Genomic DNA, 229363 nt, shown 5'->3' on the forward strand with positions numbered 1-229363 from the left:
TGGGCACCAGGTGGGAATCACCTTCATGGTCGCGCTTGTCATAGCGCTGGCCTTATTTTTTGACTTCACCAACGGGTTCCACGACACTGCCAACGCCATGGCGACTCCGATCGCCACGGGTGCCATCAAGCCCAAGACGGCTGTTGCTTTGGCCGCGGTGCTCAACCTCGTAGGTGCGTTCCTGTCGACCGAAGTGGCAAAGACCATTTCGGGAGGCCTTATCCGCGAGGGCACGGACGGTATCCACATCACGCCGGAGATTATCTTCGCCGGGCTGATGGGGGCCGTCCTGTGGAACATGTTCACGTGGCTCAAGGGGCTGCCCTCCAGTTCTTCGCACGCGCTTTTCGGGGGCCTCATCGGTGCGGCCATCGTCGGCATCGGCTTCCACTCCGTCAACTTCGACACCGTGCTCCAGAAGGTCATTCTTCCGGCTATCTTCTCGCCCCTGCTTGCCGGTGCCGTGGCCTATCTATGCACCAAGCTGGCCTACGCCCTGACGTCCCGGCATGACCCCGAAACCGGCGACAAGCTGACCCAGAAGCGCGGCGGATTCCGTACCGGCCAGATCTTCACCTCGAGCCTTGTCGCGTTGGCACACGGTACTAACGACGCGCAAAAGACAATGGGCATCATCACCCTCGTCCTGATCGCCGCCGGGACCCAGCCTGCCGGCAGCGGCCCGCAGCTCTGGGTCATCGGGGCCTGCGCACTCGCCATCGCCATCGGAACCTACGCCGGCGGCTGGCGCATCATCCGGACCATGGGCTCCGGACTGACCGACGTCAAGCCGGCGCAGGGCTTCTCGGCGGAAGCCAGCACCGCTTCGGCCATCCTCGCTTCCTCCCACCTCGGCTTCGCGCTGTCCACCACTCAGGTGGCCTCAGGCTCGGTCATCGGATCGGGACTCGGACGCAAGGGCACCACGGTGCGCTGGGGAACGGTGGGGCGCATCGCCACCGGCTGGCTCTTCACCCTCCCTGCCGCTGCCATCGTGGGCGCCTTGACCGCGTTCCTCATCGGCACCGGCACCGTCGGCGTGGTTATCGCCGCAGTTGTGGGCACCGCCGTCGTCGTCTACATGTTCATCTACTCGAGGAAGTCGCACGTGGGCCACCACAACGCCGTCGAAGTCGAGGAAGCCGGCACCGCGGTCCACTTCCGCAAAAAGAACGCCAAGAAACAGAGTCTGCGTAACAGCACGAGTAAGGACACCCTGGCATGAAGTGGTTGGATCTGGTGCAGGTAGCCGGCGCGACCCTTGTGGCGGCGTTGATCCTGGTAGTGCTGTATTCGCTCGGTGTCCGTCTCACTGCCATCGCGGGCGACGCACGGCAGAAGTCACCGGTCATGGTCCGGTCCCTTGCGTACGTGTGTTTCGCGGCCTGCGGAATCGCCGTGCTTTTCGGGATCTATCTGATCGTTCCGTACTTCACGAAGTAGCTGGGAACGCCGCCGCGTCATGGGTAGGGTGGGGCCATGGCGGATTTCCAGTACTACGTGGCATCCTCGCTTGACGGGTTCATCGCTACCAAAGATGACGATCTCGGCTGGCTGCTCCAGTTCGAAGAGGCCGAGGGTGTCACCGAAAGCTACGAAGACTTCATGGCGGGCATCGGCTGCATCGTCATGGGCGGCCAGACCTATCGCTGGCTCATGGAACATGAACCGGGCAAATGGCCCTATCCGGGTGTTCCATGCTGGATCTTCACCCACCGCGAATACGCGGCGCCGCCCGGTGCGGACGTCACGTTCGTGCGTGGCGAGGTTGAGGAATTCGCGCCGGACCTGATTGCGGACGCCGGTGACAAGAACGTGTGGCTGGTGGGCGGTGGAAACCTGGTGGCCCAGTTCGCCAAGGCCGGACTGCTCGACGAGATAATTGTCACCTTGATCCCCGTCGCCTTGGGTTCCGGTAAGCGCTTGCTGCCTGTCGAGAGCCCGACGGCGCCGCTCGAGTTGAGCTCGACCCGCACCCTTGGTGGCGCGGCAGTCGAGCTGCGCTACAGATTCCCCGCGCGTGCCGGGTCAGCGGGCCCTGTTCTCCCGGATCATGTTGGTAATCCGGGCAGTTGACAACCGTCGGCCGTGTTCATCGGTCATGACGATTTCGTGGGTGGCGAGCGTGCCGCCCAAGTGGATGGCTGTGCATGTGCCGGTGACGAGGCCGCTTGCTATGGAGCGATGGTGGGTCGCGCCCACCTCGATTCCCACCACGTGGCGTCCGGCTCCCGCATGCAGGGCCGCCGCGAAGGAGCCCAAGGTTTCGGCGAGGACAACATGGGCTCCGCCGTGGAGGATGCCGGCAACCTGGGTATTGCCCTCCACCGGCATGGTGGCGACGGTCCGTTCGGGGCCCAGTTCAAGGAACTTGATGCCCATTTTGGCCACGAGCGAGCCCACGCCATAGCGGGAAAGCCAACCGTGCAACTCCTGCGGAACGCCGGCCGCATTGAGTTCGTCAGTGAACGGGCCCGGCGTGAAATTGTCCATCATGGCAACTAGGCTGGCACCTGTGAGCGAAACAACCAAACCGGACTCAGTTCCAACGGCAACGTCAACGTCAACGCCAGTGTCAACTGGAACAGCAACATCAACTGCCACTGCAACGGCACCAGACCCTTCAACTACCATTGCGGGCACGGCGGCAGGTGGCCGACCGCGGCTCTTGGTCCTTGATGGCCACTCCATGGCGTTCCGGGCATTCTATGCTTTGCCGGCAGAGAACTTCGCCACATCCTCGGGCCAGCACACCAACGCCGTGCATGGCTTCACCTCGATGTTGATCAACCTCATCAAGGACCAAAAGCCCACCCACGTTGCAGTGGCCTTCGATGTCTCGGACGACACGACGTTCCGCAAGGTGGAGTACAGCGAATACAAGGGTGGCCGCAACGAAACTCCACCGGAATTCCGCGGGCAGATCGATCTCATCGATCAAGTCATGGAAGCGTGGGGCATCAAGACCATCAAGATGCCAGGGTACGAGGCTGACGACATCCTCGCCACCCTCGCGGCGCAGGGCGATGCCGCGGGCTTCGAAGTCCTCTTGGTATCGGGGGACCGTGACGCTTTCCAGCTCATCACGGACAACGTGTTCGTTCTCTACCCGAAACAGGGCGTTTCAAACATTCCGCGCATGGATGCGGCGGCCATCGAAGAGAAGTACTTCGTTCCGCCGTCCCGCTACTCCGATCTCGCCGCTCTGGTGGGTGAGTCCGCCGACAACCTCGCCGGCGTTCCCGGCGTCGGCCCCAAGACCGCAGCCAAGTGGATCAACCTTTACGGCGGCCTGGAAGGGATCCTGGAGAACCTGGATTCCATCGGCGGCAAGGTAGGCGGAGCCCTCCGGGAAAACATCGACGCCGTGAAGCGGAACCGCCGCCTCAACCGACTCCTGCACGACCTCCAACTCCCCGTGACACTCGCCGACCTCGAGGAACCGCGCCCGAACCGCCAGGAGGTCGAGACTCTGTTCGACACCCTCGAATTCAGGACGCTCCGCACCCGGCTGTTCGCACTCTACGGCGACGACACCGCCGGCGCGGCTCCCGAAACCATCGACGCGCCCGACTACAAGATCCTGGACAACGCCGCCGCCCTGGAGGAGTTCTTCGCCGCCGGTGCGGGGAGCCGTGCCGCCGTCGCCGTGCAGTTGGTCCCAGGTCGGATCGGCGACGACGCCGATGCCCTCGCGATCGTGCGCGCCAACGGGGCCGCCTACATCGAGCTGTCGTCCTTGGACGCCGCGGCCGATGCCATCTTGGCCAAGTGGCTTCAAGACCCCGAAGAGGCCAAGGTCATGCACGAGTTCAAGGATGCCTTGAAGGCCTTGAACCACCGTGGGCTTGGCCTGGAAGGCGTAGTGGACGACACTGCCATTTCGGGCTACCTGATCCAGCCGGACCGCCGCAGCTACGAGCTCGCCGAGCTTGCCCAGCACCACTTGCGGATCACCGTCGCGGCTGCGGTGGCGCCAACAGGCCAGCTGGAACTCGAACTCGGCGATGGGCCGGACGGTGCCGCGGCCAGCGCGCTCGTCCAGCAGGCCGCCGTAGTGCACGCACTGAGTAAGCACTTCGAAAGCGAGCTCGCCGAGCGCAAGGCCGAGGCGCTCCTGACCACCTTGGAGCTGCCGGTCGCACGGGTCCTGGCCCAGATGGAACTTTCGGGCATTGCGATCTCCATGGAGCGCCTGAACGAACAGCTCGCGGACCTCGCCAAGGTGATCGACAACGCCCAGGAGCAGGCATTTGCCGCCATTGGCCACGAGGTCAATCTCGGATCACCCAAGCAGCTGCAAACGGTCCTCTTCGAAGAGCTTGGCCTGCCCAAAACCAAGAAGATCAAGTCCGGTTACACAACGGACGCCGCCTCGCTGAAGGCCCTCCTGGAGAAGACCGGCCACGAGTTCCTGGTGCAGCTCATGGCCCACCGGGAATCCTCCAAGCTGGCCCAAATGCTGGAGACGCTCAAGAAATCAGTGGCTGAGGACGGACGTATCCACACTACGTACGCGCAGAACGTCGCGGCCACGGGGCGCATTTCCTCGAACAACCCCAATCTGCAGAACATCCCGGTGCGCAGTGAGGAAGGCCGGCGCGTCCGCGGGATCTTCGTCGTCAGTGAGGGCTACGAATGCCTGCTATCGGCCGACTACTCGCAGATCGAAATGCGTATCATGGCGCATCTGTCCGGCGATGCGGGACTCATCCAGGCGTACAAGGAGGGTGAGGACCTGCACCGCTATGTCGGCTCGCACATCTTCAACGTGGCGCCGGAAGAGGTCACCAGTGCCATGCGCTCAAAGGTCAAGGCCATGTCTTATGGATTGGCCTACGGACTGACCTCGTTCGGCCTGTCCAAGCAACTGGAGATCTCGGTCGACGAAGCCAGGACCCTCATGAAGGACTACTTCGACCGCTTCGGCGCAGTGCGCGACTATCTCCGTGGCGTGGTGGAGCAGGCTCGGATCGACGGCTACACCTCCACGATCGAGGGCCGCCGCCGCTATCTTCCGGACTTGACCAGCACGGACCGCCAGCACCGGGAGATCGCCGAACGCATTGCGCTGAACTCGCCCATCCAGGGTTCGGCGGCGGACCTCATGAAGCGGGCCATGCTCGGCGTTTCGGCCGAGTTGACCAGCCAGGGGCTGAAGTCCCGGATGCTGCTGCAGGTCCATGACGAACTCGTGCTCGAGGTAGCCCACGGCGAACGCGAAGCGGTCGAAAAGCTCGTCACCGAACAAATGGGGACGGCGGCCCAACTCACGGTGCCGCTGGACGTGCAGCTCGGAGTCGGCTCCAGCTGGTATGACGCCGGGCACTAGGAAACGCGCTGTGTAGACGCAGGCAAGGGGCACGCCGCCTATATGGTGGCGTGCCCCATGCTGTCTGGCTAGGCTCGGGACGTGGCTGATCCCAAGGAAACAAACGAAAAATACAACGTCAAGCGCTTTCGTTCCGTCGACAAGGAGAACCCGGACTACGGACAAGCACGTGATTGGCTCCGGGCCGTTGGCTTCGGATTCCATGACGAGCAACGAAGCGATGAGCTAATCGACCAGATTCTGGCGATGTACCAAGCGGACAACCGGGAGCTGACGGGCGTTTACGTCAACGACGAACCACCGTTGCACGCGCTCAACCCGGGATTTCCGGTGGCTACCTTTGGAACGCTGGAAAACAAGCTGAATGTTGGCTTCGGCCAGGAACTGCGGACGCGCCAGATTACGGCTGTCACTGTCCGCGGAACGCACCGGCGCCATGGCATCCTGCGGGGGATGATGACCGCCGATCTCGCCGATGCCAAGGACGATGGCTTCGCCATGGCCGCCCTAACCGCGTCCGAGGCATCCATCTACGGCCGCTTTGGATTTGGCGTCGCAACCTTCGAGCGGAGCATCAAGGTGGACACCGGTCCGAAGTTTCGGATCCGTCACGAGCCCGTTGGCCGGGTGGAGATCGCAGATCCAAGAGTCCTTCTCGAACTCGCGCCGGAGGTATTCGAACGGCTTCACCACCGTACGCCGGGGTCCATCGTGAGGCAGGACTCCTACCGCCATCACGTGTCCGGGGCCATGAAGCGTGACGGCACTGAAGACAAAGCCATCAAATGCGCGCTCCACTACGGACCGGACACAGCCATTGACGGCTACGTGTCCTACAAGTTCGCCGGCTGGGACACGAAGCCATACACGGTGGAAATCGTGGACCTCGTCGCCGCGACGGACTCCGCGTACCTGGAACTGTGGCAATTCCTGGGCAGCATCGATCTCGTCGATCAGGTCTCCTGGCCTGAGGCTCCCGTTGAAGACCCCCTCGCGTGGGCACTCGTGGACGGGCGCTGCGTCACGTCTTCGGACTATCGCGACATGTTGTGGTTGCGTGTCCTGGACGTCCCTGCAGCCTTGTCAGCCCGCCGCTACGGCGGAGACGGACGGTTGGTGCTCGAAGTCCGGGACGCGCTCGGTTTTGCCGACGGTACGTGGGAATTGACGTCCGACGGCGGTGTCGTCAGCGTCAATGAGGCGCGTGGCGGGAGCCAGGAATCGGTCCCGGACCTGAGCATGGATGTCACGGACCTAGGGTCTGTCTATTTGGGTGCCGTCAGTCCTGTAATCTTGGCTTCGGCAGGCCGGATCCGCGAGCACACGCCGGGAGCAGCATTGGCTGCCCAGCACATGTTCGCCGTCGAACGCCCCGCCCATTGCCTGACGCACTTCTAGGCACATCACCACACGCAGGCTCAACAACAGAAGAAGGATTCCATGGGGGAATTCCAGCCGGGGGGCCGCTCCTCCGGCCCATCAGGGCTGCCGGGCCGGCGGTCCTTGCTGGCGGTTGCCGCCGGACTCGCGGTGACCGGCCTGGCCGCCTGCGCCCAGCAACCGGCAGCTGCACCGTCGCCTCGCCCCACATCGGCTTCAACGCCGCTCGTCGAAGCGGTGGGCCAGCGTCCGGTCGTGCCCGAAACGCGGCCCGCGCCGCCGTCGAGATCCCAGGTTGTGGCCGAATTCTCCGGGCGCAAGCCCGTCGAATGGGGGCTTGATGTCACTGGCGTTGTTTCAAAAACACCGTCCACGCATGCGGTCTTGACGTTTGATGCCTGCGGTGGGCTCCACGGCTCGGACTGCGATCAACGCTTGCTCAAGACCCTGCGCAAGCTCAACGTTCCCGCCACGTTGTTCGTCAACGGCCGTTGGATCAAAGCCAATCCCGGGCTGGCGGCCGATCTCGCGGCCGATCCTTTGTTCGAACTCGGCAACCACGGCTTCCGGCACCAGCCCCTGTCCGTCACCGGACGCTCAGCGTACGGCATTCCGGGCACGGCCGGCGCGGGCGAGGTTTATGACGAAATCATGGGCAACCAGGAAGTCATGGAGCAGCTCTGCGGCAAGGCCCCCCGCTTCTTCAGGGCGGGCACTGCCTACTACGACGACGTCGCGGCGGCGATCACCAATGCCCTCGGACTGGTGCCGGTGAGCTTCACCGTGAACGGCGACGGCGGCGCGACCTTCCCGGCCCCTACTGTCGCGTTGGAGGTGGGAAAAATCGCTGCGGGACGGGGCACAGGCCAGATTGTGATCTCGCACTTCAACCAGCCCGCCGGCGGCACCGCGGAGGGATATGCACGTGTCCTACCAGGCTTGCTGGACCGCGGTGTGACGTTCGCTCGGCTCGGTGACACGCTGCCGCTTTGACCCTCCTTGAGGCGAACGACTAGAATGAACGGGCGCATGCTACGTGCGCGCAAATTTACAATCCACAATTCAGGATGACCCGGCGTTTTGCCGTGTCCTGCGGACCGGCGACGGAAAGCGGGCGGTTTGCCTGACCGATACTCTATCCACAACGGAGCCCCTACTACATGACCATCACCTCCACCGAGAAGCCCGGTACCCCCGTAGTCGCGATCAACGACATCGGTACCGCTGAGGACTTCCTCGCAGCTGTCGACGCGACCATCAAGTACTTCAACGACGGAGACCTCGTCGAAGGTATCGTCGTCAAGGTTGACCGCGACGAAGTTCTGCTCGACATCGGTTACAAGACCGAAGGTGTCATCCCTTCCCGCGAGCTCTCCATCAAGCACGACGTTGACCCCGGGGACGTCGTCTCCGTTGGCGATCAGGTCGAAGCCCTGGTGCTCACCAAGGAAGACAAAGAAGGCCGACTGATCCTCTCCAAGAAGCGTGCTCAGTACGAGCGTGCCTGGGGCGACATCGAGAAGGTCAAGGAAGAAGACGGTGTTGTCACCGGTACCGTCATCGAGGTTGTCAAGGGTGGTCTTATCCTCGACATCGGTCTGCGCGGCTTCCTGCCCGCATCCCTCGTCGAGATGCGCCGCGTCCGCGACCTCGCTCCGTACATCGGTCAGCAGATCGAAGCCAAGATCATCGAGCTGGACAAGAACCGCAACAACGTTGTTCTTTCCCGCCGTGCATGGCTCGAGCAGACCCAGTCCGAGGTTCGCTCCACGTTCCTCAACAAGCTGGAAAAGGGCCAGGTTCGTCCCGGCGTCGTTTCCTCCATCGTCAACTTCGGTGCATTCGTGGACCTTGGCGGCGTAGACGGTCTGGTTCACGTTTCCGAGCTGTCCTGGAAGCACATCGACCACCCGTCCGAGGTCGTCGAGGTTGGCCAGGAAGTCACCGTCGAGGTTCTCGAAGTGGATCTGGACCGCGAGCGCGTGTCCCTGTCCCTCAAGGCCACTCAGGAAGACCCGTGGCAGACCTTCGCCCGCACCCACGCCCTCGGCCAGGTTGTTCCGGGTAAGGTCACCAAGCTGGTTCCGTTCGGTGCGTTCGTTCGCGTCGAAGACGGCATCGAAGGCCTCGTTCACATCTCCGAGCTGGCTGTTCGCCACGTTGAGCTTGCTGAGCAGGTCGTCTCCGTTGGCGACGAGCTCTTCGTCAAGGTCATCGACATCGACCTCGAGCGCCGCCGCATCTCCCTCTCCCTCAAGCAGGCTAACGAGGGCGTTGACGCCGACAGCACCGAGTTCGACCCGGCTCTGTACGGTATGGCCGCTGAGTACGACGAAGAGGGCAACTACAAGTACCCCGAGGGCTTCGACCCCGAGTCGAACGAATGGCTCGAGGGCTACGAGACGCAGCGCGCCGCTTGGGAGCAGCAGTACGCTGACGCCCAGGCACGTTGGGAAGCTCACAAGAAGCAGGTTTCCCAGCACGCTGCTGACGACGCCGCTGCTGCCGCTTCCGGCGAGAGCGACTCCGGCACCACCAGCTACTCCTCCGAGCCGGCTGTCACCGAGTCCAACGCGGGCACCCTGGCATCCGACGAGGCCCTCGCAGCTCTGCGCGAGAAGCTGACCGGCAACTAATTGCCACTGGCCTGGATTTCCAGGCCGGGATAAAAGCGGCTCCTGCGGTTCATTTACGAATCGCAGGAGCCGCTTTTTTTAACCGTGTTTCGCTGCTGCGCTGGTTCTTCCTGCCCCGGGTCCCCACAGGACATGCCCCTCGTTCGCAGCAAGGACTGGACATATACCCACTATGTCCAGTGGTGCCAGTTACGGGAGAGCATGTCCCTAGCGCGGAAGCTCAGGCCGGTCCCTAATTGATAACGATCTATCAAATATTCCCGCACACGAATGGGCATGTGGTTGACTCTTTGGACGGATTAGTGTCGCGCGGATCGGTGTGATCAGACTTATGAACCCCTTGGTTCCTACTTTTCCCGAGGCAGTACTTTCCTTTGCTCCGCTGGCTATCCTCTTGCTGGCAGCTCTGGCCATCATCACTTTCTGCGCAATCAAGTTGTTCCGAAAGGCAAGATTCAGGGCGCTTCCGCATGGTTCACACGGAAAGACTGCATCGCAGAATGACCACAATCTGAAATAGACCCTTTGCTTGTTCAAGAAGTCAATGCAGCAGGGATCCAAGTTCCACCCGCAGGACATGCCCCTCCTTCGCAGCAAGCACTGGACATATGCCCACTATGTCCGGCGGTGCCAGTTACGGGAGAGCATGTCGCTAGCGCGGAAGCTCAGGCCTGGACGTCGACCCATTCCGTTTCCCGCAATTGGAGTCCCGAGGCGCCGCCGGTCATCGACGCCAGCCGCTCACCGGCGTCGGCGATTGCGTTTGCATCATCGGGCAGGGCCACGCGCAGGATCGTCTCCGTGGGCTCGTAGCTTGTTTCGGCCATGACGTAGCCGGCGGAGCGCAGATCGTTTTCAAGCCTTCCGGCCGAGTGGTGGGGCACGGGGATGTCGCAAATCCGCAAGCGGCGCCGCTGAACCAGGGGAGCGGAGTCCAGTGCGGCCGAAATTGATTCGGAGTATGCACGGACCAGTCCGCCGGCGCCCAGGAGGATCCCGCCGAAATAGCGCACGACGACGGCACTCACGTCGCTGAGGTCAGTCACCCCGGGCAGTGTCTCGCGTTTGATGAGCGCCTCAAGCATGGGGATGCCGGCTGTTCCGGAGGGCTCGCCGTCGTCGTTGGAACGCTGGATGGCGCGATCGGGACCGAGGACGAATGCCGAGCAGTGGTGCCGGGCGTCATGGAATTCCTTGCGCAATTCCGCTACCAAGGCGCGCGCAGCGTCTTCGTCGGGGGCGCGGCGCAGCACGGTGATGAAGCGCGAACGCCTGATCTCGAGTTCGTGGCGGAAATCGTCTCCAAGCGCCAACGTTGTGTACGCGGTCGCCCGGCTTTCTTCCTGTTCTGCCACCGACCCAGTCTAGTGTGGAGGGGTGCTGAAGATTGGACTTACCGGCGGGATCGCCTCCGGCAAATCGCTCGTGTCCGCCCGGCTTAGGGAGTTGGGCGCTCTCTTGATCGACGCCGATGCGCTGGCCCGCGAGGTCGTGGAACCGGGCACTCCGGGCTTAGCGGGCGTCGTGGTCGAGTTCGGTGAAGACATCGTCGACGCCGAAGGGCGCCTTGACCGGGCACGCCTCGGCGCGATTGTGTTCGCTGAGCCGGATCGCCGGGAGGCGCTCAACGCGATCATCCATCCACGCGTCCGGGAGAGGGCTGCCGCGATCCTCGCGACCGCGAAACCCGGAGACATTGTCGTCCAGGATATTCCGCTGCTGGTCGAAACCGGGCAGGGCAGCAGCTTCCACTTGGTGGTGGTGGTCGATGCAACGGACGAGGAACGGATCCGGCGCATGACGGAGATCCGTGGCATGACAGTCGAGGACGCGGTGTCCCGCATGGCAGCACAAGCCGGACGGGATGAACGGTTGGCGGCAGCGGACATCCTGTTGGACAACTCCGGAACCGTTGAGGATGTCACTGAGCTCGTGGAGACCCTCTGGGAAGAACGATTGGCACCGTTTGCCCGCAATCTTGCGGCCGGCCGCCCGGCACCGCGGGCCGGCGGACCCGTCTTGTCCCCGCCAAACCCCGACTGGCCAGTCCAGGCTGAAAGGCTGCTTGCCAGGATCCTGCGGGCGTCTCCGGAGGTCTTGGGCGCAGACCACATCGGTTCGACGGCGGTACCCGGTCTTCCTGCCAAAGACGTCATCGACCTGCAGGTAAATGTGTCCTCCCTGGAAGCCGCAGACCGGATAGCCCGGGCCTTGGGTGAGGCCGGTTTCCCGTTACAGGAGGCCTCCGCCCGTGACACACCCAAGCCGCCGGACCTGGATCCATCGGCATGGCAAAAGCGCTTCCATTGCAACGCGGACCCCGGGCGGCCCGCGAATGTCCATGTCCGGGTGCTTGGAAGTCCGGGCTGGCGTTATGCGCTGTTGTTCCGGGATTGGCTCCGCGCCAACCCCGACGCCGTCCGCATGTACGCGGACATGAAACAAGAGCTTGCCGCGCTCCACGGCGGCGACCACCGGACCTTGGAGTATGCGGAGGCCAAGGAGCCCTGGTTCACCGAGGTGGCCTGCCCGCTCATGGATGCCTGGGCCAGGAGCAGCGGATGGCAGCCGCCGTCGTACCCCATGGCGCAAGGCTAGGCCGGCAAGCATGGCCGGGAAACGGAGAATCACGCCCCATCTTGAGGGGCAGCGGCTCGGTGCCGTTCGCGCCCTGGTGTGGGCCGGCGTCGTGCTCATGGCCGGAGCCGCGCTGCTGTGGTTCCTGGCCGGCGGCCGCGAGGAGTTCGTCGCCGGAACGCAACCGCCGACGTGGCGCGTTCTCGTACCGGGCGCAGCCTTCTGGCTCGCGTGGACCGTCTGGCTTGTGTCCGGAGTGTGGTTCGCCGTCAAGATGTTCCGTTCCATCTTGGGGCGGCTGGACGACAGTTGGACCCGGCCCGGCGGAGGTGACGGTTCCGCCGGAAAACGCGGACAGTAACTGTCCGCGGGCGGGGGTACATTGGATTCATGAGTCTTGCCCAGGAGATCAATCGAGTCGTCGCGCCGTTTGAGGTCATTAGCGAATTCAAGCCGGCAGGCGACCAGCCGGCCGCTATCGCGGAGCTGACCGAACGGATCAACAACGGCGAGAAAGACGTCGTGCTGCTCGGTGCCACTGGTACAGGCAAGAGTGCCACCACCGCCTGGTTGATCGAACAGGTCCAGAGGCCCACTTTGGTGATGGTCCAGAACAAAACCCTGGCCGCGCAGCTCGCCAACGAGTTCCGGGAACTGCTGCCCAACAACGCGGTCGAGTACTTCGTTTCGTACTACGACTACTACCAGCCCGAAGCCTACGTTCCCCAGACTGATACCTTCATCGAGAAGGACTCCTCCGTGAATGAGGAAGTCGAGCGGCTGCGGCACTCGGCCACCAACGCGCTCCTCACGCGCCGGGATGTCATCGTTGTGGCTACCGTGTCCTGCATCTACGGCCTCGGCACCCCGGAGGAGTACATCGCCGGAATGGTCACGCTCACCAAGGGCGCCGAAATGAACCGGGACGATCTCCTGCGGAAGTTTGTCGGCATGCAGTACACCCGCAACGACATGGACTTCCACCGCGGCACGTTCCGCGTCCGCGGAGACACCGTGGAAATCATCCCCATGTACGAAGAGCTGGCCCTGCGCATCGAGTTCTTCGGCGACGAGATCGAGAACATCTACACTCTGCATCCGGTCACGGGCGATGTCATCCGTGAGGAAACCGAGATGTACATCTTCCCGGCCTCGCACTATGTCGCCGGTCCGGAACGCATGTCGCGCGCCATCACAGCCATCGAGGAAGAGCTCGCGCAGAGGCTCAAGGTCCTTGAAAGCCAGAACAAGCTCGTGGAGGCCCAAAGGCTGCGTATGCGCACCACCTACGACCTCGAGATGATGCAGCAAATGGGTTTCTGCAACGGCATCGAGAACTATTCACGCCACATCGATGGCCGCGGTTCCGGCACGGCCCCGCACTGCCTCATCGACTACTTCCCGGACGACTTCCTGCTGGTCATCGACGAATCCCACGTCACGGTTCCACAGATCGGCGCCATGTACGAGGGCGACATGTCGCGCAAGCGCACCCTTGTGGACCACGGCTTCCGGCTTCCTTCCGCCATGGATAACAGGCCGCTCAAATGGGATGAATTCCTGGAACGGGTGGGCCAGACCGTCTATCTTTCCGCGACCCCCGGCAAGTACGAGCTCGGCAAGGCCGATGGGACCGTCCAGCAGATCATCCGCCCTACCGGCCTGATCGATCCCGAAGTCATCGTGAAGCCGACCAAGGGCCAGATCGACGACCTGCTTGGCGAAATCCGGACGCGCGTGCAGCGCGACGAACGCGTCCTGGTCACCACTTTGACCAAGCGCATGGCCGAGGACCTCACCGACTACCTGCTGGGCCACGGGGTCAAGGTCCAATACCTGCACTCGGACGTCGACACCCTCCGCCGCGTGGAGCTGCTCCGTGAACTCCGCATGGGCAGCTTCGACGTCCTGGTGGGCATCAACCTGCTCCGTGAGGGCCTCGACCTGCCCGAAGTGTCACTTGTCAGCATCCTCGACGCCGACAAGGAAGGCTTCCTGCGTTCGGCCACCTCCCTCATCCAGACCATCGGGCGCGCCGCCCGAAACGTCTCGGGCCAGGTCCACATGTACGCCGACCGGATCACGGACTCCATGGCCAAGGCCATCGAGGAAACCAACCGCCGCCGGGAAATCCAGGTCAAGTACAACAGCGACAACGGTGTCGATCCACAGCCGTTGCGCAAGAAGATCGCAGATATCACCGATCAGCTTGCCCGCGAGGACGCCGACACCCGCGAGTTGCTCGCCGCAGCCGGTAAGGGCGGCCGGACCGGCAAGGGCAAGGGCGCTACGAAGGTCCGGCAAGATGGCCTGGCCGCGGCGCCGGCCGAAGACCTGGTGGGCCTGATCGAACAGCTGACCGAGCAGATGCACGCGGCTGCCGCCGAACTCCAGTTCGAGATCGCCGCGAGGATCCGTGACGAGGTAGGCGACCTCAAGCGCGAACTGCGCCAAATGCAGTCCGCCGGGCACGCCTAAGGTAAAGTTGGGCCTACGTAGGGGAGTATCCCAAGCGCTAGGTCCGTCAACACGCAAGGCACAGACGCCTCGCCGGGCCTAGTGGATCGCCGTTTGAGCGCTGTTGCCTTTGGGCTTGGAGACGCAGGCAGGTCGGAGAGACTTACGCCGTTTTGGCGTACCTGCGAAAGGCATTTTAAATGCAACTCCCCGCCTGGTTTGAGATCGGCTCTTTTGTCGTTCTCGGAATCATCCTCCTTGTCGACCTTCTCCTGGTGGTCAAGCGTCCGCACGAACCGTCCATGAAGGAAGCAGGCCTCTGGGTCGCCTTCTACGTCACCCTTGCCTTGGTGTTCGCCGGAGCGATGTTCGCTTTTGCCGGGCCGGAGCATGGCGGCCAGTTCATCGCCGGATGGGTGACCGAATACAGCCTGAGTATCGACAACCTCTTTGTCTTCATCATCATCATGGCGCGGTTCTCGGTGCCCCGTAAGTACCAGCAAGAGGTGCTCATGGTGGGCATCATTATCGCCCTCGTCCTGCGCGGCATCTTCATTGCCCTGGGTGCCGTGGTGATTGAGCAGTTCAGCTGGGTCTTCTACATCTTTGGCGCGTTCCTCCTGTGGACAGCGTGGAAGCAGGCCACCGACAACGGCGAAGACGAGGAAGACGGCGCCGAAAACCCGCTGATCGCCCGCATCCGCAAAGTTGTCCCGATGTCGGAGAAGTTCGACGGCGGCAAGTTGCGCACCACGGTCAACGGAAAGAAACTGTTCACGCCCATGCTGATCGTCTTCGTGACCATCGGTATGACGGACCTCTTGTTCGCCGTGGACTCCATTCCGGCGATCTTCGGACTGACTCAGAGCGCCTTTATCGTCTTCACTGCCAACATCTTCGCCCTCATGGGCCTGCGCCAGCTGTACTTCCTGCTTGGCGGCCTCATGAGCCGGCTGATCTACCTCAAGCACGCATTGTCGGTCATCCTCGCGTTCATCGGCGTCAAGCTGGTCCTGCACGCCATGCACGTCAACGAACTGCCCTTCATCAACGGCGGCCACCATATTGAATGGGCTCCGGAGATTCCGACCTATGTGTCCCTCGCGGTCATCATCGGCACGATCGTTGTGGCGGTTTTCGCGAGCCTCCTGACACCGGCTGCCAGCAAGTCCAAACTGGACGCACGGCTCGAGGAAGATTCCCGCAAGAGCATGAACAAGGTCAGCGGCCACTAAGGACTGCGGAGCCACTAACAACAGCGGAGCGTTTTGGAGCCCCGGTCATTGCCATGGCCGGGGCTCAGTTCTTGCCGCGGGCCATCCCCAGGAGCCGGTTGAAGATTCCTTCCCCGTCTTCGCCGATGCCATCGTGATGAAAGTCGCCTGTGGTCCAGGGCTGCAGTCCGCGGACGGCGGCTGCGGTTTCCATGGAGAGCTGGAAGTCCACATAGATATCGTCGCGATAAACGGCAGCCGCGACGGGCACAGTGTTCGCGTTCAGCCGGGGCACATCGTAGAGGGGTTTCCAGTCTTGCTTGGCGGCCAACAATTCGGCTACTTCCTGCAGGGGTACGAGCGCCGGATCCTGTTCGAAGTACCAGGGGTAGACCATTTCGCCCGTCAGGAGCGGCTCCGCGACGTCGGGCTGGAACTCGGGGAATTCCGCGCGCACCCGCCACGCCGCCCAGTCGGTGGCCTGCCCTTGGCCATAGATGGACTCGTGCAAGACCGCGTACAGGGGATTCGATGCGCGGGAAACGAGCCCGTGGACCTGTTCCAGAAACGCATCGGCGAGGCGTTCTCCCTCCTGGGAAGGCACGAAGGCATCCTCCAGGAGGGTGTGCAGGGCATCGACGCGGGCGTTCCCGCCCAGGAACGATCCCACCATTTGGAAGCGTTCCGTGGTGAGGCGTTCTCCGCTGGGCAGCCGCTCCTCCGTGGATTCCAGATGCCGCGCAATCCGGGTAACCAGCTTGCGGTCCTCCGGATACCACGCGAAGTATTCCGCGTTCCGTTCCGCAACCCGTTGGAAGGTGGCCCGGTAGACGCGCTCGGCCGGGCCTTCCAACGGGGCCAGCCCTCCCGTGATGAGTACTTCGCTCAGCCCTTCCGGCGCGAAGGACAGGTATGTCAGCGCGCAGAAACCGCCGAAGCTCTGGCCCAGGACGGTCCACGGCTCCGAGCCCAAGGTCTTCCGGATGAGTTCGGCGTCGGCCACGATCGAATCTGCCCGGAAATGCGTGAGGTAGTCCGCCTGCGCCGCGGCATCGCCCCGGAGCGGCAAGGTATTGCGGTCCGCCGGAGTGGACAGGCCCGTGCCCCGTTGATCCAGCATCAGGATACGGAAACTCCTCGCGGCAGCCTTCATCCAACCGGACAAGGACGTGGTCCGGGTTCCGCGTCCGCCGGGCCCGCCCTGGAGGTAGAGCAACCACGGCAGCCGCGCCGCGTCCTGCTCCGAGTGCTCCGCGGAGACGAACTCCCGGGCGAAGACGGTGATCGTTTCCGCGGTGTCTGCAGCTTCCTCACCTTCGGACGCCCAATGGTCGAGGGGAACCGTGAAGAAGTGCTCCGTGGTGCGGACACCCCGGAATTCGTGGCGTGCCCGGACGGTGTGGGCCCCTTGCTGGACCGCTTGTTCAGCCACGCGCTCAGCCACGAGCCATCACCTTGTCATCGCTGCCGAAGGCACCCAGCGCTTCGCCGGTCAGCCGGAAGGTCGACCAGCCGTCCATCGGAACGGCACCGAGGGCGCGGTAGAAGTTGATGGACGGTTCGTTCCAATCCAGGACGCTCCATTCCACCCGCGCGTAGCGGCGTTCGACGGCGGTGGCGGCTAGATGCTGCAGGAGCGCCTTCCCGTGGCCCTCGCCCCGCGCATCGGGCGTGACGTAGAGGTCCTCGAGGTAGATGCCGTGGACGCCTTCCCACGTGGAGTAGTTCAGGAACCACAAAGCGAATCCCTGCACGTCTCCTGCCGCGTTTTCCGCCATGTGCGCATACACCCGCGGATTCGCGCCGAACAAAGCCTCGGTGAGCATTTCCGGCGTGTTCTTCACGGCGTCGGGCTCTTTTTCGTAGACCGCAAGCTCATGGATCATCTGCAGGATCGCAGGGACATCGGACACTGTGGCAGGGCGGATAACACTCATGATTCGAGCTTACTAGGCGCCTAGAGGCGGTTGACCGAGGTCACCTTGACCACGGCGGTGCCGCTCTCGTCCGAGGCGGCCAGATCCACTTCGGCGGAAACGCCCCAGTCATGGTTGCGGGCCGGGTCATCGAAAATCTGCCGCACCCGCCAGATGCCGGGTTCCTCCGTGATCATGAGGAGTCCCGGTCCCCGGGCGTCGGGGCCGGTTCCGATGTCGTCGTGTTCGTCGAAGTAGTCGTCCAAAGCGTCTTCCCAGCGCTCCGCATCCCAGCCGCTGCCGGCGTCGAGCTCGCCCAACGCGGCCGCGTCCTCGTCCGCGAACAACTCGACCCGCCGGAACATTTCGTTGCGGACCATGACCCTGAAGGCGCGGATGTTGGACGTGAGCGACGGCGGGGGAGGCGGCGGAGCGTCGTGCGGGGTCGGAGCCACCCCGGAGGTGAGCTCTTCCCACTCGTCGAGCAGGCTGGAGTCGACTTGGCGGACCAGTTCACCCAGCCAGGCGATGAGGTCCTCGAGGTCTTCGCGGAGCGAGTCCTGCGGCACCGTCTGGCGCAGGGCCTTGAAGCCATCGGCCAGATAACGCAGCACGATCCCCTCGGAGCGGGCCAGCCCGTAGAACTGGACGAACTCGCCGAAATTCATGGCCCGCTCGTACATGTCCCGGACCACCGACTTGGGAGCCAGTTCGAAGTCGCCCACCCAGGGTGCGGCCTTGCGGTACACCTCGAATGCTTCGCCCAGGATCTCCGCCAACGGCTGCGGGTAGCTGACTTCTTCAAGCATCGCCATGCGCTGGTCGTAATCAATACCGTCGGCCTTCATCGCGGCGACCGCTTCGCCGCGTGCCTTCTTCTGCTGCGCAGAGAGAATCTGCCGGGGCTTCTCGAGGGTTGCTTCGATCACGGACACGACGTCCAAGGCGTACGACGGCGACTCCGGATCCAGCAGCTCGAGCGCGGCAAGGGCAAACGGTGAAAGCGGCTGGTTCAGGGCGAAGTTGGCTTGCAGGTGAACGGTCAGCCGGACGGAACGGCCTTCTTTCTCCTGCTCGGCCTCGGGAATGCGCTCAACCACTCCGGCTGCCAACAGCTCGCGGTAGATACTGAGGGCCTTCTTCATGAGCTGCAGTTGCGCGGGCCGTGTCTCGTGGTTTTCGGTGAGCAGACGGCGGGCAGCGGCGAAGGGGTCGCCGGGGCGCTCCATCAAGTTGAGCAGCATTGCATGCGTCACGGTGAAACTCGAGGTCAACGGGTCCGGCACGGACTCCACCAAACGGGTGAAGGTGGGCTGCCCCCAGGAGACGAAGCCTTCCGGCGGCTTTTTCCGCACGACTTGCCGCAGTTTCTTCTGGTCGTCGCCGAACTTCGCGGTGGCCTTCGCCATCGCCTTCGCGTTCTCCACGACGTGTTCGGGAGCCTGCACAACGACTGTTCCGGCAGTGTCATAGCCCGCGCGGCCGGCGCGGCCGGCGATTTGGTGGAATTCCCGGGAGTTCAGCAGGCGGGTGCGGACGCCGTCGTATTTGCTGAGAGCCGTCAGGAGGACCGTGCGGATGGGAACGTTGATCCCGACCCCGAGCGTGTCGGTGCCGCAAATGACCTTCAAGAGTCCTGCTTGTGCCAGTTGCTCCACGAGGCGGCGGTACTTGGGCAGCATGCCGGCGTGGTGGACGCCGATGCCGTGGCGGACCAGCCGGTTCAGGGTCTTGCCGAAGCCGGCGGCGAACCTGAAACCGGCGATCAGCTCGGCAATCTTGTCCTTCTCCTCGCGGGTGCACATGTTGACGCTCATGAGGTTCTGGGCACGCTCGATGGCTTCGACCTGGCTGAAATGCACTACGTACACGGGAACCTGCTTGGTGCTCAGCAGTTCCTCAAGGGTTTCGTGGACCGGCGTTTCCTGGAAGTAGTAGTGGAGCGGGATGGGGCGTTCGGCCGAACTGACGGTGGTGGTGGGCCGTCCGGTGAGTTCGCTCAGGCCGGTTTCGAAGCGGCTGACGTCTCCCAGGGTGGCCGACATCAGCAGGAATTGCGCCTGGGGGAGTTCCAGTAGCGGCACTTGCCACGCCCAACCGCGCTGGGGATCGGAGTAGAAGTGGAATTCGTCCATGACGACCGTGCCAAGCTCGGCTTCCTTGCCTTCGCGCAAAGCGATATTGGCGAGGATTTCGGCGGTGCAGCAGATGATCGGGGCATCCTGGTTGACTCCCGAATCGCCGGTGATCATGCCAACGTTCTCGGCTCCGAAAATGTCGCAGAGGGCGAAGAACTTCTCGGAGACCAAGGCCTTGATGGGGGCGGTGTAGTAGCTGCGCATCCCGCGGGACATCGCTTCGAAGTGCGCGGCGATCGCCACAAGGGACTTCCCGGAACCGGTGGGGGTTGCCAGGATGACATTGGAGCCCGACGCGAGTTCCATGATGGCCTCGTCCTGAGCGGGGTACAGCTGAAACCCGCGGCTCTCCGCCCATTCGACGAAGCGTGTGTAGATTTCGTCCGGGTCAACGCGTCCGCTGTCGGGGAGCTGCTCAAGAAGTTTCATTGCCTTCCAGCTTAGTGTGGGTGGAGCGGACCACGGAGACCGACAATGGAGGATGCAGTGAAGTGGGATCCAGCCAAGTACGTCGAGTTCGGCAATCACCGCGACCGGCCGTTTTTTGACCTGACCTCGAGGATCCTGGCGGAGGACCCTCGGCACGTCGTGGATCTGGGCTGCGGACCGGGGAACTTGACGGCGACCCTCGCGTCGCGGTGGCCGGATGCCGCCGTCGTCGGGCTGGACTCCTCCGAGGAAATGCTGGCCAAAGCCCAGGTCCTCGCTGCCGCGCAACCGAGGCTTTCGTTCGCGCCGGCCGACATTGCTGAGTGGACACCGGAAGCGGACACCGACGTCGTGGTCAGCAATGCAGCGCTGCAGTGGGTGCCGGGGCACCTGACGATGCTCGCCACCTGGCTCGAAGCGCTGAAACCGGGCGCATGGTTTGCGCTCCAAGTCCCCGGAAACTTCGGTGCGCCTTCCCACGTGCTCATGCGCGAACTGGCCGCCTCACCGGAGTGGTCCGGAAGGCTGTCCGGTGTGCTGCGCCATGACGAGGCGGTGGGGGAACCGGTCGACTACCTGCGGATCATGCTCGACGCAGGATGCGACGCCGACGCCTGGGAAACCATTTACGAGCAACTTCTGCCGGGAGCCGATCCTGTCCTGGAGTGGGTGCGCGGGACCGGCCTGCGTCCAGTGCTAGCGGCCCTTCCCGAAGACGAAGCACGCGACTTCGAAAACGAATACGCGGCGGCGCTCCGCGACGCATATCCACGGGGCCGGCACGGGACCGTGTTTGCCTTCCGCAGGGTTTTTGCGGTGGCACAAAAGCAAGGCTGAGCGGTCCCACGTCCAAAGGACGCCGGAAGTGCCGCAATTGCAAGGTTTCGCACTGTGTTCTGAACTACAATGGCAACGCGATCTCGGGGTGGCATCGTGCGGAATCCGCTGCTCCGGAGGCCAACGATTGGAGGCAGTGTGCTGGCATCTTTGCTGTTGCAGCGCCTCGCTCCCTATAAGGCCCACGTGCTGGCCATTGTTCTCCTGCAGCTTGTCCAGACCGGCGCCACACTCCTCCTGCCCACCTTCAATGCCAAGATCGTCGACGACGGCCTGGTCGCCGGTAACAGCGAGGTGATTCTGCGCTTGGGCGCCTGGATGCTGGTTCTCACGGTGATCCAGGTGCTTGCCGCCGTGCTCGCAGGCTACCTTGGCGCGATTGTCGCCATGAAGGTTGGTCGCGGGCTGCGGCGGGAACTCTTCGACAAAATTCATTCCCTGCCCGATCAAGACGTCGCAGCCTTCGGACCGGCCAGCCTCGTGGTCAGGACCACCAATGACGTCCTGCAGCTGCAGAACATCACGGTGCTCGTTTTCGGCATGCTGGTGGCAGCGCCCGTCATGGGCATCGGAGGCGTGATCCTGGCAGTCGAACAGGACGTTGCCCTGTCCTGGATTGTTTTCGCCATCGTTCCAGTGCTGCTGATCATCATGCTGTTGATTGTCCGCAAGCTCGTCCCGCTGTATCGCGAGGGCCAAGGACTGGTGGATCGGATCAATGGCGTGCTCCGCGAACAGATCCTGGGGACCGCGGTCATCCGTGCCTTTGTCCGCCAGCCGTTTGAGATGAAACGGTTCGAAGCCGCCAACGACGCCCTGACAAAGAACAATCTCCGTTCTGCCCGGATTGTCGCGGCCATGCTTCCGCTCGTCATGACCGTGGTCAACCTTTCTTCCGCGGGCGTGGTCTGGCTAGGCGGGCACCGCATCATCGCCGGCGACATGCAGCTGGGTGCGCTCACTGCATTCATCGCTTACATCATGCAGATCCTCCTCGCGATCATGATGGCAATGTATGTATTAAGCACGGCGCCCCGCGCGGCTGTCAGCGCTGAACGCGTCACCGAAGTGCTCAATACGGAATCCGAAATGGTCCTGCCGGGAAACACCGCCGGTGGGATGGTGGCTCGCCCCTCGCGGTCGGAAGGCTTGCGCTTCGACAACGTCGTTTTCGCCTACCCGGGAGCCGAAACGCCCGTATTGGACAGCATTACCTTCCACGCGGCTCCGGGGACTACGACGGCGGTCATCGGCTCCACGGGAAGCGGCAAGTCGACCATCGTCAGCCTTGTGCCGAGACTCCTCGAAGTGAGCAGTGGAAGCATCTCGCTCGATGGCCGGGACATCGCGACCTTTCCGCTCGGGGCTTTGCGTGACCAGCTCGGCGTCGTGCCCCAGGAGAGCTGGCTGTTCCGCGGCACCATCGCCGAGAACCTTCGGATTTCACTATCGTCGGCGACGGATTCGCAATTGTGGCAGGCCCTTGAGACGGCCCAGGCCGCGGATTTCGTGAACGAGTTGCCTCAAGGACTGGAAACCACGTTGTCCCAGGGCGGCGCCGGTCTGTCCGGCGGTCAGCGACAGCGCTTATGCATAGCCCGTGCAATTCTGCGCCGCGCATCCGTCTACCTGTTTGACGATAGCTTCTCGGCGCTGGACACGGTGACGGAAGCAAAGCTCCGTGCCGCGCTTGAACCGGAACTCCGCGGGGCGACCATCATCCTTGTCGCCCAGCGCGTCAATACCGTGGTGTCGGCGGACCAGATACTGCTCATCGACGAGGGCCGCCTGGTGGCACGAGGAACTCACGACGAACTTCTTGAGTCCTCGGGGACCTACCGGGAAATCGTAGCGTCCCAGCTGGAAACGGAAGAAGCCGCGTGAGCAGCGAAGGCGAGCACCTCGCCGTCACAGCGAAACCGTCGCGTTCGCTCCTCCGCCTGGTGGGCTTGATGAAGCCCTCCCGGGGAATCATGACCACGGCGATCCTGTGCATCTGCGGCTTTGTCACGCTCAATGTTGCCGCCCCCAAGATACTCGGTGACGCCACCGACGTCATCGCGGCAGCGGTGTTCGGCGCGCAGTTCGACGCCGGGCGCTTCGTCTTCCTGTTGCTCCTGGCCGCAGGCATGTATTGCGTCGCCTCGTTGCTCAGCTGGGCGCAGGGCCGCCTCAACGCCCTCGCCGTGCAGCGGCTTGCATACGACCTCCGCGAAGCCGTGGAAGCGAAACTGCACCGGCTTCCCCTGGCCTATTACGACGGCCGCTCCCGGGGCGACGTCTTGAGCCGCGCCACGAACGACCTCGACAACGTGTCGCAGACGCTCAACCAGCTCCTTTCCCAGCTCCTGACCTCAACGCTGATGGTCATCGGTTCCCTCGGGATGATGCTGCTGCTTTCGCCGCTTCTCGCCGTCGTGTCCCTGCTGGCCGTTCCGGTTTCGGCGCTGGCGTCGATTGTCGTGACCCGACGCTCGCAGAAATACTTCGTCCGGCAGTGGGAAGCCACGGGGGACGTGAACTCCCTCGTGGAGGAGACAGCCACGGGTCATGAGACCATCAAGCTTTTCAACGCCCAGTCGTCGATGGCCGTCCGCTTCGCTGACCACAACGACGGCCTGTACGCCGCCAGTTCCAAGGCGCAGTTCGCTTCGGGGTTGCTGGTACCCCTCATGGCCTTCGTGTCGAACGCCAGCTACGTGGGGGTTGCCATTGTTGGTGCACTCCAGTTCCTCGCCGGAGCGATGAGCATCGGCGGCATTCAAGCGTTCATCCAATTCAACCGGCTCTTCAGCCAGCCGCTGGGCCAGATCGGCGGAATGGCTCAGGTCCTGCAATCGTGCGCAGTGTCCGCCAGCAGGGTCTTCGAGCTGTTGGACGCCGCTGAACTAACACGGGAACCGGAGGAACCGGACGGCGGTGCGCGCGCCGACGCCGGTTCGGGCTTCGATTCCCCTTCGGGGAGAGTGGCCTTTGAACGTATCTCCTTCAGCTACAGGCCGGAGGCGCCCCTGATCGAGGACCTGTCCTTCCACGTGGAACCGGGACAGACGGTGGCAATCGTCGGGCACACTGGGGCGGGGAAGACCACGCTGATCAGCCTCCTCATGCGTTTCCACGAGCTCGGCTCCGGAAGGATCACGATCGACGGCGTGGACATCGCCAGCATGGGACGTGATGCTCTCCGCAGGAATTTCGGCGTCGTTCTCCAGGATCCGTGGATTTTCACCGGCACCATCCGGGAGAACATTGAGTATGGACTTCCGGGCGCCAGCGAGGCAGAGATCGTGGCCGCAGCCGAGGCGAGCCATGTTGACCACTTTGTCCGCTCGCTGCCCAACGGTTACTCAACCATGCTCAGCAACGGAGGCGATCCCCTCAGCCAGGGCCAGAGGCAATTGCTCAGCATCGCGCGCGCACGGCTCTCGGGCCGCCCCATTCTGATCCTGGACGAGGCGACAAGTTCGGTGGATACCCGCACGGAAGTACTCATCCGCCAAGCGATGCACAGACTGCGGAGCAACAAGACGTCATTCGTCATTGCACACCGCTTGTCCACCATCCGCGACGCTGATCTAATTCTCGTCATGGACCACGGACGGATCGTTGAACACGGCACCCATCATTCGCTATTGGAGCTTGGCGGGCACTACACCCACTTGCACGAAGCTCAGTATGCCGCCGGTGGCGACGAACTCGCCGCGATGCCGGTGAAGTCCGCGAAGCATCGCGCCGGCCAGGGGGAGAGGGAAGCCTCATGAGTCCGCTTGAGTTTCCCGGTTCGTGGCGTCCCAGTCAGTCCAGCACGGTCGCCCTGTATGAACAGCTTCGGCTCCGCATCATCGAGCTGGCCGACGGCGGTACCTTGGCTGTCGGTACCAAACTTCCCGCAGTGCGCACCCTGGCCGAACAGTTGGATGTCGCCCCCCACACGGTGGCCCGGGCCTACAAGGAACTTGAAGCTGCGGGAGTGGTTGCAACCCGTGGCCGCAACGGAACAGTTGTGTGCGCCCGGGATGACCGCTGGAGCGCATTGGCAGCGGTCGCCGCGAGTTACTCGGCGGCGGCCAAGGCGCAGGGCGCCAGTTTCGCGGAGGCTGTGCAGCTTCTGGCAGCCGCTTATGACGCCGATTGATACCCGTCGGTAGGGTGTGGGAACCCACATGGAAATTCGAAGAAGTTTTCGATTAGCATTAGTGGGTGCCTAAAGCCGTAGCTGAAGTCCCCGCCGTCGAATCCTTCGCAAGCGTTTCCGCGCAGCAACCTTCCACGCCCGTAAGACATGACCTGTCCCGGCTCGTGGTCAAGGGAGCGCGCGAACACAACCTCCGGAACGTCGATCTCGACCTTCCCCGTGACGCCATGATCGTTTTCACGGGCCTGTCAGGATCAGGCAAGTCGTCCTTGGCCTTCGACACCATCTTCGCCGAGGGCCAGCGCCGGTACGTGGAGTCATTGTCGGCCTATGCCCGCCAGTTCCTGGGCCAAGTGGACAAACCGGACGTGGATTTCATCGAGGGCCTTTCCCCGGCGGTCTCGATCGACCAGAAGTCGACGAGCAAGAACCCGCGTTCCACCGTGGGCACCATCACCGAGATCTACGATTACATGCGCCTCCTCTGGGCGCGGGTCGGCCGGCCGCATTGCCCGGTGTGCCACGAACCGATCACGCGCCAGACGCCGCAGCAGATCGTCGACCAGCTGCTCGAACTCGAATCCGGCACCCGCTTCCAGATCCTTGCTCCCGTTGTCCGCGGACGCAAGGGTGAATTCGTCGAACTCTTCAAAGAGCTCACCGCCAAGGGATACTCACGCGCCCGGGTGGACGGAGATCTCGTCCAGCTGAGCGATCCGCCCAAGCTCGGCAAGCAATTCAAGCACTCAATTGAAGTGGTGGTGGACCGGCTGGTGGTCAAGGAAGGGATCAGCCAACGGCTGACCGACTCGATCGAAACCGCGCTCGGACTTGCGGAAGGCCGGGTGCTGGTCGAGTTCGTGGATCTCGACGCCGAGGACCCCGCACGGATCCGGGCCTTCTCCGAAAACCTTGCGTGCCCCAATGAGCACCCGCTGGCCATCGACGAAATCGAGCCCCGCTCCTTCTCGTTCAACAACCCCTTCGGCGCATGTGCCGCCTGCAGCGGCATCGGCACCAAGCTTGAAGTCGATGAAGAATTGGTGGTCCCCAACCCGGAACTTTCCTTGAACCAGGGGGCCATCGCGCCTTGGTCGCTGGGTACTGCCACCACGGAGTACTGGAACCGGCTCCTGGAGGGCCTGGCCTTGGAGCTCGACTTCTCCATGGACACCCCGTGGGAGAAGCTGTCGCAGGAAGTCCGGCAGACGGTGCTGCATGGCAAGGACCACAAAGTAGTTGTCCAGTACCGCAACAGGTTCGGCCGGGAGCGCAAGTACAGCACCGGCTTCGAAGGCGCGATCCAGTACGTCCACCGCAAACACGGCGAGACGGATTCCGACTGGGCGCGCGACCGCTACGAAGAGTACATGCGGCAAGTTCCCTGCCCTGCCTGCAACGGTGCCCGGCTTAATCCGGCGTCGCTGTCCGTTCTGATCAACGGCAAGTCCATCGCCGAAGTGGCAGCCCTTCCGATGCGTGATTGCGCCGATTTCCTCGGCAGCCTCACTCTCACCGACCGCGAGGCCCAGATTGCCCACCAGGTTCTCAAGGAAATCCAGGCACGCCTGACATTCCTGCTCGATGTGGGGCTCGAATACCTGAATCTCGAACGGCCGTCCGGGACCTTGTCCGGCGGTGAGGCCCAGCGCATCCGGCTTGCCACGCAGATCGGCTCCGGCTTGGTCGGCGTCCTGTATGTCCTGGACGAGCCGTCCATCGGGCTGCACCAGAAGGACAACCGCCGCCTCATCGAAACGCTCACCCGGTTGCGCGATCTCGGCAACACGCTGATAGTCGTCGAACACGACGAAGACACCATCCAGGAGGCCGACTGGGTAGTGGACATCGGACCTGGCGCCGGCGAGCACGGTGGCCAAGTGGTGCACTCCGGTTCTTACAAGGAACTCCTGGAAAACACGAACTCGCTGACCGGCGACTATTTGTCCGGACGGCGCAAGATCGACATTCCGGCAAAGCGGCGCAAGTATGACAAGAAGCGCGAGCTCAAAGTCATCGGCGCACGCGAAAACAACCTGAACAACGTTGACGCCACCTTCCCGCTGGGTCTCTTCACGGCCGTCACGGGCGTCAGTGGTTCAGGGAAGTCCACCCTGGTGAACGAGATCCTCTACAAGGTTCTCGCCAACAAGCTCAACGGTGCAAAGCAAGTCGCCGGCCGGCATCGTTCCGTGGCAGGCCTTGAGCACCTCGACAAGGTGGTCCACGTGGACCAGAGCCCTATCGGGCGGACCCCACGTTCCAACCCCGCCACCTACACTGGCGTCTTCGACAATATCCGGAAGCTTTTCGCGGAAACCACCGAAGCCAAGGTCCGCGGATACCAGCCTGGCCGCTTCTCCTTCAACGTCAAGGGCGGCCGCTGTGAAGCATGCTCCGGCGACGGCACCCTGAAGATCGAGATGAACTTTCTGCCGGACGTGTATGTTCCGTGCGAGGTGTGCCATGGCGCCCGGTACAACCGGGAAACCCTCGAAGTCCATTACAAGGGCAAGACCATCGCGGACGTCCTCAACATGCCCATCGAGGAGGGTGCTGAGTTCTTTGCCGCTTTCACCCCCATCGCCCGGCATTTGAACACCCTCGTCGACGTCGGTCTCGGCTATGTGCGGCTCGGTCAGCCCGCCACTACGCTTTCCGGTGGCGAGGCGCAACGCGTGAAGCTGGCCTCCGAACTGCAGAAGCGTTCGAACGGCCGGAGCGTCTATGTTTTGGACGAGCCCACTACAGGCCTCCACTTCGAGGACATCCGCAAGCTGCTCATGGTGCTGCAGGGGCTGGTGGACAAGGGCAATACGGTCATCACCATCGAACACAACCTTGACGTCATCAAGTCCGCCGACTGGATCGTGGACCTTGGCCCCAATGGCGGTTCAGGCGGTGGGCGCGTCGTGGCAACGGGCACGCCGGAACAAGTTGCCAAGTCCACGGAAAGCCATACCGCTACCTTCCTCGCGGAGATTCTCGGCTAGTCCTGTGTGAACGGCCGGGGAATATTTCGGGGACGATCGAAGTATTCCTTGGCCGGCATGTGAGTTTCAGGCATGCCTCAACTCGTGAGAAACTAACCCGGTGACTCAAACAATGGTGCCCGTAATCTTTGATCTGGACGGCACCCTTGTCGATCCTGCAGGTGGCATAACAGGCGGCATCGCCGCGGCCCTGGGCGAAATGGGCCTCCGTGTGCCGGATCAAGCCGTGCTGGACTCCATGGTTGGACCCAAGCTCAGCGATTCCCTGGAACACATTGCCGGGGTTCCCACAGGAAAAGTCGACGAAGTCATTGGGCTGTACCGCAGCTATTACCGTTCCGTCGGAATCGCTCAAAGCCGGCTCTATCCTGGTATCCGGGAGCTCCTGCAGTTCTTCGCAGAGTCGCGGCGGCCGGTTGCCGTGGCCACCCAGAAACCCCAAGGCTTGGCGCACATCGTGTTGGAGCACCACGGCATTGCCGGCTTCTTTGCCTCTATCTGCGGTGCGCCGGACGACGAGTCAATGGCCGCCAATACAGCTCCGGGTAAGGTGGCAATTGTTGGTGCCGCGCTGGCCACGTTGCGTTCCCAGCCTGCGGTGATGGTCGGAGATCGCCACCAGGATGTTGCCGGTGCCATGGCCAATGGCCTTGACTGCATCGGGGTCAGTTGGGGATTTGCGCCCGACGGCGAGCTTCAGGAGGCAGGCGCCGTCGCCGTTGTGGACACGGCGGCACAGCTGCTGAAGAAGATCGAAGAACTTGACGCTGTCCGCGCGGCGGCCCTGAGCGAGGTGCAGAACGATGGAAGCCTTTGATGTCATCCGCTGGACCACGCGCGGACTGATTTCCAGCACTTGCCGGCCCACGGTCATCGGGCTGGAGAACGTGCCCAAGGAAGGGCCCTTCATTGTGGCTCCGAACCATTTGTCATTTCTGGACAGCGTGATTGTCCAGGCCTTGATGCCGCGCCCCGTGGGCTTCTTTGCCAAGGCAGAGTACTTCACAACCAAGGGCTTCAAAGGCCGCGCGATGAAGGCGTTTTTCCAGGCAGTTGGATCCATCCCGGTGGAACGCGGAGAGCAAGCAGCCAGTGTGCAGGCCCTCAAAACCCTCCTGGACATCCTGGAGAACGGCAGGGGCATCGGCATCTATCCGGAGGGGACCCGCTCCCGGGACGGCTTGCTCTACCGCGGGCGCACCGGGGTCGGCTGGCTTGCCCTGACCACGGGAGCACCCGTGGTGCCGGTCGGGCTCATCGGCACGGACAAGCTGCAGCCCGTGGACCGCAACACCGTCCGTCCGCAGCATTTCACCATGAAGGTCGGCGAGCCGCTGTACTTCGAGAAGACCGGTCCGGACCATTCGCTACCTGCCAGGCGCGAAGTCACGGACAAGATCATGGATGCCATTGCGGCATTGAGCGGCCAGGAACGTTCCACGAGCTACAACCAGAGCAAGTCCGCGGAGTAGCTTCGGCGGGCTGGCCGGCCCGTACGGGGGAGTCCGATTCCCTTACTAGACTGGATCTGTGGCAGATCCAGCGAGTTATCGACCCCAGACGGGAGAAATCCCCACCACCCCCGGCGTCTATCGGTTCCGGGATCCGCATGGCCGCGTCATCTACGTGGGCAAGGCGAAGAACCTCCGCTCCCGGCTGAACTCGTACTTCGCCAACCCTGCGGGTCTGTTGCCGAAGACGCATGCGATGGTGCACGCGGCGAGCAGCGTCGAGTGGACCATGGTGGGCAGCGAGCTTGAGTCGCTTCAGCTCGAATACACCTGGATCAAGGAATTCAAGCCCCGCTTCAACGTCGTCTTCCGCGATGACAAGACCTATCCGTACCTTGCCGTGAGCATGGGGGAGAAGCTCCCGCGTGTCCAGGTCATGCGCGGGGAGCGCCGCAAGGGCACCCGCTACTTCGGGCCGTACACGGCTGGCGCCATCCGCGAAACCATGGACACCTTGTTGCGGGTCTTTCCGGTCCGCAGCTGCAGTCCAGGCGTGTTGAAGCGCGCCCAGGCCAGCGGCCGGCCATGCTTGCTGGGCTACATCGACAAATGCTCGGCCCCGTGTGTCGGCCGTGTCACCGCGGAGGAGCACCGGGCCATCGCGGAAGACTTCTGCTCGTTCATGGGTGGCGAAGCCAAACGCTTCATCACCCGCCTCGAAAAGGACATGGGCGCCGCCGTCGCCGAGCTGGACTACGAACGGGCAGCCCGGCTCCGGGACGACATCATCGCCCTCCGCAAAGTGTTCGAGCGCAACGCCGTCGTGCTCTCCGAAGACACCGACGCGGATGTCTTCGCGCTGCACGATGACGACCTCGAGGCCTCCGTGCAGGTATTCCACGTCAGGGGTGGCCGGGTGCGGGGCCAGCGCGGCTGGGTCGTGGAAAAAGTCGAGGACGCCACCACTCCGGAGCTCATCGAGCACCTGTTGCAGCAGGTCTACGGAGAGGACAGCGACAACCAGGGCCGTATTCCGCGCGAAGTCCTCGTACCGGAGATTCCGAGCAACCACCACGAACTGCTTGAATGGCTCGGCGGCCTCAGGGGCGCCAAGGTGGATATCCGGGTGCCGCAGCGCGGGGACAAGGCTGCCCTCATGTCCACCGTCCGCGAAAACGCCGAGCAGGCGCTGAAGCTCCACAAAGTCCGGCGGGCGGGCGATATCACAGTGCGTTCCCTGGCGCTCCAGGAACTGCAGGAAGCGCTTGATCTTCCCGTGCCCCTGCTCCGGATCGAGTGCTACGACATTTCCCATGTGCAGGGCACCAACGTGGTTGCGTCCATGGTGGTGGTGGAGGACGGCCTCCCCAAGAAATCCGACTACAGGAAGTTCTCCATCACGGGTGCGGCGGCAAGCGACGACACCGCTGCGATGCACGACGTCCTGACCAGGCGCTTCAGGCATTACCTGCAGGATAAGTCCGCCCAGCTCCCCAAGAGTGGAGAGGTTCCGAACCCCGGCGCCGGGGAACCGTCGTCGCCGGATGATGCTGCCCTCACGGGAGCCAAGGCGAAATTCGCCTATCCGCCCAACCTCGTCGTCGTCGACGGCGGGCAGCCCCAGGTGAATGCCGCCGCGCGGGCACTCTCGGAGCTGGGGATCGACGACGTCTACGTCGTGGGCCTGGCCAAGCGCCTCGAAGAAGTCTGGTTGCCGGACAGCGACTTCCCGGTGATTCTGCCCCGCACATCGCAGGGGCTCTACTTGCTCCAGCGCATTCGCGACGAAGCCCACCGTTTCGCCATCACCTTCCACCGGCAGAAGCGTGGAAAGGCGATGACTGTGTCCGCGCTCGACGGCGTTCCGGGCCTCGGCGAGGCCAAACGGAAGGCGCTCGTGGCGCATTTCGGTTCGCTCAAGAAGATCAAGGCGGCAACGGCCCTTGAGCTCACTGCCGCGAAGGGGATCGGCCCGGCATTGGCGGAAGCGGTCGTCAGCCATCTGGCGGCAGCCGGCGCCTCCGGAGAAGCCGCTCCCGCAGTAAACATGACCACCGGCGAAATCCTTGAAATTTAGCTAGGGTAATAAGCGGACCCCTCCTCAAGGGGTCCGCTTATGGACCATCCCACAAACTTTGGACCATCTCAGAAACGGGGAAACTTGATGTCAGAGTCAACAGCAGGATCCGGCGCGGAGCAGGACGGTCTCATCCCCGTCAAGCCTGTCGAAGCGGAACTGCTGGTGGTGACTGGCATGTCCGGAGCAGGCCGCAGCACCGCCTCGGACGCCCTGGAAGACCACGGCTGGTACGTCGTCGAAAACCTCCCGCCGCAGATGCTGGGGACGCTTGCCGAAATCGTCTCGCACGCGCCCCAGTCCATTCCCAAGCTCGCCGTCGTCGTGGACGTGCGTAGCAAAGGACTCTTCACTGATATCAGGACGGCGCTCGGCGCCCTCAGCGCCAGCGGAATCACCTTCCGCGTCCTCTTCCTTGATGCCAGCGACAACGTCCTTGTACGGCGCTTCGAGCAGGGCCGCCGCCCGCATCCGCTCCAGGGTGGTGGCCGGATCCTGGACGGCATCGCGGCGGAACGCGACGTCCTGAAGGAACTCCGCGAATCGGCAGACGTGGTCCTGGACACGAGTACGTACAACGTCCACGGCCTGGCAACCGCCATCACGGAACTCTTCAACGACACAGGCCCTGTGGCGTTGCGCTTGAACGTCATGAGCTTCGGCTTCAAATACGGGCTGCCCGTAGACGCCAACTTCGTGGCGGATGCACGCTTCATCCCCAACCCGCACTGGGTTCCGAAATTGCGTCCGCACACGGGACTCGACGCCGATGTCAGCGACTACGTCTTGGGGGCCGCGGGCGTGAAGGACTTCGTTGACCGCTATGTCCTTGCCTTGGAGCCCGTCTTGGACGGCTATCGGACAGAGAACAAGCACTACGCCACCATCGCTGTTGGTTGCACGGGCGGCAAGCACCGTTCGGTCGCGGTCGCCGTCGAACTTTCCAAGCGGCTCGCACAATATCCCCGGGTCACCGTCACCACAAGCCACCGCGATCTGGGTCGCGAATAATGGGGGTCCTGACCGGACCCCTGCCGCTGGTTCCACCGAAGGGCACCCCGGGCAGCCAGCCCGCCAAGGGCCCATCGGTTGTGGCGCTCGGCGGCGGTCACGGGCTTTCCGCGTCGTTGTCGGCATTGCGCCTCCTGACCTCCGAGCTCACCGCGATTGTGACCGTTGCCGACGACGGCGGATCCTCCGGGCGGCTGCGCCAAGAGTACGGCGTCCTTCCGCCCGGCGACCTTCGAATGGCGCTGAGCGCCCTTTGTGACGACACCGATTGGGGACGCACCTGGCGGGACGTCATGCAGCATCGCTTCAAGACTCCGAGCGGACGCCAGGGCTCCTTGGACGATCACGCCATGGGGAACCTGCTCATCGTCACCCTTTGGGAGCTTCTGGGCGACGCAGTGGCGGGATTGAAATGGGCAGGCGCCCTTCTGGGTGCCCGTGGCCAGGTCCTCCCGATGTCCACACAGCCGCTGAACATCGAGGGCGACGTCCGCGTGCCCTTGCCAGGGGGTGGGTACGAGTTCCAGGTCGTCAAAGGCCAGGCCAAGTGCGCCGTAGCCGGATCGCTCGAAAACGTGAGGCTCCTCCCGGAGGACGCGCGCGCGTGCATCGAAGCGCTGACTGCAATCGAGCTTGCGGACTGGATCATTCTGGGTCCCGGCTCCTGGTACACGTCCGTGTTGCCGCATTTGCTGTTGCCCGAAATGCGCCAGGCTTTGTGCGACACTCCCGCCAAACGCTGCCTCACCATGAACCTCGCCATGGACACCAAGGAAACCTCCGGGATGTCGGCCGCGGATCATCTGGATGCCCTGCGCCACTACGCGCCGGAGTTCAGCGTGGACGTCGTCCTGGCCGATCCGACCTCGATATCGGACCTCAAGGACTTCGAACGCGCTGCCGGGATGATTGGTGCGGAGGTGGTCTTGGGTAAAGTGGGGGCGTCGAGCCGCCGTCCAGTCCACGACCCGCTGCGTCTGGCATCGGCGTACCACGATATCTTCGGGAATAGTTAGGAACATGCGATGGCACTGACCGCATCGGTCAAGGAAGAACTTTCCCGGCTGGACATCAAGAAGTCGTCCGTCCGCAAGGCCGAAGTCTCGGCCATGCTGCGTTTTGCCGGCGGACTGCACATCATTTCGGGGCGCATCGTGATCGAGGCTGAGGTTGACCTCGCCTCCACGGCGCGGCGGCTGCGCGCCGCGATCGCGGAAGTCTACGGGCACCAGAGCGAGATCATCGTCGTCTCCGGCGGGGGACTCCGCCGCGGTAGCCGCTACGTTGTCCGTGTAGTGCGCGACGGCGAAGCCCTGGCCCGCCAGACCGGCCTCCTGGACGGCCGTGGACGGCCTGTGCGTGGCTTGCCGTCCGCCGTCGTCAACGGTTCGGCGTCGGACGCGGAGGCTGTGTGGCGCGGCGCGTTCCTGGCCCACGGATCCCTTACCGAACCCGGCCGGTCCTCCTCGCTCGAGGTCACGTGTCCCGGGCCGGAATCGGCGCTTGCCCTGGTGGGGGCCGCCCGTCGCCTCGGTATCCAGGCCAAGGCGCGGGAAGTGCGCGGCGTGGATCGCGTCGTCATCCGTGATGGCGACACCATCGCCGCGCTGCTCACCCGGATGGGCGCCCATGACGCCCTCATGGTGTGGGAGGAGCGCCGCATGCGGAAGGAAGTCCGGGCCACGGCCAACCGCCTCGCGAACTTCGACGACGCAAACCTGCGCCGCTCGGCCCAGGCCGCCGTCGCGGCCGGCGCCCGCGTGGACAGGGCCTTGGAAATCCTGGGCGACGACGTTCCGGACCACCTCAAATACGCCGGTGAACTCCGGGTGGCCCACAAGCAGGCCAGCCTGGATGAATTGGGCCGGCTTGCCGATCCGCCCATGACCAAGGACGCCATCGCGGGGAGGATCCGCCGGCTCCTGGCCATGGCGGACAAGCGGGCCGGGGACCTGGGAATCCCGGGTACCGAGGCAAATGTGACCCCCGAAATGATGGACGAATAAGGCACCCGCCCTAGAATCGTCAGGGTGTAGATTTCCGGCCGGTTCGCCGGTCGGATGAACAAAACGAGAGTTACCAACCGGACCCCGGTCCACTACATTGGAGGATTTCGTGACAGAGTACGTACTGCCCGAGCTCGGCTACGACTACGCAGCACTTGAGCCGCACATTTCGGCGAAGATCATGGAGCTGCACCACAGCAAGCACCACGCTGCCTATGTAGCAGGCGCCAACAACGCTTTGGCGCAGTTGGCCGAGGCCCGCGACAAGGGCGACTTCGCCAACATCAACCGCCTCTCGAAGGACCTCGCGTTCCACACCGGCGGCCACATCAACCACTCCGTGTTCTGGAACAACATCTCCCCGGACGGCGGCGACAAGCCCGAGGGCGAGCTGGCTGCGGCCATTGACGACGCCTTCGGTTCCTTCGACGCATTCCGGGCCCAGTTCTCGGCAGCCGCCCTCGGCCTGCAGGGATCCGGCTGGGGTTTCCTCGCCTACGAGCCCATCGGTGGGAACCTGCTCATCGAGCAGCTCTACGACCAGCAGGGCAACGTCGCAGTCGGCACCACGCCCCTGCTCATGCTGGACATGTGGGAGCACGCTTTCTACCTGGATTACGTCAACGTCAAGGCTGACTACGTCAAGGCCTTCTGGAACATCGTCAACTGGGCCGACGTCGCGAAGCGCTTCGAAGCAGCCCGCGCGAACGCCACCGGGCTGATCGTTCTCTAGGGAACTCCGCCCGAACCGGTGAGTGACGCGGAATACACGGGGATGTAACAAACTTCACATTCAGGTGAATTTCGCCCAAATACCGGATTGTCTGCCCCCGCAGTTGCGGGGGCAGACGTAGTTAAACGTAAGATGGGTCACGGAAGGCGGTTAGCCTTCAGCAATGTGGCTGGTCGCCCTCCGATCTGATAATCACTTCTGCCCAATGATGTGCGGGAATTGTTAGTTGGAATCAAGATCCGACTCACTAGGTGTGCTTGCAAGAGCACCAAGGAGACTGAAATAGTGACCACCCGTATTGGTATCAACGGCTTTGGCCGCATCGGCCGCAACTACTTCCGCGCAGCACTCGCCCAGGGTGCAGACCTCGAAATTGTTGCGGTCAACGACCTCACGAGTCCCGAGGCACTTGCCCACCTTTTGAAGTACGACTCCGTCGGCGGTCGCCTGACCCAGACTGTTGAAGTCAAAGAGGGCAACCTCATTGTCGACGGCAGCATCATCAAGGTCCTTGCAGAGCGCGATCCTGCGAACCTCCCCTGGGGCGAACTGGGCGTCGACATCGTCATCGAGTCCACCGGCTTCTTCACCAAGGCTGCCGCCGCACAGAAGCACATCGATGCAGGTGCCAAGAAGGTCCTGATCTCCGCTCCCGCTTCGGACGAAGACATCACCATCGTCATGGGCGTCAACCACGAGCTCTACGACCCCGCTGCACACCACATCATTTCCAACGCTTCCTGCACCACCAACTGCCTCGGCCCCCTGGCCAAGGTCGTCAACGACGCCTTCGGCATCGAGCGCGGCCTCATGACCACGGTGCACGCGTACACGGCAGACCAGAACCTGCAGGACGGCCCCCACAGCGACCTCCGCCGTGCCCGCGCCGCAGCGATCAACATGGTTCCCACCTCCACCGGTGCTGCCAAGGCGATCGGCTTGGTCCTTCCGGAGCTCAAGGGCAAGCTTGACGGCTACGCCATCCGCGTCCCGGTCCCGACCGGTTCCGCCACGGACCTGACCGTCACGGTTTCCCGCGAAGTGACCGTTGAGGAAGTCAACGCGGCTCTCAAGGCAGCTTCCGAGACCGAGCAGTTCAAGGGCATCCTCAGCTACACGGCAGATCCGATCGTCTCTTCGGACATCGTTGGCGACCCCTCGTCTTCGATCTTCGACTCCGGCCTCACCAAGGTCATCGGCAACCAGGTCAAGGTTGTTTCCTGGTATGACAACGAATGGGGCTACTCCAACCGCCTCGTTGACCTCACGGAGCTCGTCGCATCCAAGCTGGGCTAGGGTAGACACATGACATCTCACACCCTCAACGAACTGATCGCTGAAGGTGTCCGCGGGCGGTACATTCTTGTCAGAAGTGACCTGAATGTGCCGCTCGACGGCTCTACGGTGACCGACGACGGCCGCATCAAGGCCTCCCTCCCGGTCATCGAAAAGCTCTCGGACGCCGGTGCCCGCGTGCTCGTCACGGCCCACCTGGGACGCCCCAAGGGCTCTCCCGAGGCCAAGTATTCGCTCAAGCCGGCTGTTGCACGGCTTGCGGAGCTCGCGCCATTCAAGGTCCAGCTCGCGGAAGACACCGTTGGTGAGTCCGCCAAGGAGTTGGCCGGGTCCCAGGACGACGGGGACGTCCTCGTCCTGGAGAACGTCCGCTTCGACGCCCGCGAAACCAGCAAGGACGACGCCGAGCGCGGCGCCTTCGCCGATGAACTCGTGGCGCTGACCGGTGAGAACGGTGCCTTCGTGGATGACGCCTTCGGTGCCGTCCACCGCAAGCACGCCAGCGTGTACGACGTCGCCACGAAACTTCCCTCCTACCAGGGTGATCTCGTGCACACCGAGGTGGAGGTTCTTCGCAAACTCACCACGGATACCCAGCGCCCGTACGTCGTCGTCCTCGGCGGCTCAAAGGTTTCGGACAAGCTCGCGGTGATCGACAACCTCCTGGGCAAGGCTGACACCATCCTCGTCGGTGGCGGAATGCTCTTCACCTTCCTCGCAGCGGTTGGTCACAAGGTCGCGGGCAGCTTGCTTGAAGCTGACCAGATCCCCGTGGTCCAGGACTACCTCAAGCGGGCTTCCGACGCCGGTACCGCCTTTGTCATCCCCACCGACGTCGTGGTCGCAAGCCGCTTCGCCGCTGACGCCGAGCACGAAGTGGTCGCCGCGGACGCGATCGAGGACAGCTCGTTCGGCGCCTCAGGCATTGGCCTGGACATCGGACCGGTATCAGCAGCGGCTTTCGCCGAGCAGATCAAGGCCGCCAAGACCGTGTTCTGGAACGGCCCCATGGGCGTCTTTGAATTCGAAGCCTTCTCGGGCGGCACCCGTGCCATTGCCCAGGCTTTGACCGAGACGCCGGCATTCACCGTGGTGGGCGGCGGCGACTCCGCCGCAGCGGTCCGGACCCTCGGCTTTGAGGACTCCCAGTTCGGACACATTTCCACCGGCGGCGGCGCCAGCCTGGAATACCTTGAAGGCAAGGATCTTCCCGGCCTGAGCGTTCTGGACCGCTAAGGCTACAAAGCCGGCGGGGCGCCCTTCCTGGAAGGGAAGCGTCCCGCCGGCTTCCCTATCTCAACGCATCTTTGGAGCACACGTGACAACTTCTGCCAACGGAAACTTCATCCGCAAGCCCTTCATTGCCGGCAACTGGAAGATGAACATGGACCACGTCCAGGGCATCACCTTGCTGCAGAAGCTGGCATGGACCCTCTCCGACGCCAAGCACGACTACAGCCGGGTAGAGGTTTCGGTCTTCCCGCCCTTCACCGACCTCCGCGGTGTGCAGACCCTCGTCCAGGGCGACGAACTGGACGTCGTCTACGGCGGACAAGACCTTTCACAGTTCGATTCCGGGGCCTACACCGGCGATATCTCCGGCCAGTTCCTCAACAAGCTCGGTTGCGCCTACGTTCTGGTGGGCCACAGCGAACGCCGCACCATCCACAACGAGGACGACCAGGTCCTCAACGCGAAGGTCAAAGCAGCCTTCCGCCACGACGTCACGCCGGTCCTGTGTGTCGGCGAGGGCCTTGAGATCCGCCAGGCCGGCACCCACGTGGAGCACACGCTGGCCCAGTTGCGCGCCGGCGTCGACGGCCTCTCCGCAGATCAGGCAGGCGATCTGGTTGTCGCGTACGAGCCTGTCTGGGCCATCGGGACGGGCGAAGTCGCTGGTCCCGAAGACGCACAGGAGATGTGCGCCGCGATCCGTTCGGAGCTCGCATCCTTGTTCGACGATGCCGTGGCCGCCAAGACCCGACTCCTCTACGGCGGTTCGGTCAAGGCCAGCAACGCGGCAGCGATCATGGCCGAAAGCGACGTCGACGGTTTGCTGGTGGGTGGCGCGAGCCTGGACCCCGCCGAGTTTGCTAACATTGTCAGGTTCGAGAGCCACCTCAGCGCGGCTTAGTCCGTTTTAGGTTCCGCTCCCGTTTTCCGTTCTTCTGAAAGGCCGTCGTGGACGTTCTTCAAGTCATTCTGCAGATCCTGCTGGGCATTACCAGTCTTCTGCTGACGCTGCTCATCCTCCTCCACAAGGGGCGTGGCGGCGGGTTGTCCGATATGTTTGGCGGTGGCATGAGCTCAGGATTGAGTTCTTCAGGTGTTGCAGAGCGAAACCTCAACCGCTTCACCATCGTCTTGGGCTGCACTTGGGGCGTTGTGATCATCGGGCTTGGCCTCATCATGCGTTTCACCACGGGCGGAGACTCCTAGCACTGCCGCCGTCGGATCCTCGCACTCGAGGTGTCCTCTCATTAGACTAGGCTGCGTGGCCTTCACCGCCATGCAGCCGAACTCTCAAGGGGATCGACGATGGTTCATGGTACTTCTGGATTCCGGGGCACACGGGCCGGCGTAACAGCCGGATCGGCCCCAAGGAACCAACCCGACTCTGTAGTCGGCGAAAGCTTGCCGCGTATTCGTGTTCCCTATTGGTGCGCCAAGGGACATGAAACGCGGCTTGTTTTCGTTAAGCTCCCCGAAGATCAAATCCCGGTCCGATGGGACTGCCCGAAATGTGGCCTGGTTGCCGTCCGCGAACAGGGCGAAGCCACGATGGAACGTGCGGACGACGAAGTCTTCAAGAGCCACCTGGATTACGTTAAAGAAAGACGCTCCAGCCAGGACGCGGAGATTGTCCTGGCCGGAGCGCTCAAGCGGCTACGCGCCCGCGGGGTCCTTGCGGACGAGCTGCTGGGGGACACGTGAGGCTGCATTCTCATCGATGAGCCACAGGGTCCTCGAGCGGCCACTGGGTCCTGAGGCGGGAACCTGGACCGGGTTGGCCCCGGCAAGGGCCAGTCCCACGGCTCCGGCCTTGTCCTCGCCTGCCACAACCATCCAGATTTCCTGGGCGGAGTTGATGGCGGGCAAGGTCAGCGAAATCCTCGACGGCGGCGGCTTGGGGGAGTTCTCGACCCCCACTACCGTACGGTCCTTCACCCGGATACCCGCCTGCTCAGGGAAGAGCGAGGCAATGTGTGCATCCGGACCGACACCGAGCAGCAGGATGTCGAAACGGGGCAACTCGCCGGCCTCCTCGGGACGGTTGTCCGAAGTGTCCGCGGCGTGCTCGGCTTCGGCGGCAGCCTTGAGCCGGGCCGCGTAGTCCGCAGCGGCCTCGTCCGCAGTGGCGAACTCATCCGATGAACCCGGTTCGTGCACGCGGGCCGGGTCCACCGGCAGGCTGGAGAGCAATGCCTCATGCGCTTGGACGGTGTTGCGGTCCCTGCTGTCCTTGCCGACGAAGCGCTCGTCACCCCACCAGAAGTTCACCCGGGACCAGTCAACTGCGGGCGCAGCGGGCGAGTCGGCCACCGCTTTCAGGGTGCCGATGCCCACGGTTCCGCCGGTGAGGACCACAGTGGCTTCCCCGTGCTTGTCCTGGACGTCCACCAGCTTGGTGATGAGCCGTGCTGCGATCGCGGCCATAAGGACGGCGGAGTCGGGATGGATGCTTACTCTTGGGTCAGCGCTCACTGGGACGGTCACTCCTTGCTATTGGTTCGGGGCAGTCCCATAGTAATCACTTCTCCGAAGACATCGTCCGGATCAAGGCGGCGCAGTTCTTCGGCGAGGCAGTCCCGCAGGCTGCGGCGCGGCAGTGAAATCCGCTGGGCGGGCTGTCCCGGCTGGGTCAGTTCCGCGATGGTGAGGCCGGGACGGACCAGCTGGACGTCGCCGGTGGCGCGGCTCAGCCGCACCCGGCGGATGCCCGTTCCCGCCGGGTCGGCGACGATCTGGACCGGGGCCTCAAGGAACAGCGTGAGCCAGGCGGCCAGCAGCAGGGTGCTGGGTGAGTCAGAAGCACCCTCGACGGCGATGGCCGTGACGGGGGAATCGTCTACCTGGTCCAGCGCCGCTGCGAGCTGGAGGCGCCAGTTGGTCAGCCGGGTCCAGGCGAGGTCGGTGTCGCCTGCCCGGTACGTCTTCCGGATCCGGGCGAGTGCCGCCGCGGGGTCGGCCTCGTTGGCGGAGTCGGTGATGCGGCGGTGCGCGATGCGCCCGATGGAGGTCTCGCAGGCGTTCTCGGGTGCTCCGTGCGGCCACCAGGCCACGATCGGCGCATCGGGCAGGAGCAGTGCCGCGACGAGGGATTCGCTCTCCTTGGCGAGCTCGCCGTAGCCTCGCAGGACAATGACCTCTGAAGCCCCGGCGTCGCCGCCCACCCGGATCTGGGCGTCGAGGCGGTTGGGCGCTTCGCCACCGGCGTCCGCGAGCACGATGATGCGGCAGGGGTGTTCGCGGCTGGCCTCGTTGGCTGCCTCGATGGCTTCTTCTTCGAGACCGGACTTCGTGACGACCACGAGGGTCAGGACGCGTCCGAGGGCGATCACGCCTCCCTGCTCGCGCAGGGAGGTGATCTTCTTGGAGATCTTGGAGGTGGTGGTGTTGGGAAGATCTACGATCATGGCCTTCTCCAGGTTCGTCCGTCGCGGGCAAGCAGCTCGTCGGCCGAGGCGGGTCCCCAGCTACCGGGAGCGTAAGGTTCGGGCTGTTCGTCGAGTCCGGCCCAGTATTCCTCGAAGGGGTCCAGGATCTTCCAGGACTCCTCGACTTCCTGGTGCCGGGGGAAGAGCGGGGGCTCGCCCAGCAGCACGTCCAGGATGAGACGTTCGTAGGCCTCGGGGCTGGACTCGGTGAACGAGTGTCCGTAGCCGAAGTCCATGGTGACGTCGCGGACTTCCATCTGCGTGCCGGGTACCTTGGAGCCGAAGCGGATGGTGGCGCCCTCGTCGGGCTGGACGCGGATGACGACGGCGTTCTGGCCGAAGTCATCCTCGCCGTGGCCGCGGAAGAGCAGGTTGGGTGCCCGCTTGAACACCACCGCGATCTCCGTGACGCGCCGGCCCAGCCGTTTGCCTGCCCGGAGGTAGAACGGCGCGCCGGCCCAGCGCCGCGTGTTGATGTCCAGGCGGATGGCCGCAAAGGTTTCCGTCTTGGAATCGGCGGGAATGCCGTCTTCCTCAAGGTAGCCCTGGACCAGTTCGCCGCCTTGCCAGCCGCCGGTGAACTGACCACGGGCAGAGTGGGTGGACAGGTCCTCGGGGAGCCTGACCGCGGCCAGGACCTTTTCCTTTTCGGCACGCAGGTCATCGGCGTTGAAGGAGATGGGCTCCTCCATTGCCGTCAATGCCAGCAGCTGCAGAAGGTGGTTCTGAATGACATCGCGTGCCGCCCCGACGCCGTCGTAATATCCAGCACGGCCTCCGGTGCCGATGTCCTCGGCCATGGTGATCTGGACGTGGTCGACGTAGTTGGCGTTCCACAAAGGCTCGAACAGCTGGTTGGCGAAGCGCAGGGCCAGGATGTTCTGCACCGTCTCCTTGCCCAGGTAGTGGTCGATGCGGAAGACCGCGTCCGGCGGGAAGACGGACTCCACGATGTCGTTGAGCTTGCGCGCGGACTCCAGGTCGTGGCCGAAGGGCTTCTCGATGACCACCCGACGCCACTGGCCGTCCCCGGCCTGCGCCAGCCCGTGCTTGGAGAGCTGTTGGCAGACCTGCTCGAAGGCCTTGGGTGGAATTGACAGGTAGAAACCGTGATTGCCGCGCGTGCCGCGGGTCTCGTCCAACTCATCAAGGGTGGCGCCGAGGCGCTTGAACGCCTGGTCGTCGTCGAACTCTCCCTGGACGAAGCGGATGCCCTCGGAGAGCTGGTTCCAGACGGCGTCGTCGAACGGAGTGCGGGAGTGCGCCTTGACGTTCTCCTTGACCTCGTCCGCGAAGTCCTCGTTGCTCCAGTCCCGCCGGCCGAAGCCGACGAGCGCGAAGCTCGGCGGCAACAGCCCGCGGTTGGCGAGGTCGTAGACCGCCGGCATGAGTTTCTTGCGGGCAAGGTCACCGGTGACTCCGAAGAACACCAATGACGAAGGCCCTGCGATGCGGTTCAGGCGCCGGTCCCGGGGATCCCGGAGGGGATTGCGGTGGCTTGCCTTTCCGGTGGACCTGTAACCGATTTGTGTTTCTGGCATGTTTGGGTTTGTGCCTTAGCTTTCGAGCGCGCTGGCCTGGCCGGCCAATGCGGCGACGATTTCCTGGAGCTGGGCAACGCCGGCTCCACGATCCGTGAGGTGCAGCCGCAGGACCGGACGGCCGTGGTTCTCGAGAACCTGCGCGTCGCCGGCCGCCTGGGCTGCAATCAGTTGACCGAAAGTGAACGGGCGTTCCGGGATGGCGATGTCGCCGGTCGCGGAAGCCGTAACCTGCAGGAACGAGCCGATGGCCGGCCCGCCCTTGTGGAATTGTCCGGTGGAGTGCAGGAAGCGCGGGCCCCAGCCGAAAGTGACCGGCCGGCCGCTGACTCCGGCGAGTTCGTCGCGGATGCCTTCCAGTTGAGCGAACGCGATCCGGTCGAAATATGCCTGGACGCTCAGATAGCCGTCTGTGCCGAGTTCACCGAGGAGCGCCTTGACGGCATCGGCGGCCGTTGCCGCGTCGCCGAGCCACGCACCCCCGCGGACCTCGATCGCGCCGTCGACGAAGTTCGCCGGCGTCGGCTCGGGACGGGCGTCCAGCAGGCCGCGCGCGGCAATCTTGGCTGCCTCGACGTCGGGCTGGTCAAAGGGGTTGATGCCAAGCAGGCGACCTGCCACCGAGGTGGCGAATTCCCAGACGAACATCTGGGTGGCCAGGCCACCGGCGATGGCGGCTTCGTTTTCGCCGAGTTCGACGTCGGACTCCGCACCGACGAGGCGGATCACCAGGACGTCGTCCGCGCCGCCGCTGACCTCCGGCGCGGAAGGACCTGCCACAACCGGCAGAACACCCGTGCCGAGCTTGCCGGTGGACTCGGCGATGAGCTGTTCGGCCCAATCGGCAAAGCCGACAATGCCGGAACCGTCTTCGACGATGACGATCTTGTTGCGCAGAGGGGTGGTTCCGCCCAGCGCGGCACCGAGCCGGAGCCCGATGTTTTCGGGGGAGTCCTCGTTGAGGATTTCCGCTGCTTCCTCGGCCTCATCCAGGAACGCCTGGATGTCGACTCCGGCGAGGCCACTGGGGACCAAGCCGAAAGCCGTCAGGGCCGAAAAGCGACCGCCGACGTTCGGATCCGCGTTGAAGACGGCACGGTAGCCGGCTTCACGGGAGGCCTTGTCCAGCGGGGACCCGGGATCGGTCACGATGACGATACGGCTCTTGGCATCGATGCCGGCCTCGGTGAAGGCCTGCTCGAATACCCGTCGCTGGGAGTCGGTTTCCACGGTGGAGCCTGACTTGGAAGAGACCACGATGGCGGTCTCGGCCAGGCGGTCCGCGAGGGCAGCACCGACCTGTTCGGGGTCTGTGCTGTCCAACACGGTCAGCTCGACGCCAGCGGTGCCGGCAATGACCTCGGGGGCAAGCGAAGAGCCGCCCATGCCACACAGGACAATGCGGGAGACGCCTTCGGCCCGGAGGGCATCCCGGAGTTCCAGGATCCCTTCGACCAAGGGCTGGGAAACGGTTGCCGCTTCCACCCATCCGAGCCGGATGGCGGATTCGGATTCGGCATCCGGACCCCACAAAGTGTGGTCCTTGGCGAAAATCCTCGTGGCAATCCGGTCTTCGACAAGTGCCGGGATGTGCTGCTCGATGGCCTGCTGCGCAGCACCGCTGGCGTCGTAGCTGAGAGTGCTCATGTGGGTTAGGAAGCCTTCCGTGCAGAGGCGAGGGCACCTTCGACGTCGGCCAGAAGTTCCTTCCAGCTGGCGACGAACTTGTCCAGGCCCTCGGATTCGAGGATTGCGACGACGTCGTTGTAGGAGATGCCCAGGCCCTCCAGTGCGTTGAGGACGTTGTTCGCTTCCTCGTACGTGCCGGAGACGGTGTCACCCGTGACCACGCCGTGGTCGAACGTGGCGTCGAGGGTCTTTTCCGGCATGGTGTTGACGACGCCCGCGGCGACCAGTTCGGTCACGTACAGGGTGTCCGGGTAGGCCGGGTCCTTGACGCCGGTGGAAGCCCAGAGCGGGCGCTGGGGGAGCGCGCCGGCCTCGGCCAGGACTGCCCAACGCTCGGTGGAAAACAGCTCTTCGTAGACCTGGTACGCAAGGCGGGCGTTGGCAACGCCTGCCTTGCCTTTGAGGGCTTTCGCTTCATCAGTGCCGAGGGCATTGAGGCGCTTGTCGATCTCGGAGTCCACGCGGGACACGAAGAAGGACGCCACCGAGTGGATCTTGGAGAGGTCGTGGCCGTTTTCCTTGGCCAGCTCAAGGCCGGACTGGAAAGCGTTGATGACCGCGCGGTAGCGCTCCAGGGAGAAGATCAGGGTCACGTTGACGCTGATGCCCTCCGCCAGGGTTGCCGTGATGGCGGCGAGCCCTTCAAGGGTTGCGGGGATCTTGATGTGGACGTTGTCCTTGTTGACCTTCTTGTACAGGTGCTTGGCCTCGGCGATGGTGCCTTCGGTGTCCCATGCCAGGCGGGGATCCACCTCGATGGAGACACGGCCGTCGACGCCCTTGCTCGCTGCCGCGACCGGAGCGAAGAGGTCGCAGGCGTCGGCGACGTCGGTGGTGGTGATCTCGAAGACTGTCTCTTCGACCGACGAGCCCTTGGCGGCCTCTTCGGCAATCACGGCGTCGTAGTCGCTGCCGGCGGTGATGGCGGCGTGGAAGATCGACGGGTTGGTGGTGACACCAACCACGTTCTTCTCGTCGATGAGCTTCTGGAGGGTGCCGCTGGCGAGGCGTTCCCGGGAAAGATCGTCAAGCCAGATGGACACGCCGGCGTCGGAAAGCTGCTGGGTGGGAGTCGTAGTCATTTCTTTAATCTCCTTGAAATCTGTTCGTTGCTGTCGGATTCGTCTCGGTCGCGTTTTCAGCTACCGAGACCCGCGAGGGAGTCCTTGGCGGCGGCGGCGACTGCTTCTGCCGTGATACCGAACTCCTTGAAGAGGCGCTTGTAGTCTGCCGAGGCGCCGAAGTGCTCGAGGCTGATGGAGCGTCCGGCGTCGCCGACGAATTCCTTCCAGCCCAGGGCCAGGCCGGCTTCGACCGAGACGCGGGCCTTGACGGTGGCCGGAAGCACGGACTCGCGGTACGCGGAGTCCTGCTTGTTGAACCACTCGACGCACGGCATGGAGACGACGCGGGTGGCGATGCCTTCGGCCTGGAGCGCTTCGCGGGCGTTCACCGCGAGCTGGACCTCGGAACCGGTGCCGATCAGGATGACGTCGGCCGGAACCGTCGCGCCGTCCTTCGAAGCCTCTGCCAGGACGTAGCCGCCCTTGGCGACGCCGGCGGTGGAGCCGAAGGTGTCACCCTCGGCAAGGCCTTCGCCGCGTGCGTAGGTCGGGATGTTCTGGCGGGTCAGCACGATGCCTGCCGGGTTCTCGTGGTTCTCCAGCATGGTCTTCCAAGCTGCGGCAACCTCGTTGGCGTCGCCGGGACGGACAACGTCCAGGCCCGGGATGGCGCGGAGGGTCGACAGCTGTTCCACCGGCTGGTGGGTGGGGCCGTCTTCGCCCAGGCCGATGGAGTCGTGGGTCCAGACGTACAGCGACGGGACACCCATGAGGGCGCCGAGGCGGATCGCGGGACGCTGGTAGTCGCTGAAGATCAGGAACGTGCCGGAGAACGCCCGGGTCCGGCCGTGCAGCGAGATGCCGTTCACGATCGACGCGGCGGCGTGCTCGCGGATACCGAAGTGCAGCACCCTGCCGTAAGGGTTGCCCTTCCATGCGCCGGTGGAGCGCGAGGTCGGGATGAACGACGGCGAACCCTCGATGGTGGTGTTGTTGGACTCGGCGAGGTCGGCGGAACCGCCCCACAGTTCCGGAAGGACCGGGCCGATCGCGTTCAGGACCTTGCCGGAAGCGGCGCGGGTGGAAACTTCCTTGCCTGCTTCGAAGACCGGCAGCGCGGCGTCGAGCTCGACGGGAAGCTTCTTGGCCTCGATGCGCTCAAGCAGTGCCGCGCCCTCGGGGTTGGCGGTCTGCCACGCCTCGAAGGATGCCTGCCATTCGCTCCGCTCGGCTGCGCCGCGTTCGACGACGGCACGGGCATGTGCCAGGACGTCCTCGTCAACCTGGAAGGAACGCTCGGGGTCGAAGCCCAGGACTTCCTTCAGTGCTGCGACTTCTTCGGCACCGAGGGCGGAACCGTGGATCTTGCCGGTGTTCTGCTTCTTGGGTGCCGGGTAGCCGATGATGGTGCGCAGCGAGATGATGGACGGCTTGGACGTCTCGGCCTTCGCGGCGAGCAGGGCGCCGTAGAGCTCCTGGACGTCTTCGACGTATTCGCCGGTCTTGGTCCAGTCCACGCGCTGGGTGTGCCAGCCGTAGGCCTCGTAGCGCTTGAGGACGTCTTCGGTGAAGGCCACGTCGGTGTCGTCTTCGATGGAGATGTGGTTCTCGTCGTAGATCACCACAAGGTTGCCCAGTTCCTGGTGTCCGGCCAGGGAAGAAGCTTCCGAGGTGACGCCTTCCTGGAGGTCGCCGTCGGAGGCAATGACCCAGATGGTGTGGTCGAACGGGCTCTCGCCGGCGGGAGCATCGGCGTCGAACAGGCCGCGTTGGCGGCGCTGCGAGTAGGCGAAGCCCACCGAGGAGGCCAGGCCCTGGCCCAGAGGGCCGGTGGTGATCTCGACGCCGGCGGTGTGCTTGTATTCCGGGTGGCCGGGGGTCAACGATCCCCAGGTGCGCAGGGCCTCGAGGTCCTTCAGCTCCAGGCCGTAGCCGGAAAGGAACAACTGGATGTACAAGGTCAGCGAAGTGTGTCCGGGGGACAGGATGAACCGGTCACGGCCGATCCAGTCCGGGTGCTTCGGGTCGTGGCGCATCAGCTTCTGGAACAGCAGGTAGGCGGCCGGTGCAAGGCTCATGGCCGTACCGGGGTGACCGTTGCCGACCTTCTCGACGGCGTCAGCGGCCAAAACGCGGACGGTGTCCACTACGCGCTGGTCCAGGCTTGTCCAAGTCAGTTCTTGCTCTTCCAAATGTGGCACGTAAACCGAGCCCCTCTCTGTGCTGACGGCTGGTGACGGCACATGGCAAGCCTCGGGCACAGGATGGCGCCCGCTGCGAAGTTCCTACCAGCCGTTCACCATTGAAACGTTGATCTATCATCCAGACATGCAAATCTGAGAATACGCTTTCTCGGAAACCTGCGTGAGCTGATCTGCAGACAGCTTAGCCCGGTTCGCCGCCCCGAATGGTGGGAATCTCAAAAAATGGACGCATATTCCGTTTTATGAATCACGGCGGCGGCAAAGTGCCGGTGAACTTTCGGAAACAAAGGAAAGTTCGCCGGTGCCGTGGCGTCGGACAGGCCACGGTATGATATCTGGAGGCCGAACCGGGGTGCCGCCATCGCGGGAAACCTGCCTTGACAACACCAGCAAAGAACAGAGTGACTGCCAACGTGAGCACAACAGATACGCCCCTCAACGCTTCCCCGGCTGTGGGGAAGCGCGGAATGTCCCGTAAGTTCAAGGCGTATCTGGCACTGACCAAACCCCGCGTGATCGAATTGCTGCTCGTCAGCACCCTGCCCACCATGATCTTCGCGCAACGGGGCTTCCCCTCCATCGGCTTGATTCTGGCCACGTTGGTGGGGGGCGCCTTCGCCGCCGGCAGCGCAGGGGTCTTCAACTGCTACATCGACCGCGACATCGACAAGTTGATGCACCGCACCGAAAAGCGGCCCCTCGTTACAGGCGAAGTCACCCCCCGCGAAGCACTCGTCTTCGCATGGATCCTTGGAGCTGCCTCCATCGCCATCCTGTGGTTCGGGGCCAATCCGCTTTCGGCGTGGCTGGGTCTTGGTGCGATTGTTTTCTACGTTGTCATCTACACGATGATCCTCAAGCGACGCACGGCGCAGAACATCGTATGGGGCGGCGCGGCCGGCTGCTTCCCGGTGCTGATCGCCTGGGCGGCCGTGACAAACACTGTCGAGTGGCCCGCCGTCGTCCTCTTCATGGTGATTTTCCTGTGGACTCCTCCGCACTACTGGCCGTTGTCCATGCGGTACGGCGAGGACTACCGCAACGCCAACGTCCCCATGCTGGGTGCCATCGCCGGTGCCAAGGTGGTTTCTGTCCAGGTGGTTTTGTACGCCTGGGCCATGGTGGTTTGCTCGCTGCTTTTGGTGCCGGTGGGCCGCGCGGGCTGGGTGTACACCATCGCCGCCGTCCTCGCGGGTGCTTGGTTCCTTTATGAATCCCATGCCCTCTACAACCGGGCGCAAGGCGGCGACGTCTCGAACAAGGGAGCCATGAAGGTCTTCCACGGCTCCATCAGCTACCTGACGCTTCTCTTCATTGCCCTCGCGGTGGACCCGTTCATCGGATCCCCGATCATCGGCGGCTGACCCCCGCTCACCTATAGGGCCGTTTTCCCAAACGCTCGCTCATTTATAGCGGTAAAACAGAAGACCCTCCCTCACGTCGCATGACGTGAGGGAGGGTCTTTCTTTTGGCTTCCGCAGAGGCCATCAGCCGCCAGGGGCTAGAGCTTCGGGCTGAACTAGACTTTCGGGCTGAACCGGGCCACATCCGCCGCGTTCGTGGCAGCACTCATGAGCAGGGCGGCACCCAACATGTGGGCGCCGACAAGGAGGGCGGGGATCCCGTTGTAGTACTGGGCAAAGCCAATGACCGCCTGCAGGACCGTCACGCCGAGCAGCAGCAGCGCCGCGGTGCGGAACGCGCCGCTGATTCCCTTGCGCACGACGAAGTAGACGGCGAAGACGGCTCCCGCCGTGATGAGGTACGCGGGCACTGCGTGGATGTGCGAGAAGAGGTCCCAGTCGAGGTCGTTCCGCGGCGCGTTGGCGTCCCCGGCGTGGGGTCCGGCGCCAGTCACCACGACGCCGAGGCACACCGCAATCGCCGAGAAAAGCGCGACGGCGGTCATGACAGGGCTCATGGCTCCCGGAATCGCCGCCAACGGCCGTTTCATGAAGCGGCCGGTCCGGCCATAGGCGCGGTTGACCAGGAGCGTGGAGAAGACGACCAGGGCCATGGAAACCAGGAAGTGCAGACCGACAACCCACGGGTTCAGATTGGACAGCACGGTGATGCCGCCGATGATGGCCTGTGCCGGAATGCTTGCGAGCAGGCCCACCGCAAGGAGGAAAAGGTCGCGGCGTTCCTTGCGGAGGTTCCACAAATACACCAGCATCATGACCGCGACGGCAGCCAAGGCGAAGGTCAGCATGCGGTTGCCGAATTCGATGAAGCCGTGGATGCCCATCTCCGGCGTGTTCACCAGGGAACCGCTGGTGCAGCGCGGCCACGTGGGGCAGCCGAGCCCCGAGGATGTCAGCCGGACCGCGCCGCCGGTGACCACCAGGACCACCTGGCCGATCAGGGACAACATGGCCAGCCTGAGGATGGTGCTATTGACCTCCGTGGGAAGCTTGGCGGTCAACTGCTGGATGGACTTCGGGAGGCGGGAAGCCGTGCTCACGGTTTTCTCAATTCTCGGTACTCAATTCACGCTGACGGTTCGGTTCCACAACGGGACGCTCAGTTCCATTTGAACCAGCGGACGGCGGCCGCGCCGGGGACGATCGTCCACAGGAGCAGCACAAGAACGTAGGGCAGGGACACGCTGCCATGGAGGAAAGCGTCCCTGAGCGACTGCCCCAGGCCCCCCGAGGGCAGGAAGTGCACGATGTTCTGTGCCAGGTCCGGCAAGCGCTCGGCAGGAACCACGATTCCGCCGAGGGCGCCCAGCAGGATCCAGAGCAGGTTGGTGATGGCGAGGGTTGCCTCAGGCCGCACGGTGCCGGCAACCAGGAGCCCGAGCGCGGTGAAAGCGGCAGCACCGAGAACCAAAAGCCCCAGGCCGGGAAGCCAGCCTTCGGGGCGCGGATGCCAGCCCAGCAACGCGGCGACGGCACCGATCACCAGGACCTGGAGAACCAGGACGGCCAAGACGGCGATGATCTTGCCTGCGATGAGTCCGGTCCGGCCCAGGGGAGTGGTCGAGAGGAAGCGGAGCACTCCGTAGCGGCGGTCGAAGCCCGTGGCGATGCCCTGGCCGGTGAATGCCGTGGACATGGCACACAGCGCGAGAACGCCCGGCGTCGCGATGTCCACGCGACTGGCTCCCAAGCCATCGAGCAGCGGTGTGACGGTGAGTCCCACCAAGGCGAGCAAAGGCATGATCACCGCGAGGATCAGCTGCTCGCCGTTCCGGATCATGGTCAAAGTTTCATAGCGGCCCTGCAGCAGGATCCTGCGCATCAAGGGCGCGGGTCCGGCGTGGGGTGTGCTGAGTGCGGGGGTTGCGCTGGTCATCGGATGTCCCTTCCGGAAATGTCCAGGAAAACGTCTTCCAAGCTGCGCGCCTCCAAGCGGAGTGACGCCGGCATGATGCCCTTCTCGGCCCACCAGGCCGTGAGCTTCGCCAGATGTTGCGGCGTCAGTGTGCCTGCGATGGCGTAGCTGCCCGCCCGGCTTTCGGTGATGGTGAGTTCGTCGCCGATGGCTGCCGCAATGTCGAGGCCGGCCGGGGCATCAAAGAACAGGGTGCGTTCGGTCACCCCGTCCATGGCCTCGTGGCCGTGGCTCAACAACTCGGCGACGGTGCCCTCTGCGACGTTGTGACCGGCGTCGATGATGTAAACGTAGTCCGCAAGCCTCTGGGCATCATCCATGAGGTGCGTGGTGAGGATGATACCCATGCCGGCATCCCGCAGTTCGGCAATGAGCTCAAAGACGATTTGGCGGGATTGGGGATCGAGCCCCGCGCTGGGCTCGTCCAGGAAAAGGACTTCGGGATTGCCGATCAGGGCAGCCGCAAGCGAGAGCCGTTGCTTTTGGCCGCCGGACAAGCGCCGGACGCCGGTGCGGCTGAAGGTGTCGATCCCCAAGCGCTCCACGAGTCCGTCCAAGGGAAGGGGGTTCTGGTACATGCCGGCAATGTGCCGAAGCAAGGGGATGGGACGGGCCGACGGCGGGAGGCCGCCGTCCTGCAGCATCACGCCGACGCGTGAACGAAGGTTCGCGCCCGCCGTGTCAGGGTCTTCGCCGAGGAGTTCGATGCGGCCGCCCGTACGCTTTTGGAGTCCTTGCGCGCATTCGAGCGTTGTTGTCTTTCCCGCACCGTTGGCACCCAGCAAGGCGGTGATCTGGCCGCGTTCTGCGAACATAGACAGGCCGCTGACTACCCGGAGCATCTTGCCGTCAAGGGAAGCCAGCGGGCCAACGTCCTTGATGAGTCCATCGATGGTGAGGACAGGGGATTCGGGGGATCGCACCAAAGTATTCTACGTGAAGTAGTAGGGGTGCGGCGGGCAAGGTCCCGCAGGCCAGCCTTGCCTTACTGGATGCACGGACTAAATTACGACATGATTGTGTTGTGTATTCCATGAGGAGTTCTGTTTCCGTGCCCGCAAGGCCGCTCGCAAGGCACAGCGCGGTCATGCCTGTGCCCGGTGGCACGGCCGTTGGCGTGGCTGACGCGGAAGACCGCACCCGGGACCGTGTTCTCAACGCGGTGTTGGAGCACGGCCCTGTCAGTGCGGCTGAACTTGGCGACATGCTCGGCTTCACCCCTGCAGCTGTCCGCCGCCACCTGGATCACCTTCAGCGTGCCGGGGTCATCGAGGTAAAACGCGTCGCGAAGGCGGGTGCCGGTGCAGGCCGGCCGGCCCGTCGCTATGTCCTGAGTTCCCAAGGGCAGTCGAAGCTCGGGGACGACTACCTGAACATTGCCAGTTCCGCGTTGCGGAGGCTCCGGGACCTCGCAGGCGAAGAAGCTGTGAGGGACTATGCGGTAGAGCGCTTCGCCGAGATGGAACAGCGCTACGCACCGGAAGTCGATCTGGCGGGCTCCGACATTGCGGCGCGCGCTGTGGCGCTGTCCAAGGCCCTGAGCAGGGACGGATACGTCGCATCGGCTGCGTCGATTGAGACCAAGGCGCCTTTGCCCGCTTCCCTCTCAAGCGTCCAGCTGTGCCAGGGCCATTGCCCCATCCAACAGCTCGCCGCGGAATTTCCCGTTTTTTGCGACACTGAGACCGAACTTTTTTCCCGTTTGGTCGGCGTCGATGTTCGCAGGCTCTCCACCCTCGCGCAGGGCGGGCATGTCTGCACCACCCACATTCCTACAGGCAGGCCAGCCGCCAAGGAGGCCCTCGGGTTTCCGAAGCTGCAGGCCGCGCCCCATGTCGAATCCAACAATCAGTAAGAAAGGCCGTGATGACGGGTCAATTAGCTGAAGGAACAGCAGAGAAAGCGCTAGCTGACGGTGCTGTGATCTCGGAGATTCTGGAGAAGAATCCCGAGTTGCACGGTATTGGCACCTACGAGTACGGATGGGCTGACAAGAACGACGTCGGCGCGAACGCACGCCGTGGTCTCAACGAAGAGGTAGTCCGCGACATTTCGGCCAAGAAGAGCGAGCCGCAATGGATGCTGGACCTCCGCCTGAAGGGCTTGAAGTACTTCGACCGCAAGCCCATGCCGACCTGGGGTGCAGACCTCTCCGGCATTGACTTCGACAACATCAAGTACTTCGTGCGCTCCACGGAGAAGCAGGCTGCCACGTGGGAAGACCTCCCCGAGGACATCCGCAACACCTACGAGAAGCTAGGTATCCCGGAAGCCGAGCGCAGCCGCCTCGTGTCCGGCGTGGCCGCGCAGTACGAGTCCGAGGTTGTGTACCACCAGATCCGCGAGGACCTGGAAGCCCAGGGCGTTATCTTCCTGGACACCGACACCGCGCTCCGCGAGCACCCGGAGATCTTCCAGGAGTACTTCGGCACCATCATTCCGGTGGGCGACAACAAGTTCGCGTCGCTGAACACGGCCGTGTGGTCCGGCGGTTCCTTCGTGTACGTCCCCAAGGGCGTCCACGTTGACATCCCGCTGCAGGCCTACTTCCGCATCAACACCGAGAACATGGGCCAGTTCGAGCGCACCCTGATCATCGCGGACGAGGACTCCTACGTCCACTACATCGAAGGCTGCACCGCTCCGATCTACACTTCGGACTCCCTGCACTCCGCCGTGGTGGAAATCATCGTGAAGAAGGGCGCCCGCGTCCGTTACACGACCATCCAGAACTGGTCCACCAACGTGTACAACCTGGTTACCAAGCGCGCCATCTGCGAAGAAGGCGCCACCATGGAATGGATCGATGGCAACATCGGCTCCAAGGTGACCATGAAATACCCGGCTGTCTACCTCGTCGGCGAGCACGCCAAGGGTGAGACCCTGTCCATCGCCTTCGCCGGCGAAGGCCAGCACCAGGACACCGGCTCGAAGATGGTCCACATCGCGCCGAACACCAAGAGCTCGATCATTTCCAAGTCCGTGGCCCGCGGCGGCGGTCGTGCAGCCTACCGCGGCCTGGTCCAGGTCCGCGAAGGCGCCAAGCACTCCGCCAACACCGTGCGTTGCGATGCTTTGTTGGTAGACACCATTTCCCGTTCCGACACCTATCCCTACATCGACATCCGCGAGGATGACGTGGTGATGGGTCACGAGGCCACCGTTTCCCGAGTCAGTGAGGAGCAGCTCTTCTATCTGATGTCTCGCGGTATGCCCGAGGACGAGGCCATGGCCATGATCGTGCGCGGCTTTATTGAGCCGATTGCCCGTGAGTTGCCTATGGAATACGCCCTTGAACTCAACCGCCTGATTGAACTGCAGATGGAAGGATCCGTCGGTTAGCAATGACTGAAATCACTACTGAAAAGGCCCGCATCGGCGCGCCGTCGGCCAATCCGTTTATCGACGGATTCACCGAAGAGGGCGAGAACCTCTCACCGGTCAACACCGGTACCAACACGTCTTCCACCTCGGAAAAGACCTCGGAACAGGCACCTTCGGCCGGACCGCTCGCGGGCGCTTCGGCCAAGAGCCACTCCCACGGCGGCGGCGTTGGAATCCCGGACAGTTCGCGCGCAGGTCGGCTGACCTCGTACAAACTGGCTGACTTCAAGCCCCTCACCGGGCTGGAAGAAGACTGGCGCTTCACCCCGCTCAAGCGGCTTCGCGGCCTTCACAACGAGGTCCTCTCCGGTTCGGCACCATCCGTCGCCGTTACCGCCCCGGAGGGCGTCGTCGTCGAGACCGTGGGGCGGGACGACGTCCGCATCGGCTCCGCAGCCATTCCGGAGGACCGCGTGTCCGCCAATGCCTGGGAGAACTTCACCGAGGCCACCGTCATCACGGTGCCCGCCGAGCTCCAGCTCGACGGCGAAGTGTCCGTCCTGCTGACCGGCACCTCCACTGAAGCTTCCGCCCAGCACATCGTGATCGTGGCAGGCCGCTTCTCCAAGTCCCGCATCGTCCTGGACCACCAGGGCAGTGCGATCGTTTCGGAGAACGTCGAAATCCTCGTCGAAGACGGTGCCGACCTGACGGTCATCTCGCTCCAGGAATGGAACGACGACGCCGTTCACGCCTCTTCGCAGCAAGCCAAGCTCGGCCGTGACGCCAAGTTCAAGCACATTGTCGTCAGCCTCGGCGGCGACGTCGTGCGCATGACTCCGTCCACGCGCTTCACCGGGCCGGGCGCGGAAGCCGAGATGTTCGGCTTGTACTTCGCCGACGCCGGCCAGCACCTCGAGCAGCGCCTGTTTGTTGACCACGCCGTAGCCAACTGCAAGTCCCGCGTTCTGTACAAGGGTGCCCTGCAGGGCCGCAACGCACACACCGTGTGGGTGGGCGACGTCCTGATCCGCAAGGAAGCAGAAGGCACCGACTCTTACGAGGCCAACCGCAACCTGGTCCTCACGGACGGTGCACGCGCGGACTCCGTGCCGAACCTGGAAATCGAAACCGGCCTGATCGAGGGTGCCGGCCACGCCAGCGCCACCGGCCGCTTCGATGACGAACACTTGTTCTACCTCATGGCACGCGGCATCCCTGAAGACGTGGCCCGCCGCTTGGTGGTCCGTGGTTTCCTCAACGAGATCATCCAGCAGATCAAGGTACCGGAACTCGAAGAGCGCCTGACCGAAGCTGTTGAGCGCGAGCTCGCCGCGAGCGATAACTAATTCAAGCCAAGCAGGGAAAACAGACTATGAGCGAACAGCCACAAGGCGAACTGGTATGCAACGCCAATGAGATCCAGGTCAAGCAGGCGCTGCGCATCCTGATCGATGACTACCCGGTAGCCATCGTCAAGGACTCGATGGGACAGATCCACGCCATCGGCGACACCTGCTCGCATGCGGACATTTCGCTCGCCGAGGGTGAAATCGAAGGCTGCGCGATCGAATGCTGGGGCCACGGCTCCCAGTTCGATCTCCGCACCGGACAGCCCTTGCAGCTCCCTGCCTATGACCCCGTCCCCGTCTTCGCCGTCACCCTCGACGGTGACGACGTCTACGTGGACGTGACCAACGTTGTGAACGGCGCCTCAGTACAGAACTACTGAGCGCCAAGTGCCTAAAGACTTACGAAAGAAAGAAGAGCATGTCTACTCTTGAGATCAAGGACCTGCACGTCAGCATCGAGACGGAGCAGGGCACCAAGGAGATCCTGAAGGGCGTCAGCCTGACCATCAAGACCGGCGAGACCCACGCAATCATGGGCCCCAACGGTTCGGGCAAGTCCACGCTGGCGTCCACCATTGCCGGCCACCCGCGCTACAACGTCACGAGGGGCACCATCACGCTCGACGGTGAAGACGTCTTGGCCATGAGCGTTGACCAGCGCGCCCGTGCGGGCGTCTTCCTGGCCATGCAGTACCCCGTAGAGGTTCCGGGCGTCACCATGACCAACTTCCTGCGCACCGCCAAGACTGCAATCGACGGCGAAGCTCCGGCCCTCCGCACCTGGACCAAGGACGTCAAGGCGGCCATGCAGCAGCTGCGTATCGACGCCGACTTCGCACAGCGCAACGTCAACGAGGGCTTCTCCGGCGGCGAGAAGAAGCGCGTGGAGATCCTCCAGCTCGAACTCTTCAAGCCGAAGTTCGCCGTGCTTGACGAGACCGACTCCGGCCTGGACGTCGACGCGCTCAAGGTCGTCTCCGAGGGCGTCAACCGCGCCCACGCCACGGGCAACATGGGTACCTTGCTCATCACCCACTACACCCGCATCCTGCGCTACATCAAGCCGGACTTCGTCCACGTGTTTGTTGATGGCCAGGTTGTCGAAGAGGGCGGCCCGGAATTGGCCGACCGTCTCGAAGAAGAAGGCTACGACCGTTACGCCACGGGCGCCGGCGCAGCCACCATCGCTGCTGCCGCAGCAGCACAGGCCTAGTTAGGACTCCCGCCATGACCGAAATCAACGCGGCTCGCACCAGCCTCGAGGACGTCGAGGAGGCGCTCAAGGATGTCATTGACCCGGAACTCGGTGTCAACGTGGTGGACCTTGGGCTGCTCTACGGTCTGAAGTACTCGGAAGACGACGGAGCGCTGCTCATCGACATGACGTTGACGACGGCGGCCTGCCCGCTGACGGATGTCCTCGAAGAGCAGGTCGGCCAGTCCCTCGACGGCATCGTGGACGACTGGCGCCTCAACTGGGTATGGATGCCGCCATGGGGTCCCGAGCGGATCACGGACGACGGCAAGGACCAGATGCGGGCACTCGGCTTCAACATCTAGCAGTACGACGACGGCCGGTCACCTTCCAGCGCGAAGGTGGCCGGCCGTCGTCGCGCTCTGGGATGTCGCCGCTTTGGCGCCCCCAAAGTGCGCTATCGGAGCGATAGGCGTCACAGAGAGCTCCGGAGCTGCCTCAGAGGCTAAAATTCGATGATGCCTTTCCTGGACAAACTTCAGCTCTGGGCCGATGAACGCCCCGACGACACTGCCGTCGTCGTTGGCGGCAAACGGCTCAACTGGGCTGACCTTCGGGACGCCGCCACGCTGCGCCTAGGGGAGACGTCCGCGACGACGGTACTCGCCGAGCCCAATTCCCTGGACTTCGTGGTGGCGTACACGGCCGCCGTGGCCGGCGGTCGGCGCTGCGCCGTGCTCGACCCGCTGTGGCCGCAAGCCATGATCGATGAAGTCACGCAGAGGATTGGAGAATCCGGGCCCGCCACCGGCCCCCTGCCCCCCATAGGCGCCGAGCTGTCCGACGGCCATCCGGGCACCACCTTCCTGATCGGCCTGACGTCCGGGACTACGTCCGTTCCCAAGGCCTTCACCCGTTCGCGGCGTTCGTGGCAGGTCTCGTTTGACGCCTCCATCGAATTCTTCGGGCTCACACCGGAGGACAGGACCCTCGCGCCCGGACCGCTTGCCGCGAGCCTGAACCTGTACGCCCTGTCGGAATGCCTGTACGCCGGGGCGGCCTTCCACACCATGGAAACCTTCGACGTCGGGGATGTCCATGCAGCCATCGCTTACGACGGCGTCACTCGCCTGGTCCTCGTGCCCACCATGCTGCGCCTGTTGAGCGAGCGCGGATTGGCGGGAGGCGTGGACGCATCTGGGGTGCGAAGCATCATTTGCGCAGGTTCGAAGCTGGACGCCCGCACCCTTGAGGCCGCCAGGCGTTGGGCGCCCAATGCGGCCATTTTCGAGTACTACGGCGCGTCCGAGCTCAGTTTCGTTTCCGGAACGCGCCTTGCCGCCGGTGAACCGCTAGACGCGGGCGGCACGGGAATCGGCGGACCGTTTCCCGGCGTCGAACTCAAGATACTGGACGACGACGGCGCGGAGCGGCCCGAAGGGGCCGACGGGAACATCTGTGTCCGCTCCGGCATGGTCAGCAACGGGTATTTGTGGGGCGACGACGGCCAGGCGCTGCGGTGCTTTGACGGTTGGTACACGGTGGGGGACCAGGGCTATGTGGACTCCGGTGTCCTGCATATCCTCGGACGTCGGTCCGACATGATCATCACTTCCGGGAGGAACGTCTATCCTCACGAAGTGGAGCTCGCCCTGGCATCGGTCCCCGGGGTCTCGGCTGCCCTTGCGGCCGGAATGCTCGACGAAGTCCGCGGCCAGAAAGTCGTCGCAGGAATCGTGCCCGCCTACGGTTCGGTGACGGCAACCCAAGTGAAGACCGGCCTGGACGGTTTGCTCGCCCGGGACAAGCGACCCCAGCGGTATTTCACGCTGTCCGAATTGCCCGTGACCGACCGCGGGAAGGTCAGCCGCCAGATGTTGCTCGACTGGATTGAGAACAACGATCCGCGGGCGAAACCCCTTGCCTAGCCGTGAGCCGTGCACCGGGTTGGCCCCTTCGCGCCAACCAGTGATCATTGCCGCCCTGCGTACACCTATTTGCCGCGCCAACGGACAATTGAAGTCGCTTCGCGCAGAGGAACTCCTCTCTCCTGTCTTCCGTTCACTCCTGACAGCCACGGGTGTTGCCGGTTCGGACGTCAGCGACGTCGTGATCGGCAACGCGGTGGGCGGAGGCGGAAACCTGGCCCGGTATGCCGCACTGCACGCGGGACTGCCCGTGGGGGTCCCCGGACTGACCGTGGACCGGCAGTGCGGTTCCGGACTCGACGCCATTGCCCTGGCGTCCCGGCTCGTGGCCGCGGGCGGCAATGGCATCTACCTGGCCGGAGGAGTGGAGAGTATCAGCACTGCCCCGCTGCGTGCCAGGCGAAATCCAGACTCCGACGGCGAGCCTGACTTCTACACCCGGGCCACCTTTGTACCGCCCGAGTTCGGGGACCCGGACATGGGCGTGGCCGCCGAGAACGTGGCACTCGAGTGCGGCATCAGCCGCGAACAGCAGGACGAGTTCGCCCTGCGCAGTCACCAGCGGGCGGTTGCAGCCACTGCCGCGGGCGCGTTCGCCCCGGAAATTGTTCCTCTGGAAGCCGGGGGCGCCGTGCTGCAGGCGGATGACGGACCCCGGGCATCCCTGAAGGCCGGACTCATGGCCCGCTTCCCGCCCGCATTCGTACCGGGCGGAACCGTGACAGCCGGAAACTCGTGCTTCGACGCTGACGCGGCCTCCGCCGTCGTGATCACCTCGCTGGAGCGGGCACGGGAACTTGGTGCCGCCGACGGATTGCTCGTCCTGGGCTGCGACACAGCAGGCGTGGACCCGGAACTGCTGGGCATCGGAGCTTCAGTGGCGGCGAAACGGTTGCTGGCCGAGCTTGATCTCGAGCCCGGGGAGCTGGACCTCGTGGAATTCAATGAGGCATTCGCTTCGCAGACCCTCGCTTGCCTTGACGCGTTGGGTGTGGAACCGGAACGGGCGAACCTCGACGGCGGAGCGCTGGCACTGGGACACGCTTACGGCGCGTCGGGGGCTGTCCTGGTGACGCGGCTGCTGGCCCAGGCCCGACGGATGGCCGAAGAGCAGCCGGGCCGGGAGAGCCTGGCGCTGGCGATGATCAGCATTGCAGGTGGAATGGGCACGGCGGCAATGTTCCGGTACTCGCAGCTGCAGGGCGATTAGTCCTCGGCATCGCCAAGGCCGCGCGCGGCCAGGGCGTCGCCGGTCTGCCGCGCATAGGCAACCGTGGTGATGAAAACCGGCAAGACCAAGGCACGGGGATTGCGTTCAAGGCCACGCGCCCGGGCCGAGTCACGGACATCCGAGAATGCGCCGGCAATGAATGGAAGGCTGCGCAGCATGATGGCGATGGTAAGCGCGAAGCGCTCAGGGTCCGCCCCGAAACGCTGGAAGGGCTTGGACAGGGCAACCACCCCGTCAAGCAGTGCCTGCACCGGAGTCGTGACCGTCAGTACCGACGCCGCGACGACGCAGACCAGCACATTGAGCACGATCCGCGCGGCAACGGGGCCGCCCAGCTGCCACCATTGGAAGGCGCCGATCGCAACGAGGATGGGCGTCACGAGCCACACGGAACGCGCGAGGCGTTTGAGTCCCGCGCCGCTCAGCAGGAAAAGTCCGCACATCACGGCAAGGACCGCGGCCGAGACAAGCCAATCGACAATCAGGAACGATGCCAGGCCGCAGCCGGCGACAAAGAGAAATTTGAGCCACAGGGGCGTGCGGTGCACGATCGAGTCGCCCCGCACATAGTTGGGGATCAGGATCCCGTGACCCCTCACGTCGCCTGCACCTTGCCTTGAGGGGATTCAGCGGCGCAAAGCGCGCGGTAGTGTTCGACGGCGTCGGCTGCTCCGCCGTCGAACACTATCCGGCCGCCGTCCACCACCAAGGCGCGGTCCGCTTCGAGGGCGAGATCGAGATCGTGGGTGGACAGGATGATCTGCTGCTCAAGGCCCGCAAGCGTGAGCCGCAGCAGCTCCCGGTTGCGCAGGTCCAGCAACGTTGAAGGCTCGTCGAGGACCAGCACGGCGGGATCTACCGCGAGGACGGCCGCGAGGGCGAGCAATTGGCGTTCACCGCCCGAAAGCTCGTAAATACTCTGATCCGCGAGGTCCAGGATCCCGAACCGTTGCAGGACAGCTTCTGCCCGGACGGCACGCTCTTTGGAATTCTTGATGGAACGGCGCAAGGAGAGTTCAACGTCTTCCCGCCCCGTCGGCATGACCAGTTGCGACAAGGGATCGGTGAAGACGAAGCCCACCTGGCTGCGGACCTGGCGAACGTCCCGCAAGCTGTCGGCGCCGTTGACGCTGACGGTACCTTCGCTGGGACCCACCAAGCCGTTGAGCAAGCGCAGCAGGGTGGACTTTCCAGAGCCGTTGGCCCCGATGACCGCAATGCGTTGCTCAGTGAGTTCCAGCGAGACGCCCTGCAGCAAAGTCTTGGGCGCCGGGCTGCCATCGACGGCTACGCGCACTGAGACGTCGCTGAGAATGATGGTGTTCATGTACTGATTGTTCCTGCTTTATTTGACGCGGCGGACCAGGATGTCCGGGAAGGCCTTGTGGAGCGCGACGGCGATGATTGCAGCAAGGACGTTCTTGATGGTGTCCCCAGGGTAGTAGGGAAGGTCGGCCAGGAATGCCTTGGCGAAGTCGAACTTGCCGTTGACCATGAAGCCAAGCACTCCGAGGCCGTGGATGAGGACGATGGTGCTGATCATGGCTGCGGCGAACAGGAAGACGGCACGGTGCTTGACGGTCTTGCGGATCACGATCGCTGCCAGCCAGCCGGTGGCGGCCGCCGCCAAGGGAAAAGCGATGATGTAGCCGGCCGACGGTGTGGCCAGGATACCGAGACCGCTGCGGCCCCCGCTGAAGATCGGCAGTCCGGCGAAACCGAGCAGGGTGTAAAGCCCGACGGCGGCAAAGGCCCGCCCGCCGCCGAGCACGAGGCCGGTCAGGATGACGGTGAGGGTCTGCAGGGTGATCGGCACGCCCAGGGAGCCGACAGGAATGCCCGGAATCAGCGTTGAGGCGGCCACGAGGGCCGCGAAGACGGCGATGAGGCCGATGTCCGTGGACGTCCAGCGGTCGCGGGGGGAGGGTCGTCGCGTGGATGCGGTTTCGGTGCTGCTCATGGTGGGTCCTGTCTGTGCCTGGGGTGGATTGAATCCCCTGAATCCGACACTACAGAGCAGCCTGACCCGGAATTTTGTAGGGTGTCCACGAGCAGCACAGCAAAGCCTTGGGGCCAAGGTACAAAGGGTGACGCTTTTGGCGGGCGGAGCAGCCTTGGCTAGGCCTCGACCTCCTCTGCTGGTGGAGTGAAGCCCGCGCGGTCCACCCTGCGGTGGTAATGCATGCCGGCCAGTCCGCCGAGTGCTGCGGCGATGAGGGTCACTGCTGCCACTACGAGGGCGGCGATGATGCCGATGGTGCTCAGCTGTCCCTCGTTCACCGGAATCCTCGGGAAACTGTTCACGGTGGCGAGGATATTGAACCGCGGTCCGGCGAACAAGCCCAGCAACGCCACCAGCACGGCGACGATAATTGCCCAAAACCAGACCATGAACCCCTGCCTGATGCCGTTGAACCGGGCCATGCGTCCGGCAACGTAGCCGCCGCAATAGTAGGAGAGGAACAGGATCACCAGGAGCGCGATGATCCCCGCAGCGCCGACGGGCTGCGACGATGCCAGGTTCGCTGCGTCACTGACATTCGCGTTGTTCGCGAGTCCGACAGCGATCCCCGCGGCCGCCACGAGGGCGACCAGCAGCACGGCCATACCCGTGGCGGTCAGCCAGCCGAAGAAGGCCGAGCCGATCTTGATTCCGCCGAACTGCTCCTTTTCGCGCGCGACGACGGTCTCACGGGTGGCGGCGTTTGGGTCGGAAGCGGGGGAAACCACGGGATAGCTGCTCGTGTTGTCGACGTAGCTGACGTCAGCATAGCCGGGGCCATTTCCATGTACATCGTCCACCCGGTCCCGCCGTGGTTCGGCGGCGTACGGGATTTCATCCCGGCCACCGTCAGCCCGTACGTGTTTGCCATCGGATCCTGTTGCACTGCTCACCGAGAGTCTCCCTTGCAATCGTCCTACCTTCACCTAACCACGCGCCGAAAATAGTAGCAAGGGTACTTACTATTCAGGTGCATCCACGGGCGTCCTTGGCGCTGGCGAGCGAGCGAGCTGGTGGGCGGTAGAATCGTAAAGGCCGTTTGTTCGGCCCCTCCACTTCAGCCGCGCCTTGACCTCCGGCGCTGCGGGTGTTCCCCATTGAAAGGCATCCCCCGAATTGATTACCGTCCAGGAACTCGAACTGCGCGCCGGCGCCCGCCTGCTTATGGACCAGGTGAGCTTCCGCGTGGACAAGGGGGACAAAATCGGACTGGTGGGCCGGAACGGTGCAGGCAAGACGACCCTCACCCGCGTCCTTGCCGGCGAGGGGCTACCCGCGGCCGGCAAAGTTGCCCGCAGTGGTGAGATTGGCTACTTGCCGCAGGATCCGCGGACCCCGGACATGGAACAGCTGGCACGCGACCGCATCCTTTCCGCCCGCGGCCTGGACGTCGTGGTGGGCAAGTTGAAGCAGGCCCAAACAGACATGTCCAGCGAAGACGCCACAGTCCAGCGCAAAGCGATGAACCGCTACGACCGCCTGGAAGCCGAGTTCCTCGCAGGAGGCGGCTATGCGGCCGAGGCCGAAGCCGCAGCTATTTCCTCCAACCTGGCCCTTCCCGAGCGGCTCCTGAACCAACCGCTCAAGACGCTCTCCGGTGGCCAGCGCCGCCGCGTGGAGCTGGCCCGGATCCTCTACTCGGACGCCGAGACCCTCCTCCTGGACGAACCCACCAACCACCTCGATGCGGACTCCATCACCTGGCTCCGCGACTTCCTCAAGAGCCACCAGGGCGGCCTGATTGTGATCAGCCACGATGTGGAACTCCTCGAAGCCACCGTCAACAAGGTTTATCACCTGGACGCCAACCGGGCGCAGATCGACTTCTACAACATGGGTTGGAAGCGCTACTTGCAACAGCGCGAAACCGACGAGCGCGCCCGCAAGCGCGAACGCGCCAATGCCGAAAAGAAGGCCCAGGTCCTCATGGACCAGGCAAACAAGATGCGTGCCAAGGCCACCAAGGCCGTCGCTGCGCAGAACATGGCGAAGCGCGCCGAACGTCTGCTTGGCGGCCTGGAAGCCGTCCGCGAGAATGACCGCGTGGCAGCCTTGCGTTTCCCGGATCCTGCTCCGTGCGGCAAGACTCCGCTCACGGCTGAGGGTTTGAGCAAGTCCTACGGCTCGCTGGAAATCTTCACCGACGTGGACCTGGCAATCGACCGTGGCTCCAAGGTGGTCATCCTGGGCCTCAACGGTGCAGGCAAGACCACCCTCCTGCGGATGCTCGCCGGCGTGGACAAGCCGGACACCGGCGACATCGTCCCTGGCCACGGGCTCAAAGTGGGTTACTATGCGCAGGAACACGAAACCCTGGACCACGACCGCACCGTCCTGGAGAATATGCGTTCATCCGCTCCGGACATGAAAGACGCAGAGGTCCGCGGGATCCTGGGGTCGTTCCTGTTCTCGGGTGACGACGTCGACAAGCCGGCGGGTGTGCTTTCCGGTGGTGAGAAGACGCGACTGGCCCTCGCTACGATCGTGGCCTCGAGCGCCAACGTGCTGCTTCTGGACGAACCTACCAACAACCTCGATCCCGCCAGCCGCGCCGAGATCCTCGGCGCACTGCGCAACTATTCCGGCGCGGTCGTGCTTGTCAGCCACGATGAAGGTGCCGTCCAGGCGCTGAACCCGGAACGCGTGGTCCTGCTCCCGGACGGCGTCGAGGACCACTGGAACGAAGACTACCTGGACCTCATCACCCTCGCTTAGGGCTGAGGGTCCGGGCATGTCGACGCCGTCAGGGCATTTCCCACCCCGTCAAGGCATTTCCCACGGCACAGAGGCAAGTGGGCGGCCTAGTTCAATGTAGCTTTTCAGATTGGACAGGACCGCCGACCAGCCGCGGCCTGCAATCGCCAATTGCTCGTCGTCGGCGATGTTCCTGTGATGGACCGTCAGCCTGGCGATTCCGTCATGTGACTCGATGGTGAAGGTGACCACGTCGGGCTTCACCACCGCTGGAACCGCGGGATCCTCCCACGTGTTCACGAGGCGCGCCGGCGGCGTTGCTTCCAGGATGGTTCCCACGACGTCGGCGGTTCCGGAGCCGTCCGTGCGCCGGTGTTCCCAGCGCGAGCCTGCCTTCCAGTCCGAGACATTCGCGTGGCCCCAGTACTCAGCGCTTTGGGCTGCGTCCGTCAGTGCCGTCCAAATCTGGTCCGGGGTTCCTTCGATGTAGGTGACGTAGGTGTATTCAGCCATGCTCACAGCCTAGCCCTCGGCCGTAGCGGATCAATGGCACTGGCCGGATCGATGACCAGGTGGACTACCGATTCAGCGAACCTTGAGGGCCTGGGCGGCCGTAATCCGCTGGAGTTCGCTGTAACTGATGGAGAACATCGAGTTATGGTCACCCGCGCCTGCCCAGAGCAGAGGATGCTCCTGGAGCGAAAGGTCGAGGATCGTTCTTATGGGCTGCGGGTGTCCGAGGGGAGCTACGCCACCTACGGCCTGACCGGTGTGTTCCAAGACGAAGTCCGGGCTGGCCCTGCGGATCCTGGCTGTCCCCAAGGAGGCCGCTACCAAGGCGGTGTCCACCTTCGCGGCCCCGCTCGCGAGAATCAGCAGGGGAGCACCATCAAGTTCGAAGACCAGGCTGTTTGCGATGGCGGCAATATCGCAACCCAGCAAGGAAGCTGCCGCAGCGGCGGTGGGGACATCGTCGTCGAAGGTGCGCACGGTGTCTTGCGCACCGGCCGCGGTCAGGGCTGACTTAACATTCAGCACGGGGGCCGGGATCGTTTCAGTAGCCTTGTGCATCCAGGATGGCGTCTTCCTCTTCTTCGGCCGTTGGCCGCTTTGATTTCCGTGGCGCAGGTGCCTTGCGACGAGGCATCGCGCTGATTTCTTCATCCTCGTCCTCGGCATCAATCCGGGCGTTGCGGGCCTGTTGCCTGGCCGCGTAGCCGAAACCGACGAACATCAGCACGCCGAAGGCGAACCACTGCAAAGAGTAGGAGAGATGCGTGCCCTCGTCCGTTGCCGGCTTCGCGAACGGCGCGGGCATCGCCTGGACGGCGGGCGACTCAGTGGCGAGCTGCCCGTAGGCGCCGGTCATGATGGGATAACCAAGCTCCGTGGCAAAGGAAGGAAGATCGATGGATGCCAGCTGACCGTCCACGGCGCCACGGCCCAGATCCGGTTCAGAGGCCTTCAGGCGGGCGACGACGGTCACCTCGCCGGCCGGCGGGGCCGGGATGCTGTCGGGGTGGCCGGGGGTCTTGTTTCCGATGGGCAACCATCCGCGGTCAATCACTACCGCTTCGCCGCTCGACAATCGGAACGGGACCACTACTTCGTACCCCGGCTGGCCGTTGAGGGGGCGGTTACGGACGACGCGTTGGCCCGAAACGTCATACCTGCCGTGAAGCTCAACTTGTGCCCATTCCCGTTCGGGGTCCAGGGACTGGAACTCCGCCTTGGCGGCGGAGAAGGGAAGGGGAGTGGCTGAGTAGTTGGTGACAACGCGGTTGATCTCGGCCAGCGTTTCGGCCCTGCGGTCCATTTGCCAGCGGCCCAGTAAAACGCAGCCGGTGGCGAAGATCAGGGCCAGGACGAAATAGCCCAGCCACTTGCTGGAAAAAAGAAAGCGGTACATTCAGCGGGCCTCGCCTGGGTCAGTGGTCTTCGCGAACGGTATGGTCTCTTTCCAAAGGTCGCGGGTCTGCAGGTAGTCTTCCAACCATTCCCGGTGCTCCTCGCAGGACAGCCACACCTTGCGGCGCTCGGGAGTGTGGATGCGCGGATTGTTCCACAAGAGCTGCCACGCAGCTTCGGCGCGGCATGCCTTGCGTGAGCAGACAGCCGGAGGCGTCTCGCCCTGGCCGGCATGCTGCTCATTCTCCAGCCCAAGGCCGCCTATAGTGAAGATATTCATGAAGCCGCCTGCTCTTCCCCGTCGGGTGGGTACTGGTGCTTGCTGGCGCCGGTGTTGTCATGTGGTTCCGGGCGGGAGGCGTCCTGATGTGTGGAGTCGTCGTCGATGAGTTCGCCCTCCAACACGGTGGCGGGCGCCTCGGCGGGCTCCCCTTCTGCAGGTGGTGACGCTTCCAGCTCGACGGCCGGGACGTAGTCCAGCAAGGCGTCGCTATGGACTTCGGCCTTGTCGCTGCCATTGGCGATCACTACGGCAATCCAAGGCAGGAACACGGCCCCTGCTACCGCGATGATCTTGAACCAGCCATCCACCACGAAAATGAGTAAGAGGCACACCAAGCGGATACCCATCGCCAAGGCGTACTTGATCATTCGTTCGCGCATGTCGTCCGAGTGGGCGGCAGCGGCGTCGGTAATGCTGTGCACCACGGGGTCGCCTGAAACGGCGTCCGGGTCCCCGGGCGCCTGCAGGGGACTGCTATCTCTTGTCACGGCTGATTCATCACGCTCCAACGGCTTCCCTCAATTCTCTCACCCCGGAACGGGCCTCCCAAACCGCGCCGGGCGCAGCTGCCCGCGGCCAGGGGTACCCGGCGGCTAAGATCGATGCAGGAAATCACCCACTTTCAAGCGGCACAGTCCTGTCGCGGAACTCTGGAGAGCAGCATGTCTGAAGCAGTATCAACCGCCCGCAGTGTCCTCATCACGGGCGGAAACCGGGGCATCGGCCTCGCGATCGCAGAGTCATTCCTCGCCAACGGCGACAAGGTCGCCGTGACATACCGCAGCGAAACACCCCTCCCTGAGGGCATCCTTGGGGTCAAGGCCGACGTGACGGACGAGGCCTCGCTTGACGCCGCGTTCAAGGAAGTCGAGGCTGCCCACGGGCCGGTGGAGGTTTTGGTAGCCAACGCCGGCATCACCAAGGACACGCTCCTTTTGCGCATGAGCGAGGACGACTTCACTTCCGTCATCGACACCAACCTCACGGGTGCCTTCCGGGTCATCAAGCGGGCCTCGAAAGGCATGATCCGCATGCGCAAGGGCCGGGTTGTGCTGATCTCTTCCGTGTCGGGCCTCTACGGCGCCCCGGGACAAATCAACTACTCGGCCTCGAAGGCGGGCATGGTGGGCATCGCCCGTTCCCTCACGCGGGAACTTGGCAGCCGTGGCATCACGGCCAACGTGGTCGCACCGGGTTTCATCAACACGGACATGACCGCCGAGCTTCCCGAAGACACCCAGAAGGCATATTTGGCGAGCGTTCCGGCGGGCCGCTTTGCCGAGGCTTCCGAGGTCGCCAACGTGGTCCGCTGGATTGCCAGTGACGAAGCCGCATACATTTCCGGTGCCGTCATCCCCGTGGACGGCGGCCTGGGCATGGGCCACTAGATCAGGGTTCCCGCTGGCATGATTGACTCGGGACTAATAGAACTTGGATGTTTTGAACAAGTTGGACGCTTTGAATAAAGGAGCACGAATGGGACTGCTGGACAACAAGACGGCAATCGTCACCGGGTCTTCACGCGGCATCGGCGCTGAAGTAGCCAAGATCCTGGCTGGCGAGGGCGCCGCCGTCGTCGTCAACTACCGCCAAAAGGCCCCCCGGGCCAACAAAGTAGTGGGCGAGATCCAGGCAGCCGGTGGCCGTGCAGTAGCCGTCGGCGCTGACCTGACGACGCAAGAAGGCGTCCAGACGCTGGCCAGTGCGGCCATGGAGGAATTCGGTTCGCTGAACGTCCTCGTGCTCAACGCTTCCGGTGGCATGGAATCCGGCATGGAGGAGGACTACGCCCTCAAGCTGAACCGCGATGCCCAGATCAACATGCTCAACGCCGCTGTTCCGCTGATGCCGGAAGGCTCCCGCGTGGTCTTCGTCACGAGCCACCAGGCGCACTTCGTCGAGACCGTTCCCACGATGCCAGAGTACGAGCCCGTTGCCCGCAGCAAGCGCGCCGGCGAAGTCGCGTTGCGCGAACTGCTCCCGAACCTGGCCGAAAAGGGCATCTCGCTCGTAGTGGTTTCCGGCGACATGATTGAGGGCACCGTGACGGCGACCCTGCTGGACCGCTCCAACCCGGGCGCCATTGAAGCCCGCCGGGCCGAGGCCGGCAGGCTGTACTCGGTGGAGGAATTCGCCGCCGAAGTGGCAAAGATGGTCACGGCCGACGTCGAGAGCGGCCACACCGAGTACGTCGGCGGCGCCGACTACTTCGGCAAGAGCGCCTGACATCTTTTAGTGCATGAAGAAGCGGCCCGGGACTGTTTGAATTACCCAGTCCCGGGCCGCTTTTTCGTGGCGCATGAGTTCGGCTAGACCCCGGCGATATGCCGGACCGCGTCCAGGTATGGCATGTTGATGGCGGCATCAGCTACCGCCCGGACGGCAGGCTTGGCGTTGAACGCGACACCGATGCCCGCCGCGCCCAGCATGTCGAGGTCGTTCGCGCCGTCGCCCACTGCGATGGTGTGCTCGAGGTCGATTCCCTCGGCGGCTGCCCACTCGCGAAGGTACTTCTCCTTGGCGGCGCGGTCGATCACGTCGCCAAGGACCTTGCCGGTGAGGAAGCCATCAACGATCTCAAGTTCGTTTGCGATCCAGTAGTCCAGCCCGAGTTCCGCTGCGATGGGCCGCAGGATCTGGTTGAAGCCGCCGGACACCACCGCCACCGCATGGCCGGCGGCCTTGAAAGCAGCCACGAGTTCCGCCGCGCCCTCGCTCAGGCGCACCTCGGCACGGACGGCGTCGACGACGGTGGCCGGCAGGCCTGCGAGGACCGCCACCCGGGCGTGGAGGCTTTGCGCGAAGTCCAGTTCGCCGCGCATCGCGGCCTCGGTCACGGCCGCTACTTCCTCGCGCTTGCCGGCGTGCGCGGCCAGCAGTTCGATGACTTCCTGCTGGATCAGGGTGGAGTCCACATCCATGATCAGCAGCTTCCGTGAAGCGTCACGCAGCGCGTCGGCGACGATAGCGGTGTCCATACCCGGTGCCGCGGCATCGGCGACCCTGCGCCGTAGGCCTGACAAGTCGGCGACGGTAGCCCCGTCAACGGCCAGGCCAATGGTGTAGACCCCAAAGCGATCGTCCCCCGAGCGCGACTCCGACGTGAAGGAAGCCCCCGAGCCGGACAGCACCTTTCGCAGGTGTTCAAGCTCCGAAAGGGACAAATTCACGCCATAGCTGACCGCGGTCAAGTTCGAACTCATGGCTGCAATCTTAGCGAGCGCGGAACCGCCGCCCGAACTCGTGTTTCATTCATGGCGTCCCGCAAACAGTGTGACCGAAGTTCCGGTTATCTATCGCCCCTATTTTTGTCCTAGTGTCTACTCCTATGAGTGATGTTCTTGAATTGGCTTCCGTCAGCGTTGTCCGAGGTACCAAGACCCTGCTGGACAAGGTTGACTGGCAGGTCAATGAAGGCGAACGCTGGGTCATCCTTGGTCCCAACGGTGCCGGCAAGACCACTCTGCTCCAGATCGCCGCTGCCCGGATGCATCCCACGAGCGGGAAAGCCGGGATCCTTGACGAGACGCTGGGCCGGGTGGACGTCTTTGAGCTCCGTCCGCGCATCGGCCTTTCCTCCGCAGCCCTGGCCACCCAGATCCCGGAGCAGGAAAACGTGCTGAACGTCGTGGTCACCGCTGCCTACGGCGTGACCGGCCGCTGGCGCGAGGGATACGAGCGCGACGACGAACGTCGCGCCTTCGGCCTCCTCAACGAATGGGGGATGGGTCCACTGCTGAACCGCTCCTTCTCCTCGCTTTCCGAAGGAGAGCGCAAGCGCGTGCAGATCGCCCGGGCGCTCATGACCGATCCTGAGCTGCTCCTGCTCGACGAGCCGGCTGCCGGCCTCGACCTGGGCGGACGGGAAGAGCTCGTCCACAAACTCGGTGAGCTCGCCCGCGACGAGGACGCTCCCGCCATGGTTCTCGTGACGCACCACCTTGAGGAAGTTCCTCCGGGGTTCACCCACGCCATGCTGCTTCGCGACGGCGGGGTGGTTGCCGCGGGACCCATCGAGGAAGTCCTCACGGCAGAACACCTCAGCAACACTTTCGGCCTTCCCCTGGACGTGACGGAAAACTCCGGCCGCTACACGGCCACCGCCCGCCGCTAGGCCGGCAACGAGAAGCAGGGGCAGCGATAAGCAGTGGAGATCCTTAGCGGCATCCTGATCTTTTTCGCGGGCTTGTGGGCCGGGACCATCAACAGCGTGGTCGGCTCCGGCACGCTGGTGACTTTCCCGGTCCTCATCGCCCTGGGCTACGCACCTGTCACGGCGACCATCAGCAACGCGATGGGGCTTGTGGCAGGCAACGTGACGGGGGCCTGGGGCTACCGCCACGAACTCAGGGGCAGGGGCCGGCAGCTGCTCAGGCTCTTGCCAGCGTCGCTGCTTGGCGGCATCACGGGTGCGTGGCTTCTACTGCACCTTCCGGAGAAGGTCTTCTACTACGCCGCTCCCATCCTGATCGTGGTCGCGCTGCTCATGGTGCTCTTCCAGCCCAAACTCCAACGGTGGGTCCAGGACCGGGCCGGCAACCCGGAACACGCCATCCACGACAAGCGGCACACCGTAATCCTCGTGGTGTTGGTGTACCTCGCCGGGGTCTATGGCGGCTACTTCGTGGCTGCCCAGGGAATCCTGCTCGTCGGCATTCTGGGTGTCTTCATGACGGGCACCATCCAGAACGCCAACGCCATGAAGAACATCCTGGTGTTGGCCGTCAACGTGGTGGCAGCGTGCTCCTACCTCCTGTTTGCCTTTGGCCGGATCGAATGGCCGGTGGTGGCAGTCATCGCTGTCAGTTCATTGATCGGCGGACTGGTGGGCTCCAAAGTGGGCCGGCGCCTGAAGCCCCTTGCGCTGCGCATCGTGATCTTCGCGCTCGGCATCGTGGCGCTCGGCTTCATGATCGCCAACCTGCTGAAATAGGAACCCCGTGACCTTCTACCACCTCGAAACCGCGGCAGACCCGCGCGTTTCGGATTACACACAACTGACTGATGTCCACCTCCGCAAGCTCCGCGAGCCTGTGGAGGGTATGTACATCGCCGAGTCGTCACGAGTGCTGCGGCGCGCCCTCGCGGCCGGCCATCAGCCTCGATCCTTCTTCCTGGCCGAGAAATGGCTGGAAGACCTCGACGACGTTTTCCAACAGTTCCCCGAGGTTCCGGTCTACATCGGCAAGGCTTCCCTGCTCGAGGAAATCACCGGATTCCACTTGCATCGGGGTGCCATGGCTGCCATGCATCGGCCGGTGCCGGTGCCCCTCGAGGAACTTCTCGCTGGCGCACACCGCGTGGCTATGTTGGAGGACGTCGTTGACCACACGAACGTCGGCGCGGCCAAAACACCGCATCGGTCGAGGATCGCTATCCTAGAGGATTTGACCGACCATACGAACGTTGGTGCGGTTTTTCGCAGCGCCGCAGCGCTCGGCGTCGACGCCGTGCTGGTGTCGCCTCAGTGTGCCGATCCGTTGTACCGGCGCTCGATCAGGGTCAGTATGGGCACAGTCTTCCAGGTGCCATGGACGAGGATCGATCCGTGGCCGGCTAGCATCGAACAGCTGAAAGAGGCGGGCTACTTCGTGGCAGGCATGTCCCTGGGGGAGGGAGCCATCACTCTGGATGAGCTTGTGGCCCAGGATCATCAAAACCTGGTGCTGGTTTTCGGAACCGAAGGCGACGGGCTGAAGCCCGAGACAGATCAATTACTTGATGCCCGCGTGACGATTCCGATGATGAACGGCGTCGACTCGCTGAACGTCGCTGCGTCGTCGGCTGTGGCCTTCTACGCGACGAGGTAGCGAATGGAATGTCCGTCCTCCTCGGGGCCTTCGTTAGCGTGACCCCGGCCGGGTCGGCTGCCAGCCACAGACCGGGGACTGGACTCATCTGACCGCGGTCTCCGGAATTCCCGTAGTGAGATGCGTGAATATTCCGCTGCTCTACCTCTGCACTGGACGTGCAGAGCAAATTGCGGCACTTACGAATGTCGGAGCCGTGATCAGGTCGGCAGCGGCGATCGGCGTTTGATGCTGTGCTGGCGACGCCGCAATGTGCTGACCCGCTGTACCGTCGCTCGATCAGGGTCAGCATGGGCACAGTCTTTCAGGTGCCATGGACGCGGATCGAATCGTGGCCTGACGATATCTGGTGCTGAAGCAAGCGGCTCTCAGGCTGCTTTGACGACGGGAACGCCATCGCGGTCCACCAGGCTGATTGCGATCGCTATAACGCCCGTCACCAATACCGCCACAGCGAACAGCCCGACGGTGCCGATGTCGAAGCCCGTTGCGGGGAGGGCGTCCAAGAGTCGCACCGGGCGTGGATCGATCCAGACCGTCACGGAGATTCCTGCGTCGTCGGCGATCGGAGGGGCAGATGCCGGCAAGACAGGTACGGGCAGGGGACCGGTGGCGCTCATGATGACGAACCCTCGGCTCGGCCTTCGGCCCGGGCTGCGTTGATGAGCTTCGTCAGCCGTGCCTTGTTTCGGCGTCGGCCGAGCGCGAGGGACGTGAAGATGAGCGTCACTCCCACGATGCAAAGGATCTGCGACCAAGGTATCGCCCATACGACGACGGATGCGCGGACCGGAGGCGGGACCGCGCGGGAGGTCGCGTCCGCCGTCGGAGTGACGCTGAGGTCAACGGTGACGGGACCGAATGGCCATACCTGTACAACGTTCGTGGATTCCCGTCGTTCGCCGGGGAGGAGATCGCCACGCGCTCTGGCCGTTGACCCGTCAACGCTGTCCGTGAACGCGAACCGGGTGTTGCCGCTGTTGACGGCACCATACTTCAGGGTGGCCGAGCCTGGCGCGAATGGATTCCATGACATGTCATAGCTTGCCGCGACGTCCACCACGTTCAGCTCCGGTTTCAGTTCGCCGGTGACTCGCGTCATTACCCGGAAACCTACTCTGCTCTCCACTCCCACTCGCGAACCCTCTTGCACGGTTCCGGTGCTCAACACCGAGGCGGCAATTCCCGCGGCATGGTCGCCGGGGGTGGCGTTTTTCGGGACCGTGATCGTGAACGGCACAATAGCGGTAGTGTGGGCTGCGACGCTGACTTTCGTCGCGCCGCTGATCCATGTCCCGGCGTCGGTGGACGTCCGGTCGGCCGGGAGCATGTTGAACCGCCCCGCCGTGGTGAAGTAGCCGTCCGCAGCCGTTAGCATGAAGGTTGCGTTCTGGTCGCCGAGATTGCGGAGGGCGAGGTGCTCGGTCATTTGTTCACCCGGGTTCATCGTGCGCTCGACCCATGAGCGGCCATCGGGTTCGGAGGCGTTCGCCGGGCTGACTGCCCAGGTGATGACGGGGTCTTGTTCACCGACATCGGTCCCGGAAGAGGGGGCGAATGCGAGGAATGCCGCGGCGAGGATCGAAACGGGTGCGTCGAGCAGGTGACTCCTGCTCGACGATCTCTTTAGGGGGTGACGCCTGTGACGGTCGATGACGCTCATTTTCTTCCGTTCCGGGTCGATTCGTGGGCGTGGACTGCGTGTGCCGGCTTCGGCATGCATCGCTCGAAGAGCCGAAGCCGGCACGCGCATCGATCTATGCGGTTACTCGAACAGGGACAGCGTCAGTTTTGAGGTGTATGCGCCGGGAGTAACCGTTGACGGGACCCTGAGTGAGAGATCAGCGGTGGCGGTCCACTTTCCCTCGGTAGCCACGGCTCCGGAGTCCGCCGCCATGGCGAGGAGTTCCCGGTCGACCAAGCCCACATTCGCCGGGGCGTTGTCGATGGCGGAGGTCACCGGGTCGCCCTGCGCGACGAGTCCGGAAGCTCCGCCGTCGATTAGGCGCGGCGCCCAGCCGAGATACCGCGCGCCGATGGTGCTCTTCCCGGCGCCGCCTGTGAAGTCTGTTGCGGTGCCGAGCACGTACCAGTGCGCGCCAGCCGGAATGGTATCGGCGGCTCGGGTATCGGTCACCGTCACAGTGGGGAGGGAGCCAGTGAATTGGCGGACGAGGTCGTTTGAGCCGTTCTCCGTGAGCGCGGCCGATGTGCCTGCGACGCTCAGCGCGAGGACGCCGGGTGTGTCGATCTTGGCGATCTCCACGGTGACGTCGACTTCGCCGTCGCCGTGCTGGACGTCGGCGGCGATGGCGGCGCTGCCGACATACGAAAGGATTATGGCTCCGGTTGCGGCTGTGACGATGCGAAGTCGGGTCGTGGTCTTGGACATGTTGAGTACTCCTGTTCTGGATTGCCCGTCTCCCGGGCATTGGGCAGTGCGGTCGTTGAGTCCGGTGGGAGAGCCGGCGGGCTGGGGGTGTCGGCTCTCCCACCGGGTTCGGTTAGCAGGTGCGGGCCGGGTAGGCGATCACCTGCGGGGTGCTGACGGCCACACCATCGACCACCGCCGAAACGGAAACCGTCACCTCACCGGCCGGGATGCCCGCCAAGCGCGTCGAAAACGCATGGAACGCGTTCTTCCCCGCGCCCACGCCCACAAACGACTTCGTCCCATACGAGGAAGCGAACTTCACCGCCACTGGCACATCCCCCCCATTGGCCGCCGACACAGCCAACAAAACCTTGCCCGCGACGCACCGACCATCCACCTTCACCGGAACCGAAAGACCCGCAGAAGGTAACACCGTGACGTTTCCACTAGTGCCAAGAGGCTGCTCGATTCCGGGCGCCCGTGCGATCATCTGGTTAACCGTGTCGAACTGCGCAAGCCGGAGTTTCGAGCCAGCGTTCCAGGACCGTTCTGCCATCGCACGGAGTGGACCGCGGACTCCTGCGGCGACCTGGGCCTCGGTCTGCTCGGTTGGACGGTCGCTCCAAATGGCGAACGACGCGCCGAGCAGTTGCGCCGGGTACGGCTGCGGGAGGGTTTGCGGGCCTGTCTTCAGCGTGGGGAAGACGCCGGGGTGCCAGTTCCTGTCCCAAATCCTCGCTGCGGTGGGATATTTGTAGCCGGCGGCTTCGCCGAGCACGTAGTAGAAGACCGAATCATTGAAGTTGACGAGCTTGTACCCGCCGTCGAGCGCCTTTTGTAGTGGCGCCATGTTGGTGTCCCAATTGGTCCACCAGGTGATCTGCATGTCGGTTTCGAGGTTCACGACGTTGCCGCGCATCATGCCGTCGTTCCAGACCCGCACCGTAAACCCTTTGGACTCGATGTAGTCGCCCATGTCGTTGGCGAACGCGGTGAGCAGATCGAACCCGTTGGCGGTGGGACCGAACCGTTGCTTGGCGGCGTTGTCGAGGATCGGGTAGTCAGACATGCGGTCGAAGTCCACGAACTCGTCGGCGCCGAGGTTCCAATACGTCGAGCCGGCGAACAGCTCGGCATACTCGTCGATCAGTTCCTTCGCGAACGCAATGGCCTCCGGTTTGGTGATGTCGAGTGCACCGCGTACGTCCCTGCCCCAGACGTCTTTCAGCCGGAGCTCCGTATGCGCACTCAACGCCTGCATGAGGTGGCCCGGCATGTCGAGCGACGGAACGACCTGAATGTGATTCGCCGTGGCAAGGGCGATGAGTTCGCGGACCTCGTCCTTCGTGAGGCGCTCCGCGGAGACGACTTCGGGATGGCCGTCGCTGGCAATGCGGAAGCCCTCGTTTTCGGAGAAATGGAGCTGCAGGGTGTTCAGCCCGACGTAGCCCATGTCCCGGATCTGTGCTGCGATCCACTGCTTCGTGTAGTACTTCCGTCCGATGTCTATGTGAAGGCTACGTTCGGCCACCGAGGGCTCGCTGGACACATTGCCGGTGGGTATCTTGCCGCTGACTTTGAGGTTCTGCAGAAGCTGGCGCGTTGCATAGAAGACCCCGTGGACGCCCTCGCCCGTAACGTCCACCCGGTCGGAAACTGCGACAGCGAACGCCTCGGATGAAGCGGTGCCAGCCAGATCGCCTTGCCGGAGCACGATGTCTCCGGGACGGATCTGGTTCTCGTCGCCGACAGCGATCTGCGGCGCCGCGGGGAGCGCGCCAGACGCGGCGAGCTCGACGCTAAATCGCTCAGCTTCCGCCTGGAGGAGTCCCTGCTGCTGCCTGAGCACAAAGAGCCGCGACGTGGCCGAGAGTGCGAGCGCTCCGCCGTCCAGCGTGAGCTGCGAGGGCTGCGGGAGACCGGCCCAGGCAATACCGGCCTCGCTACCGTCGGTGGTCACGACGGCGTAGTCCACCTGCCCCGCTATGCCGGTTGCCGCGGGGTTCTTGTCTCCGGTCAGGCGCAGCTTCAGGGTGTGGTTTCCTTGCGGGAGCTTGCCGGTTCCGAAGATCTGGACCGAGCTGGTGGCGCTCGGCGCGTAGGCATCGAAACGGGTCTCGGGGCCGCCGTCGACGCTGAGGGCATAGATGCCGTGCGCGGGGTGCTTGCGCCCATAGAGTTCAGCGCCGGTACCGAAGAAGGAGAGCGTCACGGCAGCGTCCTTCTCTGCCGACCAGTGTTCGGTTCCGGCATACCAGCCGGTCGTCGGCAGTCCTTTGTCGGCGTTCCAGGCGCCGGTGTAGGCGAAGGAGTTCTCGCCGGACGTCGTTGCGTCGTCGATCTGATACGTCGACCCGGCCGCGTTCGCAGTATGTCGGTCATCCATCGCGGTCAATCCGGTTGCGGCAAAAAGGGTCGCAAAGGCTGCGACGAGAACGTGGCGCAGCGACCGTACTCGGGTCTTCGTCGGGGAATGGGGTGCTGTATGCATGAAATCACCATCGTTTTGAGCGAGCGAGGATGCCGAAGCCGGGTCTCGAAGCCCGCGGTTGGGTGGAATATCATCGTCCGTCCGGGCAGCGGGGTCTCCGCGTCCGGCCTTGCACGCCGTCCGCCTGATGGGCTGGCGGTTGTTTAGAACTATAGGGAGTGACTAAATTAAGTCAAGACCTCGTGTGCCAGCAGCGCCGAGTAGGGTGGGCGAGGACCGAACTGGTATCAGGAAGATGGGAGAAACAGTGGAGCTCCTACGAGGGCGCACAGTCGACGGGGCCGCCGCCGGCGACTCCGGACGGCTCGAGATGCGCCGAGGGCACTTGCGCGCCGCTCTTCAGCTGGTGGTGCAGGGGGACGGGCGGATGACCCGCGCCGAGATCGCCCGCCGCTCGGGGCTCACATCGGCGACAGTCTCGTCGCTGCTCACAGAACTCATCCGAGATGGCTACGTCCAGGATGGTCAGCAAGCAGTGAGCACCGGTGGCAAGCGCGCGACGACCCTGAAGCTCGACCGCGATCGACACGGCATCCTTGTCGTCACGCTCAGGCCTCTCGTAGTCCGTGGTGCGATCCTCAATCTCGCGGGAGAGGTCGTCTCTGAACGAAGCGATCGCCTTGAATCCGGAGCGACCCCGGAGGACGTCGCCCGGTTTGTGGAAGAGTTCATCGGCGACACCGAACGAAATGTGCTCTGCGTGGGCCTCCAGGTTCCCGGCACCACAATTCATGGCCGAGTTGTGGAGAGCGTGCAGCTGGCGTGGTACGACGAACCGGTTGCAGAAGTCGTAACGGCTGCAGTCAGCGTTCCGTGCGTCACTATCAACGATGCTGACGCGGAGGCGCTCAGCGAGTCCATCTCCTCACGCGAAGCGGCTGAGAACAGTCTGTTTATCCATCTGGGCGAAGGCATCGGGGCTGCGATCATCCGGGACGGCGAGGTTATGGTCGGTCCATCTGGCCGCGCGGGTGAGATCGGGCATGTGCGCGTTGTCTATGAAGGTTCGCGCAACGTTTGCCGGTGCGGATTGACGGGATGCCTCGAGTCCACATCGTCCCTGACCGCGATGCTCGGGCCAGCCTTTCGCGACGAATCGAGTTTCGAAGAGGTCCGCCAGCTAGCCGAAGCGGCTGGAGCGCAGGAGCACCTCGCAGACGGAGCCAAGGCACTCGCACGAGCGATCCGTCTTATCTGCGCCGCATTCGATGTCGGAGAGGTAGTTCTCGGCGGCTCAGCGCCTGCGTTGGGCGCCGCATTCATCTCCGATGTCACGGACGATCTCGAGATGTACCCCGCAAAAGGCGCCAGGCTCGCCTCCGTCCGATTCGCGCAATCGTCAAGTCCGTTCAATGGCGTGGCTCAATATGCCCTCTCGCAACTCCTCGGGGTTCGCTGGAGCAATCCGCCGGCCCAGCCTGACCCCGCATTGCGCTGAGAGGCCCGTCCACCTCGCGGTAAAGATTCCCATGCGGGCCGGCATCGACTCAGTGAACGTCGCTGCCGCCTTCGCCGTCGCCTTCTGGGAGTTGCGCCCACGAGAGTGACGCGGCTGGTTCAAGCGAGGCGCGGTTTCCGCTATGATTGATTGTTGGCCCGGCACTGGGTATCTGTTTTCAGTGCGCGGATCAAATCCATTCATACCTGGCAGCTGGCAAAATCCAGCTGCGTGAACAAAAGGTCCCATTATGAAGTCTGATATCCACCCGAAGTACGAAGCTGTTGTATTCAACGACCTGGCTTCCGGCGTCAAGTTCCTGACCAAGTCCACCGTGTCTTCTTCCAAGACCATCGAGTGGGAAGACGGCAACACCTACCCGGTCATCGACGTCGAAATCTCCTCGGAGTCCCACCCGTTCTACACGGGCAAGCAGCGCATCATGGACTCTGCAGGCCGCGTCGAGCGCTTCAACGCTCGCTTCAAGGGCTTCGGCGGCAAGAAGTAATCAACTTCACCTCCAAGCTTCTGTGAAAGCCCGCACCCGCCGTATCATCGGTGGCTGCGGGCTTTTGCGTTTTCCGGCAGGATGGAAACCATGACTTCCAGCATGGCATTCCAACATGGCGAACCCCGGCTTCATGGCGAATACAAGGTCCCCGGCGGAAAACTTGTGGTTGTTGACCTCGACGTCACGAACGGGCGGTTCGTGAACGTCTCGCTGAGCGGCGACTTCTTCCTGGAACCGGACGAGGCCCTGCTGGACATCAACCGGGCGCTCACGGGCCTTCCGGAAAGTTCGACGCCGGCCGAGATCTCCGCTGCAGTCACCGCCGCATTGCCTGCCGACTCGGTCCTGTTCGGCTTTTCCGCTGACGCCGTCGCCGTAGCTGTCCGCAGGGCACTGTCCAAAGCCACCGGGTGGGCGGACCACCAGTGGGAGGTGATCCCGCCGTCGGTCCTTCCCACGCACCTGAACGTAGCGCTGGACGAGGTCCTCACGGAGCAGGCCGGGGCCGGGCTCCGCAACCCCACCTTGCGCTTCTGGGACTGGGAAGAGCCGTCAGTGGTGATCGGCAGCTTCCAGTCTTTCCGCAACGAGGTGGATCCCGACGGCGTCGCGCGTCACGGCATCACGGTGGTCCGCCGCATCAGCGGCGGGGGAGCCATGTTCATGGAGGCCGGAAACTGCATCACCTATTCGCTCTATGTGCCACAGAGCCTCGTGGATGGCATCAGCTTTGCCGACTCCTACGCGTTCCTGGATGCGTGGGTCATGGCTGCCCTGGAAAAACTGGGGATTACCGCGTTCTACGTCCCGCTCAATGACATCGCCACCGAGCAGGGAAAGATCGGCGGTGCAGCGCAAAAGCGACTCGCCAACGGCGGCATGCTGCACCACGTCACCATGAGCTACGACATCGACGCCGACAAGATGGTCGAGGTCCTGCGCATCGGCAAGGAAAAGCTTTCCGACAAAGGAACCCGCAGCGCAAAGAAGCGTGTGGATCCACTCCGTCGGCAAACCGGCCTGGCACGGACGGAAATCATCAAAGCCATGCAGGAGGTCTTCACCGAGCGCTACGGCGCCACGGAGTCCCGCATCACCGACGCCGAATTGGCAACAGCCCGGGAACGGGTGCGGTCAAAGTTCGGCACCGAGGAATGGCTGCACCGTGTGCCTTAACTGCCGGTGTTCCCTAGTTACTCCGCCCGGTACGCATCCACTGCCTGTTCCATGACCGGACCGTAGAGCGGCCATGAATCGGCGGGAGCCGCCACGATGAGGACGCTGCTGCCCTTGCTGCCCGCTACGAGGCAAGCTATCTCACGGTAGCGGTTGTTGCCGACGTGGGTCACGTAGCTGTCCTCCACGCAGGAACCCGTGCCTCCGCGGAAAGCCATTCCGGTTCGCTCAGCGATTTTGCTGGGTGACGAGGAGTTCTCGTCCGCCAGGTGATCGAGCCTGAAGGTGTTCCAATTGTCCAGCGCCTCGCTGCCCTGCCGGGGCGTGGCGTTGAAGTACATCCGCAGTTCTCCCGTTGAGGACGAGACGTTCGCGGACACACTGCCGGGGTCGCTTTCCGCCGGGCTGGCATCGGGCGGGACCGAAAGGACCCCCGTGCCGTCCGGAAGGTCCATGGTTTTCCACCCTGCCGGTGCCGATGCTGCCTTGAACCACGCGAACGGCGCTTCGGCAGACTCAACCGTACGGGAGTCCTGGCCTCGAACAGCGGAACTGCAAGCCGCCACCGTCATCATCGCAACTATCCCAAGGGATAGCCCGCCGAACCGCCTTATTCTGTCGCGAGGCGGGACGCTACCGGTTTCCATCGCCGTCGTCCGGTCCGCCGTTATCGTCGCCGTCGCGGTCGCCGCCATTGGGGTGCCGCGGTGGCGGCGGAACCATGTGGGGTGGCGCCGGTGCCGGAGGCGGGACTACGGCTGGAGGCGCTGGGGGTGGCGGAACGACGGCGGGCGGAACGGTCGCTGACGGGGACGGGGACGAAACCGCCGGGGGAACGGTTGGGGTCGCCGTCGGGCTCGTCGACGGCGTTGCGGGAGTCGGGGTGGCGGTGTTCAGAGCAGGTGACGGCGTGCTTGGGGCGGGCGTGGTGCTCACTGTTGGGGTTGTAGGCGTTGCAGGCCCAGGAGCGGCCGGCTGTCCGCCGAAGCAGCCTCCGAGCAAAAGGGTGGTGCCCAGCGCTGCGGCGGCAAGCACGGGGCGAGGAAACTTCATGGTGACCGTCCTCAAGAAAGGCCCGTGCGGAGCGCAGGGCTTGCATCTAAAGACGATGCCGGCGATCCCGTTGGTTCAAGGCCAGCTCGTCAACCCCCGGATCGCCGGCTCCCGCGTCAGCCCTGCTGCAGCACTCCGGCTTCTTCTTGTTGCGACGCACCGGCGGCTTGGGCCGTGAGGGCGCGGAACAAGTGGCTTCGCTGCTCAATGACGATGCGCCGGAGGGCCCGCGGAGCTTCAGTGTGGGCGCTCAGCCAATCGTCCGTGCGCCGAAGCACCGGATGATCTTCCGGAGCCATCCCGGCCTGCAGATCCTGGGCTGCGGGGAACAGGCCCCGCACAATCCGGCCCCCGATCTCGATGCTCCGGGATTGCCAGACATCCTCCAGGCAGTCGAAGTACGGTTCGGTGAAGCCGTCCAGGAACCCGGACGAGGCAAGGGAGAAGCCTGCGATTGTCGCGCTCAGAATCTCGTTGGAGAGCCCGGTGTCGTTGACCGCGGCATTCCATGCGGCCGTCTTGACGGCGGCATCCGGACGCGCAGCTGCGGCCAGGGCATGGCCTTCGCGTCCCGCCGCGGTGTGGTCCAGGGCGAGTTCGGCATCCAGTTCCGATAGCGTGGCCGCTCCGTTGGCTGCCAGTGCTTGCCACAGGCTCCACCGGAGATCCGCATCCACCGTCAGGCCATCCACTATCACGCTTCCGGAGAGAATACCGCGGAAGAACTCGACATACGCGCCGTCATGGCGCGACAACTCCGCCAGTGTCCTGGCCCACGCGAGTTGCTGGTCCGAACCCGGTTTTGAGGTCCGCAACTCCATCGCGCTGGCCGCCATCAGGCTCTCGCGGACCCCATCCCGTTGCCGGGCCGGGACGTAGCGCTCGACGGCGGTCACCGCGTTGCCCAGAACGTTCAGGAGGACGCCGATTCCTGACTCGGCAGGGGCGAAGCGTTCGACGGCGGCGACGTACAGCGCCGCGGGGGTAACGGCGTCGCGCGCTGAATCCCACAGGGCTGTCCAGCACAACGCCCGGGCCATCGGATCGCTGAGCCGGTCCAAGGAGGAACGTACCGTTGCCTCTGACTCCGCATCCAGGCGCACCTTGGCATAGCTGAGGTCGTCGTCGTTGACGAGCAGCAGGGCCGGGCGCGGCTTGCCCGCGAGTTCCTCCACCGTAGTGTCGGCGCCTTCGACGTCCAGCTCGATGCCCGCTGTGCGGAGCAATTGGCCGCCGTCGTCAAAGTCATAGAGACCGATCCTGAGCCTGTGCGGGCGGTGTTCCTGCGTGCCCGTAATGGGGTCCACGGAGTCCTGGCGCAGGGTGACTGCCTCCATGGCATCGCCGTTCCCGGAGATTTCGGCCGCAATGGTGGAGATCCCCGAGGTCTGCAGCCACTGCCGGGCCCACGTTCGAAGGTCCCGGCCCGATGCCGTGCCCAGGGCTTCGAGGAGGTCGGTCAGTGAGGTGTTGCCGTATTCGTGATCCTTGAAGTAGCGTCGCGAGCCGGCAATGAACGCCTCGAACCCGACGTAGGCCACCAATTGCTTGAGGACGGAAGCGCCCTTTGCATAGGTAATGCCGTCGAAGTTCTGCTTTGCGGCTTCCAGGTCGGGAATGTCCGCCACGATGGGGTGGGTCGTGGGCAACTGGTCCTGCACGTAGGCCCAGGACTTGCGCTTGTTCGCAAAATTCACCCAGGCGCTGTCCCAGTCCGTGGCCTTGTCCACGCCGAGGGTGCCCATGTAGTCGGCGAAGGATTCCTTGAGCCAGAGATCGTCCCACCAGGTCATGGTCACGAGGTCTCCGAACCACATGTGGGCCATCTCGTGCATGAGGGTGTTGGCGCGGGCTTGGTACTGGGCATCGGTGGCCCGCGAGGTGAAGACGTATTTCTCGGTGAAGGTAACCAGGCCGGGGTTTTCCATCGCACCAAGGTTGTACTCGGGCACGAACGCTTGATCGTACTTGCCCCACGGGTACGGATAGTCGAAGAGCTCGTTGAAGAAGTCCAGGCCGTTCTTCGTCAGCCGGAAAAGCTCGGAGGCATCGAAGGACTCCTGCATAGACGCGCGGCAATAGAGCGCCAGCGGAACCTCAAGGCTGGTCCCGTCGTCGAGCGTCTTGCTCCAGTGGTCCGTAGCACGGAAATAGGGACCGGCGAGGACCGTGGTGATGTAGGTGGACATCCGCTTGGTCGTAGCGAAATCCCAGCGGCTCGTGGCCGGATCGCTCGTCAGTTGCGTCCGTGCGAGCTCGGCGCCGTTCGAGGCTACCTGCCAGGCGGAAGGCGCCATGACGTGGAAGGTGAATTCGGCCTTCAGGTCCGGCTGTTCGAAGTTCGCGAAGACGCGGCGGGCATCCGCCGGTTCGTATTGCGTGTAGAGGTAGCACTGACCGTCGGCGGGATCGACGAAGCGGTGCATGCCCTCTCCGGACCGGCTGTAGAGGGCGGTTCCGGTGACCGTCACCTGGTTTTCGGCCTGGAGATTGTTCAGGTGGATCCTGTCGCCGTCCACTACCTCGGCGACGTCTAGCCCTTTTCCGTTGAGGAAGACGCTATGTACGCCACCGTGGATGAAATCCAGGAAGGTGGAGGAACCAGGCTGTGCGGAAAAGTTGATGACGCTGCGGCTTGTGTACCCTGGCACGCCCGCATCGGCGGCTTGGCGGACGTCAAGGGAGACATCGTAGCTGTGGGTGCTGATCAGGGCTGAACGGGTGGCGGCTTCAGCGCGCGCCAAGTTGTGATTCGACACCCAGCTATCTAATCATGAGCAAGACGGCGCCCAAGCCCAACAGGGCGATCAGGAACCAGGAGCCAAGCGCAACGAGCGCAGCGCGGCCACCTGTGTGCAACAGCGTGCGGACGCGGACCGCCGAACCCAGCCCGAACAGGGCCGAGGCGAGCAGGATGTCCTGGAGTGCTCCCGCGGCGTCCAGCACGCCCGGGCCCAACCAGCCCGAGGAACGCACGGCCACCATCGCGATGAACCCGAGCACGAAGAGCGGGACGATCGGCGGGAACTTGCCGCCGTCGTCGTTCGCTTTGGAGCCGTTGCGCGAGTTCCGACGCATCGACCATCGTTGCGTGAGCCCGGCTCCGGCAACGATGGGGGCCAGCAGGACCACCCTGGTCAGTTTCACGACGACGGCGAGCGCCAGCGCCACAGGACCGGCGGTCTGTGCCGTCGCGACTACCTGGCCGACGTCGTGCACGGAAGCGCCCGTCCAGGCGCCGAATTGTTCGGGGCTCAGGCCCAAAGGGTGCATGAGCAAGGGCAGGACGCCGATGGCGAGCGTGCCGCAAAGGGTCACCAAGGCAACAGGCAGGACGGTGTCCTGGTGTTTGATGCGGCGCACCGCGGCCATCGCTCCGATCGCCGAGGCCCCGCAAATGGAGAAGCCGGTGGCAATCAGCAGGGCGCATTCGCGCGGGAGCTTCACCAGCCGGGCCAGCCCATACGTGCCCGCGAAACTCAGGAGCACGACGGCGGCAATCAGGACGAGCGCAAACCAGCCAAGGTCGAGGACATCGGCGACGCTGACCTTCAAGCCGAGCAGCACAATGCCCGCCCGCATGTGGTGCTTGCCGGCGAAGTCCAGGCCCGGGCGGGCGCGTCCGGCGGCCCATGTCGCCGTGCCCGGTATATTTGCAGCTAACAAACCCAGCGCTACAGCGGCTGTCATGGCAGGGATGGGGGGAAGCAGGGCATGGACAATGAAGGCAAGTCCAGTGGCTGCCACTGCCATGACAATCCCGGCTCCCCATCGGGAGACGGGGGCCGGGAAACGATTGGGGTGCATTCGTCAACCTTGATGCATGCAAGCGCTGAAATGCGAACAGGGTTCACACTTGGTGTCGCAACATGCAGAACGCGAAATGCGTTCGTAATCGAAAAGGTGATTGTCTGAATCCCATGTCAGAGCTATTCCGGGATTACTCCGAGGCCGCCGCCCGTTCCGGCGCCTACGACGAAATGTTCGCCCCAGGCACGATTGCCCGAAAGTCCTATGGCCAGGTGGACGGCGCCCTTCGCGAGCTTTCGCTTGCCGATGTGAGCGCCCGTGCCGAGTCGATGGCGCGGACCTTCTTGGACCGGGGCGTGACCTTCGATTATGCGGGGGAGGAGAGACCCTTCCCGCTGGACATCGTGCCGAGGGTGATTCCGGCTGACGAATGGGATGTGCTTGAGCGTGGGGTCAAGCAGCGCGTCCGCGCCTTGGAGGCGTTCCTGGACGATGTCTACGGTCGGATGGCGGTGGTCTCTGACGGCGTAGTGCCGCGGGCATTGGTGACCACGAGCGCGCATTTCCACCGTGCCGTGCATGGTTTCGAGCCCGCCGGCGGCGTGCGCGTACATGTGTCCGGTATTGACGTCGTCCGCGATGCCGCGGGCACGTTCCGGGTCCTGGAGGACAACGTCCGGGTGCCTTCCGGTGTGTCCTACGTGTTGGAGAACCGGCGGGCGATGGCGAAGGGTTTGCCGGAGGCGTTCGGGCAGCAGCACATCCGTCCGGTCGAGGAATACCCGCGCCGTCTGCTGTCGGCATTGCGGAAGACGGCGCCTTCCGGGGTGGACGACCCCACGGTGGTCGTGTTGACCCCCGGGGTCTTCAACAGCGCCTATTTCGAACACACCCTGCTGGCCGGGTTGATGGGCGTTGAACTGGTCGAGGGCAGGGACCTGATCTGCCGCGGAAACCGGGTATACATGCGCACCACCGCCGGCGAGCAGCGCGTGGACGTCATTTACAAGCGGATCGACGACGAGTTCCTGGATCCGCTGCAGTTCCGCTCCGACTCCATGCTCGGCTGTCCGGGACTGGTGAACGCGGCCAGGGCAGGCGGGGTGACGATCGCGAACGCGGTGGGCAACGGTGTGGCCGACGACAAGCTGGTCTATTCCTACGTGCCGGACCTGATTCGTTACTACCTGCACGAAGAGCCCGTGATCGCGAACGTAGAGACTTTCCGGCTGGAAGAGAAGGAAGCCCGCGAACAGGTCCTCGACCGGCTCGAGGAACTCGTGGTCAAGCCAGTGGATGGTTCGGGAGGCAAGGGCCTGGTGATCGGTCCGGATGCTTCACGCGACGAGCTGGAGGCTTTGCGGAAGCGGGTGTTGGCGGATCCGCGCGGCTGGATCGCCCAGCCCGTGTTGCAGCTCTCCACCGTTCCGACGCTTTCGGGAGACCGCTTTGGCCCCCGGCACGTGGACCTGCGTCCGTTCGCGGTTAACGACGGCGACGACGTCTGGGTGCTGCCTGGCGGACTGACCCGGGTTGCTCTGAAGGAAGGCTCGCTGATCGTGAACTCTTCCCAGGGTGGCGGTTCCAAGGACACCTGGGTGCTCTCGGACTCCCCGCAACTGCCCGCCGTCGAACTGCCGCGTTCCTCGATTACGGTCCGCGAACAGGTCTCGGTGTGGCCCGTCGAAAGCAACTGGCGGGACCGGCAATCGGACCAGCAGCAGTGATCCGGCACGCCATGGTGCCGGAGCAGGATACATTCATCGTCACAACGCAGGACCCGAAGGAGGCACAGCCCCATGCTGAGCCGTATTGCTGAATCCCTTTTCTGGATCGGCCGTTATGTGGAGCGGGCCGACGGAACGGCCAGGATCCTGGACGTCCATCTTGAACGCCTGAACCACCTTCCGCTCGAGGAACAACGCAGCGTGGCGCGGGAACTCCTGGCTGTCATGGGAGCCCGGCCGCAGAGTGAAGAATTCGGCTTGCCGGAGCTGCTTCACGCTCTCGCCTACGACAAGACGAGCGCCACGTCCATTGCCGGTTCCCTGGGGGCTGCGCGCGAGAATGCGCGGCGCGCACGCGAGACCGTGTCCTCCTCATTGTGGGAGAGCCTCAATACGACGTACTACGGGCTCAACCAGCACCGTAAGGACGTGGTGGGTACGTACCGCTTCTGCAACTGGGTTCTGGAGCGCACCGCCATGGTCAGGGGTCTCGCAGACACCACGGTGAGCCACGACGAAAGCTGGCTTTTCCTTGTCCTAGGCCGCTCACTCGAACGCGCAGACATGACCGCGCGGATGCTGTCCACCAGGGATGTCCTCTCCGCGGGAATGTCCTGGGTGAACATGTTGCGTTGCGCCGGAGCTTACGAGTCATTCCTTCGGACCCGCCGTGCGGCCTTCGGAGACCAGCACGCCGCCGAGTTCCTCCTGCTGGACCGTCTGTTCCCGCGCTCCATCGTCTTCGCCTTGCGCGACGCCGACGAGTGCCTCGCCAAGCTGGATCCCTCCGCACAGCGGGTGGGCTTCATCAACGACGCCCGTCGGATCGTCGGGCAGGCCCGTACCTTCCTTGAGTTCCATCGCACCGACGATCTCATGTCCGAATTGCCCGAGCACATGGACCGAGTCCAGAAGGCCGTCACGCAGGCCTCCGACGCGATTTCCCGTAAGTACTTCAATCAGGCGGATGAACTGGCCTGGGTGGGAGAAGTTTCATGACCCGGCTGAGCATCGTCCACAAGACGGCCTACAAATACAACCGCCGTGTGACCCTGTCGTACAACGAGGCACGCATGACTCCGTTGACCGATCCGCAACAGGTGGTCCTCGAATCCTCGCTGAAGATCACGCCGTCGCAAGCTGCCGTGAGCACCTACCGCGATTATTGGGGCACCCGCGTTACCGCCTTCGATATGCAGATGCCGCACGAGCGCCTCGAAGTGGTGGCCACCACCACCGTTGAAGTCCACCGGGTGGAGCGGGTGGCCCTGGATGAAGAGATTGTGGGGTGGGATGTCATTGCTTCCGACGGGATCCGGGACCAGTTCAGCGACTGGTTGCCGCAGTCGCAGCTCAGTGGTCCGGGGGAGGAAGTCCTCGGCATCATCCCCGCCGTCGTGGCCGGCAAGAACCCGCACGAGACTGCCATGGCCATTTTCGAATGGATGCGCGGCGAAATGAGCTATGTGAAAGGCACTACGGGCGTCACGACCAACGCCGAGGAGGCCTGGAACCAGCGTCAGGGAGTCTGCCAGGACCTGGCGCACTTGGCCATCGGTTCGCTCCGCAGTTGCGGCATTCCGGCCCGGTACGTGTCCGGTTACATCCATCCGCGGCCCACGGCCGAGATCGGCGAAACCGTCGCAGGCCAATCCCACGCCTGGCTGGAATGGTGGGACGGCGAATGGCGCAGCTGGGATCCCACTAACCACAAGCCTGCCGGAGATCTCCACGTCACTGTAGCGCGGGGCCGGGACTACCGGGATGTTCCTCCCTTGAAGGGCATCCTGTCCGGCGGCGGCGGCTCAGGCCTCACCGTGACTGTCGAGATCACGCGGCTCACCTAGCAGGCCTGCGGCCCTCCGCTTGGATTTACCAGGGGGAGGGCTTGTAGTCCTTCAGGAAGACGCCGTACTGGTCTTCGCCGTTTTCACCCATGACGATGGGATCGTAGACACGCGCTGCCCCGTCCACGAGGTCGAGGGGTGCGTGGAAGCCTTCCTCCATGAGCCGGACTTTGGTGTAGTGCGGGCGTTCGTCCGTGATCCATCCGGTGTCGACGGCGGTCATCAGGATCCCGTCGCTGTCCAGCATTTCTTGTGCACTGGTCCGGGTCATCATGTTCAACGCGGCCTTTGCCATGTTGGTATGCGGGTGCCCGGGGCCTTTGTAGGCGCGGGAGAACTGGCCCTCCATGGCTGAGACATTCACGATGTACTTCCTGCGGGCGGTTGAACGCTTCATGGCCCCGCGGAGCCGGCTCACCAAGAGGAACGGCGCCGTGACGTTGCAGAGTTGCACCTCGAGCATCTCCAGCGGATCGACTTCGTCCACCACTTGGGTCCAGCTGTTGATGGCCGCAAGGTCGGGAACCAGGCCGCCGGCGTCGATCGCGGTGCCCGTCGCGATCCGCGCCAACGACGCGGAGCCCGTGGACAGCGCGAGCGAGGTAATCGCATCGCCTGCCAGCACGGGATGATCGGTGACGCTTTGGGTGATGGCCAACGGGTGCTTGTCGTGGGCATGGCCGAACGTGACCAGTTCCGGGCCGCCGTTGGCTGCTTGTAGGGCCTCAGGCAGCGGCTCGTCCTCGGCATCCACCAGGGGCTTGTACGCGTTCCCCGAACGCCTGACTGTCTGGGCGGCGTTGTTGATGATGATGTCGAGCGGGCCGGCTTCGTTGAGCGAGTCCGTGAGCGCCATGACCTGTGAGGGATCCCGGAGGTCGATGCCCACAATCCTGAGCCGGTGCAACCAGTCCGCGCTGTCTTCCATGGCGGCGAAACGTCGTGCCGCGTCCTTGGGGAAGCGGGTGGTGATCGTCGTGTGCGCGCCGTCGCGGAGCAAGCGGAGGGCGATGTACATGCCGATCTTGGCGCGCCCACCCGTCAGGAGGGCACGGCGTCCGCTGAGGTCGGTGCGGGCATCGCGCTTGCTGTGGCTGAAGGCCGCACATTCCGGGCACAACTGGTGGTAGAACGCGTCTACTTGCGTGTAGTGCTGCTTGCAGATGTAGCAGGGCCTGGACCGGATGAGATGGCCGGCGATTTCGCCCGTGGCCGAGGTAGCCAGCTTGTTCCCGCGGGTCTCGTCGTCGATCCTGTCCGGGGCCGCGGTGGCAGTCAACGCGATCACAGCACGATCGGCTTCCGCGATCTCGTCCCGCTTGGTGACCCGGCGGTGGCGCTTGACGGCCTTGAACATCTTTCCCGTGGCACGACGGATGGCGACGTAGTCCGGGTGCTCCTCGTCGTAGGCGTGGATGGTGTTCAAGACCTTGAGGCAGGCCTGGATCTCTTCAGGCGTCAAATCGGCGGGGCTCATTGGGTCAATTTTACAGGGTCGGGCGCAGCAAAGCCTCCCGGGCGGCAGCGGCGGGAAGGCTGCTGTCGCCCGGGAGGCCGGGGGCCGTGCTGATTCCGTGGTTCCGGGTCAGACCTCTACCGAGGCAGCCTGGATTTTCGTGACCTGCTCCGCGGAGTCCCTGATGTCGGGGAACTTTTCGGTGGCGGCTTTGATCGCCTCCGGCACCGAGCGGCGGTACTCGGCCGCCAGGGCGAGCTCGGAAGCGTCAGGTTCCGGTACGACCTGGTCCTTGGCGAGTACGGTGATTCCGGATTCGGTGACCTTGAAGCCGCGGGCGCGGTCAAGGTCGGCATCCAGTCCAATGGCAGCCCCGGCAGGGACCTTCACGTTCTTGTCGATGATGGCCCGCTTGATCACGGCGCCTTCACCGATGCGCACCTTGTCCATCAGCACCGAGTCCTGGATCCTGCTGGCCGGTCCAACGTAGACATCGTTGGAGAGGACGGACCCTTCCACGATGCCTCCGGAGATCACCGAGCCGCTGGCCACGATGGAGTCCAAAGCGGTGCCGACCGTGTTGTTGTCGCCCCGGACAAACTTGGCCGGCGGCGAGATGCTCTGCCGCGTGTAGATGGGCCATTCCGAGTTGTACAGGTTGAACACGGGGACCGGGGAAATCAAGTCCATGTGGGCGTCATAGAACGAATCGATGGTTCCAACGTCGCGCCAGTAGGTGCGGTCGCGGTCGGTGGAACCGGGAATGTCGTTGAGCGTGAAGTCGTAGACGCCGGCCTCGCCCTGGGACACGAAGTAGGGGATGATGTCGCCGCCCATGTCGTGCTTGGTGTCCAGGCGCTCCGCATCGATGCGAAGTGCTTCCACCAGAGCGTCGGCGTCGAAGACGTAGTTGCCCATGGAGGCAAGGAACTGCGAGGGATCGGCGGCGAGGCCTTCCGTTTCGGCAGGCTTTTCCACAAACGCCGAAATCTTTTGCGGATCGTTCTTGTCGACCTCGATCACGCCGAACTGGTTGGCCATGTTCAGCGGCTGGCGGACGGCCGCGACTGTGGCCTTGGCGCCGCTGGCCACGTGCTGCTGGACCATCTGCTGGAAGTCCATGCGGTAAACGTGGTCCGCACCGACAACGACAACAATGTCGGGGTTGGCGTCGTGAATCAGGTTCAGGGACTGGTAGATGGCATTCGCGCTGCCGAGGAACCAGCTCTTGCCCACGCGCTGCTGGGCGGGAACCGAGGCCACATATCTGCCCAGCTGGGTGGACATCCGCCAGGTCTCGGAAATGTGGCGGTCAAGACTGTGCGACTTGTATTGGGTCAACACCACGATCTGGAGGTACCCGGAATTGACCAGATTCGAGAGAGCGAAATCGATCAGTCGATAGCCCCCCGCAAACGGCACCGCAGGTTTTGCCCTGTCTGCCGTCAATGGCATAAGGCGGTTTCCTTCGCCGCCAGCCAACACAATTGACAATACTTTCTTCAACGCCATGGTGTTTGCTCTCCCTGTACGTCTTTGTAGCCCCCGAAAAAAGCCCGGGTTGCCGGACCCTTTCACACTAGAACACATACTCCGGAAGGACTACGTTAGGTAGCGTGCGCGTAGACATTGTGACTAAAGAGTTTCCACCCGAAATCTATGGCGGGGCCGGTGTGCATGTTGCCGAGCTCAGCCGCGTCTTGGCGAAGCACGTGGATCTGCAGGTGCGCGCCTTCGGCGCGCCCCGTGATGCGGACTTCCACGGTGCAACGGTGACGTCGTATTCCACTCCGGATGATCTGGGGGCGGCGAATGCCGCCGTCCAGACCCTCGGGGTGGATTTGCGCATCGTGCCGGACATCGCCGGAGCGGACCTGGTCCATTCCCATACCTGGTACGCCAACATGGCCGGCCACCTGGCGTCCCTGTTGCATGGGATACCCCATGTGCTCAGCGCCCATAGCCTGGAGCCGTTGCGGCCGTGGAAAGCGGAGCAGCTGGGTGGTGGCTACGCGTTGTCCTCATGGGTTGAAAAGACCGCCTATGAGGCTGCAGCGGCTATCATCGCCGTCTCGGACGGCATGCGGAAGGACATCCTGCGCAGCTATCCGAACGTGGATCCCGCCAAGGTCCGGGTGGTCCACAACGGCATCGACGTCGACATGTGGCAGCCGGACGAAGGCGAAGACGCAATTCGTGCCCTCGGCATCGATCCCGCCAAGCCCAGTGTGGTCTTTGTTGGGCGAAACACCCGCCAGAAGGGCGTGCCCTACCTCCTGAAGGCTGCGGCCAGCCTGCCGGAAGATGTCCAGCTTGTACTGTGCCTTGGCGCGGCGGACACCCCGGAACTCGCAGCGGAAACGGCCCGGCTCATCGAGGACCTGCAGGGCAAACGCGAGGGTGTCCTGGTCATTGAACGCATGCTGCCGAGGCACGAGCTCATCCAGGTCCTCAGCCATGCCACGGCCTTCGCTTGCCCGTCGATCTACGAGCCCCTTGGCATCGTCAACCTCGAGGCCATGGCATGTGGCGCGGCCGTCGTGGCAAGTGCCACTGGCGGCATCCCCGAAGTGGTCCAGCACGGCGAAACGGGGCTGCTGGTGGAGCTCGAGCAGGTCACGGACGGTACCGGAACCCCGCTGGATCCCGAAAAGTTCGTCGCAGATTTCGCCGCTGCCCTCAACGAGGTTGTGTCCGATCCTGCGCGGGCCAAGGTCATGGGTGCCGCGGGCCGGGTCCGGGCCGAGGAGCACTTCTCCTGGGAATCGATCACCGAAACAACCCTCGAGGTCTATCGTTCAGTCCTCGCCCCCTGACCCGCTCACCAACGAACCCAAGTAACTCGCAGTAAGTGTCGTTTTGAGGGCTCATAACGACAAATGCGGGGGCCCACGCCGCTAGGGTTCCCTGGCCGAGCTTGCGGGGCGAGGGTGGCGGTGGGGATCAGTTGGGAAAGAACGACGACGGCGCCGCACCCCCCAGCGGGAGTGCGGCGCCATCGTCGTTAAAGGATTCAGCAACTGTTCACCGGCTGGTTACGGCACGATGCTAGCTGGATTTCCTCCCTTTCAAGGCGAGGAGGCTCTTCTCCTCGGCGGGGGCCTGGCCGCTTGCCCGCTGCGCCCGGAAGTGTCCGCGGGCTTCGTCCTGGCGTTCCTTTTCGGCCCCCGAAGCGATGGCCGCGCGCAAGTGCTCCGGACCGTAGCCGAAGGAATCAACCAGGTCCAGGGCATGGGGACGGATCTTGACGAGCAGCCTGTTGATGTAGGCCCCCACGGTGCGTCCGCGCTGCATGGAAAGGCGGCCGTTCATGAGGTACCAGGACAGGTGCTTTTCGATGAGCGAGAGGCCAAACAGGTCGCGGAGCCATGTCAGCACCTTCAAGGTACCCGGGTCGCCGACCTTGCCGAGGGCTTCCGTGAACGCTTCCCATTGCAGGAGTTCGGCGTGGGCCTGGGCGGCTTCAATCAAATCGTCCTGATGCTGGTTGAACAAGGCGGCGCCCTGATGCTGCGGAAGCTTGTTGGCACCCTTGAGTGCAGCGCCCACCTCCGCCACCATGGACTGCACCCGGTCCGTCAGCAGTGTCCGTTGGCCTTCTTCGTCCCGCAGGGCGAGCGCGGCTTTCTGGACTGATCCCGTGTCCGCCACGAACTGCGCTACTTGCCGCAGGCCGGTGCGGTTGATGGCGACGTCCGCGGCCTGGGCGGCCACGAAGCGGGCAAGCACGCCGAAGTCCACGTTCCGGAACTCTTTGGCGTAGTCGGCCAGGAGGCGCTTGGCGACGAGCTGTAGCAGCACGGTGTTGTCACCCTCGAAAGTGGCGTAGACGTCCAGGTCCGCGCGGAGCGAGGCGAAACGGTTCTCGATGAGGAATCCTGCGCCGCCGCAGGCCTCGCGGCACTCTTGCAGCGTGTCGAGGGCGTGCCAGGTACTCATGGGCTTGAGGGCCGCGGCGAGGGTCTCGAGGTCCTGGCGGTCGGCGTCGGTGTCGTGCCGGCCGGAAAAGACGTCGTCGAACTTTTCGAGCAGCTGCTCGTGTGCGAAGCTCGCCGCAAAGGTGGTGGCAAGCCGGGTGAACAAGCGGCGCTGGTGCCGTTGGTAGTCCAGCAGGACTTCCTCGTCCGTGGGGGATGAGGCGTTGAACTGGCGCCGTTCGGCGGCGTACCGGATCGCGGTCGTCAAGGCCAACTTGCTCGCGGCGACGGCGGCGCCGTCGAGGGAGACGCGGCCCTGCACCAAGGTGCCGAGCATCGTGAAGAATCGCCGACCCGGGCTCGCGATGGGCGAGGTGTATTCGCCTTCGGGGGAGACGTTGCCGTAGCGGTTGAGCAGGTTGGTGCGGGGGACACGGACATCGGTGAAATGCAGGCGCCCGTTGTCGATGCCGTTGAGCCCGCCCTTGATGCCGTCGTCCTCGCCGCCGATTCCGGGCAGGAACTCCTTGGTGTCCGGGTCCCTCAGCTCGACATAGAACGCGTGAACGCCGTGGTTAACGTTGCGGGTCACCAGTTGGGCGAACACGACGGCGGCGAGGCCGTCCTCGGCTGCGTTGCCGATGTAGTCCTTCCACGCGGCACGGAACGGAGTGTTGATGACGAACTCCTGCGTGGCCTCATCGTACGTGGCCGAGGTGGCAATGCTCGCAACATCGGAGCCGTGCCCGGTTTCGGTCATGGCGAAGCAACCGGGGATCTCCAGGCTCATGATCCCGGGCAGCCATTTGTTCTGGTGCTCCTCAGTGCCGAGGTGCATCACCGCTGAACCGAAGAGGCCCCACTGGACGCCGGCCTTGATCTGCAGTGATGGATCGGCAGTGACGAGCTCCTCGAAGCCGGCGATGTTGCCGCCGTGGTCGTCCGAACCGCCGAGGCTGGCGGGGAAAGCCCGGTGCACGGCGTTGTTGTCCACGAGGTACTTGAGCTGCCCGAATACACGCTTGCGGTGCTCCGTATGCGTCAAGCCTTCGATCTTGTGCACCTCGGGGCGGCCGGCGAGGTCACGTGCCGTGTGCCGGATGTGGGCCCACTTGCCGAGCAGCAATTCGCCAAGAGCCGCTACATCCACCGTAGGGGCGGGCGCAACAGGCTGCGTGGTTGCAGCCGTTCCCGCGGCCGCCCGGTTGCTGGAGGAGGTGCGGTCCACTACTTCAGTCATGGTGATTCCTTCTTTGGTTCCGAACAACGTGGAGTCATTGCTGATATTCAGGGGAGTTGATCTTGAGTTCCGGGGCGATTCCCACGCACAGCCAATCGGTGATTTGGGCCGCCATGGTTTCCTGGTCGGGCTTTGCTGCGGAGGCGGGACTACCGAGCCACCTCTCGCCGGCGTTGCGGACCAGTCCGATGGCCGCGGTGGGCCAGTAGTCGATCAATGCTTCCTTTTCCGCCCCCAGGTGTTCCCGCATGGGCCGGGCGATCATGGCACTGATCGACTCGAAGAAGTGGCCAAGGGCTCCTGAGGCGGCGATGGCGTCTTGCGCAGAGGGTTCGCCTTGCGAGAGTCGTGTGATGAACGCATAGACGGCGGGGCTGGACTCCGCCATCTGCAGGTACGCGGAGACCATGGCGAACAGGCCTTCGCGTGGAGTCTGCGCGCTTTCTGCCGCTTCCTTCATTCGCCGTTGCATTTGTCCCAGCACTACTTCGCCCATTGCCTGCTGCAGGCCGGCTTTGTCCCCGAAATAGCGGTAGTACACCGACTTCGAGGTACTGGCGGCCGTCGCGATGTCCTCCATGGAGGCCTCGCTGCCCAGTGAATGGACAGCCTTGCGGGCGGCCTTGATGAGATCGCGCCGTCGCTCTTCGCGGTGGACCTGCCAGCGGGCGGCACGGCCGTCGACGGCGGGAGCCTCGCTGTCCGCGGGAGGCGGGGTCCCGGCGTCGTGTTCTGCAGGAAGTCCTGGGCTGGGGATGTTCACGATACTCAGCGTATCAGGTACGCTGGGTATCAGTAACCCGATGTGATCATAAGGAGAAACGCATGCCTGCAGCAGCACATTCCGCGAGCGCACCACACGAATCACCCGCAACCCAGGGCACACTCCGCAAGGCCGTGGTGGTTGGCGGGAACAGGATCCCCTTTGCCCGGACCGGCGGTGCCTACACCAAATCGTCGAATCAGGACATGCTGACGGCGGCACTGGACGGGCTGATCGCACGCTTCGGACTTCAAGAGGAGCGGATTGGGGAGGTCGCCGCAGGAGCCGTCCTGAAGCATTCCCGCGACTTCAACCTGACGCGCGAAGCAGTGCTTGGCTCGGCCCTTTCCGCGGAGACACCTGCCTACGATCTCCAGCAGGCGTGCGCCACCGGCCTTGAGACCGTCCTGGGCCTCGCCAACAAGATCAAGCTGGGTCAGATCGACTCGGCCATCGCTGGCGGGGTCGACTCTGCCTCCGATGCCCCTATTGCCGTGAGCGAGGGCCTCCGCGAAATCCTGCTGGACCTCAATCGCGCCAAATCCCTTCCCGATCGGCTCAAGGTCCTCTCGCGGCTGCGTCCCAAGGACCTCGCCCCGGATGCTCCGAACACTGGGGAACCGCGCACCGGCCTCTCTATGGGAGAACATCAGGCGCTGACCACGGCCCAATGGAAGATCAGCCGTGAAGCGCAGGACGAGATCGCGTTCAATAGCCACCACAACCTCGCGGCAGCCTACGAACGTGGCTTCTTCGATGACCTCGTGACTCCATACCGCGGGCTGAGCCGTGATTCGAACCTCCGGCCCGATACATCCATGGAGAAATTGGCCACCCTCAAGCCCGTCTTCGGAAAGAGCCTTGGGGCTGAAGCCACCATGACGGCCGGCAACTCCACTCCGCTCACGGACGGCGCCTCCACGGTTCTCCTCGGCACCGAGGAATGGGCGGACGACCGGGGACTGCCCAAGCTGGCCCTCGTCGTCGACGGCGAGGCGGCCGCCGTCGATTTCGTCCACGGGAAGGACGGACTCCTCATGGCTCCGGCCTTTGCCGTGCCGCGACTCCTGGCGCGCAACGGCCTGTCCTTCGAAGACATCGACTTCTTCGAAATCCACGAGGCCTTCGCGGGCACGGTCCTGAGTACGCTCGCCGCGTGGGAAGACGAGGAATTCGGCCGTACCCGGCTGGGATTGGATGGTGCCTTCGGCAAGATCGACCGCGCCAAGCTCAACGTCAACGGCTCGTCCCTCGCCGCCGGACATCCCTTTGCCGCGACCGGCGGACGGATCGTCGCCTCGCTGGCGAAGATGCTCCATGAGAACGGCCCGGTGGACGGCCGGCCCGCCCGTGGACTCATCTCCGTCTGCGCAGCCGGAGGGCAGGGCGTCGTCGCGATCCTCGAGGCCTACTCCGCTCCGGAAGGGCGGTAGCCGGCATGACGGACAAATACACACAGTTCGTCAGCCACGGGATCGGCAAGGACCTGGCCAAAAGGCTCGGCCTGCCCCAACCTGCCGTGCTCCGGAGATACAAAGCGGGAGAACCGCTGGTTCCGGGTCCGGTCCTTGTGCTCGGGAGCAGCAACGGGAAAACCGCGGGGGCCGACGATTTGGCTACCGCCCTGGTGGGCTGGGGCCTCGACGTCCGGCGTTCGGCCTTGCCCAAGGAAAAGCTGGGGGCGATCATCCTGGTGCTTGACGCCGTCGAGCATCCGGAAGAGCTTGCCGGACCGGTTCTCACTGCGGCCCCATCGCTCCGTGATCTGGCCGCAGGCGCACGGGTGGTCACGATCTCCCGCACTTCCGCCTCTGCCGCCAGCCCGGCTGTTGCCGCGGGCCGCCAAGGCGTCGACGGCCTGCTGCGTTCCCTGGCCAAGGAACTCCGGGCGGGTGCCACAGCCAACGGCATTCTCCTCGGGGACGGTACCGGCACCACGAGCCCCAGCACGCTGGGTGCGATGCGCTTTTTCCTGTCCGGCCGCTCCGCGTTCGTGGATGGTCAGTTCCTGACTGTCACCTCAGGCGCCGGCCAGCTTTCCGCCGACGCCGACAAGCCCTTGGCCGGGAAGGTAGCCGTGGTCACGGGAGCCGCCCGTGGAATCGGCGCGGCGATCGCGCGGACCCTCCACCGGGACGGCGCCCGGCTGGTGGTGGTGGACATTCCCGCTGCGGGGGACCACCTCGCGGCCGTCGCCAACGAGGTGCATGGCACCGCCCTGCAATTGGACATCACGGCCGGGGACGCCGGGAAGCGGATCATCGAGCACGCCGTGGAACGCCATGGCGGCCTCGACATCGTCATCCACAATGCCGGCATTACCCGCGACAAGCTTCTGGCCAACATGGATGAGGGCCGCTGGAATTCCGTCATCGGAGTGAACATCGCCTCGCAGTTGAGAATCAACGAGGCACTCCTGGGCTCGGACCAGCTCAACAAAACCCCACGGATCGTGTCGGTGGCCTCCACCAGCGGCATCGCAGGCAACCGCGGGCAGACCAACTACGCTGCGTCCAAAGGGGGAGTGATCGGCATGGTCAGGGCCACGGCCCCCTTGCTGGCGGAACGCGGCGGCTCCATCAACGCGGTCGCGCCCGGCTTCATCGAAACCGACATGACCGCCCGGATCCCCTTCGCCACCCGGGAAGTAGCCCGCAGGCTGAACTCGCTGCAGCAGGGCGGCCTGCCCGGGGACGTGGCAGAGGCAATTGCGTTCCTGGCATCGGATGCCGCCGCTGGAATCACGGGAGAAGTGCTCAGGGTCTGCGGACAGAACCTGGTGGGTGCATGACCACGGAACAACCGCTCATCCTGGGGGAGCTGCCGTCCCTCTCGAAGCTGTACGTGAATGCGGCGGCGACGGCGGCACGGCGAAGGGTGCTGGGATTCCAGACAGCCACCGCGCTGCCCCACGGGAGCCATGAAGTCCGCGGGGTGCGGGCCGACGTCGCGAACCTCACCGCCTACCAGCACCTGATCGGCGAGACAGCGAGTGACGCCCTGCCGGCCGGCTTCATCCATGCCCTCGCGTTCCCGGTTTCCATGAGCGTGCTGAACCGCGACGACTTCCCGCTTCCCCTGCTGGGGATGATCCATTTGAAGAACCACGTGGAGCAATTGCGGGCAGTCCAGTTCAGTGAGCCGCTCGACGTCCGGTCCTGGGCCGAGGACATGCGCGGCCACAGGGCCGGAACCCAGCTGGACGTCGTCGCCGAAGTCCGATCGAGCAACGACGGGGCCTTGCTCTGGCGGGGCGTCTCGACGTATTTGGCCAAGGGGGTCTTCCTGCCGGGAGTCGACAAGGCCGCTACGGCCGCCGCTCCGAATGAGTTCACGGCACCCACACCAACAGCGGTCTGGCAGCTCGGCGTGGATACCGGCCGCTTGTACGCCGCGGTATCCGGAGACTTCAATCCGATCCACTTGAGCCTCCTCTCGGCCAAGGCGCTCGGCCTCCCGCGGTCGATCGCTCACGGCATGTACCTTGCATCCCGGGCACTGGCCGACGTCGGCTCGGTGAAATCGGAATCGTTCCAATGGGACGTGAATTTCGAGGCACCGGTGTTCCTCCCGGCGCGGGTGGCCCTGGAAATCGGCACCGTCCACTCAGCGGCAGGCTCATGGGAGCGTTCGGACTATGTGGCGTGGAACCCGCGGAGCGGCAGGAAGCACTTCAGCGGTTCCGTGACGGCGCTGTAGGGCACCGGTTTCGGGTTCAAAGCTATAGGTTCAATACGGTTACGACGGCGGTCACCCACGTGGGCGGCCGCCGTCGCCTTTCCTCGCGGAGCCGGGTTCAGCGTCAGGTTCACTGCCGTGGGCGAATTCCCCGTAATGCAATTCAATAAATGTGATGAACGCCGCATTAGTGTCTGAAAACGCAAATTCACGTTAAACAAACAAGGCCTGGAATTATCATAATTCCAGGCCTTGCAATTGTGCGCGGAGGGGGACTTGAACCCCCACCCCCTTTCGAGGACTAGCACCTCAAGCTAGCGCGTCTGCCATTCCGCCACCCGCGCAGGTGGTGTTCGGAGCCTTCGTTCTGCGCCTCTCGGCGCTTCTCTTTCCTCCGAAGCAGCGAGAAAAACTCTAACACGGTTTCTGGGAAATAAAAAAACCGGAGCCGGAGAAGGTGCCGGCAACGGCAATTGGACCCTGCCACTCCGCGCCAAAACGCAGGAAAGTACGCGGCCAAACGAGCGTGCGGTGGGTAGGCTGAGGGAAGCGCGCGGGAGCGTACGCACCAACTGCCTACCCGCCGGAGTATGTCCATCCCAGCCAGCAAGGAGAGTTCCATGACTGATATCCGACCCGAGGACGAAGTAGTCCGGATCTGCCAGGAACTCATCCGCATAGACACCTCGAACTTCGGTGACGATTCCGGTCCCGGGGAACGCGTCGCGGCGGAATACACGGCGGCGCTTATCAATGAAGTGGGATTGGACGCCGAAATCTTCGAGTCGGCTCCGGGCCGGGCCAATGTCGTCACCCGGATGGCGGGGGAGGACCCCTCGGCCGGAGCCCTCGTGGTGCACGGCCACCTCGACGTCGTTCCGGCGCTCAAGGACCAGTGGTCCGTGGATCCCTTCAGCGGCGAACTCAAGGACGGACTCATCTGGGGACGCGGCGCCGTGGACATGAAGGACATGGACGCCATGATCCTCTCGGTCATGCGCGACTTCGCCCGCACGGGACGCAAGCCCAAGCGGGACATCATCTTCGCGTTCTTCGCCGACGAGGAAGCCGGAGGCAACCACGGCGCGCGCTACGCCGTCGAGCACCGCAGGGAACTCTTCGACGGCGCCACTGAAGCGATCTCCGAAGTGGGTGGCTTCTCGGCCACCATCGGAGGCCAGCGCACTTACTTGCTCCAGACCGCCGAGAAGGGCCTTTCCTGGCTGCGCCTCGTGGCCCACGGCAGAGCCGGGCACGGTTCGCAAATCAACACGGACAATGCGATCACCCGCCTGGCCGGGGCAGTCACCAGAATCGGCGAATATCGCTGGCCGATCGAGCTGACCCCCACCACCCGGCAGTTCCTCGATGGTGTCACGGAACTGACCGGCGTCGAGTTCGATCCGGACAACCCCGAGACCCTCCTGAAGGAACTCGGCACCGTCGCGCGCTTCGTGGGGGCCACCCTCCAAAACACCTCGAACCCCACGCTGCTGAGTTCCGGTTACAAGCACAATGTCATCCCCGAATCGGCGGAAGCGCTCGTGGACTGCCGCACGCTCCCGGGCCAGCAGGAACTGGTCTTCGAAACCGTCAAAAAACTTGCCGGCGACGGCGTGGACGTCAGCTACGTCAACAAGGACGTGTCCCTGGAGGTGCCGTTTGCCGGCAACCTGGTGGACGCCATGATCGACGCGTTGCACACGGAGGACCCCGGCGCCAAGGTGTTGCCGTACACCTTGTCCGGCGGCACCGACAACAAGTCGCTCAGCAAGATCGGCATCACAGGCTACGGGTTCGCCCCGCTGATGCTCCCCGACGAACTCGATTTCACCGGGATGTTCCACGGGGTTGACGAACGCGTCCCGGCTGATTCGCTCAAGTTCGGATCCAGGGTGCTCAACACCCTGCTCAGCACCTACTAGGGAGAAGCCTTGACCCCTGAGGAGATCCTGCCGGACGAGCTGCTCCACCGCATCCGGGGCCGCGCCGCGGGCTACGACCAGAACAACTCCTTCTTCCACGAAGATCTTGAGGAGCTCGCAGCGGCGGGCTACCTGAAGCTCTTCGTCCCGGAATCCGACGGCGGAGTGGGGCTCGGGCTCGAAGCCGCGGCGGCGCTTCAGCGCCGGTTGGCCACGGCTGCCCCGGCAACCGCCTTGGCTGTCAACATGCACCTTGTCTGGACCGGCGTCGCGCACGTCCTGGCGGCCCGCGGCGACGACTCCCTTGACTATGTCCTCAAGGAATCAGGACGGGGCGAGGTCTTTGCATTCGGGATTTCCGAGGCGGGAAATGACTCCATGCTCTTCGACTCAGGGACCACGGCGGAACCGCAGCTGGACGGCGGGTACAGCTTCACCGGGCGGAAGATCTTCACGAGCCTGTCGCCGGCATGGACCCGCCTCGGCATCTTCGGCAAGGACAGCGGCGCACGGGAGGGGAACGGGGAGCTGGTGTTCGGCTTCATCCACCGGGACGCCCCGGGGCACGAGACACTGAGTGACTGGGACACCCTGGGCATGCGGGCCAGCCAATCGAACACCACGCTCCTGCAGGGCGCCATGGTGCCGCCGGAACGGATCTTCCGGAAGCTGCCGGTGGGCCCAAACCAGGATCCATTGATCTTCGCGATCTTCGCGTGCTTCGAAACGCTGCTTGCCGCCGTCTACACAGGCATCGGGGAGCGGGCATTCACCCTGGCGGTCGAGGCCGTCAAGCGCCGGAGCTCGGCCAAGTACGGCGGCCGGAGCTTCTCGCAGGACCCGGACATCCGCTGGAAGATCGCCGACGCCGCCATGGCAATGGATTCCATCCAGCCGCAGTTGGCCTCAGTTGCCCGTGACGTGGATGCACTGGTCGATCACGGGGCGCAGTGGTTCCCCAAATTCGTGGGGCTCAAGGTGCGGGCCACGGAGAACGCCCGGACCATGGTGGATGTGGCGATCCGGGTTTCCGGGGGCTCAAGCTACTTCCGGGACTCCGAACTCGAACGGCTGTATCGCGACGTGCTGGCCGGGATATTCCATCCCTCCAACGACGAATCCGCACACACCACAGTAGCCAACGCGTGGCTTGGTCCGCTCGAAAGCTGAACGCTCGGAAGCTGGAGCGGGGACCCTGAAATAACGGCCGTGCTGCTACACGGTGCGTTGTACGTTGAGTACTCTGCGGCGCAGCCAGAACCGGCGACCGCCGCCGATATAGAGGATGCTCCGCTCCAGTTCCCACTTGCCATATTCGGAGTGTTCCACGAGCCGGCGTCGCGCCTCGGGCAAGGAATCGTCAGGGCTGACGGTCAGTACGAGATACTCGTACTGCCTTGCGTAGTCCCGCTGACGCTCCACTGAACTGCTCAGAAATTGTTCTCTCATCCCTCTCCATTTTCGTCTTTTTCGGGCTAACGTGAAGTCATGAGCATCGATCCGCGTGTCGCGCTTCAGTCATTGACAGCCGCCTTGGAAGAGCACCTGATTGCCGCTTCCGCCCGCCGGGGCGAAGGAGATCCCGCTGTGGAGGCAGCGTTTTTCGCCGTCGCAGATGCCTTTGAGGTATATGAGGACTCACTATACGAGGCCTACTCGGAAGTCACACCACTTCAGGTGTTCGACGACGATGAAGAGGATGACGACGAGGAGAACAATGAACTCCTCGATGAAGACGAGCTGGAGATCCTTGACCAGTAATGCAGTGTCAGTAGTGCGCGGTCAGTAATGCCGCGGCGAGTGATGCCGCAGTTTCAGCCGGGTCAGATCGCTGAAACGTCTTCCAGTGCCCGCGAGATTTCGGCGGGAAGGGGCGCCAGCTGCGCATCGAGCAACTCCTTGAGCTGGACCGCGTTGCGTGCGCCCACTATGGCCGTGGATACGCCCGGGCGGGAGAGCAACCAGCTCAGCGACACGTCGACGGCGGAGCGTCCCAATCCGCGCGCGGCCATTGCCGCTGCTTCGACGATCCGTGCGCCCCGGGCGTCGAGGTACTTCTCGACATAGCCGCTGAGGCGGCCCTCAGCCGCTCGTGATTCAGACGGAATCTGTCCACGGTATTTGCCGCTGAGCACCCCGCGTCCGAGGGGCGCCCACGCCATGAGGCCGAGGCCGGCGTCCTCGACGGCGGGCACGAGTTCGTCTTCGGGCTTCCTGTGGAGGAGCGAGTATTCGGATTGGTTGGCCACCACGGTGAATCCCGCGACGGCCGCAGCCTTGGCGGTCTGCCAACCGTTGTAGTTGGAGATGCCGACGTACCGTGCGCGTCCCGAACGCAGCGCAAGGTCAAGCGCGGAAAGCGTTTCGTCCAGCGGAACGTTGCCGTCCCAAGCGTGCGCGAACCAGATGTCCACGTAGTCGGTTCCCAAGCGGGCAAGGCTGGCGTCGAGTGCGGACAGCATCGAACCGCGGGAGGCATCGACACTGCGCCGGCCGTCCGACGTCGAGACGCCCGCTTTCGTGGAGAGCACAACCTCCGAACGCGCCACGACGTCCCCCAGCATGGAGCCCAGGAGAGCCTCGGCTTGTCCTCCTGCGTAGGAGGCCGCGGTATCGATCATGGTGCCGCCTGCGGCGATGAACGTATGGAGCAGCTCCCGTGCATCCTGTTCGTCCGTTTCTTCCGCCCAGGACATGGTGCCCAGGGAAAGGGTGGACACCCGAAACCCACTGTTGCCGACGTAACGCTGCTGCATAGCTGATAGCTTACGGGGAGATCAGGTACATCATGACGTAGGGTCTATTCACGTGAACTGGATAGAAGCAGCCTTCCTTGGCCTGGTGCAGGGCCTGACAGAATTCCTTCCGATTTCTTCGAGCGCACACCTGCGAATTGTGGGCTCGTTCCTGCCTAATGCGGCGGATCCCGGAGCTGCTTTCACGGCCATTACCCAGTTGGGCACCGAGACGGCCGTCATTGTCTTCTTTTGGCGCGACATCGTCAGGATTGTGCGCGCCTGGTTCGGATCGCTGCGCGGCAAGGTGGCCAGGGACGATCCCGACGCGCGGATGGGCTGGTTGGTCATCCTCGGCAGCCTGCCCATCATCGTGCTCGGCCTGCTCTTCCAGAACCAGATCGAATCCGTGCTGCGCAGCCTCTGGATCGTCGCCACCATGCTCATCGTCTTCGGCATGATCCTCGCAGTAGCGGACGCTGTCGGCCGGCAGGAACGCGAGCTGAGCCAACTGACTTTCAAGCACGGCATCCTCTACGGGCTGGCGCAGGCCATGGCGCTCATCCCGGGCGTCTCCCGCTCCGGCGGAACCATCACAGCCGGCCTCTTGATGGGGTATACGCGTGAAGCTGCCGCACGGTATTCGTTCCTGCTCGCCATACCCGCTGTCTTCGGCAGCGGCCTCTACCAGCTGTACAAGGTGGTGTCCAAGGAAGGAATCACCGGACCCTTCGGTCTTCCGGAAACGGCCCTGGCCACGGTCATTGCCTTCGTTGTGGGCTTCATCATCATTGGCTGGTTCCTCAAATTCATTTCAACCCACAGCTACCGTGTCTTCGTGTGGTATCGCATTCTCCTGGGACTCGCCCTCTATGTATTGCTCGGTTTCAATGTCATCAGCGCCTAGCACTATGGTTGAGGCTGTGAAATCGTGGATCTCCCGCCCTGTGCCTGAACTACCCGGCAGCATGCCCCCGTTGAGGCTGTTCGATACCGCCCTGAGGGCCCTCGTGGAGGTCGAGCCACGCGCGGAGCAATCCATGTACGTCTGCGGCATCACGCCCTACGACGCCACCCACATGGGCCACGCGGCCAGCTATGTCGCCTTCGACCTGCTCAACCGCGCATGGCGCGACAGCGGCCAGCGGGTTGCGTACGTCCAGAACGTCACCGACGTCGACGATCCCCTCCTGGAGCGCGCCACCGCCACCGGCGTTGACTGGCGGGAGCTGGCCGCGAGCCAGATTGAGCTTTTCCAGACCGACATGGACGCCCTGAATGTGCTGGCTCCGAATTATTACATCGGAGCTGTCGAGGCGATCCCGATGATTGTCCCGGCCATCGAGAAATTGATCGCGGACGAGCTCGCCTACCGCGTGCAGGGCACCGGCGGCGAACCTGACGGCGACGTCTATTACGACGTCGAGGCGGCCGGCAAGGCCTCCGATAGCCCGGACGCATGGACCCTCGGTGACATCTCGGGGCTCGGCGAAGTGGAAATGCTGGAGCTTTTCGCAGAACGCGGCGGCGATCCCGGGCGGTCCGGCAAACGGAATCCCCTTGATCCATTGCTATGGCGCGTTGCCCGCGACGGCGAGCCGAGCTGGCCCGGTGCAAGCCTGGGTGACGGACGTCCCGGCTGGCATATTGAATGTACCGTCATCGCCCAGAAGTACCTTCCGGCTCCGTTCACTGTGCAGGGCGGCGGATCGGACCTCGCCTTCCCGCACCACGAAATGGGTGCCGGACACGCGTATTCGCTCAGCGGCGTTCCCTTGGCCCGCCACTATGCCCACGCCGGAATGGTGGGCCTGGATGGCGAAAAGATGAGCAAGTCCAAGGGCAATCTGGTCCTTGTGTCCAAGCTCCGTGCCGCGGGCGAAGAGCCTGCCGCCATCCGCCTGGCGATCCTGGCCAACCACTACCGTTCGGATTGGTCCTGGACCGACGAAGGATTCGGCCAGGCCAAGGAACGGCTCAACACGTGGCGGGCCGCCCGGGACATTGCTCCCGAGGGAACAGCGGCGGAACTGCTGACGCGGATGCGTGCCGAGCTCGCCAACGACCTCAACGCTCCCGGCGCGGTCGCCGCCGTCGACGCCTGGGCCGCTGCAGCCCTCAGCAACGCTTCCGACGCCAATCCCTCTGCGCTGGATTCCGCCCTGGTGAGCGATGCGATCAACGGATTGCTCGGCGTCGAGCTCTAGCGGAGCTCAGGAACTGAAGCCAACACTCGCTGAAGCGGACAAGCCCTGGCGGCAGGACCGTCAGGGCTTGTCCTTGCCCCTGCGCTTGAGATAGCGCTCGAATTCGCGCGCGATGGATTCGCCACTGGCCTCCGGCAGGTCAGCCGTGTCCTTGGCCTCTTCTAGCTGCCGCACATAGGCGGCGATTTCGGGGTCTTCAGTGGCCAGTTCGTCCACACCGCGCTCCCAAGCCTCCGATTCCTCGTTGAGGGCGTGGGTGTCCAGCGGCACTTGGAGCAGATCCTCGATCCTGTTCAAGATGGCCAGTTGTGCCTTGGGGGAGGGCGGCTGCGCGACATAGTGCGGCACGGCCGCCCAGAGCGACACCGTGGGCAAGCCCGCGAGCAGGGCGAATTCCGCCAGCACGCCCACAATGCCTACCGGACCCTCGTATTGCGAAGCCTCCAGGTTCAAGCGCTGCCGCAATCCGCTGTCGTCCGAGGTGGTGCTGACCGGGATCGGGCGGCTGTGCGGGACATCGGCCAGAAGGGCACCGATCAGCACAACGTAGTCGACCTTGAGCGTTTCGGCGTGGACCAGAAGCTCGGCCGTGTAGGCCCGCCAGCGGTAGGAAGGTTCGGTGCCGAGCACGAACACCACATCGACGTTGCTGTCCGGGACGCTGGCCTTGTACAGGCGCGTGGAAGGCCATTTCACCTTGCGGGCTCCGGCTGCGGTACGTCGCACGGTCGGCCGGGTGAACTGGAAGTCGTAATAGTCGTCGGCATCAACGGATGCCACTTTCTTTCCTTGCCACAACTTGTTCAAGTAGTGCAGGGAATCGCTGGCCGCCTCGCCGGCGTCGTTCCAACCCTCGAAAGCCGCGAGCATCACGGTGATGCGCTGGCCTTCGGCTACAGGCTGGAGAAGGCGCTCAGGCTCCGGTGAAGTGGCCTGTCCGTCAGGGGCTCCGTCCAAACTGTTCATTCACTCACCCTACGTCCAACACCGCCACCGATGCATGGCGTGAGGGGACCGGCGTGGCCATACTTCGCCCCGGGCGTAGAGCGGCAATTGCCCTGCCTCCTTCCACGTAGACTTTAGGCATGCTTGCTTCAGCCACCCAGCCCCTGCTCAAAGCCGCGCTATGGGACATGGATGGCACCCTGGTGGACACCGAGCCGTACTGGATTGCTGCAGAGCGAACCCTCGTGGAGTCCCACGGCGGCGCCTGGAGCCATGAACAAGCCATGCAGCTTGTAGGGCAGTCATTGATGCACTCGGCCGGCATCCTCCAAAGGGCTGGAGTGAACCTGGAAAAGCGGGAGATTGTTGACACCTTGAGCGCCCAGGTCATCGACCGTCTCCGCATCGAGGTGCCGTGGCGGCCTGGAGCCAAGGAATTGCTTGACGAGCTGTATCAATCCGGCGTCCGCTGCGCCCTCGTGACGATGTCCGAAGGCCCGATGGCGCGGGAAGTCGTCGCCAACCTCCCCAAGCCCTACTTCGAATTCCTCATTACAGGGGACACCGTGAGCCAAGGAAAACCCCACCCGGAGGCTTACCTCGCCGCCGTCGAGCGGCTCCAGGACACAGACCCCGGGCTGACCGCGGATCACTGCGTTGCCCTTGAGGATTCCGTCCCCGGAGTGGCTTCCGCGATCGCCTCCGGCGTGGTCACCGTCGGCATTCCGCACCAGATGCCATTGCCCGAGGACCCCCGCCGGGCAACTTGGACCACCCTCGAGGGACGCAAGGTCGCCGACCTTGAAGCACTTGTTGCCGAGCGGGCCCTTGGCAATGTGCCGGCCGCGGCCTTCCTTGGACAGGCAAACTAAGTGAGCACTCCCCGGAACGGCGGCCACAGCACCCGTAGCAGCAGGAAAGACGGGATTCCACTCGGCCGGATAGCGGGAATCCCCGTGTATCTTGCCTACTCCTGGTTCATCATCGCCGCGTTCACGGTGATCGCCTATGGACCGGCGCTGCTCATCCGGAACCATTCCTTGGGAATCGGCGCCTACCTTGTGGCCTTTGGCTATGCGGTGCTCCTGGCCCTTTCCGTGCTCGTCCATGAACTTGCCCATGCCTTGAGCGCCAAGGCATTCAAGTGGCCCACGGAGAAGATCGTTTTGAATCTCTGGGGCGGGCACACCCAGTTCGAGAGCTTCATTGCTTCCCCGGGCCGTTCGGTAGTTGTTGCCTTGGCCGGACCCGCGGCCAACTTTGTCCTCGCGGGCGCGGCCTGGCTATTGCTGCAGGCCGGTGTCTTCACCGGGGTGGGGGACACCCTGACGAACATCTTCATGTGGGCCAATTTCCTGATTGGCATTTTCAATGTCCTCCCGGGCCTGCCGCTTGACGGGGGTCGCTTGGTGGAGTCCGCGGTATGGAAAGCGACCGGCAGCCAGGAGAAGGGTACGGTTGCCGCCGGTTGGGCGGGACGCGTCATCGCGATCGTCCTGATTGTGAGCTTCATCGTCCCGCAATTGCTGGGCGGAAACAGCCCTGATCTCATTCAGATGGTTGTCGCGGTCCTGGTTTGCAGCTTCCTTTGGATGGGTGCCTCAGGCGCCATTCAGCAGGCGACGCTCCGTGGACGCCTCCCCTCTGTGAGTGCCGCCGCCTTGGCCGAACCCGCCGTCGGAATTCCGAACTCGGCCACGGTCGCAGACGTGCTGCGCGTGGCACCCTACGGTACGCCCGCCGTCGTCATCTGCGGACCGGATGGCCGGCCACAGGGTCTGGTCGATCCGGCTGCGACTGCAGCCGTGCCGGCCTCCGAGGTATCCACAACCTTCGTGACAGCGGTTTCCACCCCGCTCGCCGACGGCGCCTACGTCCCCTGGACGTCCAGCGGCCAGGAACTGATCCAGTATTTGGCCCAGCTCAGCGGCGCCGAATACGCCGTCGTGGACGAACACGGTACGGTCATGGGCCTGCTACGGCAGCAGGCCGTAGTGACAGCCATTACAGGTAAAGTAGCCCGACGGAGCGGACGCCCGTAGGACCTTCCCGGTAGAGTTACCTGCCGGCCGTGAAATAACCCGGCCGGCAGTGCGCATCACTAAGCAGTAACTGTGGCAACAAATGACGGCCCAGCCGTACAGGAGCGAGGAAACACCCATGAGCAGCGAAACCGCCGCCAACTATACGGCCACCGGCGCCGCCAACACCGCCATCCAGCCGACTGGTGCGGCACGGCGCCGAGGACCGTTCCGTGTGGGCGAGCGGGTTCAACTCACCGACGAACGCGGCCGCATGAACACCATCACCTTGGAGGAAGGCGGCGCCTTCCATACGCACCGCGGCTTCCTGAACCACGACGAAATCATTGGCCAGGTTGACGGTTCCGTGGTCGCCAACAACATCGGCCAGCAGTACCAGACGCTGCGCCCGTTGCTCTCGGACTTCGTGTTGTCCATGCCCCGCGGTGCAGCAGTGGTCTACCCCAAGGATGCCGGCCAGATCGTCACCATGGCCGATATCTTCCCGGGTGCCCGCGTTGTGGAAGCCGGCGTTGGTTCCGGCGCCCTTTCGATCTCCCTGCTTCGTGCAGTGGGCGACAACGGTTACCTGCACTCTTTCGAGCGTCGGGAAGAATTCGCCGACATCGCCCGCGGCAACGTGGAAACCATTTTCGGCGGTCCGCACCCGGCCTGGAAGATTTCGCTCGGCGACTTTCAGGAGGAAGTTGTCCGCAGCGAAGAGCCCGGATCCGTGGACCGCGTGGTGCTGGACATGCTCGCTCCTTGGGAATGCCTCGACGCCGTAGCCACCGTTTTGGCCCCCGGCGGCGTGTGGATCAACTATGTGGCCACCGTGACCCAGCTCTCCCGTACCGCCGAAGCCATCCGCGCCGACGGCCGTTTTACGGAACCGGACGCCTGGGAGTCCATGGTCCGCGGCTGGCACCTCGAGGGCCTCGCTGTCCGTCCCGACCACCGCATGGTAGCCCACACCGGCTTCCTCCTGGTAACCCGTCGCCTCGCCGACGGCGTGACCGGAATCTCCGTCAAGCGGCGTCCTTCCAAGACGGAGTTCAGCGAAGAGGACCTGAATGCCTGGACACCGGGAGCCGTTGGAGAGCGTGCGGTTTCCGACAAGAAACTGCGGCGCGCGGCACGGGATGCGATTGCCGGCACCAACGTCAAGGACGACCCCACGCCCGCTCCCTGAGGAAACATCACAAACTGGTCCGCATTCCGGATGTCACAGGTTACCCAACGCTTTTGAGGGCTAAGGTCTATTTATAGAAAGCGGGAAGGAGCTGATGCTTCGTGGATACGTCGAACAATGACTTCGGGCGAACAACGCCGGAGGAGCCATCGAACAAGGCTGTGACTGAGGGAAAAGCGGGACACGGGGGTGCGGCAATCCAACCGGTGGACGACTCCGCGGAACTCACCGTCGCGGAACGCCAGATAAACATCCTTCGAGACAAGCTGCGCCACATCGACCGTCAGCTTGCCGCCGCCACCCAGAACAACACCAAGCTTGTGACCATGCTGGAAACGGCGAAGGCCGAAATCCTGCGGCTCAAAGGCGCCCTCGAGCAGGACGGCCAACCGCCGTACAGCTTCGGGACCATCCTGCAGATCAATCCGAGGCGCCAGCCAACGGCAGGCAGCACCGGCCAGGCGGCCACCGAGGAATCGGTTGACATCTTCAATGCCGGCCGCAAGATGCGCGTGGGCGTCAGCCCGCTCGTGAACATCAACCAGCTGGCCGTCGGACAGGAAGTCCTCCTCAATGAGGCCCTGCTCGTGGTGACCGGCCTGGGCTATGAACGGGCAGGCGAACTCGTCACTCTCAAGGAAATGCTTGGCACGGACCGCGCCCTCGTAGTGGGCAGGGCCGATGAGGAACGGGTCGTCAGGCTTTCAGGCGCCTTGCAGAAGGTGCACCTGCGCGTCGGTGATGCCTTGTCGCTGGATTCCCGCACGGGCTACGCCTTGGAGAAGGTGCCCCGGGCAGAGGTCGAAAACCTGGTCCTCGAGGAAGTCCCGGATATTACCTACGAGGACATCGGCGGCCTGGGCCCGCAAATCGAACAGATCCGTGACGCGGTGGAACTCCCGTTCCTGCACCCGGACCTGTACCGCGAACACGGGCTCAAAGCACCCAAGGGCATCCTGCTTTACGGTCCTCCGGGCTGCGGCAAGACGCTGATCGCGAAGGCCGTTGCCAACTCGCTTGCCGCCCGCGCCTCCGAACGGGCAGGCAACGTGGACCTGAAGAGCTACTTCCTGAACATCAAGGGACCTGAACTCCTTGACAAGTACGTCGGCGAAACAGAGCGTCATATCCGCCTGATTTTTGCGCGCGCCCGGGAGAAGGCCTCGGATGGCAGCCCAGTGGTGGTGTTCTTCGACGAGATGGACTCGCTGTTCCGCACCCGCGGCACCGGGGTGTCCTCCGACGTCGAAACAACCATCGTCCCTCAGCTCCTGAGCGAGATCGACGGTGTCGAACGGCTCGACAACGTCATCGTGATCGGCGCCTCGAACCGTGAGGACATGATTGATCCGGCTATTCTTCGTCCCGGGCGGCTTGACGTGAAGGTCAAGATCCAGAGGCCCGACGCCGAAGCGGCCGCCGACATTTTCGCCAAGTACATCACCACCGACCTTCCTTTCCACGCGACGGATCTGGGCGAGCACGGCGGCGACGTCCAGGCGACGGTCGACGCCATCATCCAGCGCACCGTTGAAGCCATGTATTCGACCGAGAAGTCCAACGAGTATCTCGAAGTCACCTACGCCAACGGCGATACCGAGATGCTCTACTTCAAGGACTTCAACTCCGGCGCGGTGGTCCAGAACGTCGTGGACCGGGCCAAGAAGTACGCCATCAAGGATCTTCTGCTGACCCAGCAGAAGGGCCTTCGGATCGACCACTTCCTGCGCGCCGTCGTCGACGAATTCCGCGAACACGAGGACATGCCCAACACCACCAATCCGGATGACTGGGCACGCATCTCGGGCAAGAAGGGCGAACGCATCACCTACATCCGTACCATCGTCCAGGGCAAGGCCGGCCAGGAGCCCGGGAAGTCGATCGAAACGACTCCCAACACCGGCCAGTACCTGTGACGGCCCGGCCGGAAGGCCTGCCTTCGGACAAGCTTCCCGCGGGCGGGGCCATGCGGGTCATGGGTTCGGAAACTGAATACGGTATCCACGCGCCCTCCGCGCCAGGGGCGAACGCCACGATGATGTCCGCACGGATCATCCAGGCCTACGCGAACCTGACGCGGCAGCGGGCAGCCGGGGGCGCTGAAACCCGCTGGGACTACACGGATGAAGAGCCCCTGCATGATGCCCGCGGTTGGACAGTCGAGCGCAGTGCAGCAGATCCGAGCCAGCTGACTGACAGGCCTCCCGTGCTCGACGCCGAGGCCGTTGCCTTGGCGTACGGGCGGCAGGAGCTGGAAGCCGACGGCGGCGACGAGTCAGGATCGTTGCTGATGAACATGGTCCTCGGGAACGGGGCCCGCCTGTACGTGGACCATGCCCATCCGGAATATTCCAGTCCCGAGGTCACGAATCCCCGGGACATCGTCGCGTGGGACGCGGCCGGCGACCTCGTTGCCCTGGCCACGGTTCGGAAGGTGGCGGCCGACCCTGATCTGCCGGCCATCAATCTGTACAAGAACAACACCGACAACAAATCGGTGTCCTACGGTTCCCACGAGAACTACCTCATGCCGCGTTCCGTCCCTTTCGGGGATATTGTCCGCGGCTTGACGCCGTTCTTCGTCACGCGCCAGGTCATCTGCGGTGCCGGCCGGCTCGGCAAGGGCCAGGACGGTTCGACTTCCGGATTCCAGATCAGCCAGCGCGCGGATTTCTTCGAAGCCGAGGTAGGGCTGGAAACCACCATCAGGCGTCCGATCATCAATACCCGGGATGAACCGCATGCCACCGCCGACAAGTACCGGCGTCTGCATGTCATCATCGGGGACGCCAACCTGAGCCAGGTCTCGAACTACTTGAAGTTCGGCACGACGGCGTTGGTCCTGAGCCTTATCGAAGCCGGGCAGGCTCCGAAGATCGAAGTACATGAGCCCGTGGCAGGCCTGCAGGCAATCAGCCACGACACTTCCCTGACTGCCACGGTCAGGCTTCTCGACGGACGGCGCGTAACAGCCCTGGATATCCAGTGGATGTACTACGAGGCAGCGGCCAAACTTGGCCAGGAAACCGGGGTCTCGGATTCCTTCAGCGGAGACGGCCACACCCGCGATGTCCTGGAACGATGGGAGTCGACGCTGGGGCTCTTGGGGAGCAACCCCGCAGGTGCCGCGTCTTCGGTCGAATGGCTGGCCAAAATGTCCCTGCTGGATGGCTACAGGAACCGTGACGGCCTCGAATGGAACGACGCCCGCCTGGGTCTCGTCGATTTGCAATGGTCCGATGTGAGGCCCGAAAAGGGCCTGTACTACCGCATGCTTTCCCGCGACCGCATGCAGACGATCGTCGACGACGCCACGATCAGCCGTGCTGTCGTCGAACCGCCGTCGGACACCCGCGCATTTTTCCGCGGGAAGTGCGTTTCCAGCTTTGGCAAGGACGTGGTCGGCGCCAGCTGGGATTCGGTTATCTTTGACGTTCCGGGCATCGGGAAACTTCAGCGTGTGCCCACCCGGGAACCGCTCCGCGGCACGGAAGCACTCACCGGACAGCTGTTTCGGAAACACGCCACAGCGGGCGCATTCCTCCGTGAATTGCTCGGCCTGGACCCGGCCCCGCCCGCCTGAACGGGCAGCCGGCTAAAGGCTGCCAAACGGGCCCTTAAAACCGCAGCGTCGCAGCCCGCCCCGTGGCAGTATGGCATTACAGGAAGTCCCCGTTGCCGGGGATGGACAGAATGGAGAAGGAAATGGCAGCTCAGGAGCAGCAGCAACCGCAGTCGCGGGACGTCGAGGCAGAGGTCGACGCCCCCGAGGCGCCGCCCGCAGCGCCGGAGGCACAGGCCTCGGTCGCAACGCAGGGCGTAGACGATCTCCTCGACGAAATCGACGGTGTTCTTGAATCGAACGCCGAAGAGTTCGTCAGGGCATTTGTGCAAAAGGGCGGCCAGTAGCCAGCCGCCAGCTAAGCCAAGGGCCCGGCCGGCGTGAGGCCGCCGGGCGTCGGATGTCAGAGTCGAAGGAGCGCAGCAATGCAGGATCCATCAGCCGGCCACCTGGCCACCCAAGCAACGTCTTCGTTCATAGAGCATCTGCAACGCTCCAGGCCTGAACTCCTTCCCTTTAGTCAAGTGCTGCCCGCGGGACAGATTCCGCCGGTGCCCCATGCGACAACAATCGTCGCCCTCAGTTACCCCGGCGGCGTCCTGATGGCGGGGGATCGGCGTGCCACGATGGGCAACGTGATCGCCAGCAGGCACATCGAGAAGGTCTTTCCGGCCGACGAATATTCCGTTCTGGGAATTGCCGGGACAGCAGGCCTGGCCATCGACATCACACGGTTGTTCCAGGTGGAACTGGAACACTACGAAAAGATCGAGGGCACGCTGCTGAGCCTGGACGGCAAAGCCAACCGGCTTGGAGCCATGATCCGGGGAAACCTGCCGATGGCCATGCAGGGTCTCGCGGTGATCCCGCTCTTCGCGGGCTTCGACCAGGCAGCCGGCGTGGGACGGCTTTTCTCCTACGATGTCACCGGGGGACGGTACGAGGAACTGGAGCACCATTCGGTCGGTTCGGGTTCCGTCTTCGCACGTGGCGCCTTGAAGAAGCTGTGGCGGCCGAACCTCACCGAAGACGAGGCTGTCGCCGTCGCGGTTGAAGCCCTCTATGACGCCGCCGACGACGACTCCGCCACCGGCGGTCCAGACCCGGTCCGGCAGCTCTGGCCGGTGATATACACCGTCAACCGCGCCGGTGCCCGGCGGGTGCCGGAACGGGAGCTGGCGGCGATCGCCGGATCCATTGTTGAATCGCGAACGGTAGCCGGACGGGAGGCCTGAGATGACCCAGCAGTTTTACGTTTCACCCGAACAACTGATGAAGGACCGCGCGGATTTCGCGCGGAAGGGCATCGCCCGCGGCCGTTCCGTCGTCGTGATCAGTTGCGCTGACGGCATCGCGCTCGTGGCGGAAAACCCGTCGCCGTCGCTCCACAAGATCGGCGAGATCTACGACAAGATCGCGTTCGCCGCCGTGGGGAAATACAACGAGTTCGAGAGCCTTCGGCAAGCGGGTGTCCGCTACGCTGACGTCCGCGGCTATTCATACGATCGCGAGGACGTCACTGCCCGCGGTCTGGCCAGCGTCTATGCGCAGAGCCTTGGCGCCGTCTTCACGGCAGAACAAAAGCCGTTCGAAGTTGAACTTGCGGTTGCAGAGGTCGGGCACACGCAGGCCGAGGACCATCTTTATCGGCTGACTTTCGACGGTTCGATTGCCGACGAGCACGGTTTTGTGGTGATGGGCGGCTTGGCCGAGCAAGTAGCCGAGACCGTGGCCCGCGGTTGGAAGGCTGACCTTGACCTGGCCGGCGCACTGCGACTGGCCGTCAAGGCGCTGGCCACAGACAAGGAAGTGGACGCCCTGCCCGGTACCGCAGTCGAGGCCGCCGTGTTGGACCGAAGTCCGGAAAGCGGGCGCGGATCCCGGCGGGCCTTCCGGCGGCTCAGGGCAGAAGAAATCACGCAGCTGCTGGCAGGGGAGGCCTGAGATGGACAAAAGGATATTCGGGATCGAAACGGAGTTCGGTATTTCGTACTCGAGCCCCGACTCGCGGCCATTGGCTCCCGAGGAAGTCGCCAGGTACCTCTTCCGCAAAGTGGTGAGCTGGGGACGTTCCTCCAACGTCTTCCTGACGAATGGCTCGCGCCTGTACCTGGATGTCGGCTCGCACCCGGAGTACGCCACCGCGGAATGCGACGACCTCGCGCAGCTTATTGCCCACGACCGGGCCGGGGAGCTCATTCTCGATGACCTCGTTGATGAAGCGCAGGCGCGGCTTGCGGCGGAGGGATTCAACGGAACGGTCTACCTGTTCAAGAACAACACCGATTCCGCTGGCAATTCCTATGGCAGCCACGAAAACTACCTGATTCCGCGGCGGGGCGAGTTCTCTCGGCTCGCCGAGATCCTCATTCCCTTCCTCGTCACGCGGCAGCTAATCGCCGGTGCGGGCAAGGTCCTGAAGACACCCCATGGGGCCACGTTCGCGTTCTCCCAGCGTGCCGACCACATTTGGGAAGGCGTGTCCTCCGCGACGACAAGATCCCGCCCCATCATCAACACCCGTGACGAGCCGCACGCCGATGCCGAGTTCTTCCGCCGTCTGCACGTGATCGTCGGCGATTCCAACATGTCCGAGACCACCGCCCTGTTGAAGGTGGGAACGGTGGATCTGCTCCTGCGCATGATTGAGGCCGGAGTGATCATGCGGGACATGCGCATGGAGAACCCCATCCGCAGCATCCGTGAAATCTCGCATGATCTCAGCGGTAAAGCCTTGGTGCGCCTTGCCAACGGCAGGCAACTGACCGCCCTGGACATCCAGCGTGAGTACCTTGCAAAGGTCACAGCCTTTGTAGCATCAAATGGAGCCCACAATCCGCACGTACCTCTCATCCTGGATCTTTGGGAACGGACGCTGGACGCGATCGATAGCGGCGACACCAGCGGAATCGACACGGAAGTGGACTGGGCCATCAAGAAGAAGCTGATGGACGGATACATGCGTCGCCATGGAATCGGCCTCGACTCCTCGCGGATCGCGCAATTGGACCTCACGTATCACGACATCTCGCGCAAGCGCGGACTCTTCTTCCTCCTCCAGTCCCGCGGCGCGGCGCGGCGCCTGGTTGCCGACACCGACATCAAAGATGCCGTGGATGCGCCGCCGCAGACCACCCGGGCAAAACTCCGCGGCGACTTCGTCCGGCGCGCCCAGGAGCTCGGCCGCGACTACACCGTGGATTGGGTCCATCTGAAGTTGAACGACCGTGCGCACCAGACGATTTTGTGCAAGGATCCCTTCCGCAGCGTCGACGAAAGAGTGGATGCACTCCTGGACTCGATGATCTGACTCCCAGTTTCACCAGCTACTCTGGAGGTTGGCCTTTTAACAGGCCTCTACGCGCATGGCCGAGCCTGGCCCGTCCATGCCCTCCTTTTGCCCCGACGAAAGTTCAATTTGTGCGACGTCTACTAGCAATTCTTATCCCCGGCCTCTTGCTGATTACCGCCTGCGGCGGTAATCCGGCAACAACAGCAACCCCGGAGCCCACCAGTCAGTCCGCCGGCGAAGTCGCCAAGCTGGATTCCCTCAAGGTCTCCGACAATGGAGACAAGAAGGCACCCGGCCTGGAATTCAATAAGCCGCTGGACGTGACGCAGCCGACCATCAAGATGGTCAGCGACGGCACCGGCGACAAGGTGAAAGCCGGACAGGTGGCGCAGATCACCTACATTGCCGTCGACGGCAAGGACGGCAAGACCCTCGAAGACACATTCCCGACAGGGTCCCAGCCCGTCGAACTGAACGACCAGCTCAAGACCGGCAGCGCTGTGCTTTACAACGCCCTGGTCGGTGCGAAGGTGGGCGCTGACATCGCTTTCGCCGTTCCGGGGACTCCGGCGTCGGCTGAAGCAACCGCAACGTCATCCCAGCTGGTGGTGTTCAAGGTCACTGGCGTCAAGGACGCAGTCAAGCCCCTGGCCAAGCCCGAGGGCGATACCGTTACTCCGCCCGCCGGCCTCCCCACGGTCAAGGTCGATGACAAGGGAATTCCGCAGATTTCCGTCGACGGCGCGAAGGCTCCGGAGGCCCTCGTCTCGCAGGACCTCATCAAGGGCAAGGGCGCAGTCGTCAAGGAGACAGACACCCTGACGGTCAACTACGTCGGCGTCACCTTGGCTGATGGCAAGAAGTTCGACTCCAGCTACGACAAGGGCCAGACCGCCAGCTTCGCGCTCAACGGCGTCATCAAGGGCTGGACGCAAGGACTTGCGGGCAAGACCGTCGGTTCCCGTGTCCTCCTGGTCATCCCCAAGAGCCTCGCATATGGCGACGCCGCCGCAGGCCAGGGCCAGCCCACGGGCGACCTCGTCTTCGTCGTCGACATCCTGGGCGCCCAGTAACCTTCCGCAAACCCCCAATAACACCGTCACTATCACATTGAGGAGTACCTATGTCATTTGGTCAGCGCGATTACGACCGCACCAAGCCGGAGATCGACTTCCCGGAGGGCGACGTCCCCACGGAACTTGTTATCAAGGACATCGTCGTTGGTGACGGCGCCGAGGCCAAGGCCGGCGACACCGTCTCGACCCACTACGTTGGCGTTGCCTGGTCCACCGGCGAGGAATTCGACGCATCATGGGGCCGTGGCGCACCGCTGGACTTCCGCGTGGGAGTCGGCCAGGTCATCCAGGGTTGGGACCAAGGACTCCTTGGCATGAAGGTCGGCGGCCGCCGTCGCCTCGAGATCCCCTCCGAGCTTGCCTACGGTTCCCGTGGCGCCGGCGGGGCCATCAAACCCAACGAAGCCCTGATCTTCGTGGTGGACCTCGTGGCAGTCCGCTAGGTTTCGCAGCACTAAGTTCCACTGCTTGGGAAGGCGCGTCTGCAGCCGGAGAAATCCGGCTGCAGACGCGCCTTCCGCCTTTACCGGAGGAATTTAGTAACGTAGCAAGCGTGTCCGCATCACGAACCGAACGACTCCTGAACCTCCTGATCGCCCTCCTGAACACGAAATACGGGCTGTCCCGGGCCGTTCTCAGGCAGAAGGTCTATCACGACGCCGGCGACAGCGACGTCGCGTTCGGACGCATGTTTGAACGGGACAAGTCAGAACTGAAGCGGTTTGGCTTCGACATCGAAACCCTCCTCGACCACGGGTTCGGCTCGGACGATCCAGCTTCGACCCGCTACCGCATCGGCAAGGAATCCAATCGCCTGCCGTATGTGCACCTGACCCCGGCCGAGGGCACGGTATTACTGCTGGCTGCGCAGCTATGGGAACGCGCGGCGCTCGGCTCAGCCGCTGCAAGCGCGCTACGGAAGCTGCAGGCTTCCGGCGACCTTGCCGACGTCGAACTCCCGGCCGGCGTCCAGCCGCGCATCAAGCCCGCCGGCCAGGCCTTTGACGACATCATCGTGGCCATGAACGGCCAGCACCCCGTGGGTTTCGGCTACCGTGCCGCGAGCACCGGCAAAGACGAACGCCGCATGGTAGAGCCTTGGGGCCTCGGGAGCCGGTTCGGCCAGTGGTACCTGGTGGGCTTCGACCGGGGCCGGAACGCGAAACGCTTTTTCCGGCTGTCCCGGATGACGAGCGACGTTCATGTTGAGACCGGGTATCACTGTGAGATACCGGCAGGGTTTGATACCCGCGCTGAATTGGACAGCCTCAGCGAACTTCCCCTGCAGGAAGCCCACCTCGACGTCGCCGAAGGCCGTTTGCTGGGTCTTCGCAAGCGCGCGGTGAGTGTCACCGGGGCCAGGGGCGCCAGCGGCTTCCAGGCGGGCAAGGACCGCCTCTCCGTGCCGTTCCGGGACAGTGAGCTGCTCGCAGAAGAACTGGCCTCCTATGGTCCCCACGTGCTTGTGGCCGGACCTGCCGAACTGCGCGACGCCGTGATCCGGCGCCTTGAAGCTGCCGCCGCGTTCGGCTCGAGCCCCGCCGTCGAGGTCCGCTTCTCCGGCGCCGGACCGGCGCCGCGGGCGCGCAAGCGGACCTCGGAAGACCAACTCAACCGCATGCTCCAGCTGGTCCCGTTCCTCGTCCACAACCAGGGCCTGCCCATCCAGGAGGTGGCAGACCGTTTCGGTGTCACCCGTGAGGAACTCGTCGACGACCTGAAGATCCTGATTTGCTCCGGCCGCCCCGAAGGCTATCCGGATGACTTGTTCGATATCGATTGGGAAAACGAGCACGTCTACATCCGCGAGCACCTCGAACTCAACCGGCCCATCGGCTTCAGTGTCGATGAGGCTTGCGCCCTGCTGACGGGCTTGGCGACCCTGGGCGGACTTCCCGCCCAGGCCGGAATGTCAGAGGACGAGCAAAGCGGAGCCCTGGAGTCCGTGACCCTGAAGCTCACCGGCGCTGCGGGGGAGGCCGGCCGTCTGGCGGCGGCCGTCGCCGGCCCGCCCGTCACCCCGGCCGAGGCCGGACCGTTCGACACGATCACCCGGGCGATTCAGTCGGGTCATCAATTGCGGCTTCGCTACCTGTCACAGCAACGCGACTCGGTTTCCGAACGGGACGTCGACCCTTTCCGGCTCTATTCCTTGGACAACACCTGGTACTTCGAGGCGTACTGCCACAGCAAAGCCGGTCTGCGGAACTTCCGCCTCGACCGTATCGAGGAGATCGCGCCCAACGGCCGTCCGGTTTCCAAGAGTGCGGGCGCCGAGGAAGGCGTCCCGGTGAAGCTGTACACGCACAACGACGACGACGTCGTCGTTGTCCTCCAATTGACCCGGCAGGGCGTAGGGCTGGCGGATGACTATTATGCGGATCGGACGGCAGTGCTCCCTGACGGCGGCTTGCTCGCCGAGGTACGGTTCGGAAACGCGGACTGGTTGCCGATGTTCGTTGCGCAGCATGGCGGTGTTGCCCGTATTTTGCAGCCCGCAGAGCTTGCCGACGCCTCGGCAGCCTGGGTGGCTGCCGCACTTGCCCAATACAAGCAATGAAGGCTGGTTAGACTACTCAAATGCCTTGGTGGTCCTGGATCCTTTTATGGCTCGCGCTGATTGCGGTGTCGCTGCTTTGCTATGTCCTGCTGGGCGTCCGGCTTTTCCGGAAGTTCATGGCCACGGTGCACGAATTGAGTGCCGCAGGGGAGCGGCTAGGTCACCGCTCGCACCTTCCCGATCGCGCCGACGACGACGGCGAGGCGTCGGTGAAAGTGTTCGGCGCAGCCGTTTTTGCCTCACCGGAACAGATGCGTCATGATTACGTGACGGCCAAGGCCTCCCGCCAGGAAGTGCGTCGCCAAAAGCGCGTTAAGCGCAAAGCAGAACGGGGCCAACCCCAGTCTCTGCACGACATCGATTTCAGTTAGACGTAGGATGTATTCCAACGAAAGGACTTCCCGTGGGACGACTATTTGATGGCCCCTGGCCAATTGTCATTATCATCATCGTGGCCCTGTTGCTGTTCGCGGCACCCAAGCTGCCTGCCATGGCCCGCAGCCTCGGCCAGTCGATGCGCATCATCAGATCCGAAGTCAAGGAAATGAAGAACGACGGCAAGCCGGCGGCCAAGGACGACACGGACCCCGTTGAAGGCAAAGTGGTCAACCACCCCGAAGCGAACAAGGGCGGTAACGACACTGACGTTCCGCCTGCAACCCGTAGCTAAGCAGTAGTGGCAACGAAGACGGGCCGCAAAGCCAACCCCGAAGGGCGGATGGCGCTCCTAGACCACCTGAAGGAGCTTAAGAATCGGCTGATCAAGTCTGCTATCGGCGTTCTCCTAGGCGCCGTGGCAGGGTGGTTCCTCTATGAGCCCGTAGTCAACAGCCTGTCGGATCCGTTGATCAAGATCGCCGAAGAGACCAAGCGAACCGCGGTCCTGAACTTCGCGAGCGTAGGGGATCCTTTCGACTTCAAGCTACGCATTGCCATTCAGATCGGCTTGGTGCTCTCGAGCCCCATCTGGATCTACCAGGTCTGGGCCTTCATTACTCCCGGCCTGACCAAGAAAGAGCGCCGCTACACGCTCGGGTACATGGCCGCGGCGGTGCCGTTGTTCCTGGCTGGCGTGTATGTCGCATGGACGGTCATCCCGAACGTAGTGCGCGCACTGCTGCAGTTCACGCCACAAAACGGCGCCAACAACATCGACGCATCCCAGTACCTGACATTCGCCACGCATATGCTTCTTTTCCTCGGCATCGCCTTCCTGGTGCCGGTGGTGTTGGTGGGCGTCAACATGGCGGGCATCTTGAGCGGCAGGACAATACTCAAGGCCTGGCGCATCACGGTCTTCCTCGTGTTTGTCCTGGCAGCCGTTGCCGCGCCCGGTGCGGACGCGCTGTCAATGTTCATGCTCGCCGGTCCGCTCTTGGTGCTCTTCTTCGCCGCGATCGGACTCTGCATGCTGAACGACAAACGTCGCGCGCGCCAGCAGTCGAAGATTACCGCCGAGACGGAAGCCACAGCCGACGTCGCCACACCTGCCTCCGATCTGGAGAATCTGTAGTCTCACGGCCACTAGGCTTGAAGCATGTCCTCCAATTCAGGGGCCCTTTCGCCCTCAGAAGCCTTTCACGCCGCAGCGCAACGGAGTGCTGAGTCGAAAACCTATCTTGGTACCTTTGCCCAGACACTGGAGTTCGAGCTTGACGATTTCCAGCGGGACGCGTGCCGTTCGCTCCAGGAAGGCAAGGGAGTCCTCGTGGCGGCGCCCACGGGGGCCGGGAAGACAATCGTCGGCGAGTTCGCCATCTACCTGGCGCTCGAACGCGGGCTCAAGGCGTTCTATACAACGCCCATCAAAGCACTAAGCAACCAGAAGTTCTCCGAGCTCTCGGCGAAGTACGGTGCCTCAAACGTGGGACTGCTGACCGGTGACACCACCATCAACGGCGAGGCTCCCATTGTGGTGATGACCACTGAGGTCCTGAGGAACATGCTGTACGCGGACTCGGACACCCTGGGGGACCTTGGCTACGTCGTGATGGATGAGGTGCACTACCTGGCAGACCGCTTCCGCGGTGCAGTCTGGGAGGAGGTGATCATCCACCTGCCCAGCGAGGTGCAAGTGGTTTCCCTTAGCGCCACGGTGTCCAACGCGGAAGAGTTTGGTGCGTGGCTGGACACAGTGCGCGGACACACGGATGTGATTGTCTCCGAACACCGTCCCGTCCCCTTGTGGCAGCACGTCATGGTGGGGCGTGAGATCGTCGATCTCTTCGCCGGGGATACCAGCTTTGACGAAATCGCTCCCGAGGCGCCGGAGGGCGAAGCGCCCGCGCCGGAGGCAGTACGGGAGCCGGACCGGAATCCCTTGCCGAGGGAATTCGAGGTCAACCCGGAGCTATTGTCGATGGCCCGGGCGGAAAGCCAGATGAACTTCCGTGGCCGCTTCGGCCACGGCGGACGCAGCCGCCGCCGGCAGGACCGTCAGCGTGACAACACTGTCAGCGAGCAGCGCAGCCCGGTGCGCAAGGCCAGCCGGCCCCAGATCATTGCGAGCCTGGACCGCCAAGGGCTGCTTCCCGCCATTACCTTCATTTTTTCCCGCGCCGGCTGCGATGGGGCGGTGGCGCAGTGTGCCGCGGCCGGGCTGTGGCTGACCACAGAGCGGGAACAACAGATCATCGCGTCCCGGGTGGATGAGGCGAGCCGCGAGATTCCCGCAGATGACCTCGATGTCCTGGGCTTTTGGAGTTGGCGTGACGGCCTGCTCCGGGGGCTCGCGGCGCACCACGCCGGTTTGCTGCCGACCTTCAAGGAAGTCGTCGAGAAACTCTTCGCCGATGGCCTGGTGAAAGCAGTTTTTGCCACGGAGACCCTCGCTCTTGGCGTCAACATGCCCGCCCGCTGCGTCGTCCTGGAGAAGCTCGACAAGTTCAACGGCGAAGCGCACGTCAACATCACCGCGGGGGAGTACACCCAGTTGACCGGCCGTGCGGGAAGGCGTGGAATCGACGTCGAAGGCCACGCCGTGGTCCTTTGGCAGCCGGGTACTGATCCTGCCGCCGTCGCCGGCCTCGCTTCGCGGCGCACCTATCCGCTCAATTCAAGCTTCCGCCCTACGTACAACATGAGCATCAACCTGATTGCCCAGTTCGGTCGGCCGAGGGCACGGCAAATCCTCGAATCGTCGTTCGCCCAGTTCCAGGCGGACCGTTCCGTGGTGGGGCTGGCCCGCCAAGTTCGAAGCCGTGAAGAATCCTTGGCCGGTTACGCCGAGTCCATGAAATGCCACCTGGGCGACTTCACCGAGTACGCGAAGCTTCGGCGCGATCTCAGCGACGCCGAGCAATTTGCCTCCAGAAGCACGTCCCGGGCCCGTAAGTCCCTGACCGTGGACTCCCTCTCCCGGCTTATGCCCGGCGACATCGTCAAAGTTCCGGGCGGACGCACGCCAGGTTACGCCGTCGTACTCAACGCCGATCCCGACTCGCGTGAACCGCGCCCCGCGGTCCTCACGGAAGACAACCAGCTCCACAGGATCGGTGCCCACGAAGTCGAAGGTCCGGTCACTCCCGTGTCCTGGATCCGGATTCCGAAGTCCTTCAACGCGAAGCTGCCCAAATCCCGTCGTGATCTGGCATCCGCCATGCGGAATGCCGTGCGGGAGGGGCGTCCGCCGGCCCGCGGCACGAACCGGAGCGAGGACTTCGGCCGTGCCCGGTACATGCCGGACCAGGAAAAGAAGATCGCAGACCTCCGCCGGGCATTGCGCGCCCATCCTTGCCACGGCTGCAGCGAACGCGAGGACCATGCCCGCTGGGCCGAGCGTTGGTGGAAGCTTCGCCATGAGACCGACGGGCTCGTCCGGCAGATCCAGGGCCGCACCAACACGATCGCTAAGACATTCGACCGTGTGTGCGATGTCCTCGCCGCCTACGGTTACCTCCAGACCTCCGACGCCGGCCATGTCACCATCAGCGCGGACGGCCAGCGCCTGCGCCGCATCTACGGCGAAAAGGACCTGCTGATCTCCCAATCCATCCGCCAAGGGGCCATCAAGGACCTCGATGGCGCCGAGCTGGCTGCGCTGGCGAGCACGATGGTCTACCAAGCCAAGCGCGATGATCGCGGCCTGCGACCCAAAATGCCGTCCGTTTCCCTCGAAACATCCGTGGACATCGTGGTGCGTGAATGGTCTGCGCTGGAGGACGTCGAGGACAAGAACAGGCTGCCCTTGACCGCCGAGCCTGAACTCGGCCTCGTCTGGCCCATCTTCAAATGGGCGAAGGGCCGCCATCTCCAAGAGGTCCTCAGCGGCACCGACCTCGCCGCAGGTGACTTTGTGCGCTGGGCGAAGCAGGTCATCGACCTGCTGGACCAGATGGCCAAGATTCCAGGTCTTGAACGACGCCAAACCAAGATGTGCCGCGAAGCGATCGATCTGGTCCGCCGCGGCGTCGTCGCGTACTCCAACGTCTCCTGACACACCACACAGATTCCCAGCAAGGAGCATATCCATGACCCATTCAGGCGCGCCCGCCGAAACCCGGCCCCGCAAGGTCACGATGTACCGGAACGGCTCCGTCTATACAGCCGCCGATCCCTTCGCGAGCGCAATGCTGGTTGACGGAGACACTGTTGCCTGGGTTGGTTCGGAGCAGGCAGCTACGTCGATCGCGGATTCTTCGATGGAAGTCATTGATCTCCGGGGAGCTTTGCTGGCGCCCGGCTTCGTAGACTCTCACATGCATCTCACGGAGACCGGAATTGCTTCCGATTCCCTCCAACTCACCGGGGTACGCTCGGCACGGGAACTGCTCGACGCCGTCGCCCTGGCCGCCAAGGCTCTTGGTACCACCGGCGTCGTGCTTGGCCACGGTTGGGATGAGTCGGTGTGGCACGAAAAGACCCTGCCCACGCCGGAGGAGCTCGACCGCGCCGCGGGCGGGCGCAAGGTGTACCTGGCGCGCGTGGATGCGCACTCTGCCCTTGCCTCATCCTCCTTGGCGTCCGCGGCGGGACTGGACGGCCTTGACGGCTACGACGGTTCGGCGCACGTCCTGAGGGCCGCCCACACCGCTGCGCGGCTGGTCGCCAGGCAGTTCCCCGACGCCGAACGCCGCCGTTACCAGGAGCTGGCCCTTCGGGAGGCTGCGGCCAACGGCTATGTCGCCTTGGCCGAAATGGCGGCCCCGCACATTTGCAGTGCAGACGACCTTCGGATGTCTTCGTCGTGGAACTCCGCGTCGTGGAACGAGGGCAGCGTGGGCGTCCCCGGAATCCTTCCCTATTGGGGCGAACTCGCCACATCGGCCGAGCACGCCTCTGCCATCCTGGAAGGCTTGGGGGTGCCCGTTCTTGGCCTGGCGGGGGACTTGAACATCGATGGTTCCATCGGTTCGCGGACGGCTGCCCTCAGCGCAGACTACGCCGACGCTCCGGGCCACCGCGGAAGCCTCTACATCTCGGTCGACGAAGCTGCCGGCCACATTGCGGCCTGTTCGGCGCTCGGTATCCAGGCAGGCTTCCACGTCATTGGCGACGCGGGACTGAAGACGGCACTGGATGCCTTTGACCTTGCCGCGTCGGAGGTGGGGGAGCAGCGGGTCCGTGCCGCCGCGCACCGCCTCGAGCATGTGGAAATGGCGGACGCCGGCGATCTCGCCCGGCTTGCGAAGTATTCGATTACAGTGAGCGCACAGCCGGCCTTCGATGCCGCCTGGGGCGGGGCAGGGAAAATGTACGATCAGCGTCTGGGGGCGCGAAGTGTGGCCATGAACCCTTTCGCTTCGTACTACTCCACCGGCGTGCCGGTGTGCTTTGGAAGCGATAGTCCGGTCACCCCGTTGCGCCCATGGTCCAGCGTCAGGGCATGCCTGGAACACAGCAATCCGGATCAACGCATTTCGGCACGGGCAGCTTTCCTCGGGCACACCCGTGCCGGTTGGCGGGCCGGCCAGGAGCGCAATCCGCTGATGGGGCAATTGGTTCCCGGAGCCCCTGCAAGTTTTGCGGTGTGGGAAGTTGAAGAGCTGATGGTGCAAGTGGCCGATGACCGCGTTCAGTCGTGGTCCACCGATCCACGCGCACGGACGCCCCTCCTCCCCGCGCTGGACAGTGGTAGCGATCCCGCTTGCCTGCAGACTATGCGCGAAGGCCAGGAGATCTTCGCGAGTGAAAATTTGCGGTCATAGTTGCATATGGCTTTGCTGGTACTGAAGGCCCCTGACCTGCGTGTATGGACAAAGCCCCAGCTCAGGCGGCGCTTGACAAGATTTGTGAAGTCCGTAGCATTTAGGGTCAACAGGCTTCCACAGGGAATACCTGGTTGTCTGGCCGCGGTGGGGTCCGCTGCCAAAAACAGTTATCGGACCCGGTTTCCAAGACCGTGGCACTCGTAGTGGGCAGGTCCACTGTGCCGCAGAAAACGGTTCGGCCTCGAGTTCAACACACCGGGCCGGCACTGGACCTGGGCGAGTGGACCTGCCCGCGACCAAGCGCGACCCGTGTGGCGGACGCCACAGGTGGCCCTAGGTACGGCAAGTTGTCGTTCTATAATGGAGAGTTGCGCCTGAATGCCAGCCACGCTGCTGCTCCGGCCGACTGACCGCTCCATCAAGGAAAGGCCTCTTCTTGCGTGTCCTGACGATCATCCCCACGTACAACGAGCTGGAATCGCTACCCAAGACCCTCGGACGGCTGCGCGCGGCTGTGCCCGCGTCCGACGTCCTGGTTGTCGATGACAACAGCCCTGACGGCACGGGACAGCTCGCCGACAGCATCGCAGCCGAGGATAGCCAGGTCCATGTCCTGCACCGCAAGGGCAAGGAAGGCCTTGGAGCAGCGTACATTGCCGGATTCAAATGGGGCCTGGCGGCCGGCTACGACGTCCTCGTCGAGATGGACGCCGATGGTTCGCACCAGCCCGAGCAACTTCCGTTGCTGCTGGATGCGATCAACGACGGCGCCGACCTCGCCATGGGTTCACGCTGGGTTCCGGGTGGCGGCACGGTGAACTGGCCGCTCTATCGTCAAGCGATTTCGCGCACGGGAAGCACCTATGCCCGGCTCATGCTTGGCTTGAAGATCAAAGACATCACCGGCGGCTACCGTGCGTTCCGGCGCAGCACCCTGGAGGCGCTCAAGCTGGACCAGGTGGAATCGGTTGGCTACGGCTTCCAGGTGGACCTGGCGTGGCGGGTCGCCAAGCTTGGCTTGAAGATCGTCGAACGCCCCATCACCTTCGTTGAGCGCGAGCTCGGGGCCTCCAAGATGAGCGGCAACATTGTTGTTGAGGCCATGATCAACGTCACCAAGTGGGGGCTCGCCTCGCGCTGGGCCGCCTTGACCGGGAAGAAGACCCCGGTCTCAAAGTAGGTCCAACAGAAAAGGCCGGGTCCGCGCTCCGTGAAGAGTGCGGACCCGGCCTTCGTGGTGAAACTGTTCCCTTGGGAACTGTGCCGCTATGCCGAGCGGCGTTCCCCACGACGTTCGCGCAGGATGTTCAGGCGGTCTTCGAGGATCTGCTCGAGCTCGGGAAGGCTGCGGCGTTCCAGCAGCATATCCCAGTGGGTGCGGACGGCCTTTTCGTTGGTGTCAACGGGGCGTTCGCCATCAACCAGGAGCGCTTCCTTGCCGGTCTTGGAAACCCAGACGGGAGGGATCTCGGCTTCGGAGGAGAAGGTGACGAAGACCTGCTCTCCGTCCGCGCAGCGGTATTCAACCCGCTGACGCGGCGCCGGCTCCACACCGGATTCGGTTTCCATGCTCTGGGCGCCAAGACGCATGCCCCGCAGGCTGCGATCGCTCATGATTACTCCCTCTGTCTGTTCGCGGAACCATGCTCCGCGCTAGCCGGACGCCGCAAGGCGTCGCCCGGACTACTGTCTGCACACGTTGCATCACTAGATGAAACGCCTGACCAAGCGTTAATGTTCCGTTCGGATTGAACCGGCCGGACAAATACACCATTATACGCGGATCGAAGCTGACAGGACAAAGTGAAGGGGACCGGCCAGGGAATTTGGCCGGTCCCCCTGCAAACTATCCGCGGTTACGCCGGCGGTTCTTGTGTGGAATCGCTGAACAAGTCGGCGACGCCAGATCCGCCGTTGGCGCCACCCAGCGCACCGCCGATGCCCTTGAGGGCCTCACCGACCTCGCTGGGGATGATCCATAGCTTGTTGGATGATCCCTCCGCGATCTTCGGCAGGATCTGAAGGTACTGATACGCCAGTAGCTTTTGATCCGGGTTGCCCTTGTGGATGGCGTCGAAGACCTTCTGAATGGCCTGGGCTTCGCCATCTGCGCGGAGGATCGCTGCCTTGGCGTCACCCTCTGCGGCCAGGATTGCAGCTTGCCGTTGCCCCTCGGCCGTCAGGATCTGCGATTGCTTGGTGCCTTCGGCGGTCAGAATTGCAGCACGACGGTCCCGCTCGGCCCGCATCTGCTTCTCCATTGAGTCCTGGATGGAGTGCGGCGGGTCGATTGCCTTGAGTTCGACGCGCGAAACGCGGATTCCCCAGCGCCCGGTGGCTTCGTCGAGGACCCCCCGGAGCTGGCCGTTGATCTGGTCGCGGGAGGTGAGCGCTTCTTCAAGATTCAAGCCGCCCACGACGTTGCGGAGCGTCGTGGTGGTCAGCTGTTCAACGGCCTGAATGTAGTTGGCGATCTCGTAGGTCGCGGCCCGGGGATCCGTGACCTGGAAGTAGACCACGGTGTCGATCGAGACAACCAGGTTGTCCTCGGTAATCACCGGCTGCGGCGGGAAGGAAACCACTTGTTCTCGAAGATCCAACAGCGGCAGCAGGCGGTCGACAAACGGGATCAGGATGGTGAGCCCGGGGTTGAGTGTGCGCTGGTACTTACCGAGGCGTTCTACGACGCCGGCGCGCGCTTGCGGGATGATCCTGATCGAGCGAACCAAAACGATAATCACGAATATGACGAGAACTAGCAGCACGATCGCGGCTGCAGTTCCTCCCAAGCTGTCCATACATCTCCTTCATTCCCCAGTTACGTATTTGATGCGGCTAAGTGCGGTAATGGGCCGATCGCTCGTCGTCGAACATTGCGGCTTGTGCCATGGCGGGACGCTGCTCAGTGAGGGCTGTCTTCCGCTGTGGAAGCGACTACCGCCGTCGCGCCGTCAATCCTGGTGACGTGCACGGTCTGGCCGGCGTCGATGATTCCAGCCGCGCTGCGGGCGCTCCACACGTCGCCGCCGATCTTGACCAGTCCTGCGGTCGCGGTGACCGGCTCCATGACGAGCGCTGATTGGCCGATCAGGCGGTCCACATTGGTACGTTGCTCGGCGGGCCCCTTGTGCAAATGCTTGAGTGCGATAGGGCGGACGAATGCGATCATCAGCAGGGACACGATGCAAAAGACGACGATCTGCAACCAGAGATCGGCCCCGGCAAAGTCAGCGGCGAGGGCAGCCAGCGCGCCGGCCCCGAGCATGATGAAGAAGAAGCTGAGCGTCAGCATCTCCACCACGGCGAAAGCAAGAAACACCGTGAGCCAGAGGGCCCACCAGTTGCTGCCAAGCCATTCAAACATCGTTCCCCCTGTTTCCGGACCTGCGGCAGCAGCCGGCCTGATCCGGACTGCAGCGTCGGCAAGATCACAGTCGCTGTTTTTCCATCCTAGCCCGGCGCGAAGGTTCCCGTTAGGAGCCGTCCTCCGGCGCTGTGAAAACGCTGAGGGTGAACTTCGCAGTGGCGTGGACGGACGTTTCCGTGGCCGTCGACGCCAGGAGGGCGGAGCGTTCAAGGTGGTGGCCTGCCGGTCCCATGAAGGCGACATCGGCGAGGTCCCGGCCGTCGAGTTTGAGGTCCACGTCGAGTTGAATGGTGTCCGCGAGGGTGAAGAACTCCTGCATGGACTCCGCAAGCCGCTCGTCTTTGCCCGGCTCAATGCCCAGCATTCCGGTCCGTTCGGCAATCTCCCCAAGGTGTCCGTTGCGCGGAGTCACCACGATCACCCGGCCGCCTGGACGCAGAACCCGGGAAAATTCCGGGGGATTCCGCGGTGCGAAGACCACGATGATGGCATCTACGGCATGGTCGGCGATCGGCAGGGGACGCCAGACGTCCCACACGAGATTGATGGCGCCGGGATTCAACCGTGCTGCGCGGCGGAGTGCGAACTTCGAGATGTCGATGCCGATTGCCGCTGTAGGAGTGCGGTCCAGCACTGTGCGCAGGTAGTGGCCGGTGCCGGTCCCTGAATCCAGGATGAGGGATCCCGGTGCCGACAGTACCGGTGACGCCAGCTCCGCGATCGCCTCAGCGAGGGGAGCGTAATGGCCCGCGCCCAGGAAGTCGTTGCGGGCTGCGACCATCTCTGCCGTGTCGGCCTCGAAGACCGTGCCCTTGCCGCTGAGCAGGTTGAAGTAGCCCTGTTTGGCGGCGTCGAAACTGTGGCCGGCGACGCAACGCAAGGATAATGGCGCTGCCCCGCCCAGGCCGAACGGACCCTGGCATACCGGGCAGCGCAGGGCAGGGACGGCGTCGGAAAGCATACGGACAATCCTACGGCGGCCGGAGTGGCACATATCGTCATGCCATGACGGCCGCTAGGCTCACCAGCGTGAAAGCCGAACAACTCCCGCTGCTGAATTCCGTCTCCGCCCCCGCCGCCCATCCCGACGGCACCCGCGCCGTCGTGTCCGTGACGCGGCCCGACTTCGACGCCGATGCGTACGTCGGGCAACTTTGGAGTGTTCCCTTTGACCCCGCGATACCGCCCCGTCGGATCACCCGTGGCTTCCGGGACACCGCACCCGCGTTTTCGCCCGACGGCAGCGCGTTGGCATTCCTCCGGGCGACGCCGGACGGCAAGCCGCAACTGCATGTGGTGGAGGCCGACGGCGGGGAGCCGCAAGCGATCACGGAACAGAAGTTGGGAGTCTCGGAGTTTTCCTGGGCGCCCGATTCGCGCAGGATTGTGTTTTCCTCACCGGTTCCCGAAGAAGGCCGTTACGGAACGGTTGACGGGGTCGGGGCAGGCAGCGAAGACGCACGGTTGATCACCGGCAACCAATACAGGCTCAATGGACTGGGCTACACCGCGGACAAGCCCGCCCAACTCTTCGTCGTCGACGTCCCCGAGATCGGAGCGGAACCTCCTGTGGTTCCTGTGGGGAGGGCCGCCAAAGCCCGCGGGGCGGAGGCGGCGGCACTGTTACCGCCTGCGGTGCAGTTGACGTTCGGCGAAGCCGACCACACTTCGCCGTCCTTCAGTCGCAACGGTGAGAGCGTCTACTTTGTCGCCTCACTCCATGAAGGGCACGACGCCGATATCGCCTCGGGTATCTATAGCGTCCCCGCCGCGGGCGGCGAGGCGACAGCGCTGCGTCCAGGCGCTGCGCCGCAGTCCGTCCAGGAAGCCTGCGAATCCGCGAACGGTGAATGGCTGTTCTTTACGGCACAGGACCTCGGCGACGACGGCCTGGACTTCGTCGCGAGGAACACGGCCCTGTACGTCATGCCGGTCCGGGGCGGCAAGGCAACGATGCTAAGCGACGTCGAAAACCAGGACATCGGCGGCCGCCTCGAAACTTTTGGAGTAGATGGGGTGCTCGCACTCAACACGAGCCGTGGAAGCGTGCAGCTGATCCAATGGACGGCCGGCGGCGAGAGCGAGGTCCTCGTCAAGGAGCCCCTGGTAGTGATTGGCTCTTCCGCGGTGGGCGAGCTGGTGTCTATCTCTTACGGTGACGCCTTCAGAAATGGTGAGCTCGGCGTTCTGGAGAAGGGTGGACTCCGAGTCCTCACCGATTTCACCAAGGCTCTCCGGGACGAAGCAACCATCCTTGAACCGCATGAGTTCACTGCCACCGGCAGTGATGGCTATCCAGTCCATGGCTGGGCGGTCCTGCCGGAGGGGCCTGGCCCCCACCCCGTGCTGCTCACGATCCACGGCGGCCCTTTCGCCCAGTACACGGGGGCCTTCTTTGACGAAGCCCAGGTGTACGCCGAGGCGGGATACGCCGTGCTGATGTGCAACCCGCGTGGTTCCGCCGGGTACGGCCAGGCGCACGGCGGCGCCATCAAGGAAAAGATGGGCACCGTGGACATGTCGGATGTGCTCACCTTCCTGGAGGGGGCACTGGAAGCCTTCCCGGCGATGGACAGGGAATCGATCGGCATCATGGGCGGGTCCTACGGCGGGTATCTGACTGCCTGGGTTATCGGCCACGAACACCGCTTCAAGGCAGCAATTGTGGAGCGCGGATTCCTTGACCCTGTGAGCTTTACGGGTTCCTCGGATATCGGATGGTTCTTCGGCGGTCAATACACGGGCGGCTCGCCCGAGCAGATGGCGGCCCAAAGCCCCATGGCCGTGGTGACTGCAGTCCGCACGCCCACCCTGGTGATCCACAGCGAAAACGATCTCCGATGCCCGGTTGAACAGGGCCAGCGCTACTTTGCCGCGCTCAAGGCGCAGGGCGTGGAGACGGCGTTGCTCCTCTTCCCCGGTGAAGACCACGAACTATCGCGGTCGGGCACGCCACACCACAGGCGACAGCGCTTCGAGCAGATCCTCGCATGGTGGGCAAAGCAGCTGCCTTCCGCAGCGAACCCGCCGCGCGAAGGCGGTTCAGCTACGGCTTGAGGAAGCCCAACCCGCGGCTTGCCTCCTCGATTCCGGGGTACGCCCAATGGGCCGAGTACTCTGCATCGTTTGCCAACGACCGGAGCTCGGCGCGGTCCAAATAGAGTCCGCCGTGCAGGTGGTCGGTCTCGTGCTGGACTATCCGGGCCTGCCATCCGGAGAATCCGGCCGAGGCCGCACTGCCGTCCGGACGCTGGTAGTGCAGGTGAACGTCGCGGTGCCTTGTGACCACGGCCTGGAATCCGCGCATCGACAGGCAGCCCTCATAGAACGACGCCGTGGATGTCCCCTCGGGCTCGTAGCGGGGATTCAGTATCGCGAAGAAGCCCAGGGGCGTCCTTTGCCGGAGCTCCGAGGCAACAGGATCAACATCGAAATGGTCTTCGAGCACAGCCAGCTGCAAGGGGATGCCGAGCTGCGGCGCTGCGAGGCCCACGCCGGGAGCGGCATCCATGACATCCCGCATCCGCTCGATCAGCTGCGCCAATTCGGTGTCCCCAAGCTGGCCGTCATAGGGAGCGGCTCGCTGGCGCAACACGGGATGGCCGACCTGCACGATGGGCGGGAGGCCATCGAGACCGAGTAAGTCCTGAACTGCGCTGCGGATTTCCGAGGCAGTAAACGTCGTGTCCGGGCCGGAAGGCAGGGGGCGGGTCTCAAAGTCCATGGATTGAGCTTAGTGTCAGTGCATCGTGAATCTCCGGGCAACAAGCTCCGAGAACATCGGGAAGGTGATTGCCCGGCCGATCAAGGCGTTCCTTGCGCTGAGGACCTTCGGCGGCAAGGGTCGGCCCAGCGCCATGTTCAGGCTGGCCTGCCAGATGGCTCTCTTCGCCGCGCGCTGCCGGTCGCGCTCGAAGCCCGCGAGTTCTTTGCCGGCAGGGCCTCCCGCCGATGTTCGCAACGCTTCCCCGACAATCGGCGCGAGGGCAACGGCGTCCAACCAACCCAGGTTCATGCCTTGTCCACCGATCGGGCTGATCTCGTGGGCGGCGTCTCCAATCAGGGCGACCCGTCCATGGACCATCCGGGAAACCAGTCGCGAGGTGACGCCGAAGGCGCTGATCATCGTATTGCTTGCGGAGTCCACCGCGCTGCCGGTCCGCTTTTTGATGAGGGCGGCGAGCGCATGGGGAGTGGGTTCCTGGCACGGGGCGCCAAGCCGGACAACCCAACGGCGGATGCCTCCTGGCAAGGGAAAGGACTCCACGATTCCGCCCGGCTCAAGGAAAAGGACCGCGTTGTTGCCGTACATCGATTCATCCCGGAAATCGCCCATGACGTAGTAGTCGGGATAGGTGCGCAAGCGAGGCTCCAGTCCCAGTCCTGCTCGCACTGCTGAATGGACGCCGTCGGCAGCCACGACGAAGCGGCCCAGAAACTCCATCGGAGCCCCCTCTTGCTGTCCCCGCAGACGCAAGCGCCCGCCGTCGTCGACAACTTCCTCAACCTGCACGCCGCGGTGGAGCGCGTTCGGATCGAGGTCGATCACCCTGGACTCGAGGGCGTTTGTGGTGAGATATTGCGGAACGGAGAGGATGAAGGGGTACTCGGACGAGGGACGGGCAAAGTCCATGTCGGCAACTTTCCTGCCGCCGCTGTACGCGGCGCCGTGGGTGATCCGGACGCCTGAAGAGACCAGCGGATGCGCGGCGCCAACTGCGTCCAAAGCTGTGAGGGCGGGAGGATGGATTCCGATGGCGCGGGTCTGGCGGCTCGACGTCGCGCGCCGTTCCAGAACTGCTACGCGGTGTCCGTCTTGCAGCAGCAGGGCTGCCATGAATAGCCCGACAGGTCCGGCTCCAACCACCACGACGTCAAACATCGGGGACCTCTCCGGGCCGGTAGACCAGCAGGTTGTGCCATAAGCCGCTCGGTTCTACCGTCCACGCCGGGGGAGTGGCGACACGGAGTTCCGCCGCGGTGTAGCTCCGTCTGATGGATGTGAGGCCGTCACCGTGGATATAGGATCCAATGCCAAGTGGCCAGGATCCGGCCCAGAAAAGCGCGTATGCCACGCGGCTACGCTTGAGGTCGTTGTGCAGGGCGATCCGGCCGCAAAGCCGTTCGGAGTCGTGGAGAAACGAGACGAGTTCCGGGGTAGTCAAGTGGTGCAGGACATGGTTGGAAATAACGACGTCGAACGTGCGTCCCTCTGACACGAGCTCTGAGCTGAGGGCTTTTCTGTAGTTGACGCCTTCCACGGGCGGGGCAGAGTTCGCGAACAGGAAGGCTCGTTCGTCCGGGTCGATTCCGGTAACTTCCAGGCGGTAGCCGTCTGCCGCGGCCCGGCGCGCGAGGCTGCGGGCGACGTCTCCACCGCCGCAGCCTACGTCAAGGACCGTGGTGGGGGCCGCCGTCGTGAGCAATGGCCTGATCCGTGAGCTGTAGGTGTCCCGCCAGCCGGACACCACAGCGTTGACGATCGGAAACCGCGCGTAACTCCGGTTGAGCCGGTCAAGCTCGCAATCGGGGCGGTCCATGTCTTCAACGGCGGTCACGTCCCGTGCGCCGAGAAAGCCGCCTGGGCAGCGGCGGAGGGCAGTCATCACAGAACCGGTATCACAGAGCCGGGGAGACCCGGGTGAATAGTCCAGTCTCCACCGTGAGGCCGGGCCCGAATGCCATGGAACAGATGCGTTCCTCCCGCTGCGCCGGAGTTTGTCCGAGGATGTGCTTCAAGACGAAGAGAACGGTGGCACTGCTCATGTTGCCGTAGTCGCGAAGGACTTCGCGCGCGGGAATCATTTGTTCTTCGGTGAGTTCAAGTTTCGACTCGACTTTGTCGAGGATGCTGCGGCCGCCGGGATGGATGGCCCAATGCGTAATGTCCCGGTAGGGGAGTCCCGTCAGGGACGGGTCCCGGGCAAGCAGCGGCTCGAGCGCGCCGGTGATGTGTTCCTCGATGATGTGCGGCACGTACGTGCCGAGGACCATTTCGAAGCCTTCGTCGCCAATGTTCCAGGCCATCGCTTCTTCGCCGACGGGCGTCAGGACAGTCTCGAAGTGATCCAGCCTGATCACCGGGTCCGGCCCCTCAGGTTCACGGGACGTCACGACGGCGGCCGCCGCGCCGTCCGCAAAGATCGCCGATCCCATGATGGTGTCCGGATCATTCGAGGTCCGGACATGGAGTGAGCAAAGCTCTACGCAGATAACCAGGACTACCGCAGAGGGATCGGCCTGGCAAAACTGCCGGGCTGCACGGAGGGCGGGGAACGCGGCGTAGCAACCCATGAAGCCAAGGTGATAGCGCTGCACGGCGGGGCTGAGTCCGAGGGCCCGGACTACTTTGTAGTCGGGGCCGGGATTGAAAAATCCAGTGCAGGAAACAGTAATGACGTGGGTTATGTCAAGTAAATCGATATCGGGACATTTCCCGACGGCGGCTTTGGCGGCCTCAATGAACAATTTGGTAGCTTCGACGGCAAATATTTCGTTGCGGACCTTGGTGCTCGGGCTAAGTACACGGCCAGTGGCGGGGTCGAAGAATGAGGGATTCTCGGAGTGGTTGTCCAGGGACAATTCGGCGACGGCGGTGAATCTGGTATCGATCGCTGCTGAGTCAAAGCATGTTCGCACGAGCCTGGATCCGAGCCGTGTCAGCCCAGGTTGGGATGCAAAAACGTCGCGTGCTTGTGGTTGCACAAGCACTGTGGGCGGTACGGCAGTTTCCAGAGACCTCACGTAGACCGGCATGCTTCATTGTTGGCGACGAAGCTGCCGTTGACAATGGCAGAGCGTGGAAATGTGGACGTTTTGAGGGGTCCCGGCTGTTTTCCGGAGGCCCACGGACTCAACCGCATTCAGGGCTTCCAAAGCTTCTGCGACACAAATTGAAGCGACGGGCCACTAGTTCTAATAGCAGCCCATTTGTCCGTTTTGCCGAGTTCGCCGAGCGGCTGGACGGCAACAGGGCGGTCCTTAGTGCATTTGGGGAGGTGCGCAGGTATGCAGGGGGATCTGGATGTCGGGGGTGCGCTTGTCAAGGTGAAGCGGTTGCGCCTGCGTTTGGCTGAGCTGGACCGCCAAGTGGGCGTGGTTGACAGGTTGCTCGACCAGGTCGTGAAGCTTGCTTTGGAGCTGTACCAAGCGAGGGCGTGGAAGGCCTTTGGCCTGAGTACGTGGGCTGAGTTGGTGGAGGCTGAGCGGCTGGTCCTTCCGAGCCTGGGAGGCAGCGCCCGGGTGAGTGTCGCCATGGAGTTGGCGGCCGGAAATTTGTCGCTCCGTGCCATCGCCCCGGTCCTGGGCGTATCCCACGAGACCGTGAAGACCCTCCTCGCAAAGGGCGTTGCAGAGGGTGGAACACTGCCATCCGTGAGATTGTCACTGGACGGCAAAATGCGCCGCATTGCACCCGCAGTACCAAAGAACGTGATCGCGGGCGAACTGGTTCACTCGGATTCCAACTCTGGCTCCAACTCTGATTCCAACTCTGGCTCCAACGAGGGAATCTTCGATGTGGAGGGGTTTTTGGCGGACGTCGGCGCCTTGGGAGTGGATCACGGTCCTTCCGACGCGGCTGTGCTGGCGGAACTCCAGCTGCGGGAGTTGATGGATTCCATCCGGAATATGGGAATGTCTGAGCTTGTCGTCCAGCGGTTGCCCGAGGCGCATCCCGCACGACGACGCCGGCTGGCCGCCCAGTTCCACGCGGCGGCGGAACTGATGAGCGATGTTGCGAGGCAGTGGGGTGTCGCGGCGTGAGTCCCGGAACCCATGGCCGGTTGTCGACGTCGGCCGAACGCGACGCCCTCCTGCGGGACCTCGTAGCAAGATGGCAGCGGGAAGGCCGGAACGGCCCATCGGCCCGGCTGCTGTTCGGTTCGTTTCTTCCGGCGCTATTGTCCCGTTTCCAGCACGAGTTCTCCTCGATTGCCCCCGAAGATGCACTGTTCTACGCCACGGAAGTTCTTTGCGACCGGGGGATCCCTGTGGACGTCCCGGCTTGCGCGTGGCTGCTGACGGTTGTCCGCAACGGGCTGCGAACCTGGACAGTCAGCCAACGCCACTGGCTCTCAGAGCGAGATGTGCGGGATGGCGTGTGGGCAGACGTGAAGAAGAACCACGCCCTGGGGGAGGGGGCGCCGCTGGTGTCGGTGTACGGACATGAGTGCGAATGGCCTCAGCTTCCGGTGGCCATTTCGCCAATGCCCGCCGGTTCATCGCCTCTCTGGGATGAACTAAAGGCGTTGTTGATCAGGGCTGGCTGGGATCGCGACGTCGCAGAGCAGGGTCTGCAGGTGATCGAACATCGAGCATCCAGGCATATGGAGGAGATCTGCTTCAGATCAGAGCCGGGAACCGCGCTCTCCCGTTTGGAAACGAACAGGGCGTTGAGCTGCGTGCCCAAGGGGCACAAGAGGGCGCTCGTGGACTTCGTGTGCAGCGAACGCGGATATCTCTGGGGCCGTCTCCAAGGAATTTCCCCTGCCAACGCTCTTTCCCTGCCCGGGGTCCAGGAGGCGTTGGCTTCGCTGGTCTGGAGCAAGGCGAGACCCAAGAACGCCCGAACCGGGAGCTACGCGTCACTTGGAATGCATTCGCGAGAGGACATCCCTGCCTGACGGAGCCAACCCGCTCTTGACCGGTGTGCTGAGTCATGGCCAGGGGATTGCGGTGGCCACGGTGTTGTTGGCGAACTGGGCATGCCCGGCAATCGTCACGAAGGGACTGGCAAGATCACAGGTGACGACCCGAAGTAGGTGTGGGCCCTCGGTGGCAAAGGTGTCTGCCGGCAGGGACGTTTTGCCCAATGATTCCAAACCGATGATCTTGTATCTGCAGGTAACGCCGGCGTTGTCGGATACGTAGAGGGGCATGCCCTTGGTCACCCGGACGAGGGAAGCCATCGGCGCGAGCGACCCATCCGGGAAGTTCACGTGCCCGGCCAGCAGGGTCGATCCCTTCGCGGCACACACAGCCGCCGACCCTCTGTAGCGGGCAGCTTTGGAGGCATCCGGGACCACCAGGTAGCCGGAACCGTCACGGCCTTGGTCCACGAGCTCTACTTTGAGGTCCACGCCCGGGACGGAAAGCGTGTCAGGCGGAAGGTTGCGGATCGCGGCCGGCCCGGTGAACGTGTCCGGTCCTGCGGCTGTAAACGGCGCCAGCACAGGTGCCTGCGGAGCCGCTGGGGGAGCGGGTGGTGAGGTGAAGGCCAAGACGCTTGCGGTGGCTCCGGCCACGCTACAGGTGACGACCGTGGTCAGTGCAACGTTGTTCCACCGGGCGCGGGGATAGCTGCGGGTTTTGATCATTTGTATTTTCCTTGGGTGTGGGGCGGGGCACCCGGTGATCAGCATGGGTGGCTGGATCCGGGTGCCCCGCGTCAACCTGACAGCTAGGTGCTTCTAGTCAGCATGTTCGTCCGCTTGGATGTTGTCCGTTTCAGCTCCGCGGTTGTCGAAGCGTTTGCGGTACAGCAGCCCTGCTCCTCCGAGGAGAGCCAGTGCGAAGGCGGTGCCGCCCGCGATCAGCAGCAGCATGTTCGGCCCGGCTTCCCGTGCGGTGCCGGTGGTGGGCGCGAATCCGGTGTTGACCATCAGGGCCGGCTTGTTTGGGGTAACTGTGACGGCTTCGGGGAAGGCGATGACAGTTTCGTTCTTCTCGCCGCAGTTGCCCTTATGCAGCTGCGCGGTGAACGGTTCCTTGCCCTCGCCCTTATCGATCGTCAGCTTAAGTTCCTCGACGTATCCGTAGGTGCCTTTGTGGGCGATGGTGTGGCTCGGGTAGGTGATTTCACCGGCACCGGTGACGTCCTGGTCCGGGGAGGACCAAGACGGGTTGGCGCAGACGGCCTGGGCGGAGCCGTCGGTCGAGTCGTCAAACTTGTACTGGTTCACTTTGGTGGTGACTTTGATGCCGGTGCCGGAAGGGATGGTGCCCGAGACTATTCCGATGTCGTGGGCCACGAGCGGCACGGTACCGTTCTCGGAGGCTTTGGTGATGATCGAAGGTTTCTTGACCGGGACGGTTTCGTTGGGCAGCAGTTCCTTGCCGTCCCACGCCTTGGTGGACTCGGTACCGTCGATCTTCTCGGAGAAGTACAGATTGGCATTCAGGCCTTTGGACCATTTCTCGGCGACGATTTTCTCCCACGGAACCTCGACGGCCGCGGTCTTGAATTCGCCGTTCCCGGTGACCTTCGTGGTGACGGTACCGATGACATCGGCATCAGCAGGAACGGTGTCGGTGCCGCCGGCAATCGGGGCAGCGGAGGTCAGAACCAGATCTGTGGTCACGGAGAGTTCCTTGCCTGGCTCGTTGCCGGTCACGGTGATGATGTCGTAGATCTTGCCGTTTTCAATGGCCGATGCCTTGGTCGCCACCGCCGGCTGGTACTTCTGGATGGTCTCCTCATGAGGATCATTGAAGCCAGCGGTCCAGTCAGCACGGAAGTACTGCTGCAGCTCGGCGGGCTGGGCCCCCTTTAAGATGCGGGCCACAGGGTAGTAATAGCCGGCCCTGTCCGCGTTTTTGTCAGCGGTCACCTTCACGTCACCGGGTCCCGTTGCGGTGCCAGTTCCGGAGGCAACCTTCACGACCGCAGCCGGGATCTGGGCGGTCGGGGCGAGTCTGACCGGGCTGTAATACCAGTCGACGTCGAAGCGGGCCGGCACGTTGCCGCCGTTCACGAAAGCCCAGTCATTGGTGTTTCCCGTGGACGTGTTCACGTGCAGGACGTCCACCAGGGGCTGGCCGCCCTCCACAAACCGGCCGGCGGTCGAGGTCGCTTCGGGTTGGAAATCGAAGATCACCTTGGCGTCGGCTGACGTTCCCGCGACGGGTTGAGCCCCGCCGGCAACGAGAAGGTTCTGGAAGCCGGGCACCGAATACGTGGTAGCCGACGACCCGGGTGCGTCGATCGTCAGCGTCACGGACACCGTTCCGTTTCCGGTAGCCGCGAAGCCGAGCTGATCTCCGGTATGGAGGTTGACTGCCTGGGAGTTCGTTCCTGCCCAAACGGCGGGGCCGTTCAGGATGGCACGGGCCGAGAACCCGACCAGCTTGTTCCCGGCTGCGGAAACCAGTTCCGTCGAGGTGACCGTGCCGCCGCGACCGTTCGCGTCCATCGAGAGCTTAGGTTGCGTGGAATACGGACCGGAATTGGCTTGGGCGTCGGTTAGCATCGCCGCCGCCTGCGCGCGGACACCGGACAGTTGCGGATCCGATGAGTCCCGGAGGTTAGGGTAGGGAGCCCCGTTGCCGTTCCACGGCACGTTGAACCTCGGATCCGCGAGCTCGTGCGCCAAGTACGCCAAGGCGGCGTGGTTAGCAGGGTCACCCTGGTACTTCTGGATCGCGTAATTAAGCTGCGGGTTTCCTAGGGAGCCCACCGCTCCGGATCCGGCCGGTCCGGCCGGGATCCCGACGTCGAAGCAGAAAGCCGTGGGACCACCGGCGGCACCGTTCAGGTTCAGGGATCCCAGCCACATCGACCAATCTCCAAACGCCCGGGGCGGCGGAGCCTGGACGGTGATGCCCGATCGGTGCATGCCCGGCAGGTCAGTTGCGGCGTGCGCCGCAGGCGCCGCCAGGATGCCACCGGTCCCGATAGCGGAGAGGGCCAGGGCGCCGGCGGCTGCCAAGGCACCGATCTTGGCGAACGCCGACCAGCCCTTTGTCTGTCCCGGCGGGTTGCCCGCATCTCGTTCGAATCTTCCTTGAGTCACTTACGTCCCTTTCTCTTCAACCGCGCCCATACACGCGATGACCACACTTCGGGTGGTCCTGTGTGTAGAGAGCCGGACAAAACGCAATCCGAGAGAAGGGTGTAGTTTTCGACTGTCGGGGCTTGAAAGGGGGCATTCTCAGCGGCTTCGACTGTCAAAAATTTGACAGTCGAGTCGCTCGCTTTGCGACGAACATCTTTCATTGCCCGGGCGGTCCGAAAGGCGTGGGAAGCGATCACCATCCGTATCCTGGGCTGCGGCAGCGTTCTGGCTGCAGCGCCGCGTCGATGTCCGGGCGGGGTTGCGGCGACGTCAGGTTCTTGCTTGCGTCCGGAGGTGTTGGCGTACCAACTTCGATTTCGGTGAGTGTTCCGCCATTGTTTTCGGCTTCACGCCATAGGAAGTAGCCGAAGGGGGAGTTGTGTCCATTAGCCAGCAGTCGCCTGACGAGCCATACGACGTATCGCAAGTTGCCAGTCATGAGTCGTATCCTGACGAGGCGGTGCCAAACGATGTTTCCTTGGAATCCGGTTGGTCAAGCCGGGTTCCCAAGCCCTCCGTCGGGATGTGGCGGAACCGGGAATTCTGGCCGTAGGTCGCAACTCGGCCGGCAAGTGAACGTGGCATGAAGCTTCGGTCAATAGGTTTTGCGAAACCCGAAAACCGGCCCGGGCGACCTTCTGGTCTCTATACGGTGGACGCATGAAAGCCTCCCTCAAACGTCGTAGTGCCCTCACCGGCGGGCTCGTTCTGGCCGTCTTTTCAGCGCTCCTCAGCCCCCTGGGCCCCACCCATGCGGACGATGTCCGGACAAGTGGCAAGAGCACTGATCAGGGTGCCCACCTCAACCTTGGCGCCGCTGACCTTCCCGAGATCCGGACAGTGACAACCCTTGCGCCCGGCGTCACACTCACCAAAATCAGCCGGGGTGGAGCTGACTCCTCGCTCTTCTGGACGGCCGAAGTAGCCATCCCCTCTGACTCGCCGGATCCGGATGCTCCGGCGTCGGCGCTCTCAAGCCAGGCCACTGCGCAGCGCACTGCCGACGAGCTGAAGGCCGCCGGCGTGGATGCCCGCGTTGAACATGTCCAGTCGCCGCAGCTTGCCGACGCCGGCGGCGACTTGGGCTACCGGGTCCGCGCCGGCCATTTTGCCGCTCAGGCGGACGGCGCCTCCGTCGTCGCGAAGATCAAAGCCGCCGGTTTCGCGTCCTCAGTGATCTACACCGGTTGGGACGGCGACTCCGAAACCAGCACGACGACGCGCGGACCGTGGAATCTTGACGTCATCACGATCGACCCTGGGACGTACCAAGGCCAGCTCGCCGCCTCCTTCGGCCCGGACCTGGAGAAGCGGGAGACGACCAGCCAGCTGTCATCGGACGCCCACGCCCTCGCCGCTGTTAATGCAGGCTTCTTCGTCTTCGACCCGAAGGCCGGTGCTGAAGGCGACCCCGCCGGCGTTGGTGTGTACGGAGGCAAGATTCTCAGCGAAGCCGTGGCGGACCGCCCGGCCCTCGTCATTGACGGAAAGAAGAACGCCAGCAGTATCCAGCGGCTCACCTGGTCAGGGAAAATCTCGGGCCCTTCCGGAGAAGCGACTTTGGACGGTATCGACCGGGTGCCGGGCCTGATCCGCAACTGCGGCGGCGCCAACGACCTGCCAACCTCAGGCCCGCTCCAGGACGTCACTTGCACGAACTCCAACGAGCTCGTCACCTTCACTCCGGAATTCGGGCCGACCACGCCCACGGGCCCGGGCCTTGAAGTGATGGTGGACAGCCACGACACCGTCACATCCATCGCCGAAACCCGTGGCGGGGCCGTCCCTGCGGGCGGACACACCATCCAGGCCACTGGAACCGACGTCGCACGGCTCCGCGCACTCGCTCCCGTGGGCGCGAAGCTGAAGATCGACGCCGGATTGCTCGGCGAGGACGGGAAGCCCCTGCACACCAACAAGGCCACGAGCGTCGTCAACGGCGGACCCTTGCTCGTGAAGGACGGCAGCGCGGACGTCACTGCCGGGCATGACGGCATGGTGCATCCCAACGATGGAAACAGCTTCTACTACGGCTGGGTCCACAAGCGGAACCCCCGGACCTTCGCCGGGACCGATGCCCAGGGCAGGACGATGCTTGTCACCGCGGACGGACGCTCAACTTCCTCGCTGGGGCTGAGCCTAAAGGAAGAGGCTGACGTCGCGGTGTCACTCGGCATGGTCCAGGCCATGAACCTCGACGGCGGCGGCTCAACAACCGCCGTTGCCGATGGGAAAGTCCAGAACAGCCCGTCGGGCGGTTCGGAACGCGCAATCGGAGATGCGCTCTTGGTGCTTCCGGCCCGAAGGGGCGAGCAGTAGGACGGAAGACCTCCAAGGGAGCTAGATCCAGTCCCGCTTCTTGAAGGCGAGGTACAGGAAGATTGAACCGCCGGCCATGAGAGCGCAGGACAGCCAGAGGCCGTAATCGCTCTGGAATCCGAAAAATGGCACATTCTGCCCGAAGAAGCCGGTCACGGCAGTGGGGACGGCGATGATTGCGGCCCAGCTGGTGACCTTCTTCATGACCAGGTTCATCTGGTTCCCTTGGATGCTGATGTGGGTTTCCAGGATGGTCGTGACTAGGTCGCGGAGCGATTCCGTCCACTCCGAGGCACGCAGCACATGGTCGTAGACGTCCTGCAGGAAGGGCTGCATCGCCGGGCTGCAGCCGACCAGGTCTTCCCGCCGGAGGAGCGTGTTGAGGACTTCACGCATGGGCAGGACGACGCGGCGAAGCCGGACGAGGTTCTTGCGGAGCTCGAAGGTCTTCCGCTGCAGGTCATGATCGGGGGAGTGGTCGTCGAAAAGCGACTCTTCGAGGGCGTCGATGTAGCCATCGAGTTCCTGGACGGCGTCGAAGTGCCCGTCAACGATCATGTCCAGCAGGCCCCAGAAGAGGAACGGCACTCCGTGTTGGGCCAGGTCGGTTTCCGAGTCCCAGTGCGCCGTCAGTTCGTCGGTGTCGAACTCGGGCCCGTGCACCGTCACCAGGGCGTTATGGGTTACGAATGCCGAGATCTCGACGACGGCAAGTTCGCCGGTGCCAGGCTTTAGCGCCGCTTGGTAGGCCGAAAGGAACAGGTGGTTCGGGTATCGGTCCAGTTTGGGCCGCTGAAAGTCGTGGACGGCGTCCTCGACGGCGAGTCGGTGAAGCCCGTACACGGTTTCGACGCCGAGCAGGTCATCCGCCGTGGGGTTCGTGTAGTCGATCCACAGCACCACGTCATCCTGGCGGGCCAGGGCTTCGATCTCGTGGGCCCTGACATCGTCACGTTCGAGTTTGCCTTCGCGGTATAGCCGTATGAACACCATCCGCCCCATGGTACGGGACGCGTATCCGTGCTTCCTGAGCGGCAAGGCTTCACGCCGGGACCTGCCTTTGCCAGAGTTCCGTACCTACAATTTAAGTGCGGCCTCGCGGTGTCCCGCCGCGGGCCGCCGACTAAGGAGAGCCATTATGGGTTGGGGTGAGAGGTTCCATCACGCTGCCGGGAAACTCCACGGCAAGGCCACGGAAGCGGCCGGCGAGGCCACCGGCAATGACCGGCTGAAGGCTGAGGGCAAGTCCCGTCAGGTCAGGGCCGATCTGAAGCTGGCAGGCGAAAAGATTAAGGGCGCCTTCAGGAAGCACTAGTCCGCAGACGCCGATAGCAGGGCGCGGGCCATGCGGCCCGCGCCCGCGTGGTGTCCTGATACTTTTTTGCAGCACTGGACGGGGTCGGTGCGGCCAGCCATGATGAAGGAGGCGCGGGGGCTGGATCGTCAACCCCAGTTTGCGAGTGGCACCCGCAGTGGAGGCGCGCTGACATGACACGCGAATCGGTGCCGGCGGGGGAGGCGAAATCACCGGGTTCCCTTGAACCCAGTGAAACTTTCCTGGCCGAATACTACGCCCAGGTGCCCCCGGAGGATCTGCGGAGCCACAGTCCTGAGACGCTCCGGGCGCGGGCCGGGCACCATCTGAAAGTGGCGTCGTCGCGCGCGCCCGGGCAGGCTGCGGTCGGTATCCTGACCGAACTAGATGCCAGCGTTGTCGCAGTGGTGACGGACGACATCCCGTATCTGGTCCACTCCGTCACGGCGGAGCTCACCCGCGGCGACACATCGATCAACCTGCTTGTTCATCCGGCCTTTCGGGTGCTTCGGGACCCGGTGTCCCACCAGCTATTGGAAGTCTGCCTTGGAATTTCCGCGGCGGGCGCTTCGGGAGGGACCCCGCCGGAGGCCGGGGAAACCGAGGTCTGGATCGCTGCGGAAATCGGCAGGCTGCCGGATGCGGCGGCCGCAAAGGAACTAACGGAAAACCTGCAGAGGGTGCTGGATCATGTTCGGGTTGCCGCCGACGACGCGGCCGCTATCCATGGGAAGGTCGCCGAAGCGGCCGCCTCCGTGGACGGATTCCCGCGCGCCGCGGTGCCGGCACCGGAACAGCTGGGTGAGTTGCTCCTCTGGCTTGACGACGGCAACTTCCTGTTTCTCGGTTACTCCGAGTTTGAGCTCACGACGGCGGGCGACCAGGAGGTACTTGCGGAGCGGCAAGGCTCCGCGCTGGGTCTGTTGAGGCGGCCGCAGGGGGACGCCGCCGGAAGCACCGGGCCGGGCGTACCAAATATCCGCCGGTCCCAAGCACTCACGTTTGCCACCTCGGAGCTCCGGTCCACGGTCCTGAGGCGCTCGTACCTGGACGAAGTGCGCCTGCAAGTGTTCGATGAGGCCGGCCGGGCCACCGGCGAACGGCGCTTCTTGGGGTTGTTCACGCCCGGCGCCGCGCACCAGTCGGTCCTGCGGATTCCGGTACTCCGGGAGAAAGTCCAGGCCGTCAGCGAAAGACTGGCGGTTACGCCCCGATCCCACCAGGCCAAGGAACTCATTGCTGTCCTGGAGACCTTTCCGAGGGATGAGCTGTTCCACATCGAAGCGGATGAGCTCGCGCGCCTGACGGACGAAATTCTTCGGGCGGAGGTGCAGCAGCGGATCCGCGTGTTCCTTCGTCCGGACAGCTTTGGACGGTTCGTGTCGGCGCTCGTCTTCTTCCCGCGCCGCCGCTACACCACGGCGGTGCGGCTGTTAATGGAAGAAGAACTCAGGCGGGCGTTCAAGGCGGACTCTGTCGATTTCGAGGTCCGGCTGACCGAGTCACCCATGGCCCGGGTGTTCTTCCGGATCCATGTAGGTGCAGCGCCGGACGCGCCGGCGTCAAGTACCGCCGTCGTCGACCCTTCCCAACTGGAGCGGCGCCTGATCGCTGCTACGCGCTCCTGGTCGGACGGGCTCGATGATGCGATCCGTGGCCGCTTCCCGGCGTCGGAGGCCGCAAGGCTCACCGGCCTCTGGTCGGAAGCATTTCCCCCCAGTTATCGCGCGGTCTACGACGTGGAAGCCGCGGTCGGAGACATCATCAATTTCGAGACGTTCGACCTGGACGGTACAGGCGGCAGACCATACGGGGACCCGCTGCTCACGGTCTACGTCAGGAAGGGCGCCTCGAGCACCCTCGTGGCGGACGCCCGGATCCGCCTTTACCTGACAAAGCCCAGGAGCCTCACGCAGATCCTGCCGTTCCTGCACAACCTCGGGCTCGAAGTACTGGACCAACGGCCTTTCGAACTTCGGCGCGGTACCGGCCAGGACCTGTTTCTCTACGACCTCGGCGTGAAGTATCCCGACGGCGTCGACCCTGCGGAAACCAGCGGCCTGCTCGCGGATGCTTTTACGGCCGCCATGCGGGGGGACATCGAATCGGACCGGATCGATGCACTCGTCATCCGGGAACGGCTTGCATGGCGGCAAACCGCAATCCTGAGAAGCTACGCGAAGTACCTCCAGCAACTGGGGACAACCAACTCGTACGGATTCATCGCGGACACCCTGATCAGCAACGTGCGGGCAACGCGCGCGCTCCTGGCCCTGTTCCAAGCGAAGTTCGATCCAGGACTGGACGAGTCTGACCGCGACCGGAAAACTGCTGACGCGAAGAAAGAGTTGACGGCCGCCATCGACGACATTCCGGTCCTCGACGCGGACCGTCTGCTGCGCACCTTCATGAACCTTGTGGAAGCCACAACGCGGACCAACTACTTCCTGGACAAGGCCCACCTGAGCTTCAAACTCAATCCTGCAGCCATCGCCGGTGCCCCGTTTCCGCGGCCCAAGTACGAGTTGTGGGTCTACTCGCCGAGGGTGGAAGGCGTCCACCTGCGCTTCGGGGACTTGGCGCGCGGGGGTCTGCGGTGGTCAGACCGAAGCGAGGATTTCCGGACCGAGGTCCTGGGACTGGTCAAGGCACAAAACGTGAAGAACTCCGTCATTGTCCCAACAGGGGCAAAAGGAGGCTTCTATCCCAAGCGATTGCCGGACCCTGTGCTGGCCCGCGAGGCCTGGCTCGCTGAGGGCCTGGAGCGCTACCGGATCTTCGTCAAGGGCATGCTGGACCTCACGGACAATTTGCTCGCCTCATTGCAGGGAGAATCGGTGGTGCCCCCGGACGGCGTGGTGCGACATGACGGCGATGACTATTATCTGGTGGTTGCCGCCGACAAGGGAACAGCGTCATTTTCAGACGCAGCCAATTCCGTGGCCCGGGAATACGGCTTTTGGCTCGGCGACGCGTTCGCTTCCGGAGGATCCGTGGGATACGATCATAAGCAGATGGGCATCACGGCCCGTGGCGCGTGGGAATCCGCGAAACACCACTTCAGCGAGCTCGGCCTGGATTCACAGCGCGAGGACTTCACTGTTGCCGGCATCGGAGACATGAGCGGCGACGTGTTCGGAAACGCGATGCTGCTCTCACCGCACATCCGTCTGGTGGCCGCCTTCGACCATCGGGACATCTTTCTTGACCCGAGCCCCGACGCGGCAACGTCCTTCGAAGAACGCAAGCGCCTCTTCGGCCTTCCCCGTTCCTCCTGGGCCGACTACGACCCCTCGCTGATCAGCGAAGGCGGGGGTGTCCACTCCCGCCGGGCCAAAGCCATCGGGATTACGGAGCAGGTCCGGACCGCCCTCGGCCTGGAACCGGGAACCGTATCCCTGCCACCCCACGCCCTGATGCAGGCCATTCTCCGGGCGCCCGTGGACCTGCTCTATAACGGTGGCATCGGAACGTACGTCAAAGCCTCCACCGAGGACCAAACGCACGTGGGTGACAAAGCCAACGACCCCATCAGGGTCAATGGCAACGAGCTGAGGGCCCGGACCGTGGCGGAGGGCGGGAACCTGGGCTTCACGCAGAGCGGCCGGATAGAGGCGGCCCTCGCCGGCGTCCTCCTCAACACGGATGCGATAGACAATTCGGCCGGCGTGGACTGTTCGGACCACGAGGTCAACATCAAGATCTTCATCGACCGGATGATTGCGGCTCGGAAGATGGGGCCTGAGGAACGTACGGGCTTCCTGCATTCCCTGACCGATGAGGTAAGCCGCCTGGTCTTGGCAAACAACATGGACCAGAACGTCCTCCTCTTCAACGACCGGCACCAGGCACTCGAGCTGAGCCCCGGCTTTGAGCGGATCATGGACTGGCTCGAGAACGCCGCGGACTTGGACCGCGGCTTGGAGGGGCTGCCGAGCACGGAACAACTCCAGGACCGGCTGCGGGTAGGCACAGGGTTGACCTCGCCCGAACTGTCGGTGCTTGCCGCCTACGCGAAGATCGAATTGGCCGGGGAACTCACTGCCAGCAACCTCGCCGACGATCCCTGGTTCAAGCGGGTCCTCCGAGGCTATTTCCCTCATCAGCTCTCGGAGCGCTTTGATGCTGAGCTGGACTCCCATCCGCTGCGTCGGCAGATTATCTGCACCGTGGTCGCTAACGACATGATTAACCTTGGGGGGATCACGTTCGCCTTCCGCGCCATCGAGGAAACCACGGCCACCGCCGCGGCCGTGGCCAGGGCCTTCGTTGTTGTCCGCGAGGCTTATGAGCTGCAGCGGTTCGTGGACAGGATCGCCAGCCTGCCTCCCGGGTTTCCCAGCGAACACGCGGCCTCGGTGGCCCTTCCACTGCGCAGGCTCCTCGACCGGGCTGTCCGGTGGTACGTGACCCACGATCATCGGGACCAGCCCATCAACGAAGTCCTGAAGCGGATCGGACCGACCCTGGACTTGCTGCGGACCCGGACCACGGAATTTCTGCGCGGCTCGGACCTTGACCGCGCCGAGCAGCGCCTGGCGCACTGGAACGACGTCGGGATGCCGGGTGACCTCGGGCGGCGCGCCTCCGATTTGCTGGAGAGCTTCTCGCTCCTGGACATCTCGCTTGTAGCGGAGCAGGTGGATGAACCCCTCACCACCATCGCCGACATGTACCACACGGTCATTCACTGGATCGGGGTGGGAACGCTGTTGCTGCGCATCACTGACCTGCCGCGTCAAAGCCGGTGGGAAGCGCTGGCCCGCGCAGCCCTAAGGGACGACGCCTATTCCGCCGTCGTCGACATCACCATTTCCGTCATGCAGACGACCCGGGAGAGCGGGGCCTCCGGTGCCTCTGCCGTGGAACGCATTGTGGAATGGGAGAGCGGACGCCAGGAGCAACTGGGAAGGATCAAGGACACGTTCGTGGAGGTCACCAAACCCGGGCAGGTGGACCTCGCTTCGATCTCCGTGGCCCTGAAACTCCTGCGAACGCTGGCGAAAGGTTAGTCGCCCACTTTGGATATTGAAGCGGAGGACTTTCGCACGTGACGCTTTTTGGGATACAGGTTGCAAATCCTCTAAGGTTGGTGCCCGATGGCAGCTTTTAATGAAACGTCCGATCAACCAGGGTCCGCACCACGTGGGCCGGTCTTCGTCGACGCGTCAGGTCGGCGCCTGCGGAGGCTGAAGCTTATCGGGCTCGGGGCCCTCGGGCTCGTGGCAGGCTACGTCCTCCTCCTGCTGGTTGCGTTCATGGGCGGTCCCAACGTTGCCGCGCCATACCTACCCCTGCCGGCCGCAGCAAAGCCCCCGGCAGCCGCTCCAGCGCCCAGTGACCTTCCGTCACCTCCATCGGCACTGCCTTCCAACGACGCCGGGCTCCCGACTGGCGAAGCTCGATTGCCCGCCCTTTTGGCGACGACAGCTCTTGAGGGTACGGTGACTTCGCCTCCGCCCGCTTCTGCGGCCCACCCGATCAACGGCGTGGAGATACAGCCCACTGGCCCGTTTGCCACTCCCACGCCGAGCACAGGACGGACGAACCCGGGCAAGAGCGGGACGGCTCCAGGGCAGGCCACGCGACCGTCCACACCGACCCACCCGTGAGTGCGCGCCGCCTAAGCAAGCGCACTGCTCCGGTCAGTGTCAGGGCACACTGGTTTATCCTTCTGGCCCTCCTGTTCGCGCTGGCTGCCGCCCTCGCCGTGCAGGGGTACATGCATCACTTGGCGGGGATCGCCGATGACTCGGTGCCCGCGGGCGGCTCCGCGAGTAGTGTCCCGGACGCCGTCTCGCACGGTGGCCCGGTGGTGGACGCCCGGGGCGGGTCTGTGCGCACGGTCGGCCCCGCCGACCACACGCTCGCCCTGACGTTCGACGACGGCCCGGACCCGGTCTGGACGCCCCGGATTCTCGATGTCCTCCGCAAGCACCACGTCCATGCCACGTTTTTCGTGGTCGGTTCGGCTGCCATCGACAATCCCGATCTTGTGCGCCGCATCCTTGCGGACGGCAACGAGATCGGCGTGCATACGTTGACCCACGCGGACCTTGGGAGCGCCCCGCCTTGGCGCCAGCAGCTTGAGGTACAGGGCGACCAACAAGTGATTGCCGGCATCACGGGCCATGCAGCGACGCTCCTGCGGCCTCCATACAGCTCTGAGAACGACGCGGTCCGGGACGGGACGTGGACAGCGATCCGCGCCGCGGCGGACCGGGGTTATCTCACTGTGCTCACCACTAAAGACAGCGAGGATTGGCAGCGGCCCGGAGTCGCCGCGATCGAGCAGAACCTTGCCCCGTCCGGCCCGAAGGGCCAGGTCCTTTTGATGCACGACGGCGGTGGAGACCGGGACCAGACGGTCGCCGCCCTCGACTCCGTCCTCACGAAGTTCGCGGATCAAGGTTTCCGGGTCACGACGGCGGGCGACGCCGTCGGGATCGCTAGCATGGGCGATGCCTCAGCGGGGGAACAGATCAGCGGAACCGCGTTGGTATGGGGAATACGGCTCAGCGACTTCTTCATCACCGCCATCTCGTGGGCGCTCGTTGCGGCCGGAATTGTGACGGTGGTCCGGGCCGTCCTCGTGGTGGTGTTCGCAGCGCGCCACCGGAGAGCGGCGCGACGCTCCGTGGCGGCCGGCCGCAGCCGACGCCGGGTGGACGTGCCGGTCCGGCTTGAGGTTACCGAGCCGGTCAGCGTCATCGTCCCGGCGTACAACGAGGCGGCCGGCATCGAAGCCGCGGTCCGATCGATCGTCGCCTCGAGCCATCCGGTGGAGATCATCGTGGTTGACGACGGGTCGACCGACGATACCGCGGACATCGTGGAAGGGCTCGGCCTGCCGGGCGTCATATTGATCCGGAAAGAGAACGGCGGCAAACCGTCCGCGTTGAATGCCGGGCTCGCCGCTGCCGGCCACGATCTCGTGGTGATGGTCGACGGCGACACTGTCTTCGAACCGGAAACAGTCCACGCGCTCATTCAACCCTTCGCCGACCCTCGAGTGGGCGCAATTTCGGGGAACACCAAGGTTGCCAACCGCGGAGGGATTCTCGGCGCCTGGCAGCACATCGAGTACGTCGTCGGCTTCAACCTCGACCGCAGGTTGTTCGACGTCGCGGAGTGCATGCCGACCGTTCCGGGGGCTATTGGGGCCTTCCGCCGCGATGCCCTCTTCCGGGTTGGCGGAGTCAGCGACGACACGCTTGCCGAGGACACGGACCTGACCATGTCGCTGTGTCGTGACGGTTGGCGGGTCGTGTACCAGGACGATGCGAGGGCCTGGACCGAGGCGCCCGCGAGCCTGGGAGCGCTCTGGAAGCAGCGGTACCGCTGGTGCTATGGCACGCTTCAAGCCATGTGGAAGCACCGCGGCGCGGTTGTGCAGGGCGGCCAGGCCGGTAAGCTCGGCCGGCGTGGTCTCGGCTACCTCCTGGTCCTTCAGGTGCTGCTTCCCTTGTTCGCGCCCATCGTTGATGTCTTCGCCATCTACGGCCTGGTTTTTCTTGATCCGGTCCGGATCGGGGCGCTCTGGCTTGTTTTCCTCCTGGTTCAATTCCTCATGGCGGCCTATGCGTTCAGGCTCGACAATGAGTCGCTGCGCCCACTGTGGACACTTCCGCTTCAGCAGTTCGTCTATCGGCAGCTCATGTACCTCGTGGTCATCCAGTCGGTAGTGACGGCCTTGGCCGGGGTCCACCTGCGGTGGCACCGGATGGAGAGGTATGGAAGCCTGCGCGTTCCGCCCGCTTCGCAGGGCCAAACGTAGCCACGGACATTGCCAGGGAGTTGACACGCATCCCTAGGCCCTTGCGCGCAGCTCCCGCCGGAGGATCTTTCCCGACGCCGACTTGGGAATCACATCGACGAACTCCACCGATCGCACGCGCTTGAACGGCGCCACCCGCCCGGCGACGAACTCCAGGACATCGCCGTCCCCGAGCTCGGCCCCCGCCTGCCGGACGACGAACGCCTTCGGTACCTCTTCGCCGTCGTCCGCGTGGATGCCGATGACCGCGGCATCCGCGATCAGGGGGTGGGTGAGCAGGAGGGCTTCGAGCTCGGCCGGCGCGATCTGATAGCCCTTGTACTTGATCAGCTCTTTGAGCCGGTCGACGATCGTCACGACGCCGTCGGCAGTGACGGTCGCGATGTCACCGGTACGGAGGAAGCCATCCGGATCAATCGTCGCGGCGGTTGCGTCGGGCCGGTTCAGGTAGCCGAGCATGACTTGAGGGCCGCGGACAAGGAGCTGCCCGGGAGCGCTAGGTCCTTCGGCCGGGACTTCGATCTCTTCGTCCGTTGCCGGGTCGAGGAGCTTGCACTCCGTGTTCGGCACGGTGTAGCCCACAGAGTCGAGCGGGACGCGCTCGGCGCCGTCACGCGGAATGGCATGGGACACGGGACTCAGCTCGGTCATTCCGTAGCCTTGGAGCATCGTGCACCCGAGCCGCTTCGCAACAGCGTGCCCCAGCTCGCCGTCGAGGGGCGCCGCACCCGAAAGCACGGCGCGCACGGACGAGAGGTCGAATTGGTCCACCAACGGATGCTTCGCGAGCGCGACGGCGATGGGCGGCGCGATGAAGAGGTACGTGCAGCGGTGGTCCTGCGTGATCCGGAGGAACTCGGCGAGGTCGAACTTCGGCATCGTGACGAGCCGGGCCCGCTCGCCGAGGGCGAGATTGAGCAGCACTGTCAGGCCGTAGGCGTGGAAGAAGGGCAGGACGGCGAGCAGCACGTCGTCGGGAGTCACACGGAAAAAGGCACGCGACTGTGCGACGTTCGCCACGAGGTTGTACTGGCTCAACAGAACACCCTTAGGCGTGCCGCTCGTGCCGGAGGAATAGGGCACGACGGCGGCGGCGTGCGGATCGACACTGAGAGTCGGTGCGGGAAGACCGGCTTCGAGCACGTCCGCTAGCGACGGATGCCCCGCGGCGGCAGCGAGCTCGCCGCCGTCGAGCACCACGAGGCGTTCTGCCGGGATCCCGGCAAGCAGCGCCGCGGCCTCCGCCCGCTCAAGGAAGGGCGAGATGGTGAAGAGCCAGGAGGCGCCAGCATCGCTGAGCTGGCTTCCGACTTCATCGGCCGTAAACAGCGCGTTGACCGTGGTGACGGCGGCGCCCGCGCGGAGGACCCCGTGGAACACGACGGCGAACGCCGGCACGTTGGGGCAGAAAAGGCCCAAGGTGGTCCCCGGGCCTGCCTCGTGGCTCGCGAGCCAGCCTGCGGTGGCGTCGATTCGGCTGACGAGTTGCCGGTAGCTCATTTCAGCGCCCGACGTGCCGTCCACGAGCGCGATCCTGTCAAGGTCCTCGACGCCCAGCCCACCGAACAGATACTCATAAATTGTGACTTCGGGGATCTCGACATCAGCGTACGGGCTGGTGAACATTGCGGCTCCTTCGGCGCACGACGGCGGGAGTCGCCGTCGTGCGTCCATTACACCCGGCGGCGCGGGGCCGGGACAAGGGCCGCCGCGGTCGGATGTCGTCGCGCTTTAGGTCTACGCCTCAACTAAACCGGTGCAGGATGGTCGACCAGGGCGGGAGTATGCCAGGACCGGGTGCGATCCCTTTGGGGGAGGGGGCTGTGGTGCCGCGGCGGGACGGGAAGCGGCGGCATCGCTGAAGGACTGGTTTGCCTCACAACGGGAGCCGGAGGCGTGGTTGATGGTCCGCGAAGTGGGACTTCGGGGCACAGATCGGTGATCAGGCCCATTCCTGCATATTCGCGGACGTCACTGATGCCGCACACCGCGGCGCGCTTGTCCGGAAAGGACTTGGAGACGGCTACCACCGTTCCGTCCGGCGCCTTGAGCCTGAATCTGAAGCTCGTGTCCTCGTCGATGAAGAGTTCAAACATCCCGGCCATGCGTATCCTCCTGAACAGCGGGCGACGCGTGACGCCCGGTAGGTCTCGCCGGGACCGGGCCGCGACGTTGCGGCCCGGTCATTCTGCCGGCAAATGGATCATCTGACTCACAGTGCGTGGTGCTCGCCACACGGTGTAGTTAACCAAAATACGGGGAAGAACCCTGGCTGGCTAGTGCGGAGGACGGCCCTGTGGTCACCGTTGCTCGAGGATCCGGTGCGCGGCGTCCTGAGCGGCCAATGCCCTGTCGTCGACGATTTGGCCGGGCAAATGCCCGGCGGCGGCGATGGCCCGGCGCAATTCCGCCACTGTGCGAGGCGTACCCACGCCCCTGTGTGCCATGGCGTGGCAGTTGGCACACAGCGGCACAAGGTCCGCTATGGGATCCAGCCGGTAGTCGCTGCCAAGCTGTGAAACGGGAACCACGTGGTGGATGTGGATGAAGTCCTTGCCGATGTCCCCGTAGCTTACTTCGAAGGAGAAAGTGCATGCGGCACAAGACGTCCCGTGGAAAGCCAGGCAGATCCGGCGGGCTTCAGGATCCCGCTCGTAGCGGTTCGTTTCATTCCTGCTGACGGCCCCTTCAGGGTAGGTCCCTGGAACAATCTGGCACGGCTCAGAGACCGCTGGCCCGTGCTCCCGCCACACGTGCTGAAGGACAGGTTCTGATTCCGGCGGAATGAACCGTCCCGAACCACGGAAGGTATTCCAGGCCACGTCCGGTACTTCCCTGGAGAGGACACTCGACGGGATCTGGCCGCCGAGGGGGAGCAGGGCATCGAAGGCCACGCTTACGTACCGCGCCATGCTCTTGGGTTCGGTGCGTTGTGGCGCTTCATAGCTTTCGGACATGACGACGCCGTGTCCGATCAGCCCCCGTCCGTGAGGGCCCACGCCTTGCAGGAGAAGCCATGCCTGGTTGCCTGGCTGGATCTTCCGGTGTTGCCCGACGTTCCACCGCTCGAGGAATTGACCTGTTTTGGCGACCTGCTCGATTACAGCCTCGTAGTTCCAGTCGTTCCCAAGCCGTGGATTCCATCCCAGGATGATGGCTGCCATGGCTGCTCCTCCCTGCGTGCCGGTGAATCTATGCGAGTCGGGTCCGGACGATTTCGCTGACCGCCTTGCCGTCAAAGCGGCCGGCGACCTTTGCTGTGACGGGCTTCATCACGGCGCCCATCTGCCTGATCGTAAGCTCCTGGCCACTGGCCTTCAACGCGGCGATTGCCTCGTCGACGATGTCTTCGACTTCCGCGGGCGTCAACATTTTGGGCAGGTATGCCTCAATGACTTCCGCTTAGGCGATTTCCGCCGCAGCGCGCTCGGCCTCGCCGGCATCCGTGTAAATGCGGGCCGTGTCCCTACGCTTGGCGGCTTCCTTTTGCAGCAGCGCCGTCACCTGCGTGTCGTCCAGCTCGATGGGTGTCTTGCCGGACTTTTCACGCGTCTCTATTTCGCCCAGGACGTTGCGGACCGTCGTGAGCGCGGTCTTGTTGCGGTCCTTCATGTGGACTACGACGTCGGCATGCAGGCGTTGCTTCAGGGTGCTCATGGTAATTCCCTCTACTTGGTGGTTGTTCTCATTCTTCACGGTCTGGACAGTCTGTGGAGCAGAGCCGTGCGGCCGGCCGGCCCGGTATCCAAAATTCTGCCTCCAGTGATCCCCCAAGAAGGCCCTCAGCGACGTAGCATCAAGGTAGGCGGCTGCCAGGAGTGTGGCGAAATGTTTGAGAGATTTACGGACCGTGCCCGTCGCGTTGTTGTGCTTGCCCAAGAAGAGGCACGCATGCTCAACCATAACTACATTGGCACCGAGCACATCCTTTTGGGTCTGATCCAGGAAGGTGAGGGGGTTGCCGCCAAGGCGCTCGAGTCGATGAGCATTTCGCTCGATGGCGTCCGCGAGCAGGTACAGGAGATCATCGGCCAGGGGCGGCAGGCCCCGTCCGGCCACATCCCGTTCACCCCGCGCGCGAAGAAGGTGCTTGAGCTCGCCCTCCGGGAAGCCCTGCAGCTTGGCCACAACTACATCGGTACCGAGCACATCCTGCTCGGCCTCATCCGCGAGGGTGAAGGCGTTGCCGCGCAGGTCCTCGTCAAGCTTGGTGCCGACCTCGGCCGGGTCCGCCAGCAGGTCATCCACTTGCTCTCCGGCTATGAGGGCAAGGACCCCAGTGGAATGGTCGCCGGACCAAGCCAGGCCGAGGTTGCGCCCGCCGGTTCGGTGGTGTTGGACCAGTTCGGCCGCAACCTCACCCAGGCCGCGCGGGAAAACAAGCTTGATCCCGTGATCGGCCGCGAGCTGGAGATGGAACGCGTCATGCAGGTCCTCTCCCGCCGGACCAAGAACAACCCCGTGCTGATCGGTGAGCCCGGCGTCGGCAAGACTGCCGTCGTCGAGGGCCTTGCCCAGGCGATCGTCCGGGGCAACGTGCCGGAGAGCCTGAAGGACAAGCAGCTCTACACGCTCGATTTGGGCTCAGTGGTGGCCGGTTCCCGCTACCGTGGCGATTTTGAAGAGCGCCTGAAGAAGGTCCTCAAGGAAATCCGGACCCGCGGCGATATCATCCTCTTCATCGACGAGATCCACACGCTCGTGGGTGCCGGCGCTGCCGAGGGTGCCATCGATGCCGCGTCCATCCTCAAGCCGTTGCTGGCCCGTGGTGAACTCCAGACCATTGGTGCCACCACCTTGGACGAGTACCGCAAGCACATTGAGAAGGACGCCGCCTTGGAGCGCCGCTTCCAGCCGATCCAGGTCCAGGAACCGTCGGTGGCCGACACCGTAGAGATCCTCAAGGGCCTGCGTGACCGCTACGAAGCGCACCACCGGGTGACCATCACCGACGGCGCACTGGCGGCCGCGGCGAGCCTCTCGGAGCGGTACGTTTCGGACCGCTTCCTGCCGGACAAGGCGATCGACCTGATCGATGAAGCGGGTGCACGGCTTCGCATCCGCCGCATGACCCGTCCGCCGGAGCTCAAGGCCATGGATGCACGCATCGCAGAGGTGAAGATGGAGAAGGAATCCGCCATCGACGCCCAGGACTTCGAGGGCGCGGCGTCGCTGCGCATAAAGGAGCAGAAACTTGTCGCCGAGCGCAGGGAAAGGGAGCTCAGATGGAAGGCCGGCGGCACGGACGGCAACGCCGAGGTGGACGAGGAGCTGATTGCCGAGGTTCTCGCGAATTCCACAGGCATCCCGGTCTTCAAACTCACCGAGGAAGAATCCAGCCGCCTGCTCAAGATGGAGGAGGAGTTGCACAAGCGCGTTATTGGCCAGAATGAGGCGATTAATTCAGTGTCGCGTGCGATCCGCCGCACACGTGCAGGCCTGAAGGACCCCAAGCGTCCGGGTGGTTCGTTCATCTTCGCCGGCCCCACGGGTGTCGGCAAAACCGAGCTCGCCAAGGCCCTGGCGGAATTCCTCTTTGCCGATGAGGATGCCCTCATCACGCTGGACATGTCCGAATACTCGGAAAAGCACACCGTGTCCCGCCTCTTCGGTGCCCCTCCGGGCTACGTCGGCTACGACGAGGGTGGCCAGTTGACGGAGAAGGTCCGCCGTCGTCCGTTCTCCGTGGTGCTTTTCGACGAGGTGGAGAAGGCCCATGCCGATCTCTTCAACTCGTTGCTCCAGATCATGGAGGACGGCCGCTTGACGGATAGCCATGGCCGGGTGGTGGACTTCAAGAACACGGTGATCATCATGACCACCAACCTGGGCACCCGCGACATCTCCAAGAGCGTGGCTACCGGCTTCCAGTCCGGCACGGACACCACCACCAGTTACAACCGGATGCGGGCCCGGGTCACCGAGGAGCTCAAGCAGCAATTCCGTCCCGAGTTTCTCAACCGCGTTGACGACGTCATTGTCTTCCCGCAGCTCACGCAGGACGAGATCATCGAGATCGTCGACCTGATGATCCGTCGTTTGGAACAGCATTTGGCCGAAAAGGACATGGGCATCGAACTCACGGACGCCGCCAAGGTCCTCCTGGCCACCCGCGGCTACAACCCGGCCATGGGTGCAAGGCCGCTGCGCCGGACCATCCAGCGCGAGATCGAGGACCAGCTCTCCGAGAAGATCCTCTTCGGCGAGCTGCACCCCGGTGACATCGTGGTGGTCGATGTGGACGGCGAAGGCGACGACGCCAAGTTCACCTTCGCCGGCAACGCCAAGCCGCGCATCCCCGACGCGCTGCCCGCCGTGGGCTAACCCGAGTCAACGCGGGTCAACGGGCGGCCCGACCGCCCGCCGTCGGGCATTGCTTAGTCAAGCTTGTGCCCGAGGCTGGTGAGCAGGCGCGCGACGGCGTCCTCCGCGGTTGGCGGTGGGCCGAAGACTTCGCGTTGTCGTGACGTATCGGCGACGTAGCGGCCGGTCCCGAACCAGTCGATCATCGCCCTAAGGTCCTTCGCCATCGGATTGAGCGGGTTCATCGGGGTGAGGACGAGCTCAATCTGTCGGCCGAGGATTCGGGCAGAGATATCGGCGATGTCCTGCATGCTTACCGGCCGGTCCCAACCGATGTCGATACGCTGCCCCTCTACTCCGCTCGCGTCGACTGCTGCCGCAAGGTATCCGGCGAGGTCACTGGCAAGCACGTAGGTCAGGGGAACACTCGGCGACCCGAACGACGTGAGCCGCCCCTCGCTGAAAGGGTCGCCGAAGCGAGTGATCTGCTCAAGGAAGGCGCCCGGACGCAGCGCCACGAACGGGACCCCGAGTTCTTCCAGGCGATCCTCGGTCAGTTTCTTGTGCCAGAAGTGCGGAACACCCGGTGTTTGATCGCAAGTGAGGATGCTCGTGAGGACGAATCGGCGAATACCGGCGCGGTTGGCTGCATCGACGAGGTTGGTGTTGCCCACCGTGTCGATGACGGGGCTGTCGCCCTCCCGATGGTGGGTGTATCCCGCCGCTGAGGTGATCACAGCGTCAACGCTGTCCATGGCGCTCACAAGCGACTCCGGGTCCATCATGTCGCCTCGGGCGATCGTGGCCCCTAGCTGCTCGAGGCGGCCCGCGTCCGAACCCGGCCGCACCAAGGCGCGGACTTGCTTTCCCTCCGCCAGCAGCCTCGACACCACCTGGCTGCCCAGCATCCCGGTGCCGCCGACCACAAGCACTCGTCCGAGGTCTGTCATTTACTCCTCCACCTCACCGCGCCATCCTCCGGTTTCGTTTCCACGCGACTCTATGAACTCCTTGAATTTCTTCAAGTCCGCCTTCACCTGCATCTCGTCAATCTGAAGTGCTGCTCCGGCCTTCTCCATGACGGTTTCGGGCTCCCATTCGAAATGGACTTTGACGTGCGTGTGGTTCGCGTCCAGCGGGGAAAACCTAATGATGCCGGCGTGCGACTTGCCGTCAATACTGCGCCAGGCAATCCGGTCGTCGGGTTCTTGGTCGATTATCTCCGTATCGAATGCCAGTTCCACACCCCCTACCTTCGTGACCCAATGGTCGGTCGTGTCGCTCAACTGGGTTACGGATTCCACCCCGGACATGAATCGGGGAAAGGACTCAAACTGCGTCCACTGGTTGTAAGCCGTACGGACAGGGACGGCCACGTCAATCGTTTCTTCAACCTTCCGCATCTTTCCTCCTCGCTCGGAACTGCGTGAACTGGCCGGAGGGATTGCCCCTGGGACCGTCCCTCCGGGAAGCCAGTCACTCTTGAACGTTAAGCCTGCTGATTATCCAAGTCCAGATGGGCCAGGTAGCTGCTTCCGTGCCCGCCCATTCCACAAGCCGGTTACGTCCGGGAGCGCCCGCGGCGTGCGACGGCGTCGATCGTCACGGCCGCGACGAGAACCAGCGCCGTGACGACGTACTTGGCCGGTGCGCTGTAGCCCTGCAGGCCCATGCCGTTATCAATTGTGGCGATCACGAGCCCGCCCAGGACGCCGTGCAGCACCTTGCCGCGGCCGCCAAACAAGCTGGTTCCGCCGATCACCGCGGCCGCCACGGCATAAAGCACAAGCGTTCCGCCGTCGTACGACGTCGAGACGGAACGGAGCCGCGACGCGTAGACGATTCCGCCGATTCCTGCGGTGAAGGAAGCGAGGATGAAGGCCAGGGTGCGAATGCGGGCAAGGTTCACGCCTCCCCGCCGCGCGGCCTCGGCGTTGCCGCCAATGGCGTAGACGTAACGGCCAAACCGGGTTCGCCCAAGCAGCAGTGTCCATGCGGCGAGGACTCCGAGCACCACGAGAAGGACCCACGGAACGCCACTGATTTCGACCAGAATGCCGCGGTCCGTATTGCAGAGCCAGACGATGGCAACACCGGCGGCGAGCACCGCCGCGATCTTGAGGGCGCTCACGCTGGCGGGCGGCGCGACGAGTCCGGTGTTGCGCCGGCGGGCGTCCCGCAGCCACGTCCACGTGCTGAACGCGCCGACGACGACGAGCATGAGGATCCAGCTGGTGACCGGGCTGAGGTTGCCGCTCGCGATGTTGTTGATGACGTTGTCGTTGATGGGAACCACGCCGCCGCTGCCGAGGATGATGAGCATCACGCCAAGCCAGCCGAGCTGGCCGCCAAGGGTCACGACGAACGACGGCAGTCCGAGGCGGGTGATGATCGTGCCATGAAGCAAGCCGATCCCCGCGCAACCAAGCAGGCCGACGGCGATCGCCGCCCACCAAGGCCAGCCCGTGGACTCCTGGACGAGTTCGGCCATGATGACGCCGCCCACACCACCGACGTACCCGATGGACAAGTCGATTTCGCCCAGGAGGAGCACGAAGACCTGGCCCATTGCCAGCAGCATGAAAACGGAACCCTGGATGAGCAGGTTCACCATGTTGCCGGGAGTCAGGAAGTTCGGGTTCAGCGATTGGAACAGCACAGAGATGAGCAACAGGCCCGCGAGAACCGGCAGCACGCCGCTCTCGCCGCCCCGGACCCGTGCCAGGGCCGCCCGGAAGTATTCGGGCAGCGACGTGGCGGTGATGTCCGGGTTCAACGCCAATGCGGCCTTCCGCTTGGCGGCTGCCGTGGTCGGCTCGTCCTGGAGCGCGGCTGCCACGGAGGGGAGCGGACCCTTGGCTGCGGTGAGCGGGCGGTTCGACGGCGGTGGCGGCGCCAGTTCAGGCCTTGCCCGATCGGAGAACCCCGTGGTCATCAGGTCGACCACGATCTGGCGATCCATCTCCGTGACAGGCCGGATGGCCACAAGCTGGCCGAGCCTGAGCACCGCGATGCGGTCTGCGACTTCGAACACGTCGTTCATGTTGTGCGAAACGACGATGACGGCGACGCCACGATCGGCGAGTTGGCGGATCAGGTGGAGGACGACCTCCGTCTGGGCGACGCCGAGGGCCGCGGTCGGCTCGTCCATGATGACAAGCTTCGAGTTCCACAGCACCGACTTCGCGATGGCCACGGACTGGCGTTGCCCTCCGGACAGTGACGCGACGGGTTGCCGGATCGACCGCACTGTGGTCACGGCCAGGCTCGCGAGTGTCTCCCGGGCCGCGATCTCCATGCTCTCCTCGTCGAGGAGTAGATGGCGCAGGCGTTCGCGTCCGAGGAACAGGTTCTGCACGATGTCGAGGTTGTCGCAGAGCGCGAGGTCCTGGTAGACGGTCTCGATTCCGAGCGCTGCGGCTTCGTGCGGCGAGTTCAACCGTACGGGCTGGTTCTCCCAAAACAGCTGCCCGTCGTCGGGGGTGTGAATGCCGGCGACGCATTTGATCAAGACCGATTTGCCCGCACCGTTGTCGCCGGCAAGCGCAGTCACCTTGCCGATCGGCACCTCAAGGGTGATGTCGACCAGTGCTTGCACAGGCCCGAAGTTCTTGTCGATGCCCTCCAGTCGAAGCAGGGGCCCGACGTCGGCGGGGTCCGGGGTTGCCAACTCACTCATCGTTGGGACTACTGGATACCTGCCGCGGTGCACGCGTCCTTCACTTGCGAGATGCACAGCGAAGAGCTCGTCACGGCGCCGTCCTTGACGACGGTGTCCGCCATGTTCTTCGTGGTCACCCACAGCGGGGTCAGCAGGACCGATCCGACGTCGGACTTCGCGGTGTCGTCTGTAGTCTTGCCGTTGACGAGGGTTGACGGAACGGTCACGCCCGCCCGCAGGTAGAGTGCTGCCGCGGCGGCCGCCTGGGCCTCAAAGTAGATCGGCTTGTACACCGTTCCGCACTGGTAGCCCTTCAAGATGTTCTGCAGGCCGGACAATGACGCATCCTGTCCCGTGGTCGGGAAGGTTTTGGCGGGAATTTGCTTGCTCTGCAGGTAGGCGATCACAGCGTTGGCGTTGTCGTCGTTAGGCGTGACCACAGCGTTGATGTTCGGGTGGGCGGTGTACTGCTGGGCGAACGTCGTCTGTGCCACGGACGGTGTCCAGGTGCCGGCCGGCTCTCCGACGTTGACGTACTCGCCGTTGTCGAAGTGCGGCTTGAGTACCCCGTTATAACCTTCGGCGAAAAGCTTCGCGTTGTTGTCGGTCGGATCGCCATCCATGACCAGGATGTTCGGCTTGGTGACTTTCCAGTCTGCGATGCACGTGATCTCGCCTTGGCCGATCAGCTGGCCAACCTTGACGTTGTCGAAGCTGACGTAGGTGCGATCCTTTGCCCCGCCTTTGACGAGCCGGTCATAGTCAATCACTTTGACGCCGCGCGCGCTGGCGGCCGCCTCGATGGCCGCGCCGGAGCCGGAGTCGAGGGCGTCGACAAGGAGCACTGACGCGCCGGCTGTGATGTCAGCCTCGGCCTGCGTCTGCATTGTGCTTGCGCTGCCCTGCGCATTGTCGATCTTGAACTTTGAGGAGTCGAGTCCAGCGGCTTCGAAGGCCTTCTTCAGGTAGGGGGCATCGAAGGTGACGTACCGCGCGGAAGTGGTGGTGTCCGGCAGAAGCACGCCGACCATCCCCTTGCCTTGTGATGCGAGGGACGTGAGCTGTTTCATCGCCGAGAAATCGGCCGTGAATGCATCCGCGGAGATCTGCGGTACCGCTCCTCCGGAACTCGTGGTGCTCGGCGTGGAAGATGTGCTGGTGCTCGAGCAGGCGGCGAGTGCCGTGATAGCGAGGGTTGCAATGAAGGCGGTTCCGGCGCTTCGTGCCGGGACCTTCATGGTTGACATTTCTTTCCTTCCATTGGTTTCGACTGCAAGCGACCTTGCGGGGTCGGGCCGGAACCTGGGCGTTGGCGCCGGACGAAGGTCCACGCCGGAGGCCACGGCGGTTCTCACCAACGGACGTCGATAAGTCAGCACTGGGCTGACTGCGACTTTACGACCAGCGACTCGATATCACGGGGTCCTCTCTGGACGGACGTGCCGGCGACGGCGGGCATGTTCGTCAATGTTGCTCTATGACTACGTTGTAGACCGGAAGTCCGCTCTTAGCAAGGCTTCGTGAGCGGCAGGATTCGACGACGGCGATGCCGGGAAGTAGCCGCGTTCGGATTTTGTTACACCAGTACCGGAGTACATGCTCGGTACCCCGGGATGCAGTCCACATCACAGAGGTGGGTTAAATGAAGAAATGGACGCGATGGCAGGATTGGGTCACGGTTGTCGCCGGTCTCTATGCTGCTCTGTCGGTCATCTGGACCACGGCGGCCGGCTCGTCGGCTGCCTTGATGGTCGTGTTCGGCGCTTTGCTGATCGTTAGCGGTGTCATCAATCTGGCCATGCCCGGAACGCCGGCTATGGAGTGGGTGCAGGCAGCTTTCGGTGCCTTGCTGTTCCTTTCTCCGTGGCTAGGCTCTTACGCCATGCAAGCGGGGGCTGCCTGGACATCCTGGATCGCTGGCCTCGTGGCGCTCGTCGTCACTGCGATGGCGATCAAGCCCAGCACCGAGGAACACCGGCATCACATGGTGAGCCCTTCGCACTGAAGTGCTGAACCCTGAGGTGCTGAAACGCTGAACAGCGGGAATACCGACCGGCGGGCCGTCATAGGACCCGCCGATCGCCGTCTTCAAAAATCCGAGGGCTCAGCCCTTGCCTCAGGGAGTGAGCAGGACCTTGATGGAGCGCCGTTCGTCCATGGCGCGGTAGGCCTCGGGGGCTTCCTCGAGCGGCATCACGGTGTCGAAGACCCGGCCCGGATTGATCTTGCCGTCGAGCACGTCGGCGAGCAGTTCCGGGATGTAGGTGCGAGCCGGAGCCATGCCGCCGGCAATCGAAATGTTCGTGTCGAACAAGTAGCGCAGCGGGGCTTCGGCTCCGCCTGTCGGGACACCAACAAAGCCGAGGGCGCCGCCCGGGCGGACACTGTGCAGTGCCTGTTCCATGGATTCCTTGGTCCCGACGCACTCCAGGACGGAGTCGGCCAAAACGCCTCCCAGCAACTCACGGACCTTGGCCACTCCGTCGTCGCCACGCTCGGCGACGATGTCCGTGGCCCCGAACTCGAGGGCAATCGCCTGGCGGTCGGCGTGGCGGGACATCGCGATGATCCGCTCGGCGCCAAGCCGCTTCGCTGCAAGCACGCCGCAGAGCCCTACCGCGCCGTCGCCGACGACGACGACCGTCCTGCCGGGGCCGACCTTCGCCGCGAGGGCGGCGTGGTGGCCGGTCGCCATAACGTCGGAAAGCGTCAGCAAGCTCGCGCGGAGGGCGTCGTCGGGCTCGGTGACGCCGGGAACCTTGACGAGGGTCGACTCGGCGAGCGGTACGCGCACGGCCTGGCCCTGGCCGCCATCGATCGCGTGCCCGCCGTCATCTTTGCCGCCCCAACCTGCCAAATGATCGCAGGCAACGGTGACGCCGTTCAAGCATTGCGGGCAGGCGCCGCAGCTGACCAGGAAGGGAGCGATGACGAAGTCGCCGACCGCCAAGGCCGTGATGTCGTCGCCGATGCTTTCCACCGTGCCGATGAATTCGTGTCCAATGGCCGAAGGCTGGTGGGTGGGCTTGACCCCGCGGTACGGCCACAGATCCGATCCGCAGACGCAGGAGGCGGTGACTTTGACAACGACGTCGGTGGGCAGCTGGACCGAGGGGTAGTTACGGTCTTCAACACGGATGTCGCCGGGACCGTGGATGATGGTGGCGCGCATGGGGCTCCTCAAATGGTGGTTGGTGGGCTTGAATCGAGTCTATCCCCGCCGCGCCTATGGTCCTCTACTGACCGGTAGCTCAGCCCGGACTCGCAACGGCCACGTTCGTCGCTTGGCGTCCAAGTCGCGCAGAATAGCTCCATGACAAAAAGCAGCGGGCGCTTGCCACGGCTTGAGGACGTGGCGGAACGGGCGGGAGTCTCGCACCAGACCGTGTCCCGGGTGATCAACGACCACCCCAACGTCAGCAAGGGCACTCGTGAGCGTGTCGAGGCGGCCATCACCGAACTGGGATACCGGCGCAACACTGCTGCACGGAGCCTCGTGACCCGTCGCTCCCAGACCATCGGCGTCCTTGCGAGTGAACTGGCGCAATACGGCCCGGCGAACACCTTGCTGGGCGTCGAACAGGCGGCGAGGGATGCCGGCTATTTCGTCAGCATCGCAGCCTTGAGGACGGTCAATCGCGAGGCGATTCTTGATGCAGTCCGGCATTTCCTGGACCAGTCCGTGGATGGGATCGTCGTCATCGTGCCGCATTCGGAGACCCTGCTGGCGTTGGCGGAAGTGAACGCGGGGGTTCCCGTGGTGGCCGTGGGATCGATGGGCGACGCCTCCGTCAGCGGAGCCATGGTGGACCAGAAGCGCGGCGCGGAACTGGCCGTCAGGCATCTGCTTGATCAAGGACATCGCAGGATCGGACACGTGGCCGGGCCGCAGGATTGGATCGACGGAGTGGCCAGGGCCGAAGGGTGGAGCACGGCGTTGCGGGCCGCGGGCCTTGAGGATGATCTGCTGGTAGTGGGGGACTGGAGTGCCGGCAGCGGCTACGACATCGGCAGGAAACTCGCCGATGAAAGGACGGCCACCGCGCTTTTTGTGGGAAATGACCAGATGGCCCTGGGTCTGTTGCGGGCCTTCAGCGAGGCGGGCGTCCGCGTGCCCGAGGACGTTTCGGTGGTGGGTTTCGATGACCAACCCGAATCCGGCTACTTCACGCCGCCGCTGACCACGGTGCGCCAGGACTTCGAAGAACTCGGGCGGCGCTGCATGGACCTCATGCTGGGCGGCATCGAGGACGGGCAAAGCGTCGGCACCACCGTGGTGGAGCCTGAGTTGGTAGTGCGCCGAAGCACTTCCTCCCCCGTCTGACTGCTTCTGTTCACTTGGGCGGGCCGGCCGTTGATCACCACATCTTGACGTGTGGATTGTTAGCGCTCACAATTGGACGAGTCCGCAAGGCTGCGGACTGGCTATTGGAGGATTTTCATGGGCGTCACAGCGGACGGCAAGGAACATTACGTCATCGGCGTGGACTACGGCACGCTTTCCGGCAGGGCCGTCGTGGTGCGGGTCAGGGACGGCAAGGAACTGGGAAGCGGCGTGTTCGACTACCCGCACGCGGTCATCACCGAGGCTTTGCCTGGCGATCTGGCGGATGGACCTGATGGCACAGCGGTCCGGCTTCCGGGGGAATGGGCGCTTCAGGTGCCCCAGGACTACCGGGAGGTGTTGCGTCATGCGGTTCCAGCCGCGGTGCGCGACGCCGGGATCGATCCGGCCGCCGTCGTCGGGATCGCCACCGACTTCACGGCGTGCACCATGGTGCCGGTGAAGGCCGACGGCACTCCGCTGAACGAGCTGCCCGGCTTCGCCAACCGGCCGCATGCGTATGTGAAGTTGTGGCGGCACCACGCGGCCCAGGGGCAGGCGGACCGCATCAACGCCCTGGCCGCCGAGATCGGCGAGGCCTGGCTGCCCCGCTATGGTGGGCTCATTTCTTCTGAATGGGAGTTCGCCAAAGGCCTCCAGTTGCTGGAGGAGGACCCGGGCGCGTACGCGGAGATGGACCACTGGGTGGAGGCCGCGGACTGGATCGTCTGGCAGCTGTGCGGAAGCTATGTGCGTAATGCTTGCACCGCTGGGTACAAGGGCATCTACCAGGACGGCAAATACCCGTCTGAAGACTTCCTTGCGGCATTGAACCCTGGCTTCAAAGACTTCGTGTCCACCAAGCTCGAACGCACGATTGGCCGGCTGGGGGATGCCGCCGGTTACCTGACGGCCGAAGCCGCCGCCTGGACCGGCCTGCGTGAGGGCATCGCGGTCGCCGTCGGGAATGTGGACGCGCACGTCACCGCGCCGGCCGCCCGGGCCGTGGAACCGGGACAGCTCGTCGCGATCATGGGCACCTCCACGTGCCACGTCATGAACGGCTCCGAGCTGCACGAAGTGCCGGGCATGTGCGGAGTGGTCGACGGCGGGATCGTGGACGGGCTCTGGGGTTACGAAGCCGGCCAGTCCGGGGTCGGTGACATCTTCGGCTGGTTCACCAGGTACGGCGTGCCGCCCGAATACCACAAGGCTGCAGGCGAACTCGGCCTGGGGATCCACGAATACCTCACCGAACTCGCCTCCCGTCAAGGGATCGGCGAACACGGGCTCATCGCCCTGGACTGGCACTCGGGCAACCGGTCCGTCCTGGTGGATCACGAGCTGTCCGGCGTGGTCGTGGGCCAGACGCTGGCAACCCGCCCGGAGGACATCTACCGGGCGCTCCTGGAGGCCACGGCCTTCGGTACCCGCACCATCGTGGACGCCTTCCGCGACTCGGGAGTGCCGGTGAAGGAGTTCATCGTGGCCGGAGGGCTCCTCAAGAACAAGCTGCTGATGCAGATCTATGCCGACATCACGGGGCTGCCGCTCTCCACGATCGGCTCGACCCAAGGCCCCGCGCTGGGTTCGGCCATCCATGCCGCCGTCGCTGCCGGGGAGTACCCGGACATCCGGGAGGCCGCGGCCGCCATGGGCTCCGAACCGGGCGCCATCTACACGCCGATCCCGGAAAACGTAGCCGCCTACGAAGAGCTGTTCCGCGAGTACCGGACACTGCACGACTACTTCGGCAGGGGAAGCAACGAGGTCATGCACCGGCTCAAGAAGATCCAACGCTCGGCACACCATACCGCGCAAATGGATCCCATTCTGCAAGGAAGCAACGCATGAGCGCCCTGCTGGACACCATTGCCAGGATCCGGGCCGAGGTGTGCGCCCTGCACGCCGAACTGACCCGCTACGAACTGGTGGTCTGGACCGCGGGCAATGTCTCTGCCCGCGTACCCGGCCACGACCTGATGGTGATCAAACCGTCCGGGGTTTCCTATGAGCAGCTGACCCCGGAGTCCATGGTGGTCACCGATCTCCATGGGGTGCATGTGGCGGGCGATCGCGACGGTGAGTGGGGCAACCCGGACCTGTCGCCGTCGTCGGACACTGCCGCGCACGCCTACGTGTACCGGAACATGCCCGACGTCGGGGGAGTCGTCCACACGCACTCCACCTACGCCACGGCCTGGGCCGCGCGCGGGGAGCCGATCCCGTGCGTGCTGACCATGATGGGGGACGAATTCGGGGGCACTATCCCGGTGGGCCCGTTCGCGTTGATCGGGGACGATTCGATCGGCCGCGGCATCGTGGAAACACTCAGGGCCTCCCATTCGCCGGCGGTCCTGATGCAGAACCACGGCCCGTTCACCATCGGCAAGGACGCCCGCTCCGCCGTCAAGGCCGCCGTGATGTGCGAGGAAGTGGCCCGCACGGTCCACATTTCCCGGCAGCTCGGTGAGCCGCTGCCCATCGAGGCGGGCCAGATCGAGTCCCTCCACGACCGCTACCAGAACGCCTACGGCCGCTGACGCCGACTGCCGCTAGACCTTCCAGCCCACGAACTTTTCAAGGAGAAACCCCATGCCTCATGCCCACAACACCTCCCTCGAACACTACGAAGTCTGGTTCCTTACCGGCAGCCAGCACCTGTACGGCGAGGACGTCCTCAAACAGGTCGCCGCGCAGTCCCAGGAAATCGCCACCGCCCTGAACGCGTCCTCCGATGTTCCGGTCAAGCTGGTATGGAAGCCCGTGCTGACGGATGCGGACGCGATCCGGCGCACCGCGCTTGAGGCAAATGCGGACGACGCCGTGATCGGCGTGACGGCCTGGATGCACACCTTCAGCCCGGCCAAGATGTGGATACAGGGACTGGATCTGCTCCGGAAGCCCCTCCTGCACCTGCACACGCAGGCGAACGTGGCCCTGCCGTGGGCGGACATCGACTTCGATTTCATGAACCTGAACCAGGCAGCCCACGGTGACCGCGAATTCGGCTACATCCAGTCCCGCCTCGGCGTGCCGCGGAAGACCGTCGTCGGGCACGTCTCCAACCCCGAGGTCACCCGCCAGATGGGCGCCTGGCAGCGCGCCGCCGCCGGCTGGGCCGCCGTCAGGTCCCTGAAGCTGACCCGCTTCGGGGACAACATGCGCAACGTCGCCGTCACCGAAGGGGACAAGACCGAAGCCGAGCTGCGATTCGGCGTCTCGGTCAACACCTGGTCCGTCAACGAACTCGCCGACGCCGTCCACGGCGCGCCGGAGTCCGACGTCGACGCCCTCGTCGCCGAGTACGAGCGCCTCTACGAAGTGGCACCGGAGCTGCGCGCCGGCGGTGCCCGGCACGACTCCCTGCGCTACAGCGCCCGCATCGAACTCGGACTCCGGTCCTTCCTGGAGGCCAACGGCTCGGCCGCGTTCACGACGTCGTTCGAGGACCTGGGCGCGCTGCGCCAGCTCCCCGGAATGGCCGTGCAGCGGCTCATGGCCGACGGCTACGGCTTCGGCGCCGAAGGCGACTGGAAGACCGCGATCCTGGTCCGGGCCGCCAAAGTCATGGGCGCCGGACTCCCCGGCGGTGCCTCGCTCATGGAGGACTATACCTACCACTTGACCCCGGGTCAGGAGAAGATCCTCGGCGCGCACATGCTCGAAGTCTGCCCCTCCCTGACCGCCACGAAGCCGCGCGTGGAGATCCACCCGCTGGGCATCGGCGGCAAGGAAGACCCCGTCCGCATGGTCTTCGACACCGACGCCGGACCGGGCGTCGTCGTCGCGCTCTCCGACATGCGCGACCGGTTCCGCCTCGTCGCGAACGCCGTCGACGTCGTCGACCTCGACGAACCGCTGCCCAACCTGCCGGTTGCCCGGGCTCTGTGGTCGCCCAAGCCCGACTTCGCGACCTCCGCCGCCGCGTGGCTCACCGCCGGCGCCGCGCACCACACCGTGCTCTCCACCCAGGTGGGCATGGACGTGTTCGAAGACTTCGCCGAAATCGCCCAAACCGAGTTGCTGACTATCGACGACGGCACCACCATCAGCCAGTTCAAGAAGGAACTCGCCTGGAACGCCGCCTACTACAAGCTCGCCGCCGGGCTGTGAACCGAGAGGCATTCCGGCTGGTCTGCGGGGATCATCGCCGCGCCTTCACGCCTGAGTATCTAGTTGACAAGGGCAACTGACGCCCTTAAGTTTCTGTGTATTCAGGTAGGTTCCTTGTTTTGGATCACATTGTTAGCTGTAGCTATGGAAACGCAGCCGGTGAGCTGCCAAGGCGCAGGGGGCAACGATGACGAAAGTACTGCTGGATAATTTCCTCAATGAGTGCGTCTCCCGGAATTCCGGAGAGGACGGCCTCAGCTTCGAAGAACTGTATGGTCTGTACATCAGCTGGTGCGGACTTAAGGCTTCGGAACCCGTGAAAGCCAGGACGTTTAGGGCCAGCCTTCGGGCGGCCGGCATCGCTCCCGGACACCGCGGAGAACTATGCGAGGATCTGGTGATGATAGGCCCGGCGGCGTGCGACTACATTGTCCACAGCGCGCTCCCGCTCACTGCGTTGGACGCGCGATTGGGCGGCTGGCCTCGGCTCAAGTCTTGGCCCGCAGAACGTCTGAAGCTACCAGTCACTGGGCGGGCACCCGGCGAAGACCGCGACTCGGCTCCGGCTGCCTAAGCGGGTCTTTTATTCGTGGAACTTCTCCCGAGCCTTGCGCTGTTGCCGCTCAAGCTTGGCTTCCGCCTCGGTCCGCCGCTGACCGATGATGCGCATCTGGTGCGTGGTCGGGTGTTCGTGTTCCTCCACGAAAGTGCCCTTTTCCCTGGGAAGGCTATGGCCGGCAGCCTGGGACACGAGCTTTTGGTTGTCGTTTTCGCTCATGTCAAAATCGTCCCACCGGGCGGCTGTCTCCAAAAGAGGTTCAATCCGCGGTGCTGCAAAATAGGCGCGACATCCCGGTCTACGGACCGGGATGTCGCTTGGCACTTGACCGATCGAGCAAAGTCAGCCGAGATTCAGCGCCGTCCAGGAGACGGGAGGCAGGGTGATTTCGACGACGCCGTTGCGCACGACGGCGCTCTTGTTCGGCTGCAAGCCCACGCGGTCCCGATCCTCGAGCGTGTTCTTGGCGTAGACGTCCGCGTCCGAAAGCGTCTGGGCACCCACGACGATTACGCCGTCGAGAGCCGTCAGGTCGATGGTGACCGTTGCTTCTTCAGTCCGTGATCGGTTGACCAGGAAGACCGACGTCGCAGCTGCGTCCGCGTCGTAGGTCGCGACGGCGTCGATGAGCGGGACGGTGCCATAAGCGTCCGTGCTGTATGTGTCCGCTTCCAGCCTCACATCCAGGGCGACTCCCTTGGCCAGTTTGGATGTCAATGCGAACGGGAAGAACGTGGTCTGTTTCCACGCCGGGCCGCCGGGTTCGGTCATGATGGGAGCGATCACGTTGACCAGCTGCGCGAGGGAGGCGGAGGTGACACGGTCGGCGTGCTTGAGCAATGAGATCAGCAGGTTGCCGAAGACGACGGCGTCGGCCACGGAATACGCGTCCTCGAGCAGCCGTGGCGCCTTGGGCCAGTTGTCCAGCCCTTCGATCTTGTCCACGTTGTGGAAGCGTTCGAGGTACCACACATTCCATTCATCGAAGGAAATGTTGATGGTTTTGGCGCTCCCGTTGACAGCCTTGACGTGGTCCGCCGTCGCTATAACGGACTCAATGAAGTGGTCCATGTCCGTAGCGGAAGCCAGGAACGAGTCCAGGTCACCGTTCTTTTCCTCGTAATAGGCGTGGCACGAAATGTAGTCGACGTCCTCGTAGGCGTGGGTGAGTACTACGCGCTCCCATTCTCCGAAGGTGGGCATATGGGCGCTGGATGAGCCACAGACCACGAGTTCAACTGAAGGATCCAGCTGGCGCATTGCTTTCGCGGTTTGCGATGCGATTTTGCCGTAGTCCTCAGCGGAGCGATGGCCCAACTGCCATGGACCGTCCATTTCATTGCCGAGGCACCACATTTTGACGCCGAAAGGCTCCGCCCGGCCATGAGCGGCCCGGCGGTCCGACAGCTCCGTCCCGGAGCGGATGTTGGAGTACTCCAAGAGGTCCAAAGCTTCCAGCGTGCCGCGGGTGCCGAGGTTGACGGCCAACATGAGCTCGCTATCCACTTTCTCCAGCCATGTGCTGAACTCGTGCATGCCGATCTCGTTGGTTTCGGTGGAGTGCCAAGCGAGGTCGAGGCGGTGGGGGCGCTGTTCCTTGGGCCCAACGCTGTCCTCCCAGCGGAACCCGGAGACGAAGTTGCCGCCCGGGTAGCGGATGGTGGAGACACCGAGTTCCTTGACGAGCTCAATCACGTCAGTGCGGAAACCGTCTGCGTCGGCGTTGGGGTGAGCGGGTTCGTAGATGCCGTCGTAGACACAGCGTCCAAGGTGTTCAACAAACGAACCGAAGAGGCGGGGATTGACTGCGCCCACTGCGAATTGTGGGTCGATCGTAAGGCGTGCGGAAGCCATTGTCTGCTTTCAGTGAGAGGTAGCGGGAAGAGAAAGGGTGCTTTGAATGCCTATTTGAGGCTGCCGAGGGACAGGCCCCCCTGCCAGTACTTCTGCAGGGTGAGGAATGCCACCACGAGGGGAATGATGGAAATGAACGAACCGACCACAATCAGGCTCCAGAGCGAGTGGCCGCCCCCGTTGTTGGACGAGGCCAGCTGCTCCCAGAGGCCTATGCCCACCGTGAGTGGATAGAGCCTCTCCGTGGACAACATGGCCAAGGGCAGGAAGTAGTTGTTCCAGGTCCCGACGACGGAAAGCAGGAGGACAGTCACGAGCGCCGGCCGAAGCAAGGGCAAGGAGACTTGGAAAAAGGTGCGCAATTCACCGGCTCCGTCCACCCTGGCCGCATCGAGCAACTCATCAGGCACGGCTTCTGCGGTGTAAACCCGCATCAGGTAGACCCCGAAGGGGCTTAGCAGGGACGGCAGGATGACCGCCCACACGGTATCTGTGAGCTTGAGGTTGGACATCAGGATGAATGTCGGGATGACCAGCGCCGTCATGGGGACCATCACGGCGCCGAGCAGCAACGCGAACGTAAGGTTCCGGCCCCGGAACTTGTACTTGGCGAAGCCGTAACCGGCCAGGACCGAGATTGCCGTCGCTCCCAAGCCGCCACTGACAGCGTAGAGCAGCGAATTACCGAGCCACTGCACATACTCCCCGCCGTTGTAGGCGAAAAGCTCCTGGATGTTTGCGATCAGGTTGAAATTCTTGTCGAACCACATAGCGCCGGAAGAGCCGGCGAAAAGCCCTTGTGCATCCTTCGTGCTGGCAACGAACAGCCACCAAATGGGAGCCAGGAAATACAGGACGAGGACGCCCAGAAAGACATGAGCCACAACGTTGCGGCGACGGGGCCGCGACAACCGGGTTGTAGCCGGGAGATGTGTTGTTTGTGCGCTCATGAGAGATTGCTCCCTTTCTTGCGGGTCGCGAACATGAAGATATACACCGCGATGAAGACGACGATGCCAAGGGAGAAGGAGATGGCCGAGGCGTAGTTGAACTGGGCATATCCGAAGGCCAAGTTGAACGCGTAGATGTTCGGGGTGAAATCCGGGGTGATGCTGCCGTTCGCTACCGGCCCGAGGATTTGCGGCTCGGAGAAGAACTGCAGCGTCCCGATCAGCGCAAAGATAAGAATGAGCACCAGTGCCGAAGAAACGAGGGGTATTTTGATGCGAAAAGCAACTTGCCTTTCGGAGGCGCCATCAATCTTGGCGGCCTCGTAGAGCGTCGGATCAATTCCCTGCAATGCCGCGTAAATGATGATCATGTAATAGCCGGCCCATTGCCACGTCACAACGTTGAGCAGGCCATAGAAGACGTTGTCCTGGCTGAGCAGGAAAGGCGCCGGCGCGTGGAACAAGGAGAAAAGCTGCTCAAGCGGGCCGAATGTCGGACTGTAGAGAAACCCCCACATCAGGGCGCCGATGACGGCGGGCACTGCGTACGGTAGGAAGATCATCAGCCGGGAGAACCTTGCGAGCCGGGTGGTGAGGTGGTCGAGCACGAGCGCGGCCGCCAGGGAGACGGCCATTTGGACCGGGATAAGGACCAAGGAGAAGCGGACCACGAACCAGACGCCCTTGAGGAACTGTGGATCCGAGAAAGCGTGGAGATAGTTCTCCAAACCGCTGAACCGCGTACCTGTTGCCAGGCCCTTGGTGAACAGGCTGAGGTAGAGGGCGTATGCAAGCGGAGCCAGAAGGAACGCCACGAAAACCACGCCGAACGGTGCGATGAAGAGCCACCCGGTCCGGGCGCGCCGTGCATTCATCTTGTCGATGCGGGAGCGGGTTCTGCGTTCGGGAGTGGGCGGGGGATTTACCGTGTCCGGTGCAGAAGTATGCGGCAACGACGTCACCGTTGACCCGTGAACTGCCATGAGCTGTCCTGCAACTTTCTATCGATCGATTCCGTCCCGTTCCACCCGGCCGCGGGGCCGGGCGGAACGGGAGGAGTTGTCAGTTGACCGTGAACCCTTGGCTCTTCGCGTAGTTCACCATGATGCCTTGCAGCTCGGCGGCTGCTTCGTCCCCGCTGACTTTGCCGGCGTTGATCTTGACCGTCTCGGCCTGCAGTTGTGCGTAGTAGTAGACACTGAACGGGCTGTAACTGAATCCCTTGTAGGCATTTTCGGCCGGGATGTAGATGTCCTTGTTTGCAGTCTGCCCGCCAAAGAAATCGACCGCGTTGTTGGTGAACGCATCCGACTTCAGCACATTTTGGTTGAGAGGGAAGATTGTCTGGGTCTTCCAGCCATCCGTGAGGGAGGCGTCGTCGGCGTAGAGGCCCTTGGCGACTTCGGCGGCGAGCTTCTGGTCACCCGCCTGCGAGGTGACGGCAAAGGTGGATCCTCCCCAGTTCACGGAGACGGGGTTGCTTGGATCCCATTGGGGGAGCGGCGCAGCGGCGAATGTTCCTTTCTCGTTGCCCTTACCCACTCCGGATCCGGTGAGGTAGCCGGGAGCCCAAGCCGCGGAGATGTACGTGGCGTACTTGCCGCCGATCATTCCTGAGATGTAGTCGGTGGTGAACTGGTCCTGGGTGGCCACCAGACCCTTCTTCACGAGCGCGGCCCAGTAGTTCAGCACGTCCCTGGCCGGCTGGCTGTCGAGGTGAATGGAGATGTTCTTCTGGTCCGCCAGGTCATAAGTGAAGGGAACGGCGCCCTTTTGGGCCATGAGGGCGGTCAGGGCGGCAGGAACATTGCTGCCAAGATCTCCGAATGCAGGGCCGCCGGCGTCCTTGACCTTTTGCGCGGCCGTTTCGTACTCCGCCCAGGTCGTCGGCGGCTTGATGCCGTACTTGTCCAGCACATCCTTGCGGTAGATCATGCCCATGGGCCCGCCGTCGACCGGAATCGCGTAGACCGAATCGCCTTGCGAGACGTCCTTCCAGGAGCCGGCGCTGAAGTTCTTCTTGACGTCTCCGGCGCCGTACTTGCTCAGGTCGACAAGTGCGTTCTGCAATTCAAAACCCGTCAGCTGGTCGGCCTCGAGCATGATCACGTCAGGGGCTCCCTTGCCGGCCTGGATAGCGGTTTGGAACTTCGCATACTCCGGGCCGCCTTGGCCGGCCACGGTCCAGCAGACCTGGACATCGGTGTGGGAGTTGTTGAAGTTGTCCACGACCGTGGCCATGTTCGGGTACCACGCCCACACGGAGACCTTCGGAGCGTCGGCATGGACGATTTTGTTGGTGCAATTGGTGGTGTTGGAGCCCGCGCTTGCGGCATCCGCGCCGCCACTGCACCCTGCCATTGTGGCGGCCAAGGCAGCGGCTGACACTGCTGCTGCGATTGCTTTCTTGTTCACGTAGTTTCCCTTCGGTCGTGCATGGACGTCGTCGTCGGAGGTAGAGCAGTGAGGGTAAGCCGTCCTTCAGCCAATGGATGCTGGTGGGGCCCGGACGGACGAGGAAGTTGGGGCGAGAGGAGATTCCCAAGCTTTTACATCGATGTAAGTAATCGTTGTAAATCCATGATGATGTGACCCGACTTACATGTCAAGAAGAAATTAGGCGGAGTCTTCGGCGGACTTAATCGCAGTGGACTCCCGGCAGATGACCTTGAAATCCGCTTCAAACTCGCGGGCGGGCGTTGCTTCGGCCGCGCCGTCGATCCGTTCCAGGAGCATCGCGACGGCAGTCTCGGCGATCTCCCGCCGGCCCGGATCTATGGTCGACAACGTCGGTAACGAATACCGGGTCTCGTCGATGTCGTCGAAACCGATGATTGCCACATCCTCGGGGATTCTCAGTCCAGCGTCCTGCATGACACGCATGGCACCCAGGGCGATGGAGTCGTTGAATGCCACGACGCCATCGAACTCGAGTCCGGACTCCAGGACCTGCCGCATGGCTTGGGCGCCGTCGGACCGGTGCCACGACTGGACATCGATAGCCAGTTCGTCCCGGTAATCCAGTCCCGCGTTCTGCAAGGCGCGGCGGTAACCTTCCAGGCGGAGCCCGGCTGAGCCGATGACTTCATTTCGATGGGCGCCAAAGGCGAGTAGTTTCGTTCGTCCCCGCTGCAGGAGGTGTTCCGTAGCTGCTTGCGAAGCCTCAATGTTTTGCATGGTCACGTGGTCCGTGGGGCCATGAAAAATCCGCTCGCCCAGGAGGACCATGGGCGTCGGAATATCAATGAGGCCCACGTCCTCTTGGCCCAGGCCAAGCACGCTGTACAAGACGCCATCGACCATTCGCATCCGGGGGCCATGCAGGATCTCCAGCTCGCGTGTCCGTGAGCCTCCGCTTTGTTCGATGATCACGACCTTCCCGCGCTTTGAGGCGGCCGTCATCACGGCGTCGGCAAGTTCGGCAAAGTATGCGTTCTTCAAATCCGGGATGATGAGGCTGATAACGTCCGTGCGGCCGGACCGCAACCCACGGGCAGAGAGATTGGGCTGATAGCCAAGTTTCTCGATGGCCAGCAATACCCGCTCGCGCGTCTCGGATTTGATGTTCGGATGGTCATTGATGACGTTCGACACCGTCTTGATTGACACGTCGGCCGCCTGGGCCACATCCCGCATGGTAACTGCCACTTTTCCTTCTTCCGCGCGCAAGTCAGCTTCGGCTTTACAAGCAGATTACATCGTTGGAAAGAATGGGTGGGGAGAATCGTCGCTACATCAGCCACTGAACTGAGACGTTCATGGCGAACAAGGCATTTGTCAGGGGCGCGAGGATCGACTCGTCTGCCTCCATGCGGCGCAACGTCTCGACGAATTCATCTATCTGAATGGTGGTGAACCCACCGTCCCGGAGTTGCTGGATGGCAAGCTCGGTATTCTGTTTCCGGGTGTTGCTGAATCGCGGGTTTACCTCTGGCTGTAACAGTTCCGAATCCATTGCCTATACTTGTCCCCAACTTCCCTGTCCGCAGGACGCCCATTGCAAGGGTATTCATGCATTACAAATGCTACTATCTCAGGCCTTGTCAGGTGCATTCCGGGTACCTGTATGAACAGCCTCTCTTCGGCGCCAGGAGCCACTAGCGCTTCGCCAGCCAATAGCATGGGTCAATGATGGATAAGTCGTCGGCTTCTGGCGCGCTGACACACGAGGTGGCTCGTGACCCCCGCCGCGTGCACTGGATGGAGCTGTTCTTCGACCTCGTCTTCGTGGCCTTCGTCGGGCAGCTTGCCCGCGGGATCCGCGGCGATCCTGGATGGGCTGAATTCGGTACGTTCGTCCTGCTTTTCTTTCCGGCGTGGTGGGCCTGGGTGAACATTGTTTCCGTCGTCAACCTCCTGCCTGGCTTGTCGTCCCGGGCGCTGGGCATCGCGATGCTCGCTGCCATGGCAGCGGCGAGCGTCATGGCCGCCGCGGCGCCCGGGGCCTTTGGCGAACGGGCCTGGGCCTTTTCGCTGGCCAATGCTGCCATTCGCGTGGTCCTGCTGATCTTGTGGCTCTACCAGCACCGCGGGAATTCGTCCGAAACTCCGTGGCGCATCTGGATCTACAACGGCGGCACTGCCGTTCTCTGGCTCATCTCTGCCTCTTTGCCGCTCCACATCGCTGTCATTCTGTGGGCTGCCGCGATCGTCGTCGAGGTTGGAATGATGACGCTTAGCGCCCGCCTTTGGCCAGACCGGGGTATCGGCGGGATCAACATCGAGCACGCATCTGAGCGGCTTGGCTTGTTCGTCATTATTGTCCTCGGCGAGTCCATCTTCACGATCGTCACCGAGGTGTCTGACGATTGGGGCCCGGGCGCAGGCCTGCTCGGTGCGCTCGGATTCCTCTTTGTTGCCTTGCTCGGCTGGGCATTCTTCCAATACGGCACGGGGACAATCACGGCAGGGCTCGAGGGACTGCAGGCCCGGTCCGATTTTGCCGGGATACTTCAGACCACCCTGTTCATGCCGTTCCTCCTGGTGGTGGGGGTGACCGCGATCGCCGGGGCGATCGCGACAGCCATTCCAGCACCCTACGAGCACTTGCCGTTCGGTTCCGGGATTTCGCTCGGCGGAGGTCTGGCCCTCTTCTATGCGTGCAATGCGATCGTGTCGCTCCGCTACGGTCAGCCGCCGCGCGCAGTGCTGCCATGGGCCGTGCCTACAGTGGTGATCGCCGTCTTGCTCATACCCGTGAGCGTTGTGGTTCCCGGCGCCGTCGTTTTGGGCCTTGCCGTGATTGTCCTGCTCCTTGTCACGGCCTACGTGGAGATACAAAGGCGACGGCTCAAAACCCCAACTGACTGACAGTTGTTGTCGTTCTGGGGCCTCAAAACGACAACAACTGCTAGTCAGTTGGGTCTGGCCTAGCCGTTGATGATTTGCGGAACTCCGAGGGCCTTGAGGCCTTCGACGCCGAATTCGAGGCCGTAGCCGGATTGCTTGGCGCCGCCGAAGGGGATCCGGGGGTCCACTGCGCCGTGCTTGTTGATCCAGACCGTGCCGGCTTCGAGGCTTGCCGCGACCTCGCGGGCGGCTTCCAGGTCCGAGGACCAGACGGAGGCGCCGAGTCCGACGTCGAGCGCGTTCGCCTTGGCGACGGCCTCGTCCACGGTGCTGTACCGGATGATGGGCAGGGCGGGGCCGAACTGTTCCTCGGCCACGAGCGGGTTGTCGTTGTCGATGTCGGCCACGAGGGTGGTGGGGTAGAAGTAGCCGGGCTGGCCGTCGTCGGGATTGCCGCCGAGCAGGATCCGGGCGCCGGAATCGCGGGCGGCGTCCACGAGGCCGGCGACGATGTCGTATTGCTGCCGGTTCTGTAGCGGTCCCAGCACGTTCGCCTCGTCCAACCCGTTCCCCATGGGCATCGCGGCGGCAACGGCGGCGAGTTCGGTGCACACCGCCTCATACAGGGAGTCGTGGACGTAGAGGCGTTTGAGCGCCGCGCAGGTCTGGCCGGTGTTGATGAAGGCGCCCCAGAAGAGGCCTTCGGCGATGGCTTTGGGGTCGGCGTCGGGCAGGACGATGCCGGCGTCGTTCCCGCCCAGCTCCAGTGTGAGGCGCTTCACCGTGTCGGCGCTGGAGCGGATGATCGCTTTGCCGGTGGCGGTGGAGCCGGTGAACATGACCTTGCCGATGGAGGGGTGTTCGGCGAGCCGGGCGCCGACGTCGCGGCCGCCGGAGACCACGGTGAGGAGGCCCTCGGGAAGCTCTTCGTTGATCACGGCTGCCAGGGCGAGCACGGACAGGGGCGTGTATTCGGAGGGCTTGACGACGACGGCGTTGCCCATGCGCAGAGCGGGGGCGATCTGCCAGATGGTGATCATCATGGGCCAGTTCCAGGGTCCGATCGCGCCGACGACGCCGATGGGCCGGTAGTGCAGCTCGGCGCGTGTTTCGCCGTCGTCCACCACGGTTTCCGGGTCCAGGGGCGTCCCGGCGGTGGCGCGCAGCCAGGCGGCGCAGGCGCCGACTTCGAAGCGTGCGTTGGGCCCATTCAGAGGCTTGCCCTGCTCCCGGGAGAGCAGGCGGGCGAGTTCTTCGGCGGAGCGCTCGACGGCGTCGGCGGCCCTGAGTAGCGCGGCGGACCGGGCGTCGTGTCCCAGGGCAGCCCACGCGGGCTGGGCCGCCTCGGCGGCGGCGATGGCGCGCTCCAGGTCCTCAACGGTGTGAACGGGAGCCTCGCCGACGGCGGTGCCGGTGGCAGGGTCGAGGATGGTCCGGGTTTCGCCGGTGGTCGGGGTGATTGAAGCCAGAAGGGCGTCGTAGCTTTCCAAGGGTTTACTCCACTCTGAGTTGGTATTGGTTTCGAAGGACAACGTTCCAGGGGTCAAACGGCCATCAGGACCATGGCGCCCAAGGCACCCGCTGAAGAGATGGCCTCTAGGGATGCAGAGGCGTGTCGACGGTGTCCGCGGCCGTTTCGTCGCAGCGTTCGGGCCGCCAGGACGACTGAATAGGCGATGACCGCTGCCGCGAGGGCAACTGCGAGGACGGGGTTCGCTCCACCAAGACCCGAATGCGCATGTGTTTGGTGTATCGAACTGGATGGGGCGGAGGGAAGGGTTGTGACGAAGATGGCGAACATGGCCACGATGGACAAGGAGCGGTGTATTTCCATGCCGCCGCGGCGATCCTTGGGCAGGAGCACCAGCGGCAACGGGGACGTGAGGAGCAGCAGCAGTCCCCACACAACGCCCGGAACGATGCCCGGTCCGACGGTCGTGTCCGCCATCGCCACGAGCATGAGGGCCATCGGTCCCCACTGGCTGAGGTTCCTGACCAGGCCTTCCCGCATCGGGCTCCAGATCCCCAAGGCGCAGCAGGCCAGCATGACCAACGAAAGGATTGTGTGCATGTCGTTCACCGATCGTCAGTCCAGGCGCTACAAGTCTTCTTCGTCCCCGAGGTGCACGGCCGCCGGCCCCTCTTCGCCGTGCCCGATGCGCCGATACACGGCGGGATTGCTCCGGCGGAGGCGGAATGCCCAAGCGACCCCCACCAATCCGGGCACGATGATCGTCGCCGGCAGGATGAATGTCAGGGTATTGGTCTCGTTTTGGCCCAGCAGTACGTTGAAGTTGACCACGATCAGAACGAAAATCACGGCCAAGAGCACGAACCCCAGGGCAGGGGCGATCACGCGGGTCCAGATTCCAGCGTCATGCCGGTTCTTGCGGAAGAATCCAATGACGGCCAGCGAAACAACGGTCATCAAGAGGACAAGTCCCATCGCGCCGTCGTTCGTCAGCCACGTGAACATGGTCAGGACAGGGTAGAGATCACCCAGCGACGATCCGGTCCCCGCGATGGCGAATGCCACCGTGACCACGACGGCGATCACCGTCTGGGCGATCGACCCGGCGTAGGGGGCGCCGCTGTGCCGCCGGACTGCACCCAGCTTTCGGGGAAGGACTTGTTCCCGGCCCAAGGAGAAGAAGTAGCGCGCTGCGGCATTGTGGAAGCTGACGAGGGCCGCGAAGAGGCTCGTGACGAAGAGCAGGCGGGCCAGGTCGGCGAGAAGGACGCCGGCATGGTCACTGAGGAAGCCGAACATCAGGTCCGGTCCCTGTTTGGCGGAGGCGTCCACCACCGCGGACGGTCCGGTTCCGACCGCCATGGCCCAGGAGGAAACAGCGTAGAACACGGCGATGATGGCGACGGCGGTGTAGGTGGCCCGGGCGACGGTGTGCTTCGGGTCCTTGCTTTCCTCGCTGTAGATCGCGGCCGACTCGAATCCCATGAACGCCGCGATACCAAAGGAGAGGACCGCCCCTACGCCCGGCACAAACAGGCTCTGCGGAGTGAGCGGCGCTCCGCTGACTCCCTCGGGTGCCACGACGAAGGAGACGACGTCGTAGACGATCACCACAAGGAACTCCAGGCCGACGAGCACCCCGAGGACCTTCGCCGACAGGTCCACACGGTTTACGCCGAGGAATGCGACGACGGCGATGCAGACCAGCACCGGAATCCACCAGGGGACAGTGGCGCCGAAGCGTTCGTTGATCAGGCTCGAGACGGTGAAGCCGAAGAGGCCATAGATGCCGACTTGCATCAGGTTGTAGGCCATCAGTGCCACCATGGAAACCCCGACGCCGACCGGCCGGGAGATGCCCTGGGCTACGTAGGAATAGAAGGCGCCGGCGTTGACGACGTACCGGCTCATTGCCGCGTAGCCGACGGCGAACACGGCGAGGGTTCCGCCGAGCAGCAGGAAGGAGAGCGGCACGCCGGTGACCCCGGTGACGGCAAACGTCGTCGTCACGCCGCCGGCGAGGACGGTGAGCGGAGCCGACGCGGCGATGATCATGAAAGTCACCGCCGGGACGCCGAGACGGCGTCGATGGTGATGCGGGTGGCCCACCTCAGTGGTCTCTTTTCCGGTTGTTAAACTCATTTCTTGGCCTCCATGTGGCAGTGGCCGCCTTCGGCGGGCTTCGATGCGGGGACGTCGAGGACGGGGCTCCGATCGAAGAAGCCTTCGGGCCGCAGTTTGAATCCCACCGTGTCGACGGGCATGATCGGCCAGTCTTCGGGTCGGGGAAAGTGGGTCAGCCCGAAGGTGTGCCACACGACGATGTCTTGACCGTCGATGTCCCTGTTGCGGGCAATGTAGGACGGCAATCCGGCTCCTCCGCAGTGCTGATTGACGAAGTCGCCGCTGGGGTAGCGCTCATTCTCGTCGTAGCGGGTCACCCACAGGTCCTTCGTAGCGAAGGCTGCACGCTGGGCGATGGAAGATTCGGGGTCGGCCAGGAGCATTGGGTGCCCTTGTCCATGGAGTTTGTACCCCACAGGGTCGCCCAGGCGGTTGAGTGACTCGGGATTGGAAATGATCCAGGCCCGTCCTGCCGCCATATCGGACTCCCGCACTGCCTCCGATTCGCTCTTAAGCACAGTCCGACGGCGCGCGAAGGCGTTGCCGCGCTCGTTCCCTTCTCCCATGGGTACGCGGACGGCGTCCTCTTCCTCGACCCTGTTGCTCAGGCCGTCGATGGCGAAGTCCAGGCGGGCACTGAAAAGGTGCTGGTGGAAGGGAGCCCCAAGGCCTGGGGCGAGCTCCGAGGCGTACGGGTAGCCTTTTCCGGGGTGGGCGCTCGTGAAGACGACGCCGGTAGCCTTGGCTTCGAACTCGATGGTGCCGTCGAGGTAGAGGTACCAGTAGAAGCCGTAGTCGTAGTTGCCGATGGTGGTGAAGAAGCTGATGACGAGCCTGCGGTTCCGGCGCGTGTAGTTCACGCCGCTCCAGAGGTCGCTGTGCTTGGCGAGGATGCTCCAATCCTCTTCGTGCATGCAGATTCCGTTGCGGATTTCCCGTGGCTGGCCGAACGAGTCGCTCACTACCGGGCTGAGGTAGGTGATTTCGCCGAGGCAATCGCAGCCGAGCTCGAGGGAGTTGGCGTATTGGCCCACGAGGTATTCGCCGGTATCGAAGTAGTTCTGCCAGGAGCGCACGGGAGAGGGATCGCCGTACGGGACCACCATTTCGGCGATCGAGGCGCGCTTGAGGATGCTGCGACGGCGATCGACGTCGTCGAACGCGACATTGTGGAGGACTACGCCTTCCCGGACATCGAATCCGATGTCCAGGCTCCACTTCTCCCACTCGACGTGGTTTCCATTGTGGACGGTGAAGCTCGGACCTTCCGGCTGGGTGATGTGGATCGGTTTCTGGGTGGTGCGCATCGGCCCGGTCAGCTCAGGGTCCGTAAAGTTGCCGTGTTCTTCCGGAACCGGGACCGGCCCGAAATCCAGGACTTGGTCGACGGTCTTGCTCACGACGTCGACGTAGGCGACCAGCCCGTCCACAGGGTGGGCCCAGGCGCTGTCGCCGGGGAACTCCTGGACGAAAGCCAAGCCGCGCAGGATCCGGCGGCCGTTCTCTTCCGGGTACTCGAAGACCCCGGCTGACAGGGGAGCGACCCTGACTTTGCTGACATCGAGATTCCGGTCAGCCAGGGCCTTGAGCCATCGCTCGTCCTGGGCGAGGATCTCTTCAACCACCTCGAATTCTTCTTCGATGACAGGAAGCTCGCCCGTTACTGACGTGTCGAGTTCGACTGTGGAGACAACTTCCTGATGTGTCACAGAGACCACGACGTCCTGTGCGGCACCGGATGAAACGTTATGTAGGAACGCCCTGAACCTGCGGTCCGGAGTCCCCGATACGCGCGCTCCTGAATCGCGAGGTGGGTCGAGCAAGCCAAGGTAGGCGATCCGGATGGATTCGTCGAAGAGTCCGGCGCCGGCCAAAATGCCCCTGACGGCCGTGATGTCTTCGGCACTGGTCAAGGCATACGGAGACAGTCCGGCAAACTCAGCCATGTCGGCGATTTCTGGAGAGGAAGTTGTGCTCATGGAAGGCCTTTGTGAGTGGCGGTTTATTTTCTATGTGTGTAGAGAATAGCATCGTGTAATCTGAGTCACAACGGTTGTAGAAAAAAAGATTTGGGGAAAGCGTGCCGAAGATCGTAGACCACGACAAGCGCAGGGTGGAACTTGTCGAAGCCACGTGGCGGATCATCGCCAGCAGGGGGATCGAGGGAGCCACCATGCGCGAGATAGCAACGGAAGCAGGCTTTGCCAACGGCGCGCTCAAGCCATATTTCCCCACGAAGGACGATCTCTTGACGTTCGCTTTCGCCCACGTCTTCAACCAGACGAATACCCGCATGATCGACTCCACCGCCGGCCTGCGGGGCCTGTCCGCTTTGCGCAGCTATTGCCATGAAATTTTGCCGCTCGACGCCGAGAGGCTTAACGAGGCGCGAATCGCGATCGCTTTCTGGCAGCGCGCCCTGACGGACCCGGCGAAGGCCGCCCTGCATGATTCCTCGATGGAGCAATGGCGTGAAGCCCTGTTCGACAAGCTCCGTGAAGCCAGGGAGCTTGGCGAACTGAAGGAGGGGCTGAACGACGACGACATCGTCGGCGGGATCATGACGTTCGCGCTCGGTGCCCAGATCACGGCCACGCTGACTCCGGAACACCACTCTGCGGATCAGCTACGGTCCCAACTGGAGACCTATATATCGCTCATTTCATCCGAAAAGGGCGCTCTGCTGCCGACGGCCGGCTCGAAAGGTTCCGCTTAGCGGCGCAAGGTGCTCTGCCGTGCCACGAGTTCCGGCGTGAACACCACCTGGCTGTGTACGTGGCCGGGTTCGGCGTCGATTTCTTCGAACAGGAGCTGGGCGGCACGCTCGCCGATCAGCTGCCTCGGCTGGCTGATGGAGCTGAGCGGGATGCTCGACTGCGAAGCGAAATCGATGTCGTCGAAGCCGACGATGGCGATGTCCCCGGGCACGCGGAGCCCGTTCGCGGCGAAGGATTGCAAAAGCCCCAAGGCCAATTGATCGTTGGCGGCAAACACAGCATCCGGGCGCTTGTCGGGTTGGAGATTCCCGATGAGATCTCCGATCCGGCGCCCGCGTTCAAATTTCAGGTCCGGGGTTTCGAATAGTTGAAGCGGGACTCCCGCACGGGCTGCCGCGTCGGCGGCACCCCGGTAGCGGTCCTCGACCTGCTGCAGCGTGAAGGGGCCGCCGACGAATGCCGGGCGCACCGAGCCGACGCTGATGAGATGCTCCAGGGCAGTGGCTCCACCGGCGACGTCGTCCACGGAAACGGAGCAGAATTGATCCGTGCTTGCGAGCCTGTCTACGAGTACTGAGGGGATGCCCCGGTCGCGCATTCTTTCAAGCCGTTGAAGAACCTGCCCGAACGGAGTGATGAGAACGCCTTGGACCCGCTGCTGCTCGAACAGGTCCAGATATGACTGCTCGCGGCCGGCGTCTTCGGCACTGTTGGCCAGGATCAGGGAGTGCTTGTGGTCTTCGGCGACGTTCTCAGCCCCCATGGCGACATCCGTGAAGAAGGGGTTGCGCACGTCCAACACGAGCATGCCGAGGCTCCTCGTGGATCCGGACCGCAATGAGCGGGCTGATTCGTTGCGCACGAAACCCAGTTCCTCGATGGCGGCCAGAACGCGGGTCCTCTTGTCGAACGACACTTGGTCCGGCCGGTTGAGGACATTCGACACTGTGCCGACCGAAACTCTCGCCAGGGCGGCGACGTCTGTCAGCTTTGCTCCCGGGCCGCTTGGCACGCTCAACCTCCCAATTGATGAATCGAATCAAACCGTTTCATCAATATTACGTGGCTCGGCTGGCGATCTCCGGGTTTGACTGTTGACACGCCATGGAAGCAGGCCCTACCGTGTGAGTAGGTTCTTGAATGAATCGATTCAAGACAGAATTTGACGCTCCCGTTCAAAGATGACGCACAGGCAACAGAAGGAACAATCATGAACACCACGGAAACGGCCCTGGGCCGCCTCGGGGAACTGGCCATAGAGGTTCCCTCGTGGGCCTATGGCAACTCGGGCACGAGATTCAAGGTGTTCGGCACGCCCGGCACCCCGCGGACCATCCAGGAGAAGCTGGCCGACGCCGCGAAAGTCCACGAATTGACGGGCCTTGCGCCGACCGTGGCACTGCACATCCCGTGGGACAAGGTGAACGATTACTCCGCACTCCGCGAGTACGCGGCTGAGTTGGGCGTCGGCCTGGGGACCATCAACTCCAATACGTTCCAGGACGATGAATACAAGTACGGCTCCCTCACGTCCTCTGACGCAACTGTGCGGCGGCGGGCCATCGACCACCACCTGGAGTGCATCGAGATCATGCACGCCACCGGCTCCCGGGACTTGAAGGTCTGGCTGGCTGACGGCACCAACTATCCCGGCCAGGACGACATGCGCGGCCGTCAGGACCGCCTGGCGGAATCGCTGCAGGAAATCTACGCGGGCCTCGGCGAAAGCCAGCGCCTGGTCCTGGAATACAAGTTCTTCGAGCCTGCTTTTTACCACACCGACGTTCCGGACTGGGGTACCTCATACGCGCAGACGCTCGCCTTGGGGGAGAAGGCCTTCGTCTGCCTGGACACCGGCCACCATGCCCCGGGCACCAACATCGAGTTCATCGTCATGCAGCTGTTGCGCCTCGGCAAGCTTGGCTCATTCGACTTCAACTCGCGCTTCTACGCCGACGACGACCTGATCGTCGGTGCCGCGGATCCCTTCCAGCTGTTCCGCATCATGCACGAAGTCATCCGCGGCGGCGGCTTCGGCAAGTCCGCAGGAGACGGCACGGGCGTCGCGCTCATGCTGGACCAATGCCACAACCTGGAGGAGAAGATCCCGGGCCAGATCCGGTCCGTGCTCAATGTCCAGGAAATGACGGCCCGGGCCCTGCTCATCGACACGGACGCGCTGGCCGAGGCGCAGCGCGAAGGGGATGTCCTTGCCGCCAACGGCATCTTCAACGATGCCTTCTACACCGATGTCCGGCCGGTCCTGGCCGAGTGGCGCGAATCGCGCGGCCTGCCCGCGGACCCGATGAGGGCGTTCAAGGCAAGCGGCTACCAGAAAAAGATCAACGAGGACCGCGTGGGCGGCCAGCAAGCCGGATGGGGCGCTTAGGCATGAATATGCAGAACACTGACATGCAGAACACAACTAACAAGACCGTTGAAGAGCTGATCACCCGTTCCAACCGCCTCGGGGCGGATAAGCGGAACACCAACTTCGCCGGTGGGAACACCTCGGCGAAGGGCACGGAGACGGATCCGGTCACCGGGGAGGACGTCGAGCTGTTGTGGGTCAAGGGTTCCGGCGGGGACCTGGGAACCCTGAAGGCCGAGAACCTGGCGGTTTTGCGGCTGGACCGGCTGCAGGCACTCAAGGCCGTTTACCCCGGCGTCGAGCGCGAAGACGAAATGGTGGCCGCCTTCGATTACTGCCTGCACGGCAAGGGCGGCGCTGCGCCGTCGATCGATACCGCGATGCACGGACTCGTGGACGCCGCGCACGTGGACCACCTGCACCCGGACTCCGGCATCGCAATTGCGACGGCAGCGGACGGCGAAGCGCTGACCTCCAAGGTCTTCGGCGAGAAGGTCGTGTGGGTTCCCTGGCGCCGCCCGGGCTTCCAGCTCGGACTGGACATCGCCGCGATCAAGGAAGCCAACCCGCAGGCCATCGGCACCATCCTGGGCGGCCACGGCATCACCGCCTGGGGCCAAACGAGCGAAGAAGCCGAGGCCAACTCCCTCTGGATCATCGAGCAGGCCGAACTCTACATCGCCCTGAACGGCAAGGCCGAGCCTTTCGGCGCCAAACTCCCCGGCTACACCGCGCTCCCGGAAGCCGAACGCAAAGCCAAAGCCGCCGCCCTGGCCCCTGTCATCCGCGGACTCGCCTCGGCCGACAAACCGCAGGTGGGCCACTTCAGCGACGATCCGCGCGTCCTGGAATTCCTCGAAGGCACCGAGCATCCCCGACTCGGCGCGCTGGGCACCTCCTGCCCCGACCACTTCCTGCGCACCAAGGTCAAGCCCCTCGTCCTGGACCTGCCCGCCGACGCCGGCATCGAGGAAAGCATCGCGCGCCTCAAGGAACTCCACGCCGCGTACCGCGAGGATTACCAGGCCTACTACGACCGCCACGCCGACACCGATTCCCCGGCCCTGCGCGGCGCGGACCCGGCCATCGTCCTGGTCCCCGGCGTCGGAATGTTCTCCTACGGCAAGGACAAGCAGACCGCACGGGTCGCCGGAGAGTTCTACCTCAACGCGATCAACGTGATGCGCGGCGCCGAGGCCATCTCCTCCTACGCACCCATCGAGGAATCAGAGAAGTTCCGGATCGAATACTGGGCCCTCGAAGAAGCCAAGCTCGCCCGGATGCCCAAACCCAAATCGCACGCCACGCGCATCGCGCTGGTGACCGGCGCGGCGTCGGGCATCGGCAAGGCGATCGCCACCCGCCTCGCCGCGGAAGGCGCCTGCGTAGTCATCGCAGACCTCAACCTGGACAACGCGCAGGCCGTCGCGGCCGAACTCGGCGGCGCGGACGTCGCCATCGGCGTGCAGGCAGACGTCACCGACGAAGCCCAGATCGCCGCCGCCATCCAGGAAGCCGTCCTGGCCTTCGGCGGTCTCGACCTGGTGGTGAACAACGCAGGCCTGTCGATCTCCAAGCCCCTGCTGGAAACCACGGAGAAGGACTGGGACCTGCAGCACAACGTCATGGCCAAGGGCTCGTTCCTGGTCTCCAAAGCCGCGGCCAAGGCCATGATCGAGCAGGGCCTGGGCGGGGACATCGTCTACATTTCCTCCAAGAACTCGGTGTTCGCCGGCCCGAACAACATCGCCTACTCCGCCACCAAGGCAGACCAGGCCCACCAGGTCCGCCTGCTGGCCGCCGAACTGGGCGAACACGGCATCCGCGTCAACGGCATCAACCCCGACGGCGTGGTCCGCGGTTCCGGGATCTTCGCCGGCGGCTGGGGCGCCAAGCGCGCCGCCGTCTACGGAGTCGAGGAGCAGGAACTGGGCAAGTACTACGCCCAGCGCACCCTGCTCAAGCGAGAAGTCCTGCCCGAGCACGTCGCCAACGCGGCCGCCGTGCTCACCAGCAACGAACTCTCGCACACCACGGGCCTGCACATCCCGGTGGACGCGGGCGTCGCCGCGGCCTTCCTGCGATGAACGTGGAAGCTACTGCCGGCGGCGTATTCGCCGCGGTCGATATCGGAGCGTCCTCGGGCCGCGTCATGCTCGGCCGTGTCACCGGCGGGCGGGCCTGGCTCGAAACAGTGCACCGTTTCCCCAACGGCGTCGTTGAGCTCGACGGCGGACTCCACTGGGATTTCGACGCCCTGTTCGAGGAGGTGCTCACGGGACTTGCGGCGGCCGCCGAAACGGCCGCAGCAAGCGGGGAGCGGATCGCGAGTATCGGCATCGACACGTGGGCCGTCGACTACGGACTCGTGGATGCCGCCGGTGCCCTGGGTACCCAGCCGTTCAGCTACCGCGACGAGCGCGGCCGAACGGCCGTCGCGGACGTCCACAAGGTACTGGATCCGGCGCGGCTCTATGCCACCACCGGGCTGCAGTTCCTGCAGTTCAATACGCTCTACCAGCTCGCCACCGAACGTGAACTGCGCGGCGTCCAGGCGTTGCTCATCCCGGACTTGATCGCATTCAGGCTGACGGGGCAACGCCGTACCGAGGTCACGAATGCCTCCACCACCGGGCTTTTTGACGCCGTCGCGGGGGAGTGGGCCACGGAATTCTTCAAGGCACTCGGCCTCCACAAGAACCTGTTCCCGGCCATCATCCAGCCAGGCGGGACCATAGGCACGCTGCTACCGGAAGTCGCAGCCAGGACGGGCCTCGGAGCGGAGACTGCCGTGGTTGCCGTGGGATCGCACGACACCGCCTCGGCAGTGGCAGCCGTTCCCGCGCAGCAGGAAGACTTCGCCTACATTTCCTCCGGCACCTGGTCCCTCGTGGGCGTTGAGCTGGACACCCCGGTCCTGGATGAAACAAGCCGATTGGCCAACTTCACCAACGAGCGGGGCGTCGACGGCACCATCAGGTATCTGCGCAACGTGGGCGGCCTGTGGTTGCTCAGCGAATGCCAACGCACCTGGGCCGCCGAAGGGCACCGGCGGGAACTAGCCGCGCTCCTGGAGTCCGCGGCGGCACTTCCCGCCGGCGGCCCGCAGATCAACGCCGACGATCCGGTGTTCATCGCCCCGGACAACATGCCCGAGCGCATCAGATCCGCGGTTCGCGCCGGCGGTGCCGTCCTTCCGGACCGGCCGGCCGCCGTCGTGCGCTGCATCCTGGACAGCCTCGCGGCCGCCTACGCGAGGACCCTGGCGCGCGCCGAAGAACTGTCCGGCAAGCAGACGTCCGTAGTCCACATCGTGGGCGGCGGCTCGCAGAACAGGCTGCTGTGCCGACTCACCGCTGATGCCACCGGCAAGACGGTTGTGGCTGGCCCCGTGGAAGCCACGGCGCTCGGGAACGTGCTGGTTCAGGCCCGGGCCGCAGGAGCCGTTACGGGAGGCCTGTCCGAACTCCGGGCACTCGTGCGGGCTAGCGTCGGCCTTGAAAGCTACGCGCCGAAACTGGTTCTTCACAATCGGTAGGGGGTACGCGTGGCCCTGTTGCCTCGCAAAGCCCATCGATAAACTTAAGGGGCGCCCGAAGAGACGCAAGGTTGGTTGCGGGAAAGGCAAGATCATGACCGACAGCAGCAGCGGCGTCGAAGAACCCACTGACGAAGAGAAGAGCGGAACTCCCGAGGAACCGGAACTCCGGGGCCGGTACGTCGAGGGAGACTACGGCAAGACGGGAACGGAGCCCGGGCGGCACTCCGACGACGAAGAAGGCCAATACAGCGAAGGCGACTACGGCGCAGCCGGTAGTCAAGGCGGGTTGCCCGAACCGTTGGGTAAGAAGGCCAAGGAATCCGGGCGCTACGCAGAAGCCGACCTCGGCGACGCGGGAGCCGTTCAGGGGCGTACAGCGGAGTCGGAAATCGGACAGTACGCCGAAGGCGACTACGGCACGGACGGGGCAGTTGGACCGTTACGTGAGGCAGCAAATCCACCCGCTCCAGCGGATGACGACGCTCCAGCGGATGACGACGGCGACGAATGACCGGGTCGATCACTTCGGCCGGACCGGGCCCCCTTCGGCCTTGGCCAGTATGAATTTCAGATCCTCAGGGGAGAGGCTGACCTGGCTGTGCCGGTCGGCATCCGGAGTGATGCCGGTTTCCTTATGGATTATTTCCGTGATGGTTCGCGGCAAGACCACGCATCCGGGATTGTCGGTTAGCCAATGCTGCGTTTCGGGGCTGAGCATGTCCCAGTGGTCCCTGATGTTCATCTCCATGGATGGCGCCTAACTGAGTGGGTGCAGGGATAAATGATGGGTGTAGAGAAGAATTCCGGCCAAGGCCGGTGCCGGGAACGTAATTAGGATACGCCGGGGCATAGGGGAAAGACAGGGCCGGACATGGCAACTCAAAGTGACGGGGTCGGCTTCCGTTCCAAACGGGGCCCGATACTCATAGCCCTGATGCTCTCGAGCGGCCTTGTCGCGATCGATGCAACCATCGTGGCGACCGCTGTGCCTTCGATCGTTCATGAAATCGGCGGGTTCGCCTCGTTCCCTTGGCTCTTCTCCGCCTACCTGCTCGCACAGGCCGTCTCGGTCCCGGTCTACGCGAAACTCTCCGACATGGCGGGTCGGAAGCCAATCATTCTCACTGGCATCGGACTCTTCCTTCTCGGATCCATCCTTTGCGGGCTTGCGTGGAGCATGCCTGCGCTCATCGCCTTCCGCGTGGTGCAGGGACTGGGTGCCGGCGCGGTCCTGCCAGTGGCCATTACCATCGCCGGCGATATCTACACCCTCGCCGAGCGCGCGAAGGTGCAAGGCTACCTCGCCAGCGTGTGGGCAACGTCGTCTGTTGTGGGCCCAACTCTGGGCGGGGTCTTCTCTTCGCTGGGAGTCTGGCGCGGAATCTTCCTCGTCAACATTCCGCTGTGCATCGTGGCTGCGTGGATGCTGGTTCAAAGGTTCCAGGAGAACATCGAACGGGTAAAGCACCGCGTCGATTATCTTGGAGCCGCCCTTCTCACGGTCACGTTGACCTTGAGCATCCTCGGTGCCTTGGAAGGCGGCCAGGCATGGGCCTGGGACTCTCCGATCAGCATCGCAGTATTCGCCATTGGCGCAGTTTTGCTTGTTGCCTTCGTCCTGGTCGAGCGACGGGCAGCGGAACCTGTCCTTCCGCCGTGGGTCGTTTCGAGGCGTCTTCTCGCCACGACCGCACTGATCTCCTTTGGAGCCGGGGCAGTCGTACTTGGCCTCACCTCGTACGTTCCGACCTTCCTTCAAGGGGCGCTTTCGGTGTCGCCATTGGCTGCGGGCCTGTCCCTGGCGGCCCTGACGATCGGCTGGCCGATCAGTGCTTCGCAGTCGGGCCGGTTCTACCTTAGGATCGGCTTTCGGGCAACAGCCTTGATCGGAATCACCGTTACCCTTATCGGCTCGGCGGCCCTCGCCGTGACGGCCTACACGCCGAACATCGTGCTCGTCGCGGGCAGTTGCTTCGTTGCCGGGCTAGGACTTGGGCTTCTGGCAACCCCGAGCCTGATCGCGGCCCAGTCCAGTGTCGAATGGCACGAACGAGGAGTGGTGACGGGCACCAACCTCTTCGCGCGATCCATTGGCAGTTCGCTTGGAGTAGCCGTCTTCGGTGCCGTGGCAAATGCGATCTACGCCGGCAGCCCCGGTGGCGCTAAGAATCCGCAATCGGTGGTATTCGCTTCTGCGGCGGTATTTCTCGCGGTGCTCGTGAGCGCCGCGCTCACCGTCGTCGCCGTCCTCGCGATGCCCGCAACACCTCTGGAGACTTCGGCTCCCCAGGGCAAGCGGCCAGCCCCGCGGCTCCAAAAAGTGCGGCGACCAAACGGACGGGACGGAGGCCCTTAGGCTCGCGTCCTCGGTCGGGCTAGTTGCCCGGGTCCTCCGGAGACTGATTGGCTTCGCGGCCACCCGTTCGGACCACTCGGATTTTCGTGGTCTGCGGCTCAGACTGTTCGGGGAGCTGGATACGGATTTCGAGGACGCCGTCCTCGTACGTCGCGATAATGCCGTCCTGGCTCACTCCGCGGGGCAGCGGAATGCTGCGGGACCGTTCGCCGTAGCGGAGTTCCGTGCGGTAGCCCTTCTTGTCTACGCGTTCGGTATCCTCTTCGCGCCGCGCCTCGATATGCAGGTTGTCGTCGGCAATGCTGATGTCGACGTCGGTCTCGGGGTCGATTCCCGGCAGATCCACTCTGACGACCAGCGTGTCCCCCTCCTGGTATTGCTCGATGCGGAGCGAGGGGTCGGATTCGCCTTGAAGGAAGCGTCGGAGCGGCTCCGGTACTCCGAGTCCGCCGCGTCCGAATAGGTTGTCCATGATGACCTCCTGGTAGGTACCGGCTGCGGGTCAAGTTAGACGCGCCGGGATGAAAAGAAAGCTACGCCTAGCATGGTCCCGTGGATAGCCCTTGGTCTCAGAGGAGTTGGGTAGCCACTACCGAATATCGCACTCTTGACGTCAGTTACGCCGGGCCGGAGACTGAGCGTAGGAGGCGTGCCGTGGGCAATTTACCGTGGATATTGGTGCTGCTCATCCCGGCACTGGGCTTCTTCCTATTTCTGATCTACGCAAATATTCGCTTGTCAGCCAGGCGGAAAGCGCTTGGGTTGCCCCCGCTGGGACTGACTCCACGTCGTACCAAGACCCGGCATCGGAAGCATCACAGGTACGTGATCATTCGCCGTGTCAAACACTGAGATCGGTTCCTCTCAGCTCTGATGGAAGTCCGGAGCCTTTGGTGCGTCGAGCATTCCCTCGATCTTCTCTTCCAAGGCCGCGATGGTCGCTTCGGGCAGGACAATCAGCCCATCCAATTCGCGCCGGGCACGCTTGTACGCCGTCTGCCGCTCTGCCGGCGTCGCTGCACTGTCAGAAGCGATCCTGAGCAGCTTCCTGGCGGTCGCCAGCCGCTGGCGCTCGGGCTCAGTGAAGTTGCCGTCCTTGATGCGTTTGGCTTCCCTCTCTGCCACGTCGAACGCCAGTTCGAAGCTGCGGACGGCCGTGCGATACTCGGCCAGCCGGGCCGCCGTCGTGATTTCTCCCGGAGTTGCCGGGCGCAAGCCGTCAGCCTCCCGTTTGGCCCGAAGAAACGCGACGGTGAGCGGTTCGCGGACATCCGACATGACCGGAAAATCGATGAGTTTTCCGACGTCGAGTTCGTATTCGAGCCATCGCCGGTTCACAGCGTCATGGGCCTCCTGCAGCCGCAGGACCTCGGCCTGGCTGGCTTGCTCCGCTTCTGCCACGCGGTTCTTGAGCTGATAGAGCTCCACCCGACGGCGGTGCCGCCGTTCGCTGGCCCTGGACCAGGACCGCGCCCAACCGCCGGCCAATCCGCTCAGGGGAAAGATCAACCACCAGTTGTGGCTGACAAATTCGAGGAAGGGATTCACGGCTTCATCGTCCCACCGGCCCGGACGTGTCTCAAGAGGCCACGACTGGCAGGGGCAGGAGGTTGCCCTCGGTTGGATATTCCCGGTGCGGACAGTCGCCCGCGCCCATGGCATTTGGTGGCGGAGCGTGCCATCGTTGCAGCATGCAGACGGTATACGAGGCTGCGGGCGGCGCCGACTTTTTTATCGCGCTGGCGGATGCCTGGCATGCCAGGGTCATCGCGGACGACGTGGTCGGTCACGCGTTCAGCCATGGATTCCATCCTGAGCACACGCGGCGTCTGGCAGCTTATTGGGCGGAGGCGCTGGGGGACCCCGACGCATATACCGGCTCTTATGGTGACGAGACATCGGTTGTGCGGATGCACAGCGGGAACGGGCCGCATGTGGACATGGACCGCCGGGCGATCGCGTGCTTCGATCAGGCACTCGCGGATGTAGGCCTCACCGGAGGCGGCCCTCTCCGGGAAGTGCTGCACGACTACTTCGCCTGGGCGACAACCACCACTATGTCCAGGTACCACCGCTCGGCAAACGACGTCCCGGAGGGACTTCGCTTCCCGAAGTGGTCCTGGGACGGGCCCGTGAATGAGCAGCAGGCCTAGCCGACCTTGCGGAGCCAGTCCGTCAGTAGGGGCAAGACGATGGAGCTATGCATCGCTCCGACGTGGTCGAGACCAGGAAGCACTTGGACATCCCACCCGGCGTCAATGAGGGCCTGTTTGTGTGTCGTCAGGGGCTCGCCGATCTTTACGTGAACGTTGCCCCATGCAGGGCCGTAGTCGATCCGGTCGTCCGCCCCCGCGAAGGCGAGGCGAGGCAAGCCCGCCGGGACTTCGGCGGAGGAATCGTCGAAGCCTTGAAGGGCCTCGTAGAGGGTCACGAATTGACGGGTCTGGGCTTCGTTCGTTTGAACGGGCACCGAATCCCAGTCTCCAGGCTCAACGTCAGTGGTCGGCGAAGGAACCAGGTCGGCGGATTGTGTGGACATCGAATGTGCTGCCCGGGTCACCGCCAACATGCTCTCGTAAGGCCCATCCAAGGGTGGGAATCCGCCCATCACCAGTGCCCAAAGCCGGTCAGTGCGGATTGCGAGTTGCAGGCCGCAGAGTGCCAGCCAGGAGTAGCCGTAGTAGGCGAAGCTGCCGGCCTCAGCGGCGTCGGCGATGGCAAGGAGATCAGCCGTGACATTCCCTGGAGTAAGGGTGTCCGGTGCGGGGTGTGCCATCCGGTGGTTTTCATAATCGGCGACGACGACGCGGTGGGATCGCGCGAGTCCGTTCACCAGCTTGGAGCCCAGGTCCGGATCAGCGCCCCAGCGGCGCATCGTTTCTGCTTCCTCCGGCGGATAGGGGGTGAAGCGGACCGGGACCAGAAGGGCGCGTCCGTTTCCGTGGATGGTCATGGCAATCGTTGTACCGTCGTGAAGAACGGCCTCAGCGGTGTCAATCACGGCTTGCCCTCCCTGTGGGTGCGGCCCCTTGTGGTCAAGTTTGCCACTGAATTTGCCGATGGTGGCTCTTGGTGTTGTCCCCGAATCCAAGGCTTTCCCCATCGACAGGCACCCTACCCAGGAATAGCCTTAAGCCGTCCCATTGACCGACGAGGATGACGGAGAGGTATCCGAACATGGGAGCTACAGAAAACGCTGAATTGGTCCGGCGGGGATACGAGGCCTTTAACGCAGGTGATCTGGCGACACTCAGCGAGTTGTTCGCGGAGGACGCAGTCTGGTACGTAGCAGGAAACGGCGTGCTGTCCGGGACGAAGCAAGGACGCGACGCTATCCTGGCCTATTTCGGCGAGCTGGGAGCGCGTTCACAAGGTACCTTCCAAGCGGCGATCCAGGACATCGTCGGCGGAGAAAACCACACCATCGGGCTCCAACAAAGCCGCGCCGAAAGCGACGGAAAGACCCTGGACATTGCAACTGCGATCTCCTTCGTTCTCCGCGACGGAAAGGTTGTAGAGGGTCGGGAGTTCTTCGAGGACACTGCCAAGGCAGACGAATTCTGGACCTGAATCTCGGATTCGGATCCCGCCCATGAAAACTCATTGACATCCCAGGTAGCGGGGTCTATTGCTTGGCATGTCCACACCCGTCCACACCAGCAAGGAGCAGATATGGAAGCCGCGCCCTACGGAGTCGTGCACTTCTTCCCAGCAGGCACGAAGGACCAATACGAGGCGTCAATTGCAGCTGTCCACCCAGGAGAGGGGTTACTGCCCGAAGGCCAGACTTTCCATGCCGCAGGCCCGTCGGCCGGCGGTTGGACGATCATGGCCGTCCACGAGTCGAAGGAAAGTTGGGAGAAATTCCGCGACGGCATTCTCATGCCCCGTATGCAGGCGGGCATCGAGGGCGGATTTGAGTCGCCCCCGGAGGAGACCGTCGTCGATCTCTACAAGGTCATGCCCTAACTATTCGGAAGGCCGCCCCCAGGTCTCGGGGGCGGCCTCCCTCCGCCTATCTGCCGCGGAAGTGGAAAGGAAGCCGTCATGGCCTCCATAGTGAACTACTTCGAAATCGGTTCGCCCGATCCCGAGAGAGCGCAGGCCTTCTACGGCTCGCTCTTCGACTGGACTTTCGGTGAGTCCTCGCCCGCCAGCTACCAGATGGTGAATGGCGACAAGGGCGGGCTGTGGGACACGTCCTCGCCCGAGGGAACGTCGTGGGCGATCTTCTACGTGCAAGTCGACGATGTAAAAGCCGCGATCGCCAGGGCCGAGGCGCTCGGTGCGAGCGTAGCCATCCCGTTCGTTGACAACGGCGCGATCGAGTTCGCGCACCTCCTGGACCCGCACGGCAACCGCTTCGGTGTGTGGCATCCCAAACAGCAGGGCTGAGGCGACGGGGCAATCCGCACGCTTGCGACATTCGATGAAAAGGACAAAGTGCATTGACACTCGATACATTGCCCGTGATCGATTTCTCCCGTCTGGACGCAGGCCCGGAAGAGGCCGCCCGGTTCCGTGACGAACTGCGCAATGCCATGCATGAGGTTGGCTTTCTCTACCTGGCCGGCCACGGCATCCCGCCGGAGTTAACGGACGCCATTCTCGACGTGTCGCGCCGCTTTTTCGAGCTGCCGGAAGAAGAAAAGCTCGCAATCGAGAATGTCCACAGCCCCCAGTTCCGCGGCTACACCCGCGTCGGCGGCGAGCTCACGGACGGCGGGATCGACTGGCGCGAGCAGATTGACATCGGAGTCGAGCGCGACGCAGTTGAGCCGGGCCAGGGTCTCGCGGAATATTGGCGCTTGGAGGGACCCAACCTGTGGCCGGCCGCGCTGCCGGAAATGCGGGAGATTGTCTCGGAATGGACCGAACGGCTGAGCACCATCTCCCTTGCCTTGTTGCGTGCCCTGGCAGTTTCCCTCGGAGCGCCCGAGGACACCTTTGATGCGGCATTCGCCGCACGGGCTTTCCCTGTCCTCAAGATTGTGAGATATCCAGGGGAGTCGAACCCGGAACCCAAGCAGGGCGTGGGGTCCCACCGTGACGGAGGAGTACTGACGCTCCTCCTCGTTGAGCCAGGAAAGGGCGGTCTCCAGGTCGAGTATCAAGGGAAGTGGATCGACGCTCCACAAGTGCCGGGAACTTTCGTGGTCAATATCGGCGAAATGCTGGAACTGGCCACCAACGGCTACCTCAAGGCGACTCTGCACCGGGTCATCTCACCGCTTCGAGGCACGGACCGGATTTCCCTTCCGTTCTTCTACAACCCTGCACTTGACGCGGCCATGCCGCAGCTTGCCGTGAGCCCGGAGTTCCAGGCAAAAGCCCGTGGCTTGTCGGTTGACCCGACGAACAGTCCGATTCTGGAAACCTACGGCGACAACGCCCTCCGTTACCGTCTTCGTGCCCACCCGAACGTCGTCGCGGAGCATCACGCTGACCTGCTGTGAGCCTGACAGCGCGGTGCCGGATAATGGGGGTCATGGATTTCGAATTGCTCACCATCCAGGACTGTCCCCATGGCACCGCGGCCCGGGAACTATTCGCCCGGGCCGTTGAACTGGAAGGGAACGACCCGGCCGTGATTGCGGCCAGGGAGATCACGACCGACGAAGAGGCCGAAGCGTCCGGATTCCACGGATCCCCGACATTCACGGTGGACGGAATTGACCTCTTCCCCTCTGCAGCAGAGCCGGCCATGACGTGTCGCGTCTACCGTACGGCCGGCGGCCTCTCCGGCCTGCCCAGCCTGGAGTCGCTTCGACAGGCGATCCAGGCCAGGCTGGCCGCTTAACATCAGCCAGGTACTGGCGCCGCTGCAACCACCGGGTGGTCCCGGCCGAGGTTCCCCAGCGCCGATGCTCCTTGCGGGGATCCGAGCTCCTCGAAGAACTCGACGTTGGCCCGGACATAATCTGCCCACTCATCCGGAACGTCGTCCGAGTAGTAGATCGCCTCGACCGGGCACACGGGATCGCAGGCGCCGCAGTCCACACATTCGGACGGGTGGATGTAGAGCGAGCGTTCGCCTTCGTAGATGCAGTCCACGGGGCATTCATCGATGCAGGCTTTGTCCTTGACGTCCACGCAGGGCTGCGCGATCACGTAGGTCATGACGCGCTAAACACCCGTGTAAACGGTCTTGCCCCAAGTGAAGAAGTCCAGTGCGGACTTGCCCTGCTCGCGGAAGGTGTTCGTGGAGGAGTCCTTCACGCCACCGAACGGCACGTTCAAGTCCAGGCCAGCCGTGGGACGGTTGACCTTGATCACTCCGGCCTGCGCCCGCGCGGCGAAGTCCGTGGCCAAGGCCAAAGAATCGGTGCAGATGCCTGCGGTGAGGCCGTAGCGGGAGTCGTTGATCGCGGCGAGGCCGGCCTCGTAATCGGGAACCTCCAGGACTGCGACTACCGGACCGAAGATTTCCTCCGTCACGGCGGCATCGTCAAGGGCAATGTCGGTGAGGACAGCGGCTGGGAAGAGCAGCGCACCGGAGGGGTCGCCGTCGTACTCTCCGTGAAGGAGGGTGGCGCCGCGTTCGACGGCGGTGCGCACCGCGGCCTGGTCCTGTTCGAACTGCTGGCTGCTCACCACAGCGCCCATCTTGGCGCCGTCGAGCCCGTCACCGGCGGTGTAGCCCGCGGCCTCCACAACAAGGGCTTCGAGGAACGCGTCACGAATGCCGGGGGTGACGTAGACGCGCGACGTTGCAGTGCACGCCTGGCCCGTGAGTCCGAACGCGCCGGCTGCGACTACCGCGGCGGCCTTCTGCGGATCGGCGTCATCGAGCACCAGGACGCCGTTTTTGCCGCCCATTTCGAGCTGGACGCGGGCGCGGCGAGCATTCAGGATTTCCTGGAGTCCGAGCCCCACTTTGGTGGATCCGGTGAAGGACAGCCCTGCGATGCGGGGATCGCGTGCCAAAGCGTCTCCGACCACTCGGCCCTTGCCGTGGATCACGTTGAATACTCCGGCGGGAAGCCCGGCGTCCTGCAGGGCACGGGCAAGGTGCGTCGCGGAGAGCGGGGTGAGTTCGGCCGGCTTGATGACCACGGCGTTACCGCTGATGAGTGCGGGGGCGGCCTTCCATGCCGGGATGGCGATGGGGAAGTTCCAGGGGGTGATGAGCCCGACGACGCCGAGCGGCTCGCGCCGGGTGGTGATGGTGGTGTCCGGGAGTCCGCTGGGAAACACTTCGCCGGTGGCGGCCCAGCCGAGGGAGCCGAAGAAGCGCAGGACGTCCGAGGCGCGCTTGACCTCTCCCTTGGCTTCGGCGAGGGTTTTGCCTTCCTCGCGGACAAGGTCCTCGGCGATCGCGCTTTGGCGCTCAAGGAGCAGGTTGCCGGCGGTCATGAGGATGGCCCCGCGGGCAGGGCCGGGCAGGGCTGCCCAAGCCAGCTGGGCGGCGGCAGCGGCGGTGATGGCCGCGTCGACGTCATCGGCGGTGCCTCGCGGGGAGAGGGCAGCAAGTTCCTCCGGGCGGGCAGGGTTGATTCGCTGGATTTCGGGTTCTCCGATCCATTCGCCGTTGATCAGGTGCTGCGCTGCGGCAACATCCTTGCGGGTGGACGTTGCGGATTCGGTGGCGGTGGAAGTCATGGTAATCCTTTGGCTTAGCGGTTGGGATTGGGCATTAGGGCTGTTCGGGCGGAGATCGGCGCCTAGAGGCTCCGGATTAGGCCTCCGTCACAGCGAAGCGCGACGCCGGTGATGTAGGAAGCCGGGGCGCTGCAGAGAAACGCGCCGGCGGCGCCGAATTCCTCCGGTTCGCCGTAGCGTCTGGCCGGAATGGTTTTGCGGGATTCGAGTTGGATTTCCTCCGGCGTGGTGCCGCGGCGCTTGGCCGCCGCCCGGTCCAGTTCGGCGACGCGGTCGGTGGCGATGCGTCCGGGCAGGATCATGTTGACCGTGACGGCGTCGAGGGCCACTTCCGCCGCAAGGGTTTTGAGGTACCCCGCCAATGCTGCGCGGCCCGTGTTGGAGACGGCGAGGTTGGGCAGGGGTGCCACAACTCCGCTGGATCCGATGGCCAGGATCCGTCCCCAACGCCGCTCGCGCATCCCCGGCAGGATCTTCGAGACAAGGGCGTGGTGCGGCTTCACGAGCAGCTCGAACGCAGCGGCGATGTCCTCGGCGGCAAGGCTCGCGGCTGCCCCGGGCTTGGGCCCGGGGCCGTTGAGGACGAGGATGTCGATGGGACCGAGCAGTTCCACTGCGCGTTCGACGGCGGCGGACACGCCGTCCAAGGTGCTCAGGTCGGCCTCGACGGCCACGGCGCTGTGGCCGTCTGCCTGCAGCTCCGCCGCGATCTTCTCGGCCAGTTCACCACGCCGGCCCGTGATGGCCACCCGGACGCCTTCGGCCGCGAGGCCGCGGGCGACGGCTAGTCCCAACCCTCCTGTGGAGGCGGCGACGAATGCCGTCTTTCCGCTGATTCCGAAGTCCATTAGGACCTTCCTGCTGTGTGGGCGGTGGGGGTAAGGGAGAGATCCAAGGCCCGGGCCGCTTCAGCCAGGTGCGTCAGCATTCCGTTCCGGAGGACCTCCGGGAAAGGAGCCGCGGGCGGGCGGACACCGGAGTCCTTGATGATGCCCCGCTCGCGGAAGCATTCCTTCCGGACCGCCAAGGCAATCCGGGCCTGCTGCTCGAAGTTGATGAGCGGCAAGTACGGAAGCAGTGCGTCCCGGGCAGCGTCGTAACCGCCCGATTGCCAGGCACGGACGCAAGCCACGAGGGCTTCCGGGTAGGAGAACCCCGTCATGGCGCCGGCTGCGCCGGCCACCAATTCGTCCAGCAGCCCTTGACCTCCCAGCCCGCCGAACACTGAAACGTCGACGGCGGCCGCCAAGTGGGCGATGGCCACACTGGTGGGCGGTGCCTCGGCCTTGACCGCGATAACGAACTTGCAGGCCTGGACCACGTAACTGAGTGCTTCCGTGCTGATGCTGACACCGCTGGCCACCGGGTAGTCCTGCAGGACAACTTTGGCGCCGGTGGATTGGTGGATGGCGTTCAGGTGCGCGATGACCACCTCCGGCCGTGCCGAATTTGCCTGCACCATGACTGCCGCGATCCGGTCTCCCGCCACGGCCTGGGCAGCGCGGATTTCTTCGACAGCCGTGCCCGTGAAGAGCGAGGTCACACCGACCACGAGAGGCAATCGGGTTTCTTCGACGACGACTTCCAGCGCGAGGCTGCGCTCCGCTGCGGTCAGGGCGGCGGCCTCGCCGAAGACACCCAGGACGGTCAGCCCTGTGGCGCCGATGGATTCATAGTGCTCCACCAACTGGGCCAGGCTGTCGGTGTCCAGATCGAGGGTGCTGCCCTGGAATGGCGTGGCGACGACGCCCCACACGCCGGGTGTCAGTGATTCCCGCATTGGATTGTCCTTCCGTTCGTGCTGAAGTTCGGTGTCTTGCATCTGTTCGTGCTGCATTCAGCGGCCCGGCCACACAGGCGGGCGCTTTTCCTGGAAGGCGCGCACGCCTTCGGCGGAGTCTTCGCTGTCGAGTGCGGCCATGAGCGCCGGCAGCCTGAGGCCGCGGGCTTCCGCCGCGCTCAGGTGGCTGGTCCTGCTGACCATTTGCTTGACTGCCCGGACGGAGCTGGGCGCACAGGCGAGGATCTGGTCCGCCCAGCGCTGCACCGCGGCGTCGAGCTCCTCCGCGGGTACCACTTCGTTGACCAGGCCCATCGATTGCATTTCCGCAGCCTCGGCCTTGCGGCCTGTGAGGAGCATGCCCATCGCTTGGGTGTAGGGGACGCGGCGCACCAGTTGGTGGATGCCGCCGTCGAGCGCCAAGCGCCCGACGCGCGGTTCGGTGAGGCCGAAGCGGGCCGTGTCCGCGGCGACGACGATGTCGGCGCCGAGGACGATCTCCATGCCGCCGCCCAGCGCGTAGCCATTCACCCGGGCAATGACCGGAATGTCCAGGCTCGTGCGCAGGCTCAGTCCGCCGAAACCGTTGGGGTCAAGCTCCGCCCAGTACTGCAGGCCGGTCTTGTCCACGGCAGAGGCGGACATGTCGGCCCCGACGCAGAACGCCCGCGTTCCGGCGCCCGTGATGACGACGGCGCGAACGTCAGAATCGGCTTCGATCTGGTTCCAGATGTCATTGAGCCTGGCCTGGGCAGTCCCGTCCACCGCGTTGAGCACGTGCTGGCGGTCGATCACCACAGTGGCCACGTGGTTTTCGATGGTCAGGGTGACCTGGTCAACGATCTTCTTCTCATCCATCGAAACAGTCACCGGAGAACTCCCAATTTCTGTAGGCGCTCGATGGTTTCAGCGTCGAAGCCGTTCTCCAGGAGGACCTCAACGTTGTGCTCGCCGAGCCGCGGCGCTACGCGCCGGATGGAAGGCGGGGTAGCAGACAAGCGAATGGGAGCGTTGAGCATCTTCACGGTGCCGACGCCCGGGTGCTCGGCCTCGACGATCATGCCGTTGGCCTCGGTCTGCGCATCGGCCAAGGCCTGTTCCAAGGTGTGGACGGGGGCGTTGAGCAGTCCTTGGCTTTCCAGCTGGTTGGTCCAATACTCGGTGGTGTTCGTGGCGATGCGCTCCCGGAAAATCGCCTGCAGGGCCGGCTTGTGCTTGAACTGCTGCTCCAGGTTGGCGAACTCCGGCCGCTGGGTGAGGTCTTCCTCCAGGCCCAGCGCTTCGGAAATCCGCGCGAGTGGATCGGGGGTGAAACCGCCCACCATGCAGACGGCGCCGTCGGTGGTTTCAAAGACGCCGCTCAGCGGCATGGCGCCCCAATTGACTTCGTAGCCGCGGTTGAGCTGCATGCACGCCTCCTGCATCTGCAGGTGAAGCATGGAGTCGTACATTGTCACCTCGACCTTTTGCCCGACGCCGGACGCCTCCCGGGTGCGCAATGCCAGCAGGATGCCCTGCATGAGGTGCATGCCCGTGATGTAGTCGCACAGCGTGGTGGGGTAGATGGCCGGCTTCATCTCGTCGGACTCGCGTCGCCACATAACGCCTGAGTAAGCCTGTGCGATCGCATCCTGGCCCCCCTTGTGGGAGTAAGGCCCAACCGGGCCGAAGCCCGTGCCGGAAGCCCAGACGATGCCCGGGTTCTCCGCCTTGAGTTCTTCGTAGCCGAAGCCCATCCGCTCCATCACGCCGGAACGGAAATTGCTGACGACGACGTCGGCGTCGGCCATGACCCGGCGGAGGACGGCCTTGCCCTCGTCGGTGCGGGTATCCACGGAAACGCTGCGCTTGTTCCGGTTGATGGACAGGAAGATGGGATTGTCCTGGCCGTCCTTGTCCGGGAACGAGTTGCGCGAGATATCGCCGGCACCCGGACGTTCCACCTTGATGATGTCCGCGCCGTAGTCGCCCAGGAGCTGGGTGCAGGACGGTCCCATGAACACCTGCGTGAAGTCCACGATCTTGATGCCGTCGAGCGGGAGCGGGATGCTGTTGGGCTTGGCAGCGGCGGCGACGACCGCCGTCGTGGTTTCCTCAAACTCATCGAGAAGGGTGTCGGTGCTCATGCCCCCACCACCGCTTCGCTGTCGACGGTAGCGTTCGATGACGGGACGTCGCCCGGGTCCGCACCGTGCCGGCGCATGCCCTGCTGGATGTCCAGGGCGGAAACGTCGCGGACGAGGGTGCCGTTTTCGACCGCCAGCGCCGCGGCGACGCCGACTGCCTGGCCCATGGCCATGCAGGGCGGGATCTCGCGGGACATCTTCTGCGCTTCCGGGGTGGCCGAGTAGTGGCGGCCGGCGACGAGCAGCTGGTCCACTTCCTTGGGAAGCAGTGAGCGGTACGGGTAGTAGTAATCGCGGCCGCGGGCCACGGTGTCCGCGAAGTGGCGGCGGGAGGTGACGTCGTCCTTCGTCATGACGTATTCGCCCTCGAGCAGGCGGGTTTGCCTTACGCCCATTTGGGAGGCGACGTCGAGCATGTAGCACTTCTCAAAGCCCGGCAGGTGGGCGCGGACGTACTCAACGGCCTCGGTGATCCGGTCCCGTGCGGCGAACTCGGCGGCGGTCATGTCCGCCGGGTCCACGCCGTCGTATCCGGTCATGTGGGGAGCATTGCACCAGACGACGCCGTCGATCGGTGTCTTGAGCCACCACAGTTCCCAGGCGCCGCCGAGGAGGCGCTTGATGGTGCGGTTGATGGCGCGGGCTTCCTTCGGGTTGGCCTGCTCGAAAGCCTCTGCGGCAGCGGTGTCAACGTTGCCCAGGCGGAAAACGAGCGTGGTGAGGTAGCTGTCCTTGATGTGGCTCGCGCCGGCACGGGAGGCGACGTCGATGTCTCCGGTCGTGTCGATGACGATGTCCGCCATGAACGCCTGCGGGCCGGACTTGGTCTCGCAAATGACACCCTTGATGACGCCGTTGTCCACGATCGGACGGGAGAACCAGGAGTGCAGACGGAGGTTGACCCCGGCTTCGCGGACGAGGTCGTTGGAGACCCGCTTCCAGCCGTCGGGGTCAAAGGCAGCGGCGTAGCAAATCGGCTTGGGGTTGGTGTGGGAGTGGAAGTCGAAGGTGCCGTAGCGGCCCCACTTGTTCCAGAGTTCCTCGGAGGTCTTGCGGTCATCGGCGGGCGGAACGATGGCCAGGCCGAGCTTCTCCAGGCGTTCCACGTACTCCGAAACGATGCCGGTGACCGTGATTTCCTGGCCGTTGATCATGTCGTCGAGCACCAGGACCATCCCTCCGGAGGCAAGTCCACCGAGCGAAGAGTAGCGCTCCAGGAGCGTGACGGATGCGCCGGACCGTGCTGCGGTGACCGCGGCGGCCACGCCGGCGGGCCCACCGCCGACCACGAGGACGTCGGAGCGGGAGATGACGGGTGCGGTGAGGTCCGCCGTCGTCGTACTGAGTTCCAGTGACGATGTGCTGGCAAAGGAGTTCATGGAGGAGGATCCTTACTTCCCGGCGGGCATGCCGTTGGAACGGTTGCCGGGGTATAGACGAGGTGCTCAGGTGGAGCCCGCGGCGATGGACGCAGCGAGCGGGGCCTGGCAGAGGGCATGACGAGTAGAGGTCCCGCGGGACCTGAACACGGAAAGGGGAGATGTTTGCGAACGGACGTCCAAGGGTCCGTGCGTGTATGGAAGCAAGCGGCGGCTAGCGCCGGGTGATCACCACACGTGAGGGGCGTTGACCCAGATTGCTACGCATACCTCTTCGTAGCTGTTTTTGTACCAGTGAGGCGTATCCGACGAGAAGGTGATCGAATCGCCCGCCTCAAGCGTGTAGCACTGGCCGTCCAGGAAGATGTCTTTCCTTCCCGAGAGGATGATGCCGAATTCCTCGCCGCTGTGGCGGAAAGGAGTGGCGCTGGTGTCGTGGCCTGGCGGGCTCACGATCCATTGGGCCTCCAAGGCGCCGTTGAGGTCCGGGGTCAAGAGCTCATAGACTGCTTCTCCCACGGACTTCTTGGTAACGCCTTTGAGGTTTCGCCGTTCGGCCTTGCGGACAACCGGCGATCTGGTCTCTTCCTGGCCGATGAAGAATTTCCCGACGGGAATGTCCAGGCCATGAGCCAGCTGTGCCAACGTGGTGAATGACGGATTGGCCAGCCCACGTTCGATCTGGCTGACGATCGCCGGGCTGAGACCGGTGATTTCCGAGAGTTTGGACAGGGTCATCCCCTTGTCCTTGCGCATCGTGCGGACCTTGTTGCCGACGGTTGCCAGAAGCGCGCTCGTGCCGGCCGGTGAGGATGCCGTGATGATCTCGTTGGTCATGATCCAGCTTTCTCTCGGTGAGCTGACTCACATAACTATAGTGAAAAATTTTAGCGAATCAATGGTTTGGTGAAGATTTTTTCGGCGCGGGCTATTTATCAAAAAGCATTGACCTGGTGAATATCTTCAATATAGTTAAGTGAGTCGCATCACGTGGGGAAGTTTGCAACACGATCAGAGACGCGGGCGCTTCAGCCTTCTGGCGGAAGGCCCAGCCCAGCCCCACGTCCACCCTCGTGTTTCCCATACTGATCCTGCGGCATCCAAGCAAGCCATCCACGCTCCCCTTACCGGACTGGATGTCCCCGTTTGCTTCAAAGCGCTACGAAGAGGCACGCGTAGCTATCTGGGCTAACTCGCTTCCCATGAGGTGAGCTGGTTCGGCCCTGCCGGACCAAGCCAAAATGATAGTTTCGATCACCGTCCATACCCCTTGGATGTCAACGGTGATCCGTACCCTCACGCACCGCGAAGGTGCGGAGGAAGGAAAGAATCATGACTGACACTGTCGTCAAGAATGGCCCGGAGAGCGCCCGGAAATCCCGGCTCTCTCCGGAAATCCGCCGTGGGCTGCTGGGCCTCGGACTCGGGAACACCCTTGAGTGGTACGACTGGATGGTCTTCGGACTCCTGTCGGCCTTCATCGGGCCAAAGTTCTTCCCCTCGCAGGACCCCACCGCCGCAACCCTTAACGCCCTGGCGGTCTTCGCCGTCGGCTTCGCGTTCCGTCCGCTGGGCGGCGTCCTGCTCGGTACTTTCGCCGACAGAATCGGCCGTCGAAAAGTGATGCTTTGGTCCATCATGATGATGGCGATCACCACGCTGATCATCGCCCTGTGCCCGACCTACCAGCAGATCGGCGGCGCTGCCGGCGTCATCCTCCTGATCTGCCGCATCGTGCAGGGCATCTCCACCGGTGTTGAAGCTCCGCTTTCCACCGCACACGCAGTCGAACTGGTTCCCGTGGGGCGCGAAGGGTTCGTCGCAGGCATCATCTCCTTCTTCGTCAACTCAGGCATTCTCCTCGCCTCGCTGGTCAGCTACCTGTGTAGCCTGATGTTGAGCGGGGCTGTCATGGCCGACTGGGGTTGGCGTGTTCCCTTCATCGTGGGCGCAATCTTCGGCTTCGTCGTGGTCTACCTTCGCCGGACCCTTCCGGAAACCATGCGGCCCGAGGAGCTAGCGGAGAACTCCTCGAAAGCTGTTTGGGGCGGGGTGCGCAAGCATTGGCTGAGCGTACTGGCCATTACTTTCGTCGTTGGAGCGGCGCAAGCCTACAACTACGCCTGGAACACGGGACTGCCCACCGCGGCCCGCAGCGGCTTCAAGGAAGACGCCACGGCTGTCTTCGCCCTCACCACCATTCTTGGAGTGGTTCTAGTTGTCGGCAGCCTGGTGGTCGGCAAGTTCGCAGACGGCAAGTCCATTTCCAAGTGGTTCCTGATCACCCGCGCACTGTCCATTCCTTCGGTCTTCCTGATGCTCATGTACGTCCGTCCGGGCATCGGCGGATTCGCCGCGGTCCTCCTGGGCGGCTCGGTTGTCCTGGTGCTGAACATGACCCTGTACAACGTCGTCACGAGTTCCCTGATGCCCAAGTCCTGCCGCGGCGCCGGAACTTCCCTCGGTTACGGAATTGGCGTCGCCATCTTCGGCGGCACGGCCTCTTACCTCCTGGTCTGGCTCCAGTCCATGAATGCATCGTGGATCTTCCCGGTTTACGTCGCCGTCCTGTCCGTGTTGAGCATTGTGTTCTACGTGCTCGCCCGGCGGAAGAATGGCATCTTCATTGGAAGCTAGGAATGTAATCTCGTTTGACCTCAGTCAGTCCGACGTGGAGCTCTACACCGCTGCCCGTCAGCTGCTTCTCACGGCTCACCACGGCGAGAACCATCGGGTGGCCGCGGCGATGCGGGGCGAGTCAGGGGCGATCTACCTAGGCCTTCACATCGGCTCGAAGCGAATCAACGTGTGTGCCGAATCCAGCGCCCTCGCCAATGCCCGCATTGCGCAAGAAGCCTCTATCCGGTCGTCCGTCGCAGTGAGCATGGACGAATACGGCGAACCCCAGGTCACCAATCCTTGCGGAGTTTGCCGGGAGCTGCTGCGGAACTATGGGGCCGAGGCAACTGTCCTGGTTGATGCCGGGGGAGAGGTTGGAAGCGTCGGCTTGGAGGAACTCCTGCCGTATCCCTGGATGCGGGCCACCGAGACCGAATGGACCACCCAACCGCCGGAAGCCATGAAGTCGAACTGAATGCAATGGAAATGGCCGGGACTCATGAGTCCCGGCCATTTCTGCAGTTCGGTGCTATTTGACCCAATTCTATTTGACCGGGTTCAGCCAACGCTTGGACGTCAGCGCTTTGTGGGTGCGCCTACGGACGACAGAGGTTCGGCCCAGCCAATTCCGGACCCGGGGCTGCCCCTCTTCGGCCGGGGCAGGGGAGGAGGCTTCCGGTGCCGCCCCCGATGCGGCCGGCTGGCTTGGACACAGGTCCGTGATCAGTCCCATTCCCGCACATGCCCGCACTTCGCGGATTCCCACCACTGCGGCGCGTTTGGTCTCAAAATCCTTCGAGACCGCCATGACGGTCCCGTCCGCTGCCTTCAGCCGGAACCTGTAGCGTTCCCGGGCATCGACAAACAGTTCAAACTTCCCAGCCATTCGCTGACCTCCCCAATAGACACATATGGTCGTCCTCTAATGGACCGTACCCGGCGGTCACCAAAAAACAAAGCACCCTTAGTGTTTTAGCGATATGCCGCTCGGATGCCGGATCCGCGGCGCGTGGTTGCCGGATGAGGTGCTGACGTGTAGCTTTGGCGATGCAAAGTAACCTTAGTAATACCCGCCACCGCCGGGTCCGCGGTTCAGCAGGAGGTACAGCAGTGGGAATCGGATCATCCATCTTCCTTATCGCGATAGGCGCCATCCTGGCCTTCGCCATCCCCGGAGATGTCGTGTCTTTCATCGACCTCCATATGGTCGGCTACATCCTCATGGTCGTCGGCGTCATCGGCTTGATCGTTTCCCTTTTCGTATTCGGCCCGCGCCGGACCCGCCGAATCAGCGAAAGCCGCGCCACGGTTGACCCGGTCACGGGGGACCGCATGGTGACCCGGGACACCCGCGACGGCGGAATCTAGCAACAGCAGGGACGAAGGGGAGGGTCGGCGCGCCGACCCTCCCCTTTTCGATGCACCTGGACGGTAGTCAAACGGGTCGTTGCCGTCCGGCCTGCCGTTGCCCGCAGGAGCTCCGCGAGTTCAAGTACGACCCGCAAAGCTAGCTTTCGTCAGCTCAGCGCCGGTTCCTAACCGCCACTTCCCTTGCCGTTGCTCTTGTGATGTCCCGGTGCCGGTGCCACCGGAACAGGCGCAGCCGGCGTGGATGGCTCAATGCTGGGTGAGGGTGTTGGCGTAGGGGTGTTGGGCGTGGGCGTTGCCGAGACGGACGGGTCCGGGGCCGCGGGAGCAGGCGGCTGGAAGGCGCTCACGCCAACGATCACCAGGGCGGCGGTCAGAAGTGCGGCGCCGACAGCCCACGCCGATCTGCGCGCGCGGCTTACGGGCTTCCCTCGCCTCGCCGTTGCCTCGGGCTGCACCCGCATCTGGATGGTTGCCTTGGCGGTGCGGGGCGGGCGGTCGGGCATGCGGGGAAGGGCCTGCGTGGCTCCGTTGGCGCCAGCGGGTATCGCCGCTGGGACGCCGGAACCGAAGGCACTCCGAAGTGCTTGCTCAACCTCTAGTGCGCCAGGCCGCGCAGAAGGTTCAGTCAATGTCATGGCCGTGAGGAGGTCAACCCAGCGCGCCCCCAGGGCCTCCGGTACACGGGGTGGGCGGTGGAGCCTCGCAACGGCCGACTCCACGCTGGTTCCCGGGTATTCGAGCTTTCCGGTCAGGCATTCGAGGAGGAGGAGTCCGAGGGAGTAGATATCGCTTGACGGTCCGAGGACAGAGCCGGTGGCCTGTTCCGGGCTCAGGTAGGCGGCGGTTCCCACCATCGTGCCTGTTGCGGTCAGGCGCGTTCCCTCGATGATCCGGGCGATCCCGAAGTCTGTGAGCTTGGGCCGGATGGGGGATCCTACGGGGGCATCAGGCAGGAGGACATTCGCGGGTTTGATATCGCGGTGGATGATCCCGCGCCCATGGACGTAGTCCAGGGCGGAAGCCAGATCCGCTCCTATATGGGCTACGTCCTGGGTCGACAGCGGTCGGCCTCGCAATCTGGCATACAGGTCCGGACCGTGAATCAGTTCCATGGCGAGGAATGTCCGGGCATGCTCCGGGTCCCGATCGTCGGTACCGGCGTCGAAGAGAGTGACGAGTGAGGGATGATTGAATGTCGCCAGGAGCCGCATCTCGTTTTCATGCCGGGCAAGCTCGTCCGGCCCGCCGAGCAGGGGAGAAAAGAGCTTCAGCGCCACGTCGCGGCCTAGCCTCTCATCTTGCGCCCGGCGCACTGACGCGGTGGCGCCGCGGCCGATCAAGGTTCCCAGCCTGTACCGACCAGCTACAAGGGCATCGCTGTCTCCAGCAATAGGGCCATCAGGCACGGTTTCACCTCGCTTTCTTCGAACCGACGGAGCCCGTACAGTTTAGGCCCGCTTGCCGGGCCATGGACATTCGTCCCCTCAGGGGTAATCGTCAGGCTCTAGGGGAAGGTTACGGTTCGGCCGAAAGTCGCCGGGCGAGATGAACGGTGGGTGAACAAAGGCTGGATCTCCCGTCCGAAGGGCTGATATCCAGCCTCATCTGTGCCTACGTTGGCTGCGGGAGTTCCGATACCGGAACGCGCGGTAAGGCAACCGCAACCCAGTCCGTGAAATATCCAATGAGCAATCAAGAAGAGAATTCCGGAGGTCTCCAATGCCTATTCTGACCAGCCTCGCAGCCAGTAAAACCGTGATCACGATGATCACAGCGGGTGCCATCGCAGCAGGAGGCGGCGCCGCCGCCTTTACCAGCATCACCACTACCGAAGCGCCGGCCCCAGCGTCCACCGCATCGGCTGACGCGCCGTCGTCGGCTCCTCGGGTATCCTCCCCGCCGTCGTCGGTTTCCCCGACGACGGCGGTGCCCCCTGTAAAGGCTCCTGAGACGGAGTCCCCGGCCCCCTCGCCGTCGGCTCCCGCCGCTGAGGATCCAGCTGGGGATGCGCCCGGGGCCCCGGCGCCAGCCCCGACTCCGAGTTCGCCGGCCCCGGCTCCTCCCAAGGCTTCACCTTCGTCCGATGTGCCGGCGGTTCAGGCCGCCGATCGCGACGACGACGGTGTGAACGAAGCCAAGGACGAAGTCGCCGGACATAGTAAGACGGACCACGAATCCAAGGGCGAGGACCACCCTCAGCCGGACCGCGCCCACGCCGAGAGCAATTCGGACGCCGGCAAGCGCTAGGTTCCCGGCCAGAAGGCGGGCTCCAGCGCGCGCATCCCGTAGCGGGAAGGCCTATTCGGCCTTCCCGCTACGGGGCTGTCCCGCTTCGCCCGTTCTGCCTCTCCGCAGCTCGGGCCAGCTCGAGCGTTTTCGAGATGACTGCCACGCGTTGCTCTACTGTTGCGTGCGGAGGGGCGGCAACCTTGATTCCGCGAAAATCTTCGCCGCTCGCCGGACCCGCAGCGCGCAGGCATTCCTCCATGCGGTCCACCGTCAAGAGGGACCCCGACTCGAGGACATCCAGGTCCCCAGGCGATTCGTCGTCCTGACGGGCGCGCAGCGAGGTTGGAGGTGCAGGAGGAACATGCACATCGGCCCACGCCGCACCGTACCGGGTATCAATCCCTGCGCAGCCGGAGAGCACAAACCCTCCGAGCAGGTCACTCCCGCGCAGGAAGTTGATGTGCTCCAGAGCGGCATCCGGGCTGCGTTGCTCGATCACTGAACGCGCCCAATTGACGGCGATGCCCATGGAGCGGCCACTTGACTCGTTCACCCGGTGCACTGTTTCCGCTTCAACGTGGAGCGGGAGAAATCCCTTGGAAGGCACTTGGCCGGGGACAAATGCGTCACAGTGCTCAAGCACAATCTGCGCACCGTTCCACGGCCAGCCAGAGATTTCCTTCAGCGAATCGGCCAAGGCGGCCGCAGAAGCCCGCTGTCCATCTGCCCAAGGCGCTGAATGGATTTCAACGGCAACAACCGCGGCTCGCGCAAGGCTTTCGTTGAGTCTCTCGGCGGCGTTCAGCGCCTCTCGAATGAAGTCGACTGCCGCCTTGCGCCCGGCACTGGATGTTGAAGCCAAGCCGAAGCCGGGGTCTGAGCCAAGGCGGGCCATAGTCCCCGGAATGGTGGTCACGATGAAGTCTGCTTGCTCGGGCAACTGCCGCAAGAACCAGGATTCGTCGTCCTTGTGCAGCTTCCCCGCGAAGGGGACTTCGAGGCCGGCAACGCCGTCGAGTTCCAGGACGGATTTGAGGAAGCTGCCTTCAGCCGACGGATCCCAACCGTTCAAGCTTGGTGCTGCCGCATAGGCCCCTATGAAGAATTTGCTCATCGACTGACCGGTTCGTGGTTCCCGAGGAGTGGCAGTTCATCGCGCCGGGGGAGCCCCTCCCAGTCGCCGGGGACGAGGCACACAAAAGCACCCGTGCTGACGGCTGTCTGAAGACGCTCCTCAGCCTCCAAGCCTCCGACGAATTCGGCCAGGTAGCCCGCGACGAACGCGTCTCCGGCGCCCACGGTATCAAGGGCATCGATGACCAGTGCGCCCTGCCTGAAAACCTCGCCGTCGACGAATGCCAAAGCGCCGCCTGCACCCAACTTGATAACCACTTGGCTGGGACCCAGGGCCGCGATGCGCCTGGCGGCCTCTTCGGCGTCGCGGACTGTCCCGACCGCGAGTTCGGCCTCTTCGAGACCGGCGAAAACGATGTCGGCGTCCGGGATAATCTCGCGGTAGGCACTTCCGGCGGTCTCGGCGTTCCAGAGCTTACTGCGGTAATTCAGGTCGAAAGAGACCGGAACGCCGACTGCTTTGGCCGCGGCGATAGCGTAGTGAAGGGTGGAAGCGGCTTGTGGAGAGAGCGCCGGGGTGATTCCGCTGACGTGGAGCAGGACGGCCCCGGCAATCAGCCGTTCGTCGATGTCGTCGGGGACCATCCGTGAGCCCGCACTGCCGGATCGGTAATACGCGACTTTCTGGGCTGTGGGGGTCCGGCGTTCCTTGATCATCAGGCCCGTGTGCGCGTCGTAGTCGACTATGGCGCGGACATCCACGCCCTCAGCGCGGATCTCCCGTTCTACAAGCTGGCCGAGGGAATCCGCGCCGACGCGGCCGCACCAGACGGCTTGGACACCCAAACGTTGCAGGCCGATGGCAACATTGGACTCAGACCCTCCGATGCCGAGGCTCATGGTGGACGCATGGGCAAGCGGGCCGGCCTTGTCCGAAGCCATGAGCGCCATGGTTTCGCCAAGGGTGACGACATATGTTCCGTGACTCATAGGGATTCACGTGCCTCATCAACGAAGTTTCGGACCCGTCGCGCCCGCGCGGTCAACTCAGTCAGGCTCCCGCCTTTGAAAGCGTCGCCGAGGAGCGGTCCTCCCAGGCTGACCGCCAAAGCTCCTGCGCGAATCCAGGCCGGGACGTCATCGATGTCGACGCCGCCGGAAGGGACCACCTGGATGTCGGGGAAGGGGCCGCGGAGTTGCGATATGTAGCCGGGCCCGACCGTGGAGGCGGGGAAGACCTTGACGGCCGTGGCGCCCAGCTTCCAACCGGTGTGGAGCTCGGTGGGGGTGAGCCCACCAGGAAAGACGGGCACCCCGCGTCGAGTGCAGGCGGTGATGACGTCCGGTTCGGTGATGGGCGTCACGACGTACGCGGCGCCCAGGTCGAGTGCCGTTTCGGCCTCGGCGGACGTCGTCACCGTGCCGACGCCGATTTCCACGGATTCGCCGAACCGCTCCCGAAGCAGGGGAAGTTCCTCGAATACTCCCGGTGTGCTCAGGGTCAGCTCGATACTGAGCACACCGCCGTCCCGGAGGGCCTCGATGACGGGGGCGTAGTCCTTCGCGCGTCGGGCCCTCAGCACTGCAACGACCCTGGAGTCGCGGAGGATGGCGGACGGTGCCGGGCGGGAAGCCGTGCCCGGGTTCTCGAGGCTGAGCATTGGTTGTCCTTCGTATCTTGGTTGGCGGGGGGCTCCCGACGGCGGCACTCGCCGCCGTCGGGAGCCCTTCGGGTGCTACTGGACGTGCTGCGCTTCGGAGGTTATCGGCACGACGACGCTTGTGCCGTGTGCCGCATCCTCGGGATCCGTGAGGTCGCGGTTCAGGGTTTCGGGTGACATGCGGGTCGCGATGAAGCTGATGAGCATGGTCAGGGACATGTAGATCGCCACGGGAATCCACGAGTTGCTGAAGATCCCCAGCAGCGCCGCGCAGATCATGGGAGCGATGCCTCCGCCGATGATGGAAGAGAACTCGCGCCCCAAGGTGACACCTGCGTAGCGGTAGCGGCTGCCGAAGATCTCGGGGAAGTAGCTCATGTGCACGCCCACAACGCCTTGGCAGGCCAGCACGAAGCCGACCACGATTACCAACACGATGGCTACCGGCGAGCCGGTGGTCAGCAGCAGGAACGCAGGGGCGGGGAAGAGGATGAGGGCGCCGGTGATGAGTGAGACGACGCGCCGGCGTCCGATCTTGTCGGAAAGGATTCCGAACGACACAGCCGCGACGCCGCCGCAGAGCGAACCGATGAGCAGCACTGGAGGAATGAACTTCGGGTCCGTTCCGATCACGGTGATGAGGTACGACGCCATGAACACCTGGATGGTGTAGGACTGCGTGCTGACGCCGAGGTTCATCAGGATGACGCGCAGGACGTTGGCCTTGCCGTATTTGGCAACTTCCCGCAGGGGTGCCGGGGGTTCGGTGCGGGCCTGCTTGATCTCCTCGAAGACCGGTGATTCGTCCAGCTTGCGCCGGATGACCAGCGCGGCGATGGTGACGAAGATACTGGACAGGAAGACGAGCCTCCAGCCCCACGTGAGCATGTCGTTGGGTGCAAGCGACTGGGCCGCGATCCACACGAGTGCTCCGAGTGCCGTTCCGGCGGCGGCGCCGACCATGATGAGGGACGCCAGCTTGCCTCGGGTTCCAGGCGCGGCGGATTCGGTGAGCAGTGTTGCGCCGCCCGATTGCTCCGCTCCGGCGCCGAAGCCCTGCGCCGCGCGGCAGACACACAGCAGGATCGGGGCCAAGAGTCCTACCTGACCGAAGGTCGGCAGGAGCCCGATCGCCAGCGTCGCTCCACCCATGAGCAGCAGGGTGACTACCAGGACCCACTTGCGGCCGAGTCGATCACCGAAGTGGGAGAAGAAGATCCCGCCGAGGGGCCTGAACAGGAATCCGACGGCGAAGGTGCTGAAACTTGCCAGCAGCGCCGCCGCTGGGGAAATGTTGGGGAAGAAGAGCTTGCTGAAGACCAGAGCCGAGGCCGTGCCGTAGATGACGAAATCGTACAGTTCAAGCGTGGTGCCGATGAGGCCGGCGATGGCGGCCTTCCGGACCTTGCTTTGGTCCACCGGCGTGGGCGGGAGGTTTGCTGCTGTGGTCATTTCCATACTCCTTTGAATGGATGTCCGCTGGCCCGTACTTGGGCCGAGTCAGTACGTGATGAGGACTTTGAGGTTGGTGGGGTCTGTCACGGGGGCCGTGAGTGCGGCCGCGGCGTTGGCCAGGGGGAACGTGGCGGTGATGATTGACCGAAGGTCCACCACCCCCGTGGAGGCGAGCTGAATCGCCGTCGGAAACGCGTTGGCGTACCGGAACGCGGTCACCAGATCGATTTCAAAACGTTGGAGGAAGCCGAGCGGGATCCCGTCGACGGTGGGACGGGCCTGTCCGACCACGGTGGCCCGGGCGGCTGGGGCCAGTGTCAGCATGCCGTCAGCCAGCGCCCTGGTGTTGCCGGAGCATTCGATCAGGCGATCCATGGCTTTCAGATCCAAGGCCGTCACCGAGGTGTTGATGGTCCGGGTGGCCCCGAACCGGGCCGCTACGGCAAGGCGGTCGTCGTTGACGTCTGTCACGACGATCTCCGACGCGCCACGGGAGGCCGCGACTTGTGCCACGAGCAGCCCGATCGGACCGGCGCCGGTGATCAGGACCCGGTGCCCTGCCTGTACCTGGGCCCGTTCGACCGCCCAGACGGCGACGGCGAGCGGTTCAATCGCTGCTCCGATCTCGGCAGGGATGCCGTCCGGCAGAACGTGAAGCGCGGCTTCAGGCACCACCACGTGACGGGCGAACAGCCCGTCGGTGGGCGGGGATCCGAAGCATGTCCCCATTGGGCAGAGGTTGTAGCGTCCGGAGAGGCACGTGGGGCAGCTCCGGCACGGCAACGCGGGTTCAATCACGACGGCGGTGCCCGCGACGATGCTGGCCGCCTCACCGCGTGCGATGACGACGCCCGCACCTTCATGGCCGAGAACCGTGGGCTGGCGAAGGAGGTTGGTGCCGTTGCGGCCGTCGGCGAAATAGTGCATGTCAGAGCCGCAGATGCCGCCCGAGCGCATCTCGACCAGGACATCGTTCGGTCCGAGGGGCTTCAGGGGTTTGTGTTCGATGCGGATGTCGCCCGCTCCGTGGAGGACGGCCGCTTCCGTGGTCAGCGGCACGGAGGATCCGTCGGCGCGGCGGATTGCTTGGGTGGTCATCGGATGCTCCGGGTCTGTGCGGGAAGAAGTGAGGTTGACTCGGCTGCCGCGCTTGCGGCGGCGAGGGGGCCTTGCCGGTGGATGATGTCGATCAGCTCACCAGTGCGGCGGATGAAGTCTTCACGAGTCGCGAGTTCGTCGCCGAGAAGATGGTGTTCGCCGAGTACCTTGGCTGCGAGGTCCCTTCCGGACGTGGATCCCGCTGCGAGCTCCTGGAGAGTTTCCCGGGCGGGATCTTGCATCTCGTTGGCGTGGTTGCCGGGGTCGAATCCCTGAAGGGGTGCGATGCACGACAGGTACGCGGCGACGGTGAGGGCGAGGTAGTGGGGCATCGCACCGGCGTCGAGCATTTCCAAGGCAGGAATCGGGATCCGCTGGCGGAGTTTGACGGAGCCATCGCTGCCCACCTGGCTGGTTCGGTGCCCCAATGCCGAGTTGCGCCAACGCGAGAAGAGTTGCTCCTCGTAAGCGTCGACGTCGACGGCTGCGGGCACCGTCACGCTCGGCAGGTACTCGTCGCGGAGGACGCGGCGCGCGGCGGTTTCGATGTAGTCGATGCCCGTGGCGTCCGGAATGGTGGCCGCACCGGACAGGGCTCCGAGGTAGGCGATCAGCGAGTGGGTGCCGTTCAGGAGCCGGACCTTGAGCTGCTCATACGCCGCGACGTCGTCAGTAAAGATAGCCCCCGCAGCCTCCCATGCCGGGCGGCCCGCTATGAAGTTGTCCTCCAGGATCCACATTGTGAAGGGCTCGGCTGGCACGGGGATCTGGTCCGCATAGCCGAGTTGCTCGGCGACGAGGCTGCGGTAGTGGTCCGTCGTGGCGGGTACGATCCGGTCCACCATGGACGAGGGGAAGGTGACGTTGGCATCGATCCACTGCACCGTCTCGGCGGCCTCGCCGGCCGGGAGCAGTGATGCGAATTCGCGTACCAGGCGTTGGGTGTGGTGCCCGTTGTCTGCCAGGTTGTCGCAGCTGAGGACCGTCACTGCTTTGCCATGAGTGCGCGCCCGCTGCTGGAGTCCGCGGACGATCTGCCCGATCGGCGTCCGGGGGACTGAGCTGTTCGCGAGGTCGTGCCGGACGTCAGGATCGGCAACGTTCAAGGAGCCAGTCGCGGGGCTGTAGGTGTAGCCGTTTTCGGTGACCGTCAGGGATACGATGCGCGTGGTCTCGGCGCCAATGGCGGCCACGACGCGTTGTGGTTCCTGTGCCGCGACAAAGGCGTCCGTATGCACGCGCGGGGTCGAGAACGTGGATCCCTCGGGCGAGATTTCGACGACCGTGTAGAGCATGTCCTGGGCGTGCATGGCATCGGTGATGGCTGAGGAACGGCTGGAAATCCCAATGATTCCCCAGTCGCCGCCCTGCGCCGCGACGGCGGCATCCGTATAGACCGCTTGGTGCGCGCGATGGAAGTTTCCGAAGCCGAGGTGCACGATGCCGGGTGCAGGGGCGACAGTTCGGCGCAGGATTCCGGGTGTTTCGGCGTTCAGCTGGGGGAGGCTTGGCGTGGCCATGGGTCACCAGTCCTTCATGGAGCCGTCGAGCTCCCGGGCGATGGGCAGGTAGGCCTGCTTGTACGGGAAGCGCGCTGCGGCATCTTCGTCCACCTGGACGCCCAGGCCAGGCTCGTCACCGGGGTGCAGGTATCCGTCTTCGAAGCGGAAGCTGGATTGGAAGACCTCGGACACCAGGGGGTCGTAGCCCATGTATTCCTGGATGGCGAAGTTGCTCGTGGCCAGGCCGAGGTGCAGTGATGCGGACAGGTTGATGGGGGAGACATCGGACGGGCCGTGGGGTGCGCCCTTGATCTGGTACACCTCAGCGAAGGCCAGGATCTTCCGGACGTGGGAGATGCCTCCGGCATGTACGACGGCGGTGCGGATGTAGTCGATGAGCCGTTCAGTGATGAGCAACTCGGCATCCCAGACGGTGTTGAATACTTCGCCGATGGCCAAAGGAATGGTGGTCTGCTGTCGCAGCGTACGGAGCAACCGCTGGTTCTCCGCGGGGGTGACGTCCTCGAGCCAGAACAGATCCACCTCTTCCAACGAGCGGGCCAACCGGGCTGCCTCGGTCGGGTTGAGGCGGTGGTGGACGTCGTGGAGGAGCTTGAGCTCGGGGCCGACGTGCTCACGGACTGCGGTGAGGATCTTTGGTGCGTGGCGCAGGTAGGCGGCGGTGTCCCAGTCTTCTTCGACAGGTCCGGCACCGCGGCCGGCGGGTTCGTAGCTCGCGGCACCCTTGGTGACGCCGTAAACCTTGTCGAGCCCAGGGACGCCGGACTGGGCGCGGACGGCGCGGAAGCCTTGTTCACGGCGCTGGTCAACCGAGTCCAACAGTTCGGGCAGGTCCCAGCCGGTGGCGTGCGTGTACGTGAGGATCTTGTCGCGGGCTGCGCCGCCCAGGAGCTGGTAGACCGGAACACCGAGGGCCTTGCCTTTGATGTCCCAGAGGGCGAGGTCGATGGCTCCGATCGCGGCCATGGTCACTGGCCCCCGGCGCCAGTACGCGCCTTTGTAAAAGTATTGCCAGGTGTCTTCGAGGCGGTCTGCGTCCCTGCCGAGCAGGGCCGGGCCGAGGTGATCGCGGAGGTAGCTCGCGACGGAGAGTTCGCGGCCGTTCAGGGTGGCGTCACCCCAACCGACGATGCCGTCGTCGGTGGTGATCTTGAGGGTGACGAAGTTGCGGCTCGGGCTGGTTACCAGGACGTCGACGTCGACGATTTTTCGGGTCATGGGATTCACGTCATTCTGTGTCAAAGGGCATGGTGTGGGCGGCGAAAGGCGGCACGTGGTCTCTACAGCACCTTGCTGAGGAAGTCCCGGGCACGGTCGGACTTGGCCTCTGTGAAGAACTGCTTCGGGGTGTTCTCCTCCACGATGCGGCCTTCGGCCATGAAGATGATCCTGTCGGCGGCCGTCTGCGCAAAGCCCATTTCATGGGTGACCACCACCATGGTCATGCCGCCCTTCGTCAGTTCGACAATGACATCCAGGACTTCCTTGATCATCTCGGGGTCCAGGGCGGACGTCGGCTCGTCGAAGAGCAGGACCTTCGGATCCATGGCCAAGGCCCGGGCGATGGCAACGCGCTGCTGCTGTCCGCCTGAGAGCTGGGCCGGACGCTTGTGTGCTTGGGCCTCGACACCCACGCGCTGGAGCAGCTCCATGGCGCGTTTCTCCGCGACTTCACGCTTCTGGCCGCGCACCTGGACGGGCGCAAGCGTCACGTTTTCCAAGACTGTCATATGGGCAAAGAGGTTGAACTGCTGGAAGACCATACCGACCTCGGAACGCAGCTGAGCAAGCGGGCCGCTTTCGTTGGGCAGTTCCTGGCCATCGATTTCAATGGTGCCTTCGTCGATGGTTTCCAGGCGGTTGATGGTGCGGCAGAGCGTCGATTTACCTGAGCCGGAGGGGCCGAGGATCACGACCACTTCACCGGTCTTGACGTCGAGGTCGATATCGCGGAGGGCGTGGTAGTGGCCGAACCACTTCTGGATCCCGCGGATGGAGATCATGGTGTCGTTTCGCAAAGTCATACCTTACGTAGTTCTAGGGTGGGATCGACGCCGGGCTGGGGCCTGGCGCTGTTGTGGTTGTCCGGACCGGACGCCATCGTTGAAACGGGGACGGCTGCGCGGGGCCCCTTGCCGCCGTCGCCGGATTTCCGTGTCGGTGTCAGGCGCGCGCTCAGGATGTGCGAGATTTTGGTGAGCAGCAGGCAGATGAGGACGTACAGGGCCGCCACCGCTGTGAAGATCGGCACCGCATACTGGCCACCCAGGAATTCGATGGACTGTTCACCGGTCAGCAGGAGATCGGTGTAACCGACCACGAAGCCGAGGGATGAGGCCTTGGTGACCCGGACCATTTCGCTGATCAGGGCAGGCAGAATCTGCCGGATGACCTGGGGCAGCAGCACGAACCGCAACGTCTTCACGGTCCTCAGCCCCAAGGCGTGGGCTGCTTCGGCTTGGCCCCGGGGCAGGGCAAGGAAACCAGCCCGGAAGGCCTCGGCCAAGGAGGCGCTCTCGTAAAGGACAAGGCCTACGACCAGCGCCCAGAAGGTGCTGATGCTGGCTCCGGTCACCGCCGGGACGCCCAAGTAGATGAAGAAGACCAAGAGCAGCTCGGGAAGGCCCCGCAAGGCTTCGATCCAGATACGCGACGGCACGCTGATCCAGCGCCGCACCGACATGCGGCCCAACGCCAGAAGCAAGCCGAAGATCAGGGACAGAACCACGGACACGACGGCGACCTGCAAGGTTGCCCCGACGCCCGTCATCAGTGCCAGCAACAGATCGGGCTGGCCCAGGATTGCCCAGTGCTCGCCGTCCAGCAGACCCTGGCCGCCCAGCGTAGTCAGCACGAAGGCAAGGCCAGCGAGGGCCGGAACGGAAAGGATGATCGACCAAGTACGGATCCGCCGTTGCTCGAGGGGACCCGGTGCATCGTAAAGTGTGACAGCCATCAGGAACTGAACACCACCCTTCGCTCTAGGGCGGCTGCAGCCAGCGCGGCCGGAATTGTGATCGCTGAATAGAGGGCTGCGGTGAAAAGCATCAGGGCTATGACCGCGGAGTCGTTAGTGTTGATCAGCTGGAGCATGGCACCGAACAGTTCGGTGACGCCAAAGACGCCGGCAATTGCGGTGACCTTGACCAGTGCGATGGTCGTGTTGATCAGAGGCGGCACCGAATTGCGCATGCCTTGGGGAAGAATCACCAAACGGAAGGTTTGGATCTTCTTGAGCCCGAGTGATCGGGCGGCTTCAAACTGCCCTGGACCGATCGCGTTGATGCCGGAACGGATCGCTTCGCAGTAGTACGCGGCGAAGTAGACCGTGATGCCGATAAACGAGAGGGCAAAGAAATCGAGCTTCAATCCGAGCAGCGGCAGGATGAAGATGGTGAAGAACAAGTGCGCGGCGGCCGGAATGTTCCTCATGAGGGACACGTAGACGGTGCTAAGTGTCCGGAGCAGGGGAACCGGCGAGATGGAGAAGGAAGCCAGGAGTATTCCGGCGGCAAGAGACATCAGTCCCGAGACTGCAACCAGGCCGAGGGTGGCCAGGAAGCCGTTCCCGAAGACATTCAGGTTTTCAACGATGGCGTCCATCTTGCTGTGCCTCCTTCCGGGTGCGGATTTTGGTCATGGGGATCTTGTGCTGTGTCATGACTTGGGAGATTCTCCACAGCCGGCCATCTCCTGGGGAGCGGTCGGCGCAGCGAGCCCGGACTTGCCCATACGGGCCTCCCAGAACTTGGCGACCGTTCCGTCCGCGAAGGCCTTGGCCAGCCGCTCGTTGAAGAACTTGCACATGTCTGTGCGGTCCTTGGCCATGCCGATGCCCCAGCGTTCGCCGTCGCCGTAGGTCATGGGCGCGAATTCAAAGGTGTCGGGCTTTTCCTGAACAAAACCGGCCAAGAGCGGCGCGGTGGAGTCGACGGCGTCCACAGAGCCCTGCTCGAGGGCGCGAATGCAGTTTGTAAGTACGTTGAATTCGGAGATTTCAGCCTGCGGGATTTCTTTGCTGACGCGCGGCTGGCCCTGACTGCCTTGAAGGACGCAGATCTTGGTGCCCTTGGGGATGTCCGCCAGGGACTTCAGGCCTGCACCCTTGCCCTTTCGGAGGATTAGCTGCGGTTTTGTTTCAAGGTAGGGGCCGGAAATGGCAATGGCCTTCTGGCGCTCCGGGGTGATGGCGAGGGCGGTGGCAAATATGTCGATCTTGCCCTGTTCAATGAACGGGATGCGATTGGCAGCCGTGGTGTTGACCCACTCGATGTGGTCCTTGCTGATGCCCAGCGGTTCCACCAGGTATTCGGCGAGGTCGATGTTGAAGCCCTGCCACTTGCCCTGGAGATTTAGCTCGCTCAGGCCCGGCTGGTTCGGTGAGGCGCCGATCTTGATCTTGCCGGCGGCGGCGATCTTCGCCATGCTCGATCCGGCAGGGAAGCTTGCGGGCGTGGATGCCGTGCCACCGCCCCCACATGCTGAGGTGAGGAGTGCGAGTACGGCAGTACCGGCAAGGGCTGCAATCTTCATGTTTTTGAGCACGGGGAAGCTCACTTTCTCTTCATTGAGATGGATTTGTCTTGCTGGCCACGGGGAACAACCACGTAAAACGGGCTGCGTGGTTCAGCGGGGTGCGGGTTTTTGCGTGATGCGAGCGAAGACGTTCGAGGACTAGCGAACCGCAGCGGTCGATGTCGACCCGGTAATCAGCCCAAAGTCGATAGTTGCGGCGACGCCGAGAGCACTACATTCTTCAGCGGCTGGTTTGTGGAAAGACGGGTGATGTTTTCGGCGATCTCGAGCGCGCGGCTTCGGAAGGTCTCTGCAGTGACGCCGGAGGAGTGCGGGGTCATGATGATGTTGTCCAAGCGGCCGAACGGAAGGGCGGATGGTTCGCCGCGGCCGTCAGTTCCCGGGTATTGGTACCAGACGTCGATCGCGGCCCCAGCGATCCGACGGTCTTTCAGGGCTTCGTAGAGTGCGGCTTCTTCGACGACGGGTCCGCGGGCAATGTTGACGAGCAAGCCGTCCGGGCCAAGGTCGTCGAGTTCAGCTGCGCCCACGATGCCGGTGGTTTGTTCCGAGAGCGGGATGCTGACCACCAGGATGTCCGATTCACTGAGTGCCTCGCCGAGCCGCTCGGTGGTGCCAGCCCAGCGCAAGGAGTTGGCCTTTGCGTCCACGCTGCCGCTGCGGGTGATGGCGACACCCTCCGCGCCGAAGGCCTTGAGGAGCGACCATGCTGCCCCGCCGATGTGCCCGAACCCGAGGAATGTCACCACAGCACCGCGGAGTGTTTCCGGCTGCCGGATCTGTGAGGAATAGACAGACGAAGACCAGACGCCGCTCCGAAGCGCCGCGTCCTGGCCGATCAGGTTGCGGCGGAGGGCCACCAAAACGGTGGCGATATGTTCGGCAATGGAACTTTCGTGGTGGAAGGTGTTCGCGCAGACCGCCCCGGCGGGCAACGCGGAGGCGTCGATGCCGTCGTAGCCGGCACCGCCGACGTGCACGAGCCGCAGATTGCTGGCGGCCGCGCCCATGGCCTCGGTGAAGCGTGGCCCGACGTAGACGTCGGCATCTTTGAGGTCGGTGAGTACTGCATGCTCGCTCCAGCTGTCGTGCCAGGAGGTAAGGGCACCGTCGGGGAGCGCGGCCTCGAAAGTGGAGCGGTGGGGCATCAGGTTGGGGTCTGCGATGACGATTCTCATGGTTACTTTCCCTGGAGGGCTTGCTCTGCGGTGCGCGCAGCAAAGGTGGAGCCACGCACAATGAGTTGTGAACCGAGGTGCACGGCTTCAGTTGCTGTCGGCTTTCCGGCCATCTGCTCCAGGAGGAGCTCAAGGCTGAGGGCGCCGCTTCGGTCAATGGGTACGCGGATGGAGGTGAGCCCCGGCTCTGCTGCGGCGGCAATGTCTAGGTCGTCGATGCCGACAACGCTGATGTCCTCCGGGCAGTGGTAGCCGAGGCTCCGGGCGCCGGCGAGCATGCCGATGGCGACCAGATCGTTGTAGGCAATAACAGCGGTGGCACCGCTGGCGACCACCGAAGCCGCCGCGGCCAGTCCGCCGTCGACCGTTGCATTCTGGTTCCCGACAGTGACGAGTTCGATGCCCCAGTCGGCGCAGAAGCGGGTGATCGCTGCACGGCGTTGGCCGTTGGCCCACGACGACGCGGGCCCGGGAATGTAGGCAAGCTTGCGGTGGCCGAGTGCATAGAGATGCTCGACGGCTTGGCGGATTCCCTCACCGGCCTCCATGAGCACCCGTGCGGCGTGCTCCGCCTCGCCATTGATGACCACTAGCGGCGCGCTGCCCGCGAGATGGTGAATCTGCTCGGACGGCAGTCGGGGCGAGCAAAGGATGATGCCATCCACTCCCGTCGCGAAGGACTCGAGATGCGCCCGTTCCCGCGACGAGGACTCCGAGGTGTCGGCGAGGACCATCCGGTGGCGGCCGTGCCATGCCTGGTCCTGGATGGCTTTGATGAGGGCGGCGAAGACCGCATTTGAAATGTCGGGGACGATGACGCCGAATGTTCGGCTGCCCGTGACTCCGGGTACGTCGTAACCCAATTGTTCGGCCGCGGCCATGACCTTCTGCCGCGTTTCGGCTGCCAGGCGGCCGGGGTCTCCGAATGCCCGCGACGCCGTTGCCAGGGACACCCCTGCCAGCTTTGCGACATCCGTGAGTTTTGCCGACATCTGTCCTCCAGTTGCTTCGTTGAAACCTTGTCCTGCAAGTATGGAAAGACTTGTACAAGTTTGTCAATGGTTTGCACAAGGTTGTTGGGGCTGCCGGGTTGCCTGGACCCGTTGAGCGTCGCGTAGCCGCGGAGTAGGGTGGCCCCACTCACCTCGCACCATCATTTGAGGAGCGACCATGTCACATCGCAAACTTCGACTGGCCACCATGACGGCAGTACTCGCGCTGAGCGTGACGAGCGGCGCCGTCGCCAACCCCGCCTTCGCCGATCCGCGCCAGACTGAAAAGACCGCCACCGCCACCGGATACGGCGGCGCGGTCAGCACCGTAGACCCTGAAGCGTCCGCTGCCGCCATCGAGGTCCTCCGCAAGGGCGGCAACGCAGCCGACGCCGCCGTCGCCGCCGCCGCGACGCTGGGCGTGACCGAACCGTACAGTGCCGGGATCGGTGGTGGCGGCTACTTCGTGTTCTACAACGCGAAGACCGGCAAGATTGGCACCATCGACGGGCGCGAGACCGCCCCGGCGGCGATGCCGCATGACGCGTTCATCGATCCCGCCACGGGGAAGCCGTACAACTTCACCCCCGAACTCGTCACCAGCGGGGTCTCTGTAGGCGTCCCCGG

At 63.9% G+C, this 229363-nt stretch carries 207 protein-coding genes, 1 tRNA gene and 2 pseudogenes (1 of these 210 running past the window's edge); 110 read left to right on the forward strand and 100 right to left on the reverse strand.

The genetic code is table 11. From position 1 onward, the window contains the following. Window positions 1-10: 10 nt before the first annotated feature. From AC4CS3_RS08695 to AC4CS3_RS08705, 3 genes are read left to right on the forward strand one after another with little or no spacing between them, the layout of a single operon-like run. Window positions 11-1225, forward strand: coding sequence for an inorganic phosphate transporter (locus AC4CS3_RS08695; RefSeq protein ID WP_490783099.1), 1215 nt, complete (start codon window positions 11-13; stop codon window positions 1223-1225). Beyond that, complete coding sequence (locus tag AC4CS3_RS08700) at window positions 1222-1443, forward strand: hypothetical protein (protein ID WP_490783100.1); 222 nt, start codon at window positions 1222-1224, stop codon at window positions 1441-1443. The genes AC4CS3_RS08695 and AC4CS3_RS08700 overlap by 4 nt, the downstream gene beginning before the upstream one ends. A 36-nt stretch (window positions 1444-1479) precedes the next feature. After that, window positions 1480-2076 carry a dihydrofolate reductase family protein gene (locus tag AC4CS3_RS08705; RefSeq protein WP_490783101.1) on the forward strand — a complete coding sequence of 199 codons (597 nt, stop codon included), beginning with the start codon at window positions 1480-1482 and terminating at the stop codon, window positions 2074-2076. On the opposite strand, the gene AC4CS3_RS08710 is transcribed toward AC4CS3_RS08705, so the two are convergent. Beyond that, window positions 2029-2496, reverse strand: a complete 468-nt coding sequence (locus AC4CS3_RS08710) for a hotdog fold thioesterase (protein WP_284752751.1) — start codon at window positions 2494-2496, stop codon at window positions 2029-2031. The two genes, AC4CS3_RS08705 and AC4CS3_RS08710, sit on opposite strands and share 48 nt — an antisense overlap. A 193-nt stretch (window positions 2497-2689) precedes the next feature. On the opposite strand from AC4CS3_RS08710, the gene polA reads away from it, so the two are divergent. The 4 genes from polA (at window position 2690) to rpsA (ending at window position 9348) form a co-directional block, all read left to right on the forward strand. Next, entirely contained in the window at window positions 2690-5332 is a 2643-nt protein-coding gene (polA, locus tag AC4CS3_RS08715; protein ID WP_490783102.1) for a DNA polymerase I, read from the forward strand. A gap of 81 nt (window positions 5333-5413) precedes the next feature. Further along, window positions 5414-6730 carry a GNAT family N-acetyltransferase gene (locus AC4CS3_RS08720; RefSeq protein WP_490783103.1) on the forward strand — a complete coding sequence of 439 codons (1317 nt, stop codon included), beginning with the start codon at window positions 5414-5416 and terminating at the stop codon, window positions 6728-6730. A 42-nt stretch (window positions 6731-6772) separates the two neighbouring features. After that, window positions 6773-7705 carry a polysaccharide deacetylase family protein gene (locus AC4CS3_RS08725; RefSeq protein WP_490783104.1) on the forward strand — a complete coding sequence of 311 codons (933 nt, stop codon included), beginning with the start codon at window positions 6773-6775 and terminating at the stop codon, window positions 7703-7705. Between the two features lie 167 nt (window positions 7706-7872). Next, window positions 7873-9348 (forward strand): 30S ribosomal protein S1, encoded by a 1476-nt coding sequence (gene rpsA / locus AC4CS3_RS08730; protein WP_078108781.1) that lies wholly within the window; start codon window positions 7873-7875, stop codon window positions 9346-9348. 665 nt (window positions 9349-10013) lie between these two features. Here rpsA and AC4CS3_RS08735 read toward each other — a convergent pair. Next, entirely contained in the window at window positions 10014-10703 is a 690-nt protein-coding gene (locus AC4CS3_RS08735) for an IMPACT family protein (protein ID WP_490783105.1), read from the reverse strand. A 22-nt stretch (window positions 10704-10725) separates the two neighbouring features. Here AC4CS3_RS08735 and coaE point away from each other — a divergent pair, with 22 nt between their 5' ends. The 4 genes from coaE to AC4CS3_RS08755 all read left to right on the forward strand — a co-directional run bounded on the left by coaE (window position 10726) and on the right by AC4CS3_RS08755 (window position 15617). Further along, on the forward strand, window positions 10726-11946 hold the full coding sequence (coaE, locus tag AC4CS3_RS08740) for a dephospho-CoA kinase (RefSeq protein WP_490783106.1): 1221 nt from the start codon (window positions 10726-10728) through the stop codon (window positions 11944-11946). Between the two features lie 10 nt (window positions 11947-11956). Continuing rightward, complete coding sequence (locus AC4CS3_RS08745; protein ID WP_490783107.1) at window positions 11957-12286, forward strand: hypothetical protein; 330 nt, start codon at window positions 11957-11959, stop codon at window positions 12284-12286. A 29-nt stretch (window positions 12287-12315) separates the two neighbouring features. Beyond that, a complete protein-coding gene (gene uvrB, locus AC4CS3_RS08750; RefSeq protein ID WP_490783108.1) occupies window positions 12316-14403 on the forward strand; it encodes an excinuclease ABC subunit UvrB in 2088 nt (695 codons plus the stop codon). A 179-nt stretch (window positions 14404-14582) separates the two neighbouring features. After that, entirely contained in the window at window positions 14583-15617 is a 1035-nt protein-coding gene (locus AC4CS3_RS08755; RefSeq protein ID WP_490783109.1) for a TerC family protein, read from the forward strand. 64 nt (window positions 15618-15681) lie between these two features. Here AC4CS3_RS08755 and AC4CS3_RS08760 read toward each other — a convergent pair whose 3' ends face one another. The 3 genes from AC4CS3_RS08760 to AC4CS3_RS08770 are packed head-to-tail and all read right to left on the reverse strand — an operon-like array spanning window position 15682 to window position 20079. Further along, window positions 15682-17040 carry an alpha/beta fold hydrolase gene (locus AC4CS3_RS08760; RefSeq protein ID WP_490783110.1) on the reverse strand — a complete coding sequence of 453 codons (1359 nt, stop codon included), beginning with the start codon at window positions 17038-17040 and terminating at the stop codon, window positions 15682-15684. After that, window positions 17033-17533: a GNAT family N-acetyltransferase gene (locus tag AC4CS3_RS08765; RefSeq protein ID WP_490783111.1), complete on the reverse strand. Its 501-nt coding sequence runs from the start codon at window positions 17531-17533 to the stop codon at window positions 17033-17035. Before AC4CS3_RS08765 ends, AC4CS3_RS08760 begins: the two co-directional genes overlap by 8 nt. A 20-nt stretch (window positions 17534-17553) precedes the next feature. Next, the gene (locus AC4CS3_RS08770; RefSeq protein WP_490783112.1) at window positions 17554-20079 is read right to left on the reverse strand and encodes a DEAD/DEAH box helicase; all 2526 of its coding nucleotides are present in this window, start codon (window positions 20077-20079) and stop codon (window positions 17554-17556) included. Window positions 20080-20136: 57 nt separating this feature from the next. On the opposite strand from AC4CS3_RS08770, the gene AC4CS3_RS08775 reads away from it, so the two are divergent. The 17 genes from AC4CS3_RS08775 to AC4CS3_RS08855 all read left to right on the forward strand — a co-directional run bounded on the left by AC4CS3_RS08775 (window position 20137) and on the right by AC4CS3_RS08855 (window position 39552). Further along, window positions 20137-20916 (forward strand): trans-aconitate 2-methyltransferase, encoded by a 780-nt coding sequence (locus AC4CS3_RS08775; protein WP_490783113.1) that lies wholly within the window; start codon window positions 20137-20139, stop codon window positions 20914-20916. A gap of 138 nt (window positions 20917-21054) precedes the next feature. Further along, entirely contained in the window at window positions 21055-22800 is a 1746-nt protein-coding gene (locus tag AC4CS3_RS08780) for an ABC transporter ATP-binding protein (RefSeq protein WP_490783114.1), read from the forward strand. Between the two features lie 89 nt (window positions 22801-22889). After that, on the forward strand, window positions 22890-24677 hold the full coding sequence (locus AC4CS3_RS08785; protein WP_490783287.1) for an ABC transporter ATP-binding protein: 1788 nt from the start codon (window positions 22890-22892) through the stop codon (window positions 24675-24677). Beyond that, on the forward strand, window positions 24674-25051 hold the full coding sequence (locus AC4CS3_RS08790; RefSeq protein ID WP_490783115.1) for a GntR family transcriptional regulator: 378 nt from the start codon (window positions 24674-24676) through the stop codon (window positions 25049-25051). The genes AC4CS3_RS08785 and AC4CS3_RS08790 overlap by 4 nt, the downstream gene beginning before the upstream one ends. Before the next feature lie 65 nt (window positions 25052-25116). Then, entirely contained in the window at window positions 25117-28044 is a 2928-nt protein-coding gene (gene uvrA / locus AC4CS3_RS08795) for an excinuclease ABC subunit UvrA (protein ID WP_490783116.1), read from the forward strand. A 100-nt stretch (window positions 28045-28144) separates the two neighbouring features. Beyond that, window positions 28145-28861: an HAD hydrolase-like protein gene (locus AC4CS3_RS08800; protein ID WP_437770271.1), complete on the forward strand. Its 717-nt coding sequence runs from the start codon at window positions 28145-28147 to the stop codon at window positions 28859-28861. Beyond that, complete coding sequence (locus AC4CS3_RS08805; RefSeq protein WP_184735377.1) at window positions 28848-29516, forward strand: lysophospholipid acyltransferase family protein; 669 nt, start codon at window positions 28848-28850, stop codon at window positions 29514-29516. The genes AC4CS3_RS08800 and AC4CS3_RS08805 overlap by 14 nt, the downstream gene beginning before the upstream one ends. A gap of 58 nt (window positions 29517-29574) precedes the next feature. Continuing rightward, complete coding sequence (gene uvrC, locus AC4CS3_RS08810) at window positions 29575-31572, forward strand: excinuclease ABC subunit UvrC (protein WP_490783117.1); 1998 nt, start codon at window positions 29575-29577, stop codon at window positions 31570-31572. Between the two features lie 87 nt (window positions 31573-31659). Beyond that, a complete protein-coding gene (rapZ, locus tag AC4CS3_RS08815) occupies window positions 31660-32583 on the forward strand; it encodes an RNase adapter RapZ (protein WP_490783118.1) in 924 nt (307 codons plus the stop codon). Further along, the gene (locus AC4CS3_RS08820) at window positions 32583-33599 is read left to right on the forward strand and encodes a gluconeogenesis factor YvcK family protein (protein WP_490783119.1); all 1017 of its coding nucleotides are present in this window, start codon (window positions 32583-32585) and stop codon (window positions 33597-33599) included. The genes rapZ and AC4CS3_RS08820 overlap by 1 nt, the downstream gene beginning before the upstream one ends. Window positions 33600-33608: 9 nt before the next feature. Then, complete coding sequence (gene whiA, locus AC4CS3_RS08825) at window positions 33609-34589, forward strand: DNA-binding protein WhiA (RefSeq protein ID WP_133202987.1); 981 nt, start codon at window positions 33609-33611, stop codon at window positions 34587-34589. Window positions 34590-34698: 109 nt separating this feature from the next. Next, window positions 34699-35322, forward strand: a complete 624-nt coding sequence (locus AC4CS3_RS08830) for a superoxide dismutase (protein WP_059389282.1) — start codon at window positions 34699-34701, stop codon at window positions 35320-35322. 285 nt (window positions 35323-35607) lie between these two features. Beyond that, window positions 35608-36618, forward strand: coding sequence for a type I glyceraldehyde-3-phosphate dehydrogenase (gene gap, locus AC4CS3_RS08835; RefSeq protein WP_345451940.1), 1011 nt, complete (start codon window positions 35608-35610; stop codon window positions 36616-36618). Between the two features lie 9 nt (window positions 36619-36627). Continuing rightward, window positions 36628-37854 carry a phosphoglycerate kinase gene (locus AC4CS3_RS08840; RefSeq protein WP_490783120.1) on the forward strand — a complete coding sequence of 409 codons (1227 nt, stop codon included), beginning with the start codon at window positions 36628-36630 and terminating at the stop codon, window positions 37852-37854. Between the two features lie 82 nt (window positions 37855-37936). Continuing rightward, complete coding sequence (gene tpiA / locus AC4CS3_RS08845) at window positions 37937-38752, forward strand: triose-phosphate isomerase (RefSeq protein WP_490783121.1); 816 nt, start codon at window positions 37937-37939, stop codon at window positions 38750-38752. 47 nt (window positions 38753-38799) lie between these two features. After that, a complete protein-coding gene (secG, locus tag AC4CS3_RS08850) occupies window positions 38800-39057 on the forward strand; it encodes a preprotein translocase subunit SecG (RefSeq protein ID WP_234749463.1) in 258 nt (85 codons plus the stop codon). Window positions 39058-39156: 99 nt separating this feature from the next. Beyond that, the gene (locus tag AC4CS3_RS08855) at window positions 39157-39552 is read left to right on the forward strand and encodes an RNA polymerase-binding protein RbpA (RefSeq protein ID WP_490783122.1); all 396 of its coding nucleotides are present in this window, start codon (window positions 39157-39159) and stop codon (window positions 39550-39552) included. Here AC4CS3_RS08855 and pgl read toward each other — a convergent pair. The 6 genes from pgl to tkt are packed head-to-tail and all read right to left on the reverse strand — an operon-like array spanning window position 39505 to window position 47762. Next, the gene (gene pgl / locus AC4CS3_RS08860) at window positions 39505-40323 is read right to left on the reverse strand and encodes a 6-phosphogluconolactonase (RefSeq protein ID WP_490783123.1); all 819 of its coding nucleotides are present in this window, start codon (window positions 40321-40323) and stop codon (window positions 39505-39507) included. The genes AC4CS3_RS08855 and pgl overlap by 48 nt on opposite strands. An 8-nt stretch (window positions 40324-40331) precedes the next feature. Further along, window positions 40332-41255, reverse strand: a complete 924-nt coding sequence (locus tag AC4CS3_RS08865; RefSeq protein ID WP_490783124.1) for a glucose-6-phosphate dehydrogenase assembly protein OpcA — start codon at window positions 41253-41255, stop codon at window positions 40332-40334. Further along, window positions 41252-42817 carry a glucose-6-phosphate dehydrogenase gene (zwf, locus tag AC4CS3_RS08870; RefSeq protein ID WP_490783125.1) on the reverse strand — a complete coding sequence of 522 codons (1566 nt, stop codon included), beginning with the start codon at window positions 42815-42817 and terminating at the stop codon, window positions 41252-41254. The genes AC4CS3_RS08865 and zwf overlap by 4 nt, the downstream gene beginning before the upstream one ends. A gap of 15 nt (window positions 42818-42832) precedes the next feature. Continuing rightward, window positions 42833-44464, reverse strand: coding sequence for a glucose-6-phosphate isomerase (locus tag AC4CS3_RS08875; protein WP_437770262.1), 1632 nt, complete (start codon window positions 44462-44464; stop codon window positions 42833-42835). 5 nt (window positions 44465-44469) lie between these two features. Then, a complete protein-coding gene (tal, locus tag AC4CS3_RS08880; protein WP_490783126.1) occupies window positions 44470-45588 on the reverse strand; it encodes a transaldolase in 1119 nt (372 codons plus the stop codon). A gap of 56 nt (window positions 45589-45644) precedes the next feature. Continuing rightward, window positions 45645-47762 carry a transketolase gene (gene tkt, locus AC4CS3_RS08885; protein WP_490783288.1) on the reverse strand — a complete coding sequence of 706 codons (2118 nt, stop codon included), beginning with the start codon at window positions 47760-47762 and terminating at the stop codon, window positions 45645-45647. A gap of 413 nt (window positions 47763-48175) precedes the next feature. Here tkt and AC4CS3_RS08890 point away from each other — a divergent pair, with 413 nt between their 5' ends. Next, window positions 48176-49138: a heme o synthase gene (locus AC4CS3_RS08890; RefSeq protein ID WP_437770260.1), complete on the forward strand. Its 963-nt coding sequence runs from the start codon at window positions 48176-48178 to the stop codon at window positions 49136-49138. A gap of 155 nt (window positions 49139-49293) precedes the next feature. Here the strand turns inward: AC4CS3_RS08890 and AC4CS3_RS08895 are convergent, their stop codons facing one another. From AC4CS3_RS08895 to AC4CS3_RS08905, 3 genes are read right to left on the reverse strand one after another with little or no spacing between them, the layout of a single operon-like run. Beyond that, window positions 49294-50238 carry a COX15/CtaA family protein gene (locus AC4CS3_RS08895; RefSeq protein WP_490783127.1) on the reverse strand — a complete coding sequence of 315 codons (945 nt, stop codon included), beginning with the start codon at window positions 50236-50238 and terminating at the stop codon, window positions 49294-49296. A 59-nt stretch (window positions 50239-50297) separates the two neighbouring features. Then, window positions 50298-51074, reverse strand: a complete 777-nt coding sequence (locus tag AC4CS3_RS08900; RefSeq protein ID WP_490783128.1) for an ABC transporter permease — start codon at window positions 51072-51074, stop codon at window positions 50298-50300. Next, a complete protein-coding gene (locus AC4CS3_RS08905; protein ID WP_490783129.1) occupies window positions 51071-52036 on the reverse strand; it encodes an ABC transporter ATP-binding protein in 966 nt (321 codons plus the stop codon). The genes AC4CS3_RS08900 and AC4CS3_RS08905 overlap by 4 nt, the downstream gene beginning before the upstream one ends. Before the next feature lie 101 nt (window positions 52037-52137). Here AC4CS3_RS08905 and AC4CS3_RS08910 point away from each other — a divergent pair, with 101 nt between their 5' ends. The 8 genes from AC4CS3_RS08910 to AC4CS3_RS08945 all read left to right on the forward strand — a co-directional run bounded on the left by AC4CS3_RS08910 (window position 52138) and on the right by AC4CS3_RS08945 (window position 60122). Continuing rightward, a complete protein-coding gene (locus AC4CS3_RS08910) occupies window positions 52138-52968 on the forward strand; it encodes a helix-turn-helix transcriptional regulator (RefSeq protein WP_490783130.1) in 831 nt (276 codons plus the stop codon). A gap of 11 nt (window positions 52969-52979) precedes the next feature. Beyond that, window positions 52980-54455 (forward strand): Fe-S cluster assembly protein SufB, encoded by a 1476-nt coding sequence (sufB, locus tag AC4CS3_RS08915; protein ID WP_234749436.1) that lies wholly within the window; start codon window positions 52980-52982, stop codon window positions 54453-54455. A 2-nt stretch (window positions 54456-54457) separates the two neighbouring features. Then, entirely contained in the window at window positions 54458-55786 is a 1329-nt protein-coding gene (gene sufD, locus AC4CS3_RS08920) for a Fe-S cluster assembly protein SufD (protein WP_490783131.1), read from the forward strand. 26 nt (window positions 55787-55812) lie between these two features. Further along, window positions 55813-56169 (forward strand): non-heme iron oxygenase ferredoxin subunit, encoded by a 357-nt coding sequence (locus AC4CS3_RS08925; protein WP_184735328.1) that lies wholly within the window; start codon window positions 55813-55815, stop codon window positions 56167-56169. A gap of 38 nt (window positions 56170-56207) precedes the next feature. Further along, window positions 56208-57002, forward strand: a complete 795-nt coding sequence (gene sufC, locus AC4CS3_RS08930; RefSeq protein ID WP_184735326.1) for a Fe-S cluster assembly ATPase SufC — start codon at window positions 56208-56210, stop codon at window positions 57000-57002. Between the two features lie 14 nt (window positions 57003-57016). Next, window positions 57017-57349 carry a metal-sulfur cluster assembly factor gene (locus tag AC4CS3_RS08935; protein ID WP_234749426.1) on the forward strand — a complete coding sequence of 111 codons (333 nt, stop codon included), beginning with the start codon at window positions 57017-57019 and terminating at the stop codon, window positions 57347-57349. A 153-nt stretch (window positions 57350-57502) separates the two neighbouring features. Then, window positions 57503-58912, forward strand: coding sequence for a class I adenylate-forming enzyme family protein (locus AC4CS3_RS08940; protein ID WP_490783132.1), 1410 nt, complete (start codon window positions 57503-57505; stop codon window positions 58910-58912). Window positions 58913-58952: 40 nt separating this feature from the next. Then, window positions 58953-60122 (forward strand): thiolase family protein, encoded by a 1170-nt coding sequence (locus AC4CS3_RS08945; protein WP_490783133.1) that lies wholly within the window; start codon window positions 58953-58955, stop codon window positions 60120-60122. On the opposite strand, the gene AC4CS3_RS08950 is transcribed toward AC4CS3_RS08945, so the two are convergent. From AC4CS3_RS08950 to AC4CS3_RS08965, 4 genes are all read right to left on the reverse strand, one after another. After that, a complete protein-coding gene (locus AC4CS3_RS08950) occupies window positions 60119-60742 on the reverse strand; it encodes an energy-coupling factor transporter transmembrane component T family protein (RefSeq protein ID WP_490783134.1) in 624 nt (207 codons plus the stop codon). The two genes, AC4CS3_RS08945 and AC4CS3_RS08950, sit on opposite strands and share 4 nt — an antisense overlap. After that, window positions 60739-61470: an energy-coupling factor ABC transporter ATP-binding protein gene (locus AC4CS3_RS08955; RefSeq protein ID WP_490783135.1), complete on the reverse strand. Its 732-nt coding sequence runs from the start codon at window positions 61468-61470 to the stop codon at window positions 60739-60741. Before AC4CS3_RS08955 ends, AC4CS3_RS08950 begins: the two co-directional genes overlap by 4 nt. 18 nt (window positions 61471-61488) lie before the next feature. Continuing rightward, complete coding sequence (locus AC4CS3_RS08960) at window positions 61489-62103, reverse strand: biotin transporter BioY (protein WP_490783136.1); 615 nt, start codon at window positions 62101-62103, stop codon at window positions 61489-61491. Window positions 62104-62261: 158 nt separating this feature from the next. Beyond that, window positions 62262-63038, reverse strand: coding sequence for a YrzE family protein (locus AC4CS3_RS08965; RefSeq protein ID WP_490783137.1), 777 nt, complete (start codon window positions 63036-63038; stop codon window positions 62262-62264). A 223-nt stretch (window positions 63039-63261) separates the two neighbouring features. On the opposite strand from AC4CS3_RS08965, the gene AC4CS3_RS08970 reads away from it, so the two are divergent. Next, window positions 63262-64860 (forward strand): ABC-F family ATP-binding cassette domain-containing protein, encoded by a 1599-nt coding sequence (locus AC4CS3_RS08970; protein ID WP_236811100.1) that lies wholly within the window; start codon window positions 63262-63264, stop codon window positions 64858-64860. A 48-nt stretch (window positions 64861-64908) separates the two neighbouring features. Here AC4CS3_RS08970 and AC4CS3_RS08975 read toward each other — a convergent pair whose 3' ends face one another. The 5 genes from AC4CS3_RS08975 to AC4CS3_RS08995 form a co-directional block, all read right to left on the reverse strand. Next, window positions 64909-65352, reverse strand: a complete 444-nt coding sequence (locus AC4CS3_RS08975; protein WP_236811099.1) for an SRPBCC domain-containing protein — start codon at window positions 65350-65352, stop codon at window positions 64909-64911. 72 nt (window positions 65353-65424) lie between these two features. Next, window positions 65425-65910 carry a YbaK/EbsC family protein gene (locus AC4CS3_RS08980; RefSeq protein ID WP_490783138.1) on the reverse strand — a complete coding sequence of 162 codons (486 nt, stop codon included), beginning with the start codon at window positions 65908-65910 and terminating at the stop codon, window positions 65425-65427. Beyond that, window positions 65894-66748 (reverse strand): SURF1 family cytochrome oxidase biogenesis protein, encoded by an 855-nt coding sequence (locus tag AC4CS3_RS08985; RefSeq protein WP_490783139.1) that lies wholly within the window; start codon window positions 66746-66748, stop codon window positions 65894-65896. The genes AC4CS3_RS08980 and AC4CS3_RS08985 overlap by 17 nt, the downstream gene beginning before the upstream one ends. Then, complete coding sequence (locus tag AC4CS3_RS08990; protein ID WP_490783140.1) at window positions 66749-67027, reverse strand: hypothetical protein; 279 nt, start codon at window positions 67025-67027, stop codon at window positions 66749-66751. Then, window positions 67024-67539, reverse strand: a complete 516-nt coding sequence (locus AC4CS3_RS08995) for a DUF3099 domain-containing protein (RefSeq protein ID WP_490783141.1) — start codon at window positions 67537-67539, stop codon at window positions 67024-67026. Before AC4CS3_RS08995 ends, AC4CS3_RS08990 begins: the two co-directional genes overlap by 4 nt. 153 nt (window positions 67540-67692) lie before the next feature. On the opposite strand from AC4CS3_RS08995, the gene AC4CS3_RS09000 reads away from it, so the two are divergent. Together AC4CS3_RS09000 and AC4CS3_RS09005 are read left to right on the forward strand one after the other, a co-directional pair. Further along, complete coding sequence (locus AC4CS3_RS09000) at window positions 67693-68418, forward strand: beta-ketoacyl-ACP reductase (protein ID WP_234749389.1); 726 nt, start codon at window positions 67693-67695, stop codon at window positions 68416-68418. Between the two features lie 88 nt (window positions 68419-68506). Continuing rightward, on the forward strand, window positions 68507-69256 hold the full coding sequence (locus AC4CS3_RS09005; protein WP_490783142.1) for an SDR family oxidoreductase: 750 nt from the start codon (window positions 68507-68509) through the stop codon (window positions 69254-69256). A gap of 83 nt (window positions 69257-69339) precedes the next feature. Here the strand turns inward: AC4CS3_RS09005 and serB are convergent, their stop codons facing one another. Next, the gene (serB, locus tag AC4CS3_RS09010; RefSeq protein ID WP_490783143.1) at window positions 69340-70233 is read right to left on the reverse strand and encodes a phosphoserine phosphatase SerB; all 894 of its coding nucleotides are present in this window, start codon (window positions 70231-70233) and stop codon (window positions 69340-69342) included. A 125-nt stretch (window positions 70234-70358) separates the two neighbouring features. On the opposite strand from serB, the gene AC4CS3_RS09015 reads away from it, so the two are divergent. From AC4CS3_RS09015 to AC4CS3_RS09025, 3 genes are read left to right on the forward strand one after another with little or no spacing between them, the layout of a single operon-like run. Next, the gene (locus AC4CS3_RS09015; RefSeq protein ID WP_059389255.1) at window positions 70359-71144 is read left to right on the forward strand and encodes an ABC transporter ATP-binding protein; all 786 of its coding nucleotides are present in this window, start codon (window positions 70359-70361) and stop codon (window positions 71142-71144) included. Window positions 71145-71177: 33 nt separating this feature from the next. Beyond that, the gene (locus AC4CS3_RS09020) at window positions 71178-71963 is read left to right on the forward strand and encodes a sulfite exporter TauE/SafE family protein (protein ID WP_059389254.1); all 786 of its coding nucleotides are present in this window, start codon (window positions 71178-71180) and stop codon (window positions 71961-71963) included. Between the two features lie 7 nt (window positions 71964-71970). Continuing rightward, on the forward strand, window positions 71971-72840 hold the full coding sequence (locus AC4CS3_RS09025) for a TrmH family RNA methyltransferase (protein WP_490783144.1): 870 nt from the start codon (window positions 71971-71973) through the stop codon (window positions 72838-72840). A gap of 368 nt (window positions 72841-73208) precedes the next feature. Here the strand turns inward: AC4CS3_RS09025 and AC4CS3_RS09030 are convergent, their stop codons facing one another. The 4 genes from AC4CS3_RS09030 to AC4CS3_RS09045 all read right to left on the reverse strand — a co-directional run bounded on the left by AC4CS3_RS09030 (window position 73209) and on the right by AC4CS3_RS09045 (window position 77705). Then, window positions 73209-73460: a hypothetical protein gene (locus AC4CS3_RS09030; protein ID WP_490783145.1), complete on the reverse strand. Its 252-nt coding sequence runs from the start codon at window positions 73458-73460 to the stop codon at window positions 73209-73211. Beyond that, entirely contained in the window at window positions 73457-74503 is a 1047-nt protein-coding gene (locus AC4CS3_RS09035) for a hypothetical protein (protein WP_490783146.1), read from the reverse strand. Before AC4CS3_RS09035 ends, AC4CS3_RS09030 begins: the two co-directional genes overlap by 4 nt. A gap of 102 nt (window positions 74504-74605) precedes the next feature. Continuing rightward, a complete protein-coding gene (locus AC4CS3_RS09040) occupies window positions 74606-75232 on the reverse strand; it encodes a hypothetical protein (RefSeq protein WP_490783147.1) in 627 nt (208 codons plus the stop codon). A gap of 112 nt (window positions 75233-75344) precedes the next feature. Then, on the reverse strand, window positions 75345-77705 hold the full coding sequence (locus tag AC4CS3_RS09045) for a beta-N-acetylhexosaminidase (protein WP_490783148.1): 2361 nt from the start codon (window positions 77703-77705) through the stop codon (window positions 75345-75347). Between the two features lie 247 nt (window positions 77706-77952). Here AC4CS3_RS09045 and AC4CS3_RS09050 point away from each other — a divergent pair, with 247 nt between their 5' ends. The 4 genes and pseudogenes from AC4CS3_RS09050 (at window position 77953) to lplAB (ending at window position 80830) form a co-directional block, all read left to right on the forward strand. After that, a complete protein-coding gene (locus AC4CS3_RS09050) occupies window positions 77953-79143 on the forward strand; it encodes an ROK family transcriptional regulator (protein ID WP_490783149.1) in 1191 nt (396 codons plus the stop codon). A 7-nt stretch (window positions 79144-79150) separates the two neighbouring features. Continuing rightward, a pseudogene (locus AC4CS3_RS09055) lies at window positions 79151-79252 on the forward strand (TrmH family RNA methyltransferase); the annotation flags it as partial. Between the two features lie 141 nt (window positions 79253-79393). After that, a complete protein-coding gene (locus AC4CS3_RS09060; RefSeq protein WP_009358283.1) occupies window positions 79394-79651 on the forward strand; it encodes a type B 50S ribosomal protein L31 in 258 nt (85 codons plus the stop codon). An 81-nt stretch (window positions 79652-79732) separates the two neighbouring features. Continuing rightward, the gene (lplAB, locus tag AC4CS3_RS09065) at window positions 79733-80830 is read left to right on the forward strand and encodes a lipoate-protein ligase LplAB (protein WP_490783150.1); all 1098 of its coding nucleotides are present in this window, start codon (window positions 79733-79735) and stop codon (window positions 80828-80830) included. A 17-nt stretch (window positions 80831-80847) separates the two neighbouring features. Here lplAB and AC4CS3_RS09070 read toward each other — a convergent pair whose 3' ends face one another. The 4 genes from AC4CS3_RS09070 to AC4CS3_RS09085 form a co-directional block, all read right to left on the reverse strand. Continuing rightward, the gene (locus AC4CS3_RS09070) at window positions 80848-81405 is read right to left on the reverse strand and encodes a hypothetical protein (protein WP_490783151.1); all 558 of its coding nucleotides are present in this window, start codon (window positions 81403-81405) and stop codon (window positions 80848-80850) included. Window positions 81406-81497: 92 nt separating this feature from the next. Continuing rightward, the gene (locus AC4CS3_RS09075) at window positions 81498-81929 is read right to left on the reverse strand and encodes a hypothetical protein (protein ID WP_490783152.1); all 432 of its coding nucleotides are present in this window, start codon (window positions 81927-81929) and stop codon (window positions 81498-81500) included. A 70-nt stretch (window positions 81930-81999) separates the two neighbouring features. Further along, on the reverse strand, window positions 82000-84642 hold the full coding sequence (gene pepN, locus AC4CS3_RS09080; RefSeq protein WP_490783153.1) for an aminopeptidase N: 2643 nt from the start codon (window positions 84640-84642) through the stop codon (window positions 82000-82002). Between the two features lie 4 nt (window positions 84643-84646). Further along, complete coding sequence (locus AC4CS3_RS09085) at window positions 84647-85690, reverse strand: YeiH family protein (protein WP_490783154.1); 1044 nt, start codon at window positions 85688-85690, stop codon at window positions 84647-84649. A gap of 113 nt (window positions 85691-85803) precedes the next feature. On the opposite strand from AC4CS3_RS09085, the gene AC4CS3_RS09090 reads away from it, so the two are divergent. The 3 genes from AC4CS3_RS09090 (at window position 85804) to AC4CS3_RS09100 (ending at window position 89207) form a co-directional block, all read left to right on the forward strand. Continuing rightward, window positions 85804-87360 (forward strand): circularly permuted type 2 ATP-grasp protein, encoded by a 1557-nt coding sequence (locus tag AC4CS3_RS09090; RefSeq protein ID WP_490783155.1) that lies wholly within the window; start codon window positions 85804-85806, stop codon window positions 87358-87360. 72 nt (window positions 87361-87432) lie between these two features. Then, window positions 87433-88359: an alpha-E domain-containing protein gene (locus AC4CS3_RS09095; protein WP_078108851.1), complete on the forward strand. Its 927-nt coding sequence runs from the start codon at window positions 87433-87435 to the stop codon at window positions 88357-88359. Beyond that, on the forward strand, window positions 88356-89207 hold the full coding sequence (locus AC4CS3_RS09100; protein WP_490783156.1) for a transglutaminase family protein: 852 nt from the start codon (window positions 88356-88358) through the stop codon (window positions 89205-89207). Before AC4CS3_RS09095 ends, AC4CS3_RS09100 begins: the two co-directional genes overlap by 4 nt. A gap of 25 nt (window positions 89208-89232) precedes the next feature. Here AC4CS3_RS09100 and AC4CS3_RS09105 read toward each other — a convergent pair whose 3' ends face one another. Further along, entirely contained in the window at window positions 89233-90684 is a 1452-nt protein-coding gene (locus AC4CS3_RS09105; protein WP_236811062.1) for an SDR family oxidoreductase, read from the reverse strand. A gap of 108 nt (window positions 90685-90792) precedes the next feature. Continuing rightward, complete coding sequence (gene glgC / locus AC4CS3_RS09110) at window positions 90793-92175, reverse strand: glucose-1-phosphate adenylyltransferase (protein WP_490783157.1); 1383 nt, start codon at window positions 92173-92175, stop codon at window positions 90793-90795. A gap of 104 nt (window positions 92176-92279) precedes the next feature. Between glgC and glgA the strand changes: the two genes are divergently transcribed. Then, window positions 92280-93479 (forward strand): glycogen synthase, encoded by a 1200-nt coding sequence (gene glgA / locus AC4CS3_RS09115; protein WP_345451810.1) that lies wholly within the window; start codon window positions 92280-92282, stop codon window positions 93477-93479. Between the two features lie 232 nt (window positions 93480-93711). Here the strand turns inward: glgA and AC4CS3_RS09120 are convergent, their stop codons facing one another. Both AC4CS3_RS09120 and AC4CS3_RS09125 read right to left on the reverse strand, forming a co-directional pair. Beyond that, window positions 93712-95820 carry an acyl-CoA dehydrogenase family protein gene (locus tag AC4CS3_RS09120; protein WP_490783158.1) on the reverse strand — a complete coding sequence of 703 codons (2109 nt, stop codon included), beginning with the start codon at window positions 95818-95820 and terminating at the stop codon, window positions 93712-93714. 34 nt (window positions 95821-95854) lie between these two features. Continuing rightward, on the reverse strand, window positions 95855-96583 hold the full coding sequence (locus AC4CS3_RS09125; RefSeq protein WP_490783159.1) for a TetR family transcriptional regulator: 729 nt from the start codon (window positions 96581-96583) through the stop codon (window positions 95855-95857). Window positions 96584-96645: 62 nt separating this feature from the next. Between AC4CS3_RS09125 and AC4CS3_RS09130 the strand changes: the two genes are divergently transcribed. From AC4CS3_RS09130 to AC4CS3_RS09140, 3 genes are read left to right on the forward strand one after another with little or no spacing between them, the layout of a single operon-like run. Beyond that, window positions 96646-98016 carry an acetyl-CoA C-acetyltransferase gene (locus tag AC4CS3_RS09130; protein WP_490783160.1) on the forward strand — a complete coding sequence of 457 codons (1371 nt, stop codon included), beginning with the start codon at window positions 96646-96648 and terminating at the stop codon, window positions 98014-98016. 5 nt (window positions 98017-98021) lie between these two features. Next, window positions 98022-99374 (forward strand): 3-oxoacyl-ACP reductase, encoded by a 1353-nt coding sequence (locus AC4CS3_RS09135; protein ID WP_490783161.1) that lies wholly within the window; start codon window positions 98022-98024, stop codon window positions 99372-99374. Further along, window positions 99371-100282, forward strand: coding sequence for a MaoC family dehydratase (locus AC4CS3_RS09140; protein WP_490783162.1), 912 nt, complete (start codon window positions 99371-99373; stop codon window positions 100280-100282). The genes AC4CS3_RS09135 and AC4CS3_RS09140 overlap by 4 nt, the downstream gene beginning before the upstream one ends. Before the next feature lie 240 nt (window positions 100283-100522). On the opposite strand, the gene AC4CS3_RS09145 is transcribed toward AC4CS3_RS09140, so the two are convergent. After that, window positions 100523-100605 (reverse strand) — tRNA-Leu (locus AC4CS3_RS09145). A 276-nt stretch (window positions 100606-100881) separates the two neighbouring features. On the opposite strand from AC4CS3_RS09145, the gene AC4CS3_RS09150 reads away from it, so the two are divergent. Together AC4CS3_RS09150 and AC4CS3_RS09155 are read left to right on the forward strand one after the other, a co-directional pair. Continuing rightward, on the forward strand, window positions 100882-102186 hold the full coding sequence (locus AC4CS3_RS09150; RefSeq protein WP_490783163.1) for a M20/M25/M40 family metallo-hydrolase: 1305 nt from the start codon (window positions 100882-100884) through the stop codon (window positions 102184-102186). A gap of 9 nt (window positions 102187-102195) precedes the next feature. Then, a complete protein-coding gene (locus AC4CS3_RS09155; RefSeq protein ID WP_490783164.1) occupies window positions 102196-103356 on the forward strand; it encodes an acyl-CoA dehydrogenase family protein in 1161 nt (386 codons plus the stop codon). Window positions 103357-103401: 45 nt separating this feature from the next. On the opposite strand, the gene AC4CS3_RS09160 is transcribed toward AC4CS3_RS09155, so the two are convergent. Further along, window positions 103402-103635 carry a DUF5703 family protein gene (locus AC4CS3_RS09160; RefSeq protein ID WP_059389241.1) on the reverse strand — a complete coding sequence of 78 codons (234 nt, stop codon included), beginning with the start codon at window positions 103633-103635 and terminating at the stop codon, window positions 103402-103404. Between the two features lie 39 nt (window positions 103636-103674). On the opposite strand from AC4CS3_RS09160, the gene AC4CS3_RS09165 reads away from it, so the two are divergent. Continuing rightward, entirely contained in the window at window positions 103675-103947 is a 273-nt protein-coding gene (locus tag AC4CS3_RS09165; RefSeq protein ID WP_236811050.1) for a hypothetical protein, read from the forward strand. Between the two features lie 62 nt (window positions 103948-104009). Here the strand turns inward: AC4CS3_RS09165 and AC4CS3_RS09170 are convergent, their stop codons facing one another. Continuing rightward, a complete protein-coding gene (locus AC4CS3_RS09170; protein WP_490783165.1) occupies window positions 104010-104942 on the reverse strand; it encodes an aldo/keto reductase in 933 nt (310 codons plus the stop codon). 52 nt (window positions 104943-104994) lie between these two features. Between AC4CS3_RS09170 and AC4CS3_RS09175 the strand changes: the two genes are divergently transcribed. Together AC4CS3_RS09175 and mshC are read left to right on the forward strand one after the other, a co-directional pair. Then, window positions 104995-105828 (forward strand): undecaprenyl-diphosphate phosphatase, encoded by an 834-nt coding sequence (locus AC4CS3_RS09175; protein ID WP_490783166.1) that lies wholly within the window; start codon window positions 104995-104997, stop codon window positions 105826-105828. Between the two features lie 16 nt (window positions 105829-105844). After that, entirely contained in the window at window positions 105845-107128 is a 1284-nt protein-coding gene (mshC, locus tag AC4CS3_RS09180) for a cysteine--1-D-myo-inosityl 2-amino-2-deoxy-alpha-D-glucopyranoside ligase (RefSeq protein WP_490783167.1), read from the forward strand. Window positions 107129-107188: 60 nt separating this feature from the next. On the opposite strand, the gene AC4CS3_RS09185 is transcribed toward mshC, so the two are convergent. Further along, a complete protein-coding gene (locus AC4CS3_RS09185) occupies window positions 107189-108094 on the reverse strand; it encodes a PAC2 family protein (protein WP_490783168.1) in 906 nt (301 codons plus the stop codon). Between the two features lie 119 nt (window positions 108095-108213). On the opposite strand from AC4CS3_RS09185, the gene AC4CS3_RS09190 reads away from it, so the two are divergent. The 18 genes from AC4CS3_RS09190 (at window position 108214) to AC4CS3_RS09275 (ending at window position 129105) form a co-directional block, all read left to right on the forward strand. Continuing rightward, a complete protein-coding gene (locus AC4CS3_RS09190) occupies window positions 108214-108945 on the forward strand; it encodes an HAD family hydrolase (RefSeq protein ID WP_490783169.1) in 732 nt (243 codons plus the stop codon). Then, window positions 108946-110115 carry a site-2 protease family protein gene (locus AC4CS3_RS09195; RefSeq protein ID WP_490783170.1) on the forward strand — a complete coding sequence of 390 codons (1170 nt, stop codon included), beginning with the start codon at window positions 108946-108948 and terminating at the stop codon, window positions 110113-110115. A gap of 118 nt (window positions 110116-110233) precedes the next feature. Further along, on the forward strand, window positions 110234-111286 hold the full coding sequence (locus AC4CS3_RS09200; RefSeq protein ID WP_345451783.1) for a tRNA (adenine-N1)-methyltransferase: 1053 nt from the start codon (window positions 110234-110236) through the stop codon (window positions 111284-111286). A gap of 101 nt (window positions 111287-111387) precedes the next feature. Next, window positions 111388-113202 (forward strand): proteasome ATPase, encoded by a 1815-nt coding sequence (gene arc, locus AC4CS3_RS09205; protein ID WP_490783171.1) that lies wholly within the window; start codon window positions 111388-111390, stop codon window positions 113200-113202. Window positions 113203-113252: 50 nt separating this feature from the next. Further along, on the forward strand, window positions 113253-114869 hold the full coding sequence (gene dop, locus AC4CS3_RS09210) for a depupylase/deamidase Dop (protein WP_284982489.1): 1617 nt from the start codon (window positions 113253-113255) through the stop codon (window positions 114867-114869). Between the two features lie 122 nt (window positions 114870-114991). Further along, a complete protein-coding gene (locus AC4CS3_RS09215) occupies window positions 114992-115195 on the forward strand; it encodes a ubiquitin-like protein Pup (RefSeq protein ID WP_490783172.1) in 204 nt (67 codons plus the stop codon). A 78-nt stretch (window positions 115196-115273) separates the two neighbouring features. Continuing rightward, window positions 115274-116083 (forward strand): proteasome subunit beta, encoded by an 810-nt coding sequence (gene prcB, locus AC4CS3_RS09220; RefSeq protein ID WP_490783173.1) that lies wholly within the window; start codon window positions 115274-115276, stop codon window positions 116081-116083. Window position 116084: 1 nt separating this feature from the next. Continuing rightward, on the forward strand, window positions 116085-116792 hold the full coding sequence (prcA, locus tag AC4CS3_RS09225) for a proteasome subunit alpha (protein ID WP_345451774.1): 708 nt from the start codon (window positions 116085-116087) through the stop codon (window positions 116790-116792). A gap of 1 nt (window position 116793) precedes the next feature. Then, window positions 116794-118158, forward strand: coding sequence for a Pup--protein ligase (pafA, locus tag AC4CS3_RS09230; protein WP_490783174.1), 1365 nt, complete (start codon window positions 116794-116796; stop codon window positions 118156-118158). Window positions 118159-118268: 110 nt separating this feature from the next. Continuing rightward, a complete protein-coding gene (locus AC4CS3_RS09235) occupies window positions 118269-119213 on the forward strand; it encodes an FKBP-type peptidyl-prolyl cis-trans isomerase (protein WP_490783175.1) in 945 nt (314 codons plus the stop codon). Window positions 119214-119263: 50 nt separating this feature from the next. Further along, window positions 119264-119659 carry an FKBP-type peptidyl-prolyl cis-trans isomerase gene (locus AC4CS3_RS09240; RefSeq protein ID WP_345451770.1) on the forward strand — a complete coding sequence of 132 codons (396 nt, stop codon included), beginning with the start codon at window positions 119264-119266 and terminating at the stop codon, window positions 119657-119659. Between the two features lie 110 nt (window positions 119660-119769). Further along, the gene (locus AC4CS3_RS09245; protein ID WP_490783176.1) at window positions 119770-121776 is read left to right on the forward strand and encodes a helix-turn-helix transcriptional regulator; all 2007 of its coding nucleotides are present in this window, start codon (window positions 119770-119772) and stop codon (window positions 121774-121776) included. Window positions 121777-121796: 20 nt separating this feature from the next. Beyond that, window positions 121797-122147, forward strand: coding sequence for a hypothetical protein (locus tag AC4CS3_RS09250; protein ID WP_441413406.1), 351 nt, complete (start codon window positions 121797-121799; stop codon window positions 122145-122147). Between the two features lie 32 nt (window positions 122148-122179). Continuing rightward, window positions 122180-122446: a Sec-independent protein translocase subunit TatA gene (gene tatA, locus AC4CS3_RS09255; RefSeq protein ID WP_490783177.1), complete on the forward strand. Its 267-nt coding sequence runs from the start codon at window positions 122180-122182 to the stop codon at window positions 122444-122446. A gap of 48 nt (window positions 122447-122494) precedes the next feature. Next, entirely contained in the window at window positions 122495-123289 is a 795-nt protein-coding gene (gene tatC / locus AC4CS3_RS09260; RefSeq protein ID WP_441413459.1) for a twin-arginine translocase subunit TatC, read from the forward strand. 24 nt (window positions 123290-123313) lie between these two features. Continuing rightward, entirely contained in the window at window positions 123314-126211 is a 2898-nt protein-coding gene (locus AC4CS3_RS09265) for a DEAD/DEAH box helicase (RefSeq protein WP_490783178.1), read from the forward strand. A 34-nt stretch (window positions 126212-126245) separates the two neighbouring features. After that, the gene (locus tag AC4CS3_RS09270) at window positions 126246-127922 is read left to right on the forward strand and encodes an amidohydrolase (RefSeq protein ID WP_490783179.1); all 1677 of its coding nucleotides are present in this window, start codon (window positions 126246-126248) and stop codon (window positions 127920-127922) included. A 439-nt stretch (window positions 127923-128361) separates the two neighbouring features. Beyond that, the gene (locus AC4CS3_RS09275; protein ID WP_345451759.1) at window positions 128362-129105 is read left to right on the forward strand and encodes a polyprenol monophosphomannose synthase; all 744 of its coding nucleotides are present in this window, start codon (window positions 128362-128364) and stop codon (window positions 129103-129105) included. Window positions 129106-129191: 86 nt separating this feature from the next. Here the strand turns inward: AC4CS3_RS09275 and AC4CS3_RS09280 are convergent, their stop codons facing one another. From AC4CS3_RS09280 to AC4CS3_RS09295, 4 genes are all read right to left on the reverse strand, one after another. Beyond that, a complete protein-coding gene (locus AC4CS3_RS09280) occupies window positions 129192-129539 on the reverse strand; it encodes an RNA polymerase-binding protein RbpA (protein WP_059389983.1) in 348 nt (115 codons plus the stop codon). Window positions 129540-129781: 242 nt separating this feature from the next. Beyond that, window positions 129782-130723 (reverse strand): SPFH domain-containing protein, encoded by a 942-nt coding sequence (locus tag AC4CS3_RS09285; protein ID WP_490783180.1) that lies wholly within the window; start codon window positions 130721-130723, stop codon window positions 129782-129784. Between the two features lie 104 nt (window positions 130724-130827). Next, complete coding sequence (locus AC4CS3_RS09290) at window positions 130828-131289, reverse strand: NfeD family protein (protein WP_490783181.1); 462 nt, start codon at window positions 131287-131289, stop codon at window positions 130828-130830. A gap of 109 nt (window positions 131290-131398) precedes the next feature. Beyond that, window positions 131399-132253 carry a putative RNA methyltransferase gene (locus AC4CS3_RS09295; protein WP_490783182.1) on the reverse strand — a complete coding sequence of 285 codons (855 nt, stop codon included), beginning with the start codon at window positions 132251-132253 and terminating at the stop codon, window positions 131399-131401. Between the two features lie 44 nt (window positions 132254-132297). On the opposite strand from AC4CS3_RS09295, the gene AC4CS3_RS09300 reads away from it, so the two are divergent. Next, the gene (locus tag AC4CS3_RS09300; RefSeq protein WP_490783183.1) at window positions 132298-134349 is read left to right on the forward strand and encodes a S9 family peptidase; all 2052 of its coding nucleotides are present in this window, start codon (window positions 132298-132300) and stop codon (window positions 134347-134349) included. On the opposite strand, the gene AC4CS3_RS09305 is transcribed toward AC4CS3_RS09300, so the two are convergent. The 4 genes from AC4CS3_RS09305 to AC4CS3_RS09320 are packed head-to-tail and all read right to left on the reverse strand — an operon-like array spanning window position 134339 to window position 138048. Continuing rightward, window positions 134339-135016, reverse strand: a complete 678-nt coding sequence (locus AC4CS3_RS09305) for a peptide deformylase (protein WP_490783184.1) — start codon at window positions 135014-135016, stop codon at window positions 134339-134341. The two genes, AC4CS3_RS09300 and AC4CS3_RS09305, sit on opposite strands and share 11 nt — an antisense overlap. A gap of 15 nt (window positions 135017-135031) precedes the next feature. Then, window positions 135032-136174 (reverse strand): FAD-dependent oxidoreductase, encoded by a 1143-nt coding sequence (locus AC4CS3_RS09310; RefSeq protein ID WP_490783185.1) that lies wholly within the window; start codon window positions 136172-136174, stop codon window positions 135032-135034. Then, window positions 136167-136898 (reverse strand): class I SAM-dependent methyltransferase, encoded by a 732-nt coding sequence (locus AC4CS3_RS09315; RefSeq protein WP_490783186.1) that lies wholly within the window; start codon window positions 136896-136898, stop codon window positions 136167-136169. The genes AC4CS3_RS09310 and AC4CS3_RS09315 overlap by 8 nt, the downstream gene beginning before the upstream one ends. Window positions 136899-136911: 13 nt before the next feature. Next, window positions 136912-138048 carry a type III polyketide synthase gene (locus tag AC4CS3_RS09320; RefSeq protein WP_490783187.1) on the reverse strand — a complete coding sequence of 379 codons (1137 nt, stop codon included), beginning with the start codon at window positions 138046-138048 and terminating at the stop codon, window positions 136912-136914. A gap of 252 nt (window positions 138049-138300) precedes the next feature. Here AC4CS3_RS09320 and AC4CS3_RS09325 point away from each other — a divergent pair, with 252 nt between their 5' ends. Then, the gene (locus AC4CS3_RS09325) at window positions 138301-139056 is read left to right on the forward strand and encodes a hypothetical protein (protein ID WP_490783188.1); all 756 of its coding nucleotides are present in this window, start codon (window positions 138301-138303) and stop codon (window positions 139054-139056) included. After that, window positions 139053-139916 (forward strand): hypothetical protein, encoded by an 864-nt coding sequence (locus tag AC4CS3_RS09330; RefSeq protein ID WP_490783189.1) that lies wholly within the window; start codon window positions 139053-139055, stop codon window positions 139914-139916. Before AC4CS3_RS09325 ends, AC4CS3_RS09330 begins: the two co-directional genes overlap by 4 nt. 33 nt (window positions 139917-139949) lie before the next feature. On the opposite strand, the gene AC4CS3_RS09335 is transcribed toward AC4CS3_RS09330, so the two are convergent. The 3 genes from AC4CS3_RS09335 to AC4CS3_RS09345 form a co-directional block, all read right to left on the reverse strand. Further along, the gene (locus AC4CS3_RS09335; protein WP_490783190.1) at window positions 139950-140609 is read right to left on the reverse strand and encodes a class F sortase; all 660 of its coding nucleotides are present in this window, start codon (window positions 140607-140609) and stop codon (window positions 139950-139952) included. A 93-nt stretch (window positions 140610-140702) separates the two neighbouring features. Further along, entirely contained in the window at window positions 140703-143024 is a 2322-nt protein-coding gene (locus AC4CS3_RS09340) for a hypothetical protein (RefSeq protein ID WP_490783191.1), read from the reverse strand. A gap of 235 nt (window positions 143025-143259) precedes the next feature. Next, window positions 143260-143505: a hypothetical protein gene (locus tag AC4CS3_RS09345; protein WP_490783192.1), complete on the reverse strand. Its 246-nt coding sequence runs from the start codon at window positions 143503-143505 to the stop codon at window positions 143260-143262. A gap of 221 nt (window positions 143506-143726) precedes the next feature. Between AC4CS3_RS09345 and AC4CS3_RS09350 the strand changes: the two genes are divergently transcribed. Continuing rightward, a complete protein-coding gene (locus AC4CS3_RS09350) occupies window positions 143727-145385 on the forward strand; it encodes a phosphodiester glycosidase family protein (protein ID WP_490783193.1) in 1659 nt (552 codons plus the stop codon). Window positions 145386-145406: 21 nt separating this feature from the next. Here AC4CS3_RS09350 and AC4CS3_RS09355 read toward each other — a convergent pair whose 3' ends face one another. Further along, a complete protein-coding gene (locus tag AC4CS3_RS09355) occupies window positions 145407-146378 on the reverse strand; it encodes a magnesium transporter CorA family protein (protein WP_345450865.1) in 972 nt (323 codons plus the stop codon). A gap of 145 nt (window positions 146379-146523) precedes the next feature. Between AC4CS3_RS09355 and AC4CS3_RS09360 the strand changes: the two genes are divergently transcribed. The 4 genes from AC4CS3_RS09360 to AC4CS3_RS09375 all read left to right on the forward strand — a co-directional run bounded on the left by AC4CS3_RS09360 (window position 146524) and on the right by AC4CS3_RS09375 (window position 154477). Continuing rightward, window positions 146524-146700, forward strand: a complete 177-nt coding sequence (locus AC4CS3_RS09360; RefSeq protein WP_236818202.1) for a CsbD family protein — start codon at window positions 146524-146526, stop codon at window positions 146698-146700. Between the two features lie 173 nt (window positions 146701-146873). Further along, entirely contained in the window at window positions 146874-151712 is a 4839-nt protein-coding gene (locus tag AC4CS3_RS09365) for an NAD-glutamate dehydrogenase (RefSeq protein ID WP_490783194.1), read from the forward strand. Between the two features lie 87 nt (window positions 151713-151799). Then, entirely contained in the window at window positions 151800-152312 is a 513-nt protein-coding gene (locus AC4CS3_RS09370) for a hypothetical protein (protein ID WP_490783195.1), read from the forward strand. Continuing rightward, window positions 152309-154477 carry a bifunctional polysaccharide deacetylase/glycosyltransferase family 2 protein gene (locus tag AC4CS3_RS09375; RefSeq protein WP_490783196.1) on the forward strand — a complete coding sequence of 723 codons (2169 nt, stop codon included), beginning with the start codon at window positions 152309-152311 and terminating at the stop codon, window positions 154475-154477. The genes AC4CS3_RS09370 and AC4CS3_RS09375 overlap by 4 nt, the downstream gene beginning before the upstream one ends. Before the next feature lie 33 nt (window positions 154478-154510). Here the strand turns inward: AC4CS3_RS09375 and AC4CS3_RS09380 are convergent, their stop codons facing one another. From AC4CS3_RS09380 to AC4CS3_RS09395, 4 genes and pseudogenes are all read right to left on the reverse strand, one after another. Next, window positions 154511-156103, reverse strand: a complete 1593-nt coding sequence (locus AC4CS3_RS09380; RefSeq protein ID WP_490783197.1) for an AMP-binding protein — start codon at window positions 156101-156103, stop codon at window positions 154511-154513. 122 nt (window positions 156104-156225) lie between these two features. After that, entirely contained in the window at window positions 156226-156582 is a 357-nt protein-coding gene (locus AC4CS3_RS09385) for a YegP family protein (RefSeq protein ID WP_490783198.1), read from the reverse strand. 195 nt (window positions 156583-156777) lie between these two features. Then, entirely contained in the window at window positions 156778-157641 is an 864-nt protein-coding gene (locus AC4CS3_RS09390) for an HNH endonuclease (RefSeq protein ID WP_490783199.1), read from the reverse strand. A gap of 28 nt (window positions 157642-157669) precedes the next feature. After that, a pseudogene (locus AC4CS3_RS09395) lies at window positions 157670-158134 on the reverse strand (GatB/YqeY domain-containing protein). A 171-nt stretch (window positions 158135-158305) separates the two neighbouring features. Between AC4CS3_RS09395 and AC4CS3_RS09400 the strand changes: the two are divergent. Continuing rightward, window positions 158306-160801 (forward strand): ATP-dependent Clp protease ATP-binding subunit, encoded by a 2496-nt coding sequence (locus AC4CS3_RS09400; protein ID WP_490783200.1) that lies wholly within the window; start codon window positions 158306-158308, stop codon window positions 160799-160801. Between the two features lie 53 nt (window positions 160802-160854). On the opposite strand, the gene AC4CS3_RS09405 is transcribed toward AC4CS3_RS09400, so the two are convergent. From AC4CS3_RS09405 to AC4CS3_RS09420, 4 genes are all read right to left on the reverse strand, one after another. After that, complete coding sequence (locus AC4CS3_RS09405; protein ID WP_490783201.1) at window positions 160855-161730, reverse strand: SDR family oxidoreductase; 876 nt, start codon at window positions 161728-161730, stop codon at window positions 160855-160857. Further along, on the reverse strand, window positions 161731-162183 hold the full coding sequence (locus AC4CS3_RS09410) for an SRPBCC family protein (protein ID WP_490783202.1): 453 nt from the start codon (window positions 162181-162183) through the stop codon (window positions 161731-161733). Between the two features lie 158 nt (window positions 162184-162341). Continuing rightward, window positions 162342-164459, reverse strand: coding sequence for an ABC transporter permease subunit (locus tag AC4CS3_RS09415; protein ID WP_490783203.1), 2118 nt, complete (start codon window positions 164457-164459; stop codon window positions 162342-162344). A gap of 8 nt (window positions 164460-164467) precedes the next feature. Continuing rightward, a complete protein-coding gene (locus tag AC4CS3_RS09420) occupies window positions 164468-165688 on the reverse strand; it encodes a sugar ABC transporter substrate-binding protein (protein ID WP_441413382.1) in 1221 nt (406 codons plus the stop codon). 395 nt (window positions 165689-166083) lie between these two features. Here AC4CS3_RS09420 and AC4CS3_RS09425 point away from each other — a divergent pair, with 395 nt between their 5' ends. Then, window positions 166084-166446, forward strand: a complete 363-nt coding sequence (locus tag AC4CS3_RS09425) for an SPW repeat protein (RefSeq protein WP_441413381.1) — start codon at window positions 166084-166086, stop codon at window positions 166444-166446. A gap of 111 nt (window positions 166447-166557) precedes the next feature. Here AC4CS3_RS09425 and AC4CS3_RS09430 read toward each other — a convergent pair whose 3' ends face one another. Continuing rightward, window positions 166558-167613, reverse strand: a complete 1056-nt coding sequence (locus AC4CS3_RS09430) for a zinc-dependent alcohol dehydrogenase family protein (protein WP_490783204.1) — start codon at window positions 167611-167613, stop codon at window positions 166558-166560. Window positions 167614-167754: 141 nt separating this feature from the next. On the opposite strand from AC4CS3_RS09430, the gene AC4CS3_RS09435 reads away from it, so the two are divergent. The 5 genes from AC4CS3_RS09435 (at window position 167755) to AC4CS3_RS09455 (ending at window position 173455) form a co-directional block, all read left to right on the forward strand. Beyond that, window positions 167755-168765 carry a LacI family DNA-binding transcriptional regulator gene (locus tag AC4CS3_RS09435; RefSeq protein WP_490783205.1) on the forward strand — a complete coding sequence of 337 codons (1011 nt, stop codon included), beginning with the start codon at window positions 167755-167757 and terminating at the stop codon, window positions 168763-168765. A 117-nt stretch (window positions 168766-168882) separates the two neighbouring features. Next, window positions 168883-170619 (forward strand): ribulokinase, encoded by a 1737-nt coding sequence (gene araB, locus AC4CS3_RS09440; protein ID WP_490783206.1) that lies wholly within the window; start codon window positions 168883-168885, stop codon window positions 170617-170619. Then, on the forward strand, window positions 170616-171308 hold the full coding sequence (locus AC4CS3_RS09445) for an L-ribulose-5-phosphate 4-epimerase (protein ID WP_490783207.1): 693 nt from the start codon (window positions 170616-170618) through the stop codon (window positions 171306-171308). Before araB ends, AC4CS3_RS09445 begins: the two co-directional genes overlap by 4 nt. Before the next feature lie 52 nt (window positions 171309-171360). Further along, the gene (araA, locus tag AC4CS3_RS09450; protein WP_490783208.1) at window positions 171361-172881 is read left to right on the forward strand and encodes an L-arabinose isomerase; all 1521 of its coding nucleotides are present in this window, start codon (window positions 171361-171363) and stop codon (window positions 172879-172881) included. 187 nt (window positions 172882-173068) lie between these two features. Then, entirely contained in the window at window positions 173069-173455 is a 387-nt protein-coding gene (locus AC4CS3_RS09455) for a hypothetical protein (protein WP_490783209.1), read from the forward strand. 9 nt (window positions 173456-173464) lie between these two features. Here AC4CS3_RS09455 and AC4CS3_RS09460 read toward each other — a convergent pair whose 3' ends face one another. The 7 genes from AC4CS3_RS09460 to AC4CS3_RS09490 form a co-directional block, all read right to left on the reverse strand. Then, window positions 173465-173659, reverse strand: coding sequence for a hypothetical protein (locus AC4CS3_RS09460; protein WP_490783210.1), 195 nt, complete (start codon window positions 173657-173659; stop codon window positions 173465-173467). Window positions 173660-173782: 123 nt separating this feature from the next. After that, window positions 173783-175294 carry an arabinosylfuranosidase ArfA gene (gene arfA / locus AC4CS3_RS09465; RefSeq protein WP_490783211.1) on the reverse strand — a complete coding sequence of 504 codons (1512 nt, stop codon included), beginning with the start codon at window positions 175292-175294 and terminating at the stop codon, window positions 173783-173785. A 50-nt stretch (window positions 175295-175344) separates the two neighbouring features. Further along, the gene (locus AC4CS3_RS09470; RefSeq protein WP_490783212.1) at window positions 175345-176244 is read right to left on the reverse strand and encodes a carbohydrate ABC transporter permease; all 900 of its coding nucleotides are present in this window, start codon (window positions 176242-176244) and stop codon (window positions 175345-175347) included. Continuing rightward, a complete protein-coding gene (locus AC4CS3_RS09475; protein WP_490783213.1) occupies window positions 176241-177227 on the reverse strand; it encodes a carbohydrate ABC transporter permease in 987 nt (328 codons plus the stop codon). Before AC4CS3_RS09475 ends, AC4CS3_RS09470 begins: the two co-directional genes overlap by 4 nt. Window positions 177228-177306: 79 nt before the next feature. Further along, window positions 177307-178659 carry an ABC transporter substrate-binding protein gene (locus AC4CS3_RS09480; RefSeq protein WP_490783214.1) on the reverse strand — a complete coding sequence of 451 codons (1353 nt, stop codon included), beginning with the start codon at window positions 178657-178659 and terminating at the stop codon, window positions 177307-177309. A gap of 201 nt (window positions 178660-178860) precedes the next feature. Beyond that, the gene (locus AC4CS3_RS09485; RefSeq protein ID WP_490783215.1) at window positions 178861-179892 is read right to left on the reverse strand and encodes a LacI family DNA-binding transcriptional regulator; all 1032 of its coding nucleotides are present in this window, start codon (window positions 179890-179892) and stop codon (window positions 178861-178863) included. A gap of 82 nt (window positions 179893-179974) precedes the next feature. After that, entirely contained in the window at window positions 179975-180199 is a 225-nt protein-coding gene (locus tag AC4CS3_RS09490; RefSeq protein WP_490783216.1) for a hypothetical protein, read from the reverse strand. 173 nt (window positions 180200-180372) lie between these two features. Between AC4CS3_RS09490 and AC4CS3_RS09495 the strand changes: the two genes are divergently transcribed. Beyond that, the gene (locus AC4CS3_RS09495; protein WP_490783217.1) at window positions 180373-181554 is read left to right on the forward strand and encodes a low temperature requirement protein A; all 1182 of its coding nucleotides are present in this window, start codon (window positions 180373-180375) and stop codon (window positions 181552-181554) included. 59 nt (window positions 181555-181613) lie between these two features. Here AC4CS3_RS09495 and AC4CS3_RS09500 read toward each other — a convergent pair whose 3' ends face one another. Genes AC4CS3_RS09500 through AC4CS3_RS09515 form a run of 4 tightly spaced genes read right to left on the reverse strand, consistent with a single transcriptional unit; the run spans window position 181614 to window position 187107 of the window. Continuing rightward, on the reverse strand, window positions 181614-183023 hold the full coding sequence (locus AC4CS3_RS09500) for an aldehyde dehydrogenase family protein (RefSeq protein WP_490783218.1): 1410 nt from the start codon (window positions 183021-183023) through the stop codon (window positions 181614-181616). Between the two features lie 53 nt (window positions 183024-183076). After that, window positions 183077-183604, reverse strand: coding sequence for a hypothetical protein (locus tag AC4CS3_RS09505; RefSeq protein WP_490783219.1), 528 nt, complete (start codon window positions 183602-183604; stop codon window positions 183077-183079). 27 nt (window positions 183605-183631) lie between these two features. Further along, window positions 183632-185146: an APC family permease gene (locus AC4CS3_RS09510; RefSeq protein WP_490783220.1), complete on the reverse strand. Its 1515-nt coding sequence runs from the start codon at window positions 185144-185146 to the stop codon at window positions 183632-183634. Continuing rightward, entirely contained in the window at window positions 185143-187107 is a 1965-nt protein-coding gene (locus tag AC4CS3_RS09515; protein ID WP_490783221.1) for a primary-amine oxidase, read from the reverse strand. The genes AC4CS3_RS09510 and AC4CS3_RS09515 overlap by 4 nt, the downstream gene beginning before the upstream one ends. A gap of 101 nt (window positions 187108-187208) precedes the next feature. On the opposite strand from AC4CS3_RS09515, the gene AC4CS3_RS09520 reads away from it, so the two are divergent. Further along, window positions 187209-187844: a TetR/AcrR family transcriptional regulator gene (locus AC4CS3_RS09520; protein ID WP_490783222.1), complete on the forward strand. Its 636-nt coding sequence runs from the start codon at window positions 187209-187211 to the stop codon at window positions 187842-187844. Here the strand turns inward: AC4CS3_RS09520 and AC4CS3_RS09525 are convergent. After that, entirely contained in the window at window positions 187841-188857 is a 1017-nt protein-coding gene (locus tag AC4CS3_RS09525; protein ID WP_490783223.1) for a LacI family DNA-binding transcriptional regulator, read from the reverse strand. The two genes, AC4CS3_RS09520 and AC4CS3_RS09525, sit on opposite strands and share 4 nt — an antisense overlap. A gap of 198 nt (window positions 188858-189055) precedes the next feature. On the opposite strand from AC4CS3_RS09525, the gene rhaI reads away from it, so the two are divergent. The 4 genes from rhaI (at window position 189056) to AC4CS3_RS09545 (ending at window position 194268) form a co-directional block, all read left to right on the forward strand. After that, the gene (gene rhaI / locus AC4CS3_RS09530) at window positions 189056-190234 is read left to right on the forward strand and encodes an L-rhamnose isomerase (RefSeq protein WP_490783224.1); all 1179 of its coding nucleotides are present in this window, start codon (window positions 189056-189058) and stop codon (window positions 190232-190234) included. A gap of 23 nt (window positions 190235-190257) precedes the next feature. After that, window positions 190258-192303 carry a bifunctional aldolase/short-chain dehydrogenase gene (locus AC4CS3_RS09535; protein WP_490783225.1) on the forward strand — a complete coding sequence of 682 codons (2046 nt, stop codon included), beginning with the start codon at window positions 190258-190260 and terminating at the stop codon, window positions 192301-192303. Beyond that, window positions 192300-193754 carry a rhamnulokinase gene (locus AC4CS3_RS09540; protein WP_490783226.1) on the forward strand — a complete coding sequence of 485 codons (1455 nt, stop codon included), beginning with the start codon at window positions 192300-192302 and terminating at the stop codon, window positions 193752-193754. Before AC4CS3_RS09535 ends, AC4CS3_RS09540 begins: the two co-directional genes overlap by 4 nt. 94 nt (window positions 193755-193848) lie before the next feature. Then, a complete protein-coding gene (locus tag AC4CS3_RS09545; RefSeq protein ID WP_490783227.1) occupies window positions 193849-194268 on the forward strand; it encodes a hypothetical protein in 420 nt (139 codons plus the stop codon). 9 nt (window positions 194269-194277) lie between these two features. Here AC4CS3_RS09545 and AC4CS3_RS09550 read toward each other — a convergent pair whose 3' ends face one another. After that, on the reverse strand, window positions 194278-194505 hold the full coding sequence (locus tag AC4CS3_RS09550; protein ID WP_490783228.1) for a hypothetical protein: 228 nt from the start codon (window positions 194503-194505) through the stop codon (window positions 194278-194280). A gap of 123 nt (window positions 194506-194628) precedes the next feature. On the opposite strand from AC4CS3_RS09550, the gene AC4CS3_RS09555 reads away from it, so the two are divergent. Beyond that, window positions 194629-196113, forward strand: a complete 1485-nt coding sequence (locus tag AC4CS3_RS09555) for an MFS transporter (RefSeq protein WP_490783229.1) — start codon at window positions 194629-194631, stop codon at window positions 196111-196113. Window positions 196114-196132: 19 nt separating this feature from the next. On the opposite strand, the gene AC4CS3_RS09560 is transcribed toward AC4CS3_RS09555, so the two are convergent. Together AC4CS3_RS09560 and AC4CS3_RS09565 are read right to left on the reverse strand one after the other, a co-directional pair. Further along, window positions 196133-196585, reverse strand: coding sequence for an Hsp20/alpha crystallin family protein (locus AC4CS3_RS09560; RefSeq protein WP_490783230.1), 453 nt, complete (start codon window positions 196583-196585; stop codon window positions 196133-196135). Between the two features lie 392 nt (window positions 196586-196977). Further along, window positions 196978-197661 carry a hypothetical protein gene (locus AC4CS3_RS09565; RefSeq protein WP_490783231.1) on the reverse strand — a complete coding sequence of 228 codons (684 nt, stop codon included), beginning with the start codon at window positions 197659-197661 and terminating at the stop codon, window positions 196978-196980. 143 nt (window positions 197662-197804) lie between these two features. Between AC4CS3_RS09565 and AC4CS3_RS09570 the strand changes: the two genes are divergently transcribed. Next, entirely contained in the window at window positions 197805-198266 is a 462-nt protein-coding gene (locus tag AC4CS3_RS09570) for a group II truncated hemoglobin (protein ID WP_490783232.1), read from the forward strand. Here the strand turns inward: AC4CS3_RS09570 and AC4CS3_RS09575 are convergent. Further along, complete coding sequence (locus AC4CS3_RS09575) at window positions 198263-199114, reverse strand: alpha/beta hydrolase (RefSeq protein WP_490783233.1); 852 nt, start codon at window positions 199112-199114, stop codon at window positions 198263-198265. The two genes, AC4CS3_RS09570 and AC4CS3_RS09575, sit on opposite strands and share 4 nt — an antisense overlap. Before the next feature lie 176 nt (window positions 199115-199290). On the opposite strand from AC4CS3_RS09575, the gene AC4CS3_RS09580 reads away from it, so the two are divergent. The 5 genes from AC4CS3_RS09580 to AC4CS3_RS09600 all read left to right on the forward strand — a co-directional run bounded on the left by AC4CS3_RS09580 (window position 199291) and on the right by AC4CS3_RS09600 (window position 201913). Next, window positions 199291-199683, forward strand: coding sequence for a nuclear transport factor 2 family protein (locus tag AC4CS3_RS09580; protein WP_490783234.1), 393 nt, complete (start codon window positions 199291-199293; stop codon window positions 199681-199683). A 102-nt stretch (window positions 199684-199785) separates the two neighbouring features. Further along, on the forward strand, window positions 199786-200082 hold the full coding sequence (locus AC4CS3_RS09585; RefSeq protein WP_441414221.1) for a hypothetical protein: 297 nt from the start codon (window positions 199786-199788) through the stop codon (window positions 200080-200082). Window positions 200083-200160: 78 nt separating this feature from the next. Further along, on the forward strand, window positions 200161-200508 hold the full coding sequence (locus AC4CS3_RS09590) for a VOC family protein (protein ID WP_490783235.1): 348 nt from the start codon (window positions 200161-200163) through the stop codon (window positions 200506-200508). A 53-nt stretch (window positions 200509-200561) separates the two neighbouring features. After that, entirely contained in the window at window positions 200562-201569 is a 1008-nt protein-coding gene (locus AC4CS3_RS09595) for an isopenicillin N synthase family dioxygenase (protein ID WP_441414219.1), read from the forward strand. A 32-nt stretch (window positions 201570-201601) separates the two neighbouring features. Next, the gene (locus AC4CS3_RS09600; protein ID WP_490783236.1) at window positions 201602-201913 is read left to right on the forward strand and encodes a hypothetical protein; all 312 of its coding nucleotides are present in this window, start codon (window positions 201602-201604) and stop codon (window positions 201911-201913) included. Between the two features lie 2 nt (window positions 201914-201915). On the opposite strand, the gene fdxA is transcribed toward AC4CS3_RS09600, so the two are convergent. The 8 genes from fdxA to AC4CS3_RS09640 form a co-directional block, all read right to left on the reverse strand. Then, window positions 201916-202233, reverse strand: coding sequence for a ferredoxin (gene fdxA / locus AC4CS3_RS09605; RefSeq protein ID WP_366178054.1), 318 nt, complete (start codon window positions 202231-202233; stop codon window positions 201916-201918). A 6-nt stretch (window positions 202234-202239) separates the two neighbouring features. Then, window positions 202240-203715, reverse strand: a complete 1476-nt coding sequence (locus AC4CS3_RS09610; RefSeq protein WP_490783237.1) for an aldehyde dehydrogenase family protein — start codon at window positions 203713-203715, stop codon at window positions 202240-202242. 62 nt (window positions 203716-203777) lie between these two features. Beyond that, a complete protein-coding gene (locus tag AC4CS3_RS09615) occupies window positions 203778-204563 on the reverse strand; it encodes an SDR family oxidoreductase (RefSeq protein ID WP_490783238.1) in 786 nt (261 codons plus the stop codon). Next, window positions 204563-205495, reverse strand: coding sequence for a dihydrodipicolinate synthase family protein (locus AC4CS3_RS09620; RefSeq protein WP_490783239.1), 933 nt, complete (start codon window positions 205493-205495; stop codon window positions 204563-204565). The genes AC4CS3_RS09615 and AC4CS3_RS09620 overlap by 1 nt, the downstream gene beginning before the upstream one ends. Before the next feature lie 57 nt (window positions 205496-205552). Further along, window positions 205553-206353, reverse strand: a complete 801-nt coding sequence (locus AC4CS3_RS09625) for an enoyl-CoA hydratase-related protein (protein ID WP_490783289.1) — start codon at window positions 206351-206353, stop codon at window positions 205553-205555. Window positions 206354-206361: 8 nt separating this feature from the next. Further along, window positions 206362-207621 (reverse strand): CaiB/BaiF CoA transferase family protein, encoded by a 1260-nt coding sequence (locus AC4CS3_RS09630; protein WP_490783240.1) that lies wholly within the window; start codon window positions 207619-207621, stop codon window positions 206362-206364. Then, window positions 207618-209000 (reverse strand): FAD-dependent oxidoreductase, encoded by a 1383-nt coding sequence (locus AC4CS3_RS09635; RefSeq protein WP_490783241.1) that lies wholly within the window; start codon window positions 208998-209000, stop codon window positions 207618-207620. Before AC4CS3_RS09635 ends, AC4CS3_RS09630 begins: the two co-directional genes overlap by 4 nt. Window positions 209001-209228: 228 nt before the next feature. Beyond that, window positions 209229-209837: a helix-turn-helix domain-containing protein gene (locus AC4CS3_RS09640; RefSeq protein ID WP_236810629.1), complete on the reverse strand. Its 609-nt coding sequence runs from the start codon at window positions 209835-209837 to the stop codon at window positions 209229-209231. 495 nt (window positions 209838-210332) lie between these two features. Between AC4CS3_RS09640 and AC4CS3_RS09645 the strand changes: the two genes are divergently transcribed. Both AC4CS3_RS09645 and AC4CS3_RS09650 read left to right on the forward strand, forming a co-directional pair. Next, complete coding sequence (locus AC4CS3_RS09645) at window positions 210333-211637, forward strand: MFS transporter (RefSeq protein WP_490783242.1); 1305 nt, start codon at window positions 210333-210335, stop codon at window positions 211635-211637. A gap of 34 nt (window positions 211638-211671) precedes the next feature. Continuing rightward, window positions 211672-212094, forward strand: coding sequence for a cytidine/deoxycytidylate deaminase family protein (locus AC4CS3_RS09650; protein ID WP_490783243.1), 423 nt, complete (start codon window positions 211672-211674; stop codon window positions 212092-212094). A gap of 69 nt (window positions 212095-212163) precedes the next feature. Here the strand turns inward: AC4CS3_RS09650 and AC4CS3_RS09655 are convergent, their stop codons facing one another. Then, window positions 212164-212505, reverse strand: a complete 342-nt coding sequence (locus AC4CS3_RS09655) for a YegP family protein (protein ID WP_490783244.1) — start codon at window positions 212503-212505, stop codon at window positions 212164-212166. A gap of 224 nt (window positions 212506-212729) precedes the next feature. On the opposite strand from AC4CS3_RS09655, the gene AC4CS3_RS09660 reads away from it, so the two are divergent. Further along, a complete protein-coding gene (locus AC4CS3_RS09660) occupies window positions 212730-212987 on the forward strand; it encodes a DUF6458 family protein (protein ID WP_490783245.1) in 258 nt (85 codons plus the stop codon). 167 nt (window positions 212988-213154) lie between these two features. Here the strand turns inward: AC4CS3_RS09660 and AC4CS3_RS09665 are convergent, their stop codons facing one another. Then, entirely contained in the window at window positions 213155-214396 is a 1242-nt protein-coding gene (locus tag AC4CS3_RS09665) for a serine/threonine-protein kinase (protein ID WP_490783246.1), read from the reverse strand. A gap of 313 nt (window positions 214397-214709) precedes the next feature. On the opposite strand from AC4CS3_RS09665, the gene AC4CS3_RS09670 reads away from it, so the two are divergent. Continuing rightward, on the forward strand, window positions 214710-215237 hold the full coding sequence (locus AC4CS3_RS09670) for a hypothetical protein (protein WP_490783247.1): 528 nt from the start codon (window positions 214710-214712) through the stop codon (window positions 215235-215237). Between the two features lie 67 nt (window positions 215238-215304). Here the strand turns inward: AC4CS3_RS09670 and AC4CS3_RS09675 are convergent, their stop codons facing one another. The 13 genes from AC4CS3_RS09675 to AC4CS3_RS09735 form a co-directional block, all read right to left on the reverse strand. Then, entirely contained in the window at window positions 215305-216333 is a 1029-nt protein-coding gene (locus AC4CS3_RS09675) for a DUF4862 family protein (protein WP_490783248.1), read from the reverse strand. Beyond that, window positions 216330-217283 (reverse strand): sugar kinase, encoded by a 954-nt coding sequence (locus AC4CS3_RS09680; RefSeq protein WP_490783249.1) that lies wholly within the window; start codon window positions 217281-217283, stop codon window positions 216330-216332. Before AC4CS3_RS09680 ends, AC4CS3_RS09675 begins: the two co-directional genes overlap by 4 nt. Then, window positions 217280-217954, reverse strand: a complete 675-nt coding sequence (locus AC4CS3_RS09685) for a bifunctional 4-hydroxy-2-oxoglutarate aldolase/2-dehydro-3-deoxy-phosphogluconate aldolase (protein ID WP_490783250.1) — start codon at window positions 217952-217954, stop codon at window positions 217280-217282. The genes AC4CS3_RS09680 and AC4CS3_RS09685 overlap by 4 nt, the downstream gene beginning before the upstream one ends. 75 nt (window positions 217955-218029) lie before the next feature. After that, on the reverse strand, window positions 218030-219406 hold the full coding sequence (locus AC4CS3_RS09690; protein WP_490783251.1) for an MFS transporter: 1377 nt from the start codon (window positions 219404-219406) through the stop codon (window positions 218030-218032). 48 nt (window positions 219407-219454) lie between these two features. Continuing rightward, window positions 219455-220507: an alcohol dehydrogenase catalytic domain-containing protein gene (locus AC4CS3_RS09695; protein WP_490783252.1), complete on the reverse strand. Its 1053-nt coding sequence runs from the start codon at window positions 220505-220507 to the stop codon at window positions 219455-219457. Next, window positions 220504-222027, reverse strand: a complete 1524-nt coding sequence (locus tag AC4CS3_RS09700) for a mannitol dehydrogenase family protein (RefSeq protein WP_490783253.1) — start codon at window positions 222025-222027, stop codon at window positions 220504-220506. Before AC4CS3_RS09700 ends, AC4CS3_RS09695 begins: the two co-directional genes overlap by 4 nt. Before the next feature lie 3 nt (window positions 222028-222030). Next, window positions 222031-223248: a D-mannonate dehydratase ManD gene (manD, locus tag AC4CS3_RS09705; RefSeq protein WP_490783254.1), complete on the reverse strand. Its 1218-nt coding sequence runs from the start codon at window positions 223246-223248 to the stop codon at window positions 222031-222033. 62 nt (window positions 223249-223310) lie between these two features. Next, window positions 223311-224054 (reverse strand): amino acid ABC transporter ATP-binding protein, encoded by a 744-nt coding sequence (locus tag AC4CS3_RS09710; protein ID WP_490783255.1) that lies wholly within the window; start codon window positions 224052-224054, stop codon window positions 223311-223313. Further along, window positions 224051-224986, reverse strand: coding sequence for an amino acid ABC transporter permease (locus AC4CS3_RS09715; protein WP_490783256.1), 936 nt, complete (start codon window positions 224984-224986; stop codon window positions 224051-224053). The genes AC4CS3_RS09710 and AC4CS3_RS09715 overlap by 4 nt, the downstream gene beginning before the upstream one ends. Then, on the reverse strand, window positions 224986-225633 hold the full coding sequence (locus AC4CS3_RS09720; RefSeq protein WP_490783257.1) for an amino acid ABC transporter permease: 648 nt from the start codon (window positions 225631-225633) through the stop codon (window positions 224986-224988). Before AC4CS3_RS09720 ends, AC4CS3_RS09715 begins: the two co-directional genes overlap by 1 nt. 54 nt (window positions 225634-225687) lie before the next feature. Next, window positions 225688-226587: a transporter substrate-binding domain-containing protein gene (locus tag AC4CS3_RS09725; RefSeq protein ID WP_490783258.1), complete on the reverse strand. Its 900-nt coding sequence runs from the start codon at window positions 226585-226587 to the stop codon at window positions 225688-225690. A 152-nt stretch (window positions 226588-226739) separates the two neighbouring features. Further along, entirely contained in the window at window positions 226740-227744 is a 1005-nt protein-coding gene (locus tag AC4CS3_RS09730) for a 2-hydroxyacid dehydrogenase (protein WP_490783259.1), read from the reverse strand. Window positions 227745-227746: 2 nt separating this feature from the next. Beyond that, window positions 227747-228736: a LacI family DNA-binding transcriptional regulator gene (locus AC4CS3_RS09735; protein WP_490783260.1), complete on the reverse strand. Its 990-nt coding sequence runs from the start codon at window positions 228734-228736 to the stop codon at window positions 227747-227749. A 178-nt stretch (window positions 228737-228914) separates the two neighbouring features. Between AC4CS3_RS09735 and ggt the strand changes: the two genes are divergently transcribed. Beyond that, window positions 228915-229363: the 5' portion of a gamma-glutamyltransferase gene (gene ggt / locus AC4CS3_RS09740; protein WP_490783261.1), read on the forward strand. Its footprint extends 1378 nt past the window's final position; the window shows 449 of its 1827 coding nt (coding positions 1-449); its start codon is at window positions 228915-228917; its stop codon lies off the right edge, out of view.

This window comes from Arthrobacter sp. SE2, assembly GCF_058244265.1.

Coding starts and splice junctions, on each gene's coding strand:
- AC4CS3_RS08700 (WP_490783100.1), top strand. CDS start 1,222: ATGAAGTGGTTGGATCTGGTGCAGGTAGCCGGCGCGACCCTTGTGGCG.
- AC4CS3_RS08705 (WP_490783101.1), top strand. CDS start 1,480: ATGGCGGATTTCCAGTACTACGTGGCATCCTCGCTTGACGGGTTCATC.
- AC4CS3_RS08710 (WP_284752751.1), bottom strand. CDS start 2,496: ATGATGGACAATTTCACGCCGGGCCCGTTCACTGACGAACTCAATGCG.
- polA (WP_490783102.1), top strand. CDS start 2,690: ATGGCGTTCCGGGCATTCTATGCTTTGCCGGCAGAGAACTTCGCCACA.
- AC4CS3_RS08725 (WP_490783104.1), top strand. CDS start 6,773: ATGGGGGAATTCCAGCCGGGGGGCCGCTCCTCCGGCCCATCAGGGCTG.
- rpsA (WP_078108781.1), top strand. CDS start 7,873: ATGACCATCACCTCCACCGAGAAGCCCGGTACCCCCGTAGTCGCGATC.
- AC4CS3_RS08745 (WP_490783107.1), top strand. CDS start 11,957: ATGGCCGGGAAACGGAGAATCACGCCCCATCTTGAGGGGCAGCGGCTC.
- uvrB (WP_490783108.1), top strand. CDS start 12,316: ATGAGTCTTGCCCAGGAGATCAATCGAGTCGTCGCGCCGTTTGAGGTC.
- AC4CS3_RS08755 (WP_490783109.1), top strand. CDS start 14,583: ATGCAACTCCCCGCCTGGTTTGAGATCGGCTCTTTTGTCGTTCTCGGA.
- AC4CS3_RS08765 (WP_490783111.1), bottom strand. CDS start 17,533: ATGAGTGTTATCCGCCCTGCCACAGTGTCCGATGTCCCTGCGATCCTG.
- AC4CS3_RS08770 (WP_490783112.1), bottom strand. CDS start 20,079: ATGAAACTTCTTGAGCAGCTCCCCGACAGCGGACGCGTTGACCCGGAC.
- AC4CS3_RS08785 (WP_490783287.1), top strand. CDS start 22,890: ATGACCACGGCGATCCTGTGCATCTGCGGCTTTGTCACGCTCAATGTT.
- AC4CS3_RS08790 (WP_490783115.1), top strand. CDS start 24,674: ATGAGTCCGCTTGAGTTTCCCGGTTCGTGGCGTCCCAGTCAGTCCAGC.
- AC4CS3_RS08805 (WP_184735377.1), top strand. CDS start 28,848: ATGGAAGCCTTTGATGTCATCCGCTGGACCACGCGCGGACTGATTTCC.
- rapZ (WP_490783118.1), top strand. CDS start 31,660: ATGTCAGAGTCAACAGCAGGATCCGGCGCGGAGCAGGACGGTCTCATC.
- AC4CS3_RS08820 (WP_490783119.1), top strand. CDS start 32,583: ATGGGGGTCCTGACCGGACCCCTGCCGCTGGTTCCACCGAAGGGCACC.
- whiA (WP_133202987.1), top strand. CDS start 33,609: ATGGCACTGACCGCATCGGTCAAGGAAGAACTTTCCCGGCTGGACATC.
- AC4CS3_RS08840 (WP_490783120.1), top strand. CDS start 36,628: ATGACATCTCACACCCTCAACGAACTGATCGCTGAAGGTGTCCGCGGG.
- AC4CS3_RS08855 (WP_490783122.1), top strand. CDS start 39,157: ATGGTTCATGGTACTTCTGGATTCCGGGGCACACGGGCCGGCGTAACA.
- AC4CS3_RS08865 (WP_490783124.1), bottom strand. CDS start 41,255: ATGATCGTAGATCTTCCCAACACCACCACCTCCAAGATCTCCAAGAAG.
- zwf (WP_490783125.1), bottom strand. CDS start 42,817: ATGCCAGAAACACAAATCGGTTACAGGTCCACCGGAAAGGCAAGCCAC.
- AC4CS3_RS08875 (WP_437770262.1), bottom strand. CDS start 44,464: ATGAGCACTCTCAGCTACGACGCCAGCGGTGCTGCGCAGCAGGCCATC.
- tal (WP_490783126.1), bottom strand. CDS start 45,588: ATGACTACGACTCCCACCCAGCAGCTTTCCGACGCCGGCGTGTCCATC.
- AC4CS3_RS08900 (WP_490783128.1), bottom strand. CDS start 51,074: ATGACCAGCGCAACCCCCGCACTCAGCACACCCCACGCCGGACCCGCG.
- sufB (WP_234749436.1), top strand. CDS start 52,980: ATGACGGGTCAATTAGCTGAAGGAACAGCAGAGAAAGCGCTAGCTGAC.
- sufD (WP_490783131.1), top strand. CDS start 54,458: ATGACTGAAATCACTACTGAAAAGGCCCGCATCGGCGCGCCGTCGGCC.
- AC4CS3_RS08925 (WP_184735328.1), top strand. CDS start 55,813: ATGAGCGAACAGCCACAAGGCGAACTGGTATGCAACGCCAATGAGATC.
- sufC (WP_184735326.1), top strand. CDS start 56,208: ATGTCTACTCTTGAGATCAAGGACCTGCACGTCAGCATCGAGACGGAG.
- AC4CS3_RS08935 (WP_234749426.1), top strand. CDS start 57,017: ATGACCGAAATCAACGCGGCTCGCACCAGCCTCGAGGACGTCGAGGAG.
- AC4CS3_RS08940 (WP_490783132.1), top strand. CDS start 57,503: ATGCCTTTCCTGGACAAACTTCAGCTCTGGGCCGATGAACGCCCCGAC.
- AC4CS3_RS08955 (WP_490783135.1), bottom strand. CDS start 61,470: ATGAACACCATCATTCTCAGCGACGTCTCAGTGCGCGTAGCCGTCGAT.
- AC4CS3_RS08960 (WP_490783136.1), bottom strand. CDS start 62,103: ATGAGCAGCACCGAAACCGCATCCACGCGACGACCCTCCCCCCGCGAC.
- AC4CS3_RS08975 (WP_236811099.1), bottom strand. CDS start 65,352: ATGGCTGAATACACCTACGTCACCTACATCGAAGGAACCCCGGACCAG.
- AC4CS3_RS08980 (WP_490783138.1), bottom strand. CDS start 65,910: ATGCACAAGGCTACTGAAACGATCCCGGCCCCCGTGCTGAATGTTAAG.
- AC4CS3_RS08985 (WP_490783139.1), bottom strand. CDS start 66,748: ATGTACCGCTTTCTTTTTTCCAGCAAGTGGCTGGGCTATTTCGTCCTG.
- AC4CS3_RS08990 (WP_490783140.1), bottom strand. CDS start 67,027: ATGAATATCTTCACTATAGGCGGCCTTGGGCTGGAGAATGAGCAGCAT.
- AC4CS3_RS09000 (WP_234749389.1), top strand. CDS start 67,693: ATGTCTGAAGCAGTATCAACCGCCCGCAGTGTCCTCATCACGGGCGGA.
- AC4CS3_RS09005 (WP_490783142.1), top strand. CDS start 68,507: ATGGGACTGCTGGACAACAAGACGGCAATCGTCACCGGGTCTTCACGC.
- serB (WP_490783143.1), bottom strand. CDS start 70,233: ATGAGTTCGAACTTGACCGCGGTCAGCTATGGCGTGAATTTGTCCCTT.
- AC4CS3_RS09015 (WP_059389255.1), top strand. CDS start 70,359: ATGAGTGATGTTCTTGAATTGGCTTCCGTCAGCGTTGTCCGAGGTACC.
- AC4CS3_RS09030 (WP_490783145.1), bottom strand. CDS start 73,460: ATGAGCGCCACCGGTCCCCTGCCCGTACCTGTCTTGCCGGCATCTGCC.
- AC4CS3_RS09035 (WP_490783146.1), bottom strand. CDS start 74,503: ATGAGCGTCATCGACCGTCACAGGCGTCACCCCCTAAAGAGATCGTCG.
- AC4CS3_RS09040 (WP_490783147.1), bottom strand. CDS start 75,232: ATGTCCAAGACCACGACCCGACTTCGCATCGTCACAGCCGCAACCGGA.
- AC4CS3_RS09045 (WP_490783148.1), bottom strand. CDS start 77,705: ATGCATACAGCACCCCATTCCCCGACGAAGACCCGAGTACGGTCGCTG.
- AC4CS3_RS09060 (WP_009358283.1), top strand. CDS start 79,394: ATGAAGTCTGATATCCACCCGAAGTACGAAGCTGTTGTATTCAACGAC.
- lplAB (WP_490783150.1), top strand. CDS start 79,733: ATGGAAACCATGACTTCCAGCATGGCATTCCAACATGGCGAACCCCGG.
- AC4CS3_RS09070 (WP_490783151.1), bottom strand. CDS start 81,405: ATGATGACGGTGGCGGCTTGCAGTTCCGCTGTTCGAGGCCAGGACTCC.
- AC4CS3_RS09075 (WP_490783152.1), bottom strand. CDS start 81,929: ATGCAAGCCCTGCGCTCCGCACGGGCCTTTCTTGAGGACGGTCACCAT.
- AC4CS3_RS09085 (WP_490783154.1), bottom strand. CDS start 85,690: ATGCACCCCAATCGTTTCCCGGCCCCCGTCTCCCGATGGGGAGCCGGG.
- AC4CS3_RS09090 (WP_490783155.1), top strand. CDS start 85,804: ATGTCAGAGCTATTCCGGGATTACTCCGAGGCCGCCGCCCGTTCCGGC.
- AC4CS3_RS09095 (WP_078108851.1), top strand. CDS start 87,433: ATGCTGAGCCGTATTGCTGAATCCCTTTTCTGGATCGGCCGTTATGTG.
- AC4CS3_RS09100 (WP_490783156.1), top strand. CDS start 88,356: ATGACCCGGCTGAGCATCGTCCACAAGACGGCCTACAAATACAACCGC.
- AC4CS3_RS09105 (WP_236811062.1), bottom strand. CDS start 90,684: ATGAGCCCCGCCGATTTGACGCCTGAAGAGATCCAGGCCTGCCTCAAG.
- glgC (WP_490783157.1), bottom strand. CDS start 92,175: ATGGCGTTGAAGAAAGTATTGTCAATTGTGTTGGCTGGCGGCGAAGGA.
- AC4CS3_RS09120 (WP_490783158.1), bottom strand. CDS start 95,820: ATGACTGAAGTAGTGGACCGCACCTCCTCCAGCAACCGGGCGGCCGCG.
- AC4CS3_RS09130 (WP_490783160.1), top strand. CDS start 96,646: ATGCCTGCAGCAGCACATTCCGCGAGCGCACCACACGAATCACCCGCA.
- AC4CS3_RS09135 (WP_490783161.1), top strand. CDS start 98,022: ATGACGGACAAATACACACAGTTCGTCAGCCACGGGATCGGCAAGGAC.
- AC4CS3_RS09140 (WP_490783162.1), top strand. CDS start 99,371: ATGACCACGGAACAACCGCTCATCCTGGGGGAGCTGCCGTCCCTCTCG.
- AC4CS3_RS09150 (WP_490783163.1), top strand. CDS start 100,882: ATGACTGATATCCGACCCGAGGACGAAGTAGTCCGGATCTGCCAGGAA.
- AC4CS3_RS09160 (WP_059389241.1), bottom strand. CDS start 103,635: ATGAGAGAACAATTTCTGAGCAGTTCAGTGGAGCGTCAGCGGGACTAC.
- AC4CS3_RS09165 (WP_236811050.1), top strand. CDS start 103,675: ATGAGCATCGATCCGCGTGTCGCGCTTCAGTCATTGACAGCCGCCTTG.
- AC4CS3_RS09170 (WP_490783165.1), bottom strand. CDS start 104,942: ATGCAGCAGCGTTACGTCGGCAACAGTGGGTTTCGGGTGTCCACCCTT.
- AC4CS3_RS09185 (WP_490783168.1), bottom strand. CDS start 108,094: ATGAACAGTTTGGACGGAGCCCCTGACGGACAGGCCACTTCACCGGAG.
- AC4CS3_RS09190 (WP_490783169.1), top strand. CDS start 108,214: ATGCTTGCTTCAGCCACCCAGCCCCTGCTCAAAGCCGCGCTATGGGAC.
- AC4CS3_RS09200 (WP_345451783.1), top strand. CDS start 110,234: ATGAGCAGCGAAACCGCCGCCAACTATACGGCCACCGGCGCCGCCAAC.
- dop (WP_284982489.1), top strand. CDS start 113,253: ATGCGGGTCATGGGTTCGGAAACTGAATACGGTATCCACGCGCCCTCC.
- AC4CS3_RS09215 (WP_490783172.1), top strand. CDS start 114,992: ATGGCAGCTCAGGAGCAGCAGCAACCGCAGTCGCGGGACGTCGAGGCA.
- prcB (WP_490783173.1), top strand. CDS start 115,274: ATGCAGGATCCATCAGCCGGCCACCTGGCCACCCAAGCAACGTCTTCG.
- prcA (WP_345451774.1), top strand. CDS start 116,085: ATGACCCAGCAGTTTTACGTTTCACCCGAACAACTGATGAAGGACCGC.
- pafA (WP_490783174.1), top strand. CDS start 116,794: ATGGACAAAAGGATATTCGGGATCGAAACGGAGTTCGGTATTTCGTAC.
- AC4CS3_RS09240 (WP_345451770.1), top strand. CDS start 119,264: ATGTCATTTGGTCAGCGCGATTACGACCGCACCAAGCCGGAGATCGAC.
- AC4CS3_RS09250 (WP_441413406.1), top strand. CDS start 121,797: ATGCCTTGGTGGTCCTGGATCCTTTTATGGCTCGCGCTGATTGCGGTG.
- tatC (WP_441413459.1), top strand. CDS start 122,495: ATGGCGCTCCTAGACCACCTGAAGGAGCTTAAGAATCGGCTGATCAAG.
- AC4CS3_RS09265 (WP_490783178.1), top strand. CDS start 123,314: ATGTCCTCCAATTCAGGGGCCCTTTCGCCCTCAGAAGCCTTTCACGCC.
- AC4CS3_RS09270 (WP_490783179.1), top strand. CDS start 126,246: ATGACCCATTCAGGCGCGCCCGCCGAAACCCGGCCCCGCAAGGTCACG.
- AC4CS3_RS09280 (WP_059389983.1), bottom strand. CDS start 129,539: ATGAGCGATCGCAGCCTGCGGGGCATGCGTCTTGGCGCCCAGAGCATG.
- AC4CS3_RS09285 (WP_490783180.1), bottom strand. CDS start 130,723: ATGGACAGCTTGGGAGGAACTGCAGCCGCGATCGTGCTGCTAGTTCTC.
- AC4CS3_RS09290 (WP_490783181.1), bottom strand. CDS start 131,289: ATGTTTGAATGGCTTGGCAGCAACTGGTGGGCCCTCTGGCTCACGGTG.
- AC4CS3_RS09295 (WP_490783182.1), bottom strand. CDS start 132,253: ATGCTTTCCGACGCCGTCCCTGCCCTGCGCTGCCCGGTATGCCAGGGT.
- AC4CS3_RS09300 (WP_490783183.1), top strand. CDS start 132,298: ATGACGGCCGCTAGGCTCACCAGCGTGAAAGCCGAACAACTCCCGCTG.
- AC4CS3_RS09305 (WP_490783184.1), bottom strand. CDS start 135,016: ATGGACTTTGAGACCCGCCCCCTGCCTTCCGGCCCGGACACGACGTTT.
- AC4CS3_RS09310 (WP_490783185.1), bottom strand. CDS start 136,174: ATGTTTGACGTCGTGGTGGTTGGAGCCGGACCTGTCGGGCTATTCATG.
- AC4CS3_RS09315 (WP_490783186.1), bottom strand. CDS start 136,898: ATGACTGCCCTCCGCCGCTGCCCAGGCGGCTTTCTCGGCGCACGGGAC.
- AC4CS3_RS09320 (WP_490783187.1), bottom strand. CDS start 138,048: ATGCCGGTCTACGTGAGGTCTCTGGAAACTGCCGTACCGCCCACAGTG.
- AC4CS3_RS09325 (WP_490783188.1), top strand. CDS start 138,301: ATGCAGGGGGATCTGGATGTCGGGGGTGCGCTTGTCAAGGTGAAGCGG.
- AC4CS3_RS09335 (WP_490783190.1), bottom strand. CDS start 140,609: ATGATCAAAACCCGCAGCTATCCCCGCGCCCGGTGGAACAACGTTGCA.
- AC4CS3_RS09345 (WP_490783192.1), bottom strand. CDS start 143,505: ATGACTGGCAACTTGCGATACGTCGTATGGCTCGTCAGGCGACTGCTG.
- AC4CS3_RS09350 (WP_490783193.1), top strand. CDS start 143,727: ATGAAAGCCTCCCTCAAACGTCGTAGTGCCCTCACCGGCGGGCTCGTT.
- AC4CS3_RS09355 (WP_345450865.1), bottom strand. CDS start 146,378: ATGGTGTTCATACGGCTATACCGCGAAGGCAAACTCGAACGTGACGAT.
- AC4CS3_RS09360 (WP_236818202.1), top strand. CDS start 146,524: ATGGGTTGGGGTGAGAGGTTCCATCACGCTGCCGGGAAACTCCACGGC.
- AC4CS3_RS09365 (WP_490783194.1), top strand. CDS start 146,874: ATGACACGCGAATCGGTGCCGGCGGGGGAGGCGAAATCACCGGGTTCC.
- AC4CS3_RS09370 (WP_490783195.1), top strand. CDS start 151,800: ATGGCAGCTTTTAATGAAACGTCCGATCAACCAGGGTCCGCACCACGT.
- AC4CS3_RS09380 (WP_490783197.1), bottom strand. CDS start 156,103: ATGTTCACCAGCCCGTACGCTGATGTCGAGATCCCCGAAGTCACAATT.
- AC4CS3_RS09385 (WP_490783198.1), bottom strand. CDS start 156,582: ATGGCCGGGATGTTTGAACTCTTCATCGACGAGGACACGAGCTTCAGA.
- AC4CS3_RS09390 (WP_490783199.1), bottom strand. CDS start 157,641: ATGGCAGCCATCATCCTGGGATGGAATCCACGGCTTGGGAACGACTGG.
- AC4CS3_RS09400 (WP_490783200.1), top strand. CDS start 158,306: ATGTTTGAGAGATTTACGGACCGTGCCCGTCGCGTTGTTGTGCTTGCC.
- AC4CS3_RS09405 (WP_490783201.1), bottom strand. CDS start 161,730: ATGACAGACCTCGGACGAGTGCTTGTGGTCGGCGGCACCGGGATGCTG.
- AC4CS3_RS09410 (WP_490783202.1), bottom strand. CDS start 162,183: ATGCGGAAGGTTGAAGAAACGATTGACGTGGCCGTCCCTGTCCGTACG.
- AC4CS3_RS09415 (WP_490783203.1), bottom strand. CDS start 164,459: ATGAGTGAGTTGGCAACCCCGGACCCCGCCGACGTCGGGCCCCTGCTT.
- AC4CS3_RS09420 (WP_441413382.1), bottom strand. CDS start 165,688: ATGTCAACCATGAAGGTCCCGGCACGAAGCGCCGGAACCGCCTTCATT.
- AC4CS3_RS09425 (WP_441413381.1), top strand. CDS start 166,084: ATGAAGAAATGGACGCGATGGCAGGATTGGGTCACGGTTGTCGCCGGT.
- AC4CS3_RS09430 (WP_490783204.1), bottom strand. CDS start 167,613: ATGCGCGCCACCATCATCCACGGTCCCGGCGACATCCGTGTTGAAGAC.
- AC4CS3_RS09435 (WP_490783205.1), top strand. CDS start 167,755: ATGACAAAAAGCAGCGGGCGCTTGCCACGGCTTGAGGACGTGGCGGAA.
- araB (WP_490783206.1), top strand. CDS start 168,883: ATGGGCGTCACAGCGGACGGCAAGGAACATTACGTCATCGGCGTGGAC.
- AC4CS3_RS09445 (WP_490783207.1), top strand. CDS start 170,616: ATGAGCGCCCTGCTGGACACCATTGCCAGGATCCGGGCCGAGGTGTGC.
- araA (WP_490783208.1), top strand. CDS start 171,361: ATGCCTCATGCCCACAACACCTCCCTCGAACACTACGAAGTCTGGTTC.
- AC4CS3_RS09455 (WP_490783209.1), top strand. CDS start 173,069: ATGACGAAAGTACTGCTGGATAATTTCCTCAATGAGTGCGTCTCCCGG.
- AC4CS3_RS09460 (WP_490783210.1), bottom strand. CDS start 173,659: ATGAGCGAAAACGACAACCAAAAGCTCGTGTCCCAGGCTGCCGGCCAT.
- arfA (WP_490783211.1), bottom strand. CDS start 175,294: ATGGCTTCCGCACGCCTTACGATCGACCCACAATTCGCAGTGGGCGCA.
- AC4CS3_RS09470 (WP_490783212.1), bottom strand. CDS start 176,244: ATGAGCGCACAAACAACACATCTCCCGGCTACAACCCGGTTGTCGCGG.
- AC4CS3_RS09475 (WP_490783213.1), bottom strand. CDS start 177,227: ATGGCAGTTCACGGGTCAACGGTGACGTCGTTGCCGCATACTTCTGCA.
- AC4CS3_RS09490 (WP_490783216.1), bottom strand. CDS start 180,199: ATGGATTCGGAACTGTTACAGCCAGAGGTAAACCCGCGATTCAGCAAC.
- AC4CS3_RS09495 (WP_490783217.1), top strand. CDS start 180,373: ATGATGGATAAGTCGTCGGCTTCTGGCGCGCTGACACACGAGGTGGCT.
- AC4CS3_RS09505 (WP_490783219.1), bottom strand. CDS start 183,604: ATGCACACAATCCTTTCGTTGGTCATGCTGGCCTGCTGCGCCTTGGGG.
- AC4CS3_RS09510 (WP_490783220.1), bottom strand. CDS start 185,146: ATGAGTTTAACAACCGGAAAAGAGACCACTGAGGTGGGCCACCCGCAT.
- AC4CS3_RS09515 (WP_490783221.1), bottom strand. CDS start 187,107: ATGAGCACAACTTCCTCTCCAGAAATCGCCGACATGGCTGAGTTTGCC.
- rhaI (WP_490783224.1), top strand. CDS start 189,056: ATGAACACCACGGAAACGGCCCTGGGCCGCCTCGGGGAACTGGCCATA.
- AC4CS3_RS09535 (WP_490783225.1), top strand. CDS start 190,258: ATGCAGAACACAACTAACAAGACCGTTGAAGAGCTGATCACCCGTTCC.
- AC4CS3_RS09540 (WP_490783226.1), top strand. CDS start 192,300: ATGAACGTGGAAGCTACTGCCGGCGGCGTATTCGCCGCGGTCGATATC.
- AC4CS3_RS09545 (WP_490783227.1), top strand. CDS start 193,849: ATGACCGACAGCAGCAGCGGCGTCGAAGAACCCACTGACGAAGAGAAG.
- AC4CS3_RS09550 (WP_490783228.1), bottom strand. CDS start 194,505: ATGGAGATGAACATCAGGGACCACTGGGACATGCTCAGCCCCGAAACG.
- AC4CS3_RS09555 (WP_490783229.1), top strand. CDS start 194,629: ATGGCAACTCAAAGTGACGGGGTCGGCTTCCGTTCCAAACGGGGCCCG.
- AC4CS3_RS09560 (WP_490783230.1), bottom strand. CDS start 196,585: ATGGACAACCTATTCGGACGCGGCGGACTCGGAGTACCGGAGCCGCTC.
- AC4CS3_RS09570 (WP_490783232.1), top strand. CDS start 197,805: ATGCAGACGGTATACGAGGCTGCGGGCGGCGCCGACTTTTTTATCGCG.
- AC4CS3_RS09580 (WP_490783234.1), top strand. CDS start 199,291: ATGGGAGCTACAGAAAACGCTGAATTGGTCCGGCGGGGATACGAGGCC.
- AC4CS3_RS09585 (WP_441414221.1), top strand. CDS start 199,786: ATGGAAGCCGCGCCCTACGGAGTCGTGCACTTCTTCCCAGCAGGCACG.
- AC4CS3_RS09590 (WP_490783235.1), top strand. CDS start 200,161: ATGGCCTCCATAGTGAACTACTTCGAAATCGGTTCGCCCGATCCCGAG.
- AC4CS3_RS09600 (WP_490783236.1), top strand. CDS start 201,602: ATGGATTTCGAATTGCTCACCATCCAGGACTGTCCCCATGGCACCGCG.
- fdxA (WP_366178054.1), bottom strand. CDS start 202,233: ATGACCTACGTGATCGCGCAGCCCTGCGTGGACGTCAAGGACAAAGCC.
- AC4CS3_RS09610 (WP_490783237.1), bottom strand. CDS start 203,715: ATGACTTCCACCGCCACCGAATCCGCAACGTCCACCCGCAAGGATGTT.
- AC4CS3_RS09615 (WP_490783238.1), bottom strand. CDS start 204,563: ATGGACTTCGGAATCAGCGGAAAGACGGCATTCGTCGCCGCCTCCACA.
- AC4CS3_RS09620 (WP_490783239.1), bottom strand. CDS start 205,495: ATGCGGGAATCACTGACACCCGGCGTGTGGGGCGTCGTCGCCACGCCA.
- AC4CS3_RS09625 (WP_490783289.1), bottom strand. CDS start 206,353: ATGGATGAGAAGAAGATCGTTGACCAGGTCACCCTGACCATCGAAAAC.
- AC4CS3_RS09630 (WP_490783240.1), bottom strand. CDS start 207,621: ATGAGCACCGACACCCTTCTCGATGAGTTTGAGGAAACCACGACGGCG.
- AC4CS3_RS09635 (WP_490783241.1), bottom strand. CDS start 209,000: ATGAACTCCTTTGCCAGCACATCGTCACTGGAACTCAGTACGACGACG.
- AC4CS3_RS09640 (WP_236810629.1), bottom strand. CDS start 209,837: ATGACCAACGAGATCATCACGGCATCCTCACCGGCCGGCACGAGCGCG.
- AC4CS3_RS09645 (WP_490783242.1), top strand. CDS start 210,333: ATGACTGACACTGTCGTCAAGAATGGCCCGGAGAGCGCCCGGAAATCC.
- AC4CS3_RS09655 (WP_490783244.1), bottom strand. CDS start 212,505: ATGGCTGGGAAGTTTGAACTGTTTGTCGATGCCCGGGAACGCTACAGG.
- AC4CS3_RS09670 (WP_490783247.1), top strand. CDS start 214,710: ATGCCTATTCTGACCAGCCTCGCAGCCAGTAAAACCGTGATCACGATG.
- AC4CS3_RS09675 (WP_490783248.1), bottom strand. CDS start 216,333: ATGAGCAAATTCTTCATAGGGGCCTATGCGGCAGCACCAAGCTTGAAC.
- AC4CS3_RS09680 (WP_490783249.1), bottom strand. CDS start 217,283: ATGAGTCACGGAACATATGTCGTCACCCTTGGCGAAACCATGGCGCTC.
- AC4CS3_RS09685 (WP_490783250.1), bottom strand. CDS start 217,954: ATGCTCAGCCTCGAGAACCCGGGCACGGCTTCCCGCCCGGCACCGTCC.
- AC4CS3_RS09690 (WP_490783251.1), bottom strand. CDS start 219,406: ATGACCACAGCAGCAAACCTCCCGCCCACGCCGGTGGACCAAAGCAAG.
- AC4CS3_RS09695 (WP_490783252.1), bottom strand. CDS start 220,507: ATGACCACCCAAGCAATCCGCCGCGCCGACGGATCCTCCGTGCCGCTG.
- AC4CS3_RS09700 (WP_490783253.1), bottom strand. CDS start 222,027: ATGGCCACGCCAAGCCTCCCCCAGCTGAACGCCGAAACACCCGGAATC.
- manD (WP_490783254.1), bottom strand. CDS start 223,248: ATGACCCGAAAAATCGTCGACGTCGACGTCCTGGTAACCAGCCCGAGC.
- AC4CS3_RS09710 (WP_490783255.1), bottom strand. CDS start 224,054: ATGACTTTGCGAAACGACACCATGATCTCCATCCGCGGGATCCAGAAG.
- AC4CS3_RS09715 (WP_490783256.1), bottom strand. CDS start 224,986: ATGGCTGTCACACTTTACGATGCACCGGGTCCCCTCGAGCAACGGCGG.
- AC4CS3_RS09720 (WP_490783257.1), bottom strand. CDS start 225,633: ATGGACGCCATCGTTGAAAACCTGAATGTCTTCGGGAACGGCTTCCTG.
- AC4CS3_RS09730 (WP_490783259.1), bottom strand. CDS start 227,744: ATGAGAATCGTCATCGCAGACCCCAACCTGATGCCCCACCGCTCCACT.
- AC4CS3_RS09735 (WP_490783260.1), bottom strand. CDS start 228,736: ATGTCGGCAAAACTCACGGATGTCGCAAAGCTGGCAGGGGTGTCCCTG.